Genomic DNA, 230686 nt, shown 5'->3' with positions numbered 1-230686 from the left:
GCAAAGCGATAGACGTGCTGATAGAAGAAGGTCGGCTGGAGAGGCGGCCTTATGCAGGCACCTTTGTAACCGGACCGACCATTGAGCGCCCTCTGACCCAGCCTATTACTCACGGGATCAGCAAAATCACTGAGTTGAATGGTGCCCAACCAGGTAGCAAGTTGCTTTATTTCGAGCAATCTGTTGCGAGCAAACAAACTGCTGCAATGCTACATATCGATCAAGGCAGTCCTTTACTGGTAATTCGCCGGTTGAGAACGGCTAATGGCCTGGCTTTTTGCTTGGAAACCAGCCACATACCCGCTAGTCGGGTCCCTGGTTTGGTGGCAGGTGACTTGGTAGAAGGGGGGTCACTCTACCAGTTGATGGCGAACCGCTATGATATTCATGTCGATGCAGACGATGGATCAATCCGCATGATGGCAGTGACGGATGATGAGGCTGACTTGCTGGGGATTGGGCATGGTACGTTTGGGTTGGTTTATCGTGGGGTGATATATGATAGCCACGGCGAGCCCATTGAATACCTCGTATCAATCAACCATCCACAGCGGGTAAGTTTCAAAGTTAGCAATGGCCGGCTCTCACACGAGGTCGCAGTGCGATAATGGCATGGTTGAGTCCAAGTCCGACAAATGTCTCGCTAAGTTATTGATTTTGGGTCGCAGACACTGAATTCAGAAAAGCGTATTAGAAAGTGTTGAACCTCTACAGGCCACGATTGGTGGTCACCGACAGCGTATATGTCATTTATGTCATTTTTTGGAGGGAAATCTCCAGCCCCCCTCATTGGTTTGCCAAAGGGTGCTTCTTACGGTAGTGACGGCCTCTTCACAGTGAAGGCTCCATACTCGCTTCATCAAACCCATGAAATTGGAGTTTCTTTTTTAAAACAGTGAGTTATGTAACTTTTTCCGATTTTTTTAGTTGTATGACAGCCCTCGAATACAGTAAGACTCGCTTACTGGTTACAGAATAAAACCATCAAGACGTATTGACACGTCATATTTTGTTGCTTAGTCTGCACCTAGCTTCGAAGCAAAAAAATTTTGATAATTAATATGACGTTATAATACGTCCTTTCTTGGAGTCACCATGAAGACATCTGACATTGACCAGCAAATCGAGAGTGCTATTAGCGCCGTCATGAAGGTAAATGGGTTGAAGGACATCTATTTTGTGGCTTGTGGCGGGTCCCTGGCCCTTATGATGCCCAATAAATACCTGATTGATCGGGAATCCAAGACTCTGTCTTCGGAAGTATACAACTCTGCGGAATTCGTACAGCGTGCCCCGGCCCGGCTTGGCTCGGACAGCCTGGTGGTTGTCTCCTCCATGGGTGGAACCACCCCGGAGACCGTTGAAGCTGCGGAATTTGCGCGTAAGCATGGCGCTCTTACCGTAGGTCTGACCACCGATCCCTCTTCACCCATGGGCCAGGCGGTCGACTATTGCATCGAGTATGAACTGTCACCCAGCCAGGCCAACGACAAAGCGGCCGCCTGTGTCTTCCTGAAGTTGCTGTTTCGGCTTCTGGCCGAGAAGGAAGGCAATGAAAAATACCAGCAAGTGGCGACGGGGGTCAGCAAGATTACTTCAGTCGTTGATTCCGTGGTGGCGTCCCACGCCGACAGGATTCGGGATTTTGGCCAGCAATACAAGCGTGAATCCGTCATTTATACCATGGCCAGCGGCTCGAACTACGGTCCGGCTTACTCCTTCGCGATTTGCATCCTGATGGAAATGCAGTGGATTCACTCTAACGCTATCCATGCAGGTGAATACTTCCATGGGCCGTTTGAAATTACAGACTTCGATACACCCATTATTACCCTGCTGGGCCTGGATGCCACCCGGCCGCAAGAGGAGCGGGCGTTGGCGTTCAGCAGGAAGTTCAGTGATCGGAACATCGTTTTAGACGCCAAGGAGTTCGATCTTTCCAGCCTACCCGAAGTTTCCCACGAGTACGTAACCCAAATCATTTTCGGGTATCTGTTGCGGGCCTATGCCAATCGTCTGGCTGAGGACAAGGGCCACCCGCTCACCGTTCGTCGATACATGTGGAAGATGGACTACTAAGAATCTCGGACTGCCGGGCACAGCCCGGCATGAGATACTAAAAATACAAATCAATGAGAGGATAGCAGGATGTCTAACAAAAAAACGTCAATTAATATTATTCTAGCTGCCACAACTTTAGTCACGGGTATCGCCAGTGCCGAAGACATCGAGCTGGACCTGTTCCATAGATGGCCTAACGAGCCAATCCGGTCGTTTATCGCTGACCGGGTTGCTGAATTTGAACGTCAGAATCCCGGCATTACAGTCAACATTGACCAAGTGTTGAATGACTCCTACAAAGACAAGCTTCGGGTCATATTGGGCAGCTCCAATGCGCCCGATGTGTTTTTCTCATGGAGTGGTGAATTTGGAAATAATCTGGTAAGAAACGGAACTGTGCGGAGCCTGGAAGGGTTTCTGGAGGAAGATCAACAATGGTTGGAGGACAACATCCTCCTGTCCCAGGTCGATCCATTTGAATACGAAGGCGAGGTGTATGGACTGCCTTGGCAGATGAACGGAAAGGCGCTGTTCTATAATTTGGATGCCTTTAACGATGTAGGGCTGGATCTTCCGGATACTTATCAGGACATTCTGGCTTCCTGTGATACCTTCCGGGAAAACGGCTACATCCCGGTTGTATTCAGTTCTAAGGAACATTGGGCGATCAGCCACTGGGTTGGCACGTTCAACGAGCGACTGGTTAGCCCATCTGTGATCGAAACGGATTACCAGCGCGAGTCGGGCCGTTTCACAGACCCGGGCTATGTCCGGGCGCTTGAAGAATTGGAGCACATGGTCACCCAGTGTGCCAACGACTTCCCCAACGCGACGGATCACTCTACCGAACGCAGTATGTTTATCGCCGGGCGGGCAGCGATGAACTTCCTGGAATACGGTGAGATACGCTATCTCGAAGAGGACGCGGACTTTGCATGGGATTCGACAAATTTCCCGCCGTTTGAAGACGGAAAAGGCAACCAGAACACCATGCAGGGTGCACCTGAAGGCTACATGATTGCCGAGAAGTCTGAGCATCCGGAAGCGGCATATAAGCTCGTCAAGTTCCTGACTTCCGGTGAAACCGCGCGCCAGTCTACCGCCGTTACCGGTTTCATCAGTCCTGCAGTTGGAGCCGTAACGCCAGAGACCGCGAGTGAAAATCAGGTCGCAGCCGCGGAACAGATCGCGGAAGCGGACGGCATGCATCTGTGGCTAGACAACGCTCTGGACATTCGCATCGTCAACACCTATATGAATGGTGTCCAGTTGATGCTTGATGGCCAAATGACTCCGTCTGAAGTCATGGCCGATGTTCAGGAGGCAGCCGCCGAAGTTCGGGAAGTTGCTTCAAGATAATGCAGTAGAACCTGACTGGCCTTCTTTGGCCAGCCAGGTACATTGAAGCCGGAGAAGCACATCATGAATATTGCCAGAAAATATGGTTCTCTTATCTACGTGGTTCCTGCTGCATTGATCACCACGGTCTTTGTATATTACCCACTGTTGCTCAACTTTATTTACAGTTTCTATGAGTTTTCGGCAATATCGCCGGGGAAGGTGTTTGTTGGCTGGTCCAACTTCAAGGAATTGTTGCATGATGAGGCGGCGCTAATCTCGCTGCTCAATAATGTAAAATACATTCTAATATCAGTTTTCTTTCAGGTGATTCTGAGTTTCATCATCGCTGCAATCCTTGAGGACCGGTTTTTCAGGAAGGTATCGCCCTTTCTCCGGGTTCTCTACTTTGTCCCTGTCCTTCTGTCTGTCACGATCGTTGCCTTTATCTTCCAGTTCTTTTATGACCCGGTAAACGGCCTGATCAACCAGTCACTGGCTGCCGTCGGCCTGGACAGTTGGCGTCAGCCATGGTTGGGCAGTTCGGACACTGCCATATACGCAGTGATAGCGATATCGCAGTGGCAGAGCATGGGTTATACGGCGCTGCTGTTTATCGTATCCCTGCAAACGATCCCCAAGGACCTGTATGAAGCATCGTCCCTGGAGGGCGCCTCCAAAGTTCAACAGTTTTTTCATATAACGGTGCCCCAATCGAAGGAAATAATTCTGGTTGTATTGATTGTCACCGTTGCCCAGTCATTCACGGTGTTCGGCGAACCTTATATCCTGACCGGCGGTGGTCCCGGCTATTCCAGTTCCGTATTGGCTACCTATCTTTATGAGAATGCGTTCAATCAGGACCGCATGGGCTACGCCTCCAGTATCGCCGTTGTCGTATTCTTCCTGACAATGGCCGTTCTCGCGGTTCAGCTTAAAATATCCAAGACGGGAGAGCGGTCATAATGAATTTCCAGCTCGATACCATAAAATCGGACAAGAACGTGCCACGCCCTGACTCGCATGTCGACGACGGTCGTTTCAGTCTGAACGGCTTGCTGTCAAGGGCGGGCTATACGGCTACTTCGTTTTTCCTGGTGTTATATGCAATCGTGGTCATATACCCGTTGTTCTGGACGATTATTAACTCACTTAAATCGACTCAGGAAATCTATACCTCTAGCTGGTCATTGCCTACCACATGGGAGTTCGGCAACTACGTCGAAGCCTGGAATGGTGGGGTATCCAGCTACTTTCTGAACAGCTTTATTGTATCCACCAGTTCGGTCCTGATAACGATCTATGTCTCTGCTCTATGTGCCTACGGGCTGCTGAAGTACCGGGGCAAGGGCGCGAATGCATTACTACTATTCCTGATCGGCGGACTCCTGGTATCTCCCGAAGTTAGTGTGGTACCACTCTACGAGTTGATGCAGGTCACTCGTTTTCACGATACCTACCTGGCGTTGATCGTGCCCTACGTGGCCTATCGACTGCCCATCACTATCCTGCTGATTCGCGCCTACTTTTTGACCATTCCAAAGGATCTGGACGAAGCGGCCTATATTGATGGTTACAACTCAATGCAGATTTTCCACAAGATCTATCTGCCGCTGAGCAAAACTATTCTGATTACCGCCGGGGTACTGACCGCTTACTATACTTGGAACGAGTTCCTATTCGCGATCATCTTTATCGACTCCGATAGCCTGAAAACCATTCCTTCTGGATTGATGGCCTTTAGAGACGCGCTGCAAACGAATTGGGGCGTACTGTTGGCTGGTTTGGTTATTTCGGCAACACCATTGATAGTTGCGTTTATGTTTTTACAAAGAAGCTTTATCAGGGGCATGGTTTCCGGGTCTGTTAAAGGTTGATTGATTGTTGAATGATTAAAATTGGTACTAATATGAACCTTAATTACTCTCTTGTGGCCATTGGTGACAATGTGGTCGATAACTATATGGATCGTGGTGAGTTTTATCCCGGTGGCAACGCTGTCAATGTTGCGGTGCTAACCCGGCGCTATGGCTTATCGAAGACTGCCTATATCGGGATTTTCGGAAATGATTCAGCCGGTGATCACGTCAAGGCGTCGCTCACCGAAGAAGGTGTAAATATCGATTATGTCAGAACGGCGATTGGTGAAAACGGCAAGGCGTATGTTACATTGAATGACGATGGAGACCGGGTGTTCGGAGAGTCCAACAAGGGTGGCGTGCAGTCCCGGTTAAAATTGAATTTTCACCCCAGCGATCTGGAATTCATTGCCGGCTTTGACCTGGTTCATACCAGCATATACAGCTATATCAACGACGACCTTCCTTTGTTAGTTCAATATGCGGATGTATCATACGATTTCTCCGTCAACCGAAAAGAAGAGATACTGAACGCGGTTTGCCCCTATGTTAAGTACGCGTTTTTCTCTTGTTCTGATTTAAACCATCATGAAGCAGTGGCGTTCGGTGAGCATGTGCACTCGATGGGCCCTCGCCATGTGCTGATAACACGGGGGGAGCAAGGCGCGATATACGTGGGCGATCTCGGGATCCATAGCCAGGACATCACTCCCGTTCGCGCTGTCGACACCCTGGGTGCCGGTGACTCCTATATTTCGGGGTTCCTGGTGTCAATGGCAGCAGGGGAGAGCCTGTCGGATTGCATGCAGGCGGGTGCCGCCGCTGCTGCCGAGACGTGTATGCGGTTTGGCGCCTATGGTTATGCAAATCAAATAGGTTGACCGGTAAATCGGATTCAGAGCCTGGTAGTCAGGGGCTACATGCTTAACTTCAGGGAGACCCGGCTGGCGGGTGTGAGCAGTATGGATCGATGCAGCGGCTTGTCTTCATCAAGGACGATCTTTTCCATCTTGAACAAAGGCTCGGTCATTTCGCACTCAAGTAGGCCACATTGTTCTTCACTGGGTGTCGTAATGGTAATTGTCCTGTCAGCATGCAGGGGTATAAAGCCGTAGCGTTCCCGGATAACTTTGTAGAGCGAATCATCTTCTTTTAACCAATCGAACAGCCCCGGAAACAGAGCCGCCGAGAAATAGGATGTGTCGAGATTGAATGGGTCGTCATCGAGATAGTGTAGCCGTGTCAGCTTCAATACCTGGACTCCCGGCTCAAGTTGCAGGAGTTTCTTGGTGGGCGCATCCGGTGTAACAATTTTCTCCTCAATAATGTGATGGCTAACCTTTATGCCCTTCTTGCTGAAGGCCTCGGTAAAACCATTTAGGTTAACCAGCTCCTGTTCAAAACGTTTGTGCCGGACAAAGGTTCCCTTGCCATGCACTTTCTCCAGGTAGCCGTCAGCCACCAACTCGTTGATGGCTCGCCTGACCGTGATTCGGCTGACATCGTATTCTAGACACAACTTGGCTTCCGAAGGCAAAGCGGCGCCATAAGAGTATATACCGTCGTATATGCTGGCTCTTATATGGCGAGCGATCTTCTCGTACGCTGGTACGGACCCAGAATTAGAAATCTTCAATTGAATATAGCTCCCTTCATGAAATGATGTATGAGATTATATGACGTCATTATATACAGACACATTGCCCCGGGAAAGCGAGGGCCTAGCCTACAAAGATAATGACAATCTAAGGAAGGGAAACTCCCAGTACATGAGCATTGTGTAGAGTTCGACAAGCCTAGCCTAACATCGTTCCAATGTCGTGCGTAGACTATTTTGCTAGTGAAAGAAACCTAAGGTGTACTTTGCGCATACCACTTTCTTCGGTTTGAGAGAGCCAGCAAAAAAGCTGGTTTATGTACCCTTAAAGGGTTTTGAGGGATTTGACTCCAAATCGGACAAATGGCTCGCTAATCACTGAATTACGTTAAGTGCACTAAAGGCATTTAACTTCTATAGACTATGATTGATGGTCACTCATAGGGCAATCGCCCCAGAAATTGAGGGAGCGCAATAGTAGAATCTCGCATTCCCCATAGGGGAAATAGATTCATCAAAAAGTCCCGTTTTACCGACACCCTGGCGCGCTAAGTCGGCGGTTAGGACGCCTATATGGTCAAATGCATAAAAGAGCTTGAAGGTGAGAATTGAGGACTGTAGGAGGTGTACGGCGAAGTACGACTCAAATCCGAATCGTGCAAGGAGCTCTTGGGTGAAAGTGGCAATGCCAACTCGCTCACCAGCAGGTGTTATTATTCAGGTTAGACCTTCAGACACGATACCGACCTGCTTTACCTCCTCCGGGTAGGCCACGCGCTTGTGCAGGCGGACCGCCTGGCTTTTGTTGCCTTTGAAAGTGCTTGCTCGCCCCAATTCTCAATCACCTCGAAGGTTTGTCCTATGCTAAGACTGACCATGGGATATGTCGATGGTATACCTTCTTTTTGTTGCTAAGTTATAGCAGGGTAACCGCAAGTCATTCATCGGTTTAGGGTCGCCAGAATGACAAGTTTCGGCCACGTAGTTCCGGCAGCTAGGCAAGGACCTTCAGGCACTGATCGATAAGCTCGGAATGTCGATTATCGAGCTTGCCGTTCAGCCAGCCCCGGTGTATCTCGTCCTCACGGGCTCGGACGACTCCTTACCAGACAGACGGGATGCCCCAGATCGTTACTTGAGCCTGTCAAACCTGCAACTCCCAGTAAGATGTGCAGGGTGTAATTGATTAACTTGAGAAAACTAAACTTCCCGACCAACAGGTTTTATTGGGGAGTCTAAGCCTTCCAGCTCTTCAATAGAGGGTAGTCCACCCTCGGGGACTTGAGCCATTAGCTCCGCGAGGCTGGGTGATCTATTCGAACTAAGATGCAAGTTAACTCCTTCTACTGTCAGGTTCAGTTCTTCACCGACAGCCCACTGAGTCTTTAGGAGCAGGTCAGCAGGCAGTGTAATAACTCGCAAGTCTCCAGTTTTTTGTATTTTGGTTGTCCATTGCGACATGGTCAGCTCTCTATAGTGTCTATTCTATATAAGTTAGCACTCACTTCTTACCTGTACAGCAGTTATTGCCACCAGACCAGATTGACCAGCTTGCCATAAAAGGGAGCCTGCGATGTGGGGTCCGTAGCAGTCTGACTAATACTAAACAGTGTTAGATTTATTTTCGGGCAGTTTTTGGTAATAGCGTATATCTAGGCCACATGCTGTAGCCCGGTACTGATGGATGTGGAGCTTGTAGTTGATTGATGAGGTGTTCTGTGTGTTCTCGGTCGCATGATTCAGGCGTACTGGGAATTGTTGCAAAGGCTCGGACCTCGAACAGCGGTTCATGAAAATCAACTTGGCATAGCTCGGTAATTCACTACAATACTGTTTATTTATCCAGTAGTAGATTATGAAAGCCACTATACAGTCATTGGCACCGCTCTTGGTAGCAGACTCCGTGCCGTACTTCACAGACCCGGTCCAGGCGGGCTTTCCGAGCCCGGCCCGGGACCACCTGGACAGTCAGCTCGATTTCAATGAGCTGCTTATCAGGCGGCCTGCCTCGACCTACGTTCTCCGCGCCGAAGGGCATTCCATGGTCGAGGCTGGTATTGCCCCCGGGGACTACCTGGTGGTCGATCGCGCCATTGAAGCAGCCCATGGGCACATTGTCGTCGCTGCGGTGGATGGCGACTTCCTGGTCAAAAGTCTCCAGACACACCCCAGTCTCAAGCTTATCGCAATGAGTGACGACTATCCGGACATAGAGCTCGAACCGGGGCAAGAATTGGAGGTGTTCGGTGTGGTGAGCTATGTCGTAAAGCCCATGTTGAGCAAGGCGCAATGACCAAGCCCGTTTTCGCGTTGATAGATGTGAACTCCATGTACGCCAGCTGTGAGCAGCTCTTCAACCCGAAACTGCGAAACCAGCCCGTGGTTGTGCTGTCCAATAACGATGGTTGCATCATCGCTCGCTCAGCGGAGGCCAAGGCGCTTGGGATCAAAATGGGAGCACCTTACTTCAAAACGAGGCACACCCTGAAGGAACTGGGGGTAATAGTGTTCAGCTCCAATTACCCCCTCTATTAAGTTAGTTGGAATGCTTTTGAACTAATATGAATGCGTTGACACTCAGGAGGCGCATATGGCTGCCACCACCCCACTGCACAAACAAGTGTTAAGCCGTTATCCCAGTGTTCATGCATGGTTGGAGCTGTTGGCTAATCTGGGGCGTGCGACAGCCACCCTAGACGCCTATAGTCGCGCCCTTGCTCATTACTTGTTGTATTGCGAAAAGAATGGCCTGAAACCTGAGTTTGCGACATTCGAGAAAGTCACGCTATACATTCGTGAGCAGCTACCTGGTGCAAATAGTGCAGTGGCTAATTCAACCGTACACCAACGACTTACTGCCATCCGGTTATGGTACGATTACCTGGTATTTCAGGGCCTTTGCAACCACAACCCTATACCTCGTGGAGAGCATGGCCGGCTTCGCCAAGTGCCTGAACATGGAGGGTTTGTCAGGGGTTTGCTCCCACGATTGATAAAGTTGCCAAACATCCCTACCGATGAGCAGTGGCGACACTTTCTCAGTATCGCGGCCAGGTCGTCTATACGTGATCGACTTATGCTGTCGTTGGCGTATTTTGGGGCACTTCGTCGTGCCGAGTTGGTGGCCTTACGAATTGAGGATTTAGACGTTGCACATCGGCTAGTCTCGGTGCGAGCGGAGACGACCAAAGGCAAACGCAGCCGCGTCGTGTGTTACAGCCCTGAAATTGCACCGGTATTAGTAGCGCATCTGTATGCTCTTCGGAACGCAGGCTGGTTGCATGGCTCGTTGTTTCGATCAGAATCAGATCGTAATCGAGGCTCGTCACTGACCCGCTGGACGTGGAGCAAAACGGTTGAAGGATGGGCCAAGGAAGCGAAACTGTTGCACCTGAGCACTCACACCTTTCGCCACCTTCGGCTTACCCACCTGGCTCGTGCTGGCTGGAAGCTCCATGAATTGACCGCATATGCTGGTCATCGAGATCCCAAGACCACCTTAGTTTACTTGCACCTGTCGGGCGCTGATCTAACTGCAAAGATGGCTCATTCGATTGGCAGTCTCGATGCTCGGGTGTTTTGTGAACTCTTTGGATCTGAGGTATTGCAATGAGCACGCCCTCCATAATCCCCTATGTTCCATTCGACACGAGCCAGTACGAACGTCAGAGCATTCTATCGAATCGGGAGCTGACCATACTTTCGAATCACTTTCACCGTTCAGACTGGCGCTACCTCCAATCAGAGATACCTAAGTTGCTGGCCCCCCTGGTTGATATAGTGGACCACAGCGGCGTTTCCAAGCGATTAGCAATTTGTTCCGTGGCAGCCATTCTCTGGAATGTCAGCAAAACTGGTCAATCTTACTGGTGTTGGTCTGAGTCACAGTGGTTGACGTTGCTCAGTAAGCGAACTGGATCACGACCGTTCCTCGCTTCCGTTGCCTACCACATTGGCGGGTTTAAGACCCCACAGCGTATCGAAAAATTCCGGCAACCAGCGATATATGCTTCTCATATATTCGGCCATGAAGTGTTCAGACATGAGCATGCACGCTTGAGTCAAGCGTTGAGGTCGCTAGGCTACGCCGCGCGCAATCTTGAACAATTTCTTTCGTGCGTGCTGGGCACCCTGATGTTGGAAAATGGTGATCCGCGGTTGGAGACCTTCACTGAAGAACTGCTACTGAAGGGCCAAAGAAATCGAAGTCTAGGTGTCGCAAAATCGGTTGGGAAAGTGTCTCACGGACTGGCTGCCATGGGTGTTTTGGCAAAACCTCTGCGCATGCGGGGATACACCTGCTGGCGGGAAAAAAGCATCGAAGGTATCGACCCTACTTGGACGATGTGGTGTCGTCGATGGCGAGACACCTCCACCTTACGCCCTCGCACACGTGAAAGTAATTACAGTTTTATCTTAAGGACTGGTGGCTGGCTAGCGCGTGAGCAACCAGAAGTTGCGGCGCCTACCGATTGGAGCATGTCCACTTGCGCTGCGTTTATTGCCGCTATTGACCGGATGACGGTTGGTGAGTGGGCTTTGGAGTCAGCGAAGGGAACACAGCTCAAAGGGCTTGGCCAGCCTATTGCTGCCAACTCAAAACGTAACTTTTTGCATGCCTTGCGGCGTTTTTTTTCAGACTTCGAGCTGTGGGGCTGGGGACGTTTGAAGTTCAGTCCCCGACATCACTTGGCTACGCCACGATCCGTGACGTTTAGCTCGGGTATCAACCCACGCGTTATTGATGACTCGACATGGCTCAAGTTGATATGGGCGAGCCTAAATATTGAGCGTAAGGATTTGCTTTCAGAAATTCACTACCCCCTATCGATGGTACAAGCCATTGCCGTGTTGTGGACGCACGCTGGCCTGCGTAATAATGAAATTATACGATTGGACAAAGGGTGCGCCCATCCACAAACGCATGAAGTGGTGCACGAGGATGGAACTATCGTCCCAGCAGGAACCCTTTGCTATCTAGATATTCCTGCCAGCAAGACATTCAAAGCGTTTGTCAAACCTGTAGGAATGGTTGTGAAGGAGCGCATTGACGCCTGGCTGGAGGATAGGCCTGCCGACCAAGCTGCCTTGCTTGATGAGCGAACTGGGAATAAGGTTAGCTACTTGTTCCAGTTTCGGGGCAAGCGCATAGGGTCAAGTGCCATCAATAGCACCATCATTCCAATGCTATGCGCCAAGGCGGGTGTGCCACTGGAGGACAGTCGCGGGCGAATCACCAGCCACAGAGGGCGTGCATCCGCGGTAACAGCACTAGCCAGTGTACCTCAAGGCATGTCACTGATCGAGCTGATGCAGTGGTCGGGGCATAGCTCGCCGAGCTCAACCTTGCACTACATTCGAATTCGGCCTACCAAGCTGGCGGCATCCTTTGTTAAAGCCGATCAAATGGCGCATATGGTTTCAGTCCTGATCGACCACGACATCATTGCGCGCCATTCAGATGACCCCTACACCTTCTATGACTTGGGCGACTCGTATTGTTCGAATCCCTTTTGGAGCAGTTGCCCACATCGCATGGCCTGCGCTGGGTGTGATTTTAATTTGCCGAAAGCCAGCGCAAAGGCCCAGGCATTGGAAAGCAAAACGTCCATTAAACGGTATTTGGAAACGGTTCCGCTGACTGCGGATGAGCGGGAAATAGTGGAAGGCGATCTGGCGAAACTGGACGGACTCATTCGGAAGCTTGATACCGTGCCAACTCTGGATGGTCGAACCCCAAGTGAAATTGTTGCTGAAAAAGGGCGTTCATAATTCGTGATCGATTGGCCTGACAATGCTAAAAAATGTAGCGACCAATCTTCCGCTGTTTGTAGTGGTAGCAAGTCCCACTGTTACATTAGTCGTGAGTCGCTTTAACCGTAAGCGTCCTGTGGTGAAACCATCTGAAATTACCAGCCTACCACAATCAATGGTGTTCAGCTGTTTTTAAATAGACATCGATATGTTCATATTTAGCTCCAGACCTGAACCAAAGAAACGGAGAGTGTATTCTCAGGCGTTTTAAGCCTAGATTGTCGAAGCCTGTAACCAGCCCGGCGCTTCCCTGGCAAACATCGCACCTACCTATGGACTCAACGCGAACCTAGTTCATAAATGGCGACGTACAACGGACAATGTCTCGTCTGATGCAGATAGAGTTCCTAACTTTATTCCACTGGCCTTGCCAACGACCCAGTCGAGTTGCTCACCGATGCTGCGGATCGAACTGCCCGGCGTTCGGGGTAACGCTGTCGTGCACTAGCCCCTATCAGCGGCCGTGTGGTGTCTGCCCTGGTTGCGAACGTTGCTGTCATGATAGGGATGGATCAGATTTGGCAGGCCACTTCATCGATAAAGGCATCCCGGCGACCGGGTTACTGGCCCAGGTGTTGATCGCCAAGCACGCCGATCTCTTGCAGCAGTACCGGCAAGAGAAGACCTTTGCCCATGCGAGTTTTATCATCGACCGCTCAACCCTGGCGGACTGGGTGGGTGCCTGCGGTGTGGTGTTCCTCGGTGTCTGGACTGGAAAACTGGTATGCAACGACTTCGGTGGCTACAAGGCCAGCTTTGCCGCCGGCGTCACGGAAATCGCCATGCACGTCGCAAGTTCTTCGATCTGTATGCGAGAAAAACGAGCCACTTAGCAGCTCAGACGCTGTCGTATATCCAACGTCCGTATGATGTGGAGCGGGACCTCAAAGACATGAGCGCTGAGCAGCGACTGCAACGACGACAGGAACACGCCAAACCTACACTGGATGCCTTACACCACTGGATGATCGGACAGCGCCAGTTGGTACCGGAGGGCTCGGCCATTGCCAAGGCATTGGACTATAGCCTGAAGCAATGGGCAACGTTAATCCGTTACCTGTATGATGGCAAAGTGCCGATCGATAACAATCGAGTGGAAAACCAAGTACGTCCATGGGCACTGGGCCGGTCGAACTGGCTGGTCGCCGTGACCAACGTGCGGTGGCAATCATGAGCCTGATCAGACAGCGAAGCTGAATGGGCACGAGCCTTATGCGTACCTGAAAACGTGCTCACCCCGCTGCCAACCCAGCAGGCGAGTGCGATCAATGAACTGCTACCACACAACTGGTCATCATCTGACAAGGTGTGATGGCCGAACGCTTACCAATGACCAGCCAGTGTGAAGACTAAAAAACAACGCGTCGGCCGATGTATTAGCAGGAGGCGTTTGGACTGACGCCGGTACCAGCGCGACGGGCCTGGCAACCGAGGCCCAAGGGTCGGTTATATAATCGTCAGTAATAGAGGCTTTTGATATTCACGCCGTATTGCTGATATTAGGAAAACTTGGTCAGGCCATTTTCAGAGCAGGCTTTAAGATACCCGGCGCAAAACGCGTGTCGTTCGTTCACAGTTCGCATCGATATATCTAATTAAAGAAAACAACAGGGTCAAGGACTGTGAACGTACGCTACAGATGGTGCGGCTAGACGCTTACCTTATACAGGCAACCACCTAAGGAAATGGAGCTGTCAAACTTTCGCTTTCCTGGTGTTGGCGCTGATCAGCATTCCAAAATGTTTTGAGATAGTTGACTACATTGCGGATCTCACTAGGTGTCAAGATGTTTTCAAAAGCAGGCATGGTCAACCGATTGGAATCATTCCATGGGTCACGCCAACCTTTAGCTACTATGTTATAGAGCATTTTGTCTGAATGCTTCCAAGTATGGCCTTCAGGGTCGTGCGGTGGAGCCGGCAATTCACCTTGCTGATTTTTTTGGTTCCAGTCGGCTTGTCCCTGACCCGAAAGCCCATGACACCCTGCGCAATATGCCTCATATACAGCACGACCTTCACTCCGGCCTTCTTCAATCACCAAAGAATTACCGTAAACCATGCCATTACCAGCCATCACTAGCAAGGCAACTAAAATGATTCTATAAAATAAGCTGTACATTGACCTGGCAGCCTTCTAATCAATATACCGAGAAACGCTACCGCTACTGTCGAGCCCAACTAATCCCAACGAAGGAACAAAGGCAATAGCAATAGAAACGGCATCGCTACCCAGCTCCCATTCCTGACCACCATTGGAACTGGACCAAATACCAGTATCTGTAGCAGCGTATACTTGCGTGGGGTTTTGTGGATCAAAGACAGTATCGTAGACTGCTCCAATATTCATAATTCCAGTAAGACGCCAACCACAAAAACAGTCCATGGAGATTCGAACGGCATCATCAGAAACAGCATATAGCCAGCCTGTCTCCATACTTCCCTCCATGTTTGAATGCATCAATCGAAGAATGGGTTTTACCGGACCACTGTCCATTTTTGTCCAGGTTTTCCCTGCATTCTGTGTGCGGTATATGCCATCTTGTACAAGTACAACATACAGAGTTTCGGGCTGGTCCCGATGTATGGCCAGAGCCATGATGTCCTTCGAAGGTAGGTCACCATCCAAGCTTTCCCAGGCATTCCCTTCATCTGAACTGCGCCATACGCCCAAACCCAAACCAGCAACATAGACACTCTGGGCATTCTCTGTGGATGTAACAATTGAGGTCAATTCAGAGCCCGTCATACCGGAAGGTATTTCTATTTCCTGCCAGTCAATCGTTGAAGTCTTGCTTTTAAACAATCGGTTTTCAGACACTTTGTATAGTTGATCCCCAGCGGAATCATACCACAATGTTGGTAGTACCTGACTGCTTGGCTCTGCTTCAACCGCCATGCTTAACGCAGTCATCAAAATTAACGCTAACAGGTACTGTTTACTTGTGTGAACTGCAGTCATAGTTATGCTCTCATGCCAGTTATCCGATTTTACCCAGGACCGGGAATGTCGCCAAAAGCCAATATGAAAAAGCTGACAACTGCCCGGTAATTATCAAAACGCCCATAATAATCATAATGGCGCCGGCGATAACATTCAGTGTTCGACCCCAGCGGCGAAAGACTGCTCCTTTGTTTAATAAGGAGTTAATCGAAAGAGCGCTTAGTAGAAAAGGAACACCCAGACCCAGCGAATAGACTCCAAGCAAAGACAATGCGCCCGCCATATTTGCCGAGGAGGCACCCAGGGTCAAAATGGCCCCCAGTATTGGCCCAATACAGGGTGTCCAGCCGAAGGCAAAAGCGACACCCAACAGATAAGATGCCAGTGGTCGGCCTGCTCGCTGCGGTATTTTGTGGAAAAATCGCCACTCCCGCTGCAACCTGGGAATAGGTACCAGCCCAGTCATGAATAAGCCAAACACAATAACAATGAGCCCGCCAAGTAGGTTGGTTTCTTGCCGGTAGGTGAGTAATAGCCCGCCAATCGCAGTCGCACTTGCCCCCAGCATGAGAAATATCGTAGAAAAACCAAGAACAAACCAGGTTGCCCGGCCCATTGTCAGGAATCGGTCCAGCGTTTGTGCAGTTCTTATTTCTTCCAATGGTCGGCCTGCCACGAATGACAGGTAACCGGGAACCAAAGGTAATACGCACGGAGATATAAACGAAATCAGTCCGGCCAAAAAGGCGGCTATCAGGCTGATGTTAGCAATTTCAATCATTAGTATTAAAATTTAACATTGGCTGAAGGTACGACAGAATCACTTGACCCCGGATTAGAAGCGGCCCTTGTATCGACCAGGCTTACACCGTCCTCTGTTTTGTTTTCAGACTTTTTGTTTTTGCACATCATACACACCCCAAGGCCGCACATAACCAGACAAGGAAGCAGGCTAATCAAAATTGGGGCAATACCAAACAGGACCAACTGCTCCCATCCGAATAGCAAACCGGCGCCAATGGCAACGGCGGCTATCAGAAGGAGACGGCGTGGATTATTGAACATCCGTGCTCTTCGAGATTGTTTATGGCCATCTTTGGGCTCATTGTCACAGCAATTCATTAGTCTTTCCCCCTATTTAGGAGAGTATATCTGCTAGGAACTTGATCATTTCATCACTGTTCCATTCAGCAGTCCCCACCAATCGCCCTATTTCTTGGCCCTCGGTGTTAAGCAGCAATGTCGTTGGAATACCGACCGCTCTCAGTTTGTTGCCCGCCATACCGGAATCGTCAACATAGACACCAAGATTCTCGATACCTATTTCTCTATAGAATTCGGTCACTACGCCCGCCCCCTGACGATCCAGGGAAAGCGCCAGTACATCAAAGTTTGATCCCCCAAGTTCGGATTGAAGCGCGTCCAGAGTTGGCATTTCTTCGCGGCATGGGCCACACCAGGTAGCCCACAAGTTCAGTAACACGTACTTCCCCGAAAAGTCAGACAGACTGAGTGCATTACCACTCCCATCCTCGAAAGTGACAGCCGCAATATCTTGAGGGGTTTCCCACAATAGCAAGCCGCCAGGGCCAGTCCTGGCCGGAGGCTCTGCTACCGTGCTTAAAGGGAGCAAAGTCGCGACCAGAACTAATGTCATCATAGACCGTCGTATCGAATTAATTCTCATTTTTGCCTCCCCCCGCACGGTAATTAGAACGAGGTGTAAATAATGCTTGATGTCATGGGTCCAAAATTAAGCGCATAGACATCGATGGAACCGCGCTTGTTTCCGCCCATACCTGGAGAACCTGCCGGCATACCAGGGACGCTGAGACCGCGTATGAAAGGTTTTTCTTCCAAAACGGTATTGACGATATCAACCGGGATGTGTCCTTCAAACAGGTAAGTTTCGATCAGTGTCGTATGACATCCGAACATCTCCTCCGAGACGTCATGCTCCAATTTGATTGCAGTAAGATCTTCTGTATTAATTACTTCTACATCAAAACCATTGCGCTCCAGATACTCTGCATATTGACCGCAGCATCCACAGTTTGGGTTTTTATATAGCTTGGCCGCAGTTTGCGATGCGAAACTGGATGCGGCATACAACAACATCAAGGAAACCGCCAGAAATTTCATGATTTTCATAAGTTCTCCAATGGAACGACCTAAAGCAGTATCTACACGTAAACGCAGACACTCACTATTTGAACATATTTTCAAAATAAGTATGTACTTCATCCCAGGTACTGTCATTCAGTGCACTGGGGCCTTTCACTAACACTTCCAGATAGGACACAAGGTTCCCTGGCTTAAACTCCAGGCCGTGAAAGCGTGCTTTCAACCAACCTTCCTGATCTACAACATGAGTCACCAGGCCATGCATCTGCACCCCTTCACTGACACTGGAAAACTTTAAACCATAGTCCTCGGCCAACGAGCGGGTCAATTCCGGATCACCACTGGCATCACGGTATAAAAATCGCCAATTAGACGGCGCCAGATCAAAGTTGCGCCCGTAGGCATTCATGTTGTCAACAGTGAGATCTACATTGCTTTCAGTATCCGTAGCAATGGTAATGAACTCAACCTGCCCGGAAAGCCCCTGTTCCGAGACGCGGTCCTGTAGCTGGGCAATCAAATTCATGTGTAGAGGACAGGCATCGGCACAACGTGTGTATAGAAAATTTAGCACCACAACCTTACCAGCAAGGTCTAATTTTGAGACAGGGTTCCCCTGAGTGTCAAAGAGTGTGAACGGCGGTGCTACTCGATCAACAAACTGGGCATATCGCTCCTGTTCCTTGATTACTGCTTCGGCATCATTGAGCGAGTGCGCCGAGACCGGCAGGTTCAGCATCAACAAAAGGAGCAAAGGTACAAAACTCTTCATCGGCCGCTTTATCATTCTTTCAATTTACCTACTAGACACTAATGATCGCTCAGTTTTCCACTTTTTCGGAATCCGTTGAGTCGTGATGTTGTTGCATCATTCCCATCATGAAATTGCATTTTTCCATCATTGATTCCATTTCGTCCATCATATCCATCATACCCATTCCATTTTGCTGCATCATTTCTCCGTGTGCAGAGCTTTCATTTCGGCTTCCTTCCTGCATGCTTTGATCGGCCCAAAGAAACCCAGAACTAAAGACACTTAAAGTGGCAACGAATGAGTAAATAATTTTTTGTTTGTTCATAACCGCTTTCCTCATTTATTAACAACCAATAGACAAACTTTCTGACAGACCTACCTACTTGCTAAAGGTCTCTTTCTCTGGATAAAAGTACCCTTCAAGTAGGCTTTAAGGTCAAGCGGTTGTAGTCTAATTGACACTTAATTGACACATGAGGATGTCGCTTTAGTTGAGAATAGCTGCCATAAACCAGGCATTCGCTTATAGCTCGTGCATTAAGGATGCTATTATCATCTAGTACTTAGGCACTGAATAGAAATCTTGCCAAGCAGCTAAGATTACAATAGCCGAACCAGCAACGCTCCGTACCCATTTGAGTTGCACCAATTACACTACCTTTGTGCCCCAATGCCTGTCCCAAGCACTGTTGGCAACGTCCCTAGCCCAAAAGCCCCATCAATTCGGCTGCAGTTAGAGGCTCTGCAGCCGCCATGATTCAGCCTAACATAGTGTGAACCAGACCACATGATAGCCCCCCAAATAGACCCTAAAGCAATCGCTCTGTAAGTATTTGTTACAGGAACAAGCCGCCTCCCTAATGGCTCCACTAAGCGCCAAATACAGCGCCCTAGCGCTTCGATTCTACTCATGCCACGCCACCAGTCCGCTATGACAAGCCTATTATAATCAATAATACTGCCACCAATGGCCGGAGAACCAGCGCGGCCTCATATAATGCTTGGTTCAATACTTTGACTACCAGGGCTGCGGATGCGCCACTGGACATATAACTGACTATACGACCGCCACTGTAACCTAGCCTTAACGTAGAAATGTGACGAGGTCTTCGCATCGACTGCGGTATAGACTATGACAACGCGCTCTTTATGACTCCACACATACCAGCGCATTGAGCACCCTCCATAAAACTGAGTATAGAAGTGGCAAGTAGTGGCGGAATACCAGGATAGAGAAAATCAATATTCACATTGGCATCAATACTAAGCCGGTCGAATCAGTGTGTGATGTCGAGAAGTAGTGGCTCAGACTGCAAACGAACACTAGCATTCAAAGTAGCGGTCTGAGGCATGTAACACAGGCCCTTATCGGAACACCCTTGATACGAGACCTGAACACTCAGTAGATTGACGATATTACTTTCGCTGTAAATTGGTGCGCTCAACAACACTGAATTATAAAATACTTCCATTTCTCCCAGCGTTTCATGAATGATATTCGTCCCGGCAGGTATAAATAGTGGCCCGATGTGAACACTCTGTTGCTCGGTAGTAACAGAAAACTGATGGCGATGGAGGTAGTAGCCTTCAGCATTGGTGAAACTTATGTATAGCCGTTCGTCTTCTAGCCACGCACTGGGTTGAAACGCCAATTCTGAGGGTAGAAATGTCTGACTTCTGGTATTATTCTGGGGTAAACTCAAGTTTAATTCGATGCGCTGAGAGAACGTATTGTCGGCGAAACACAAAGGCGGCAACAGAAATAGAAAAATCACGGTCAATTTCATAAGTCATTATTCCGAGTGGATTAACTGATAAAGATTTTTCAACTTTCCTTTGTTAATCATTCAGAGTCCGCAATTGCCTCTACAATCGGACATCCTTCCAACATGGGCCCCTCTCCTGAACACTCAGTAAGAGTTTTCTCCAACACTCCCCTAATCCGAGTCAGCTTTTCGATCTGAGCCTGAATTCTCTTAAGTTTCTCAGTTGCAATTCGCTTGGCTTCTGCACGACTACCGTTAGCGTCCTGAAGTATTAGTAGCTCTCGTATTTCATCTAGTGTGAACCCCCACTGCTTCGCATTGAGTATGAAATGAAGTCGTGCGACGGCATCTTCGCTGTAGATACGGTAATTCGAGTCGGTTCTCTCTGGTGCTGGCATAAGCTTTTCTTTTTCGTAATACCTAATAGCTTGACTGGCTAGGCCTGTCAACCTTGAAAGCTCGCCTATAGTAAGACCTTTCATGTTCAGTTCTCCCATTGGGTTATTGAATTATGGCTACACAGCAGGAGGCTTAGACCCGTTTCAAAGGGTCCTCAAGCGGTTCACTTGCCCCGCCAATACAGCTGTATGACTTTTGCCAACAGAGGAAGCAATGTAATTCCCGTGATTAAGATCAATAGCACAGCCATACCCTGTGAGTTTGTTGATATCAAAGCCTCGCTAAAATAGGTAATCACAAAGGCCATAGGAATGACACCCGCTAACGTCGCAATCACAAAGCGCCAAAAAGCTAATGGAGTTAAACCAGCAGCGTAGCTGACTGCATCAAAGGAAATAAACGGTACCAGTCGAGAGGCGAAAACGATAATCATCAGTCCAGCCTGGGATCGATCCCGATGCAACCATGTCATTAACGTCTGTGCATGTGGCAACCGCTGCACAACCTGATAGCCAAAGAACCTTGAAAGACTAAAAGCGATAATGGCACCGGCTTCAGCACCAAGTACGACATAAATGGTACCTGGTACAGGTCCATAAACCGCTCCCGCAACCATGGCTATGGGGCCGCTAGGAATAGGGCTCATAACAATCGCTAACATCATTAGTGCGACGATCACAACAGGCCCCAACCATCCAAGTTGACTTATCAGATACCGAAGTTCGCTTTTGCTGGTCAGTATAGCGATCATGCCGCTGCTATGAAGTAGCCAGTAAATAATGATAAGCGCCACCAGCGCTGCCATTCCCGTTAGCAACTTAGTCCAAAACCTCTGGTCTCTGATCATTGCACTTGAAAACAAACGTTAGTGGACTTCAAAGCTTGTATACCTTTGTGAATGTGATGAGTCTAATGGTCATTTTAACTTCTTTTAAAGAGATATTTGGCCAAGGCAGCAATACCCAATACGAGCATCGTAATCAGCAATATTGAGATAAATCCCATACCAGCCATCATGGCCCAGCCACAAGTCCCTCCATCCATCATTGTCATCATATTTCGAACCTCATAATTACTCTCTAAGTTACTCGACTAATATTTAACTACGGTCTTGGTAGTGATCATGTTAATTGGCACCCAAATGTTTTTTGGAGAAACTGGGCTGAAATCGTCGCAAGCGCAGCGAATTGGTCAATACAAACACACTGGATATACTCATGGCAGCGGCGGCTAGTACTGGACTAAGTAAAAAGCCTGTTATTGGGTAGAGTACACCGGCAGCCACAGGGATTAACGCCACATTGTATCCGTAGGCCCAAGCAAAATTTGTGAGAATGGTTCGACGAGTGCGCCGGGATAAGGCAATGGCATCATTAATACCGTTAAGGTCACCACGCATCAATACGACGTCGCCGACTTCAATCGCTATATCTGTTCCGGTGCCCATGGCGATACCAACATCAGCTTGAGCCAGCGCCGGTGAATCATTGATACCATCACCAACGAAAACAACACGGCGACACTCATTTTGCAACCGTTTGATTTCATCGGCCTTCTGATCTGGCAGTACTTCGGCCAATACATGCTCAATGCCCACCTGACGGGCGATGGCATTGGCTGTGCCACTGTTGTCTCCGGTTAGCATCGTGATATTCAGGCCCTTGGTCCGAAGTGACCGTATAGCTTCAACAGCCTCCTCTTTTACCGGATCGGCAACGGCGATTATCGCGGTCAGATGGCCATCAACCGCTGCATACAGTGGGCTCTTGGCCTGGCCGGCCAAGGCCTCTCTCTGATTGAGAGTGTCGTTTAGGTCGATCCCCAATAAGCTCATGTACCGATCTGCACCAATAGACAGTTTATGACCGTCAACTTCCGCCGAAATACCGTAACCGGGCATGGCTTTAACCTGGCTGGCCGTAGGTACCGTCAGCCCTCTCTCATGAGCGGCCCGTACTATTGCTTCGGCAATCGGATGCTCACTCTGTCCCTCGACGGCCGCTACCCAACCCAACACTTCGGCTTCCTGACCTTTCAGCACAACAAAGTCCGTCAGCTCGGGCCGCCCTTTAGTTAAGGTGCCCGTCTTGTCGAGCACAATAGTGTCCATTCTGGCGAGCGTTTCCAGCGCCGCACCCTTGCGCAACAACACACCCATTTCGGCACCTCTACCGGTAGCCACCATGATAGCCGTCGGGGTCGCCAATCCCATCGCACAAGGGCAGGCGATCAACAGCACACTGACCGTGGTAACAAAAGCAAATGACAAAGCCGGTTCTGGCCCCATGACTAACCACGCAACGAAGGTTGCGGCGGCAATGAGCATGACGATTGGAACAAAGATACCGGCGATCTTGTCGGCTAACTGCTGAATAGGTGGCTTCTCTGACTGTGCAGACTCTACCATCCTGATGATCTTGGACAGCAATGTGTCTGAACCCACGCGCGTAGCCCGATAAGTCAGGGCGCCGTTTTTGTTGATGGTACCGCCGATAACCTCGGCTTTTGTTAGTTTTCTTACTGGCATCGGTTCGCCACTGATCATTGACTCGTCAACGTATGACTCACCTTCTACAACCACACCATCAACAGGAATACGCTCGCCCGGGCGAACCAGGATGAGGTCACCGGCGACGAGCTCATCCGCAGATATGTCCACGATCTGTTCATTGCGTAATACATGTGCCATCTTGGACTGTAATTGCAGCAGCTTTTTTATCGCTTCAGAGGTGCGACCTTTGGCAATGTGCTCAAAGTAGCGTCCAAGTAGAATCAGCGTGACGATTACCGCTGCTGCTTCAAAATAGCTTTCCGCCGTTCCAACCGGGAAAAAGTCCGGTACCAGCAAGGCGGCCACCGAGTACAAATAGGCGGCACTGACACCAATCATTACCAGGCTGTTCATACCCGGATTCAGGTGCTTCAGTTCGGCAGCGCCGGCTCGGTAAAAGCGGGCACCCGCATAGAAGACTACCGGCGTGGTCAAAATCCATTCAACGGCCATCCAGCCCCGGTGAGGCATCACGCTGGTAAACAGTGCATCCAAAAGGGGTAGCATTTTGCCCATAGCGATTATAACAACGGGGAAGGTCAACAGAGCCGCTATCACAACCTGATTACGCAAATGAATGCCTGCGTCATCCGGTTTTTCAGAAGAATCGTCGTGGGCTATACCCTGAGCCTGATATCCGGCCTCTTCAATGGCGCGGTGAATTCGTGCTATCGACACGACGTTAGGCAAAAACCAAACGGTTCCCTTTTGGCTTGCTAGGTTAACACTGACACCGGTCACGCCCGGTAGTTCCTTTAAAGATTTTTCGATACGGGAAACACAGGAACCACAACTCATACCCCCTATTGGAACCTTCACCTCATCGCTATGCGCCTTGTAGCCGGCTTCTTCCAGAGCGGATACCACACCTGTTAGGTCAACTCCATTTTCCGACCTAAGGGCGGCCTTTTGAGTGGCGAGGTTAACCTGAGCGGATTCGACACCCGGCAGGCTACCCAGTGCTTTCTCCACCCGAGCCACGCAGGATCCGCACGACATGCCTTGGACTCCAATTTCAACGAGTTCTCCCATTGTGTCCTCTTGGATTTGCATCAAATACCTAAACCACCGTTTGAAAACTATGTGTGCCTTAACTAACAACACGAGGGTAACCTTTAAGTAGACTATAAGGTCAAGTCCTTTAGTTCACTCGAAACATCAGCAAAATGACATCGCTTGAATGCTCAGGTAGTTGATGCTTTAATTCTGCGCCATGAAACCTGCTTCTTTACTATGCCCGCTGGCTTACCTCGCCGTGTTGAGCCTGCTCCTGAGTCTGTCAGTACTATCGACTGGCAATGTAAAGACTATGGGTATAAATGACGCGCCGGTCGGCAGTTCGGAAATATTCGAACAAAGTAAGACTTGCACTCAACTTGAAAACCAACCCATCACCTGCGATTTGCCAATATGTAGCGCATCGACAATGCTGTTCTCGTCATGTACGTATATTGCCACTCTTACGTCGGCTGTACAGAGACTCTATATTCAACCCTTTCAGTTTCTGCTGCCATCTCCTCCTGACCGTTACCCGCCAAAGTTGAACCGCAATAATACAGGCTGATTTAGGTTAATCCCGCGCCTATCAGTTGTTCCGGAGCACATGTTTCTGGTAAACCGATGTCGTGGTTATGGTCATTCGAAGATAGCAGGAAAACTGATGAGATCATTATTTGCTGTGGTAGCTGCGCTAACACTAATACTATTTGGGCAATCATTTCCGAGAGCTGCCTTTTCACATTCACTTGAAGCTGTAGAAACTGAACTGCGCTCAAAAGAACCCAATGTAGAATTTATAGATCAGACTGATGCGTCATTGCCGTTACCATTCTTCTTAGAAGAGAATGTCCGCCAAGCCGTTATAGATCGAAAAATCAGTATTCTGAATATTGCCGACAAGGATTGCCAGGCCGATTGCGCCGGGCATATGACACTAATCTCTAAGCTCCAAAAGATGGTTAACTCAGCCCATATGATCGATCAGGTGCGCTTCATCACCCTGATAACAAGCACCGAAATGATCGAAAGAGATAATGTGCTGACTTCTAGCTTTATAGAGCGGTTCGGTCTTAACCCGATTAACTGGAAAGGTCTCCCTATTAATGGCCAAGCACCCGGTACCACAAATCGACTAGTTGATCTGCTAGATGTCATGAAGGTAAGTCCAGACGTTCAGACTGAGCAGGATCGGGTGACCTATGTGATTGACAGGGAAGGGCAACTCAGAGCCCAATTTAATGGCCTGGAATTTCAGCCAGTCAACTTGGTTAGCTTAGCCAATACCCTGGTTTATGACACCCATGATATCACTACCGAAGAAATTTCAACCAACCATTCTTCGGTTCCATTGAATCTCAATATCCCTGACGTTTTGGTCAGTGGAAGTGTAATAGTATCCGGCCTGACGTTTGGTTTTTTCTGGTACCGAAGACATCGGAAAAGCCACCAATGACGCCCCGATTGGCTCAAAAAATATTTAGGCATGTAACTTTATGAAGAAATCTAAACGGGATACAACGGAATGGATATAGCGAATATCGGATTACTCGGCGCCTTTCTGGGAGGACTGATTTCATTTTTGTCACCCTGTACATTGCCATTGGTACCGGGGTACTTGTCGTTTGTTACTGCAACAGGTCAATCCAACCCGCAGAACCAACAAGAAAGCTGGCCTCATTTGCTACTCAGCGTGTTTTTCATACTGGGCTTTACAATTGTTTTTATATCTCTAGGCGCCAGTATCACCGTTGTGGGTGGCATGCTTCAGCAGTACCGGTACGAGGCTACGCTTATTGGCGGCAGTCTGATCATTGTGCTCGGTGTTTTCATGACCGGCCTGATCAGGATCAACGTTTTGCAACGTGAGTTCCGGCTGCACCTGACACCACGATCCAGCAATCCGACAACTGCATTTCTACTGGGCATATCGTTTGCAATCGGCTGGACTCCATGCATAGGTCCTATTCTGGCAACTATTCTGGCCATGAGCTCACTGTCGGGAGATCCACAACAAGGTGTCTTGCTGTTAAGTGTCTACTCTCTGGGGCTGGCACTTCCCTTCTTGATTGTTTCGATCTTTATGGAGTCTTTCAAAAAACGTCTACGAGCATTGGGCCGATTCAGTCGGTATTTGCATATTGCCGCTGGCCTGATCATGATCTTGATGGGGGTTGCAATGATTACTGGTAAGTTGACATTGATGGCTTCTTGGATGCTGAACTGGTTTCCGGCACTCGGAAAAATCGGATAAACACGTACGCCTGTCATTAAGCAGGCAATGGAGAGCATGAAAGCAATGAGAAAAGTTGTGTTTTTTCTTCCTCTTGTGGTAATTCTAGGCTTGGCTATTCTGTTTTGGAACAGCTTTTCGTTGGACAACCAAGAAAGACCCTCAGCTCTAGTTGGAAAGCCTGTACCGAACTTTGAGCTTCCCTGGCTTGAACAACCTGGAGAATATTTGAACCAAGACATTTTTAAAGGTCAGATTAGCTTACTCAATGTATGGGGTACCTGGTGCCCCGCCTGTCTGGATGAGCATTCGTATTTAATGGCGCTGGCGGACCGCGGTGTTCGGATAATTGGACTGGATTACAAAGACGATCTGAGTGCTGCAAAAAAGTGGTTGCAAGACTTGGGGAACCCTTATCAGGCCACTATTTTTGACCAGCATGGAAGTCTGGGCCTGGACCTTGGTGTCTATGGAGCACCTGAGACATTTCTTATCGACCAAGATGGTATAGTTCGCCTTCGCCATGTCGGCGTTGTCAATGAAAGCGTTTGGCAGGAAAAGTTTCGTCCCCTGGCCAATCGGTACTCCGATGGCAGGCAGTTTTAATTTGACTCTATCCTCCAGACCTATCGTATCCCATGCGAGTATTGAATCGTGTTTAAGGAAAGGCTATTCACCACACTGAGAAAAACATCAATTTGGCATGACAATCAACTATCGAAGCTACAAACGTTGACGCCAAAAAAATTGGGATTATGTCGAGACCGTGCATAGTATTTATTGGCTCCTATTCAGTTTGACTAGGTATACGTTAAACGAGGCAAGATAGAACCCTAATATGTGTTCTCGTTGATGCTTCAAACATCAGCGCTGATGCACGCTTCCCTCGCTAATTCCAGCAAGAACTCCACACGCCTCAACTTCTCGGTCGCTATTGCAGTTCGCCCTCAGTGAGACGAGCTGCTTCTCAAGTGCTTGTAGCGCAGTTATCTGTGACCTTACCTGACATATGTGAACATCTAGCAAATCATTTACAGCGGTACACGGTTGATGAGGGTCATCTTGATAGCTCTGAAGTTCGGAGATCTCTGCTAGTGACAAGTCCAGCATTCTGCAGCTACGTATGAAGGCCAATTGCTGGGCATGCTTGTCTGTATACACACGATATCCGTTTTCCTGCCGATCAGGCGACGGTAGCAAGCCTTGGTGTTCATAGTAGCGGATTGTCTGTGTATCAACCCCTATAGATTTTGCCAGCTGACCAATTCGCATCAGGATCCCCCTTCAAAAGTCTCTCAACCCTATTGACCTTATAGTTACTATATGGTTTCTAATGGTAGCATCATATCTAACGAATAGAACACTATTATGAGCAAGCCCTGTAATGACCACTGTGGCAACGATGAGCCACTCCGAGCAGAATCCGATAAGAATGACCCTTCCCAAGCCTCGGGGAAGTGGGTCAGTGTCTATACCGTTCCAAAGATGGACTGCCCATCAGAGGAACGAATGATCCGCCTCGCCTTGAACGGCTTTGAAGAGGTTCAGGCGTTGGCCTTCGACTTGTCGAATCGCCAGCTGGAGGTCGTGCACGATGGAAAGGCTGCCACTATCACTGCGAAGTTAACTTCCTTGGGGTTGGGAGCCTCTCTGAAGAATACCTCAGCCGCCGACCCGGAAACAGTCAAAGCTACCGTATCCTCGGCAACCTCTGCCACCCAAGAGTCCGGCACCCTGCGCTGGTTGCTTGGTATCAATGCACTTCTGTTCATCGTGGAGATGAGTGCCGGTCTAGCCGCCCAGTCTGCAGGTTTGATTGGAGAGTCCCTGGACAATTTTGCCGATGCAGCAGTGTACGGGCTTGCCCTTTATGCAGTTGGGCGTAGTGTTACTCTGCAGGCACGTGCCGCGCATCTTGCAGGCGTACTCCAATTGATACTAGCTGTAGGCGTACTCGCAGAGGTGGTGAGACGTTTTTTATACGGCAGTGATCCTGAATCACTGGTTATGATGCTTATCGCACTTGTCGCATTAATTGCCAATACCAGTTGTCTGTTGCTTATATTCAAACATCGTGAAGGTGGGGCACATATGAAGGCGAGTTGGATATTCTCGGCCAACGACGTGGTGATCAATTTAGGGGTGATCACCGCCGGAGCTCTGGTCGCGTTGACCGGCTCCAACTACCCGGATCTGATAATCGGTACCATCGCAGGTCTCGTCGTACTCAACGGAGCCAGGCGTATCCTGGCACTGAAGGGTTAATTAATACCCATTACTGGCGAAGGTCACTCATTGTACGTGTTATCGACCATATTCGGGCTACTGCAAATGACAACTAAATCTGCCAAGTGGCTAATTTAACAATTATTGACAAACGGGCAGTCTGTTATGGATTCCCCACTTTTATACCGTGGGTGTGTGAGGAGCACCGAGTCCCCCTTGAGCGAATAGTAAAGGCTCCAGCGTTAGACTTCATTCGAATTGCAGCCGTGGCCTCAGTTGCACTGGCCAATATGATCTGTGAGAACCGTTACAAAGTGGAGGACATCATCTGAGATTTTGTCCTCGACGGCACCACGAAGAACTGATTAACCGAGTATCCTGCTATCATGTTTTGGACTACCTTGGTCACAATTGGTGAGACTGGAATAGGCTGACTGAAAACTCTACTGACATCGCAATTGCCCCCGAATTCATTCTACTCGCTCGGGAAAGCACTTCGAGCAGAATGTTGTGTATCAATTCTGAGCGCATGAATCTATTGAGCACATGCCTATCAATTCCTGACTAACAAAGAATTAGGAGAGATTGCTACCCACGGTCTTTTTTGTGATTCTCTTTTATGGATTAAAGCCTTCGCCTGGAAAACGGTAAGCCCAGAAATTGGTTTACGCGCTCACTAGAAATTCTTCTTCTAATAATGGCTTCGGCAATCTAGTCAAATACTGAACTGCATTCCAGATGAGAGCTATTTTTGAAGCTATTCCAAGAGGATAACAGTCATTGCCCCTAGCATATATTCTATATAATGGCTGGTGTCACTTTATCAGTGAAATAGACTAACAGGAAATTCTGGAAACACTACTCCGTCAAAAATGTAAAGCGATGTTAGACAATGTATTTCAAGTTTAGTTCATCTGCTATTTGCTTTCTTCAGCACATCAGCCAAGTCTTCCGGAATGGGCATCGGTTTAAGTGCACTTACATTTGCCCGGCCCGTATTGCCGACTGGAACCCAGATTTTGGAAAACAACAAAGCAGCAACAGTTCGGGTTATTTGCCCCACTGTCTCACGGATATCGCGCGTTCGCCAACCAAGCCTCAGCATCCTTAAGTGAGTGGCGGCATGTGCTAAGGTGAACCTCTGGCTCAGGATATGCGCCCGTTCGAGATGCTTGAAGGCTGTACTGTAATCACACAATGCTTCGAAATTGGCGGCCGCTGACAGCTCATCTCTATAGTATTTTTTTAGTTCACTATTCATAAATTTAGCTCCCTTTCTTTGGCCAGCAACGCTATCACAGTGTTCTGCCTATCCAAATCTTAAACCAGGCTGCCAAGTAAGCGACCCCAAATGTTACGGAACAACGTTTCCGCAATCTCTAATCTCTCCGTTGTCAGGAGGAGGTTCACCGCTTCAAGCTTCCACACATTAGTTCTGTCTGTCGGGGAGATGCTTCTGTACGAGACGGAGTAATGGCTCAGAACCAAATTCGGTCAGTTGACGGCCATTCACGAAGAAAGTAGGTGTACCTTGTACCCCAAAGGCTCTTACGTCCAGCATGTCTTGCTCAAGGATGGCATCTATTCGTGCAGATTGCATGTCTTCGCGAGCTCTGGCTATGTCCAGACCAGATGCTTCCGCAGCCTCCCAAGCTTTTGTAACTTGAGGGGCATCATGCCAGGCAGGCTGTGCCTCCAGCACTGCTTCAAGCACTGGTTGATAGACGTTTTGAATGCGAGCTGCTTCTAAAATGCGTGAGACTTCTTCAGAGCCTTGGTGAAAAAGAGTATATCGCAAGACCAACCGCACCTGATCTGGGTATTCCGACAGTATCTGCTTAACAATTGGGTAGAAAGCCCGACACGCCTCACAGGAAGGGTCGAAAAATTCAACAATTGTTACAGGTGCGTCGGCAGGCCCAAAAGTAGGCGAATGAAACCGCACCAGATCCTGTTCATTTTCAACTGCTAGCGCTGAGGCTACAGGTTTTTCAGCAGTTGCTGCGGATTGTTGAGATTGCCGTTTGAAAAAGACTGTAGCTCCGAAAGCTACAATCATTACCATACCTATTGCGACGACGATAGCACGACGGTTCATGGGAGCATTCTCCTACGGATTAACAAAAGCAAAATTATTATGGCTGTGAAGATAGCGAACGCCAGGTATGGAAGTGGCAACCCGCCTAAAATTGTCATTCCGGCACCCGAACAGGATGGACCTGTAGCACTACAGGGCTGAATGGATTGAGGGATGACTCCGGCATAAAGCAGTGAGTGTGACAAAGCAAACAGGGCTCCAATGACTGCAAGAGGAAGTGCATATCGCCACACAGTCAAATCTGAATTAAAGCAAGCTACCGCCAACACTACAGCCAGCGGGAACATAGAGGTCCGCTGGAACCAGCAAAGTACACAAGGAGACTGACCCAGAACTTCACCGATATAGATGGCCGAAATTGAAGCGATCGCCGCCAGGAGCCAGGCCGCGAGAAGTAGCCACCATCCACTTACATCACTATCGTTCATCATTGGGTATGCATCTCATGATAGATGTCTTAAGTGTTCAGGATTGAAATGCACCAACTGGTACCGGTACGAAAGCGACGATTACAAGGTCGGTACCAATTTTACCTGCATGGTGCCATGCCTCTTTAAGAAGCCTGTAGTAACAGTTGAATATCATGAGTCAGATCAGAAATCGGCTGGTTTCCCCTAAGAAGAACTTGAGCTTCACCGTCAGCATTGAAGCCGTAAATCGCCGAGCTGTGGGATACGGCGTAATTACCATTTTCATCGGCTTCACCATAGCCGTAGGTAGCCCTCATCCGCTTGACCAAGGCGGAAAGCTGGTCATCGGTACCTGTCAAGCCGGTAACCTGAGGGCCGAAAAAGTCGGTGTAGGCTTTAAGTCTATCCGGTGTGTCGCGGCTTGGATCAACGCTTACAAACAAGACCTGAACCTCATCTTGGCGCTCCTCTGGCAACGCCTCAATGGCGCTTGCCAGCCCTTGCAATGTTCCGGGACATATGTCGGGGCAATTTGTAAAGCCGAAAAACATTAGCGTAGCCTTGCCGAGAAAAGTCTCCTGATTGACGTCCAGGCCTGACTCCGATATCAACTCGAACGATAGATCCGGCATAACTCCTCTTATGTCGGACCCTTTCCAAGCGACATCATTGTTGCTGCAGGATGCAACCATCAAGGCCAGTAGTATTGGCGCTACCCATGAAATAACTCTTATCACCGTATACTCCCTACTTTTCTATAATGTCTATGCGGGTCGCACTTTAGTTTGCTCGGATTGATGTAACATCCGCCTGAGCAACACCACCATAACCAATACACCCATCATGCCGGGTGGAATCCAGGTAAGAACTCCTCCCAGTACCTGATCATCATGAGGCGCGATGGGCCAAGCCCGACCGCAGAGATCGTAAATATCGTAAAGATTTGCCGGGCTCGTAACAATATAGGCACCAAGCCCCAGTTGGGGCACCGTCACAAACCAAATCACTATGATACGTTTTCCGAAGCTGAGAGTCTTGGCCCTGACCGGTGACCTAGGATCTAAAATTAACCACCAGAACAGGATTCCATCCAGGAACATCGACCAATTCATGACCAAGTACAGGGGTTGACTCAGCATCGCTTTAAAATGGACCTCGGGCATCAGCCAGAAAAAAATCAGGCCTACAAAAATGAATCCTGCCAGTGGTGGGAACTGAATGATACGATAAGGGATCTGAATCACACGAGAGCTAAGTGCCCGTGCGACAATATGCTTCGTTCTTCCCTCGGGAAAACCGGCAGATAATACCTTCCAAGGGTTCGATGCCATCAAAAGTATGGCCGCCAAGTGATGCAGCACCAAATGCTGAATGCGATGAATAAAGAACATGAACTGAGCAAAATAGTCAAATTGCGTATGCATGACTGAATAGGCCAATACGAACCCAAGCCAAAACAGCGCAATCCGCCAACCTGGCAATGGCGTTCCAGCCTGCGCCAACACTCGCTGGCCGCGAACAAACAACAAGCCAGTCCCGCCAAAGAATACAACCGCGAGCCAGGAGAACTCATACGGCAGGAGGTACATTAAATACTCTGGCACGGGAAACCCTCGTTGGCGGTGATTGACAGAGTGGGTGAGAATTGGTCAATTACCATGATCCATGGCCTCTCCATCGCCCATACCCATGACTTTGAAATTGACTGATATTGATCCCGCCTTCTCAAATTCCAGCGTGATTGGACGCTCTTCGCCGGATCGAAGCGGAGTGGAGAGATTCATCAACATCAGGTGCAGCCCCCCTGGTTCGAAGCTAACGCTCGCGTTAGCGGGGATTTCAACACCATCAGTCATAGGAGTCATTTGGACCATGCCATCTTTAACTGTTGTCTTGTGGGCTGACACTTGGGCGAAGTCGGCACTCACTGATACTAGCTTATCCGGCTGACTGCCTTCATTCAAAATGACCATGTAACCTACTCCTGGCGCTCCAGGTGGGCTGGCATTCGACCAAGGGTGAATAATTCTTAGACTTCCTGTGCTGTAGTCGTGCGCCCACGCAGGCATCCCCCACACAAAAACAATGGACCATATCAAGACATGAATATACCTCTTGCTCAGTCCTGAGATCTTAGGCATGGCTTCGCCCTCACTAATAGAATTTAAACACACGATACTCTCCCAGCAGAATAGACAGTGTCAAGAAGGTCAATTCCTCAGGACGGTCAATAAGGCCGAGGTTTGTAACTAGACAACTTTTTTCGAGCTCTGACTACCGCAATCAGGATCTGCATCACATGCATCCCGAACAGCGGCGTCTTCCGGTTGCAAGGTACTGTGGGCAATGCTGAACTGGTCTCTGAGTAACGTTTGTAACTGTGGAAGAATGCTCTCCCACTGTTTCATGGAATCCAAGTCGATATGGGCTGCAAGCGCATGACTGTTTGAGGACAAACTCCAAATGTGCATGTCGTGAATCGCTTTTACTCCTTCAACTTCCGTTATCGCATTTGCGACCGCCGAAGAATTGATACCAGTCGGCACCGCTTCCATCAACACCCTTACCACCTCACGCAACAAGCGACTGGCCGATATAAGAATCAGAAAGCAAACGAACAATGAGAGAAGCGGGTCAATCATAGCCGGCCCTCCCAAGTAGATGGTCAAACCGGCGCCTATGGCCGCCACTGAACCTAACAAGTCACCGAAAACGTGCAGCAGTGCACCGCGCACATTCATTGTCTGCTCGCCCCGCATTAACACCCAAGCAACGATCACATTTACCAGAAAACCAAGGCTTCCAATAACCAGGACCAGTCCGCCGTTAACCTCTGGCGTATCGATAAAACGGTTGATGGCCTCATAAGCGATGTAGAAAACAACGGCAAACATGAATACAACGTTGAATAGTGCGCCAAGTACTTCCGCGCGTTGCAAGCCAAATGAGTGTTTGCGTGAAGTAGGCTTATTCGCGAGCCATGCGGCGAAGGCACCCACCCCCAGCGACAATGAATCCGTTAACATGTGACCAGCATCAGAAAGGAGTGCTAGCGAATCAGCCAGCAAGCCACCCACCACCTCGACTGCCGCGAAGCCAGTAGTGAATAGCAGGGCAAATACCAATGCCTTGCCTGTCCCATGGTTGTGGCTGTGGCTGTGGCTGTGGCTGTGATTGTCACTGTGTCCAGTCAATTTAGCGCCCCCTAGTAAATTTGTTTTCGTTGCCCGACCTAAAAATACGTGGTTGGAGTCGCCAATCCTACTCACTAGGTCGACTCTACTTTCCGTATCCGCTCGCAACATAGTCCATGTCAAAAGCATCCAACTGCCCGTTCAAATTAGCAGCAAATATCTCGAACGATCTCAGCTCATCTTCATTTAACGGATTTGCTGTCGGCAACTCTACTGTCTGAGGATTTTGATGAACACCGTTAACTTGAAACTCGTAGTGTAAGTGAGGGCCAGTAACCATGCCCGTAGCGCCGACATAGCCAATAATTTGGCCCTGCTTAACTCGATTACCTGAACGGGAGCCCTCGGCGAGACTGCTCATGTGGGCATATAGCGTACGAATTCCACTACCATGCTGCAGGATTACCGCAATACCATACCCTCCATTGCGACCAGCATGGATAATCTTACCTTCTCCCGTGGCCTTAATCGGAGTCCCGCGAGGAGCTGCATAGTCTGTACCCTTGTGGGCACGAATGGTGTTCAAGACTGGATGACGTCGATTGGGATCAAAGCGTGAAGAAACGCGGAATACATTCATGGGGTTTCGCAAAAAAGCTTTTTGAACACTACTGCCGCCAGGCGAGTAGTATTCGGTATTGCCGCTAGCGTCGGTGTAGCGCAATGCCGTCACTTCCCGGCCTTGCGTGTGGAAGCGAACCGCCAAAATGGGGCCGTCCCTGAGTTTCTTACCGTTCAAATAGTGCTCCTCATAGATCACCGAAAAACGATCGCCAGCGCGAATGTCCTTTGCAAAGTCTATGTCCCAGCCAAGCAGCGTGGCGAGTTCCATAATCAAGCCATCACTGAGACCAGCATTGGTTCCGGCGAGATAGAACGATGAGTCTATGGTCGCTTGGGTAAAGCGGGTATAAACTTCGGGATCTTCGACAATTGACTCAATCCCAAACCCTTCTTCGTTGATGTCTATACGATACCTGGACAAATCTGACTGACTAAATGTTACATTGTTCAGCGTATTTTCAGACTGGTAGGTGAATTTGAATGTTTGCCCGGGAAATATTTGCTCAAGCAGTGTGTTTATGCTTTCGTCAGCCAACAACTGGTAGAGAATACTAACGCCCGCACCAGCTCGCTCAAAAACATTGGAGAGTGAATCACCTGGTTGGACTTCGATAGTGACTTCTCTTGTAGATTCATTCTTTGCCGACGGCAGAGGTTCAGAGCTTTTAAATTCCAGCCTAGCTGGAATCTCAACGACTACGGATTGACCTGGTGAAGGCCATAAAGCGACAGCAAGTATTACATAGGTTAACAGAGCGAGGCAAATAGTATGCCACAAGGAAGGTCTTCGGGATTTATACATTAACTTATTTAACATGATACATCGCTTACTGTGTGATTTTTCTACTACACTTATTGGCTCGAACAACAGTTCACCTGTCTGCATATATGTATGTATTTGGTAAAATATGATTGCTCTTGGTCTTTAAAGCACACTACGTTATATCGGTCTTTACAAAAAATTGAAGTCAGCAATCGTTAGAATCCCACAGCTCCCTGTTAAGAGGCAGTGCGTATTCCTAGTGTCTTTTTTCATTGCTTCAACACCTTTAGTCGACACATACTCAATTATGGTGTGGTATTGAGCAAATACCTATAAGCACAATGAAGTCCCGTAGCTTATCTAAAAATAGTTCTTTAGGCTCACTCTTTACTTACACGGAACTCACTCTTTACATACACGGAAATAAGTATGAACTAAATTGGAGCACCAGAATTGCTTCAGACCACTACCTTCTGCATGTTTTTCGCATCCTGATCGTCTTATTATGGTTATGAATCCGGCATCAACAGCTCAACGGTCTGGTTGTCAGCATGCGAACGCTACCTGACTTGATTTTCCATTCAACATTAATTGGTTGGAGCGCTATTGAGCTAAGATGAATTCTTTGTGACTCAGGAGGAGGCGACCATGGCCACTATCCGCTCCTATTGCACAGGCAAGTGTTAAACCGTTGTAACGACTTCGCAGGTTCGACAGTTCTGGAACGCCGCCGATTTACGCCCAAACCGACTCAAAACTTTCAAAGTCAACAATAATCCAGAGTTCGTTGATAAAGTCGTCGATATCGTAGTGTTATACATGATCCGTCCAGAGAGTGCCGTTATTCTCAGTGTTGATGAGAAAACTCAGGTTCAGGCTTTGGAACGCACACAACCTGGCTTACCGATTGTCCAAGTCGAATAGGCAGTCGGGCTCATAATTACAAGCGGAACAGTACAACCAGTCTATTTGCGGCCTTCAATATCCTGGCTTGAATGGGCACTTGAAAGGAATCAAGCAAGACAAACATAGAATTAGTCTTGTGCATCTTGAAGATGGTCGATCGACGCAAGACCCTGAAAGAGTCCATCGTATTATTATGACAATCTCAGCGCGCTTTGAACCAAGGTGGTTGGAGACTGAGTCGCATCACGCCCTCGTATTCTCCTAATTTCCACGCCAAAAAAACATCTTGGTTCAATGGTTTAGAGGTGTGATTTTCTCAACTGGAATGACGAGTGCTATGCCGCGGGTTTTTACCAGTGTTTCCGAGCTCAATGCTGAACTGGAGCAGTTTATCAAAACCCATGACACCTAGAGCGCTAAGCCATTCAAGTAACAAAGCCTGCCAGTAGTAGAATATCCAGATTTTGCTTCGATTGTTTCACGAACCTTCTATTCGCTTACTAACTTGCCCTTGGCTTTACAGCCCCATTAAGAACTCTACGCAAAAAGAAGGCGGAGGCGAATCTGCTTTAATCGAGTACTCTTAAGGTCTTTCCTCCGGCGAAAATTTTTCAAGTCCGTCATGGAGTGAGGTGATAAGGGGACAATAGACGCTACCTTGCTGGACGCGGCATTCATGCACCAGCTCATCCAGTGCTCGCTCAATCCGCTGCAGGCTCAGGATTTTCTGCCGCACACTGGTCAATTTCTGTTCACCCAGTGTTCGTGCTTCGTCGCAGTGAGTTCCATCCTGCAATATCAACAATCCTCCTATTTCATCCAAACTGAAGCCCAGCCATTTGGCCGTTCTAATGAAGTGAAGGCGCTCCAGAGCCTGTTCTTCATAGTGACGTATGCTGCCAAAGGGCTTTTCGGGTTCTGTTACCAACCCTCTGCGTTGGTAATATCGGATGGTTTCCACTCCGATATTGGCGGCTTTCGCCAGGGCACCGATGGTCATTGGACGATTTTTTTTAGACATTGGACTTGATTCCGTAGCTGACTACGGGGGTAACCTTACCGCAGTCATCTAAGTCCTTAAAGGAGCAAATGTAATGTCAGAATCCAAATCTGGTCGCGCTTCGCTGGCCGCAGGGGGCGTTGCAGCGGTTCTCGCTTCCGCCTGCTGCCTGGGGCCTCTGATTTTAATCACGCTGGGCATTTCAGGCGCCTGGATCGGCAATCTGACGGCCCTGGAACCCTATAGACCCTGGTTTATTGGTGCTGCGTTGCTGGCAATGGTCTTTGCCTGGCGCCGGATATACCGGCCTGTGGAGGCCTGCCAACCGGGTGATGTTTGCGCGGTGTCACAAGTGCGTGCGGCATACAGAATCGCTTTTTGGATTGTCTCGCTGCTTATTCTGATCGCGCTGGCGTTCCCCTTTGTCTTACCGCTGTTCTATTAAGATATCTTTTAAGAGGAAAGACCCCATGAAAAAAGTACTAATGATGACGGCGCTGCTCCTGCTATTCGGTTTGCCCGCTTTGGCGGCGCAACAAACGGTCACCCTGGCAGTTCCCGGTATGACCTGTGTAGCCTGTCCATTCACAGTCAAAGCCGCTCTTAATAGGGTCGAGGGAGTGATCTCTGTCGATGTCCGTTACAAAGAGCGTGACGCTACGGTCACCTTCGATGATGCGAAAACCTCTGTCGAATCGCTGACTCAAGCCACCACAAACGCCGGTTATCCGTCCACGCTAAGCCAAAACCAGTCGACACAGGAGTAACGTTTATGAGTGATAGCAACCTGCACATTGCTGTGATCGGCAGCGGTGGCGCGGCCATGGCCGCCGCACTAAAAGCTGCCGAGCGCGGTGCCCGAATTACCCTGATTGAGCGCGGTACCGTCGGTGGCACCTGTGTGAATATCGGTTGTGTGCCCTCGAAGATTCTTATTCGTGCCGCACATATTGCCCATCTGCGCAAGGAGAGTCCTTTCGATGGAGGCCTGAGCGCCCAAACGCCCGTCGTGGATCGGGCGGCGTTGCTTCGGCAACAACAGGCGCGTGTCGACGAGCTGCGGGATGCCAAATACGAGGGAATTTTGCGCGATCATCCGAACATCACTCTCCTGCACGGAGAGGCCCGATTTATTGATGCTCATCAGTTGGTGGTTACGCTAAACGAAGGTGACGAACAGATCGTTCACTTCGATCGCGCCTTTATCGGCACTGGCGCCCGCCCGACACAGCCGCCTATACCGGGGCTGGCTGATACGCCTTATCTGTCCTCTACCAGTGCGCTGACATTGGAGACTGTGCCTGAACGGATGGCGGTGATTGGGGCTGGATACGTGGCGCTGGAGTTGGCCCAGGCTTTTGCCCGGCTGGGCAGCCAGGTTACGGTACTGGCACGCAGCCGACTGCTGTCGAGCGAGGACCCGGCAATTGGCGACGCGGTTGAAGCCGCCTTTCGCCGCGAAGGCATCGAAGTGCTCAACCAGACTCAAGCAAGCCGGGTGGACTACACGGATAATGAATTCGTGCTGGCGACCACAACAGGAACCTTGCGGGCCGATCAACTGCTGGTAGCCACCGGGCGCACACCCAACACCGAGACGCTGAACCTCAATCAGATTGACGTGGAGATCGCCAAAGGGGCGGTCCTGGTGGATAAATACTTGCAAACGACAGTGCCGGGCATCTACGCCGCCGGTGACTGTACTGATCAGCCTGAGTTCGTGTACGTGGCGGCAGCCGGCGGGAGTCGAGCGGGCACCAATATGACCGGCGGTGAGGCAACTCTGGATCTCAGCGCCATGCCTGGTGTGATGTTTACCGACCCTCAGGTGGCAACCGTGGGTCTCACCGAGGCTGAAGCGCTCAGGCTGGACTACAGTGTTGATACTCGCGTGCTCGACTTGGAAAACGTGCCCCGGTCGCTGGTCAACTTCGACACCCATGGTTTTATCAAGATGGTAGCCGAACGCGATTCGGGCCGGTTACTGGGCGTGCAGGCAGTGACGGCCGAGGCAGGTGAACTGATCCAGACCGCCGTAATGGCGATCAGGGCTGGGATGACCGTGCAGGAAGTGGCTGACGAACTGTTTCCTTATCTGACCATGGTAGAAGGCCTCAAGCTCTGTGCCCAGACCTTCACCAAGGATGTGAAGCAGTTGTCGTGTTGTGCAGGATGAACAGCTACGTCAAAAAATGATGAGAGGAGATCGCCATGAAAATACTGACAACGTTGTTTGCCTTGTTAATTCTGTTTCCGGGTGCCGCCTTCGCGGCTTCGGGAACTGGCTTCTGGGAACTCTGTAGCCCCATGATGTCTGGCATGGGCTGGATTATGATGTTGCCAATGATGATTATGCCACTGCTACTGATCACCTTACTGTGCCTGGGTATTGTAGCTCTGATCAAATACCTTAAAAAATGAACGATCACTTTAACCATAACCCGACCTGTCTATTGGTGCTGTCGCTAGAACAGCTTTTGCACGATACCAGCAGGGACCCCATGACCGCACAATCTACTTCTGATAGAGAACCGCAACATGAGAAACCCCAAAACGCTGTTACGAGCTAGTCTGATTGGGACGGTTATCGTTGCCCTGTGCTGCTTCACGCCCATTCTGGTCATACTGCTCGGTGCCGTTGGCCTGGCGGCACTTACTGGTTATCTGGATTACGTGTTGTTACCTGCACTGGCCATTTTCATTTGCTTGACCGTCTACGCCCTATGGCGCAAAAAACAGTACGATGTTTGCTGCGACACTCCATCCGATGAGGGGTCAACCTAATGAACCACTGAAGAGTCTAACCATAGGTAGTGATGATCACCAGAACGAGATCTTTGATCAATAGCATGGCGCTGGAGAGGTGCACCGGCGTCTGGTTCACCGGAGCAATGATGAATACTTTGCTGGTGTGTCAAGGTAACTCAATGTGCCAGTTATGGAGGCATTAACCATGACCGACAACAACTATGACCTGATCGTTATTGGCACCGGCACAGCGGCTAGCGTGACCGCGTTTAACTGCCGCAAGGCTGGCTGGTCGGTGGCGGTCATCGACCACCGTCCATTCGGAGGTACCTGTGCGCTTCGTGGCTGCGACCCGAAAAAGATGTTGATCGCTGCAGCCGAGGTGATCGATGGTTTCCAGCGCATGAGCGCCATCGACACTTTGGATGGCGAAACTCGCATCGACTGGGCCGCACTGCAACGCCATAAGCGCTCGTTCACAGAGCCGGTGCCGGCAAAGCGCGAACAGGCGTACAACAAACAAGGCATTGATGCCTGGCATGGCCGCGCCCGTTTCACCGGACACAACACCGTGGAAGTCGGCGACACAACGTTGACGGCGAGACACATCGTCATTGCCACCGGTGCTGAGCCGCATCGCTTACCCATCGAAGGCGCCGAGCATCTGATAAAAAGCGACGATTTTCTTGAACTGGATCAACTGCCGCACCGAATCGTATTAGTCGGCGGTGGCTATATCGGCTTCGAATTTGCCCATATTGCAGCCCGTGCCGGTGTTGACGTCACGATTCTGAACCGGAGCGAGCAACCGCTGGCTGGCTTCGATCCGGATTTGGTCGCGCTGCTGGTCGAACGCACCCGCGCTCTAGGCGTAGACGTGCGACTTGGTCACGAAGTCAAGGCGGTGCGCAATTTCAACGATGGCTTCGAGGTTCAGGTTCATGGGCCGGAAGGACGCTTCGATATCGCTACCGATCTCGTGATACACAGCGGCGGTCGCAAGCCAGCACTCGAAGCACTGGATCTTGATGCCGCCAACATCACCCACGAACACGGCAAACTCAAGCTGGACAAAACCTTTCGCAGTTCCTCCAACCCGGCGGTGTACGCAGTTGGTGACGCTGCCGGTGGCCCCTTGCCCTTGACTCCGGTGGCCGCATTAGAGGCCCACGCGGTTGTCGACAACCTACTCGGGAACAAGGAGGCTACCGTGGACTATACCGGAATCCCTAGCGTCGCCTTTACCCTGCCGCCACTCGCGCGAGTCGGCCTGCTGGAGGCCGACGCGAAGCGACAAGGCCTTAAGTTTAAGGTCAAGCACGAAAAAGTGCCGGGTTGGTTCACCGCACGGCGCGTCAACGAACCCTGCTACGCCTACAAGATACTAGTGGAAGAGGGTAGCCAGCGTATCCTAGGTGCACATCTGGTCGGCCCCGAGGCGGCTGAAGTCATTAATCTGTTCGGCTTCGCCATGCGCAACGGGCTCGGTGTCGATGCGATCCGACACGCCACTTTCGCCTACCCTTCCGCTGCTTCTGACATCGAATCAATGCTGCCTGAGTGAAGTACCTAAGGTATGTAACATTTTTGCCCGACCACTGTGGGGTGGGACCGCGTTTATTGTAAAAAGTGGTCCCACGTCATATGGAGGAGTTTCACCATGTTAACGATTGATACCACAACCCTGCTCGATTGGCAGTCCCGAGGCCTAGATTTTATCCTGATAGATACTTTGCCCGCCGATGCGTTCGCCAAGATGCACTTGCCAAGGGCCATCAATATCGTTTCCGACGACATCATGGAAGAGGCGCCCCGCCGACTACCCGACAAGCAGGCGACCCTCGTCGTGTACTGTGCGAGCGATAACTGCAAACGCGCCGGCCGAGCCGCCAAACGCTTGGACAGTCTCGGCTATACCGAAGTCTACCATTACATCGGCGGGAAAAAGGCGTGGCAGGCCGCAGGCTTGTCACTGGAACACTGAGACGGGTACAGATCCATGCGCGACTGGATGGAACGCCAGCAATCCTGGATTTATCTCTCGTTCATTCTGGCGGGCATGGGTCTCGGCATGGGTCTGCCGGGTGTCTCGGCCTGGCTTGAACCCTTGCTATGGCCGTTACTTGGTGTACTGCTGTACGCGACCTTCATTCAAACCCCGTTATCAAGAATCAGAGAAGCGTTGAAGGACTTGCGCTTTCTGAGTGCACTGTTACTTGGTAACTTTGTGATTATTCCCCTTATAGTGGGGATCTTTGTTGCATTGCTGCCGTTGTCATTTGCGGTACAGGCGGGGGTGATGCTGGTGTTGCTGGTGCCTTGTACTGACTGGTTTATCAGCTTTACGCATCTAGGCAGGGGGGAGGCCGCGCTGGCCATCGCTGTCACGCCCGTGCTTTTGGTGGTCCAGTTGTTTGCCTTACCTTTCTATCTTTGGCTTTTCCTCGGCACGGATCAGTTTGAAACGGCGCTCAGCAGCCACCTGATCGGCGCCTTCGTCGGGTTGATTTTGACGCCCTTGGTTCTGGCTTGGGTAACCGAACGACTAGGCCATCGAAGTGCTCGCGCCAGACAGCTGGTGCAGTGCCTGGCTGTACTTCCCGTGCCGTTACTGGCACTGGTTGTCTTTGTAATCGCCGCTTCACAGGTAACCACGGTCACAAGTCTCAGCGGCGTATTGATTCAGGTTCTATTGATTTTCATCGCCTACCTAGTTTTTGCAGCCTTTCTCGGCAAGACCCTAGCCAAACTTTTCCGACTGCCTATGCCGTCGGCAAGGGCCTTGACCTTCAGCTTCGGTACGCGCAACTCGTTCGTGGTATTACCCATCGCCCTGGCGCTTCCAGAGGCCTGGCACGTCGCCGTAGTGGTTATCGTCTTCCAGTCGTTGGTGGAGTTGTTCGGGATGGTGGCCTTCCTGCATTGGGTACCGAGTAAATTGATACCAGAGCCTTAATAGACCCCTGAAACATTGTTTGACTTTCTATTCCACATAAATGGAGACATGTCCGCTCGGGTTATGGCGATCATTGAGTCAGAGGCACCGCGAGTGGAAATTTACAGCATTGACGAAGCCTTTGCGGATCTGACCGGCGTTCAGGACATAACCGGAACTTGCCGTCGAATCCAGACGCGGATTCTCAATGAGGTTGGATTGCCTGTCTGTGTCGGGGCCAGCACCACCAAGACCCTGGCCAAGCTGGCGAATCGGGCTGCCAAGAAGTATCGGGCTACCGGTGGCGTAGTCGACCTGACAGACTCGGCTCGACAAAAACGACTGTTGGCACTGACGGACGTGGCCGACGTGTGGGGAGTAGGACCCAGGCTGGTCAAGCGGCTTCGCTCTTTGAACATCCACACGGCCCTCGACCTTGCCACTGGTGAACCAAAGGCTCTCCATGAAGCGTTTTCGGTCGTACTGGCTCGAACTGCCCGGGAATTAAACGGAGTGTCCTGCATCGATCTGGAATCAGAAGCCCCGGTCCAGCAGCAGATCGTCTGTTCCCGCTCATTCGGCGATCGGGTAGAGGATAAAGAGCTGATGAGGCAGGCCCTGGTTCGATTCACCGCCAATGCCGCCCAGCGACTTCGTTCTCAGGGCCTGTTGGCAGGGCAGTACACCATTTTTATACGCACCAGTCCTTTTTCAGGGGATCCTTACTACGCAAACAGCCTGTCGGAGAGACTGCCCTGGCCAACGGACGATACCGGTGCAATGACGGAACGCCTGGATACGTTGCTTGGGGCCATATGGCGAGATGGGTTCCGTTATGCCAAAGCGGGTGCGATGCTGACCGACCTCTACCCACAGGGCAGTCAGCAGGCTGACCTGTTTGATGGCAGTAGAAGCAGTGAGGCAGGGCAGGGACGTGAACATCTGCTGGCGCTGATGGACAGCTTGAACCGGCAGTCTCGTGGGCAACTGAAATTTGCGAGTGAGGGTCTCACAACCGCTAAGAGCGATATGAGGCAAGAGCGGTTGTCGCCTCGGTATACAACCCGGTTTGATGAAGTGCCTGTGGCGAGATTGGCTTAGCGGTGTTCAGTAGGTCCCATCGTGCTGGTTAGGACTCGCCAGCTAATTAGTCCGGTATCTAAAAAATATTTACTTCTGGTAAATGCCTCCTATTGCATAAGAAGTAGTTACCAGAAGTAAATATAAGACATTTACTCTGAGTAACTACAAGATAATTACTTTAAGTAACTATAAAACATTTACTTGTGGTAAATGGAATACATGTACCAGTTTTTACAATGATATAGAATACATCTGTGGTGCACTCGCTACCTGGGCTAACAAGCAGTGAAGTGCAGTGCATTGCTTAGGTCTTTAACTAACCAGGCAATCCTCAACAGAATGTGTATATCGGGCGTTACAACCGAGCCGTGCGATATGACTGGCTAGCCCATTATCTGTTCGACTCCATCGACGAGGTACAGGAACATGCAACCCAGTGGCTTTGGGCTTATAATAACGAACGACCCAACATGGCACTCTGGGGCATTACCCCACAACAGAAACTGGTCGCGGTTGCCTACGCTCTGCAAGTGGCCTTCTTCGTAAAAGTGGGGATTACCAATGTTTACTAGTCTTAAGTGCATTGGCTGAATGATAAAAAATAAAGAGCGGTATATTTCGAAGGTGGTTGCTACAGAGTAGCGTAGCCGCAGCAGGTAAGGTGCGGCGCACAGCTGATAAGGCAGTCGTTTTTTTTAAAGGTCGTAGTAAACGGTTGGAGATGATTCGTACAGCCGTCAGAGTTCACCAAAAGAGAGAAGCGAATCGTACTATGGAATATCACATTGCTTTCGACGATAGAGAAACCTTGCCAAGCTTGATTGAGAAGGCAGCAAATGAGCTAGGTTTAACGCAGGAGCAGCTTATCAAGCGTTACATAACCGAGGGTATAGTCAATCATTTTGATGTCGAAGGACCTGCTAAATCGGCTGATACACTGGAGGAGTTCTTTGTTAAGAACCATGTTTTGTTCCCAGTCGATAAAGAATGACAGTGCACTAGTCTAGGTATCCGCTACTCGCCAGCCATGATGCCATCTTATTAGACGCTTTGACTTAACTAATTTAGCCATTACCCGCAGTACGCGGTGTTTAGTTTAGGCTGCACTTCGCTTTTTAGAATGTGGCTTTGGAGCGCTTGCCAGGATGCCAATCTGTTGTACTGTAAAACCTCATACCGTTACTTGAGGAAAATGACATGACAACACTATTGAAAATGACTTACAACTTCATTAACCCATCGCTGATTTTGATATTGTCATCCGCCTGGTTGATCCCTCTATCATTATTTAGTCCTACTCAAGCGGATGTATCATTCTTCTTGCTGTGGATGGGTGGGAATATTTTAGGAATGTCCTGCATCGCACGTGACTTTTCAACGAGGTGGTCGGCCGAGCAATTGTTATGGCATGCTGTTATTACTCCAGTGTTTGCGTTTGTCTATGCATGGGAGGCTATCGATGGATGGTTGGTAGATAATGACGAATAAACCCAGTATTTTCCACTGAACTAGGCGTGATTTAACAGTGGGTCATCTCTGACTACGAACGTACTCATTTAGGAAAAAATAGGGCAGGAACTACTAAAGTGGCGTAGCTCCTGCATTAAACTCAGATCTATATATGAAATTGCAGTTAATTCGCCCAGTTGGAATAGGCTTGAAATTTATTTACGCTTTTGCTTAATTGTTACAAGCGCCATAAAAACTGCAAAACGTATTCCGCTCAAGGTCGTTTGTAATGCTGCTTTCCCAAATTCCTCAACCGGGTTAACCACAATATGAGCAACGCCCATTGGGTTTCTATTGCCGGCAGGCTCGCGGCCCTTAAGAATTATAACCTGATCCAAGTTAACGCTTAATTGCTGCGACCAGTAGCGTATAAGTGAAGCCTCTGAATGGGGCTCTGACGAAGGCTTGACTTTAACAGTCACTTGACTACTTAGATCCAGAATATCAATCAAAACCCTGTAGCGCTTCGTTTTCCTTAAGGTCCTGAATCTTATTTGGGTATGGCTACGTTGAGCGGATTTATCGAAAGCGAAAAGGGCTCTATAAGCTAGGTCGGGTTGCGAGCCATACCAATTAACTAACTTCTCGTACCAGTATTCGATCAGCGGTAGGGCGCTTTGTTTTGTAGGTGGTGCAGGACAACAGGGTAGCTCTGGACGCTTCTGACCGCCTTTAGTTTTCTTGAATCTGACCGTATCTACTGACCGCCTACCATCCTCTGAGTAGCCTGTTGAGCGTCCTCTGTGTTTTGGTGACTGCATAAGGATCAAGCTCTCTGTATAGAGCCCTTCAACCAATTCGGGACTCAATTCATAGTGCTCAGCTGACTGATCAATAGCGATCCCCGTTTCAATACCTTGATGTTGTAGTCTAACGATACGATAGAGGATGTGATAGATAGCTAATGCACTCAGATGCTGCTCATTGACAGCAGGCCCTGCGGATACTGGATTGTTCTTTATAAGCGGTGCGATCTTAAGACCGATGAGCTTTCTTCGAATGCCTGGTGGCCAACGAGGTGGGAACTTTGCAGATAACTTCGCCGATGTAGTGGGTCCTGATAACTTGTTACGACTACGACGAACGCGCAGGCTCTCTGGAGTAACCCCGAGGAGTGCCGCTTGGTTGTCGCTGGACAGTGGCTTGGTATGGGTGCTTTTTATCCGGCAATAAGAAGCGTAATCGAGCAGGTGACTATAACTGAATATGGTCTGCCCAGGAGAGGCATGACCAGCAATCAGGCTGAGTAACCTGATTCTCTGGCGAGTCAAATGTCCGTCTGGAACACCCTCGCAAACAGCGTACAAATCGCGACCCCAGTGGGGTAGGGCAATTTTCCCGTCATCGTCACAGGCCCATTCCTCAGGAATAGTTGGTGAGGACTCGGAGTCGAGAAATCTTAGCCCGAGGATGGAAATGCAGGAATGCCTGAGGTGGTGAAACCTGAGATCATTACAGTTAGAAACCGATTGGATCGCTTTGGTGATCGGAGAAAATACCTGGTAATCCGTGATCAATTCGTCCGTAAATCGGTTTCTCGAAAACAACGGGATTCTCAGGTTTACGTCATCAGCGCAGGCTTCGTGTTGGCGTTGTATAACCCAGCTGCTGAGTTGATCAAGCTCGTCGCTGGTTAATAGCGTATGTAAAGGCAATTGACGCCTTGCTCGGTGGGACTTTAGATTGCTACTCGTGGGGTTTCCCATTGAGTTTGGGCGGATCAGCAACATGGGCTTGGACAGTTTTGGTCTCACCAGACCCTGTATGTCCCTAACCTGCAATTTGGCAATTTCTGTACGCCTCAAACCACAGCGATAGCCCAGAATCAGCACTAACTGTCGAGTTTTGACGAGTCTTTCGTCAGTTAATTGGTGTTGAATTAGATTCAATGTACGGCGAAATTCCGCAGGAGTGATTATATCTGCATCAACGGCTCTTGCGGTACCATTACTAGCTAGTTGAATCCTGGGAGCACCGATAGCCCCTACCAGAAAATCATGAAACTCCTGCAATCGGTCTGAGCGGTCAGATGACTGGTTGCCAGATATCGCATTGCCGATGATATTGCTGTAGCAGGATTCCCATTCCTCTGGATCCAAATCTAGTAAATTTTCAATATCCCACAGTTGCTCGATCAGTGGAGTACTTATCGTATTTAGGTACCGGAGGATGCTCGAAGGCTGGAGCTTATCCTTCCTGTTTCCGCCGTATTTAAGCAATTTCTCAGTCCAGCAACATAACGCAATCATGATTGTCGGTAACGATTCTTTACCACTTAAACTCTGTATCGCAGAGATCATTCTCAACGTACGCTGATATCCACTGGATTGATAACTGTCCTGAACTATTTCTCGAAGCCGTTTTGATGCAGTTAACGCAACGGAAATTGACCCGTTTTGTGACGGTCTAATGCTCGTGACGGCAGGCACTTCGGGTGCTAGTAGTTGTAGATCACTGTTTACTTTAGGTTGTTTTTTGGTTAGTAGCCGCAACCAAGATTCCTGGGAGAGAGAGGTGGTAGAGTCCACCTGTCGAAGTAAATATGGAATCAGGCCTTCGACGTCAGTCGACAATCGTGTTTCCGCCGCTTCCATTATCTGCCTGATAGTCATTCGATGTGGAAATTCAATATTCCTAAGATAGGTGGTCAGTGATGGACTCTCACACATTGAAATTGATCGCTTGCCATGATCTTTGTACCAGCGCTCCAGTAATTTGAGAGTGACCGGGTCGGGCAGGTATCGCCATAGCCCATTGGAACCATTGGTTTCCAGCCAAACTAAGTCGTTATACTGGTAAGCGCCTAATGGTATTACCTTGAGGATTGAGGTCAGCCGTTGAATGGAGCAGATCCCACCAAACCATACAATAGAAAATATCAGTCTTTGTGTATCATGTTCAAATTGATCAAAATTGGATTCGCATACTTTCTGATTGAGATCTAGCCAAAATAATTGCTCAACTTCTTGCCCTAACTCCATATTTATAAAACGTTTAGGAGTATGTAATGTCGATTCGGATCCGAGCGTTTGAATAGGTCTGAAATTGTCAGCTTCATAATTGAATTTCATTGAAATTTCGTTGATGCGCTTAACCAGGTGGTTATGGCGCAGAGTATGATGCCGAGTGCTTTGCTCGCCAACAATGTTGCCAAACATCGTATTGATGAATTCGGTATCTACTCTTGGAACTATAGATCCGGTAGAGAATTCATGAAAATCCGTTGATAATAGCTCGTCAATTCTTTGGCGTTCACGTTGAGCTATCTGAGTTCTATTATGCGTGCGGAGTTCGTCGCCATGGAAGCTATCAGGCTTTAAAGCTGGATTGCTCATACCAGCCCTCGTAGCGGTGTAAAACCGATTTTTGACATCAGTAGATTAAGTGCTGGGAGAAGGGTTCCCTTGTACTCAGTGGGTCTAAACGTTGAATATTTGCTGACGGGTTCCTGTCCAATGTTCCAGTGGCCGAGATATGCATCTACAATTTCGCCATGGACGCCCATTTCCTTAAGTGCTCCACGTAAGAAATGGCGGTTTATGTTGATAGGAAGGTCAAAGAACTCACTAGCATATTTCGCAATTTGTTCAGGCCGAACGGGCACACTGATTAGAGTTTTATTCTTCTTGGCCACAAAAAACAGCCTTTGAATTGGAATATCGATGGAATGGTACAAGTTAAGAATTGTTCTCATTCGCCCTCGATGCTTTTCATAGTGTTCCAGTTGAACAAGAACGGCATCTGGTACTGGTACAATACGCGCGTGATTGAGATCATTTCCAATTTTGTCAGCAATAACAATAACACCGGACTCACGATTCAAGTCGCTATCCCGAGACATAGGTGAAACCACAGCGCGGTAACCTGTCGCAAATGAGATTAGAAAAACTGTATACAGTGTGTATGCATTATGTAGATCATATAACCCTTTAACACTGCCTATTTCTTTTTTAGACCTTTTGATATTGAGTTTTAAGTCGGAGACTAGTAATGGTAATCGATCAGTTCTTGGCGATAGGGGGGAGCCAATGGTAACAGAGGCGTCTGGCCGAAATACTGTACAGTTCGGATCTGCATCAGTTTCCCGTAGAATTTCGTTAACAACGGTTTTGTAGCGTTCAGCAAGAAAGGTGTTTTTTGGGCTATAGTAGTATGCCCCAGCATGATGGCCATTCGAAGGTTTTTGTCCAGTAATGAACATCGCATCAACTGAGTCACCACCGCCATTAGACAATGCATGGAATAGAGTTTGTCGAATACGGGTCATTGTTAATCGAGTTCCGTGTTCATAATTCAGGTCGGTCAGTAGAGACTTAGCCAATTCAGAGATATTTTGGTGTTCAGATTGTTTAAATAGGTAGCCAGACCTACCGCTGTGGAACTTTTCCAGTGCTTGTTTAATCACCTGCGGCATTGGGAGTCTCACTTGACCAGTAGTAGGGGTTAGGTTGGTTTCCCACTGAGGGTTCAGCTGTCGCTCGCGGTTTGGTAGAGCGGCCTGACCTTGCCAGAATCCACCGCTTGGGCATAGTGCAATAGGCGTTGTGCTCAGTGACTCTGGTACTGCTTCCGTACTCGTATACAGACGCGTGATCAGGATTTCAGTATGCGGGCGTCCTGTCAGGAGCGATAAGAGAATCAACAGGCAGGCATCGGCGTTACGCTCCTCACTGCTCAAGGACTCATCCGGCAGTATTGAATTAATCAGCATGGCTATGTCAAACTGGTTGAGTCTGTTCCAGTCAGTAGAGAGGGATTGATTTGTTCTCTGCAAAGCCGCTGCAATATTACGTCTGTTCCGACTATTGCTGAGTGGCTCTGATGATAAAGCAGGAGGTATCAATGTCTCGCTGCGTACATGGCTAACCTCGGTGACACTATCCGATAACTGAAGCCCATACGAGCTGAACTGCTGTACCTGCGTATTTGACAGTTTTACCGATTGGGTGTGCTGAAGACGAACCTTTTCCGGAAACCCGTCATTGGTACTGAGTTCGGTGGGTAATTCAGCGTCGTTGTTAGAGTTGTTGCCACCCTGCTTGTCCTCTCGACTGCGAAATTGAGGCTGCTCCAGGTTCAACGAAATGCCTAATAGCCGTCTAATGGGTTCAACTCGGATGCCCGTGATATTTGGGCTTTCGTTGTCAATATATTTGTAAATTGATAGCCTGGAGTCACCAGTAAGACTAGCCTGATTTTTAACTAATCGTCTTACTTCACGTAGGCAGGATTGAATATTACCTGACGGAATTTTTCGTCCGCCTATTTCCATCGTATTTGAGATTAGTATTGAGGAAATTACGGCTACCAATAGGGGCATATGCCTCTTAATTTCTCCGGGCGTTTGGGATATGCGATAGAGCTCAGCATAAACAGTATTTACTGTGACTTTTGGAATACCTGCACTAGCGTTTTCGCGGAGTATCGACGTATCATCTTTAATGTCATTGAGGATGTTATCGCACGCACGAACAAGAGACTCAGTTTTATCGGAAAGTTCCGAAATTTCATTGTCATCGGGTTTAACTACAAGTTTAATGTTCGTAAGAATTGTCTTCAGAAGTTCAACCACCAGCGTTGACCCTTTTGCCTTAGCCGGTGGGTTAAGAAGTTTTAAAATAGTGTTTTCTGGTGTTTCGTTTATCATAACATCAGTGCTCTTTATTTATAGCTGAAAACTGCTTTGTCAACTGAGGGAGAAACTTTACGTCGATCAATCCCTGCGAATTCAGCAAAATTGATCTTTTTGTAAAATGAGTTATTTTCGGTGGTTGCATGATTTAAAACGTATGACAGATAGGAATTTAGCATTGCCCCATATGACTTTGATGAGACCTGTGACAGGGAGATTCGCAATAGCTCCATCTCTATGAAATTCCAGATCCTTGCCGGCTCCATTATTTCAACGTAGGGTACTGAAATGTTTGCCTTTTCTGGCAGCCTGGCAAAAAGCTCAAGCTGTTGAAACCCATAGACCACCGAGACAAAAGACTTTGAGCAGCTACGGTATCCGATTATTGGATTCAGACGGTTATAGTTCATTATTTGCTCATGGGTAAGCAGTTTCGTATTTGTCAGCGTGATGCTCGCACGACTCGAAAGAAGTGCTAGTTCCCCTCGCCCGAATTTGTCTGAGACTCTGAATGCAGTGTGCCTAACCGTTTTGATTTTCATCATATCCCCCTAAGTGTTGAGTAGGGTTATGATCCACGTTCGCATGCGATGTGTGTTCGGCCTAATTCGTGTTTTTCTGCAATTAGGCAATTTTCTGCGTATTTTTCTTTGTTGTAGCAGTGGTTTTTTTAGAAAAACAATTTGCCGAAATTGCTATTGAGCCAACTTGCAGTGGCCAGCAGATTGCGAGCCAAAGTCACGTGTTGTTGCGTGTGGCTAGTCAGCGAGGGTGGTTTTGATCAAAAATCAACCAATAGTTACAGGAATTTGGTCATTCCAGTGTAGGGGTCGTGTACTTTGGCTCGTTTTTAAAACAGATGGGGTTTCCTAGCCTCTCTGTGATTCCTTTTAACCTGGTTCAAGTCATCATCGCACGATAGATTTTAAGGTCAGAGGAAGCACAAGACCTTTTCATCAGTGCTCTAGAGTGTAACCAGGTTGAGTCCTGCATTAGTGTGAGGCGAGTGCTCTATAAAATTCTGGATTATCCCGTATGGTTGCCAATACCTTAGCGGAAAGCCCGGTTGGATGTCTGCTTTTGACCTCCCAGCTTTCGAGAGTATCAACGCCAATACCGAGTGCTGTTGCAAATTCCTGTTGGGAGGCGCCGAGCTGCAATCGAATCGATTTTACCTCCACCATGGCGTACCTGGATTCTCTGGATGCAGCCTTATTCCCGTTTTTGATTGCGACAGCTTCTTCAAGCGAAGCCTTTAGCTCACTAAACATAAATGATACCCGTTATTGTTTTCCGCAATGTTTGTGAAAATACAACACCCTTAGAATGTACATGAAAATATATAGAGGTAGAAGGCGTCGCTTCATTTGGTCATCCCCAAAGTGGCCAACGTAACCAGCCTCGTTCTCGGGCCCCCCCAACAACCACTTTAAATAGAAGTGGTAGATGATATGGGGCATTTTGGTTGGCCCTTTCAGGGTCTTTATATTGGTGAACCTGGGCATCACTGGCGGGAGTTTGTTCTGGACTGATGTGGTCGTCATTGATATGCGCAAGAAGAGCTACCCCGCTTCTACAACCTGTCATAAGAGCGAGGGGGGAGCCTCAGTAACCCATCGAACCTGAAACTGCTCACCGATTGGCTGTGGACCGGCTATGACAAATCCGTGGATACACCCGAGGGTATCGACAACTTAATCCTTAATCCTCGAGACCAATGAGATTATGGGCCAGGATGAAGAAAGTACCTCATTGACTAGGTTATGGTCATTGAGCGCTAGCCAGGTTGCCGAGCTTCAGGATGCCCGGGCAGGAGTAAGCATTGTTGATTTCTGATCCCCGTCTAGGAGATGGCACATTACCGAATCACTGGGCTATAAGGGTTAGGCAGGTTGATAGGGGTTGCGGGTATCTCCATTAATGTCTATATTGAGATATCAATCTATATAGAGACAAGGAAAGGAGGTCTCCAATGGCAGCCGTTGAAGAACGTCAGATCGACCCTGCTGTTATGCTCCGTGCACTCTGGCAAGCAGTGAGCAGCCTTAAGCGCGAGTTCAATCTGTCAGAGGCCGAGACACTGAAGGTGCTGGGGGATATGCCCCGGTCGACCATGCACAAGGGCATGCAACATCAGAACGTCAGTGTTAGCCGTGATGTACGTGACCGGGTGTCATTGCTCCTGGGAATCTATAAAGGGCTGCGTGTGTTGTTTGAGGACTCCCAGCAGGCGATGACGTGGATTGACCGGGAGAACGCGCTACCACCGTTCAACGGCCGGCGTCCTCGTGAGCTTATGACCAATGGGGACTTCATGGCGCTGGCAAGCGTCCGCCGATTCGTTGATTACTGGAGAGGTTGATGCTCGAACTACCAAAAGAGACGCATCCACAGCCGATCCACCGACTAGTACCGAGACGTTACCCCACGGTATCACTGTTCGACTTTGCAAGGGATGCGGCAGAGTTCGAGGCAATGGCAGTTCTGGATGGGTACACCAACGATCGGTTGCGCCAGGAATGCGGGGTGGTGTCGATGGTGCCCGAGCATCAGGCCCGGTATGGGCCAGGCTATACCCCAATCATGGCCGCGTTCACCCATATCGGGTTTGGCAGCCGGTTTACAGACGGTCAGTACGGGGTCTATTACGGCGCCCGTGAGCTTCGCGTTGCTCTAGACGAAGTGTCGTTCCACCGGGCCCGGTTCATGGCAGCCAGTAAGGAGCGGCCAACGGACATTACAATGCGCCAATACATTACCAAGCCTGAGCAAGGCACTGAGTTTGGTGTGATCACGAAGGATTCATACCCTGAGTGCCTGGACCCTGACACCAGCCGGTATGGTCCTGCTCAGGCCCTCGCAGCTAAATGGCGAGAGCAGGGCGAGTATGGGATCAAGTACCCAAGCGTTCGTGCCAAGGGGGGCGACTGCCTCGCTGTGCTGCGCCCTGATGCCCTTGGCCCCGCTACCCAGGGTGGGCACTTCACCCTGATATGGGATGGTGATCGCATTTCGCACCGGTATGAGCACCGCGAAGTATGAATTGTAGGAGCGGGTGCCTTCCACGGATCATCTTTTACCTGGTGCAGGCATTTCTGTGAGCGTTCAGATCAAGGTAGGCTATTCAGTCAGGCACCGATAGAGCAAGTCTTTTGCTTGACTTGCTATGCCCGGCGATTCGCTTTCCCGGTCGCAAGTTACGCTCAAGGCCTTGGGCGCATGGCGCTACAGGAATCCTCCCAAGTCGATCTGAGCCATCGAGGCAATAATCGAATTGCAATGAAGCGACGGTTTTCGTTCGCGCATATTAGCTCGGTAAAAACTGTATTATTTCGCCCCGTGGGCGGTCTTCAGTGTTAAATTCCGCCAATCCATACACTAGTCCAGTCGACGGAAATAACCTTTTTTGCAGTTGGTGAGGCAACGTTGCTTCGTAGCACACTATGGTCAACGAGGTGGTCTGACGTCAGCGCAAAGAGTTGGTATTGCTCGTGACTATACGGGGTCTGTTCCCGACTCATCGTGAATTAGACGGGGTGTCGTCATCTGAATCAAAATAATACCCCCATATAGGGTCGAAGGGCCGTTCGTAGCTCAAGACAGAGCCTTTGAGCCTCTCAAGGGGAGTCAGCTCTTGCGGGAGTAGTTTAGCCAGTTCATCGGCGTGGACAGCCTCAGCATCAAGCCCCTCCAATAGTGCCTGCTCAGTAAAAACCTTCTTTTTCATGGACCCCCCCCTCTTTAGCGAGAATGAAGACTCCCAGTTGGGTTAAAAACCAGCGAGGTCATCAAGCAATAAGCTTAGTTATAGTCATTATTTTTAACAAAATTCGGACAAAAAAATGTTAACACTTTTTTAGCATGAATTTTTGAGAATTAAGCTGGCTACCAAAGGGGCGGCGGTCATTTCTGTCGGTTTTGACGACACTAATTTGTTATCACTTGTGCCTAAAAATTGGCGTTAATCGTCTAGAATGACTATTTAATAGGTGTTTTAGAAAGAGGTTGAATTCGGCTAAGTAGTTGATTTATAGTTATTAACACCGATTACGAACCTTTGCCGCCGCAAACTGAGTTGGCCTCCGGAGGCAGAGGTCAGAGGTTCGAATCCTCTCGGGCGCGCCAGACATAAAAGAACCCGCCGTGAGCGGGTTTTTTTATGTCTGGCGCGCCCTAGCGCGATAAGATGAGAACCTCCAGGTGACAGCCTCCTTCCCTAGAGGCTGCCCTTCGGGCTCGCTTCGCTCGTGCAAAATGGCTCCCGGTCATTTTGTCGACCAAACGCCAGGAGCGTTTGGGGCCGCGCCAGCGCCGCGAAGCGGACAAGTGCATGGATGCACTTAAGCCCATCCTCTCGGCCACTGCAGCAAACGCAAGAACCCGCCGCGAACGGGTTTTTTTGTGTCTGGCGCGCCCGAGTCGGACGAGATCCCTTGCAGGTTACAGCCTCTCGGCCACTGCAGCCCCCGAGCGGGCTGACTCGCCCATGAGGCGGGGCGTTTTTCCCTAGCCCTTTACAGCCCCTTGCAGCAGCGCGGCAACAAACTGACGTTGGAAGATCAGGAAGATAATGATGGTAGGCGCCATGATGATCAAAGAGCCTGCGCTGAGCAGTGGTACATCGGTACCCCACTGGCCCTGGAAAGCACCCAGTGCTCCTGCCATGGTCCGTTTTGCGGGGTCTTGTACCAGGACGATGGGCAGTAAGAATTGATTCCAGGTCCAGAGGAACAGCAGTATCGACAGCGACATGATGGATGATCTGGCCAATGGGATTTGTACGTACCAGAACTCACGCCAATAGCCAGCACCATCCAGTTGCGCCGCTTCACTCAGATCTTGTGGCACATTGATGAAGTGCGCTCGCATCCAGTACACAGAAAAAGGCATGTATAGCCCGAGCAATGGTAGAATAATCGCGAAACGGGTATTCAGTAGTCCCAGTGCTCGAATCTCATAGTATAACGGAGTGATGATAGACTCGAACGGCAATGTAAGGCCCAGAACAAACACCAGATAGAGCCATTTACGTCCCGTCGGTACCAGTTTTGCCAGTGCAAAACCTGCCATACTTGCTATCACTACCGCCAATGGAACAACACCCAGTACGATGATCAGGCTAGACACCATCATCCGGCCAATGTCAGCCACTTCGAAAGCTCGAACGAAGTTATTCCACTGAGGGGCTTCCGGCCAGGCAATGCCTGAAGGGTAGGTTCCGCCAGGTGCCAGTGCCGCAGTAAACAGACTGAGAAACGGAAGCAGGGTTAAGGCCATCAACAGTAGAATCAACCCTTTGCCAACCCATGCTCTCTGAAAAATTTGTGTCATTGTTTTTCCCGTGTAAACCATTGGACTGGAATGACAATCAGCAAGACAAGTAGCATCAAAACAACGCCAAGTGCAGAAGCAAGACCGACTTCACGGTGAGCAAACGCCAAGCGGTAAATTTCCAGCCCGGGCACCATGGTCTCAATTCCAGGTCCACCCGAGGTGGCAACATAGACTATGTCAAAACTGGATAGAGCCTGAATAATAGTCACGGTGACGCAAACGCCGATCTCCTGGCGTAATCCCGGTAAGGTGATGTGTCGGAATTCATGCCAGGCGTTGGCTCCATCCATTTTGGCTGCCTCATAGAGACTTGCATCAATGCGCGAGATTCCTGTGACCAGCAGTAGCATGCACAACCCGAGCAACACCCAGGTTCCGATCAACCCCACAGCAGGCAGCGCATAGGTGAAATCACCTAGCCACCCACGGGTCCAGTTCTCCAGTCCGATAAAACCTAGGAGCTGATTGATGACGCCGTTTGAGTCGTACATCCAACTCCAGACGATACCAGCGGCGACCAGCGGAATGACTTGAGGAATAAAAAGTACGGTTCGGGTTACGGTACCGAATCGACCTGACATCTGATTACGTATTACCGAAGCTACGGCAAGGCCAACAATCACTGGTAGAACCGTGAAGTACAGAATCAACCGGAATGCGTTGGCAATAATTTGTAGTAAATCATCATCGGTGACCACGGTGATGTAGTTTGTCAGACCGACAAAACTCGCCGCTCCGATACCATCCCAGTTAAGCAGGGAGTAATAAGCAGACATCGCCATTGGGAGGAGAACGAACGCACCGTAAAAGAAAAATGCGGGAGCAATAAATAGCCAGGCAGCCCGATTTGCATTGAGGCCCCCCCGGAAGGGGGAAAGCCTCTGGACCTTTTTTTCGGTCTTATAGACAGTCATTACAGGTACCATCAGAATTGAGTAACAAAACTAGCGTGACAACTGGTTTTCGTATTCTTCCTGAACAGTGCTGAGCAGCCCTTCAGCATCCTGAACGCCGCCAACCATTCTTTGCAGTTCGGGTGTCCAGGCGGCTGAGAATATGGCACCAGTGGCATTGGCGATAAAGTCCATGGCGCCATTGTCTTCAGCAATGGTCTGACTGGCAGCCAATGTGGTTGAAATCAACGAGTCGGCGTCCACTTCTGGCAGTTGCAGATTGGCTGGGCCGCCTGGGTTTGAGCCACCCACTTCAACGTTGATTTGGCGAGCCGTTTCGTTAGTGGCCACCCAGTTTAGAAAATAGGCTGCGCAGTCTGCGTTGGCTGCATTCTCGGCAATGCCAAAGGTCAGCGGTGACGACATGGTGGCATAGGCGTCACCCGCGTTCAGCGGAGGCATTAGGAAGAAGCCAACGTTGTCGCCCATCTGCTCCTGAAGATTGGCTGACTCCCAGTCACCATTGAACATAACCAGGCCATTTCCCCCAATGAAACGGCTCATCATATTGAAGTAGTCGACTGAGTTGACGTCCCGTGAAAAATAGCCGGCTTCAATCCATTCCTGAAGGTGATTGGCGGCTTCCAGGTTCTCGGGGGTGTTGATCGTCGCGCCTTCCTGTTGAAAGATCCAGGCGTTTATAGCTTCCGGATCGCTGTAGGAGCCCATCAGGTTTTGAAGTGGAAAGTTGAGGCCACCGGTACCTTTGTTCCACTGCTGTATTGGTTGTATTCCTGCTTCTTTAGCTCGGGCAAGAAGATTGTCTAGTTCTTCGAGTGTCTGTGGTGGTGTGTCCATGCCAAGGCTTTCCGCCAGCTCAGTATTGTAGTAAACACCGGTTGTGCTGTAGTTCAAGCCTAATGCATAGAGTGATCCTACACCTCTGGGGCGACCGCTTTCATGTGCTCGGGTTTGCACCAGTTGAGACTCGGGAAAGCTGTCCCACCCAAATTCTTCGAAATAGGGGTCCAGGTTTTTGAGTAATCCGTTGGCAACCAGGTCGCTGATACTGGGCAAACGAATCAAATCAGGCGCGTTGTCCTGCGACAGCAGGCGAGGCGTGTTTTCCATCAGGTTTGCAAATTGATCCTGCCGGATATCGAAACTGACGTTTGGGTATTGGCGACTGAATTCTTCGGCTAATTGCGTAGGCAGCGGAAACCCAGTCTCAAAGTAGGCATTTAAGGTCAGGGGTTCACTGCCACAGTCCATTGCTGCAGTGGCTTGGTTCGCCATTGCGGTTGCGGAGAGGGTAAGTACCAGTGGCAAGGTCTTGGGTGATATTTTTATCATAATAATAACCTCTTGGTGTGACCATTTTGCGTTATTGCTAAATGGTTTTAGCTTACGTTAGTTGAATGATTTTTACTTGTAAAGCTGGATTGGCTAGCCAGTGAATCGGCGCTAGCTTGATCCACAGAAACGCCAGGTTTCTCTTTTAAAACCTGTCTGAGTGCGTCGATGATTCTGGTTGCCCGTTGATCTTCCAAGCCGAACATCCAGTTGGTTACATAAGCGAAACCAATGCGTTGAGCCTTGTCGGCAAACACAACTTGCCCGCCGGCGCCATCATGCCCAAAACTGTCTTCGCTCAGGTAGCGTCGCGCAGGAGAGTCGAGCTGAAAGCCCCTGCCATAGCGAGGAAAGGGTCCTGGGACCGGAAAAACAGGCTCCCCTTCACTCGTCAGCGTTACCGCAGCCTGCATAGTGGCGTCATCAATAAGTCGCACACCCCGGGTAGGTGTCACTGTTGCGGACCAGATGGATCCGAGTGCTGTTGCTGTGGCAATGCCGCCTGCGCCTGGAATTTCAGCCTGATGAAGGCGTGGGTCGTTAAAGCCGCCGTCTTCGGTGATCAGCGTTGCTGGCAGGGCATTGCCTAGCGTCATGGCGCGATAGAGCCAATTCGGACTGGCATCGCTGTCATTCGCTTGTTCGTTTTGCCAAAAATCGTATAACGCCTGACTGCAACCAATGTGCGCGACTCGGTCCTCTTGTCCTTCTGGCAGGCCGATCCAGGCCTCTGCATTGAGCGGTCTAGCAATGAGCCTGTTGAACAGAGACTTGACCGATTCACCAGTGACGCGCCGGAAAATTTCGCCAACAAGCCACCCGTGAGTAAGGGCGTGGTAAGCATAGCCAGTGCCCGGTAGCCACAACGGCGTCTGCTCTGCGAGGCGCTCAACCACGGGCTGCCAATGTACTATGTCAGAGAACTCGGCTGGACTATGAAGGGCGGATAAACCTGCTCGATGAGCTAACGCATCGGCCACAGTGATATTGCCCTTACCTCCGGCTTCGAACTCTGGCCAGTAGTCTGCGACGGGTCTGTCATAGTCAAGGTGGCCTTGTTGCACCAATTGCGCGGCAAGGATCGACATAAGGCCCTTGGTACAGGAGAACACCACGGCTGTGGTGTCTTCGCTCCAGGGTTTGGCTATGTTGGGTTCAGCCAGGCCTGCGCTCAGGTTTACAACCTCTTCGCCGTCTTGCCAGATACTAAGTCCTGCGCCCATGCGCTCGTCGACATCAAAACCCGCTTTGAAGGCCGATTCGACAGCCTCGAACCCGGGCGCTGTGTGGCCCTTAACCGTAATGCCCATTAACACTCCTCAAATGTCGATCAAAGCTCAGATAACCTCACAGGATCTGCACGACCGGACTCATGTGGCTACCGGAAGAAGACCTCGGTGGTCTCGATTTTTAATCATGGTAAAACGTTTTAGCAAATAGTCAAGACTATCCCGGTCCAGCGGTTCGCGGTATTCTCATGGCACACATTCGAACGCTGGATACCTGACTCTTGAGCAAGAAGCGAGTAACACTGGCAGATGTGGCCCGTTTGGCGGGTCTCTCAACATCGGCCGCATCGATGATATTGACGGGTCGGCCGGATACCCGCCTTTCACCAGAAGCACACGCCAAGGTGCACGAAGCCGCAGCGACGCTGGGGTACCGACCAAATATGGCGGCCCGAGCGTTAAGAACAGACAAGACACGAACATTGGCTTTTATTTCAGATCACATTGCGACCACGCGATATGGTAACGGCTTGATACGAGGTGCCCTCGCGGCCTCTGAAGAAGCGGGTCATGTCCTGATGATGCTTGAAACTTATGGCGATCCGGCGCATGAAACGCGGGCTATTGATGCTGCAATTGATAGGCAGGTCGATGGCATCATCTTCGCGTTTGTGCGGTCACGCGAAGTGTTCTTACCATCAATAACAAGCAATGTTCGAATGGTGATGCTCAATGGCACCAACCGGCAGTGCCCGATAGCCATACTGCCTGATGAATATCAGGGCGGTTGCGAGGCGGTATCGTTGCTGGCAGACGCGAATTTTACCGATGGAATTGTACTGCTCGGTCACAATGCCGAAGTGGAGGAAGGCTTGTTTCGCTCCGGAACCATTCTGAGTCGGCTGAATGGAATTCGTTCTGAAATGGTCAGTCGTGGCCTTGGCTTTGTCGATGAACTCAGTTCCTGGAACTGGGAGCCTGAAAATGGCTACAAGCTTATGAAGAAGTACTTGAAGAATTCGCGTCCAAAAGCATTGTTGTGCATGAACGATCGTTTGGCATTTGGGGCTTATCAGGCATTGTCTGAAGCAGGCCTGAAAATCCCTGAAGACGTTTCCGTTGTTTCTTTTGATAACGATGAGATCGCTGCTTACCTGCGCCCCGGATTAACGACAATTGGGCTCCCTCATGAAGCTATGGGGCGAGAGGCTGTTCGTGTTCTCCTCGATGAAAAAATTGTTGAAAGTGAAACGCTAGTTGCTATGGAGCCCATGATCAGGGGCTCTGTTGGAGGGGCAGATTAACAGGCGATCTATTTGTATTTCAGGGTGATTTTATACTATTTAACACAAGCTGCCACCAATTGAGTATGGCTTGGTCATGCTATTGATTTCAAAAATGTATATCTAACTTACCCCCATATCGGAATCCTTGGGATTTTGGGTTTCAGAGTCTCCAAGTTTTGGATGCCAGAGTTCGCGTGTTTTTTTTGTTTGGAATATGAATATTTATTGTCCGTAATTTACAGAGAGTGGATATGAAAAATCAGGTTCAGTTAATTACCTATGTTGACCGCTTTGGTGGCAGCGATCTTAACGTACTCCACCAATTGCTGAAGGAGTCGTTGAGGGATGTTTTTGGGGGTATACACCTTCTGCCCTTCTATACGCCCATAGACGGGTCTGATGCCGGGTTTGATCCTGACGATCACCTCACGGTAGACCCTCGACTTGGTACCTGGGATGATGTTCGTCGACTGAGCGATGACGTCGACATAATGGCTGATTTGATCGTTAATCACGTGTCAAGCCGGTCACCGCAATTTATAGACGTCGTTTCGCACGGCAACAGTAGCCCCTGGTACTCATTGTTTCTGACGTTTCAGAGTGTCTTTCCCGACGGTGCACGCGAAAAAGATATTACTGCGATTTATCGGCCAAGACCCAGCTTACCCTGGACACCATATACTCTGGGCGATACCCGGCAATTACTTTGGACCACTTTCACCTCCGAGCAGTTGGATATCAACGTCGAAAGTGAGGTCGGTATGGCCTATTTGAACGGTATAATGGATCGTTTTGAGCAGTCCGGGGTGTCAATGATTCGACTGGATGCCGCGGGTTATGCCATTAAGCGCCCGGGGACACGTTGCTTCATGTTGCCGGAAACCTATACCTTCATACAGCAGTTGTCAGACAGTGCTAATGCACGAGGTATTGAAACGCTGGTCGAGATTCACAGCCACTATCAGACACAAATAGACATCGCCAACCGGGTCGGTCGAGTATACGACTTTGCCTTGCCACCGTTGATTCTGCATCTAATGTTTACCGCTGATGCCAAGCCGCTGGCTAATTGGCTTCGTCAGTCACCACGAAACTGCATTACGGTGCTGGACACACACGATGGTATTGGTGTGCTGGATGTTGGCGCCGACGCCGATAAGCCTGGACTGTTGGAGCCGGAAGCAATTGATCAATTGATAGAAACCATACATCAGCGCTCAAATGACCAAAGTCGTTTGGCGACTGGAGCCGCTGCCTCCAATTTGGACTTGTATCAGGTCAACTGTACTTACTATGCGGCATTGGGCGAACGCGACAACGAATACCTGATTGCTCGCGCTTTGCAATTCTTCGCACCCGGCGTGCCGCAGGTCTACTACACGGGGCTGCTGGCCGGTGGTAATGACATGGCGCTGCTGACCAAAACGGGTGTCGGGCGTGATATCAACCGTGCCTATTATGATGTTGCCCAGATTGAAGATGCCCTGAAACGCCCTGTCGTTGTAGAACTGATTCGCTTGATCCGAGTACGGAACGAGCATCCGGCATTCAATGGTGACTTCTCGTTGGACCACTCTGGTGACCAGCTAAGTCTGATTTGGAAGAACGGAGATGCCAGTCTAGTGCTGACGGTTGATTGTGAGGCGCGCAGAGCTCACATTACCGATCAGTCAGGAGAGCGGCTGTTTGAAATGTAAGCGCATGCTGGCTTAGTTTAGGAATGTCTGAATAGACAATGGCACTCTTCAAGCCTGAGGAGTGTCAGTAAATAGTGGTAGTTCAAACGTCCTTCTCCGCACCTCTATGGTTGCGTTTTACATGTTTCCCGCCCTTCCAGCCGGCTTTTTCCCGTACACAGTTCGATGCCTTATCGCTAACATTTGACCTCCCGGCGCTTCTAATCCATAATAAATTCGACTGCCAAAATAAAAGACAACAACTCAGCCGATACCAGGAGGCCACCCATGGCGGATTTCTTCCGTGCCATTGAACCGATACGCTTTGAAGGGCCGGGTTCCGATAACCCGCTGGCGTTTCATCATTACGATCCGGAGCGCATCGTGTTGGGTGCGCCATTGAAAGATCACCTGCGCTTTGCCGTCTGTTACTGGCACAACTTCTGTTGGGACGGTGCCGATGTGTTTGGCGAGGGTACCTTTCAGCGCCCCTGGCACAGCGGGGCCGATGCGCTGGCTTTGGCCGAGCAGAAAATGGACGTGGCGTTTGAGTTTTTTCAGAAGCTGGGCGCTCCGTTCTGGACCTTTCACGATTACGACATCGCGCCGGAAGGTCAGACCATCATCGAGAGCCGGGAGAACCTGGCCCGCATGGTCGACCGGGCCGCGCAGAAGCAGGAAGAGACCGGTGTGCAGCTGCTGTGGGGCACCGCGAAGAACTTTGGCCACAAACGCTATATGGCCGGCGCGGCCACCAATCCGGATCCGGAGGTGTTTGCCTATGCCTGCTCGCAGGTGCAGCAGGCGCTGGATGCGACGCATCGACTGGGTGGTTCGAATTACGTGCTCTGGGGCGGGCGCGAAGGGTATGAAACCTTGCTCAACACCGACCTGAAACGAGAGCAGGAACAACTCGGTCGCTTTCTGCAAATGGTGGTGGCGCACAAGCATAAAATCGGGTTCAAGGGCGCCTTATTGATTGAACCCAAACCCCAGGAACCGACCAAACACCAGTATGACTATGATTCGGCGACCGTGTTTGGCTTTCTGCAGAAGTTTGGCCTGGAAAAAGAGATTAAGGTGAACATCGAGGTAAACCACGCCACGCTGGCGGGGCATACCTTTGAGCATGAGCTGGCTACGGCGGCTGCACTGGGTATTCTGGGTTCAGTCGATGCTAACCGTGGCGATCACCAGAACGGCTGGGATACAGATCAGTTTCCAAACAGTGTCGAAGAGATGACGCTGGGGTGTTATGAAATCATCAAGGCAGGCGGTTTTACGACCGGTGGTTTTAACTTCGACACCAAGCTGCGCCGCACCTCGATCGCCCCCGAGGATTTCTTTCATGCCCATGTAGGCGCTATGGATACCATTGCGCTGTCGTTCATGAAAGCGGCCGAATTGTATGAGCAAAAGGTACTGAGCGATTTTGTCGAGGCGCGCTACGCCCGCTGGCAAGGTGAGCTGGGGCAAAACATCCTGAGTGGAACCTTGGATCTGGCTGCTGTATCCGATCATGCCGTGTCCCGGAGTCTGAATCCGCAACCGGTTTCCAGCGGTCAGGAAATGCTGGAGAACCGGGTTAACCGGGTGATATTCGGCTAAAGCACCTGTGATAGAGTAACCTGATCGCTCATTGGTTTTTGTGTCACTGCATCAGGTTACTTACGTCATGTCAGATTTTCCCTTTACCGATCTTTCCCGCCTGGAACATCAGGACGCATTGCCCGAGGCGTGCGATACGCTGATCATAGGCGGCGGCATTGCCGGTGTGATGACCGGCTATTTTCTGGCGAAGCAGGGCCAGCGGGTTGTGGTGTGTGAGAAAGGCCGCATTGCCGGCGAACAATCCTCCCGCAACTGGGGCTGGATACGTCAGCAGGGTCGCCATCCGGCTGAACTGCCGATCATGGTGGAAGCCAACCGGTTGTGGCATCAGCTGGCGGATGAGGTTGGTGAAGACATCGGCTTTAAAACCACTGGCATCCTGTACATGGCCTCCGAACAGTCCGAGCTTGAAACCTATGAGCGCTGGTTGCCTTTTGCCAGGCAGGCCGGTGTAGACAGCCGGGCACTCAGTGCGCAGGAAATGGCCGATTATCTGCCTGGTGCCCGAGGGAACTGGGTGGGAGGCTTGTACACACCCAGCGATGCCCGGGCCGAACCCTGGCTGGCCGTGCCGGCGCTGGCCCGGTTGGCAAAACGGGCGGGCGCTTTGTTGCGTGAGCATTGTGCGGTGCGCTCCCTGGATATAACAGCCGGTAAGGTGTCTGGCGTATGGACGGAGGCCGGGAGGGTTCGGTGCAATCAGGTTGTTCTGGCCGGAGGTGCCTGGTCATCTCTGTTTGCGCGAGCTCAAGGCATCGCATTGCCACAGTTAAGCGTGCTGGCGTCGGCTATGGCGACAAACCCCATGCCGGCAGTCTTTCCAGGCGGCGCTGCAGACCCGGCACTGGCGTTCAGGCCACGTGCCGATGGCGGCTACAGCATTGCCCACGGTTTTTCGCACGACTTTTATTTGGGGCCAGACGCTTTCAGGTATTTCGGTGCCTTTCGCGAGCAGGTTAAATCCGGGCTAAAAACCACCCGTTTGCGTCTGGCGGCCCCCAACGGGTTTCCCGATGGCTGGGGTACGGCAAGGCACTGGATTCCCAGCGAAGAAACCCCGTTCGAACGTATGCGAGTACTGAACCCCGCTCCAAACATGCGCACCCTGAATGCCGCGCTGGATCGTTTTGCCGACACCTGGCCCTCGCTCGGCCGGCCTACCATACGGCAGGCTTGGGCCGGGATGATCGATACCTTGCCCGATGAGATTCCGGTTCTTGATCGCGTACCAGTCGTTCCTGGCCTGGTGATCGCCACCGGCCTCAGCGGGCATGGCTTTGGCATCGGGCCGGCCGTTGGCCGGGTAGTGGCAGACCTGGTGATGGAGCGAGCGGTTGGTCACGATTTAACGGCGTTTTCGTTCAATCGGTTCAACAGCGGGCGGGTATTGAAACCGGGGCTGGCGTTTTAGAGCGCTACGAGAGCCAGAAGAAAACAATAAGCAGTTGTAAATAGTAATAGTTATCAATACTATCTTTGTCGAATTTTTCGACAAGGAACACTTCCGATGAGAATGTCCCTCTACACGGCCGCATTGGCCGCCACGTCCCTGGCACTTTGTACCTCAGCCCTGGCAGAGCAGGGCGCCATTGACGTTCTGGATCAGAACGGCCGCCGCGTCTTGCTGGACGAACCGGCCCAACGCGTAGCAACCATTCCCATGCCGGCAGCGTCTATGTTTACCTCCGTCGCCGGTGGGGTGGATCGGTTGGCTGCCATGCATCCGGCCTCCAAAACAGCATTGGAAGACGGCATTCTCGGCGAGTTTTACCCCGATGCGGCGATGATTCCCAGTGACATCGTAGGCAATGGCTTTATGCCCAATATTGAAAGTTTGCTGACGGTGAATCCGGATCTGGTGTTGCAGTGGGCACATCGCGGATCAGACATTATTGAGCCGCTTGAACAGGCTGGCTTGTCTGTCGCGACGCTCAATTACGGCACCGAAGAGTACGCGCAGGGCTGGATTCAATTGCTGGGTGACGTATTGGGTGAGGAGGAGAAAAGCCAGCGAATGATTCAGTGGCGCGATCAGACGCTGGCAGATATTGGCAGCCAGCTGGCCGATGTACCGGAAGCAGAAAAGCCACGAACACTGTACTTCTTGCGCTTCCTGTCGGAATACCGGGTGGCCGGTGAGGGTACCTACAATGATTTCTACATTGATTTGGCCGGTGGTTCCAATCCGGCAGAGGGTAATAACTGGCTGACGATTGATGCGGAACAAATTCTGAACTGGGATCCGGAAGTCATCTTGCTGAATGGCTTTGAAGCTGGGTTATCGCCACAGGATGTGTACGACAACCCCTTGTTTGCCGATGTCAGCGCGGTGGTCAATCGTCGCGTTTACCACGTGCCACTTGGTGGCTACCGCTGGGATCCGCCCAATCAGGAAAGCCCGCTGATGTGGATGTGGCTTTCCAGTTTGCTGCAGCCCGGCCAGGTCGACTATGACTTGCGCCAGGAAATGCGCGATGCCTACCAATGGATATATGGGCAAACACCTTCAGAGCGTCAGCTTAACGAGATACTGCGGATAGAGCATAACCAGAACGCCGCCGGTTATGAGCAGTTTCTGAACCCGGCTCTGGCCAGCCAATGACCTCTCAGATTGCCCCGGCCTTGATGCCCCTCAGAGTTCGAGGGGGAGTGTGGTGGCTGCTGGGCGCCTTCCTGGTTGCTGTCATGCTGGTGTCGCTGAGCACCGGGAATTACCAGGTTCCGGTAAACCATGTCGTTGGCATTCTGGTGTCATCCTGGTGGCCAGTCGAGGTAACCTGGACGCCGGTTGAGGCACGGGTCGTAGAACTGATCCGTCTGCCCCGGGTGCTGATTGCAGCGCTGGTCGGTGCTTCGCTGGCGTTGGCAGGCGCTGCCTTGCAGGGAGCCTTGCGCAACCCATTGGTGGGACCGCAAATTGTTGGCGTGTCATCCGGTGCCGCACTTGGTGGCGTGCTGGCGTTGTTTTTGGCATTGGGTACGGCCGCGGTTATCGGCAGTGCCTTTGTATTCGGCGCACTGGCGATGCTGATCGCTTACAGCATGGCCAGGGTCAGTGGTAATTCGTCGCCATTGACGCTGGTGCTGGCCGGCATTGTGGTAAGCGCCTTTTGTTCGGCACTGGTCTCGCTTCTCACCTATCTGGCGAATCCGGAAGACAGTCTGCCCACCATTGTGTACTGGTTAATGGGCAGCTTTGCGACAGCGAGTTTTGATAAAGTCTGGGTGGTCGGCAGTGTGCTGTTGCTGGCGGGTTTGCCACTGGTGCTGATGCGCTTTCGCATCAATGTTTTGTCGCTGGGTGATGAAGAAGCACAGTCGCTTGGTATACCGGTTGAGCGCACCCGCTGGGCAGTTCTGGCATTGTGCACGGCATTGGTAGCCGCCTCGGTCAGTGTCTCCGGCGTTGTTGACTGGGTGGGTCTGGTAATACCGCATTTTGCCCGTTTGTTGCTGGGGCCGGATCATCGCAAAGTGCTGCCTGCATCGATGCTGATGGGGGCGGCTTATATGGTGATTATTGATACGCTGGCCCGATCACTGACCTCGGCGGAAATCCCTTTGGGTGTATTAACCGCGATTGTTGGAGCGCCAATATTTGCGTGGCTGCTGCGGCAGTCCAGCCGCCGGGGAGCCTTGCATGATTGAAGTAACGGATCTTGGCTATCGCCACCATGCCCGCTCTCCCTGGGTGTTTAAACATCATTCCCTCTCGCTGAAAAAAGGCGAAGTGGGTGCCATTATCGGGCCAAATGGCCGTGGTAAAACGACGCTGCTGAAAGCCCTGTTAGGGCTGATAAAACCGCAGCAGGGAAGTGTGACCTTTGCCGGACTGCCAGCCTATGTGCCACAGGGAACCGACACGTCTTTTCCCTACCGTGTGCGCGACCTGGTGGTCATGGGGCGAGCCCGCACCCTGGGGTTGTTTGCATCACCCAGCCGGCAAGATTATCGGTTGGCGGATGAGGCGATGGCCCGGGTGGGCATCGAAGCGCTGGCTAACCGAAGGCTGACGGAGTTAAGTGGCGGCCAGCGCCAACTGGTGCTGATTGCCCGGGCACTGGCATCCCAGTGTGACATTCTGGTGTTGGATGAACCCACCTCGGCACTTGACTATCACAATCAGAACCGGGTTATGGCGGTACTGGAACAAGCCCGGAACGATGGTGTAACGGTGCTGTTTACCACCCACTCACCCCAGCACGCCCTGGCCATTGCCGACAGCGTTTTGCTGATGTTCGGGCCAGATGAATACCGGTTCGGTCCCTGTGATGAAGTGCTCACTGACCAGCAGTTGGCCCGGTTGTACAACATCGACATTCGTACCTTGCCCTTTGAGCATAACGGCCAGGCGCACCGCGCGGTTGTTCCCGTTTTCGGGAGTATGGCATGAGTTCATCCAGCCTGGTGCTCGGGCTGATTCAGGACGGGCCGGTGGCCGGGCCATTACAGCAGAATGCATCGGCAGCAGGCATGGGCATTGAATGCCTAGACCCCGATGACCTGAAGTGGATGAGTGTTGCCGATTGGCCGGCGGTTATCGTCGGATCTCACGCCGACCAGATTGCGCTGGTACGACACCGGACCGGGCTGGAACGTTATTTGAACCAGGGCGGACTGCTGATTTGGAACGGTGCCATTGCGCATTCTCCCTTGCCAGAACTGAGCCCTTTTGTCCCTTTGCCGGTGCGCAATCTGGCCCATTTGACCGTCACGCAATTAACCGCGCACCCGCTGTTTTCACGGGTTCCTTCTGAGGCGCTGACGTTTCGCAAAGGTGTCGCGGGTTTTTGGGGGCGTGGCCATAACCCGTCTCCGCCCGGTGCTCAGTTGCTAAACGGTTTGGGGCCGCGGCCGCACGAACACCCGATCGACTGGTATTGGGCGCGACCTCAGGGTGGTGCCTTGTTGATGCATGCCGGAAACGATTTTTTTACCTATGCCGACGACGCCAAACTGCGCCAGAGAATACTGGACAACCTGCGTCACTGGATACTGGCGCATCACACCCATGAACCTCACGAAACAGCGGCAAGGTGATGAAACCAACCTCTCCCTTTAACGGTCATTTAATCGCTCTGGATGCTGGTGCGGCCTACCACCAATTCACCTTTACCGACCCGGCGCTGTCGGCGTTTTTCGATGAAGTCGTGTATCTGGATGATCTGTGTGACGCGCACCTGCAGCGAGCAGATGCCATTCTGGTGCCGTGCCGGACACCGGCGCATCGGCTCCGTCGCTGGCGGGACGATTTATTGCGTTTTGCCGAGCAGGGTGGAGTGCTGATAGTGATGGGGGAGACGCAGCCTGACGCCTGGCTGATGCCCTTGCCTACCGAGCCGGTCGCTACCAATTACTGGTGGTGGCTAAAAGGAGAAGACGGGCTGGATTTAAAACCGGCCGATGAAAACCACGATCTGTTTCAGTATGTATCGCCAGCCGACTGTCGCTGGCATTTACACGCCTTGCACTCACCACCCCAGGGTTACCGCTCCATTCTGAATCATGCCAGTGGGCAGTCGGTATTGTTTGAAGGGCCACTGGGGCGGAATGGTTACCTGATTCTGACCAGTCTCGACCCCATCTATCATCACGGCAGTTTCTTTATGCCCGCGACGACTGCCTTTTTGACTGGCTTTTTACCCTGGGTACGCAAACGACTTAACCAACAACTCGATGGAGTATTGCAGCACCATGCAACAGCAACTGACTGTTCTGGACAATAACAAAGCCCTGTCATTCAGCTTTGACGAAGCGCTTAATTACCATGGAGGCGGCTTCCCGGGAGGCGTTGCCCATGGCTTTAAAATGCTGGAGGCGGCATTACCCCACTTGAATGGTGGCCGCCCGGTTGAGCGCAGAAAACTACAGGTACTGACGGCATTTCCGGGGCCGGGCGCTCGCGATGCGGTGGAGCTGATTACCCGGGCCAATACCGAAAGCCGCTATGAAGTCGATATTAACGCGGGTGACACTACCGCTGTCGAGGCGGCGCGTGGCCGTTACTGGTTCAGGGTGACGTATGGCAACACGGTGGTTGAACTGACCATTCAGCCCGGAATCATTGACCCTGAGTTTATTGCGCTGGGTCGAAAGCCAGACCGGACGCCCGAAGAGGAAGCCCGGCAGGACGTTCTGAAACAGGACATGGCGGATCGCATTATGGCGTTGCCTGCCGGGCAAGTGTATCTCGCCCGGCGAGTCGAATAACCCGCTTCCCCCAGGTTTGGCAAGAGCAGTGGTGCTATCGCTGGTGCAGCGCTTTAAGTTCGTCGCTGTACCAGATCTTTCGCTTGAATCGCGGGTTTTTGGATGACATGTCGATCTTGTAGGGGTTGAGTTCTTCGGCTTGCGGATAACCAACAATGCGACACAATTCCTGTGCCAGCCATTTTTCGATTTTTAACACCACCAGTTTTTTGCGCAGCCGGCCCTGTTCATCGCGGTTCAAAATGGTGGGTAAGGTGTTCAGGGTGAGAATTTCGTCGATGGCCGGGTGCGCCATACGTTCACGGCCTTCATCGCTGGCATAAAAGTGGGAAACCGCAAATACCAGGCGTCTCGGGTTGATCTGTTTCAGGAACTGGCAGGATTTAACCACGGTCGACCCGGTGCGCACCATGTCGTCGAACAGGATGACGCTGGCTTCTTCCAGGCCTTCGAAGGTGTGTTCGCTCTCTTTGTGCAGGGTGATTTCTACTTTACGCTCATCGGTTCGTTCTTTATCGAGCATGATGAACTTGGCTTTGCTCAGGCCCAGGGTGTCGAACATTTCTTTTACGAAATCGCGCGCGCCCTTGTCGGGTGCGCACAGCACCAGGCCTTCGCCGTTGTCGCCGTAATTCAGGATGTCGGAATTCAATAAGTAGTGTGCGTAAATTTCATAGGGAATCAGGTTGTGAAAGTCGCCTTCGAACACACTGGAAAAGATTTTCTGAACCGAGCTTGAGTGGTTGTGAACGGTGAGTACGGAATCGACCCCGGAGAGTTTTAGCAGCTGTGCGTAGAGTTTTGCGGTAAAGGGTTGGCCGTCGAATTTTTTGATGTCTTTGATGTCGCGTTCGAAATGGGTTTCACCCAGATCCTTTCTCGGCCCTCTGTCCTGGGCGCTGTAAAACAAGTCCGGTTCAACCAGTACGACTTGTTTGGCGCCGTTCTCTTTGGCAGCCCGGGCGATGATCAGGTTCGCCATGGCCAATTCCTGTCGGCTCTTCAGGTGGCTGCTGGTGCTGACGATGACCACAATCTTGCCATCCAGCGTATGGCCGATGTTGTCCATATCCTGCTCATCGGAAATAAACCGTGGGCAGAATTCGGAGTTCATGAACTGTTTCATGCTGATTTTGTCAGCGATGTCTTCGAGTTGTCCGACGGCGTAGGCAATGTCGATGGCGAAGGGGTTATCGGCGACGTTGCTGACAACAACGACATTTCTTGACTGTTCAGTCGAAAAAGTCATGACGAGTCCTGTTTTTGAGCGGCTGGGCAGAGGGGCGCCAGTTTAATATGGGAGGCCGCATTTCGATAGGGGCAAAGCAGGATTGGTGATCATCAAACAGCGTCCGGCTGCTCGGCGGGTGCTGCTTGTTTGAACTCGGGCAGGTTTCTGCAGTGGGTCGCTATGCGCACCAGGGTTGGGAAGGGTGTTAGATCGCAGTTGAATCGTTCTGCGTTGAACAGTTGTGGTACCAGAAACACATCCGCCAGGGTGGGCGAGTCGCCATGGCTGAAGCGGCCGGTCTCCGGCTCCCGGGCCAGTCGCGCTTCCAGGGCGGTAAAGCCTTTGGCCACCCAATGCTGATACCAGGCAAGTTTGGTGGCTTCATCGACACCCAGTTCGTCGGTTAAATAGCCCAGCACCGAGACATTGTTCAGCGGGTGCATTTCGCAGGCGACCAGGAGGGCCAGCGAGCGTACCCGAGCGCGCGCTTCCAGGCTTTCCGGCAACAGCGGTGGTTCCGGGTAACGCTCTTCCAGGTATTCGCAGATGGCCATTGATTGGGTGAGAGCACTGCCCTGCTCGGTTTCCAGCACCGGCACCAGCCCCTGGGGGTTGCGGCGCCGGTGGGCATCCTGGCGGTGTTCGCCCTTAAGCAGGTTGACCGGGATCTGTTCGTAATCGAGCCTTTTCAGGTTCAGGGCGATGCGCACCCGGAAAGCCGCTGAAGACCGAAAGTAACTGTGTAATGTGAGCATGGGGAGCGCCTTATCGGATGACCTGGCCAGTGTAGTCGATTTTTTTACGCTGGGTATTTCGTAACTTTCTGGTCGATAGCGCCGAAAATACTCTGACCGTCAGCGTCGAACATTTCGATCCGAACCCGGTCGCCAAAGCGCATAAAAGGCGTTTTTGCGGCGCCGTGTAGTATGGTCTCGACCATGCGTAACTCGGCCAGGCAGCTGTAGCCGACACCGCCGTCACCGATTGGCTTGCCAGGGCCGCCGTTGGCGTCGGGGTTGGATACCGTGCCGGAGCCAATAACGGCACCCGCGCCCAGGTACCGGGTTTTTGCCGCATGGGCGATCAGCTCGGGAAAGCCAAAAATCATATCCGGACCGGCATCGGGTTCGCCGAACTTTTCACCATTGAGGTGAACCGTTAATGGACGATGTAAGCGGCCGCCTTTCCAGGCGTCGCCGAGTTCATCTGGCGTGACGCAGATCGGGGAAAAACTGGAGGCGGGTTTGGCCTGAAAGAAGCCAAAGCCCTTGGCCAGTTCACCGGGAATCAGCCCACGCAGGCTGACGTCGTTGACCAGCATGACCAGTTTGATGTGGCTGGCGGCCTGCTCGGGCGATACGGCCATCGGCACGTCGTCAGTAATGACTGCAATTTCACCTTCGAAATCAATGCCGTGCTCTTCACTGACCGCTTCGATGTCTTCGGTGGGTGCCAGAAAGCAATCGCCACCACCCTGATACATCAGCGGGTCAGTCCAGAAAGTCTCTGGCATCTCGGCATTTCGCGCCTGGCGCACCAGTTTGACGTGGTTCAGGTAGGCGGAGCCATCGGCCCAGTGGTAGGTGCGCGGCAAGGGCGAATGCAGGGCGCTCATATCCAGTGCGAAGGTGTCTTTGGCAGTGCCTGCATTCAGAGCGGCGTAGCGTTCTTCCAGCTTGGGTGCAACCGTAGCCCAGTTCTCGATGGCCTGTTGCAGGGTGCTGGCGATGTCGGTGGCCGGTGCGGCCTGGGTCAGGTCCCGTGAGACCAGAATCAGGGTGCCGTCGCGGCCGGTGTTAAGAGTGGCGAGTTTCATAGTGGTTCAATCCCGTAAGTCGTAAAACGTGGTCTTCCTGAACGTGTTCTGCTGTCAGCGTTGGCCGGGGTCGAATTGAGCGGTCAGTGTCGACCAGACATTCACGTAATCCCGCTGACGGTGTTCGGTAGTCTGGGCCGCTTCGGTCGCTTGAAAAACGTAGCGGCTCTCAAACATAAACGCCAGGGTGTTGCCCTGGTACTGGGGTGTTAATTCGGCTGCGCTGGCTTTGGCAAAGGTGTCGGCATCCGGCCCGTGCGGCGACATGCAGTTATGCAGGCTGGCACCGCCGGGTACGAAGCCTTCGGCTTTGGCGTCGTATTCGCCGTGAATCAGCCCCATGAATTCACTCATCAGATTGCGGTGAAAATAGGGCGGGCGAAAGGTGTTCTCGGCGACCATCCAGCGCGGCGGAAAGATCACGAAATCGATGTTGGCCATGCCCGGGGTGTCGGACGCGGAGGTCAGCACGGTAAAGATCGACGGGTCAGGGTGGTCGAAACTGACGGTGTTGATGGTGTTGAACCGCGCCAGGTCGTATTTGTAGGGCGCAACATTGCCATGCCAAGCAACGACATCCAGCGGTGAATGGCCCAGGTCTGCGACCCAGAACTGGCCTGAGAATTTGGCAACCAGCTCAAACTCCCCGGTTTCGTCTTCATAGGCCGCCACCGGCGCTAAAAAGTCTCTCGGGTTGGCCAGGCCATTGGCGCCAATGGGCCCGAGACCGGGTAATTCCAGCGGGCTGCCGTAGTTTTCGCAAACATAGCCACGAACGGCCTCGCACCCCTCACCCAGACGAACCTGGAATTTCATTCCGCGCGGTATTACTGCGATCTCACCGCTGGCGACGTCCAGTACGCCCAGCTCCGTGCGCAGCACCAGGGTGCCCAGTTGCGGCACGATCAACAGTTCTCCGTCGGCATTGTAGAAAAATCGCCGGGTCATATCGGCGTTGGCGGCATAGCAGTGAACACCACAACCGGTTTGGGTGCCAGCATCGCCGTTGACCGCGATGGTGAACAGACCGTCGATAAAGTCGGTGGGCTCAGACGGAATCGGTAACGGATCCCAGCGCATTTGGTTTGGGTCGGCCGCACCGGCCAGTGGGGCGGTCTCAATGTTTCGACCAGGCAGTGGCCGATAGGCCGATTGCAGCACCGATGGCCGAATCCGATACATCCAGGTGCGTAGATTCTGGTGGCGCGGCGCGGTAAAGGCCGACCCGGAAAACTGCTCGGCGTACAGCCCATAGGGGCAGCGTTGCGGCGAGTTCTGACCCAAAGGAAGCGCGCCCGGCAGTGCCTCGGTTGAGAACTGGTTGCGAAAGCCGCTTTGGTAGTCGAGTGAAGCCATCATGACCATACCCTCGGGCTGTAATGGTTGCAAATGAAACTATATGAGCCAAGGATAGTGCTGGTTGGTTTCATTTGCAACTAACTGCCAGGGTGTCGCTACGATGACTGCCAGGAATCCAGCCCCAGCAGTTTCCGCCCCAGTTCCGACAGTTCCGCTCGTGGGTAACGCGTCTGTTCCCAGCCACGTGGATCGCCGGGGAAGGCATAACCCTGAGGAGGAAGGCGGTCGCGCCATGACGCTATCCGCCAGTCGCGCACCTCTGTGTTGTCTTCTTCTGCGGGCACCATGGCAATGTATTGCGCTAGGCGCACGGCATCCGACTGGTTCGGGCGAATGCCGTGGGCGAGCAGGCTGTTGAAGATCAGCAGATCGCCGGCTTTCATCGGCACGAACTCGGTTGGGTAGCCGCAGTTCTGCCCGGGTGAGAACGGGTCCCGGTCAGCCGGTGCCTGGCGTCGCCATGCTTCGAAGTGTTCGAATAGCTGGGGCACACACTGGAAACCACCGGTCTCTGGCGTGGTGTCGCTCAGCGCCAGCACACCCTGAACGTTGACTGGCAAGGGGTCGAGTGTGGTGTTGGCGTCCCAGTGAATGAAACCCGAAAAGGCCCGACCAGAGCGGTTGGGCGGGTTCAGGTTGGCCCGGTCGATGGTGACCCAGAGGTCTTCACGATCCCAGATATCGACAAAGGCGTTGTACACCCGGGGCGTTTGGCGATTCGCCCACAGCAGAGGGTGGTTGTAGGCCTCCACCATACCGCTGTTGTTCAGTTCTACCATGGCATGGTCACGTCGCTGGGGGGCGTACCAGCTGCCTGGGTCCTGGGGGGACATTTCCTGAAATTCCCAGAGAAAGTCGGTGGTGGCGGTTACCTGTTCAGGGGCGATCGCCTGGCGGATGACGACGTAGCCATAACGCTGCCAGTGAGCCCAGTCAGCCTCGCTGAGCACACGCAATGGTGTCTGTTTAACGAGACTGGCAAGCGGCGGGTGTTCCTGATTGCCAACGCTGTTGTTGCCGGGTTGCTGGTCACCAAAGCCGTAGCGGTTTTTTATTGTGGTCATGGGGTTCTCCTGTGAGTCCATGGACACATCCTAGCGCCATGACAGGGGGCCGGGCGGTGACTTTTGAGCATAAACCAATACTATTCGCTCAATTTGAATGGCATTATCGAATAGATAGTGCAATTACGGGGTCAGGTGCATGAAAGCCCAATTCGAACGCATTCACTACCCGGATGATGCCTCCTGGCGGTTTTTTCTGCGCGAGCTCGATACCCTGCCGTTTGAATGGCATTACCACCCGGAATACGAGTTAACCCTGACTGTGAACAGTCAGGGTGAGCGTTATGTCGGCGACCACATTGACGCTTATCAGAGTGGCGATCTGGTATTGCTGGGCCCCAATTTGCCGCACAGCTGGGCAAGCCAGGCGCCTGGGCAAGCTGGTACGCATCGGGTTTATGTGCTTTGGTTTCGCCAGGAATGGGTCGATGGCCTGGCCCGGCAATTTCCGGAATTCGCCTCACTCGCTACCTGGCTGGACCGGTCGCGACGGGGGCTTGCCTGGTCGCATGAACTGGCGGCTGAGCTGGAGCCTTTGTTCGAGCAGTTACCCGGTGCCAGTGCTGCCCGTCGTCTCACGCTACTGCTTGATATTCTGACCGCCCTTCAGGAAGAAGCCCCTCGTACGCTGGCGTCGGCGCGGTTTCATGGCGAGACACTGGCCGAACCCGCGCAGCGGGAACTGAGCCCGATATTGGATAGCCTGCATCGTGATTTTCGCGAGCCACTGCGGGTGCCTGCGCTGGCGCGCGAGCACCATATGAGCGTCAGTACGCTGAACCGGATGTTTCGCCGGCAGATGAACCAGAGCTTGCATCAGTATTTAACCCACATTCGCCTGGGTCATGCCTGCGCTGATCTGATTCGGACCGAGCGCCCGGTCAGTCTGGTGGCTGAACAGAGCGGCTTCGCCAACCTGTCCAATTTCAACAGGCTGTTCAAGCAATACAAAGGGGTAACACCGCGCCAGTTCCGCCGGAAGTTTCAGCAGGCGGTGGTTCATGGCAGGCCCTCGATGCTGGCGGGTTCGGTGGACAACTCGTGAAGGTTTACTGGTATTTATCGAGCACGGAATCGAGGCGTTTGATAAAGTTTTCAGTAGCTCGGGAATTTGGGCTGTCGACTGAAAACGTCTGGTGAAACATCAGCGTTAACGTCACTGCACCATCGCTCAGTGAGACGGTATAGCCATCAAAACCGGTATCGGCGGTTAGGCCATCGAGCAAATAACCCTTATCGGTTTTTGTGCCGTTGTCGATCACGGTCTGGAAGGCACGCAGCGCGTTGCCAGCCTCAATTTTTTCAGACATAGGTGTGTCTTCAAATGATGCATTCCCGACTAGTCTAGTGCAGCCAGTCCGCTCTTCCCAATCACCTTTCACCTGAGAACCTTGGCAAGCGGCTGATCACCATGGCAGCAATCAGTGACCACCCCCCGGTGACCACCCATGTCCATTCCCAGCCACCGCTTCGGCTGGCGACCAGTGCGACCAGGGGCGGGCCAGCGAACTGACCGAGTGAAGACCATTGCTGCATCCAGCCGACGGTGGTCGATACCGTATCCTCACTGGGTGCCAGCCTTACGGCAAGTGAAAACAGCACGCCGGGAATGACGCCACCGACCATGGAGAACAGCAAAACGGCACCGTACCGAACCAGAGGTGCCGTGTCGGTCAGGCTGGAAAAGGCGAACAGAGTGCCAAGGCTCATCACACCAAAACCGGTGTACAACAGTTGCCGTGCCTGAATGCCTCGATGCAGCAGATAGCCGGAGGCCAGATTACCCAAAACGTTAATCAGTGCCACCAGCGCCGTAAGCGGCCCGATCCACAGTGCGCTGAAACCGGCCTGACGATAGATGGAAGGCAAAAACCCGATGACCGAGAGCCACTGGCTGGAATACAGGGCGAAAATAATGGCAATCAGCCAGGGGCCAGGCGCCGCCAGTGTATCGGCCGGGCGTCGCCACCAGGGGGCAGATGGCAAAGTGGTGTTGGCTGAGGCCGAATGCGGTTGGTCGGAGGGCACGGCGACCCACACCCAAACCAGCATCAATATCGATATCAGCGCAAGCACTCGCCACCAGCCTTGCCAGCCCGCTGCGTCGATTACCCAGGGTGCGGTTAGTAACGCCAGGCTGGTACCGAAGCCCATATAGCAGCCCCAGAGGCCGAGTCGCGGGCTCAGTTTCTCGACCGGCACCTGACGCCGAATCAGTCCCGGTGCAGGCAGTACGACCAGCAAGAAGCCAACCCCTTCGAGCGCACGCAAGGTGAGCAACGCCGTCACCGACGTCGCTTCAGCGCCGAGAAAGCTGGCCAGTGCCAGGATAACCAGCCCGGCCATCATGCTGCGCCGTAGACCGACCGTATCGGCTGCCATACCCACCAGTAAACCCACCGTCATGCCCGCCAATTGCACCAGCGACAACATAAAGCCCGCTTGCAGTAGCGTGATGCCAAGTGCTGTCTCCAGCGCGGTAATCGCCGGCGGCAATTTCCCAAGGTGAAGCGCTGCGGAGACACCGGCGATGATCACGATAAACTCAGAAGGAAAGCGTAACTGCGACATAATGACGAAAAGCCTGGAAGTTAAGGGCATGGTAAGCGAGGTACTTTAACAGGTTAGTGGTTGAAGGCGGGAACATAGGGGTATGGCCCGTTAACTGGCCGACTGTGGGGTTAGGCACTAGGCTTGCGCCAACGGTTAAACGATGCAGCGAGCAACGGTATGGATTCCACTATTGCAACACTTTGGCAGCACGTCTATGGCGCGGACCACCCTGAGGCACTGTCGCGACTGTCAGAACTGTTGGAAACCAGCCGCCAAACACTGGCGCAGCAACCAACGACGCCCGACCCGGACTGGTACCGCAACGCCATTGTCTATTCGCTGTACGTCGATGCCTTTGCCGGTGACTTTACCGGCCTGACTGAGCGACTCGATTATCTGGCGATGCTGGGCGTGAATACCCTGTGGCTGTTGCCCATTCTGGATTCGCCGATGCGCGATCAGGGTTTTGATATTCGCGACTTCAAAACCATTCGGGCGGAGTTGGGTGGCAACGCAGCCTTTACCGAGTTTATTCAGGCCGCGCACCAGCGTGGCATTCGGCTTTTGTTCGACATGGCGGTGAACCACAGTTCCGACCAGCACCCGTGGTTTCAAGCCGCCCGTTCAGACCGGAACTCGCCCTTTCGGGACTATTATATCTGGCATCCCGACCGTGAGCGTTACCAGGATGCGCGGTTAATTTTTAAAGGCATGGTCAATTCCAACTGGTCTTACAACGAGGCGACCGATGATTATTATTTTCATCGCTTTTATTCGTTTCAGCCCGACCTGAACTATCGCAATCCCGAGGTGCTCATCGCCATGATGGAGAATTTCCTGTACTGGAAAATTCAGGGCGTCGATGGGTTGCGCATGGATGCCATTCCCTTTATCTGGAAGGAGGAGGGCACCAACTGTGAAGACCTGCCCACCACGCATACGCTGCTGAAACTGATTCGAGCCGGGCTTGATTATTGCGAGCCGGGTACGCTGTTGATCGCTGAAGCAAACATGACACCCAAGGATGTCGTCGGCTATTTCGGCAACGACGATGAATGTCAGGCGGCCTACCATTTCCCTCTGATGCCGCAGTTTTATATGGCACTGGCAGAAGGCGATCGGCGTTACATCGAAGACGCCCTGTCACCCTCGGTTACACCCGCCATACCGGAGAAATCCTGTTGGATGTCTTTTTTACGCTGCCACGATGAGCTGACGCTGGAGTTCGTTTCGCCTGAGGTGCGCGAAAAAATGAACCGCTATTATCTGCACGATCCGGAGTGTACGTTTCGCGAAGGGGAAGGCTTGGCCGGCCGGCTGTTCTACCTGGTGAAAGAAGACCCAGCCCAAGCCCTGCTGCTGAACGCCATGCTGTTTGCGACCGAAGGTTCGCCCATTTTGTATTACGGCGATGAAGTCGGCATGACCAACGATGAGACGTTTTATCGGGAAAACAGTGCCCGCACCGGTTTCAGGGATGCGCGTTTCATGAATCGGGGCGATATGAGCTGGCGCAAGGTCGATGCGGCCCTTAACCAGCCCGGGTCGGTCGAACATCAACTCTTTCACGGCATTCAGCAATTAATTGAGTGGCGTCGCCGGTTGGCGGCCTGCTTTCATCGCAGTGCCCGTTTTCTGGCCAACCCGGACCCGGCGGTGTATAGCCTGGAACGGGAGGCCAATGGTCAGCGGCTGGTTGTTGCGCACAATCTCTCGGCAACGCCCGTTGAGGTTGAGGTCGACCAGCCGATGACCGACCTGGCATCGAACCAGGTTGTCATGGGGTCGGTTGGGTTGCCGGCCTACGGTTATGTTTGGCTGGTCAGCGACGCGACCGGTTAAGAGGACACCTCGGTGATCAGTTTCAGGGTGCGTTCCCAGGCTACCTTGGCTGACACCGGCTCGTAGGAATCGCGAATGTCGCAATTGAAACCGTGGCCTGCCGGGTAGGTGTAGACCGGCAATTTGGGTTGCTTGCTGCGCACGGTGTCGACGCTCGCCATGGGAATGCTCGCGTCCTGTTCGCCGAAGTGAAGGATGGTGGGGCACAGGGGCGACGTGTCGGCGAATTCCGGAATGCGACCGCCGTAATAGCAGACGGCACTGGCTAGCCCGGAATGTTGGGTCGCAACTTTGTAGGCCAATGAACCGCCCATGCAAAAACCGATGACAGAGACCGGACCGCGTGCATCAAACTGGTCGATCGCAGCGGTGACATCAAGCGCGGCGGTGTCGAAACTGAAATTGGCGAGCAAGGCTCGACCGCGTGCGACGTCTTCGGGGGCATAGCCCGTTTCATAGCCGGGTTCCAGCCGATCAAACAACGCTGGTGCTACCGCAATAAACCCTGCCTCGGCCAATCGGTCGCAGACCGAGCGGATGTGACGGTTCACGCCAAAAATTTCCTGTAAAACAATAACGATACCTCGCGAGGTATGGTCTGGCTCGGCGACGTAGGCCGCAAACCGGTGCTGGTCGCTGGCGGTCAATTCCAGGGTGTGTGGCATGATTCGTGTCCTGATCGAGTCTTGAGTGACCCTCAGTGTAGCCAGCTTTATCAGCACTGGGCAGGCTCATAGGTGAAACTGAGCGTTCAGGAAGGAATCCAGACTGCATTTCGGTGAACCACTGAGCAGGGGGCAGGCAAAAAAAAGCACGGGACGATCACTCGGCCCGTGCAAAATACCATCACAACAACAACGACAAAGAGGAGAGCTTGCACCAGCGTGGTGTTTGTCAGGTCACCACGCCGTCATGAAAGGGGAGTGTTCAGGCGTTGCTTGGCGTTGCACGCGAGCCCAGAACATTCTGGATACCAGCGCGCAAGGACTTGAAGAAGTCGCCTGCCTGCTTCCGCAGGTATTCGTTGCGCAAACGCATGGCTTCACGCTCGTAATAGGCAACATCAACGTTGCCGAAACGGTCGGTCACGATTGCAGTTTCAGTGGTCGGGTTGGTCATGTCATGCTCCTGGGCGCTTAGCCGGAATTAGTGGGAGGGGAGACCGGTGTTGGGTGCCCTCTTCAATTGCGGCGCATGATAAGAACTTGACCGCCTGGTCACAAACGATCAAATTTCAGGCTATGCGTGAGAAAAAGTATTTTATACGGGTGATGGCTGAGGCAACCTGAGACGTCGAATGCTGTGCGAGTCAGGCATCATTTTTCGCGACGCATCAGCCTTGGCAAGGTCAGGCTGGTGAGCAGTACGGTGCCGACGGTAACCACCATCATGGCCGTAAACGCCTTGGGTTCGGCGCCTGCTTCAAGGGCTTTTTGCATGATGACCATGGCAATTTCGGCTCTCGGGATCATGCTGACACCGATCAGTAGGGCACCGTAGCCGCCGAGGCGGCGATAGGCGGGCAGGCAGGTGCCCAGCAGTTTACCCGCTACGGCCGCTGCCAGCAGCACCACGCCGGGCCAGAACGCACTGGAAAAGGCCGTCAGATCAATGTGCAGGCCGAGGCCAATAAAGAAGAAGGGGGTAAACACCACGTAGAGGCCGTTAAACACCACCCGCTCTTTGGCGGCAGCGGTATCCCGGCTGAAGGCCAGCCCGGCCAAAAAGGCACCTACCGCCAGCGATAGCCCACTGACTTCAGCCAGCGCCGCAATGATGAACCCGATCGACAACATCAACACCATGGGTTCATGGCGGGTTTCATAACGTTCGACAAACTGCGTCAGGCGTTTTTCAAAGTAAACCGAGAACACCCAGCAGGCGGAGACGAACATGATCAGGGTGCTGAGCACTTTGGCAAGGGTCAGCCCCACGTCCGTTGCGGCAATGCTCTCTCCGCTGGCCAGCAGCGGGGCCAGGGCGACCAGAATGGCCATCAGCACGATGCTGCTGATGTCATCGAGCTCCGCCACATCGACGAAGAGATTACCGCGCTCGGTGGTCAGTTGTTTGGCGTCCTGCCAGATGGTGACCGTAACGCCCAGGCTGGTTGCGGTCAGGGCAACGCCGACAAAAATACTGGTCAACAGGGAAAAGCTGACCAGATAATAGGCTGCCGCAAAGCCTAAAGCACCGCTGAACAATACATTCCACAACCAGATCCAGGACGCATTGGGCAGTTGTTTGAGCAGCCCGCTCAGGTCGCTTTCCAGGCCGACCTTGAATACCAGCAATACCAGACCGGCCTCGGCCAATAACCCCAGGCTGTGTCGGCTACCCTGATCGAGCAGAGGCACTTGGGTGTTCAGCCAGCCTAAAAACGTGCCAACCCCAATGTAGATGACCAGTAATGGCATGAAACGCCGAATGAATACGCCACGGACCAGTAAGGTGAATATCATCAGCACGCCCACCAGGAACAGTGAGTAGGCAGAGGGAAGTTCTGGCAGTGACAGCGAATTCATGGCGAGACTGAGACGTGGAATGTGACGTCAGTGTAACAGCTTGGGCTGATCCGTCAGGCTGATCTGCGTCAGTAGAACCGCTGCGTTCAAGACGCCGGGCGAAAACGGTGCCTCAGTCTTACATACAGGGTGCGCTCCACATGGCATACCAGATTACCCTCTCGGTCGCGCACATTAACGGTAAACACCGGGAAGCATTTTTCGCCACTGGCCGTGGCCGCTTTAATACTATGGAGCTGGTCGTCTTCGATATGAAACTCGGCGGTCAATCGCCCATTACCGGGAGCAATGTACTCGATGTCTGCTTTTTTATCCCAGATCAGGTAACGGTCCCAGCCCAGGCAGCCATACAGCATCAGGGCATAGAGGGGGTCGGTCATCGCAAAGAGGCTACCACCGAACTGTGTGTTATTGATATTGCGAGTCCAGGGGCGCCACTTCAGATCAACCCTGGCATAGCGAAAATCGGAATTGATGGCCACAATTTTCACCCCGGTGAACAAAAAGGGTGGCCAGAGATTCATGACCCAGCGAAACAGAAATGGATGGCGAAAAAAGAGGTTGCGCATGACTCAGACTGCTCAATGAGGGATTGGCGGCTGAGTATACTGACCTGAGCAGGAGGGTATAGCACCCGGCGCTTATCTATGAAGCAGGGTGCATAAAGCGACGGGTTGAGCCTGAGTTAGGGCCCATCGAATGCGGAGAACGTGGTGATGCATCCGATGAGCGCAATGATGGACTAGGCCGTTTCGTGGTCGATGGGTGCTGTGGGCAGTATACGCTTGCCCAGATTCCCTAGCCGATCCATATAGGTGACCACGACGGGAACCACGACCAGCGTCAGCAAGGTCGAACTCAGCAACCCACCGATGACCGCGTGTGCCATGGGCGCGTTCTGGCCGCTGCCTCCGTGCAGGTTAAGTGCCATCGGTAACATGCCAAAGGTCATCGCCAGGGTGGTCATGATAATTGGCCGAAACCGGGTGGTGCCTGCCTGAACCAGGGCATCGTACAGGTTCAAACCTTCACGCTGGCCCTGGTTGGCGTTGTCGACCAGCAGAATGGCGTTCTTCACCACCAGCCCCATCAACATGATGAACCCGATCATCGAATACATATTCAGCGTGGTGCCCCCGACCAGCAAACCGAGCAGGACGCCGACCAACGCCAGCGGCAGGGCGGCCATGATCGCGATCGGCTGAAGGAAACTGCCGAACTGGGAAGCCAACACCAGATAGATGAAGACAATGGCTAGCAACAGGGCAGACCCGGCAGCGGCCGCCGTTTCCGCCACCTGTTCGGCGTCGCCACCCATGTTTGCGCGGTAACCGCTGGGCAATGACAGAGCGTCAATCGCTTGCTGTAACTGAGGCGTCACATCCCCCAGCGCTACGCCGGCGATATTGGCAGACAAGGTGACCTGGCGCGACAAGTCCAACCGGTTGATCTCGGAAGGGCCGGTCGATTCGACGATGTCCGCGACCTGATCCAGTCTCACAATCGACTGGCTGCCGGTGGCCCCGCTTTGAGAAATAGGCAGGCTCGCCAGCGCATCGCGATCGTTTCGGCTGGTCTCGGGCAGACGAACCACCAGGCTGAAACTGCTGCCTGCCGGGTCGGTCCAGTCACCGACTTCTTCGCCACCCAGCATGGGCCTCAGGGTTGCCCCAATTTGCTGCAAACTGACACCGAGGTCACTGGCGGCATCACGATTGATCCGGACACCCAGCACCGGTTGCGAAGTGGTCAGGCTGGATTCGATGTCGGTCAGTCCGTCAATGTCCGCCATGGCGGCACTGAGCTGGTCAGCCAGGCGACGCAAGGTGCCAAAATCGTCGCCATACAGGTTAACCTGCACCGGCGCCGTGACGCCTCCACCAAAGCCATTGGCGGTACCGACTTTGACATCGATGCCGGGAATGGTCTCCAGCGCTTCGCGAATGGGAATGGCCAGTTCAACCGGGGTTCTGGTGCGTTCCGAGGGCGGTACCAGGGACACCATGACTGTGGCGGCGTTGCTGCCCTGTGCATTGGTACCGGCGTTTACCGTCGTGTAGGTACCGGTCACTTCGGGCAAGCCTTGCAGCAAGGTACTGACCTGGCGCGCTTTGCTCGCGGTGTATTCGAGGCTGGAGCCATCCAGAGTTTCGAGGTCCACCTGCAATTCGCTGGTGTCCGTTGCCGGTACAAATTCGACCCCGACCAGTGGAAAGAGGGCAAAACTGCCGATCAGGGCCGACAGCGCCAGTGCCAGTGTCGACTTGCGATGGCGCAGGCTCCAGCGCAGTACGGTTCGGTAGCCGTTCTGTAGGCGGGAAAACAACCGGTCGAACGCCGCGACGGCTCTTCCGAGCGGGCCACGCTTGGCATTGGGTTCTGCCGACGGGTCATACCAGACGCTCGACAACATGGGGTCCAGCGTAAAGGCCACGAACATGGAAATCAGCACCGCCACCGAGACGGTTACGCCAAACTGCAGGAAAAAACGCCCGAGTATGCCGTCCATGAAGGCGACAGGCAGGAAGACGGCGATGATCGACAGGGTGGTTGCCAGAACCGCCAGTCCAATCTCGTTGGTGCCATCCAGTGCTGCCTGGCGGTGACCTTTGCCCATGTGCAAATGTCGCATGATGTTTTCACGGACCACGATGGCATCGTCGATCAGCAGGCCAACGGCCAGTGACAGGGCCATTAACGACATCATGTTCAGTGTGAAACCAAAAAAGTGCAGCGCGATCATGGTCCCGATGAGGGAAATGGGCAGGGTCAGCCCGGTAATGATGGTTGAGCGCCAGGAGTTGAGAAACAAGAACACAATCAACACCGCCAGCGCTGCCCCTTCAACCAGCATGTTCTGTACAGCGTGAAAGGATTGCTCAACCGGCTTGGCGTTATCGCGCACGATTTCCAGGCGTACATTGTCGTTGGCCAGATCTGACTCCAGTCGACTGACCGTGGCGCGAACGGCCTCGGCAACGCCGACGGTGTTAGCCCCCTGCGTCTTAACGATGTCGATCGCCAGTGCCTGGCTGCCATTCAATAACGCCATACTTTCCCGGTCAGCCTGGCCGCTTTCCACCCTGGCAACGTCGCCCAGCCGAATAGGCTGGCCGCCCCGGCGGGCGACAATGATGTCGAGAAAATCGTCCATGCGCTCTATGCGGCCTTCAACCTGAATGGCCTGGACGGTCTGGTCAAATTCCAGCGAGCCGGCGGGCAGGTTCTGATTGTCCTGTGACAGGGCCGCGGTCACCTCACCAATGCCAATGTTGAACGCAGTCAGCTTATTGGGGTCGATCAGAATGCTGACCTGCCGGTTAATGTCACCGATGACGGTGGCCTCACCCACTCCTTGAATGATGGAGATTTGCTGGGCAATGATGTCTTCGGTCAGCGCAGTCAGTTCGCCTGCCGACAGCGTATCGGAGCTCACTGCCAGCGACATGATCGGCATTTGACCGGGATCAAAGCGCAGAATCATCGGATCGTTGGCGTTACTCGGCAAGGTACCTTCAAGCGTCGCCAGTCGATCGCGGACCTCCTGAGCGGCGGTACTGGAGGCAACATCCATATCAAACATCAGGATGACCATTGCCTGGCCAGCCCGGGCGGTAGACTGAATGGAGTCGATGCCGCTGATGGTGTTGACCGATTCTTCAATCGGCTCGATCACATCCTGTTCCACTGCCTCTGGCGCGGCACCCGGGTAGCTGACCACCACGGCAACCACCGGGAAGTCGACGTCCGGCAATTGCTCGATCGGCAAACGCTGGTAGGAGTAAAAACCAAACACCATGATGGCAACCATGATCATGGTCGCGAACACGGGCTGGTTAACGCTGATGCGGGTCAGAAACATCAGTTACCTCCTGCGATGGCAATGCGATCGCCCGCTCGCAGTTCTGGCAAGGGCGCTGAAACCAGGGTATCGCCGATGGCCAGGCCTTCGGCGATTTCAAGGCGGGTTCCGGATTCCCACTCGCCAGCGACGGTCACCGGCTGACGCACCAGGTGGTCGTCTTCCAGAAGCAGCACGAAATCACCCTCGGCATCGGACCGGACCGATTCGGAAGGCACTGACAGAGCGTTGTCGCGTGCATTGATCACGATGTATCCGGTTGCAAACATGCCGCCGCGCAAGCGTGCATCTGGCTCGGTGACCCGGATGTACACCGGCAGTGTCCGGGTTGCATCCAGCGCGACCGGGTTGATGCGGTCAACCGTGCCTTGCAGGCTGAACGGTTCGGCACTGTCGACTTCAATGGTGACGGCCTGACCGGCTTTGACCAAGGTAGCGGCATTGACGGGCAAGTTGGCCTGCATTTCCAGAGCGGTGAGATCAACCAGCGTCACCAGCGGTGTGCCGACCGATACATATTGCCCGGGTTCAACCGATCGGGCCGACACCTGGCCACTGAACGGAGCTCGCACAACGGCATTGGCAACCGCCCGTTCTGCCGCGCGGATCTGCCATTCCTGAGTGGCCAGGCTCGCACTCTGGGCTTCGACATTGGCACGCAACTCTTCGATCGACGAGGCCGGGCTCAGGCCTTGTTCAGCCAGACGCACGCCCCGGTCGAGGCTGTTTTGGGCCAGTGTCAGCTGAGCCTGAGTCGCCCGCGCTGTGTTCGTAAGCTGGTTCAACTGGTTGGTCAGATCGGTGGCATCCATCTCGACCAGCACGTCACCCTCTTCGACCGTATCGCCAGGGCGTACCGCAATGCGCAGCACCGGGGCATTTACCTGAGACGAGAGCTGTGCTTTTTCCACCGGGCTCAGTGTGCCCGTTACCCGCAGACGCTGCTCCAGCCGCTGAGGCGCCAGCGTTGAGGTTTCGGTCGCACTGATCTGCAACACCGGTTCGGTGTCTTCCGGTTCAGCTGGGCCGGTTTCGGCGGGCTCCGGACTCGCCTGCATGGCAAATACCAGCAAGGCGACGCCGATAACAATCAGGGCGAGCAGCCAGGGCCAGCGGCGGCGTTTTTGGGGCGCTAGCCCCTGTCTTTGACGTTCGGCGTTCATGAGTTCGCGTTTGCTCATTGCCCAGTCGGGTTTGGCATTTGAAGGGGTATCTGAAGTCATGGTTGGTTCCGGTGAATCAGTGAATCGGTCAGTGGTGGCGTATCAGGCAAGCGGATAGGGGCGGACAGACTGTTATTTTGAAGGAGGCAACTTCTCGGCCCAGGCCAGAGACGTTTCCGAAGCAACCCGGTAACACTCAGCCAGGTTGGCGATGCGCTCGCGCGCGACGCTTTGTTCGGCAGGGATTGCATCCCGCGCTCCGGTGATCTGATCAGAGACTTGCTTCATACGTGCGCTGACTTTAATCGCCATCTGGCGGTATACATCGGGCACCAGTTCGTAGAAATCCTGGCGAACACCGGGCTTCGTCGTTAGCCGGATAACCCCTTTCTCGGCCAGTAAGCGGGCATTGGTGCTGGCACTGGCTTTGCTGACCTGCAGCCGTTCGGCAATGCTTTGCAGCGAGTAGGGTTCATCTTCCACCAGCAGCAGCCCGAAGATGCGCCCTGCGATGCGCGGCGCGCCATCGGCCTGGTAAATCAGGCCCATCATTTCAATGAAGTTTTCAATTGGATCGTTCATGGCAGCCCCCGGTTAGTTACATATAGTTTGATACGTTTAGTTCGTTCAGTCAACACTGAACGTAGAAATAACGAACTGACAGGTTGCGAGATGAAAAGCCGGAGGCCAGAGGCGGTTATGAAAATGCAGGGTTGGTAGCTCAAAAACTAAAACGGAATGAAATCAAACGCTTAGTAGACACCACAGATCAGAGGTTCTGGTGCGTGTTCAGGTCATTGCTGACCCGGGCTTGATCTGTGTTCAGACGCGAGTAAGATGATTTGAAGGTTTGTGAGCGGGGCGCGTCATTTTCGGCTGGCGTCTGTGACCCTTGGAAGGACAAGTACAGCAGTCACCGGTCCATTGCCGGTATTCGCTGGGCACGCACGGAGCACCTCAATGGACTATTTTCAGGACGCCACTACCCAGCGCTTTACCTTTGTCTCCTATGCCTCAGGCGTCAGCGAAACCACCTTCGCGGTATTGCGCTTTAAAGGTCTGGAAGCCATTTCCACGCCTTACGAGTTCGAGATCATGCTGGTATCCGGCGACCCCGATCTCGATATGTCCGCCATTCTGCAATCCCAGGCAGTGTTTACCATTCACCGCGACGCAGGCGACGACGTTACCTACAATGGCATTCTGGCTGAATTCGATCAACTGCACGCCTACAACGAACACTACTTCTATCGCGCCAAGCTGGTCCCCAAGATCTGGTGGCTGATGCAGACGCAGCACAATCAGGTGTTTCTGGAAAAAACGGTACCGGAGATCATTGAGGGGGCGCTGGTCGATGGCGGTATGGATTCACTCGACTACGACCTGTCTGCACTCGAAGGCACCTATAACCCGGTCGAATACGTTTGTCAGTACGGTGAGAGTCATTTCAATTTCGTATCCCGATGGCTTGAGCGCGAAGGTGTTTACTACTACTTCTATCATGACGCCGATGGCGACAAGCTGGTGCTTTCCGACAGCAGCTTCAGTCACGAACCTTTCCAGCAGGGAGCCGACCTGGTCTATTCGCCCAAAACCGGTATGGAGCAGGGGCATCTTGACGAAATCATCATCAATTTCACCTGCCGGCAGAAACAACTGCCCAATCGCATCGTACTGAAAGACCACAACCCCGAGCGGCCTTCGCTGGAGATGGCGGTACGTGCCGACGTAGACCCGGATGGTCGGGGAGAGAGCTTTCTTTATGGTGAACACTATGGCACGCCGGAAGAGGGCGAGCGGTTAATTACCTTCAGGGTCGAAGAATTATTGTGCCAGAAGCAGGCTTTTCACGGCGACAGCACTGTCCCGTTTTTAACACCAGGCTTCAAATTCACCATGAATCAGCACTACCGCTCAGCCTTTAATCAGGAATACATGGTCACCAGTGTGACCCATGAAGGCGACCAGACTAATCTGCTTAAAACCTCGGTTATCGGCAGCCTGAGTGAAGACGCCGAGATCAACATTTACAGCAATTCGTTCACCGCCATTCCCGCTGACCGCCAATACCGTCATCCACGCACGGCTGACCGGCCACGAATTTCCGGCACCCTGCATGGCAAGATTGATGGCGAGCAGAACAGCCCCTACGCGCAACTGGATGAACAGGGGCGCTACAAAGTAAAACTGCCATTTGACATTAACGACGATCATATAGACGGCAAAGCCAGTGCCCGGGTGCGGATGATGCAACCCTATGCCGGCGAAGGCAAAGGCATGCAGTTCCCGCTGACCAAGGGCACGGAAGTGTTGCTAACCTTTATTGATGGCAACCCGGATCGTCCTGTTATTGCTGGTGCCGTCTCTACTGAAACAGCGCCCAGTCCGGTTAATGCGGATAATCAGAGTGAGTCAGTGATTCAGTCGGCCGGCAATAACCGAATCCGAATGGAGGATAAGTCGGGTAAAGAACGCATTGTGTTGCAGAGCCCAACCTCAGGTACCTGGCTAAGGGTCGGGGCGACCAATGATCCGATGACGCTCAAGGGTGAGTCACCTGAGCTGCATATGCAGGATTCCGTGTGGGAAGATTTTGGTGCGAATACCATAGACCCGGAAACCGAGCGTCCAACGAGCACAATCGTTAAAGCGACCTGGCTGCGTCTGGAATCAGAGGTAGATCAGGTTGACCCCGAGCCGGAAAATTACCTGGGTGAGTCGTTGCCAGAGGGTCGCTATATAGCCCGATACGTTAATGGTACTGATACTCTCTCGCGGACGGTGCTGTCGTTTGATCTGGAAGATGAAGCTCATGAATTCTACAAGAAATTAGGCGCTCCGGGTATTCGCTGGGCGACCAGCGGTTCCTACTGGTATGAGGCGCGTGGTCGGGTAGGGAGTTATCAAACCGGCTATCCAAACTATGCCGAGTCCGATGCGCAAGATCACGACGGTCGAAAGTACATTGATGCATTGCTAACGGGCTTTACCGGGCCGACTCCTGCGTATGAACCTCAGGGGTTGCGCGACTATGCCACCGGAGATCCGGTTTCATTGTTGAGTGTGATGAAACAGGGCTCGGTCGAAGTGTCGAGTCTCGATACGGTGACCACCCAGGAAGGTAATATTTACGACTTCGGCGGGTACTGGAACTACAACCTTGGCAATAGCTATGAAGAAGCCCATATGGACCAAAAGGCCATATTGAATCGGCCTGGTTCGCTTGATAACTCAGCCAAGAACGACGCTACCAAAATATTCGGTGACCTACTCAATTCAGGTGGTCCTGGTTGGGCGGAAATAGACTGGATAGACGACAAAGGCATCGACTCGAAATTGCCCGGAACGGATGCCGAATGGTCTTCAGGCAATGTATGGACGACCAAACAATTCGGAAATTCCTATGATTTTCGAGAGGGTCATGCCGTAAGTGTGAATAATGGATCAACACTGGACGTAAGCTACACAGGCAACAAGGCCATTGAAGTGGTGATGCGAAAAAGTGGCGACCCCGCTTCCTGGACGCACTCGTCTGGCGGAGTTACCCAGGAGAAAAAATGGACGCCGCAAGGGATTGTTTCGTATGAAAGTGTCTCAGCCCCTGTCAAAAATGGTGATACCATTATTGGTAGTAGTTCGGTCGCTACCAAGCGCGATGTCATCACCGGTGGCATACAGAACTATAAAGCAGAAGCGTCTTCAGGGATGGCGTCGACCAGTTTTGAATTTGATTACGGCAACAGTGCAACGGCCAAGTTTGCGTTTTCATCATCGCTGTCGTTCAACACCAGTGCGTCTGCGAACATTGCCATGTCAATCTCGGCGACGCTAAACCTTAGCCTTGAGATCAATGCACTGGAACTCAGTTTGAAGGCACCGTTTTCAGGCATTACAGTTTCCAGTGATTATAAAGGCGGTACCAAAATCAGTGTGCCAGGCTGTTCAATCGATATTGAAGGCCCAGGGCCCGACATCAAGGTCAAAACCTCAGCGCCCACGCTTGAAGTTTCATCCGCTACGTTCAAGAAGGTGGTGTCTGAGCTGGAGTGGCAGGAGGTCAACCTGGCTGGCGGCCTGGTGAAGATTTTTGGTTAGGGCGCTGTTATCGTGAAGGTCATAAAGTCTATGCATGCTGGCGTTATACACCGCACGACCGAGGTGTATGATGAGCATTTGTTTACGCTGTCGTCTTTGTGGGCTTTTGAGCTGACAACGGGCAAGCCGGTGCTGGAACAGTCGATGTGGCGCACCATTGCCAGGGCGATATCAGAAGGCGAACTGTTCGATGCTGGCTTTCCCAAAGTGCAGGCAGAATACCTGGTCTCGGGTTCATTTTTGTCGCCAGAGCCCGTACCCGGTGGCACGATTCACGTAGAAGTAGGGTCACTCAGCAAAACGTTATCGGTCTTTGGTGACCGTTACTGGAGTGTAGCCGGTTTTACCGGACCCGACCCCATCACGGCCATGCCCATTCGCTACGAGCAGGCATTTGGTGGCAAACCATCAAAGGCCAACCCGGTCGGTAAAGGGTTGAGTGAGGTCAGCGTTGAAGGCGTCAAACGCACTCCCTTGCCCAATGTTGAATATCACCATCAGATCATGACTGCAGCATCTGATCGCCCGCCTCCGGCGTCACTGAATCGTGTTGAAGCAACCTGGCCTATACGTCAGGCACTCGCCGGCACCTACGATCAGAAATACATTGAAGAGCGGATGCCCGGCTTTCCACAAGACCTCGACCCTTTGTACTTTAATGACGCAAGTCGGGATCAATGGTTCGATGGATTCCTGAATGGAAACGAGGCTTTTCTGCTGTCCGGTATGAATGTGGATTATCCAGCTCTGCATGGGCAGCTTCCAGGGGTTCGCGCCCGGCTGTTTATCGAAGTTGAGCAGGAGCAAGGTGCGGTCTTTCAGGAGCTGGAAAACGAACTGGATACGGTCTGGTTCTTTCCCAATGAAAATATGGGTGTATTGATTCACCGTGCAAGCTACCCCGCCCAGACCATGAGTGCCCGTGAAATAGCTAAAGTTCTGATTGGCCACGAATTCCTCGCCGATGAACCCAGAACAGTCAGTCACTATCAGGAGCAGCTGACCAGGCGTTCGGACCCTGAAGAAGGGTTTAAATACTTGCTGAACACCACAGATTTGATTCCTTCCGGAGTGACCTGTGGGTTCGAGTCCCTGCTGGAAGAATCTGACATGCCGATCAAGGGCTACGCAGAGGCCAATGTTCAGGGGTACGTTGAAACACAGACTGCAGCCGTTAAAGAGCAGGTTAGTGACCGTTTAGGCGAGCTTCAGCAAAACCCTCCGGAGGATGTTAACGCACCCGGCATCGACCAGATGATTCAGCAGAAACCCGAGCCTTCCGCAGAGCAGCAACGCATAGAGGCGCTGATCAACGAAATCATACCGGGCTATGCCGATTCCGGGGCGGGTATCGATTTCACCCGCATAGACTTGAAGGCGTTGGATAAACTGAACGACTACATCTCTGAGCTAACCCGTGAGAGCGAGGATAAAGCTGTATCCGCCGTGGTTGAACGCATTAACCTAATGCGTGAGCAAAACCTCGATCCGGAACTGGCCGATCAACTGGAGCGTTCTCTAGAACAAAGGCATCAACCCCCACCACTGCCCAGAATTTCCAGAGAACTCGATGCACAACTGATAACCATCCGGAATCAGGTCGAAGCGGCGGAAAAAGAGCTGATGATTCTGCAGTCGATGGGCGTCAACCCGGCCAGTGTGCAACAGCAGCGGGTGGATCTGGATGATTTGACTGAAAAACTGATCTACAGTAAGGCGGAGGCTGAAAAGGGCTACCGACTCAGTGCGCACCATATAGATAAGGCACGCTCGCCGCACCCGGAACCAACGCCGGATTTGCGGGCCGATTTTCAGGGCCGGTTGGGCCAGCCTGAATCGCTGCTGGGTTGGGATGGTGCCTTTGCTGACTTAAAAGGCGTGAAAGTCAGTGATCACACTATGAGTGGTGCCTACCTGGAGTATGCTGATGCCCCCGGCAGCGAATGGGTAGATGTCGATTTTACCGAAGCACTCTGGGTTCACGCGAACCTGCAGCGTGCGCGCTTTGTTCGTTGTTGCTTCAAGGATGCGAATCTGGGGGCCAGCTTTTTTGGTGAGGCAACCTTTATAGATTGTCAGTTTGAAGGTGCCGGATTTGGCAAGGCACAGCTGGTAAACAGCCGATTTGAGCGGTGCCAGTTCAGTGATCGGATGGATGCCTTTCTGGAGGCGACGCTGGCGAATGTCGCGTTCGTGGACTGTCAATTGCAAAGAAACAATTTTTATGAGCTTGATATGAAACGATGCCGATTCGAGCGATCGGTCCTTGACGAATCGAATTTTCTCAACTGCGATATGACCGAAGCAGCCTTTCACGATAGTTCATTAAAAGGCGTGAACATTGTTTGCTGTAACCTGACTGAATCGAATTTCGATCACTCCAACTTGCATAATATCCGATTCGTTAAGGACTGTATTCTGAAGCAGGCCAGTTTTCAGAACATATCGGCCGAGTTGGCAAATTTCCGCGAATGCCAATTGGACCAGGCTAATTTCCAGCAGGCCACCATTGGTCGGTGTGATTTCAGCGACGCGGTATTAACCGGGGCTTCATTGGATGGTGCCTACGCCCGTGGTTCCCTGTTTATTAACGCCAATCTGGAGCGGGCAACCCTGGTCAGGCTGGATGGAATGGAAGGCTCTTTTCAAGACGCGCGCCTCACAGGAGCGAACTTTCAACAGGCGAACCTCTACGGTGCCAATTTCTATGGTGTTATTGTCGGAGAGACTGATTTCCGCGGCGCCAATCTGAACAAAACCTTGTTCAAGGACTGGAGGCCGGGTCGTGAATAGAGACGCACTGGTTGACTGGGTCAGGGGGCTTGGTGACACACCCATTCTGATTGATGCCAATTGTACTGGTCAGGATTATAGCCGAATTGAACTGCAGGGTGGGCAGTTCCATCGGGTTAATTTTTCTGGATGCGATTTTACTCTGGGTCAAATAGCTGAGTGTCAGTTTATAGAGTGCGTGTTTGATCAGTCGGTCTTTGAACACTGCCAGGTGGTGATGTCCAATTTTATCAATTGTTCCTTACGCAAACTTCAAGGTGAGCAGGTTGTTTTCAGTTATGTAAACTGCCAGGAATGTTCGTTTAACGAGAGCAGTCTGATCAAGTCGGAGTTCAATAAGACCAACTTCGTCAGTTGTGATTTGAACCAGGTGGTGCTGAGCAGTCTGTCCAGCGACAACTGCGCCTGGTTGAACTGTACCCTCGACAGGGTGGATCTTGGCTACAGTCAGCATGAGCGGGCTAATATGATCAATATTAGCCTGGAAGAAATAGTGCTTGAGGGGGCCCGTTTCAATACGCCCTATTTCAGAAGTATCGATTTCAGCGGCTTTGATTTCAGCAGGACTAAGTTCCATCAACCACAATTTCAGGAAGTGACGCTGACTCAGGCCGATTTTTCAGAGGTTGACCTCAAACAGGCTGGCTTTTCCGGTGCAGCAATGACGGGGTGTCTCTTTAACGGGGCCTGTCTGGACAATGCGCTCTTTATTGGCAGCGAACTCACCGGTAGCCAGTTTAACAAAGCACAGCTCAAACAAGCCATGTTCAATGATGCGGTGGTCAGCCTTTGCGATTTTACCAGGGCACAACTGGAGCAGGCGCAGTTTACCCGAAGTCAGTGTCGGGAGTCTGTATTTGAAAAAGCGGACCTTACCTACGCAGACTTTTCTCATGCCGATATGACCGGCTCTGTGATTCTAGACTCGCAACTGTATAGGGCGAATCTGCATCAGATTGTGGAAGAAAAGACCTTGTGGACCGGTTCAAACCGGGCGGCAGCACTCGAAACAGATGAAGAGCGCGCAGCAGCAGAGCGTGGCCCGGGCTGACCGACGGTTGAACTTTCGTGAACGAATGACGTAGTCGAACAATTGATGGAGGCAACCATGACCAGTTCAGTAATCCCCATGACTGTGCCACGAACGCAGTGTCAGATGGAGGAAGTACGGGTACAGGGAATTGAAGGTAGTCAGATATTGCTACAGACGCCAGCGGGTGTTGAGATGGGAAGGCGTGCCGTTTCCTGTCTGGTGAATCCGGAGCCGGGTGACTTGGTACTGGTAAGCCGTAGTTGCCGTGAGTTGTATGTGTTATCAGTTTTGGAGCGACAGGGCAGTGAACTGTCTGAAGTAACGCTAGGCTTTTCCGGGCCAGTGAAAGTCAACAGCCCGGCACAGATCACAATTCGTTCACAAAGCGCCCACTGGGTTAATCGTGAAACCTCGGTTTCTACCGAAAAACTCTCTGTTGCCGCTACCAGTGTTAACGCATTGTCTGAAGATGTGACGCTGCACAGCAGCGCGATCAGGATGATCAGTCGCAGTCTGGATGTTATCAGTGATCGTATCAGTCGTAATGCACGCACCCTGATTAGCATGGTTCGAGGCCATGAGGTGCGTCAGGCGAATCAACTCACTGAGCAAGTTACCAATACGCACATGCAGCAGTCGAAACAAACAGTTGTGGACGCACGTAAAGATTTACGAATGAATGCCGAACGCATTCACATGGGTTAGGGAGTTAACAATGGTTTTTGTTAAAACACAGATGGCAGGGATGGATTTCGCGATGCCGGATGTCTGTTTGACACCGATACCCACGCCAGCGGGCCCTGTTCCAACGCCTATTCCATATCCAAACATTGCAATGCCGATGACGGCAATTCCCTCACAGGTTAAAGTGCTGGTGATGGCGATGCCGGCTCATAATATGATGACCGTGACGCCAATGAGTAATGGTGACAATGCCGGGGTCAACATGAACCCCTTGTCGGGTATGGTGATGGGGCCTACGCGCAGTATGTTGGGCAGTTTTACCACGCTGATGGGTGGGTTGCCGGTCACTAAAATGCTGTCACCTTCCGGTCAGAACGGTATGAGCCCCGGTGCTTTCGGTGCCTCGCTGGTGCCCAGTCAGGTTAAGGTTATGTCGTTGTCCTAATCAGCACAGTTATGGATCAAGAGATGTTATGGTTGACTCAAGTTCAAGTACTAATGTAAGTGGTCAGAATGGAGAGGCATCTTCAAATACGGCAGACGAAAGTCAACGTGTTGAGGTGACGTTTGCCGAGGGTATTGATTATCGCTATCGGGATGTGCTGAATATTTTTGTCGGCCGTGGCGAAGTTGTTTTTGAATTGGGCAATATCCACCGGAGTGTACCCAACCAGGCCACTATTTCTGATCGCATCGTCGTCTCTATGGCGAATGCTTACGATTTTCACGCCCGCTTGGGGCAGTCGTTAAAGGACGCTCAGGAGCGATTGCAACAAGAGATGCGGCAGCAACGCTCCTGAGGCCGTTATTCTAGCTGGTAGGAAAATTCACTTGCCAGTTCATTCATGGCAAGATGAATTGACTTGATGGAGCTCCCTTCGGCCATGCGTGCAAGGCACTGGGATGCCAACTCAGGCAGGATGCTGCGGCTGATAACATTCTCAACATTACGGGCCCCGGTATCTGGGTCCTGACAGCGGTCTACAATGCTCTCTACAACCGCTTCGTCATAGCTGAACGAAGCGCCGTAGTGCTCTTTTACCCTTCGCTCAATGCGATTCATGTTGAGACCAACAATGGTCGCCAGTACGTCGCTCGATAGCGGGAAGTAGGGGATGATGCGGGTACGTCCGAGAAAGGCTGGCCGAAAGTGTTCCAGTAGCTCGGGACGAACGGCTTCAAGTAGAGCCTTGTCGTCCGGGTTTGGGTTGGTTTCGCAGTATTGCGCAATGGACCCCGAGCAGGCGTTGGACGTCATGATGACTACCGTGTTTCGAAAATCAATGTCGAGCCCTGCGCCGTCTTTGATGGTGCCTTTGTCGAACAAATTGTAGAAAATATCCTGAATGCCGGGGTGGGCCTTTTCCATTTCGTCGAGCAGTACGACACTGTAGGGCTTGCGGCGCACGGCTTCTGTTAGCACACCACCCTCACCAAAGCCGACATAGCCGGCTGGCGCGCCAAGCAGCATTGAAACCTTGTGCTCCTCTTTGAACTCACTCATGTTGATGGTGATGACGTTCTGTTCACCGCCGTATAGAGATTCAGCCAGTGCCAGGGCGGTTTCAGTCTTGCCCGCGCCGGAGGTACCGATCATCAGGAATACGCCGATGGGCTTGCGCGGGTCCATTAACCCGGCGCGAGAGGTTCGAATGGCCTCGGCCACTTCTTTCAGGGCATGATCCTGCCCGACAACGCGTTCTTTCAGGTGATCGGCCAGTTGCAAAACCGAGTTTAATTCATCGCTGACCATGCGGCCGACCGGTATGCCAGTCCAGTTGGCGACCACAATGGCAATGGCGTTTTGGTCGACGCTGAGGAAGACCATGGGAGATTCGCCCTGCAGTTCGCTAAGCGCATGGCGTTCCTCATTCAGCCTGGCGGTCAGTTCCGCGTCTTCGGGCTTCTCGGCCCTTTGCTCGAACAGCGATTTGATGTCGGCAACTTTATTGAGTTCTTTTTGCCACTGGGCTTGCAGTGTGGTCAGTCGCTTTCGAGTCTGCTCCAGAGCGGATTGATAGTCGGCTATTTTTTCGTCCAGGCCGCCGTGACTAAGCTGCTCGCGTTCCAGCAAGTTCAGGTTGATCTCGAACTGCTGCACGGCTTTCTGGGCATCTTCGATGACTGCTGGGGTTGATCCCTGGCTGAGGGCGACACGGGCGCAGGCGGTGTCCAGCAGGCTGACGGCCTTATCGGGCAAATGGCGTGAGGGAATATAGCGACTGCTGAGTTTGACGGCTGCTTCAATGGCGCTGTCGAGGATGATCACCTCATGATGCTGTTCAAGTGACTTGGCGATGCCGCGCATCATATTGATAGCCCGGGTTTCGTCGGGTTCAGCAACGTTAACCACCTGGAAGCGGCGAGTCAGGGCCGGGTCTTTTTCGAAGTACTTCTTGTATTCGGCATAGGTGGTAGCAGCGATGGTACGGAACTCGCCCCGGGCCAGCGCCGGTTTCATCAGATTGGCGGCATCACCCTGGCCTTCACGGCCTCCGGCGCCAATCATGGTGTGGGCTTCGTCGATGAACATGATGATCGGTTCGGGTGATTCCTTCACCTCCTGAATCACCGCCTTGAGCCGGTTTTCGAACTCGCCTTTCACGCTGGCGCCAGCTTCAAGCAGGCCCATATCCAACGACAACAGTTGCACACCTTTGAGGGGGGCAGGCACATCGTCGTTCACAATTCGCTGGGCAAGGCCCTCCACCACGGCGGTTTTACCCACGCCGGGCTCACCTGTGAGGATGGGGTTATTCTGGCGGCGTCGCATCAGCACGTCGATCAGTTGGCGAATTTCTTCATCCCGGCCCAGCACCGGGTCCATATCGCCTCCCTTGGCTTTGGCGGTCAGGTTGATCGTAAACTTCGACAGGGCCGAGCCTGCCATGGGGTCGGCTTGTGACGAGGCTGGGCCGGCAGTTGAGCCGGAGGTGGCCTGCTGCACCAAAGCGGACTCGGAGGTTGTACCAATAACGCTTTGCGCAAAGGTTTTAAGTGCCTCGCCGGAGAGCGTTGACAATACTGGAAGCGCATTCTTAAGTTGGTTGCTCAGGCTCGGGTCGAGCATGGCAGCGGTTAGCAGGTGGCCTGTTGTAACCTGTGCATGGCCATATTCGGCCGAAGCCAGTAGCCAGCTTTGAGTGACCAGGTCAACCAGGGTTTGGGACAGTGCAGGCGGGCGTGTATTGCCTTTCTTAAACTGGTCGATGGCACGGGTCAGCTGGGTTTGCAGGGTTTCGGCTTCAATGTCGTAGGCATCGAACAGCTTGATCAGGTCGGTGTCCGGGTGTTCAAGCAGCTTGGCCAGCCAGTGCTCAATTTCAACGTTGTATTGGCTGTTGGCCATGGCCAAACCAGCGGCGCCTTCAAGGCAAGTTTTAAGTGTTGGATTGAGTTTGGCGACTAAGCCTTTGATGTTTATGGAAATCATCGATCTACGTCCTTGTTGAGCAGGTGATAGCCTGAAGCCCGGTGTGATCACAGTACTTTACCGGCTGCATAGTGATAGCCGGTGGTGCTGTTGTGATGGCTGGCCAATGCATTCGACGCCTTGGCGATTTATTGAAATATCGCATAAATTCGGATCAGGCTGCACTTGGCATTACTCCGGTTACCATAGCAGGCCAGACAGTGTTTGGGGATGTTAGAACGGCGAAAAAGCAGCAGCAAATTGCTAACTGATTGATTTTAATGATGGGATTTTGAAGTCAACCGCTTCATTCTCATCAGCCGTCGCTGTGGCTGGTGCCTGGTGGCTTATTCTGGCAAAGTAGTTGGATTGAACTGGTCATAGAACAGTCTGCTGTAAACAGGGGAGAGCTCGTTGAAAAAGGGATTTTCAGGCGTCGTATTGTTCAGTGTTGCCGTGCTGGCGAGTGTGGCTGCCCGTGCTGAAACAGAAAGCCCCTTCTTCCAGGGTGATACGCCGACCCGGTTCGGACCGCCCGCTGAACTCCCCCCCAGAGTAACGTCGAATACAAATGATCAGCCCGTCATAATCATCAATACTTTCCGTTATGAAGCGTTCGAGTCTGCTGAAGCGGCTGGGGTTGATATGGAAGCGCTCAGGCAGCGGGTAACTGCGCATCGAGATGAACGCAATGGTGAATACAACGTCGCCGAACTGAACGATCTGGTGGCTAATCTGGGTAACTTTCTGCGCGAACAGGGGTTTATTCTGGCGCGGGTGATCATTCCCGAACAACGCCTCGAGAACGCAACCCTGACGTTGCAGCTGGTGATCGGGATTCTGGGCGATGTTTCTCCACAGAACAATAATCTATACAGCGATGAAACGCTGAATATTCTGTTTGAGCCTCTGATTGACGCGCCGGTGCAGGAGGCTGTGCTGGAGCAGAAACTGCTGCGGCTTTCCGATTTTCCAGGCATCGATCTGCGCAGCTCGCTGACGGCCGGGGAGCAGCCAGGCACAACGAGGCTGCAGCTGGATGTGCTGGGTGAACAGCCGTTTGGCATACTGGCCGCCGTAGATAATTATGGCAGTGAAAATACCGGAACTTACCGGGTGACACTGGCCGGGCAGGCGAACAATCTGGCCAATCGGGCGGATCAGTTGTCTGCTCAGCTCAGATTCTCACTATTGCCCAATAATTCCATTTCCGGCCAAACCCAATACCGCATGCCCCTTGATATGATGGGCTTGGGAGGCCCAGTCTGGCTTTGGGATAATACCGATGCGAGCCTGAACCTCAGCGGCAGTGCCTTTTCTGTGGGGGGTGACCTTGAGATTCTGGATATCGAAGGTGGCACCCGTCAGTTTGGCCTGCGGACTGAGCGCTACCTTGGGCGCAGCCAGATTAAACGCTCCTCGGTGTATCAGTCGCTTCAGTTCAAGCGTTCCAACAGTGATCTGAACGATGACAGTCTTGGTGATGATCGCCTGACCGTATTGTCGCTGGGTGGGACCTGGCAGGCATCGGATGCCTGGTTGGGTGGCGGCGTCAGTCAGCTTGATGCGTCGGTGAATCAGGGAATTGGAAGTTTCCTGGGCAGTATGGATGGCAGCGGTGATGAGGATAGCAGCCGGGTAGGCAGCTCCGGTGACCGGGCCGGCGGTACCTTTACGGTGTGGCGCCTGAGTGGTGAGCGAACCCAGGCGGTGGGTGGCCAGTACCTGTCACTTCATTCCGACCTGCAACTGAGTTCCAACCTGCTGACGTCGCTCGAACAGTACAGCTTTGGCGGCAGTGACACGGTGCGGGGTTACCCCGCGGGTGATCGTAGTGCGGATTCCGCCTGGGCGCTGTCGGTTGAGTACTATGGCTTGTCCGCGGCGCCGGAACTGACTCTGCCGGTCAGTCAGCTTAAACTGGCCGCCTTCTGGGATTTTGCCATGGGCAGCCTGAACGAGGCTTTGCCCAACGAAGAAGCCAACCCCACTGCGATGAGCGTGGGTGTCTATACTGAATTCCGCCTGGCACGGCACTATCAAACCCGGTTGGATCTGGCCGTACCCATCGGTGCTCAAATGCCCAGTGATGGGCGTCGGGTCAGTTTTGGTTTTCGCATCAGTCGTACCTTCTGACGGGCTGCAACGGAGTGAGATGATGAATGGATTGCACCGGGTTTCTGTATTGATAGCGCTGCCGCTTTTATCGGTACCCCTTGTGGGGCGGGCGGCGCCAAGCGGGGGCACTCCCAACACGGGAACGACCACTATTAGTGTTAACGGCACCGTAACGGAAATCGATCAGTCCGTTGATTTTGAGACGATCGAATGGAACAGTTTCGATATAGGAACCGGTGAGTCAGTCGTTTTTACACTCGACAATAATAACGGCGTTACGTTGAACAACATCGGCGGCGGTTCAGTATCGCAAATTCTGGGAACGCTTGAGTCCAACGGCACGCTGATTCTTTCCAACCCCAATGGCTTATTCTTCGGAGCGGATTCAACGGTCAATGTAGGATCGCTGGTCGCTACCACATCCACAGGCAGCCTGAATAACGACATTCTCACCCTGAACGGGGACTCCGGTACTAACGCAATCACTCAAGCCGGTTCGGTAAACGCCAATGGTGGCACCGTGGCTTACTTCGCTCCGGATATCTCAATTTCCGGGGACATCAATGCGACCGATATCAATCTGAGCAACCACACCCAGGGCACTGTTACCTTTGGTGGGTCCAGTATTGGTTTCGACATTGATCTCGACGATGCGGATGTGTCGAATCAGCAGGGCATTGAGGTCGGCGTCAACGGCGATATTCTCAGCCAGGGAGGGTATATCGAGCTTTCATCCGCCGCACTGGATACAGTGATCAGCCGAGCGGTAAACGTTGAAGGTCTGGTCTCGGCCAACGCCATAACCGTTGAGGATGGCGATGGCGGTGATATCCGACTAATCGCCGACAACAGCGCTGTCTGGGTGGCTGATGGTGGCGAGGTCATTGCAAGCAGTGGTACCGACTCAGGCACCGGAGGTGACATTACGCTGGTTGGCAAACAGGTTGGCGTCGACACAGGCGGGCAGGTCAGCGCCGATGGCGTGAACGGTGGTGGCCGGGTTCAGGTGGGTGGCAGCCTGGGCGGACTGGAAACCGACCAGGTGTATCTGGCCCAGGGGTCCGGAATAAGCGCCAATGCGACCGGGAATGGCGACGGCGGTACCGTCGAGGTAGACAGCCTGTCCAATACCCAGTTTTACGGCAGCATCAACGCCGACAACGCCGTCCTGGGCAATAGCGGGGGCCAGGTTGTCACCCGCAGTGAGGGGCAGATCTGGATTATCGGCGAGGTCAGTGCGAACACCACCGCACTGGATACCGGCAGTTGGACCATAGCAGCCGGTGACATGGAGATTGTCGAAACCCTGTCGCCCGGGGTAGACACCAACCCAGTCGATGGGGATGAATTTAATCCGGTCGGCGTGGGTTCCGAGATTCTGGCATCGAGCGTCGTCAGCAGTCTCAATGACAGCGACGTCAGGGTCATCGCAAGCAATGACCTGGTTGTTGACTCGCCGCTCAGTCGGTTCGATTCAATCGCCGACACGACCCTGAGTTTGCAGGCGGGTTCAGGGCTCTCACTGAATGGCAACCTGAATGGCGGCGATAATTTTTCTCTGGCGTTGCAAGCGGGGAGTGCGATCGGATATCAGGGTACCTCCCTGGCGGTGGATACGCTGATACTCGACACGCCTGAATTTAATACGGTATCCGGCAGTCCGCTCACCATGGATGTGACCAGTCTGATTACCGGGGCCGACATGCAATGGAACGCCAGTAGTGATCTGCTTTTACGCGACACGGAAATCAGCAGTCTGGCACCGGATGGCACCGGCCGGCTTGAGTTTGATCTGAACACGAATGATTTGGAACTTGGCGGTGTCGGGCAGGACGACGGTGCCTCTGGCATGGGAGAACTGGTGTTTTCCAGGGTGAATGAACTGACCCTGACCAACAACCTGGTCGTCAGTGATGAAACCGCTGAACTGGACCTACGCAACGGTGTTACCAGCATAACTCTCGACAACGACATCAGTTTGTTCACCAGCGGGGGAGGCGTGCGCTTAGCTCCGGTTGAGGGCAATACGCACTCTATGCTGGTGGATAACGGTAATGCCGGAACCGGCACGATAGCACTGGGTTCATTAACCAACCTGGCCGGACTGTCGGTCTTTACGGAGGGTGCGGTTCGCCTGGGCAATAACATTGAAACGGGCGGGAGCCTCTCGATCGATGCCAGTCAGATCATTCAGGAAACCGGCAGTCTGACACTGGAGGCAGGTTCCAGTCTTTCCCTTAGCGGCACTATCGAAGGCGACGGTGCGCCGGGCTCCTTTGACCTGACACTGTTGGCTGGAACCGGCAATATGAACCTCGACTCCATCGGCGTTAGTGAACGGTACGGCGATATTGAGTTGAATGCCGGCACAGGCGAAATTGAGCTGGGCGGTACGATTCGAACCGGCACCCTGGCAGTGGTTGCCCAGACGCTCAATCTGGACACCGATACCCTGCTGGATATCTCAACAGGTTCACTGGATCTGGGCGATGTGGTGGTTGAATCCGCCGATAGCTCACTGAGCATTGTTGCCAATCAGGTTGAGTTGGGCGAGGTAAACACAGAAGGGCTGACAGTTGGGGGTTCACTCCTGTACCTGACCGATGACGTCGATGCCGGTGCCGGCGGAATCGGCTTTGGCAACCTGAGCACGCTGTTGCTTGGGCAGGACACCGATCTGAGTGTGGCCGGTGCCGGCGACCTGATACTCGTAGACAATGTATTAGGGGGCTATGGCCTAACCCTGAATGTGGCTCAGGGTGATGTTTATCTCGGCGAGCAGAATGCCTTAACGACCTTGCAATATCTGGTGGTCAACGATACGGATGCTTCCAGTGGCACCCTGACATTGGGCAATACCCTGACAACCAGCGACGGAATTGATCTCAGAGACACCGGAGACATCATCGGCATCAGCGGCGACGCAATTCTGAGCGCCGGTACGGGTGATTTGTTGCTGAATGGCACACAACTGGATATGGCGAATAACAGCCTGACAGCGTCGTCCGACACCACCATTACGCTGGGCACACTCGATAACGCCGATATTGTGACGCTGAACAGTCAGCAAACCCGTTTAAACGGAGTCATAGTGGCCAGTGAGCTGAACTTCAGCGAGGCGGGTGAGCTGGTGCTGGCGGGCGACAGTCAACTGACGGGTGCTCTGGATCTGGGTGACGATGTTCAGGCGGTCGCCATTAACGGACCGTACGAGCTCAGTATTGATAATCTGGGCGCGGACCTCAGGCTCTACGATGTGGGTAGTTCTAACGCGCTGGAGGCGTTCAGCCTGGTCAATGCGGGCACACTGGAGCTGGACAACCTCACGACCAGTGGCAGTGGTGGCATCTCCCTCAGTGGCCAGCAATTACTGCTGACTGCGGATACAACCTTCGACACAGCGTCGGCCAACGGCACGATCGACCTGTCCGGAATCGATGTAAACGGCGCTTATACGCTGTCACTGAATGCCGGCGGGGGCGGGGTTTCGCTAGGCAATATTGGCCAGGCCCAGCGGCTGGTCAGCCTGGATCTGATCCAGGCCTCCAGTTTGGGACTGGGCGGCCGCATCAGTACCGATGACGCCCAAATCGACTTTTCTCAGGTGTTTGCCATTGAATTGACCGACGATACCGAGCTGGATACGTCCGCTAACGATGGCACTATTGATCTTGGAACCGCCTCAATTGATGGCACCTTTGACTTAATCCTGAACAGCGGTGCGGGAGCCATTGTGCTGGGCGAGGTCGGTCAGAACATTGCGTTGCAGAGCCTGGTGTTGAATACCGGGTCAGACCTGACAATTGACCAGAACATAATGGTCATTGACGAGCTGTCCATCGACGCGAACAGCCTGTCGCTGGACAAGGCGCTGAGTTCTTCCGGCGGTACCGTGACGGCCAATGCCGAAGCGGGCATTGCCATGACTGAAAACGCCAGTATCGAAGGTCGTGAAGGCATCACGCTGGTTACCCAGGCGGGTGATCTGGCATTGGGCCAGTTGGTTTCCGGTGTAGGGCTGGTGAGCCTGACTGCCGTTGAGGGGTCGGTCGTGAACGCCATTGACGATTTCGTCAGCCTGACGGATACCTCGGTTAACATAACGGCGCCCGAGGTCGAAATACGGGCCGGGTCAGGCATTGGCGCCGGAGCCTTGCAGCCGATTGTGCTCGATGTGCCGACCAACGGGGATATCTTCCTCAGCCTTACCGAACCGGTCGCCTATGTGGTCAACCTGAATGGAGCCGATATCACAGTGACCGGCGGCACGGTATTCGATAACCAGCAGGGTAGCCAGGTAGCGTTCAATCGGGAATCGGCGACGCTCGGCGCTGCCGATGCTTACTGGCGGGCCTGGGCGCAAGCCGATGGTATGCTGTGGCAAGAGCCTTCATTGTTGTTTGCGATCACTCAGCCAGGTTACGAAATTCCGGCCAATGTGTTGCTCGAAAACGACGCCATCAGCAGTGACTTGCCCGCGGTGCCGGGCCTGGTGTTCGACAATGGCTGGACGCTGCGCTACCCCTTGCGCAGTGCCAACTGAGGCACCCACCATTACGGTTACTGCAGAATGATGAGGGTTGCTGGCCCTCGCTTCGATTCCTCTAAGTCCGACAGACTCCTAGAACGGTGAATCGGTTCGGACCATAAAGGTCTGCTGCTCGATGGCCTGGGACGGCGGGTCACTGCGTTGGATCAGCGTTTCAGGCGTGCCGGGTGCCAGAATCCACAGTTCTGTGGGGTCGACGATGACCGGCGTCGATGATATCAATGGCAAGGGCAGGCCGGTATCGCCGTCTATCAGCGGCAGGAAGTAGGTGTTGAGTTGATGGTTATCCAGCAGGGTGCCGTCATCGTCCGTTTCGCAATTGAACGTCAGAATGGACAGCAATTCCTTGACGGTGGGAACTCGCCAGCCGATGAGGTCAGCATAGGTTGAATCCCGAGCCGCTTCCAGAACGCTTTCCCATGTTGCACCTGACTCCCCTGGTGCGGAGTCATCAGTGCTCTGACCGAGGACGGCCCAGGTCAGGCCGGTCAGGTTGTCGGTGACTACCGGTTCCGCTGTGGTGCCGCTCACAGTGTATCGATGATTGGTGATGGCGGCTGCGGGCAGCTCGGTGCCCGGCTGCGCACAGAGGTAGGAGTCGGTCGCGTTTGTTTCCTGCAATTGCCGGGACGCCGGATCGGTAGAGGTTGACACCAGCATCAGGCGTTCTGTGTCATCGCCGTTGGCCCCGGGAATCAGTGCACCGGACTCGAATTTGAGCAACCAGTTATCAGACCCGCCGTTTGCGGTTCCAGACCAATAGGCATCATCTGCTGCAACCACAAGTGTATTGAGCAGGGTAGTGTTAACCAGCGGGCTCAGTGCTGAGAAATCCATTAGATTGAACAGTTCAGCCAGCGTTGGCAGACGCCAGTCTGCTGTGCCGCATCGTTCGTTGGCTATGGCGGCGGCGAGTTCGGTTTCGGCGTCGTTGAGCGAGCTGTATGCGGTGGCCGTTGTTTCAACTGCCCATAGCAGCATGGTGCGGTCGTCAGTCTTGCATTCCCAGCCTGAATCGGCGGTTGATGGGTCCGTAAAACTGAGATCACCCAGCGTATTTTGCTGTGCGTCCTGGGTGTTGTAGGCGGATCCAGTAATGGCTTCTTCATCACATTCGATGAGTTCATCATCGGTAGCGCAATGCCCGGCGCCACTGCCATTGACCCAGAGTTCGAGGTCGTCGTTCAGCACCCGTAGCTGCGTTTCAAATGGGTTGCCAACCGCGAGGGGTTCGGTGCTGTTGAGTACGATGGTCAGCGGTAGCGCCTCATTGAACTCCGGGGTGTTGTCACCTGCGATCGTCAGGTCGACCGTGACGGTCTGGTTATTGTACTCGCCCGGGGACAGGGTGATGGGTTCTATGTTGAGGTCACCGCTGTCGAACGCATAGTCGAGCCCGGCGGTGTCACCCGGCTCGACCGGTACGGAAACGTCGATTTCCGTTTCACCAGTAACCACCAGTACAGGCAGGTCGTCCGTCAGCACATTATCTTCAATGATCTGAAAGGTGGTATTGGAAAAGGCAACATTCAGGGTGTCGTCGTCCTCGATCGTCACCTCTGTAGTATCCGGAGCTTCTGTTACCAGCAGCTGATCGTTCGGCGCATTGACCGATAGCAATGCGATTGTGAACGCCTTGTCCGCCTCGACAACCTCATCATCAACAATGACCAGTTGCACGGCGTCTAGTGGCACAAAGGTGTTGTCATAGCCGGTGTTATTGGCCAATTCTATAAGCTGATTGTCGGAGGTGTAGTCCTGGCCGGCACCCTGTTCGGCGGTGCCGTCGATAAAATCGATGCTGAAAGAGAGGGTGTCACCTGCATCCAAGTCTAGCTCTCCCCCGGTGACAGTAAACCCGACCCGGTCCGCCTCATCGACTGCATCCCCCTCGGTGAAAGTGTAACTGGAATCCGCAAAGCGGACGGTGAGCTGGTTATCAGTCAGAATGGTGATATTTACATCATCCGCACTGCCGTCGAGGGTGACGTATTCCGAGTTATCAGTCAGTGCCAATGCCAGCGTTTTTCCAAAATGAACCCGGTTGTTGGAAATGACTCTGAACTGCAGATTGCTGTCGTCGTCATCGAAGGCAATGAACTGATTTCCGGGCTGCTCAAAGTCAAACTTGGGTAGTTGAATGGTTTGATTGTCGCTTTCGTAATGTGTCCCTAATACTGCTGTAACCTCAGTATTAGTGAAATCGACACTGATATTGGGTGAATTGGCATCCAGCTCCGCCCCGGTAACCGTCAGCCCGAGTGCATCACCGGCATCCGGTGCCGTTCCGGCCGTGAACTGGTAAGACGACTTGGAGAAGCCGACCGTCAACACGTCATCGTTCAGCAGTGTGTAGTCCACCTCGTCGGCGTCTGGGTCCAGTGCCACACCACTGCCCGGGTTGACCAGTTGCAGCCGAGCCAGTTCATCCTCTTCGACTATGTTATCCGCAACGACACTGATGACATCGAACAATTCGCCGGCCGACACACCGTCTGCACCGGCCAACGCCATTACGTCCACAGTGACGTTCATCTCGTCAAAATCGTCGGCGGTCGCGGTCGATGAGGCACCCAGCTGAAGCTCGAAGGTCAGCGGCGCGCCACCGGGGCCGTCGTCCTGGTAACCGGCTGCGACCGCATTGACAGCACGTACCTGGGGTGTCTGTGACGGGCTGTCTTCGTCGTCGGATCGAGCCGTGGTGTCGTCAAACTGAAGCTCGAGCGCATCATCATTTTGCAAGACAATGGTGATCATGGTCCGCGCCCCTTCGGTGAACTCACCACTGACGAACAGGTTACTGTCGAGTGTCAGTTCCAGCGTTTCGTCGTTTTCCACGATGCGGTCGCCATGCACCTCAATGTCCTCGATGGCGGCTGTGTAAGGGGTAACAGTATAGTTCCCGGCGGGAAGGGTGAGCGTTAGCGTGTCGCCGCCAGCACCCAGCGAAATGTCGTCGCCGTCGGCGGTGGAGCCGGCACCGCGAACAAATACCAGATCATAGTCCTGTTCGGTAATAGCCCCCGATGCCTGAATGTCAGGCAGGTTGTCTTCACCGAGCAAGCTGACCAGTGAGCGGGATATGCTGGTTTCGCCGTTGTCAGGGTTGCCTTCGCCGATGCTGATGCTGGCGGGTGTCAGAGTCAGGGTAATGGTGTCGTCATCGCGCAGCGTTACTTCGTAGCTGTCCAACAATTTGGTGCGTTGAGAGTCGGAATAGACCTCGAATGCGAAGGTGCGATCTTGCTCAACCCGGTCATTGCCACGATACCGGACGACGGGAAACTCGCTGCTTTCATCGGCAATGTCCAACTGACCCTGAGTGTGCTCAAAGTCTATATCCGGGTCATTCAGGTCGTCCCCACCGACGGCGGAACCATCCTGGGTGCGGTAGTAGACAAAGTTGGAACCGGACAGTTCTTCTTCGGTGGTCACTGCGAATTCGATCTCTCCGGTTTCGCCCTCGTCGCCTTCATCTGGTGTTCCGCTGGGGGAGGGAGTGATCGTCACTACGGGATCGTCGTCGTTCACAATGGTTGCGGTACCGGTGGCGATTTCTTCGTTGTCGTAGAAAACGTTGAGTTCAAAGGTTTCATCGCGTTCGAAATCGTTGTCGCCATTAACCGTGACACTGATGGTATCCGACGGTGCAGCGGACGAGAGCGTCAGGTCGTCCTGGCCGGGAATCCGCCTATAGTCTCCTTGTTGGTAACTCGCCGTTCCGTTACTGGTACGATATTCGAACGTCAGTGATTCTCCAGCGGGCAGGTCGCTGAGCAGGGTGACGGTAAACTCAAAGGGTGTTGAATCGGCTACACCACCGACGTTGTTGCCCTCGTTCTGTACCACGTTCGAGACCTGGACGTTGGGGGCATCGTCGTTGAGAATGGTGCCTTGGGCGCTGTCGAACAGGAAACCCTGTTCACTGGTTACCAGCAGGGTGAAGGTTTCATCGGTCTCGAAAATGTCATCGGCATGGGTGTTGATTGAAATGGTTTTTCCGGTTTCTGTACCGTCAAACACCACAGACCCGCTTTGTTCCGGCAGGTCGTCACCCAGTGTCGCCGTATCGTCAGAACCTGTGATTACCTGATAAAAAAGTTCAACCTCGACGGCGAAATCCAGAGTGACGTTGAAGTCAACAACGCCATCGCTCCCGGTGCCTTCATTGCCACTGGCAGACTGAACACTGACCTCTGGAAAATCATTTCCGGGGATATCGTCATTGTTAATGGTGCCCGTGGCAGACCCCAGCAATTGGTTGCTAAGGTTATAAACTTCCAGGGAAAAGTCTTCATCCGGTTCAATGTCGGTATCGCCGAAAATCTGCACCGGCACTCTGAGTTCATCGCCTCCCGCCGGTATCGTCATCTGCTGGTCAATGGCATTGAAGTCTTCACCGGCTCTGGCGTTTCCGGGGATGGAAGCACTCTCGGGAATCAGGATTCTGAGTGGAAAGGGATCAACGGTTTTCTGATCGAGTTGCACTACAAACTCGAGCGTCCGGGAGCCCTGATTGCCCTCTTCTATACTGACGTCTGAGACAGACAGCTCAGGAAAGTCATCGTTGATGATGGTGCCTTCAAACTGACTTTGTGTATCGTCGTTATAGCTCAGGCGCAAGCCAATGGTTTCACTGGCTTCAACGCGGGTATCACCCAGGACGGTAACCTCAACGCTGTGCCGCTCATTGGCGGTAAAAACCAGTGTGCCCGATGTGCTGACATAGTCGCTGCCACTGGCCGCGGAAATGTTAAAGGTTGAGTAGGTTATTTCCCGGGCAATTGGGCTTACCAGTTCAAATATAAGGATGGAGGCTCCACTGTCGCCTTCTTCCACTTCCGGGCTATTGTTCAATGAAACGGGGTTGTCGGGTAGGTTATCGCCCGAATCACCTGGCGCGCAACCGATCAATAACGTGGAAAGCGTCACCAGAATCAATCCATTGAGCACTGCCGGAATGGTCATTCAACACGTCCTGTTGTTAAATCTTTTCAGAGACCACACGCCATAACCCTGGCTGCTCTGAATTTGGCATCACGAGTGGATCTTCGACCCAAGAGAGCATAGAAGTACTGGCGACTGCTTTCAATAGCCATTCCTGCTCCATGCTTTTATCAAGTTAGCCGCTCTTGTTAATGTTAAGCCTAAACATGCTTATATAAATCATTGTTGTTAATGATGATTCCTTCCAAATGATAAGCAGTTCGGCCCGCTTCAATTCCGCCTGGTGCAGACGCTGGCCTTTAAGTTCGCTAACGTCAGCCGTTGGTCCCCTCTAAAATGTAAAGTTTTCTGACTGAGGTGCATCGCTGCATTCTACACTCTGTATTCTTAGTTACTTGTTTCATCCTCATGCTGGAAGTAGCGAGAGCATGGTAGCGTTCTTTACTACCTGACTGCGGGAAGTAATCCATAATGTGGCATTTTTTGAGTGATGTTGATGAAGTGAAGGGGAAGTACAATGGTTTTACATTGTTTGGTATTCGTAATAGATTAGTGTTAACCGGTAAGCAAGTTAGCTAGGTGGCCTATAAAATTGGGTAGCATCTATCGTTAAGTAAGTGGCGATCCGGCAAGAGCCAGCAAATCTGTTTTTGTTGTCTTAAAGGCCAATTACCGGGTCAGGGAAGAATTGAACTTACAGGCATGGAGCGGGCGGTTACAATGGCAGTAGAAAATGACATCGCAGAGTTAGCCTCCGCTCCCATCCCGGGTGACGCACCCTGCGGTATTTCAGTAAAATATGAAGATTCCTTCCAGCAGCTAGAGGCTGAACTCGCCAAACAGGAGTCGCTAACCGCCGCTACGGTTGACTGGAGGTTAGTTGAACAGCTTGCCCGCACCATCCTCACCTCCGAATCCAAAGACCTTCTGGTTGCCAGCTATATGGCTGCGGCCCTCGTCCAGAACCAGAGTTACAGCGGCATGTTGCAAGGCTTTGCTCTGTTGCAGCAACTGTGCGAACACTGGTGGGACGATATGCACCCACCGCTTAAGCGAATACGAGGGCGCGCTGCAGCCATTACCTGGCTGGTTGAGAAAGTCAGCTGGCATATAGAGACCAAGCCACCTGCAGGGGCCGAGTTAACGCAAATCAGCGAACTGTATGAGACCGTTTCGGGTCTGGATCAGTGGCTCGCCGAAAAGATGGCAGATAAAGCACCCGATATGACCGGGCTGATTCGGCCATTGCGACAGTTGAAGAAAACCGCGGATGCCGAGGCCAAACAGGCTGAAGCAAAAGCGGCACCGCCCGAACCCAAGCCACCGGCTACAGAATCACCGGCCCAGAATGACGCCGCCAGTCCGCAGTCCGCCAGCAACGAACCACCAGTCGCAGCGCTTGCTGCACAGCCTCCACCCGCAGCACAGCCGCAGCCGGCGACACCACCGGCCCCCAGCACACTGAAAACCCCGGACATCAATGCGGATGTCGCCACAGACGCCGATGCCAGCAAGGCGATCCGTCAGATTCAGGATGCTTTGCGCAAGTTGTCTTCCTATTACGCAGAAGCAAAGCCTGCTGAACCCCGACGGTATCGCCTGGCGCGATATGCGCTTTGGTTGAACGTAGATTCCCTGCCGCCCAATAAAGATGGCAAAACCCAGGTGCCACCTCCGGCCAAGGATCTGGGCACGCGTATACAACAAGCACTTGATCAGGCGGATTTCACCGGGGTTGTGGATCAGGTTGAAAAGCATTTGGTCAAGTTGCCTTACTGGTTTGAAGGGCAGCGCTTGCTGGTTACGGCGATGGACCAGTTGGGAGGCAGCCACCAGGCAGCCTTGCAAGTGGTCCGAAGTGAATTGCGTGGCCTGCTCGAACGTTTGCCAGGCTTGCTGGATCTCAGCTACAGCGACGGTACACCCTTTGCCGATGACGCCACCCGCTTTTGGCTAAACCAGGCCATACTGTTATCAGGTGACGATATTGAAAGCAGTGGCGGGCAGGGCGATGCATTGGACGAAGCACACCGGTCGGCCGTTAAACTGGCTTCCTCCGGCAAGATTGCCGACGCCATCAATGAACTGCAAACCTTTGCTCGCCACAGTGGCAGTCGTCGCCAGGAATACCATGCCCGGCTGGCGCTGGCGGAAGTTTTAATGGATAGCGGCCAGGCGGCCGCTGCACTGCCAATACTGGATCGTCTCGGTCAATATATCGAAGAGCACCGGCTAGCCGACTGGGAACCCGATTTCGCCAGGCGTTGCTATCACCTGTTGCATCAGGCGTGTCAGCGCGAGGCCAATAATGAAGCGAACGATACCGACTCACTTAAACTCAGGCAGGCTGCGGCGTATTCCGAGCTCTGCTGGTTCGACCCCGGGTCCGCAGTGACCTGAAAACAGAACAATACGCGAGGAGATTGTTGCCATGGCTGATGGAAGTGTCGCACCTAAAGAACGCATTAATATCGCCTATAAATCCAATACCGGAGGCGTGACGGAAGACGTTGAACTGCCGCTCAAGCTACTTGTCCTGGATGACTTCACCGGACGTCCCAACGAGGATGTTCTGGAAGACATAGAGCCATTGAACGTCAGTAAAGATAATTTCGATGATGTGATCAAAAGCCACAATATTGGTATGTCGTTCTCAGTACCCAACAAGTTACAGGAAGACTCGACCGATACCGTAAATGTCGATCTCAAAATCAATTCAATGAAAGATTTTAATCCCGAGAACGTGGCCCGCCAGGTTCCAGAACTGAATAGCTTGCTGGAATTGCGCCGGGCGCTGCTGGCTCTGAAAGGTCCGCTGGGCAACACACCGGCATTCCGAAAAACCATTCAGGCGATTCTCGACAACGATGATACTCGTGCTCAAATCATGCGCGAACTGGGTGTTGAAGAATAAGGGGACAGTCAAGATGGCCGATTTACAGAAAAGCAGTGCAGACAAAGAAACCGTAGAAGGCGTATCACTGTTGGACCAGGTGATGCAGGAAACCCGGCTGAAGCCCGGCGACGATGGTTTCGATACTGCCCGGCAAGGGGTGCAGGCGTTTATCGCTGATCTGGTGGCACCTAACCGCAGATCCGGCAAAGTAGAGCAAAAGCTGGTAGATGATATGATTTCTGAGGTGGATCAGAAGATCAGCGCGCAGCTTGACGAAATTATCCACGCTGAACCTTTCAGAAAACTCGAATCTTCCTGGCGCGGGCTAAAGTTTCTGGTTGATCGTACCGACTTTCGCGAGAACATCCGGATCGAGGTCATCAGCATGTCGAAAGAAGAGCTGCTGGAAGACTTCGAAGATGCACCGGACACGACCAAGTCAGGATTGTACAAACACGTATACTCGGCTGAATACGGCCAGTTCGGAGGCAAACCGATCGGTTCCATTATTACCGGTTATGACTTCGGCCCGAACTCCCAGGACGTCAAACTGTTGGGTGATTTGGCTTCCGTGGCGGCCATGGCTCACGCTCCGGTGGTTGCCAACGCCGGCCCCGAGTTTTTCGGTCTCGATGAGTTCTCCGGTTTACCCAATCTGAAAGACCTGGAATCTATTTTCGAGGGGCCTCAGTACGCCAAATGGCACGGGTTTCGCGAATCGGATGATTCCCGCAACATTGGTCTTACGGTGCCGCGCTTTATGCTGCGTTCGGCCTATGGCGAGAACAACAAGGTCAAAGCCTTTAATTATCAGGAAAACATTGGCAAGGATTTTAATAAACTGTGTTGGGGAGCCGCTTCCTATGCCTTTGCCGGTAACCTGACTCGAAGTTTTGCCAAGTACCGCTGGTGCCCGAACATTATTGGACCGCAAAGTGGCGGTGAAGTGCTCGACCTGCCGGTCTACAACTATGAGGAAAGCGGTGATATTCGGGCTTACACGCCTACCGAAGTGATGATCACCGATCGCCAGGAATTTGAACTGGCCGAGCAGGGTTTCATGGGTCTGGTAGCGCGCAAAGGCACCGACAACGCCACCTTCTTCTCCGCCAATTCCTGCCAAAAGCCGAAGTTCTTCGGAAATACGCCGGAAGGCAAGCAGGCTGAAACCAACTTCAAGCTCGGTACCGAGTTGCCCTACCTCTTTATGGTGGATCGACTGGCGCACTACATCAAGGTGTTGCAGCGCGAGCACATTGGCAGCTGGAAAACCAAGAACGATCTCGACCGCGAGCTCAATGGCTGGATCCGCCAGTACGTGGCAGACCAGGACAATCCACCGCCGGAAGTTCGCAGTCGCAAGCCTTTGCGCGAAGCGCAAATTATCGTCACGGACGATGAGGGTAACCCCGGTTTCTATCGGGTTGAAATGAACGTCAGACCTCATTTCAAATACATGGGATCCAGCTTTACTTTGTCCCTGGCTGGCAAGCTCGACAAAGAGTAAGCCTGAAACGCAATTTAACTTTCGTTAGGAGATAGACCATGGCAATACCTGCATATATGACCATTGAAGGCTCCAACCAGGGTGACATCAGTTCCGGCGCGTTGAGCATGGACAGTGTTGGCACCGCCAGCCAGGAAGGTCACGAAGATGAGATCATGATCCAGGCGTTTGAGCACAGTGTGCCGCGCGCGACCAACGTACAAAGCGGTCAGATCACCGGCTTGCCGGAAATGAAGGCGATGAAGATCGTGAAGATGATCGATAAAGCCTCGCCTCTGTTGTACAACGCCCTGACCGGCGGCGAACAGCTGAGCATTGTGGTCAACTGGTACCGTGTGTCAGCCAGTGGTGAAGAAGAGTTGTACTACGTGATGACACTTGAGAATGCGGTACTGGTGGATATCAAAACCGTGATGGAAAACGTCACCGACCCACAAAAGGCGCACTTCTCCCATATGGAAGAGTTGTACATTACCGCCGGTAATATCACCTGGACACATGAAGCTGCCGGTACCGAAGGGTCCTATCAGTTTGGTGCATCGAACGGGTGATGCTAACAGTCGGTTGGTCGAGGCATTCTGAGTCATGAAATGGTTCCCATGTGTGGCGACGTTGCGTCGCCTGGCAACCGTGTTGTGTGCCTGCGCAGCAGCGTTGTTTGTTGCGGGCTGTGCGGGTACACCGGTACTTGAAGTGGCTGCTGAAGACTGGAAGTACCAGGATCGGGCAGTCACTCTGCAGGTTGAGAGTGCTTCCGACCTGAATGTTTTGAGTGGCAGGCCGCACTCGCTGGTAATTGGCTTGTTTCAAATGTCCGACCCGGGCACCTTTCAAGGGCTGGCAACGACTCAGGAAGGGGCCATTCAGTTACTGAATGAGGGTCGGATTGACGGCACTATTGCGAGTTTTGATCGCATCATCGTTCAGCCAGGCCAAACCAAAACCGAGGTTTTACCCCGTGCTCAGGGAGCCCAGTTTGTGGGCGTGGTCGTGGGCTATTTTGGTTTGAGTACGGAGCTGGATATCCGCATTGTCGAGATACCAGTCAAGCCAGCAAGGCGAGGGGCGGTTGACCTGGTACTGGCGAATCTGGGGCTGGTCGCGAACGAAGCCAAGGCAGTGCCGGATGTGCTGTATCTGTCGCTGTCGCTGGGGCGGAACAATACCAATAAAGTTGAAATCATACGGTCGACGACCGTAGAGACCATATAGCGCTGGCTGGAGAATGACCTTGAGAGTAAGCAAACCCATCTTCTGGCACCAGGGCATGTTCATGCAGCCCCAGCACTTTCAGTACAGTGAAGCGTACTGGCAGTCACTGCTCGGCCCGATGCAGCAAATGATGCAGCCTCACTTCTGGGGAGTCATTGACCTGAACCTGTCGCGCAGCGCCTTGCCCAATCGCAGCTGTGAACTGGTGTCGGGCCGGTTCATTTTCCCCGATGGCAGTCAGGTCAGCGTGCCTGACAACGGCCAGCTACCCAACCGGACGTTCGATGAAGATGCGGTCGAGCCGGATCGGCCCTTCACCATCTATATTGGCGTGCGCACCCTGCAACCCGGTGAACCCAATGTCACCGTGGTAAACAGCAGTGGTGATGTGCAGGCGGTCAAGACCCGCTATTTCACCCGGGTCGATCCGCGCAGCGCCCAGGATCTCTATCAGGATGGTCCGGATGCCTCCATTCAGGAGCTCGACTACAAGCTTGAATTTCTGTTCGAACACGAAATTGAATTGCGCAGTGAATTTCAGGTGATTCCGGTGGCGCAGGTGGTGCGCGATGGCGACCAATTACGCTACGCAACCGACTATGTACCGCCACTGGTACAACTGGCGGGTAATGCATCTCTGTTGTCGATGATCCGGGAAATACGGGATGAAATTACCGGTCGCGCAATTCAGCTTGATTACAGCGATGCCTCAAGCAGCGGTATCAGTGAATTTGATCCGAACGTTCTGCGCTACCGGATAGGCTTGCAGGCACTTAGCCAGTACGTACCGCGCCTGGTGCATTTGTGTGAGCAGGACAGTATTCATCCCTGGCAAGTTTATGGGGTATTGCGTGAGCTCATTGGTGAGCTGAGTACTTTTTCCGGGCTGGTTAACATGGTGGGCGAAAAGTCCGATGGTGAACGTCTGGTGCCCGCTTATGACCACGGCAATCTGACCAATTGTTTTCAGTCCGTCAGAAGTTTGGTGACGGCCTTGTTGAACGAAATATCCATCGGACCGCGCTATTTGGTGGATATGGCCTTTGAAGAGGATGTCTTTCACGCGGATGTTCCGGAACATTTCTTCGAAGAACAGGTGGAATATTACCTGGTTTTAAACACCCAGGCGCTGGCGGACGATTGGCGGGAAACCTTTGAAACCACCGCCAAGCTGGCCTCTTTTGATACCGTGAAACAACTGGCGCAGCGTTCCTTGCCGGGTGTGCCCATGGTGATACTTGGCAGTGCGCCCATTGGCCTGCCGCGCAAGGCGTTTGCCAACTACATACGTCTCGATGCCAATAACGAGCAATGGGACAAGGTACGCCGGCAGAAGAATGCTGCCTTGCACTGGGCTGAAGCACCGGAAGATCTGAAGTGCGAGCTGGTTATTCTGAGAAAGTGAGCTACACCGGCTCGCGTGTCTGAAAGGCACGAATGAACTGCAGGTGCATCGCACCTGACCAACAAGAGCAGGGACCGTTATGACACACAAGCCATACAGGGAAGGGTACCCCGCCGAACCCGGACAAGGTGCGCTATGAGACTGGTCGATTTTTACGTTCCCGCGTTGCTGTTTACGCGTCAGACAGCCAGAACACTGAATACCAGTGATCTGCCGGCTGATCAGTTGCGAGAGCATTTTGACCGTTTGTATCACAGCCTGACCGAGCGTGCTGAAGCGGCCGGTTTCAGTCTCGACAGTGTGCGTGAGGGCTGGTTCGCCGTGTGTGCTTACATCGATGAGGTGTTGCTGACCAGCCAGTGGCCCGATCGCAACGCCTGGCAGCAGGCTTCCCTGCAACGGGCGCACTTTAATACCACCAATGCCGGGGCTGAGTTTTACGAACGGCTCAACCTGCTGAGCAAACATGGCGATGACCGCAGTGTCCGGGAAATCTTTTTATTGTGCCTGGGCCTGGGTTTCAAAGGTCGTTATTTTGATCCGGAAGACAGGCCTCAGCTGGAAAATGCGCGCGGCTTCAATCTGGCATTGCTGTTGCCAGAGGAGGCTCAGCATAACCTGGACCAGTCGGTCCTGTTCCGCACGGCCTTCAGTGAACAGGAGCTGGCGGCTAAGGAGCGCAAACGCCGCGCGAACCTGATTCCCTACGTTGTTGCGGTTCCCGCGTTGTTTATTCTGGGGGTGTTTCTGTGGTACGCCAGCCAGATTCGCGGATTGATCGTTGAATTACTGAACCTGGTGTCCTGACGATGAAAGCATTCTTTGTATTCCTGTGGCGCCTGTTACTGATTGTGCTGGTTATCGGCGTGGTGCTCAGCCTGTTTTACCTGCTCGAATGGCCCATGGAGCTGGCCTACTGGGTGCTAGGCGTCGGGTTCGGTGTGTTCTTTTTGCTGGTACTGGGGCGGCGTCTCTACGTTCGTTATCGCGCCAGGGCTCAGGTTAAGCGAGTGATCCGCCAGGGTAAGCCCAGTGCCGTGTCCGCCGGGCATGATGTGGGTATGTCCACTGGCCAGCTGAACCGCGCGCTGAGCAAGCGCTGGCGGCAAACCATAAAGGCGCTGAAGCGGTCGCAGCTCAAGCTGCGGGGTGACCCGCTTTATGTGCTGCCCTGGTACATGATCATCGGTCGCCCAACCACCGGTAAAAGCACTTCCTTGCGCAGCGCGCAGTTGCTCAAGCCCGGCATTGAAAACCTGTCCATTCATGAAGACGGTTCGACCCTGAACCTGGAGTGGTGGCTGTACGAGGAAGCCATTGTAATCGATACCGCAGGGCGTTATGCCGTGCCCGAACAGCAGGAACGGGATCGAAAAGAATGGGACAAACTGCTGGGTCTGCTGGCCAGTCACAAACAACGCGAGCCATTGAACGGGCTGGTGGTTGCTGTGTCTGCCGAGCGACTGCTGACCTGCGACGAAGAAACCATTCTGGAAGAAGGTCGGCAGGTTCGCACGTCGATCAATAACCTGATGGATCGCCTGGAAATTCAGGTGCCGGTCTATCTGCTGGTTACCAAGTGCGACAAGATCGAAGGCTTCTCGGAATGGGTGTCCTACCTGCCCGATGAAAGCCTGTTGCAGCCGATGGGGTACCTGAACACAGCGGATACGGTTGATTTCAACTCAGTACTCGACAAGGCGCTCGACAGCATTCTCGATCGCATGAAAGAACTGCGGTTGCTGATGATGGAGCGCACCGATACACCCGACGACAGTCTGCTGGTATTGCCTTCTGAAGTAGAGCGTCTGCGTGATAATCTGCATGCTTTTATCAATACCGCGCTGGTGGGCAATATTTATCAGGAGGCCCCTAAGTTTCGCGGCCTGTATTTCGGGTCAAGCCTTCAAAGCATTAACGGCAAGGAAACCCTCCGGGGTGTTTTTCTGCATGAGTTCTTTACCCGGGTATTGCCTTCCGATCGCGGGCTTTATGAAAGTCTGCCGAGTATCGACCGGTTACGCCGTGCAGTGCGTCGTTATGCACTGGGCATTGGCGGCGCCGTCACCCTGATCAGCTTTGCGGTCTTAACGCTCGCCTATGAAACAAATCGCAGTGCGCTGGAAGCCATTCGCGATACGTTCTCGGAAGTTGAACTCAGTGAACAGGGCAGCCCGGCCGAGCGGTTGTTTTCAGCCGCCGAATTGCTCGACTTTGCCCTGGCCATGGAGCAGTACCAGCAATCGGAGCTGATTCCCTGGTGGCTGCCATACGGTGGAGCGGGGGACATCAGTGAGCTACGGGCCCGTTACGTCAACTATTTCCGTACCGCCATTTTACAACCTATTGATGTACCCATCATTCAGACCATTGATGATCTGGCGAACGAAGAGACCAGTGTCGTAGCCGGCGGGCTGATTCGTCGTATCAATGCCCTGCAAACTCAGCTGAACGATGAAGACCCGAGCCTGGTACCGGCGGTGAGCAGCACCTACTACGGCTTGCTGGAGGAAGGGGTCAGCCTGGAGCAGTCGGCCATTTTCAATGAATTGTATCTGGCGTATCTCGACTGGAACCCCGTAACCAGTTCGCTGAACGAAGAGCGGGTCAATCTGCAGAGCGCTCTGTTGCATCTGGTTAACCGCAACAGCGGTGATTACACCTGGATCATCGACTGGGCTAACGCCCAGGGGTTTCCGAGTGTTCGGCTTGAAGACTTCTGGGGTGGCAGTCAGCGCATTGCAAACGCCCCCCAGGTGGATCCGGCCTTCACCCTGACCGGTTATGACTTTATTACCCAATTTATGGAAGAGTTTTCCACAGCCAACGAGGGCGATGATGCACTGACGGAGATTCAGGCCGATTTCGAGCAGTTTTATCAGCGTGAATACCAGATGGCTTGGGAGTCTTTTGCAGAACGCTTCGATGAAGGCGTTCAGCGTTACCGGGATCGCCGTGAATGGGTTCGCGCACTGGAACGCATGCCCGGCAATGACAACCCCTATTTTGCCTTTATAGAACGTATGTACGCCGAGCTGACGCCATTTGAAGCGTTGCAGTACGCCTCGGCCGATCACTTCGCCTACTTTGTTGAATTGCAGGAATACACAGTACCCGATGCATCCGGCGGCCAGGGGCCTGGTGCTTCACGAGCCATTAAAAAAGTTCTGGGCAAGGCCGGTAAGGTCGGCAAGTTGGCGCAGCGAGCGATCAGGATTCAGCGACGGGCCGGTGCCGGTACAGCTGAAGAAGAGGTCAATCCGCTCGACTCGCTACTGGAGCAGGGTGTGACGGCGGTTGACGATTACAAGGCAGCCCTGTCACAGGTAGCCTTTAATTCGAACTTGCGCAGTCAGTCACTGGCAGCCCTGAACGATTACTTTCTGCAGCCAGATTCGCTGCAATCTGGCAGCGGACCCATGGCCAATGCCTGGACGGCCGTGTATGCACTGCAGGAAATTTTTGGCCGGCCTGATTCCGAGTCTGCCCTGTTCTGGGAACTTTATACCGGGCCGCTCGATGTGGCCTATGACTATATGATGAAAGAGGGTTCCTGTGAATTGCAGGACCGCTGGGAAAACAACGTCCTGGCATCGCTCGAAGGTGTCGAGCAGAACCGCCTGGGTAGTCTGATTGTCGGTGAGCAGGGGGTGCTATGGGAGTTTCTGAACGGAGATGCTCAGGCTTTTGTGTCGCGCCAGTTGAACCGCGGGTATGTTCCGGCTGAAGTGAGCGGGCGCACCATGACACTTGACGAAGACTTTTACAGCGTGCTGAACAACGCGAGCAATGGCGGCATCGTCGTGGGTAATGAGTTTGACGTTAGCGTACGAACCTTGCCCTCCGGCACCAATGCCGGAGCAACGGCTTCACCCTATGCCACCTTCCTGAATTTGCACTGCAGTGATGGTGTGCAGACACTGGCGAATTATAACTACCCGTCAGAGCGAACCTTTAACTGGTCGCTGGAACAGTGTGGTGATACCTCGCTGACCATTGAAATTGGTCAAATGCGGCTGACCAAGGATTACCCGGGTGTTAAGGGCTTTGCCCGCTTTCTCGACGATTTCAGAGATGGCCGGTTCATTTTCAGTGCCAGTGATTTCCCGGGCTCTGAAGCGCAACTGCGCCAGGAGAACATCAGCCAGATCGACATTAACTATGAAATCGTCGGTCAGCGGCCGGTTATTCAGTCCCTGAGTACAGTACCGCTGGGTTTACCACCACAAATAGCCAGTTGCTGGCCCAACCCGCAGCTGGAAGTCGAACCGCTGATGGTGGTTGAAGAGGCACCGACGTCAGCTGCCAGGGTGTCGTTCTGATGGCGGGTTATTGGCTTGAGTCGACCGATCGGGAGCACCGGCTATGACCGAAGGCGTGTCGGAAAAAATCAATCTGGTGTACCGGGCCCATGGTGCGGATCAGGATGAGGAATTGCCTTTCCGGATTCTGGTGCTCTCGGCCCTGAACCCGATGGCCGATCTCGACCCTTATGACGCCTTTGAAAAAGTGCAGCTGACCAGCAATGACCTAAGTGGTGCCTTCGCCAGCTTTCAGCCGGAACTGACGCTGAAAATTGAAGATGAAATGCTTGGTAATGGCGAGGCCATTTCCATCACACTGTCGTTTCTGTCGCTGTCCGATTTTGAGCCTGAATCCCTGTATCCGCACATACCCGGCTTTAGCACGCTGATTGAAGCACGCGATAACCTCTCGCTGTGTCTCGACAGTGAAGCTGTGACTTTGAACGATATCACCCGCGCCACGCTCGATCGGGCAGGATTGCTGCGGGAAGCAACAACACCCGATTCAGCCGATGTCTCCCGCTGGATGGCCGAGCTGGACAGCCGCCTGAACCGGCAAATGAATGGTCTGCTGCACCACCCCGAATTTCAGCGACTGGAGTCTGCCTGGCGCTCACTCGATTATCTGGTGGGCGGCATCGACTTTCAGGAAAACGCCCTGGTCGATGTGGTTAACCTGGATAAGGAAACCCTGCGCGAAAGCTTTGAAGACGCGCCGGAAATTACCCAGTCGCCCCTATATCAACTGGTGTATTCGAGTGAGTTTGGTCAGTTCGGGGGCAAGCCCTACAGCTTGATCGTAGGCGATTACCTGTTCGACCCCAACGCACCGGACATTCAACTGCTTCAAAACCTCGCCAGAGTAGCCGCCATTGCCCATGCGCCGTATCTGGGTGCGGTGAGTGCCCGTTTTTTCGGCCTGGATGACTTTCGGGAATTCAGCCGGATGCGCGACCTGAATGCTCACTTTCAGCAACCCGGCTTCGAAAAGTGGCAGTCGTTCCGACAGGAACCCGACGCTCGCTACATGGCATTGTGCATGCCGCGTTTTTTACTGCGTGAAGCCTATGCCGAAGACAAAAGCATGGGTTTCAGTTTCTATGAAACCTACCGCAAACAGGATACTCAAGGGGTTTGGGGCAACGCCGCCTTTGCGCTGGCTGAACGCATCGCGACGGCCTTCTCCCGCTATCGCTGGTTCGTCAATATGGTGGGCGAAGACTATGGTGTTCTGCCCGAACTGACGGTCTCCAGTGGTCGCGGCGCCCAGCGCGGTCAAATACCGACGGAGGTGCTGGTTTCCGACCGACGCGAGAACGACCTGGTGCACCAGGGGTTCGTGCCACTGACGTTGCGCAAGGGAAAATCCCAGGCGGGTTTTTATTCCGCTGCCAGTGTCCGCTTTCACGACATTGAAGGTACACCCGAGGAAACCATGGCGGCGCAACTGGATGGTCAGTTGCCCTACATATTGATCGCCTGCCGGTTTGCACAGTACCTGAAGGTGATGCAGCGTGAACACATTGGTTCCTGGAAAACCCGGGCGCAGATCGATCAGGAACTGACGCAGTGGCTGCGCCAGTACGTGTCGGATATGGATAACCCGGCACCCGGGGTTCGGGCGCGCCGGCCGTTGCGCAGCGCCAGCCTGTCGATACGGGACGTCGAAGGCAAAGCGGGGTGGTATATGATTTCGATGGAACTAACCCCGCACTTTAAATTTCTGGGTCAGCCGGTCACCTTGCGTGAAAGCGGTCGGTTGGAAAAAACCTGATAACAGGAGGTGATTGTCATGGCATTACCCGGCTACATGCAAATAACCGCAGAGAACCAGGGCGCGATCGAGGGTGACGTTGACCTGGCCGGTCGCGAAGGCAGCATCGAAATACTGAATTTTCAGCACACCGTTAAAATCCCGTCCGACAGCTTCGGCATTCCAACCGGGCGGCGAGTGCATTTGCCGATGACGCTGGGCAAGATTGTCGATCGCAGCAGCCCGATGCTGTTCCAGGCTTTGTGCGACAGTGAATTGCTGACCGAGGTGCTGATAGACTGGTATCGGACTGACGGCTCCGGCATGGAAGAGTTGTATTACCGGCTGCGTCTGAAGAATGCCCAGATCACCAACATCGAATTTTATGTATCGGATACCGAAACCGCGGAGCACCAGGTGGCGGGGCACCGTGAGAAGATCTCGCTGGTGTACGACCACATTATCTGGAGCCACGAAGTCGATGGCGTTGAATACGAAGACGCCTGGAGTGCCGAGCGCTGATTATGGGTCAACTGCGTTTGCTCAAACGGATGCAACAATGGCAGCACCTTGAAGGCGAGCCACTGGAGGTCGACGACGTTGGTCTGGTTGACTCCATTCTGATGGACATTGGAAACCTGCTTAATACCATTCAGGGGACGGCGCTGATTCACGAAAAACTGGGCCTGTCTGACGTTAAAAAGCTGTTCGTCAGCCATGGCAATGTGGCCCAGGATGTGATCAGCGAAGAGATTCGAACCAATATCCAACTGTTTGAGCCCCGGCTTCGCCGCTGCACGCTGGAGCGTGACGACTCGGTTAAGGCGGGTGCGCTGCGCTGGCAATTGCGCGGTGAAGTAGCGGTGCGTGACCGGGTACTGCCGGTGCGGGCCACAATTTCCCTGACAGCTGATGGACGCATCAGCCTGAGCATGCGGGGCTGAAGAATGATCAGTGAATTATACCAGCGTGAACTGAATGCACTGCGTGAAAAGGCGGTCGAGTTCTCCCGAAAATACCCGGCCTACGCGCCGCATCTGGGCGGCGCAAGCTCCGACCCCGATGTGGAACGAATTCTCGAAGGCGTTGCCTATCTGGGTGCCGGTATTCAGGAACGGCTCGATTCCGGTTTTCCGCAACTGGCACAGTCGTTGTTGAACCTGGTCGCACCGCAATATATTGAAGAAATTCCGGCCACGACCATCATGGCGTTTGAGCCGAAAAGCATTCTCAAAGAACCCTTGCTCGTGCCCAAAGGGACGTTTATCGACTCGCGTGACGTTCAGGGTGTCAAGTGTCGCTTCACCACAACCTATGACCTGACCGTACTGCCAATGGCCATCAAGGACGTATCGCTGGAAACCTTTGGCGACCGCTCGGGTACGCTCAGTGTTGAGATCAACATGCTCGCCGGCTATGGCCGCCGCTTCAGCCTGAGTGATCTGAGCTTTCTCGCCGCCGATGATTACCTGCAGGCCAGTTCCCTGTTTTACCTGTTGAAGACCTGTGTGCAGTCGATGTCTGTCGTTCAGGGCGGGCAACGACGTACTCTGCCGGGGTGCAGGCTCGACTCGCTGGGTACCGACGACCGCTATCCGTTGCTCTCTCGCCCCAGTCAGTCACTGCCCACCTATCAGCGGCTGACCGAGTATTATGTCAACAAGTACAACTATCTGTATTTTCGACTGGCATCACCCAACGCTCAGGCGCTGATGGTCGATGGTGGTAACCTGACGATCGAGTTTCACCTGAAAAATCTGCGCAGCAAGATGCCCCGGGTTGGCAATGACAGCCTGAAACTGTTTACGGTACCGGCGGTAAATCTGTTCCCGCACGACAGTGAACCGGTACAGGTGGATCAGCGCGAGGCCGATTTGTTGTTGCAGCCCGCGCGTAATGTGGACAAACGGTATCAGATTCATTCGGTGCAGAAGGTGACTGGTCACAATCGTCAGACGGCCACCCGGAGCACCTATCAGCCTCTGTCACTGCTGAGCAAGAGCGAGGCCAACGGCGGCGTTTACGAGCTGAATCGCCAGTTCGATGCCGATGCCGGTACCACCGCGACGCGCCTGAACCTGAGTTATCCGGACAGCGAACGCATCCCGCAGCGCGAAACCCTGACCGCATCGCTGACCTGTTCCAACGGCAGCCTGGCCAGTGAATTGAAACAGGGGGATGTAAGCAAGGGCACTCAGAATACCTCCGAGCTGGTTGAATTCTCCAACCTGCTGGCACCAACAGGTTATGTACCGCCCCGGTCCGGTAATGATCTGTGGAGTTTGTTGTCTCACCTGACGATCAACTATTTGCCCATGGCAACACTCGAAAATCTGAAGGGGCTATTGCGCCTGTACCTGCCGCAACACAGTGCTGGAAAAAGTGATGAAAATGCCAACCTGAAACGACTCGATTCCATTCAGGCCATGACCGTTACCCCGGCGACCCGACTGTTGCGTGGCAGTCTTATCCGTGGCCAGCACGTCGCATTGAGTGTCGACGGAACCGGGTTTGCGGGCCTGGGCGATATCTATTTGTTCGGCGAAGTCTTGCATCGGCTACTGACCGATTTCGCCACGGTCAATGCCTATGTTGAGCTGACCATCACCGACCTGAATTCTGCAGAGGAACTGGTATGGACCAGCCAGACGGGACATCGATCGCTGATCTGAAACAGGACCTGCTGGACAACAGTCAGGACTTCGATTTCTTTCAGGCCTATCGGCTGCTGCAGCGCTTGAATGCGCTAAGCACGCGAAGTCGGTTTGATCAGCGCGACATTCGGGTAAGGCCCAATCTCGAACTTGGCTATGGTGATACCGACATCCACGAGGTGTTGGAGTTGCCGGGCAATAAGGGCTTCGAGATGGTCACCAATCTCGCCGGGCTCTACGGCATTTCTTCACCCTTGCCGGATTTTTATACCGAAGAGCTGCTCGATTACGAATGGGAAGGCTACGAAGGGCCACGGGCCTTTCTTGATATTCTGAACAACCACTTGCTGACCAAACTGTTCGACGCCTGGCGTCTGAATCGCCTGACACAGAACACCATCGAAAGCCGCCTGCAGGATTACCGGCGGTTGATCGCCAGTGTGAGCAATAACCCGGCGCTGGAGCACGAACCCGACGACGAACTGGCACAGTTGAAATTGCGCTTCAGCGGGCTGTTCAGTCTGTACAGTAAATCGGCTACCGGCCTCAAAACCCTGTTGCAAGGCTACCTGGAGACCGACGAGGTTGACGTGGTTGAGCACTATCGCCTGGTGGCGCCCGTGCCGGAGCGGGATAGGTTACGTCTGGGACAGCAGGCCACAGTGCTCGGCCAGGATGCGCATCTGGGCAGCCGCGTGACGGATTACAGCAGTGGGATCTGTGTGCGCATCGGCCCTATGTCCGAAGCCGTGTACCGCGAACAGTTTGTGGATGCCAGACGCTGGGCCTTGACCAATCGTCTGATTCGCGAATACCTGGTCGAACCGCTGGCTATTCAGTTGGAGCTGCTGGTTCGCCGGACTGACAAACCCGCGAGTCTGGGAGAGCACTGGAATCACCTGGGCCAAACCAGTTATCTCGGGCAAATTAATAACAGCGGAGTCGTACCCTTCTACGTCTCCCTGGACTGATACTCAGCCGACCATAGATGAAATCAGTTCATCTATGGCATGAAAACCCATCGTTTGTTACCGACCGTAAGCCCCCCTATCATAGGTGTCATTGAAGGCCTCAGCGCCTAACCGCACACGCACATGACATTGTCTGGAGGCAAACATGGCACACTCAAACGAGACCGAATTCAAAGCCGTAACCGATTCCTGGGGTAACCCGGATGTGGCTTACTACGAAGCCGAAGCGATGAGAATGCGTAACGAATACCTGCGCTCGGCTGCCCTGAAAGGCCTGGCATCTGCCAAAGAGACGCTGGTTTCCTGGTTCAGCGCTCCATCTCGCACGCACAGCGCCTGATCGACTTTTTTGCTTTATCGTTGTTAGTTTCCAGCACGTGCTCCCTTGGGGGCCGTGCTTTTTTGTTTGTGCAGCCCGCGCATGACATTTCCTCACCTAACCCCCTATAATCCCGTCTCTTCAAGCCCTTCCTGTTTATTGCATCGCTGATTTCCGAGGTGTTATGTACCCGATCGACCTGAATGATCTGCGCCAGTCTATCGTGGCTAATGTGTCGGCTTCACTTGCCGAAGACGTTGCCAGCGGAGACATCAATGCCGCTTTGATTGCTGAGCACAGCGAAGCCCATGCGCGGGTGATTACTCGTGAGACGGCCGTCATCTGCGGTGTCGACTGGGTGAATGAGGTGTTTCATCAGTTGGATCCCAACGTCAGGCTGGAATGGCATGTTCGGGATGGCGACCGGGTAGCGGCCAATGACACCCTGGTAGAGATCAACGGCAAAGCCCGGTCGCTGCTTACCGGTGAACGAGCGGCTCTGAATTTCCTGCAGTTGTTGTCGGCCACAGCGACGCGCGCGGCGCATTTCGTGGCCATGCTCGAAGGCACCGGCGTAAACCTGCTCGATACCCGCAAGACACTGCCCGGGCTGCGCCTGGCGCAGAAATATGCGGTGACGTGCGGCGGTGGCCAAAGCCATCGCATGGGCCTGTACGATGCCTTTCTGATCAAGGAAAACCACATCCTGGCCTGCGGCGGCATCAGTGCAGCGGTTGCAGCGGCGCGTGACCTGGCCCCGGGCAGGGCGGTTGAGGTGGAAACCGAAAAACTGTCTGAACTGGCCGAAGCGCTGGAGGCCGGGGCGGATGTCATCATGCTCGATAATTTCAGTCTTGAGGATACCCGCACAGCGGTGGCAACCACGGCCGGCCGGGCTCGTCTGGAAGCCTCGGGTAATGTGAACGCCGATACCCTGCGTGGCATTGCTGAAACCGGGGTGGATTATATTTCGATGGGTACACTGACAAAGGATGTCACCGCAATCGACCTGTCGATGCGCCTGTTCATAGAAGATTAACAGCGTATTTCGCTCAGGAAGGCTGGTACCAGAGCCGGCTGTCGTCAAGCGGCGTGTCGGGTGGCAGCAGCGGGTTGGTCAGTTCGATGACCCGGCGCTCCTGGAGGCGAGCGCGTTCGATGGCTTCACCGTGAAAGCGCCAGAATATGGCATCAAAACTGCCATCGTCGATCATTCTCAGCAACCCGGTTTCCAGTCGTTCTGCCAGGGCGACGTTGTCTTTCTTGACGAAGAAGTAATAGGGCCAGGGGTAGTACAAGAGCAGATTGGGTTCGATGGTCATGTTGGGCAATACCTCCCGCCGCACTTCCCACTCTTCGAACACCTCGCCGATACCGCGCGGAAACAGGTCTACCCGGCCAGCATCGATCATGCGAAACAGGCTCTCGTATTCGCTGGTCGATACCCGCAATCCGTTGGCTTCAAATACCAGTATGTCTCCCCACCCAATGCCCTGCGCCAGTGACAGCTGTGCGAGGTCTTCCACGTCTTTTACCTGGTCAATTTTGGGCTGACTTTCGGCCCGGGTCAGTGCGATGCGATACGACAACAAGCCTTTGCGCAGGGGAATTCGAATGGGCCGGAGGAAGGTTTCGCGTTCGAGGGAAGTTGAGGTCCAAATCACGTTCGGGGTGCGACCGGCCATCAGCTCCTGCGAGTAGCGCATGGAGGTCATGGGGGCCGACGCGGCGCGCATCTCGAAGGGGCCGAAGTCGGCTTCGGTTTTTTCCAGGGCGGTGCGCAGTATGAGGGTAAGGTCGTCAAAGCGACGATCCAGTTCAGATTCGCTGGCGGGGTAAACCACAGTGAGTTCGGCCCGGACACAGGTCACGATGGTCACTAACCATAACATCACCAGAGTTCGCACCATCCGGGTCACCCTACAACGGCAAGTCTTACCGCAGATTAGTTGATCGGCTGGGGTTGTCAAAGGGGCCGGGCGCGCGTCATGAGGTGGAGTTCAAGTTTCGGACTATGTAGGTATTGAGCGGAGGATGACCGTTATGCCTCTGTGGGGTAGTCCGCAGCAGGGATGCTGCGGCCTAGGCTCCATGGACGGATTCACGCCGACCCCACAGAGGCATAACGGTTAGCCGCCGCGGGCTGCAACCACGGATTAAACTCCGAAACTTGAACTCCACCTCATGATGTTGTCGATCAGATTTATCCAACGATCCCTTGCTCACGCCAAAGCGCCAATTGCTCTGCATCGCAATTCAGCAGGCCCATTAGAACCCGGTCGGTATCGGCACCCAGTGACGGCGGCGCTTTGTCGTACTGAACCGCGGATTCGCTGAATCGGATGGGGTTGGCGACTGAGGGCACTTTACCCAGTTCTGTCTGGTCCAGCTCCCGCTGCAGCTCACGGCTTTGAACCTGAGGGTCGGCGAATACTTGCTCCAGGGTGTTAATTGGGCCACAGGGTACGGAGACGTCTTCCAGATGACCCAGCCACCAGTCACGAGACTGGGTTTTCATCAGCTCGATGACTACCGGTAATAGTGTTTCACGGTTGGCTACGCGCGCCTGGTTGGTGGCAAAGCGTTCATCGGTGGCCAGGTCGGGTCGGCCGGCGACGTCGCAGAACCGCTGGAATTGACCATCGTTGCCGACAGCGAGAATGAGGTAATCGTCTGCTGTTGCGAACGCCTGGTAGGGCACGATGTTGGGGTGGGCGTTGCCCAGGCGCCCCGGTGAGTTGCCGGTGGCCAGGTAGTTCATCGCCTGGTTGGCCATGGCCGCGACCTGAACATCAAGCAGTGAAAGGTCGATGTGCTGCCCCAGGCCGGTGCTGGTGCGAAAGTGCAGGGCGGCCTGAATGGCGTTGGCGGCGTAGAGGCCGGTTAAAATGTCGGACAAGGCCACGCCGGCTTTCATCGGGGTGCCATCGGGTTCGCCGGTGACACTCATCAGCCCGCTCATGCCCTGTATCATGAAGTCGTAGCCGGCGCGGTGCTTGTAAGGCCCGGTCTGGCCAAAGCCAGTGATCGAGCAATACACCAGGCGCGGGTTGATCGCTTTCAGGCTGTCGTAGTCGAGCCCGTATTTTTTCAGGCCGTCGACCTTGTAGTTTTCGACCAGTACGTCGGCGTCGCGAATCAGGTCGCGCAACAGTTGCTGGCCTTCCGGCTTGGTGAAGTCGACGGCAATGGACGCTTTGCCCCGGTTGGCACTGTGAAAATAAGCGGCGACGCGGTGCTCGCCCTCACCCAGAAACGGCGGACCCCAGCCCCGGGTGTCGTCACCCTGGCCGGGCCGCTCTATTTTAATCACCTCGGCGCCGAAGTCGGCCAGCATCTGGGTGGCCCAGGGGCCGGCCAGAATGCGGCTCAGGTCGATGACCCGGATGCCGCTCAGGGCGCCTTTTACTGCTGTGTCGCTCATTAGCCGAACGCCTGAATGCCGGTTTGGGCACGGCCGAGAATCAGGGCGTGGATGTCGTGCGTGCCTTCGTAGGTGTTAACGGCTTCGAGGTTCATGACGTGGCGAATCACGCCGTATTCGTCGCTGATGCCGTTGCCGCCGTGCATGTCGCGGGCGACCCGGGCGATGTCGAGGGCTTTGCCGGCGTTGTTGCGTTTCATCAAGGAAATCAGTTCGACCGGGCAGGCGTCGTTATCCATCAGTTTACCCATGCGCAGGCAGCCTTGCAGGCCGAGGCTGATTTCGGTTTGCATGTCGGCCAGTTTTTTCTGGATCAGCTGGTTAGCCGCCAGTGGCCGGTTGAACTGAACCCGGTCCATCACGTAGTTGTGTGCCGCCAGCCAGCACGCTTCCGCGGCACCCATCGCGCCCCAGGCGATGCCGTAGCGGGCTTTGTTGAGACACCCGAACGGCCCTTTGAGGCCTTTGACGTTGGGCAGAATGTTGGCTTCGGGCACGTAGACGTCTTCCATCACGATCTCGCCGGTGATCGAGGCACGCAGGCTGAATTTGCCTTCAATTTTGGGGGCGCTCAGGCCTTTCATATCGCGTTCGAGTATGAAACCGCGGATTTCACCGTCGAGCTTGGCCCAAACGACGAACACGTCGGCGATGGGTGAGTTGGTGATCCACATTTTGGCGCCGTTGAGAACGTAGCCATTGTTGGTTTTGACGGCCTTGCTCTGCATGCTGCCGGGGTCGGAGCCGGCATCGGGTTCGGTCAGGCCGAAGCAGCCGATCAGTTCGCCGGTGGCCAGTTTGGGCAGGTATTTCTTACGCTGTTCTTCGCTGCCGTAGGCGTAGATAGGGTGCATGACCAGGGAGGACTGCACACTCATGGCGGAGCGGTAGCCGCTGTCGACCCGCTCAACTTCACGGGCGATCAAACCATAGGCGACGTGGCTCGCATTCACGCAGCCGTATTCTTCCGGCAGCGTCACCCCCAGCATGCCCAGCTCACCGAGTTCCAGCATGATAGCCGGGTCGAAGCTTTCGTTGCGGTTGGCCATTTGCACGCGGCTGGCCAGTTTGTCCTGACAGTAGGCGTTGGCGGTATCAAGAATCATGCGCTCGTCGTCGTTCAGTTGAGCAGCCAGTGCAAAGGGGTCTTTCCAGTCAAAATGTGCGGTAGCCATGAGGGTGCCTCTTGTTTTGGTGTCTGGAGTCCGTGTCAGCCGCCGGGTGCGCCTAACCGGGGTCGGCGTAGATCCGTCCATGGAGCCTAGGCCGCAGCATCCATGCTGCGGACTCCCCCGGTTAGGCACACCCGGCACCTGACACTTAGCTTATTGCCAACTCCAGACCGGGAGTTTTAAGTGGGGTTAAAGATAGCTCAAGTTCTCGAATATCCGTATTATATTGTTTTTATATTTTCTATATATTTTAGATATAGCTGTGAGCTAGAGGTAAGTTTATGCGGTTAGACAGCATCAGCCGGTTGCGGTATTTCAATGATATTGCCATTACCGGCAGTTTTTCCCGGTCGGCCCGGCGGTTGGGGATTGCTCAGCCGGCGTTGAGTATCGCGATCAAGAAGCTGGAGGAAGAGACCGGGCTGAAGCTGATTAACCGGGCCGACCGGCGCATGACGCTGACGTCGGACGGTGAGGTATTGCTCACTCACGCCAGGCGTATTCTGGAAAGCCTGACCGATGCGACCCGGGAGCTGAACGAGTTGCAGGGGCTGGAGCAGGGTGAGGTGAAGTTGGGTGCGTCGGCGATGCTGTCGACGTACTTTCTTCCGCCCTACTTGCTGGCGTTCAAAAAAGCCTATCCGGGCATTCGCCTTCGATTGTATGAAGCGGGTACTGATACCCTGGAGCAGTTGGTGATTAACGGCGAACTGGATCTGGCGCTGATTCGCTCGGAAAAACCACATGAACAGATTCGCTATGCCTCGCAGTTATCCGAGCAGGTGGTTGCTTGCATGCCCAGACACCATCACCTGGCCGAGCAGGAGTGCGTCAGCATTGAGGCGTTCTGCCAGCAACCGACGGTGATGTTCCGCAGTGGTTACTATTTGCGCGATTCTGTTGAGCAACGTGCCCGCGCCCGGGGGCTCGGTTTGAACGTGCAGTTTGAGACCAACCTGGTCGATTTGCTGATGAATCTGGTCAAAAACGAGATGGGGCTGGCGACCTGTTTGTCGATGATTGTCGAGAACGAGCCGCTGCTCTGCACCCGGCCCTTCGATCCGCCGATACCCCTGGAGCTGGCCTGGGGCTGGAAGAAGAATCACTATCTGTCGAAGGCCAGCCAGGCGTTCTTAAGCTTTTTTGAGAAGTGAGGGAGCTGCGAGCTACGAGCTGCGAGTTTTTTAGCTAACAGCTCGTAGCTCTCAGCTCTCAGCTCTCAGCTAGCAGCTCACAACGCCATTCCTTCCGGAACCCCAAACAGCGGGCCATAGCGCAGGCCGATGTAGGCGTGTTCGCGCATCAGCATTTCTGCCCGGGTGCTTTCGCCCATGACCAGGGCTTGCACTACGAGCTGGTGTTGCAGTTGCGCGACCTGGAGTTTGCGTTGCTCCTGGGCCAGGTGATCGGTGTCGATGGTGATGGAGTCCGACGAGGCAAACGGCAGGTGGTTGTTGCGGGTGATGGCGTCGCTGATGGCGCGGCTGCCGGCGTTGTTGACGATCAGGGCGTGAAAGCGGGCGTTGATGTCGCCCCAGCGTTCAATGTCTTCCTGGCTTAGCTGAGGCTGATTGATCAGCTCATCGCCTTCCTGAACGCATCGTTCCAGTTGGTCTTTCAGTTCTGCCGATAAACCCCTCTCGGCCAGTCTGCGCGCGGCCAGCCCTTCCAGTACGCCACGTATCTCAACACCGCACAAAACGTCGTCGGCCGACACTTCACGTACGACATAGCCTTGCTTGCCGGTGCGTTCCAGCAAGCCTTCCTGCTCCAGGGTACGAAAGGCGAGTCTGACCGGTGTACGTGAGACGCCCAGCAGCTCGGCGACCTGCACTTCACGCAGCTTTTCACCCGGTTGGTAGCGACCATCGCGGATGTGTTTGCGCAGGGCGGTAATGGCGGTGTGGCTGATCTGGGTCATGATGAAAACGGGATCCAGTGAGTCATTCGTGCTGGGCATTCTCGGCTCAATGGGGGCCTTGCGCAAGCCTTTCAGGTACATCCTGGATCCAAAAATCGACCACACTGGATCCAAAACTGATATTTTTATTGACAAGTGAGGGCGTGAAACCTATTTTTGGATCCATAACTGATGTCGACGGATAAAAACAAGCGAGTCGACCGACCCAACCACACGACCCGATGCAGTGGAGAACCGCCATGACCGTGCAAGCCTCCTGGCCGACCAATACCTGGTACGTTGCCTTTTCGTCCGATGAAATAACCGACAAGCCACAGGGCCGCCAGATTTGTGGCCAGCGAATGGTGTTTTACCGCACTCAAAACGAGAAAATCGTTGCCCTGGCCGACTTCTGCCCGCACCGCGGTGCGCCCTTGTCGTTGGGTTATGTAAACGATGAAGGCGACCTGGTGTGCGGTTACCACGGCATGGTGATGAACTGTGATGGCAACTGTAAGTCGATGCCGGGCCAGCGGGTCAATGCGTTTCCGGGCATTACCGCTTACCCGGTTGAAGAGCGTTATGGGTTTATCTGGGTATGGCCGGGCGATGCCGAAAAAGCCGATACCGATCTGATTCCCAAGTTCGACTTTTTTGATGACCCGGAATGGGCTTACGGCGGCGGCGTTTATCACATCAACTGCAACTACAAGTTGATGGTCGATAACCTGATGGACCTGACCCACGAAACCTATGTGCACGCGTCCAGCATTGGTCAGCCCGAGATCGAGGACGAAGCGCCCGATTCCTTCAAAGACGGCGATACCGTGGTCACCAAGCGCACCATGGAAAGCATCAAGGCACCGCCTTTCTGGCAAAACGCCCTGAAGTTCAACGACCTTGAACCGACGGCCGATGTCGACCGCTGGCAGATCAGCCGGTTCACACCGCCCAGCCACATTATGATCAACGTCGGAGTGGCCATTGCCGGCCAGGGCGGATTCGATGCCCCGGCCGATCAAAAGGCGTCGAGCGTCGTGGTCGATTTCATTACCCCGGAAACCGAAACCTCGATCTGGTACTACTGGGGCATGGCCCGTAACTTCAAGCCGCACGATCAGGAACTGACCAAGACCATTCGCGAAGGTCAGGGCCAGATTTTCTCGGAAGATCTGGAAATGCTGGAAGCCCAGCAACGCAATCTGATCGACAACCCTGACCGTCAGTTGCTGAAACTGAACATCGACGGCGGTGGTGTACTGGCGCGCCGCATGATCGACAAGATCCTTAAGCAGGAAGCATCGGCGTCCTAATCCTCTGGGTTCGGCGTTCGCCAGGAGTGAGCGTCGGCTACCGGTGGTGCTTCTGTGGGGTCGGCGTGAATCCGTCCTTGGAGCCTGGGCCGCAGCATCCCTGCTGCGGACTTCCCCACAGAAGCACCACCGGCACCCGACGCGGACTGTGGCTACCTCATGAACCCCGAAACCTGAGCTAATCAAGCAGTGCCTGGACATTTCAGCTGGGTCATCTGTTTACCGGAGTTGGTATGAGCAAAAAAACCACCCTGTCGATGATCGTCAAGGTCAACAAGAAAGTCGCCGAAGCCGATGGCATTGTGCGGCTGGAACTGGTCGACCCACACGGTCGTGAGTTGCCTCCCTTTACGGCGGGTAGCCACATTGATGTGCAGGTCGCGCCGGATACCATTCGGCAGTATTCGCTGAGCAACGCGCCCTGGGATAATAAGCGGTATCAGTTGGGCGTGTTGCGAGAGCCGGAATCGCGTGGTGGTTCTACGGCTGTGCACGATGCGCTGAATGAAGGTGATCTGCTGCAAATCAGTGCGCCGCGCAATCATTTTGAATTGCGCCCGGCCGCCAAAAAATCCTTGTTGTTGGCCGGTGGCATTGGCATCACACCGATATATTCCATGGCCCAGCAACTTGACCGCGATGGTCAGGAATTCGAATTTCACTATGCCGCCAAATCTCGTGGCTGCATGGCGTTTCTGGATGAACTGGAAGATGGGTCGTTTAACGATAAGTGCCATTTCTATCTGAGCGATGAGCCGGATACCGGTCGCATAGATATGGCGGCATTGGCGAAGAACGTTGAACCGGATACGCATCTGTATGTGTGCGGCCCTGAGCGGTTTACCGACAGTGCTCTGAAAACCTTTAAAGACGCTGGCTGGCCTGTGGATCACCTGCACACCGAATACTTTGTAGCCGAAGACATTGATACGTCAGCCGATGGCAGCTTCAAGGTTAGGATCGCGAGCACGGGAGAAGAGTTTGATATCCCGGCGGATGAGACCATCGCCAATGTGCTGATCGACAACGACATCGATTTACTAACGTCGTGTGAGCAAGGCATTTGCGGTACCTGTCTGACCAAGGTGCTGGAAGGTACGCCGGAGCATCGTGACCGTTATCTCGATGACGACGAGCATGCCGCGAACGATCAGATGACCGTGTGTTGTTCCCGCTCCAAGTCACCGCTGCTGGTGCTGGATCTGTAACGCCTGCGCGCCCTCCGGGGCGCAACTTCTGTTAGCATGGTGCCCCGGCAAAAACGAGGCACCTGCGCATGCGCCCCCTGTTCGAACAAATCGACACCCGCCCAACCCCCATTGGCCAGATTACTCTGCGCCGCCGGCGTATTCCCGGTCTCACGGACGACGATATCTATGAGGTAAAGCTCGGCGAAGAGTTCCTGATGTCCAGCCTCTTTGTTAAAGCCGAAGAAGCGCTGTCTGACCTGGGGTTAGCCGCATTGGATGATCGACCAGCCGACATTGTCGTCGGCGGTCTTGGCCTTGGCTATACCGCTGTTGCCGCGTTGAAGCACGAAAAAGTCCGTTCGATGCTGGTGGTCGAATTGCTGGAGCCGGTCATCGAATGGCACCAGGCCGAGGACGTACCACTGGGTGCTATCCTGAATGCCGACCCGCGCAACCGCTACGTTCAGGGTAGCTTTTTCGACCTCGCCAAAGGCGAGCCCACCGGCTTCGACCCGGAGCAGCCTGGCCGTGTTTTCGATGCCATTCTGCTGGATATCGACCACTCTCCCAGCGCTTTACTCAATGCGGGCAACGCCTCGTTCTACCAGCCCGATACCCTCGCCACCATGGCCCGGCAACTTCGTCCGGAAGGCGTATTTGCGCTCTGGTCCAATGAGCCGCCGGCACCCGATTTTATGGAAGTGTTGGAAACGGTCTTCAGCCATGTAGAGTCGCATATCATTCGGTTTTATAACCCTTTTCAGAATAATGAGGCGACTGCGACGGTTTATGTGGCGGTTAAATGACCACACAGGGAGCTCACGTTTCGGAGTTCGCCCTGACGAAGTGAGTACCGGATGCCGGGTGTGCCTCTCCAGGGGGGTCCGCAGCAAGGATGCTGCGGTCCAGGCCCCATGGACGGGTTTACGCCGACCCTGGGGAGGCACACCCGGCGTCCGGGACGGATTCTTGGCGATCAGTAAACGGCGAGCTCCGAAGCGTGCCTCGAATTTGGGACGTTGCAGAGTTAATTCCTGAGTCGTTGCTCAAATGCGAACGTACTGTCTGGGCGTCAGCCCGGCAAACCATTGATCCAGATCAGTCTTTTTAGCCCCTCAAAGATTACCTTTGGCCAACCGATACAGGCAGCCAGAGGATACCCCCATGAATGCCGCCAGGAACCCGCTGGATACCGTCACCTTTGATGGTCCCAAAGCCACTCAGGGCTATAACCTGAACAAGATGTGTTACTCCTTTAACGAGGCCAGTGCCCGTGAAGCCTTTAAAGCGGACGAAGCCGCTTATTGCGACCGTTTTGGTCTGACCGGCGAACAGAAAGAAGCCATTCTCAAGCGCGATATTCTGCGTCTGCTGGAACTGGGCGGCAGCATTTATTACCTTGCCAAGTTTGCCGGCTTACTGGGCTTGTCGGTTCAGGACGTCGGTGGTTTGCAGACCGGCATGAGCACAGAAGCATTCAAAGAAAAACTGGTACGGGCGGGAGACTGACTATGGCTAAGATCATCGGTGCCGTCGGCACGTCGCACATCCCGGCCATTGGCAAAGCCATGGACCAGGGGCTGGAACAAACGCCCTACTGGAAAGACTTTTTCGATGCCTATCCGCCGGTTCGGAACTGGCTGAATGAGCAGCAACCGGATATCGCCGTGGTGTTCTACAACGATCATGGTTTGTCGTTCTTTCTCGACAAGAAGCCGACCTTTGCCATTGGTGCGGCACCGGAATACACCAATGCTGACGAAGGCTGGGGCATTCAGCCGATCGCCCCCATCACTGGTGAAACCGAACTTGCCTGGCACATCATCAATAACCTGATAGAAGACGAATTCGACGTGACCGTCTGCCAGGAATTGCGGGTTGATCATGGCCTTACCGTGCCGATGACGCTGCTGTGGCCGAACGAGGAATACCGCAAGATCAAGGTCATTCCCGTTGCCATCAATTGCGAACGCCACCCCATGCCCAAGCCTTCCCGATCTTACAAACTGGGTCAGTCGATCGGCCGGGCGATTCAGTCGTGGGACAGCGATGAGACGGTGGTTGTGCTGGGTACCGGTGGTCTCTCACACCAGCTCGATGGTGCCCGCGCTGGCTTCATCAACAAGGCGTTTGACTTGTATTGCATGGACAAACTGGTGACCAACCCCGAGGCACTGCTGGGATATTCCAACGCCGACCTGACCGAAACCGCCGGTGCCCAGGGCGTTGAGCTGGCCATGTGGCTGGCGATGCGGGGAGCGCTGGAAGGTGAGGTGAACCTGTTGCACCAGAACTACCACATTCCGGTCTCCAACACTGGCGCCGGGCTGATGCTGCTGGAGCCGACCTGACGGTCAGCCTCCGCGCTTTATGACCGCATCCACATAGCTGCAGGAGGCGTTGATGTCGTAGCCCTGCTCCCGTGCCCACGCAAGCCCGGCATCCACCAGCTGCCGGGCCAGCCCATGGTGGCGCAGGGCGGGCGGAACAAAGGTGTGGTCAAAATCGACCTGGCTGGATCCCTGCGGATGGTGATAGGTCAAAGACGAGGTTTCGCCATCCATCTCGATCACAAAACGATGGTGTTCGGGCTGATGCTGAACATCAGGCATAGCGTGCTCCTGCGAAAAAGGCTTACGAATTCTTGTGCAGCAGGGATTCCATGGTATCGACCAGCTCAGCCCATTCGGCGTCGTCATCGCGCATCCGGGTCAGCGTCAGACGTTGTTCGAAGCTTAGAAAGTCCGCTTCAGAGACATCCTCATTCTGCCCGAGATGATGATGCCGGAAGAAGGCTTCTATGGCGTCCTGGCTGCTATCGAGCCCGAGCTGATCGAACAGCGTGGTCATATCCGGTAAGGGTGTCAGCATACGATGTACCCCCCACGTGCAGTTAGCGTGAGCTCTAAGCATAGCTGTTTCATATGACACTACCATTGCCGGGCGCCAAACCGCTGCCCGGCCTCTGTAAAACCGTCAATCTGGATGAACAGCGTCTCAGATGGCCCGGCCTTCGATCTCCTGGCGCAGACGCTCGAGGTTGCGCTGGCTTTGGGTTGATTGCGGGTAAATGTCCAGCACCTGTTCGTAGGCTCTAATCGCGGCCGCCGGTTGCTGCAGCCGCGCGAAAATGGAGCCCAGGCCGGCCAGGGCGCCAAAATGTCGGGGTTCGAGCGTTAGGGTCTGTTCAATATCGGCCATCGACTGGCTGATGTCGCCGCGCAGGTAGTGCAGAGTGGCCCGTTTGTTCCAGGCTTCGGCGAATTCGGGTTCTTCGTCAATCAGTTGGTCGAACACCCCGAGGGCCGCGTCGAGATCACCGCGCTGCATGGCGCGAACGCCCCGGCGCAACTGCCGGGTTGCTTCATCCGTCGGGCCCCGGCTCCACAGCACCCAGATTTGCTGTTCAATCACCGAGGAGACGTTAACCCCGGGCGAGGATTGCAGTTCGTCGAAGAGGGGGTCAAGACGTTCGTCATTCTGGTCGGCATTAACGCCGGTAGTGATCCACAAGACCGCGGCTATCAGCCAGGTCCAGTGGGTGTGTCGGACGCAGTGCATCACTGGTACCTCCATCCGGGGTGTCGCGATTTATTCGCTACACGTACCAGAATAGACCATTAAAAACGGCGGTGGAGGCTTGGGTGATTTAGAAATTGGCGGGTGTAGTCGCCGAAACGATCTGGCAGGGTTCATCAAACGGGTTTCGAAAGCGGTGTGGCCGGGTCGAGTCAAAATAGTAGGCATCGCCGGTTTTCAGTTCGTACACCTCGGTGCCCACGGTCAACTCAAAGCGGCCGCTGATGACCAGGCCCGCTTCTTCGCCTTCATGCACGTAGAGGTCAGCACCGGTATCGGAACCGGGTTCGTAGGTTTCGATCATGAAGGCCAGGGCGCGGCGGCCATAGGCCTTACCCACCAGCTTCATGCTGACATCGTTGACCGACAGATCCATGAATTCATCCGGGCTGTACACCACGGGTTGGCTGGCATCGGCTTCTGCCTCTTCGGCAAAGAACTCGACCAGTGACATCGGAATGCCTTGCAGCACTTTCTTCAGTGAGCCGACGCTGGGGCTAACACTGTTCTTTTCGATCATCGAAATGGTGCTGTTGGTGACACCGGCACGCTTGGCCAGCTCGCGCTGCGACAGGCCTTTTTGTTTGCGTATAACTTTGAGTCGTTCACCCACATCCAAGGGTTGTTTCCTCCGGTAACGAGCATTTTTCAATGGAAAGCGGCATGATAAGTCATCACACGCCAGGCATTCATTATTTTTTACAGAGTGTAGCAAATACTGGCAACTTCTCGATATGCCTGTGTGACTCAGTTGCACTACCCGGTATCCGGTGCGGGCCAATGCCCTTGAGGTAAGCCAAACGCCGAAACGTGAGTTGTAAAACCGCGTCATTTATGTCAAAAATACCGAACATTCGACGATTATAATTGACGGCCCAGATGACATGAAAGCCACTTCCAGCAGTTATTTGAACCCCAGTACCCATACCGATGATTACCCAGCTTCTTATTACGTAGCCACGGCCAATCCGGCTACCCAGCACCGCTACCCGACGCTGACCGAGGCTTTGGATGCCGATGTGTGCGTTGTGGGGGGTGGTTTCAGTGGTGTGAACACAGCGTTGGAGTTGGCAGACCGGGGGTACAGCGTGGTGTTGCTCGAAGGGCGTCGCATTGGCTGGGGCGCCAGTGGCCGTAACGGCGGTCAGCTGATACGTGGGGTCGGTCATGGACTGGAGCCCTTTCGTAAGGCACTGGGACAAGCAGGTATCGACGCCGTGACTCAGATGGGGTACGAGTCTGTCGATATCATTCGGGAGCGGGTTGCCCGTTTTGGGATTGAGTGCGATCTGAAATGGGGTTATTGCGATTTGGCCCTGCGCCCGCGTCACCTGAAGGATCTGGATGCCGATTACGACGAATTGAAAGCCACCGGTTACCCGCACGAGATTGAACGCATCGGCAAAGACCGCATGCACGAGGTGGTTGGGTCTGACCGCTACATCGGGGGCCTGATTGACCGGGGGGCAGGTCACCTGCACCCCTTGAACCTGATCACCGGAGAGGCGGCGGCGGCCAGCCAGTTGGGTGTTCGCATTTTTGAAAACAGTCTGGTGGTGTCAGTTGAGCATGGAGACCGGGTCTGTGTGCGTACGGCCGAAGGCGAGGTGCGTGCAGACCGGCTGGTGTTGTGCGGTAACGCCTATGTGGCCGGCCTAAACGATACCCTGGCTGGCAAGGTGCTCCCCGCTGGCAGCTATGTCGTTGCCACTGAGCCTTTGACGGAAGCCCAGGCCAAACGGGCCTTGCCGCAAGACATGGCCGTCTGCGACCTGAATGTTGCGCTCGATTATTATCGGCTGAGTGCAGACCGTCGGCTCTTGTTTGGCGGCTTGTGCAACTATTCCGGTCGCGACCCGGCTTCGATAGAAGCGGCCATCAAACCCCATCTGGACCGGGTGTTTCCGTATCTCAAGTCACTGCGCATTGATTACCAGTGGGGCGGCATGATCGGGATTGGCGCCAACCGGTTTCCGCAGGTGGGTCGCCTGAAACCCAATGTTTACTATGCTCAGGCCTATTCCGGGCACGGCTTGAATGTGACCCATTTGGCGGGGCGCCTGATTGCCGAAAGCATTCATCTTGAAAGCCAGCGCCTGGATATTTTCGAAAAAGTAAAACACATCACCTTTCCAGGCGGCCCGAGATTCAGGTCTCCGATACTGGCATTGGGAATGCTGTACCATCGCCTGCGGGATGTGATGTAAAGAGGGTTGTGCTCCGCAGTGGAGGCAGCCTTTCTGACAACCCATCAAGCGACGATAGGTTATTGAGAGTCTGTTACAACCGGACACAGTGTAAGAAGCTACTGTTCGTGTACATCCAGAGGTAGTCAGATATGCCGATAGCCAACTGCATCGTAGCGCCGCATTGTCCGCAAGGGTCGGGTGAGCTCCTTGAGCACTGGAGTGCCGAATCAGGTTTGTCTTCAGAGCACATGACGGTAAACCTGATGACGAGTCATCATCAGTGTGGCCAGAGCTACAGTGTCATGGCTGTTCTCCTGTTACCGTCTGCCTGGTCCTCCAGCCAAATTTCGGCGCTTCAAACCGGCTTATCCAGGGCGTTGGCAATCTATTTTGAGGTGGCACTGTCTGAGGTTCACGTGGTGACGACGATCATTGACTCAGGCATGGTGGTAGAGGCGGGCCAGGAAGTGACCTGGTAAAGCTGAAACGCGGCCACCAGTCTTCTTGCTCTCAACTTACTAGACATCACAGGTGCTTGAGTTATGGAAATGGATGAATCGATTAACGTATTCGGTGAAAAGCTGGAAGTGTGTGGGCAAGACCCGGTTACCGGATTTTTCAGAGACGGGCAGTGCAATACCTGTAAACAGGATGTTGGGTCTCATACCGTTTGTATTGAAGCCACCAAGGCGTTTCTGGAGTATTCGAAGGCGAGAGGCAATGATCTGTCAACGCCCAGACCAGAGTTTGACTTCAATGGGCTAAGGCCTGGCGACAGCTGGTGCGTATGCGCCGCGAGATGGCTCGAAGCCGTCCAGGACGATGCGGCACCCAGGTTGCACCTCAGGAGCACCCACATCAGAGCATTGGACGTCGTGCCAATGGAACTCCTTAAGCAGTACGCCGCCGACTTGAACTAGCCTGTTAATAATGTCGGGCGGACGGTGCTTCGGACGAAGCGGCGCGAAACCGGTTGTGTCATGTCGCCAAGTCGCGCTGGAAGCGCAGAGGCTCTGTAAGGTGTTGCGTTACTCGGTGCAACCGTGACCCGAGCGCCCCCGAGTGGTCGATTCGAAGAGCGGTTAGCGCGTTCTGTGCCTATTTTCGGCTATAATCGGCATTCAGAGCGTTGGCGAAAATGGCAGTACGCAGCTCTATCGGTTTGACTGACCATTACGACAAGGAAGCAACGCCATGGCGAATATCATCGTATGCGCGGACGGAACCTGGAACCGTCCCGAGGAAGACCTCGAAGAAGATCACCCCAGCAATGTGTTAAGGCTTGCCCGAGCCATTACTCCCGAACAGGGTGGCCAGCGCCAGCATGTCTTCTATGACTGGGGGCTGGGGTCCTATCACAGCAAATTGTCCGCCGGAGCCACCGGTCGTGGTATTCACAAAAACATTGTCGATGGTTATCGGTACATTGTTCAGAACTATCATCCCGGTGATCGTATCTATCTATTCGGGTTCAGTCGCGGCGCTTATACGGTGCGGGCACTGAGTGGGCTGATCAATAACTGCGGCATTCTGAAACGAGCGGATGCCCCGTTAATCGCCGAAGCCTGGAAGATTTATAAAAGCCCGGTCGCCAGGAACAGCCCGAGCGGTGCAAACGCCGTTGCGTTTCGGCAGCGCCATGCACACTCAACGCGCAACGTCCATTTTGTTGGCGTCTGGGATACGGTTGGATCCCTGGGGATTCCCTTCAGTTTAATGGGGCTGCTAGACAGTCACGACGAGTTTTACGATACCAAAATGGGCGCTAACGTGGCCATTGCCCGTCATGCTATTGCCATCGACGAGCAGCGGGAAGATTTTGAGCCAACCGTTTGGCTTCCCAGGCCCGGTGTGGATTTGAAACAAGTCTGGTTTGCGGGCGTGCATTCAGATGTCGGCGGCTCTTACCCACCTGACAAAGGCACCGGATTATTGGCTTCCGACGTGCCGTTGAGTTGGATGATAAAAGAAGCCAAAGCGGCTGGGCTGAGTGTGGAGTCACATTTGGAGAGCGGCCTCACCGACGGTGTGCGGGCAAGGCTGCACAAAACCCGAAAACACGTATACCGCTTAAAGCGGCCTCTGCACCGGGAGCTGCAGCCAAAAGACAGGCCCATTCGAATTCACCCGAGTGTTAAGGCCCGCTATTTGGCCGATTCACAGTATCGGCCAAAGCAGTTGACGGCGCTCGTCGAGCAGGTCGGGTGGGACAATCTGGATGTCGGCGATTAACGTCTAGTCCGGCCTGACATGCGTGGCCAGAATGCGTTGCTGTTCGGCCTGCACGCCCGGTGCGCTGCGCTGTTGCCACAAACGGTCGCGAGCATGACGGCCAGTGAGGGTGATATCGACGATAGGCTCCGGATAATCGCGCCCCAGCTGAAAACCGATCATGACAGCCTCCAGGGGGGGCAAGTCCCAGGGCGTGTGAAGATCAGTGTCGGGCAGGTCGGATAACTCTGGCACCCACTGGCGAATGAATTGACCGTCCGGGTCGTGCTCCTGAGATTGCTTGACCGGGTTGTAGATCCGTACCGTATTGGTGCCAGTATGGCCCGCCTGCATCTGAAACTGGGCGTAGTGAATGCCCGGCTCGAAGTCCAGAAACTGTTTGGCCAGATGGTGCACCCCCCATCGCCAGTCGAGCCAGAGATGGTGCGTTAAAAAGCTGACCAGCATGGCGCGCATTCTGAAATTCAAATAGCCGGTAGCGATGACTGCACGCATGCAGGCATCCACAAGGGGGTAGCCTGTGTTTCCGGTTTGCCAGGCGATCAGATCCGCCTCGGCTTCAGGCCCTTGCCGATATTCAATGGAGTTATAGCCCCGGTTTACCGGTTCAAATTCCATTCGTGATTCGCTCTCGAACTTCTGAATGAAATGGCCCTGCCAATGCAAACGGGACGCGAACGCCTGTAATGCACGATGCCACCCCGGGCGATGCCAGTCTTCCTGTAATCGCTGATAAACCTGTCGAATGCTCAGGTTTCCCCAGGCAAGATAGGGTGACAGACGGGAGCAGCTATCGCGGCTCAGCAGAGGCTTGGAGATGTGTCTCGCATAGTTCTGGCCGCGTGCCTCAAAGAACGACTGCAGCGTATGCCAGGCTGCGGTTTCCCCACCGGTCTGAAACTGGTCTGCTTGTTGTGGCCAGTCGGCCGGCCATGGCCAGTCATCCGCTAGGCTGTTCACCGGCACCAGTCGCGCCAGGTCCGGGTTAACCGGTTCAGCTTGCATGATGGCTTGCCAGTGCTTGTCCCAGTGGTGGCGGTGAGTGAGGCCACGCTGGACTGCACCGTTGGGTGTTTCCTGCCAGTTTATGCCGTGGTCTCTACACCAGTTGGCGACGGCCTTGTCCCGCTCAAAGGTAATGGCAATGCCAGTTTCCTCATGGCTGTGCAGGCTGATGATGCGATGGTCCTTGTGCAGTTGTGCCAGTATCTTCAGGGCATCGCCACTGCGTTTTACCACCCGGTTACCATAGGGTTTCAGGCGCCGGTTCATGTCTTGAATGGACTGTCGGATAAAGCGCCAGTGCCGTTCATCGTAATGCGGGTCGGTCAGCAAGTCTGGCTCGGCAATGTAGATCAACAAAACCGGGTATCCGGATTCGATGGCCTGTTGCAGCGGCCTGTGGTCGTGCAAACGCAGGTCACGCTTGAACCACACAACGCTGATGCCGTTGCCTGGCTCGCTGGCGTTGTTCAATGTCATCGGTGTTTGTATTGGGTAGGGCAGTGGCTGCGCAACACCTGGCTATTGCGCAGGGCAAGATGCTTGGTGGCACGCTGGCTGACACGAGCGCGCCAGTTGCGGAAACTGGTCGGTTTGAGCAGCCGTTGCATCAGTCGAATAACATCGGCTTCAGACAGGCCGAACTGTGCCTCGATGGCATCGAAGGGCGTTCTGTCTTCCCAGGCCATTTCGATCAGGCGTGACTGTTCATCGACAGGCCAGTGTTGAAAGCGACTCCAGAGTTTAGAACGGCGCTGGCTCATGGCGTTGTGCTCTGTGAAAGGGGCGTGGTACATGCGGGTTTAGGCATGCTACCTGATACGCAATGGCATCCTGCCTGGATCAGAATCAGAGGGCCGTGAGAGAAGTGTGCTGTCGGTTGGGTGAGCAACCTGAGGCGTGACGTAATTGGATTTGGTGGTCGAGTACGAAAGCAGAGTCAGGCTGATGCCGAATGGGATTCGGTCAGCCTGACGGTCGGTCATTAAAGGCTGGATGTCTGAGCAAGAACGGCTCAGGCATGACGCACGTAAGATGGCGCGTGGAAAACTTTTTGTGCGCTGCTTCGCACCCACTGACCAAAGCGCTGACCGGCGGCGCGAAACGCTTCGGAACGCATACGCTCGGCGTTACGGATATGATAGGCCACGTCTGCGTCATAGACGTTTATTCTGCGGTCGCCTTCCATCAGTGCAGAGTGGTGGGTTGAATTGGTCAAAATAGCCGGGTCAATAAACATGTGGGCGTCTCCTCTGTGGCTTAACACGTCAGGGGTTTGGGAATGCTGTCTGCATCCCCGTCCTGCTGTGACCACAATAGGGTGAGCCCGGATGCATCACAAACGATCAATATTTGAGCCATAAGTGAGCTAAATTCATCTACGTCCCGGTCGTCTGGTCAGCCAGCGGTTACGTTAAACTCAGCGCCAGACCTGAAAATGCTATGAACCCACCCGCCCAACGATGCAAGCCGGGCAGAACCCTGACCGCCAGGCCTGAAAGAATGCCAACGCCATGCAAGGCTCCCGTTGCCACTACAAAGCCAAAGGCATACACCAGGGCCGAGCTGCCTAAGGGCATTTCGTTACCATGCGCCAGGCCATGGAAGACGGCGAAACCAGCGCAGAGCATTGCCGCAGCGGTTGCATTCAATTTGCCGTTTACCGCCAGCACCAGGCCAATAACAACGGATGATGCCAATATCATTGGCTCCGTCGCCAGCGTCAGCAACGGTGCGACCAACCCGGTCATGGCCAGGGTGCCTCCCAGGAGCATCGCGATCACAAACACCAGGGGCAGCTGCCAGCGAGCGTTGCCGCCAAGGTGCGTCGACCAGAACCCGACGGCTACCATGGCCAGCAGATGGTCGAGTCCGCCCAGTGGGTGGGCGAGACCGGCCGCAAAGCCTGAGGCATGGATGTGGCCTTCATGGGCCAGGGCCAGGCCGGGCAGTAACGTGGTTATCAAAACGCTGCCTGAAACGATGGATGTATTGAAACGGGGCATGATTAATCTCCTGTTCTGGAAGTAGATGAAACGTTAAGGAGCCTCTGAACAACTCCCCCAGGGCTCTGCGCGAGCTAAAACGTTCTGCCACAAGGCGCACTTCGCAGCGCAATGGCCGTAGCCCTTGTCAAGAAGTGCAACGCCGGGGCAGGACGTTTTGGCCGCGCCCTACGGGGCTTTCCGAGGAACGCTGCCACCGCGTTGGACTCATTTAAAATGTCTAGACATTCCTGCATGAGTCCGCCTTGTGGCAACGCCCCTCGGAAAAGCCAGAGCCCCGGGGGAGTTATTCAGAGGCTCCTTAAACAACGGCTTTGGCCGGCGGCATCGTTTTGGCTTCGAGCATGCCTTCACGCACGATGAAAGCGATGATGTCATCGAGTCCCTGAGCCGCTTTAAGATTGCTGAACACAAAGGGGCGGTCGCCGCGCATGGTTTTGGCATCCCGATCCATTACGCCCAAATCAGCGCCGACCAGCGGCGCAAGATCGGTTTTATTGATGATCAGCAAATCGGATTTGGTAATGCCCGGCCCGCCTTTGCGGGGTATCTTGTCGCCAGCCGAGACGTCAATCACATAGATCGTCAGGTCTGAAAGCTCCGGGCTAAAGGTGGCACTCAGGTTATCGCCACCGCTTTCAACAAACACCAGGTCCAGGTCGCCGTGCCGGGCGGTCAGTTCATCGATGGCAGCCAGGTTCATCGAGGCGTCTTCACGTATGGCGGTGTGCGGGCAGCCGCCGGTTTCAACACCGATGATGCGATCGGCACTGAGCGCCTGGTGTTGGGTCAGGAATTTCGCATCTTCCTGGGTGTAGATGTCGTTTGTGACCACCGCGATGTCATAGTGCTCGCGCATGGCGGAACACAGCGAACGCAGCAGGGCGGTTTTGCCGGAGCCAACCGGTCCGCCGACACCAATGCGCAGGGTTTGTTTGGGTGATGTTGCTGTGGTTTGAGATTGACTGATCATGGTTGGTTCTCCCCTCAGGATCGGAACAAGCGACTGTATTGGGTTTCGTGATAACAACTGGCGATGGCGAGCGCAGGCAGGCACGCGCCAATGTCATCGTCTTCCAGGGTGGTGGCCAGGGCGATGGCCTCGGGTATCAGCGGCTGCAACTCACCCAGTAAACGCTGTGCATCGGTTTGGCCAAGCGGTACCAGTTTGGTTGCAGCGGCAATCTGGTTCTCCAGCCAGGCCCAACTGAAGCCCAAAGCTGCCGTGTGAAACGGAATGCCCCAGTGCGAAGCGGCCATGGCGTAGCCCGTTACAAAGCTCAGCGGTTCTTCAGGTGAAAAAGGCAATTCGATGTCGAGACTACGTAGCAGCCGCGCCAGCGCTTTACCCATGGCGGTATCAGTAAGGCGCAATTCCTGCGTTTCACGACAAGCCAAAGCCAGGTCGTTCCACTGGGCGAGCGCCTTTAGATCGGTCTGGCCGAAACTGTGCATGGCTCGCTGCAGCAGTGGCAGGTCGAGACGACCCAGACCTTCAGTCAGTTGCAGACTTAACGCTTCGAAGGTATCGGACTTGGTGCGCACCCAGCCGAGGTCAATACTGCTTTCCAGGCCCTGTGAAAAGGCAAAGCCTCCAACGGGCAAACTGACACTGCTCAGTTGCAACAAACGCAACTGATGAATATCAGTCAGCATGGGCATGGCCTTTGGAGTGACTGTGAGAATGTCCAGCATCATGGTTGTGTGAAGAACTGTGTGAATGGCTGTGCGCATGCCCATGCGAAGTGCCCGGTGCATAGGCCCCGGATTCAGGATTGAAGACAGCATTGTCAGAGACAACGGTTAGCCCCTGCTGAATCAGCATGGCTTCAAGCACATGATCGGGCTTAATGCGCAACCAGCGATCACCTACTTCGATTTTTACGTGCCGGTTACCCAGGTGGTAACAGGCACGGGCAAAGGTTTGCCAATCGTGGCAATGGGCTTCGGTTATGGGCTCAATGGCACCCGCAACCTGAATGTGTTTGCCACAGTCGCTCTTCAGAAACTCACCGACCTGTAACGCCTTGCCTCGCTCGAGAAATACCTGAACTTCTTCGCCGGCATCACTGACTGCGCGCAGTCGGCCTTTTTCACGCTGGTCGTGCGTTAGGGTGAGGCGGGCATCTATTGAAACCGGTGATACGGTACCCAGCCGTTGATGAATCGTTAACATTGTGTCTTCCTCATGATCCAGTTTCGGAGTTCGGTTTTGCGTTGGTACCAGGAATCCGTGTCAGGTACCGGGTACTCAACTGGTTGCCAATCTCAACCTCGGTAATCAAAACAAACAATAGCGTTGTGCCAGTGGCAATTCGGTTGCTGGCTCGCAGGTCAGAAGTTTGCCGTCGGCTCGTACCTCATAGGTTTGCGGGTCGACGGTGATGTCTGGTTGCCAGTCGTTCAAGATCATGTCGGCTTTGGTGATGGTTCGGGTGTTCTTGCAAGCGACCAGCGTGCGCTGCAAGCCGAGTTGTTCGCCGATGCTGGCATCCAGTGCTGCCTGGCTGGTAAAGGTGACACTCAACTGAGCGGGTGCCTGGCCGAAGCTGCCGAACATGGGGCGGTAGTGCATGGGCTGCGGCGTTGGGATGGACGCATTGGGGTCGCCCATTGGGGCTGCTGCAATCATGCCGCCCTTGATGATGAGTGACGGTTTGATTCCAAAGAAAGCCGGTTTCCATAGCACCAGATCGGCCAGTTTACCGGCTTCGATCGACCCCACTTCGTGTGCGATACCATGGGTGATGGCCGGGTTGATGGTGTACTTGGCAATGTAGCGCCGGGCGCGAAAATTATCGGTACCCCGGTCGAGGTCTTCGGCGAGCAGGCCGCGTTGCTTTTTCATCTTGTCGGCGGTTTGCCAGGTGCGGGTAATCACCTCGCCGACCCGGCCCATGGCCTGGGAATCTGAAGCGATCATGCTGAAGGCACCGAGGTCGTGAAACAGATCTTCGGCGGCGATGGTTTCCTTGCGAATGCGCGAATCGGCGAAGGCGACGTCTTCCGGTATTTTCGAATCGAGGTGATGGCAGACCATCAGCATGTCGAGGTGCTCATCAACCGTGTTGACGGTGTAAGGCCGGGTTGGGTTGGTCGATGAAGGCAATACGTTGGAATAGGCGCAGGCTTTGATGATGTCGGGTGCGTGTCCACCGCCAGCGCCTTCGGTGTGGTAAGTATGAATGACCCGGCCTTTGAAGGCGTTGATGGTATCGTCGACAAAGCCGCTTTCGTTCAGGGTGTCGGTGTGAATTGCGATCTGAACGTCGTAGCGGTCAGCGACGCTCAGGCAGGCGTCGATGGCCGCTGGTGTGGTGCCCCAGTCTTCGTGAAGTTTTAACCCGCAGGCGCCGGCGAGTAACTGTTCCTCCAGCGCCACGGGTTGGCTGGCATTGCCTTTACCCATAAAGCCCAGGTTCATGGGCATGGCGTCGGTGGCTTGCAGCATTTTACCGATGTACCAGGGACCCGGTGTGCAGGTGGTGGCGTTGGTGCCGGTCGCTGGGCCGGTGCCGCCACCGAGCATGGTGGTGACGCCTGACATCAGTGCTTCTTCGATTTGTTGCGGGCAAATAAAATGAATGTGCGCGTCGATACCGCCGGCGGTGAGTATTGAGCCTTCACCGGCAATGATTTCGGTACCGGGGCCGATGATGATGTCGACCTTGTCCTGAATATCCGGGTTGCCGGCTTTGCCGAGTGTGACGATGCGTCCGTGCTTGATACCAACGTCGGTTTTGACGATGCCCCAGTGGTCGAGCACGACGGCGTTGGTGACCACCAGGTCCATCGCAACATCGCAACTGACCTGGCTTTGCCCCATGCCGTCGCGAATGACTTTACCACCACCGAACTTAACTTCGTCGCCATAGGTGGCACTGTCGGATTCAATTTCTATCCAGAGGTCGGTATCGCCGAGGCGAATGCGGTCGCCGGTGGTTGGTCCGAACATCTGGGCGTACGTGGTGCGATCCATTGTTGTCATTGCTGAGCTCCCTGATCCAGTGCGCCCATGATCTCGCCCCGGAAGCCGTAAACGTTTCGAAGCCCGGCGTAGGCGACCAGTTCGACGGTGCGGCTCTGCCCGGGTTCAAAGCGTACAGCCGTGCCAGCGGCGATGTTGAGGCGAAAGCCGCGCGCGGCTATACGGTCGAATGACAGGGCGGGGTTGGTTTCAGCGAAGTGATAATGCGACCCAACCTGCACCGGCCGGTCACCCGTGTTTTCAACCGTCAGTTGTAAGGTGGCGCGCCCGGCATTGAGGGTAATGGACCCGTCGGCGACCTGAAATTCCCCTGGCATCATGAGTTGGTTCTCCTGTGTTCGTCGCATTTGGCGGCCAACTAAATAATAGGGTTATGAACGGTGACCAGTTTGGTCCCATCCGGAAAGGTGGCTTCGACCTGCACTTCAGTAATCAGGTCAGCAATGCCCTCCATCACCTGATCGGCGTTTAGCCAGGTCTTCCCCTCACCCATCAGTTGCGCCACGGTTTTACCATCCCGGGCGCCTTCCAGAATGTTCATGCTGAGATAGGCAACGGCCTCGGGATAATTCAGTTTGACGCCACGGTTGAGTCGGCGCTCGGCCAACAGTGCAGCGGTAAAAACCAGCAGCTTGTCTTTCTCTCTCGGCAGTAATTCCATCTTTGTCTCCTGGTTGCTATTTGTTCTGTGCCGTTGGTTCGTGCCGGTAACTCGGGATGCCCGGGCGGGGTCGCCGTGAATACTTCCGTGTAGGCTTAGCCTCGGATATGAATCCCATCCATGGGATTCACCCTCCGGGCTCGCTGCGCTCGTGCTAAAACGCTCCTGGCGTTTTAGTCCATGTCTCGGATATCCCCGCCCGGGCACCCCGAGCCACCGTCACTTGCTTGGTTGCCTTAATTCAATAGCCTTCACGTTAAGTTGCCCAGATTCTCGGTTCGCAAACGGAACGATTGCATATCGCTTGCCGCACTGGCGCCCAGCACTGGGTGAACAGTTTTTTAACCGGCTCTGCACGATTGGCCAGGGCTCGAGTAACAATGTATCGGTCGACCTGTGTTACACCTGCCAGGCCTGAAAACTCAGAACATAGGTGTTGCAGTTGTTTCATTGCATCGGTTTCCAGCGGCTCGTTGAAGGGCCCGGCGATCATGATGGCGTTGACGCTGTGGTCGCGGAAACCGAGTTTGCCGTTGAGCGCTAAATGGTTGCTATCAGAGAGGTGCAGATGCTCGCGCAGGGCGACCCGGCCGTTCTCGATGATTTGTAAGCGTTGACTCAACTCGCCTGAATGAAAGGGCTGTTCACTGGCTGGTAGGCCCAGGCAAGTAATGTCCCAGCCGATAAAATGAGCGCCATCATTTAGATGAATGTCGGTGTCCAGTCGGGCGCGGGCGTTTGGGTAGAGCAGTGTCTCTTGGGGCAGCCACTCAAGCGTTGCGTCTTCGTGCACGTTTAGTGTGATGTGCTGGTGTTGCAGGGTTCTGTCGGGGCGTGCCCGGTATGCACGGCCAGCGCCGGGTGTTGTTAGCAGGGCGTGAGCGTTTTGCTCTACGTTGACGGCTATCTGTAGATGATCGCCAGAAACTAAGCCTCCGGGTGGGTGCAATAAATACGCATGGGCGCAGTCCGGCCCTTCCGGGTAGAAGGGTTTTTGCACGTAGAGAGGGCCCTGGTGGTCGCAACGCGCCAGTTGGGTACCGCGCTGGCTTTGGGTAAATCCCAGGGTTAGCCAGGCGGCCCATTCGGAGGCTTGTATCGTTGGTGGTAACGGTGCCCGACTGTTCATGGTATTGCGTCTCCTAAACGGCCAGGTGCTGACGAATGAGTTGGTCGTTGAGGTTGGCCATCTGGTCACTGGCAACGACGCGGCCTTTTTCCATCAGTCGGAATTCCTGGCCGACGCGGCGGGCGAAGCCGAGTTTTTGTTCAACCAGCACAACGGTCAGCCCGTCTTCCTGATTCAGCTTTTGAATCACGTCGCCGATCTGGGTGACGATGTTCGGTTGAATGCCTTCGTTGGGCTCATCGAGAATCAGAACCCTGGGGTCGATGACCAGAGCACGGCCGATGGCGAGTTGTTGCTGCTGGCCACCGGATAGGTCGCCGCCGCGTCGGTGCAGCATGTCGTGCAACACGGGGAACAGCTCAAATATTTTGTCAGGAATTGTTTTGGCTTTGTCAGCGCGTGCACCCAGGCCAATGCGTAGATTTTCTTCGACACTGAGCATCGGGAAAATGTCGCGACCTTGTGGTACATAACCGATGCCGAGCCGGGCCCGGGTATCGGCGGGTTTCTTATGCAGGGCCTCGCCGGCTAGAGTGATTTCACCGCTGCTGATCGGCAGCAAACCCATCAGGCATTTGAGCAGGGTGGTTTTGCCGACGCCGTTACGGCCCATGATGCAGGTGCAGCGACCTTCGGGAATGTCGATATCGAGATCCCAAAGAATATGAGTACTGCCGTAACGCTGGTTAACGCCGTTTACGTTGATCATGGCGCTTCTCCCAAATAGACTTCGATGACATCGGGGTGGTTCTGAACGTGGTCCATGCTGCCCTCGGCCAATACCGAGCCCTGGTGCAATACGGTGACGGTGCGTGCGATGCTGCGTACAAATTCCATGTCGTGCTCCACCACCACCACGGTGTGTTTACCGGCCAGTGACGTCAGCAGCTCAGCGGTACGCTCGGTTTCCTCGGCGGTCATGCCGGCGACGGGTTCGTCGATGAGCAGCAACCTGGGTTCGGAGACCAGCAACATGCCGATTTCCAGCCATTGCTTTTGACCGTGAGATAACGCGCCTGCCAGTTGGAACCGATGATCCGTTAAACCGATGGTGGCAAGTACGGTATCGATCCGGTCGATCTCGGAGGGGCTAAGCCGGGCCAGCAGGGTGGGTAGCAACCGCTTGTTGCTTTTCAGCGCCAGTTCCAAATTGTCGAATACGCTCTGGGCCTCAAATACGGTCGGTTTCTGGAATTTTCGACCAATGCCGAGTTCGGCGATGTCCGCTTCGCTGTACTTGAGCAGGTTGATGGTCTGGCCAAAGAACACGCTGCCTGAGTCGCATTGGGTTTTACCGGTAATCACATCCATCAGGGTGGTTTTACCGGCGCCGTTGGCGCCAATCAGACATCTCAGTTCGCCATCGTTGATGTAGAGGTTCAGGTTGTTCAGCGCCTTGAAGCCATCGAAGCTGAGGTTCAAGTCTTCGATGTACAGCAGGATGTCTTTATCGACATTGATGCTGGCAGCAGGCGGTTGTAAAAACGGCCAGACCTGGTCGCGTCGCATCAGTTCGGCGGTATGGGACAATGCCGTCATGAGGTGGCCTCCTGGTTGCGTTGCGGGGGCTCATCGCGGTTCCGGCCGCGTTTCCATGAAGTGATTAACTGGCCGTAGACCCCGGCCAGCCCTTTGGGCAAGAACAGGGTAACCAGAACGAACAGGGCGCCGAGCATGAACAGCCAACCATCTGGCATGAGGGCGGTAAAACGGGTTTTGGCGTAGTTAACCAACAGAGCGCCGATGACGGCACCGTACAAGGTACCCCGGCCACCCACGGCTACCCAGACGACGATTTCAATCGAGTTCAGTGGTGCAAACTCACCCGGGTTGATGATGCCAACCTGGGGCACGTAGAGGGCACCGGCGATACCGGCGATCATGGCGGAATAGACGAACAGCGCGACCTTGTAGCGGTCGGTCCGGTAACCCAGAAAACGAACACGGGGCTCACCATCGCGAATCGCTTCGATCACCTTGCCAAAGCGAGACTTCAGCACCCAGTGGCTGAACATGAAGATGGCGGCCAGAAGCCCGGCTGTGCACAGCAACAGCGCAACCCGGGTGGTGTCGGCCTGCAAACTGAAGCCAAGCAGGTCTTTGAAATCGGTCAGCCCGTTGTTGCCACCAAAGCCCATTTCGTTGCGGAAGAAAGCCAGCATCAGTGCGTAAGTAAGCGCCTGGGTGATGATCGACAGGTATACACCGGTAACGCGGGAATGGAAGGCGAGCCAGCCAAACACAAAGGCGAGCAAGCCCGGTACCAGTAAGACCATCAGCATGGCAAACCAGAACTGGTCCATACCGAGCCAGTACCAGGGCAACACATCCCAGTCCAGAAACACCATGAAGTCAGGCAGGATTGGGTCGCCGTAAACACCGCGACTGCCAATCTGACGCATCAGGTACATGCCCATGGCGTAACCGCCCAGTGCAAAGAAGGCGCCGTGACCGAGACTTAGAATGCCGCAATAGCCCCAAACAATATCGACCGCCAACGCAAGCATCGCGAAGCTCAGGTATTTGCCGAGCAGGGTGATGGTGTAAGTTGACACGTGAAGCGCAGAGTCGGCTGGTATCCACAAGTTGCCAATGGCTGCCAATACGGTCAGCGTCATCAGTATGGTGACGAAGGGCAGTACTGGGCTACCGAGGCTGTTCCGGCGCGACATAAAGGTGGTCAGCAAGCTCATTCAGCCGCCCTCCCGCGTTGCGGAAACAGACCCTTGGGTCGTTTCTGAATAAACAGGATGATGAACACCAGCACCAGAATACTGGCCAGTACCGTACCGGTAACCGGTTCCAGAAACTTGTTGGCGATGCCAAGCGTAAAGGCCGCGACTAACGTACCCAGTAAATTGCCGACTCCGCCGAACACCACGACCATAAAGGAATCAATGATGTAAGCCTGGCCAAGGTTTGGCCCAACGTTGGTGAGCTGGCTAAGCGCGACACCACCAATGCCCGCGATGCCCGAGCCCAAACCAAAGGTCAGGGCATCGACCCGGTCGGTTTTAATGCCCATGGCTTTGGCCATGTCCCGGTTTTGTGATACAGCGCGTACGTATAAACCGAGGGCGGTTTTTTTCATGATCACCAGCAGGGCGACAAACACGATCAGCGCAAAAATCAGAATGGTTAACCGGTTATAGGTCAGTGACAACACCGGGTTGATTTCCAGTGAACCACTCATCCAGTCCGGTGCAGCGACGCGACGATTCAGTGGCGAAAACACGGTGCGGACTAGTTGCTGCAGAATCAGGCTGATACCAAAGGTGGCGAGCAGCGTTTCCAGAGGCCGGCCGTGCAAGAAACGAATAACGCAGCGTTCGATCAGAATGCCGAACAGCCCCGCGACGATAAAGGCGGCCGGTATGGCGACCCAGAGTGAGTAGTTGATGAAGCCCGGCATCAGAAGCTGAACCACGTAGGTGGTGTAAGCACCGAGCATCAGCATTTCACCATGGGCCATATTGATGACACCCATCACACCGAAGGTGATGGCCAGCCCAATGGCGGCGAGCAGCAGTACTGAGCCCAGGCTAAGCCCGAAGAACAGCTGGTCGACGTAGCCATAGAACGTCACCTTACCGTCTATTTTTTTCAGGGCGGCGGTAGCGGCTTCGCGCACGGCGGGGTTGTCGGCATTGCGTTCCAGATCGAACAGCAGGTTGCGCGCTTCCGGTTGCAGGCGATCCGACAGCGTATCGATGGCGGTGATTTGAGCCGCGACTGTGTTGGCTGATCGTGCACTGTACATCGCCAGTGCCAGGTCAATGGATGACAGCACGGTACGGTTGGATTCTTCGCGGCGCAACTCGGCCAGGTCGTCAGCGGTTGCAGCATCCAGTGTTGTCAGCAAAGATAAAACAGCCGCGCTGCGCAAGTCGGGCTCTGAACTGCGAAGTTGCAGTCGGCCTATCGCGCTGCTTAGGAAGTTTCGCAGATTATTGTTTACGCGTATCTTGCTGACATCGCGCCGCCCCAAGGGCTCAATCGCGGTGCCGCTTTGAAATTCGGTGTACTGGTCGGTGCCGTTGACATCGACAATGGAGAGTAATACCTGGTCGGCTTTGCGAAAGTGCAGATTGCCATCCAGTAAGGTTTGAAAGAGTGACAGAACCTCCGGGTGACCGGTCGCCTCTATTTTTTCCAGTATGGGTTGGGTGGCGTTGAGGTCGGCCTCGGTCAGCGCCATCAACAAGTCGTCATACGACGAGGTGGTATCGGTTTCGGCCACCGTCGGGGTCGACCACAACGCCAGCCAGCACCCGAACATCAGCAAGGCTTGTTTCACGGCATCCTCCGCAGGCAATCAATGAAATGCAATAAAAGAAGGGCGGCAGAACCGCCCCAAAGGAGAGTCAATTTAAGCCTCAGTACACGGTGCCGGAGCAGGTGCCGGTTTCCGTGTTGTAATTGCCACACTTCAACGGAGCGGACCAGTCAGCCAGTAGCATTTTCGACCCGGGCAGGTAATCGGACCAGGCATCACCCGGTACGACGCCAGCGGTCTGCCAGACAATCTCGAACTGACCGTCATCCTGAATTTCACCGATCAGAACCGGCTTGCTCAGGTGGTGGTTCCTGTTCATGACTGCCGTGCCGCCAGACAGGTTGGCAACGGTTTGGCCAATCATCGCTTGTTCAACGGCGTCGACATCGGTAGTGCCTGCCTGTTCGACCGCTTGAACCCACATTTTGAAGCCGATGTAAGTCGCTTCCATCGGGTCATTGGTGACGCGGTCTTCATCGCCAATGTAGGCGTGCCACATGTCGATAAAGTCGTAGTTCACATCGGCATCCACACTCTGGAAGTAGTTCCAGGCTGCCAGGTGTCCAACCAATGGGCTTGTGTCGAAACCGGAGAGTTCCTCCTCACCTACGGAGAAGGCGATCACCGGGATGTCGGCAGACGACACACCCTGGTTGCCCAGTTCCTTGTAGAACGGGACGTTGGCATCACCGTTAATGGTAGAAACCACCGCGGTCTTCTTACCGGCACTGCCGAAGGTTTTAATGTCGGAGACGATCGACTGCCAGTCTGAGTGCGAGAATGGTGTGTAGTTGATCATGATGTCTTCTTCGGCCACACCCAGATCCATCAGGTAGGCTTCCAGAATCTTGTTGGTAGTACGCGGGTAAACGTAGTCTGTTCCCGCCAGTACCCAGCGTTCAACCCCCAATTCGTTGCGCAGGTAATCCACAGCGGGAATGGCCTGCTGGTTGGGTGCGGCACCGGTATAGAAAACGTTTTTGGAAGACTCTTCGCCTTCATACTGAACCGGGTAAAACATCAGGCCGTTCAGCTCTTCGAGCACGGGCAATACGGATTTGCGCGATACCGACGTCCAGCTGCCGAAAATCACATCAACTTCTTCTTGCGTCAGCAGTTCCCGGGCTTTTTCAGCGAACAGCGGCCAGTTGGAGGCCGGGTCTACAACAACGGCTTCCAGCGGACGGCCGAGCAGGCCACCGGCTTCGTTCTGTTGTTCCACCATCATCAAAACGGTGTCTTTCAACGTGGTTTCACTGATCGCCATGGTGCCGGACAGTGAATGCAGTACGCCGACTTTAATCGGGTCTTCCGCGATGGCGGCAGTGCTCAATACGGTGGACGCCACAGCAAAGCTGAGGCCCTGAAGTATGGGTTTGAGTGTCATGCTGTCTTCCCCCTGGTGTGTGTTAGAATCAGATCGATGACGGTGTGTCAGCACGATCGATTGTTGAACAGCGGGGTGACAGACGGTATGGGGAGGATGGCGGTGGCCCCTACGTCATTTAACGTATGGACAGTGGGAGGCGTGGGCTCTGTGGTTGATCGTTAAACTCAGCTCTAGCCACAAGTCGGCCCCAGCTGGGGCCTTGGTAGGTTGGTTTGTGTTTAAGTTTCTAAGTGACCACGATGTGAGTGGCGGGTGCCGGTAATGCTTCTGCGGGGTAGTCCGCAGCATGGATGCTACGGTCTAGGCTCCATGGATGGATTCACGCTGACCCCGCAGAAGCATTACCGGTATCCGACACGGACTAGTGCCACTAAACGAACGCTGGCACCAGAGTCTCGAGGTGGTCCGCTATGGCTGCGGCAATCTGGTATTTGCCCTCTACGGGTTTTACTCCGTCTTTCGTTACCATTAGGGCGCGTTGCTCTTTGCCTTTTGTGTCTTCACCGCGAGTGGCGACGACCAGGCTGGCGTGATTCAGGCGTTTGGAGGCGACGTTGATGAGCTCTTCCTCGGTCACTTGTTCCAGATACTTGAACGCAACACAGTGCATTGACGAGTCCGCTTCGCAGGCCAGGTCGATGACTTTTTCAGTCGGTACCAGGTTGAGGGGCAGGCTGGCCTGGCCAGAGGTGATTTTGCCCTGCACCGCTTCGGCCGGCCGGTAGTCGGCTACACCCGCCGAGAATACACCCGCGAACAAGCCTGACTGGGCTCTGTCTACGACGGTGTCGCGGTACTCATCGAAGGTGCGGGTGATGGTCAGTGGCAGGGTTGTGTTGGGTCGCCAGGCACCGTCGCCGAGAATGAGTTCGGCATCGGCACCGCGCCAGATGAGCTCCTCGGCAATGGCAGCGCCCAGGCGCCCACGGAAGCGATTGACGATTCTGCGAACGCCGTCGATCGGTACCGGGGTAGGGCCAGCGGTAACCATGATGGAATGATTGTGCAGTGGGGAGTCGCTCAGAATTCGGCCGACGCTGGTGCACAGCACATCGGTATCCGGCAGGTTGTGTTTGCCGTAGCCGTCGCGCGGGGCAACAAAATGCACGCCAAGGTTCCTGAGTTTACGGGCGTTCTCAACCAGTACGCTGTTGTGCAGGGTGCCGTGCATGGTTGGGGCGATCAGGATTTTGGTGCGGCCCTGTTCCATTCTGCCCAGTGCCGATGCCAGTGCCGACGTAATGACGGTATCGGCGATGCCGTTGGCCATTTTGGCAATGGTGTTGTGGGTGGCCGGAGCCACCAGGTAAGCATCGAAAGGGGCGTTGTCGGATAAATGTTCCGCCGCCCAGGTCAGGGTGCTGACCACGGGTGAGCAGGTGGCCCATTCCAGGGCTTCCCGGGCCACATAGCGCAGGGCGTCGTCCGATGCGAAGGCGACAACCTCGGCGCCATGCCGGCGCAAACCGCGTGCGATTTGCGGGGTTTTCATGGCGGCAATGCCGCCGGTAACCAAAAGAGCGACGCGCTTGCCAGCAAGGCGATTGGAGATCACCGGCACATCGTGATCGCCCATGTCGCTCGGCGTCGGAGCCTGAAAATTCCAGTCAAACAGGCCAGCGGCCGTCGGTCTTCGGGTCATGCCACCAACTCCTCGCGGCGGGCCGTCTGTACCGGCTGGAACTGCTGCTGTGCCTGGTTAACCAACGGCATATAAACCGACTGAATGCGGTCGAGGCGGGTGTTCAGGGCTTCGAAATGTTGCATCGAGAAGCGACTCTTTTTGCTCATTTCCTCTTCCAGGTTCGTCAGCACTTCTTCATCTTTCAGGAAGGGGTCGGTCTGGTTCATCAGGGCTGAAGGGCTATACGGGAAGCCGTCGGCAAAAGTAACCGGCACCAGTTGGGCGAACTCCGGGTTGGCTTCAACAAAGGCGTCGCAGACGTCGTCGTTGAAGGTCGCATCGGCCGAATGCCAGCGGCCGTTGATCTTCATCGCGGCGTAATAATGTTTGAACGACGAGCGCATCAGCAAGCGCCAGCTTGGCGGCATAATAATGCCCAGTACACTCAGCTCCAGCGGCGCTTCAATAAAACCGGCTTCAATGTTGCTGGCGCGGCACAGGGCCACTTGCAAGTTGGCTTTGGTGGTACACATGCCAACGCCCTTGGCCAGGGTCGTTGACGCGGTTTCCTGCCAGGTGCCGAAGCGATAAGGAATGGCCTGAACAAAATAGAAAATGTTGCGCGCGGTATCGGCGGGGGTTTTGCCTTTCAGTTCCCGGGCGCATTTTTGAATGGCGGGGTGCTGGTAATCGCAGAGCGTGGTTTTATCGGGTAGTTGCGAATCGGGTACGGGTGCAACGGATTTGTAAGCGGCATCGGCGGCCAGCATGGCCAGCGTCATGGCCCGGCGCAGTGGCATGGCGGCCGGTGACTGCCAGGCATCGCTGGCCAGATCCAGGTGCCACAGAATAACGGTGTCACCCAGGGCCGTCAGCGGTGGCTGACCGTCGGACAAAGCAGCCATGAAATGGTTGCCGGGGCCGTGCCAGGCCGCCGCGTGACCCAAGCGACCTTGAAGGACCGTATAGAGGCGATAAGGCGACGGGTTTTCCAGAGGGGCGTCGGCTTCAAGGTGAGTCACGGTGCCAAGGTTGAAGATCGGGTCGGCTTTGTCGTCGAGGTAAAAGCCGAGGGTTGTATCACGAAACAGGGCGTCGTGTTCCAAACTGAGAGTGGGTGCGGCGTTCATGTTTTCTACTCCGTTTAACGGTTAGTCAGCGTCGGAGTGGGCGGTTCGGCGAACATCACTCCAGCAGTCAGTCAATTGACGTGGCACCTTCGGTACCGTGCTGGCGCTCTATGCGATTGCTGTGCCAAACTCTGTTTATGCTTAAAACACAGCAACTTAGCTGGGTTGGGTAAGCCGGTGGCCGCCAGTATTTTGTTGCTCATGGCGTGTGTTGTCAGAAAAATGACGGCGCAGATCAGACGAAATGAGCCGATCATTCGGCCAATTGTCGCAGGGCAATTCCGGCTGCCGCGGTCCGGTTATCCACTTCGAGTTTTTGAAAAATAGTTTCCAGGTGTTTGTTTACTGTGCGGGGGCTCATAGTCAATATTTGGGCTGCTTCCCGGTTCGATTTACCGTTGGCTACCCAGTAGAGCACCTCGGATTCACGTTCGGTCAGCCCAAGGGTATTTTTTAATTGAGCCGGGCCTGCGGCTCGTTCTTCATCGACGAGTTTGAGCAGAGTTTCCTGATGGGTGTGCTGTGCGATCAGGCGAATACTCAATGCGTGATCAAGGCCCGTCAGAGTGAGTTGGTGGCCGGGTTCGGGCCCATGGCCGAGCCAGTGTCTCAACTGCGAAGCGAGCTCATTTTGCTGCCAGCGCTCGGCTGCCCGTGCACGGGCCAGCAGGGCATGGGTTTGTGGTGTGGCCCATTGAATGGCGCCATCAGCATTAACGGTGAACAGCGTCTGGCCTGTGCTGTCGAGTGCGGTCTGTGCGCTTGAGGTCAGGCGCGCATTGTTCAGATGTACGCGCATGCGAGCCAGCAGCTCGCCGGGTTGAATGGGCTTGGTCAGGTAGTCGACACCCCCGCATTCGAGGCCGCGCACCACATCGTTGGTGTCGCTTAAACCGGTCATGAAAATAACTGGAATGGACGACAGGCTTGGGTCGGCTTTCAGCGCAGTGCAGGTATCGAAACCATCGAGTACCGGCATCACGGCATCGAGCAGAATAATGTCGGGCCGGATGCGTCGCGCTATGGTAAGCGCCTGTTTGCCCTCCAGTGCAACCAGCACATCCATGCCTTCGGCTTCGAGGGCGTCGTTAATCATACTCAGTGCATCGGGCGAGTCATCGACCACCAGCACCACGTCGGGAGTGTCGGGGCGATGAACCTGGGACGGCGCTGAAGAGGCATTAGCGTTCATGGTGTATCAAGCTCCAGGCAGTGCACCAGCGTTTCAAACTGGAGTTTGCGGGTAAGGTGTTCGAGGTAGGTGAGGGTGTCGTTCTGAATAATATCCGACTCGCGAAGTTGCTTAAGCGAGGCGCGAACCCCTTTGGTGTAGCCGATTTCGGCAAAGGCTTTCAACTCGCGCACCACTGGGTGGTCGGGTATTACCAGGGGGTTTGGCCGTTGCGGGCTGTGCTTTGTTGTGCGCCCGGCTGAGGCGTTCACCGGGTCTGACGGTTCCTGCAGCTGATACGTCCAGGTCAGCGCGAGGTGATGCGCCAGTTTGTCGAGCAGGTTCTGGTTAGTGACGGGCTTAACCAGATAATCGTTGTACGCCGGTGTGGCATGACCGGTGCTCTGGTATTCCTTGGCGTCAGCCGAGAGCATGATGATCGGCGCGGTAATATCCCGGTCGCGCAGGGTGGCCGCCAGGTCGAGCCCGTTCATGCCGGGCATTGAGATATCGAGTAAAAACAGATCCGGTGAAATCTGGTTGAGCATTCCGAGGCAAGCGTTGGCGTCCTGGGCTTCCAGGGTGGTGAAGCCGAGGGGGATTAGTAGATCGGACAGCAAGCCGCGCAGCACCGGGTCATCGTCGACCAGCATTAACGTGCGCTGGCGGCCTTCATAACCGGCAATGCGCCGGGGTTGCGACGCATCGGCATCCGACAGCGTAACCCAGGGCAGCATCAGGTTGACGGTAAAGCGACTGCCGTGCCCGAGTTTTGATTCCACCCCCAACTGCCCTCCCATTATCTCTGTCAGCAGTTTAACAATGGTCAGGCCAAGGCCGGTGCCCGGCAGGTTGGGCGACTCTGCTGTACGCACCCGTTCAAAAGGCGCAAAGATACGTTCCAGGTCGGCCTCGGGAATGCCCGAACCGGTGTCGCTGATCACAAACTCCGCAACCTGGTTGCGGTAGTGAATATCGAGTAAGACACCGCCAGCCTGGGTGTATTTTATCGCGTTAGAAAGCAGGTTGATCAGAATTTGCCGCAGCCGCTTCTCATCGGTGATAACGGTTTTGGGTAGGGGGTCGTGCAAGCGAAAATCGAATTCAATGCCTTTGTCGCGGGCCTGCATGGCAAACATCTGGGCCAGTTGTTCGATCAGTTCTGGCAGAGCAACCCGGTTGCGATACAGCTCGAGCCGGCCGGCTTCAATTTTCGAGACATCGAGCAAGCCTTCGATCAGGTCCGTCAGGTACTGACCGCTGCGGCCGATAATGGCCAAGCCATCCTGGTGTCGATCCGGCGTGTCGGGCCGGTCGGCCAGCAATTGGGCGTAGCCCAGAATGGATTGCAAGGGTGTGCGCAGTTCATGGCTGAGCCCGGTAAGGTAACGGCTCTTCGCGGCATTGGCCCGTTCTGCCAATTCCTTAGCTTGTTGCAATGCCAGGTCAGTCGCCTGGTGCGCATCGATCTCGCGCATCAGCTTGTGCGTTTGCCGGTTGGATTCGCGCTGCGCAACCAGCCGGCTTTCATGGGCCAGCAAAAACAACCAGGCGATGACTCCGGAGACAATAAACAGCGTAAAAAACAGTGACCACAGCGTCTGTTCCAACAGGGCCGTTTCAGCCAGTGTCGCGGGCTGCATTTGCCGGTATACCAGGGCAAGCAACGCCGACAGCAACACGGTGATTACCAGCAGTAAGGCGGTAAACCGCCCAAGTCGGGAATTCACCCAGCGCACGGCGCGTACCGGCAATACCAGACGCAGGCTGTCGATCAATTGTTGTGACAGCCGGGCCTTGGGTTTGCAATGGTCCAGGCAGCGAACATCAAGCGAACAACAGAGTGAACAGATAGGCAGATCGTAGGCGGAGCAGAAACTCATGTCCTCCTGTTCGAACCGATTTTCGCACACGCCACAGGTGAGCAACGCTACTGGGTGATCGGCATCCACCGGTTGCAGTAGGGGAATCAGCTCGGGTGACTGACGGGCCAGGTAATATTTGCCGTTGGTCAGCCAGGCAATGGCCGGTACCGCGATGAAACAGGTGCCCAGGCTGATAAAATGCGCCAGGTTGGCTGCCACTTCACCAAATGAGCCAAGATAGCTGACCATGCCAATGGCCGTTGCCAGGCACATGGAACCGACACCAACGGGATTAATGTCGTAGAGATGCGCCCGCTTGAATTCAACGTAAGAAGGGCTGAGCCCGAGGGGTTTGTTGATCAGTAAATCGGCCGACAAAGACCCCAGCCAACTGACGGCCACAATCGCAAAAATACTCAGTATCGCCTCAAGTGACTGATAAATGCCCAGCTCCATCAGAATTAGCGCAATGGTGACGTTGAACACCAGCCAGACTACCCGGCCCGGGTGACTGTGGGTGAGCCGCGAGAAAAAGTTAGACCAGGCGATGGAGCCCGCGTAGGCGTTGGTCACGTTGATTTTCATTTGCGAGATGATCACCATCAGCGCCGCGAGTATGAGCGCGATAGCCGGTGTGTTGGTTAAATACAGAAACACCGTCTGGTACATGTGAGTGGGGTCTGATGCGACTTCTGCGGGAATGCCCGCGGTAATGGCCAGATACGCTAGAAAGGAGCCAAGCAGCATCTTGATCAGACCGAACAACACCCAGCCTGGCCCGGCGAGGATCAGCCAGAACCACCAGCGGCGTGCGTTTTCCGGTGTCTTGGTGGGCAGAAAACGCAGGTAGTCGACCTGTTCGCCAATCTGCGCGACCAGTGCAAAAAATACCGACGCCGCCGCTCCAAACAGCACCCAGCTGAACGCATCGCTGCCCGGGGTTTTGGCGGGCGCATACTGAGTCCAGTCCGGTATCGACTGGTAGTCGTGAACGATGACAACCAGCAATGCCGAGCATTGCAGCAGCAGCCAAATAGACTGGGTACCCACCTGGAACTTGCTGATCGCTTTAATCCCGTGAGTCACAATGGGAATGACCGCGACGGAACACAGGAAATACCCAATGGGCAGGGGAATGCCCAGCAGCGCTTTAAGCGCCGAGGCCAGAATCGCCGCTTCGATGGCGAAGAAAATAAAGGTAAAAGAGGCGTAGATCAGCGAGGTCAGCGTTGAGCCCAGATACCCGAAACCCGCCCCCCGGGTCAGCAGGTCGATATCCAGCCCGTGTTTGGCCGAATAGTAGGTAATGGGGAAGCCGGTAATAAAGAACAACACACACACCACAACCATGGCAGTTACGGTGTTGATAAAACCGTAATTCAGCGTTACCGCCGCCGCAATGCCTTCCAGCGCCAGAAACGCGGTAGCGCCGAGAGCGGTATTTCCCACCCGCTGAATACTCATGGTGCGACCCGCCCGCGCGGTAAAGCGCAGCGCATAGTCTTCCAGTGTCTGGTTGGCGACCCATTTGTTGTAGTGCCGGCGGACCTTGAATATTTTTTGTGAGGCGGCCATGCCCGCGAACCCGCTATTATGATCAATGCTGGTGCGCCAAGCGCCTCAATAACGCGCGCAAAAGCCCAAAAAAGCAGCCTGATCGTGAGTAGAAGCCCTGTTTTGGGGCTGAATGAGTAACCTATAGCAGGAAACATGCCCTATTTTGCCTGTATACCCACCCCGTTCGGCCTGAGCCTGTCGAAGGCCCCTGGGGAGCAAACCCAAGTGCTGAATCCAACAACCCGTCTCTGCCTTTAACCAGACCTTGCAGGGGTAATCCTGCCCCGCCAAACCTTACTGCAAGCTTGACCAGGCCTGCACTTCCGCTTAGGTTGGTGTGCTTCCAAGTTTATGAGGGCTCCCGCAATTGAAGCCTAAGGGCATATTCTCAAGGTTGTTCAGATGGCAAAAAGGGCGTCAGAATACCGGTTACGCCAAAATGCTGATTGGGTGCGGGCTATGGCCCTATCCATTTGATATCTATATCTTGAAGTTCAGTGAGGGCCAGGAAATCCCTCCCCATGTAGACAAGGTGGCACGGGGCGAGCACTATCGGCTGAATATCATCCTGAAAGCCCCGACATCAGGAGGCGAGTTTGTTTGCAGTTCGCCACTGTATGAAAGTAAGCGCATTAAGTACTTCAGGTCTGATATTTCAGAGCACTCCGTTGGCAAGGTTTTAAAGGGAAGTCGCTATGTTCTCAGTATTGGTTGGGTTAAAAACCCCTAGTCAAGGGCCGCACTCCATTGTGGTGAGAGTCTATGGTCCTGAAAGATACGCCCGTTGAGAGAACACGAATACATGTCGAGATCAAAACATTAATCAGGGAAGGCTCTTGATGAAATCAAGCGCCAAGAAGGCGTATCCGCTTCTCCTGCATCCGTGTGTTCTAATTCACGCTAACCAGGAACGATAGTTCTATGGACTTCGAATTGAGAGCCACGGAACCATCCGATTACGATACCATTGCAACATGGATACAGGATGCAGTCTCATGTTCCCGTTGGGCGGGCCCATTGGTGCCTTTCCCATTTTCAGCCAGAGAATTGCCTGAGCTGCTGTCAGTAAAAGGCGGCTCAAGTTATTCTTTAGCTGCTGGCAACAATCGCTGTATAGGCTTTGGTCAATTCTGGGTTGTCAGGCAAGGGTCAGTTCACCTTGGCCGTATTATCATCTCACCGGAAGCGAGAGGCGTGGGTACAGGCCGGTTGTTGTGTAAAAAGCTCATAGCGAAAGCCATACAGGAGACCGACGCAGCAAGGGTTACTTTGCGTGTTTATCGGGATAATGCACCTGCGCTATCATTGTACTCAAGTCTGGGGTTCGCCATTATAGAGTCCGAGTCTACCGATAAGCTGTTGTTAATGAGTGCCTCTAACGCCGAGCAAGGAGTTATGTCGGCTGATTGAAGCGTTGTGACACCTCCTGAATCGGGCGTGATGGCCTAAGGAGGCGGAGAAGACGATGAGTATTCGTGCAGCAATTAATGTGGATGTACCGGCAGTTTCCAGCCTGGTAAAGGCATTGGCGCACTACTATCTGGACGGATCAGGTGAAACACTGCCCTCTTGGCTGGAGGATACGTTAACTCACGAAGCATTTTTGGCGAGACTATCAGATGCTGATTATTTGAATCTCGTTTTTGAAGTATCTGGCGCTATCGTTGGCTATATATCGGTTAAGAAACCTGGGCATCTGTATCATTTGTTTGTAGCAGAAGAATTTCAGGGGCAGGGGATATCCCGCAGTCTTTGGGAACATGTTAAAAGGCAGAGTCAGTGCAGTAGGTTCAGCGTTCGGTCGTCGATTCATGCAGTGCCAGTCTACAAACGGTTCGGTTTTCTTGAATCAGGTCCTGTTGGAAGCAGGGATGGTGTGTCGTTCCAGCCTATGGAGTATTATTGTGAAAACTAGGTGGTGCAATAGTCCAGATTACAATTACATTGAGGCTGAATGAATGGTTTTCTGTCAAAAATGGAAACACCATTGATAAATATAACAGAACTCAATGAGCGTTATTCTGAAGCACTTGCAGAGTTGAATGAGCAGTTAATATTGGATGAGGGGCACAGCAACGCAATGGATATCCAGGCGTTGACTGCCAGAATGAGACGGTGGCTCCAGCACGATTATCGTTGTTACGGTATTATCAGAAGCAGTCTGCCAATTGCCTATGCGCTGTATCGAGATGATGGTGATTGCTTCTATCTTAGACAGCTGTTTACAGCCCGGGCCTATCGAAATCAGGGGTTGGCTTCTCAACTTCTGGAATATCTGCAATTGAGGGTTTTTTTGAATAAGCCTGTCAGGTTAGAAGTCTTAGTGGATAACAAGCGGGCTGTTGATTTTTATCACAGTCACGGTTTCAAAGTTTACTCACATACAATGGTTAAGGGTTAAAGGCGATCGATGTTGAGCGGAATCCTTTATGGTCATCATGTGGGGCGCATCTACGCTTGATGCCCCGACCTCTTAAAGGTCTGGTCTGCAAATACGTTTTATCTGGAGAAGGAGATTCCATGTTAACTAAAGGGGCGCTTGCACTGTCTGGGGTGGTTGTTCTTTGGTTGGCGCTATTCCACTTGCCCTTTAACACGCCACTATCTGGAGAATCCCAAGCCCTGTTTGACGAGTACCACCTTCATATGGGCGACTCTCCTGCCGTTTCCCACTTGGCGAAGCTGGATTCGCTGGTTGTAGAAACCCCCAAGCTTTGCGACACCGGTAAACAGGATTGTCTGGTCTGGTTGGCAGAGCAGTCTTTGCAGAACACGCAGGCGGAAGATCTGGCTCGAGCGATCATTGCCGGAAATAATTTCAGGGTTAGCAAGGTGCCGGGCATAGAAGATCCACTGCTGCCATACGGTGATCTCTACAAAGCGATGCAAAGCTACCAGTCCCGGGTGCTTAACGACGCCACGCTCTGGGGGCCACTGGTGACTGATCTGCAACACTGGTGTAGCCAGCAAATGGACCTGGTAGGCTATATTGCCTGTATTGCTATGATTGAAGAAGCTCTGGATGTTGGCAAGTACCTTGTTAAAGAAGGTGTATTGACATCGAAACCTGAGGTGATTTTGGCTGATGATGCAATTCGGTTGCCGCTAATCGGTGAATGGATCCAAGTGAATGCGTACATCAATGGTGCTTTCGAGAAGGAAACCTTTGGTTGGAAGTATTGGATACTGCCAAAGTTTGCACGAAACTACTTTTTGGATGTAAACGCCATGGTAAACGCCAGTGCAGAAGAGTTTCATCAGTTACTTGGTTATCTGGAAGGCGATGAGGTAGTTGTCAGTAAAGTAGACTGCGATTCATGCGGTACGGTTGGTTCTGTTATTCACCAGGTTTCAGGCCCGGACTTAACAGAGTATGTTGATCGGCACCATGCGCTCATCAGTCGTATGGAAAGCTTTGGGATATAGTGGTTAACGCTACTTTGCTTGTTATTTAAGGTGATCATTTTTTGTCGATATCGCTAGTGCATGCAGAACACTGCCAGTATGTAGAAAACCTGTTTCAGTACTATCTGTACGATATGTCTGAGTATATGGGGTGGCCACCAGACAAAGATGGTACCTACAAGATAGATAAGTCGCTCACCGATCTGGCCGAGTACTGGTCCACACCAGAGCACTATCCTTATTTGATCATGGTTGATAACGAAGTGGCGGGTTTCTCTTTGATCAGAAGATTCCCTGGCAGCACAGATACTTTTGATATTGGCCAGTTCTTTGTACTGAGAAAGTTTAAGGGTGCTGGGGTTGGCCGCTCCGCATTTAACATGACGGTTGCCATGCAGCCTGGAAAGTGGGTTACCAGAGTACTTGCTGGAAATCAGGGTGCTTATACATTCTGGGAAAAGGTGATATCGGAAGTGGCGGTGGAAGAGCCGACTGTCAAACGGGAACTTTACCGTGCGACAGATATGCACTTTTTCTACTATGAAGTACGGCCCTGTTAAGCATGAATAGCGGCGGTCTACGAAATAAATTAGAACGCTATAAAGGAGTTGGGTTTTATGGACATACCGGTCATCGAAACGGAACGGCTGCGTCTTAGGGGTATATCTGCTGAAGATCTGGACGATTTCGCAGAAATGAACGCGAGTCCCGACTTTGCAAAATACCTTGGTACGGGTGAGCCTCTATCGCGCTGGGAGAGCTGGAACGTTTTAACGATGCTGGCTGGACACTGGATGGTACGGCAATTCGGGTTTTGGTTTGTGGAGGAAAAGGAAACCAGGCGTTTCGTCGGCAGGGTAGGTATCTGGTATCCGGATGGTTGGCCAAGCATTGAGATTGGCTGGGGCATCTCTCCCAAGTTCTGGGGGAAGGGTTATGCGACTGAAGCAGCCCGGGCCTCAAGAAATTGGGCCTTTGAGTCCCTTGATCTGGACGAGTTGATTAGTGTGATTCACCCGGAGAATGAGGCGTCCAGGAGAGTGGCAATGCGGATTGGCGAGTCCTTCAGGGAAACACTATCGGTGAATGGGAAAAGATCCGATATTTACTCGATGCCCCGTTCCTAGCAGGGCTGTCGATACTCTGAAGACCCATGATCGTTTGAAGGTATTTACGCAGTAGAATAATTGATCCGTTTGGTCGATATCGCTAAAATAAATAGCGTTTTTGCTTAATTGCATGCTTGTCTTGTTGCCTATGAACACATCCGGGCCCCGCGGTGCCTGGCTTGCAGCCCTGCTAGTCCGGTTGGCACATCTCTCGCTATGGCAACGCCACCAATCACAATAGTAAGGAAATCGATATGCTGGTCAGGAATAGCCGGTGGACCCTCTGGGCCGCCTTTGTAACCTTTGCCCTGGCGGGTTGCGCTTACAACAGTACGGTTCGCGGAGAGGGGGAGGTGGTTGTCACGGAAATCGCTCTGGGTGAAGTGTTGCATGTTGATATCGGCGGCCGGGCGAACGTCACCCTGCACCAGTCTGAGCGCAATGAACTGGTGGTTCATGCTCAGCAGAACGTGCTTGATGAGCTGTACATTAACTTGACCGGTGACAGGCTGGAAGTACGGCCGCGCCGGGGTGTCACAATCTCCTCTCGCTCACCGCTCAGTTACGATCTCTACCTCAGTCGGCTGGAAAGACTGGACCTGAGTGGCAGCTCTCAGCTGGTTTCCGATGGGTTTGAGACGCCCCGGTTAAGGCTGGATATCGCCGGCAGTGCAGACATCGACATGGTACTCACGGTCGATGAGCTGGACCTCGATACGGCGGGCAGTGTTGATGCTCGTCTGGCGGGCCGTGCTGATCGGTTCTCGATCGACGCTTCAGGGTCGGCCGATATTGACGCCCAGGCGTTGGTTGCCCGTGACGTAGATATCGATACGGCCGGCAGTGCCTCGGTACGGGTCTGGGCTGAGGATGCCTTGCGGGTGGATGCCGCCGGAGCCGCCAGCATTCGATACCGGGGCAGGCCTGTTATCCATCAGGATCTGGCCGGGTCGGCATCTGTTAACCCCCTTTAGAATCACTGGGAGGCTGGTCGTTGCGCAACAGTATTCGGTGGGTCTCCTGGGTGATTTTTCCCTGCTTGAGCAAGCGCCCAATGGCTTTCTTGAAATTGCCCTTGCTGACCTGAAAGGCCGAGTAGATGGCTTCCGGGGTGGAGCGATCCGACAGTTCCAGAACGCCGCCGTTATCGGTCAGTTTTTTCAGAATCCGGTCGGCAATGTCGACCCGCGCTTCATGGCCTTGAAGCTGCAGCATCAGGTCGATCTTGTGGTCGTCGCGAACGGTTTTTACATAGCCTTTTATGCGCTGGCCAATGCTCAGCGGCTGCAGCACATCTTCGTTAAATACCATGCCGAGATAGCGCTGATCGACCACGGCGCGATAGCCCAGATCTGTGCGTCCGGCAATGAGCAGATCGACCGGGTCGTTGACCCGATAGGCGTCGGTTTCCTCAGCCAGAAAATTGCTCAGCTTGGCACTGCCGGTAATGCGTTGCGTCAGGTTGTCGACAAACAGATAGACCACGTGTTTCTGGCCCGCTTCCATCGGTTTGCGTTGCTCGCTAAACGGCACCAGCAGATCTTTGGGCAGACCCCAGTCGAGAAAGGCACCAAAGGAAGTAAGTTCCTTGACCTCAAGCAGTGCGCATTGCCCAACTTCCGCTTTTGGCCTGATGCGTGTTGCGATTAACCGGTCTTCAGAGTCAAGATAGATAAAGGCGTTGATGAAGTCGCCTTCGTGAATGGGCTCGGGGCACTGTTTTTTGGGCAGCAAAATGGTGCCAAGATTTTCGCCATCGAGAAAGGCGCCAAAGTCGGTCAGGGAAACGACTTCCATCGAGTTGAAGGTGCCAATTTGTGCCATAGTCGGGGTGCCTTGCGTGAAGCGTTTGAAAGGAAGTGTAGTGGGATGTTGCGCCGACACGCTACCGCGCGCGTCAGCAGCAACATCCTGAACCGTCAGCCGGGCAACCGTTCGTACTCGTGGGCGCCAAAGAAGTTGCGCTGGCCCTGAATCAGGTTGGCGGGCAAACGCTGGCTGCGCACGCCGTCGTAGTAGGCCAGTGCATTGGACAGCGCCGGTACCGGAACGCCGCCTTCGATGGCACGAACCAGCAAGCGGCGCAACGCGGCTTCGCAGCCCTTGAGTTCGTCGACGAAGAAATCACTGAGCATCAGGTTGTCGAGGTCGGGTTCAGCCTGAAAGACCGATTGAATCGGGTCGAGTGCGTTCGCGCGAATGATGCAACCGGCTTTCCAGACCTGGGCGATGTTGGCCATGTTCAGCGTCCAGTTGTATTCGCGGGCGGCTTCGGTGAGCAGGGTAAAGCCCTGAGCGTAGGCGAGCAGTTTGGCGGCATAGAGCGCCGCTTCGGCGTCGTCTTCCAGGCCCTGGTAACCGGCAATTGTGGTCGTCTTTGCGTATTTTTCGTGCACCGCCTGGCGCTCTTCCCAGCGCGATGAAAGCGCCCGTGCGAACACGGCTTCGGTGACGATGGAACCCGGTACGCCCAGTTCCAGCGTTTGAATGGCGGTCCATTTGCCGGTGCCTTTCTGGCCGGCCTTGTCCCAGATGTTATCGACCCAGTCACTGCCGTCGTCGTCTTTGATACGCAGTACGTCAGACGTAATTTCGACCAGATAGGACGCAAGGCGGCCCTGATTCCAGGTATCGAACAGGCTGGCGATGGCTTCGTTGTCGCGGCCACTGTGGCGCAGCAGGTCGTAGATCTCGGCAATCATTTGCATGTCGCCGTATTCGATGCCGTTGTGCACCATTTTGACAAAATGACCGGAGCCGCCGTTGCCCATCCACTCGCAACAGGGTTCACCGGCCTGCGTTTTGGCGCTGATGCCCTGCAAAATGGGTTTCAGGGCAGGCCAGGCTGATTCATCGCCCCCGGGCATCATCGACGGGCCAAAGCGCGCGCCATCCTGCCCGCCGGAAATGCCACAGCCGACAAAGTGGATGCCCTGCGGCGTCAGGTCGTCGCTGCGACGTTGGGAATCGGTAAACAGGGAATTGCCACCGTCGATCAGGATGTCACCGTCTTCGAGCAGGGGTTTGAGGTCGTTGATAACGGCGTCGACCGGGTCGCCAGCCTTCACCATCAGGATGATCTTACGTGGCCGGGCCAATGATTGAACGAACTGTTCCAGCGAATGGGTGCCGACCAGATTGGCATGCTTGGCTTCGCCAACAAAGTCGTCAGTGACTTGAGCGGTGCGGTTATAGACCGCTACTTTGTTGTCGTGGTCGAGCAGGTTCAACACCAGGTTTTGGCCCATGACAGCCAGGCCAATCAGGCCAATCGTACAATCACCCTTCATCAGGTCACTCCTTGTCGGCGGACACATCCGCAGTAATTTGAGTCTGTAGGGTAATAAGGGCAATTCTTAATAATGCAATCAGGAAGGGCTACCCCGTCAACCTGAGAAGCGCTTCAGAATAGCGCGGTATTGGCGGCCAGAACCAGCCAGGCGGGCATCACCAGAAAGGCCATCAGCGTTTGCAGGGTAATGATGTTGGCCATGAGGTTGGCATTGCCGCCCATCTGGCGAGCCAGAATGAAAGCGGAACTGGCCGTGGGCAGGGTGCCTAAAATCAGCAGTACCGACACACCCAGCGCATTCACGCCAAACAGGGTCGCCAGGGCAACCAGTGCCAGAGGGAGCAGGGCGAATTTCACCAGACTGGCCAGCAAAACGGGTTTTACATCGGCACTGAGGGTGCGCAGGTTAAGTGCCGCACCAACGGCCAGCAGGCCCAATGGCAAGGCTGTAGAGCCGAGCAGGCGAGCCGTGTCGGCGGTCCAGCCTGGCAGGCCAATGCCACTCACGTTCAGCGCAACGCCGGCCAGGCAGCCGAGAATAAGAGGGTTGCTGAGCAGGGCGCGCACGATGCCCCGGGCCGATACCTGAGAGCCGGTGCCGGTTAGCGCAAAAGTGAGCACGCACAGTACGTTCACAAAGGGAATCATCACCGCCATGGCCATGGCGGCAATTACCAGGCCCGGCTCACCATGCAGCGCACTGACGACGGCCAGGCCGATGTAGGTATTGAATCGCACTGCCCCCTGGTACACCGACGTCAGGTCTGGTCCGTCTTTGGCCAGCCAGCGTTGCAGCAGGAAAAAGAGCAGACTGATCACTAGCAGGGCCGAACAGAGGGTAAGCGCCAGTTGGCCGAACGTGCGCAGATCAAAATCGGCCAGTGCCAGCCGGTGAACCAGCAGCGCCGGGAACAGGACGGTGTAGGTCAGCCGTTCGATGCCAGGCCAGGTGGCGGCTGGCGGCAAGTCCCAATGTCGCAGCGCGACGCCCAGCAGAATCAGCAAAAAGACGGGCCCGAGCGCGTTGGCAATCATTCCGTGTTCCAGTTGGTAAAGGCCGCATTTAACCCTCTGGAGCACCTGGCTGTAAAGGGACGACAAAAGCACTGTTCGAACGTGAGAAATCTGGATACACTGGTTTAATACCGGGTAAAAATAAAAGAGAACTCTATGAAAGTCATTGCATTCAATGGAAACCTCAAGGTCGCCGAAGGCGAGCCAGACCAGGCTCTGCCAGCCATTCGGGCCTTTCTCGAGGCCGAGCAGGACGCCTCGTTGCTGGTGCTGAATCATCAAACATCCAGGGTGCTGGAGATCGACTGGACCCAGCCGGACGAACTGATTACCCGCAGCCTGGCCTATCAGGCAGGCGAGGCCCCGGTGCAGCAACGTCAGGGGCGGGGGCGACCCAAGCTGGGCGTGCAGTCGCGTGAAGTGTCGCTGTTACCGCGTCACTGGGAATGGCTGAACCGCCAGCAAGGCGGTGCATCAGCCGCCTTGCGGCGCATGGTGGAAGCGGCACGCAAGTCACCGGTGGTTCAGTTGGAAGAAGCATCGCTGGCGGTAGACCGCTTTATGCAAACCCTGGCCGGTGACCTGCCGCGCTATGAGGAAGCATTGCGCCAGTTCTATCGCCACCAATACGGCGCCATGTTTACCGAAATGGCCGATTGGCCCGAAGATGTGCAGCGTCACATCAGAGCTCTGGTGGGCGAAGTGCAACACTGGCGGGAAGCCAATGAGCCGGATCGTCGGCATGAACATTCAATGCGGTCGTTTTAATCAAATAGGGTGAAGGTGTTGCACAACTTATTTTGATGGTTGCCGCCCAGCTCGCAGGGCTATGCTTGCCGCCATAATCATGAGGAGCCAACCATGAATACGCCAACCATCCAACGGGCACCCGCGGTCTTTATCCCACACGGCGGAGGCCCGATGCCGCTGCTCAACGAACCCAGCCAGCAGGCGATTGCCGACTTTCTGCGGCAATTGCCGCAACACTATGAGCGCCCGAAAGCGATACTGGTGATCAGTGCGCACTGGGAAGCGCCGCGGCCGACGTTACTGGATGCCGATACACCCTCTCTGCTGTTCGATTACTACGGCTTTCCCACCGAGACCTACGAATATCACTATCCGACAACCAATCCGGCAGCTATCCGTGCCCGGGTGGAGGAATGCCTTGCTAACGCTGGATTGCCGGTCGATACCGATGCAAAGCGTGGCTATGACCATGGTGTCTTCGTGCCGCTGATGCTGATGCACCCCCAGGCGGACATTCCGGTGCTGCAGTTGTCACTGATCGAAGGGCTGGACCCCACAGCGCACATTGCGATGGGTCAGGCGCTGTCTGCCTTGCGCGACGAAGGCGTGATGATTCTCGGGTCCGGGTTTTCGTTCCACAATATGAGTGTGATGCGAAACGGCAACGACCAGGCCAGGGCCATTAACCGCGAGTTTCATGACTGGCTGGCCCAGACCCTGACTAATCCGGAGCTGACGCCGGAGCAACGCCTTGCAAAAATGATCGACTGGGATCAGGCCCCGGGTGCCCGGTTCAGCCACCCGCGTGAAGAACACCTGTTGCCGTTGCCCGTTTGCCTGGCGGCGGGCGGGGGCCAGGCTGGAGAGATTTTGTTTGATGATACGGTATTGGGTTACCGGACGTTCTGCGTGATCTGGCGGGAATAATTGCTCCCTCAGACAGGCTCACCCCGAGCCTGTCTGAGGGCACTGTCAGCCCACCTTCTTCAGAACAATGCGCCGGTAGGTTTTGTATCGTTCAAACACCGCCTGGCTGCGATGGCCGCTGAGGTACTTGAACTTCAGCTTGGCCAGCTTCTTGCGAAATAACCATTTAACCGACTTCAAAATCAGACCGTGACGTTCACCCAGATACTGATCGAGCGTGCCCATTGCCGGCCCGATGCGTTCACGCAACAGCACATCGAGCAAATGAATGTTCGGGCTGGTGTTGGCGGTAATGTCGCTGTTTTCCAGTACCTCCCAATCCGAGGCTTCCAGGTCTTTCACGAATTTGGTGTAAGGGTGACCGCCGCCGAAACTCTTGTCGCCGGGCTGACCATCACCGGTGTTGTCGGTTTTGAAAAAGTCACAGATGACAACATGGCCACCGGGCTTGAGCAGGGTGTTGGCGGCCGCCAGTGCGGTCTGGTAAGGAATGTACTGAAAACTCTCGCTGAACAGAACGGTATCGTACTGGCCGGCCAGCGTATCGACCGGCACATCCTGCAGGGTGCAACCCCAGACGGTGCTGTTTAGATTACCGGCGGCAACTTTCTCGCGAACCCGGCTTTCCAAGTGCGGCGCGGGAATCACACCATCCACCTGATGACCTCGCTCACTCAGGGCCACCAATACCTGGCCGGTGCCACACCCTACGTCGATGATCCGCTGCGCTCCAGAGCCATGGGCTTCAATGGTTTCGATAAGCTGTTCGGTATAGCGCAGCTGTGCTTGTTTCATGTAGAGCACAGAGATCTCGGGAATGGTGTCGTCCCAGAACCCGTAGTGTAAATCTTCCATCCCTGTTAATTGCTGGCCAAAAACCAGCCCAAATTCTTTGGAGTCCATGGTAGTGCCGTCTGTTAGTAGAGTCGGGTTACCTTATCACGGTCTTTGGGGGTGGTGAATCAGTGTTCAGTGACGGTCGTGCATTCTGTGCCAGGGGTCATGTTCAGTTCATTGCCAGGCGCCCGTATCAGCCACCGGGTGTGTCTATCCGGGTGGTGCGACACATCGCTCGGGATAAACCCGTCCATGGGGCCTAGGCCGCAGCATCCTTGCTGCGGACTACCCCGTATAGACACACCCGGCACCTGATACTTCACCCGTTGCTGATTTTCAAATCGGCATTCTGGTAGGTCAAAAAAGTATAGAAACTTTCGGTTGGAGTATTGGTGAGTTGTTCGTCTTACTCGTTTAATGGTGTCGTCCGTAACGGGATTCCCGACATCGCAGACATACAAAAACAACGATAGGTGAATGACAATGAACGCTTCCCCAACGACCTGGCTGCGCCTGAGCGCGCTCGCCATTGGTGTTTCCTGCACCACCGCCGCACTGGCAGAAACCATTACCATTGGCACCGTAAACAACGGTGACATGATCCGTATGCAAGCCCTGTCTTCCGAGTTTGAAGCCGCCAACCCGGGCATTGAACTGGATTGGGTCATACTGGAAGAAAACGTCTTGCGTCAGCGTCTGACCACAGACATCGCCGCCAACAGCGGCCAGTTCGATGTCATGACCATCGGCATGTATGAAACCCCCATCTGGGGAGCCAACGGCTGGCTCGAGCCCATGGACAACCTGCCCGCAAGCTACGACGAAGACGACCTGTTCCCATCGGTAAAAGCCGGCCTGTCAGCCGATGGCCAGCTTTACGCCTTGCCGTTCTACGGCGAAAGCTCGATGACTTATTATCGCACCGACCTGTTTGAAGACGCAGGCCTGAGCATGCCAGCGGCACCCACCTGGGATCAGGTGCGTGAGTTTGCCGTCGCGCTGCACGACCCATCGAACGAACAATACGGCATCTGCTTGCGCGGTAAAGCTGGCTGGGGTGAGAACATGGCGCTGGTAAGCACCATGGTCAACGCCTTCGGTGGCAGCTGGTTCGATATGGACTGGAACGCTCAACTGGAAACCGATGAATGGAAGAGTGCCGTTAATTTCTACGTCGACCTGCTCGGCAATTATGGCCCTCCGGGTGCCAGCAGCAACGGTTTCAATGAAAACCTGGCACTGTTCAACACCGGCAAATGCGGCATGTGGATCGACGCCACCGTCGCCGGTAGCTTCGTTACCGACGACAGCCAATCCAACGTCGCCGATTCAGTAGGCTTCGCCGCCGCACCAAGCCAGGTAACCGAGAAAGGCAGCGGCTGGCTGTGGGCCTGGGCCCTGGCCATTCCGGTCAGCTCAGACCAGAAAGACGCCGCTCAGAAGTTTGTCACCTGGGCCACCTCGAAAGAGTACTCGGCACTGGTCGCAGACCGTCACGGCATTGCCGCCATTCCCCCCGGTACGCGTGTTTCCACCTACGAGAACCAGGACTACCTGGATGCTGCGGAATTCGCCAGCATGACGCTGACGCAAATGCGCAAAGCCAACCCGGATGATTCAACCCTGGAACCGTCGCCCTACACCGGCGTGCAGTTTGTGGCCATCCCGGGTTTCAGCGGCTTTGGCACCACGGTAGGACAACAGATCTCCGGTGCCCTGGCGGGCAGTTCAACGGTTGATCGCGCATTGGCCAATGCCAATACGGTTGTGAACCGTGAAATGCGCCGCGCTGGATATCAAGACTGATTCAGCAGTAGTGACTCAATCTTCGGGGTTCGAACAACCGGACTTAGCGAGCGGCGGGTGCCGGTGACGCCCCTGAAGGGGAGTCCGCAACATGGATGTTGCGGCCTAGGCTCCATGGAAGGATTCACGCCGACCCTTCAGGGGCGTCACCGGTAGCCGACGCGGACCAAAGCCCCCAAACGAACCCTGGCTTTTGAATGATGAGTGCCGCCGGAATAGGCGGCCAGGCCTTAATGTGGACGTACCCTAGTCATGTCTCAGCTCTCTAGAAATGCCCGAGCGGCACGCTTTCTGGTTGCACCCTCGGTACTGCTCTTGCTGGCATGGATGACTGTGCCACTGGCAATGACGCTCTATTACTCGACGGTCAATTTTAATTTAACGATCCCGGGGTTGCGCAACTTCGTCGGTTTCGAGAACTACATCTTTTTCTTTACCGACCCTAGTTTCTTCGCCGGCATGTCCAATACTCTGGTGCTGGTGGGTTCTACTCTGTTGATTACCGTCGTGCTTGGCACGCTCATCGCGGTGCTGATCGACAGCCCCTTTCCGGGCCGAAGCCTGGTGCGCATCTTACTGATTTCACCGTTTTTTATTATGCCAACGGTGAATGCCCTGATCTGGAAAAACCTGTTGATGAATCCGGTCAGCGGTTTCTTTGCTTTCTTGTCTAAAACCTTTGGCATGACACCGATCGACTGGTTCACCGACGTGCCCATGCTGGCGATTATTCTGATTGTTTCCTGGCAATGGTTGCCCTTTGCCATTCTGATTCTGATGACAGCGATGCAATCGCTCGACCAGGAACAGCTTGAAGCCGCGCGTATGGATGGTGCCGGGCCCGTGGCTATTTTCCGGCACATCACCTTGCCGCACCTGGCGCGACCGCTGGCGGTGGTGGTGATGATCGAAACCATTTTCCTGCTGTCCATCTTCGCCGAAATTTTCACCACCACCGGTGGTGGCCCGGGCACCCAGACCACCAACCTGGCGTATCTGATTTATTCCCAGGCGCTGCTGCAGTACGACGTCGGCATGGCCTCGGCAGGGGGTATTGTCGCGGTGGTACTGGCCAATATTGTGGCGATTTTTCTGATTCGCATTGTCGGCAAATCGCTGGCCGGGGAATAGGAGTTCGAGATGAAGTTACACACTGAAAAAGTCGTCAAACTGACGCTGGTTACCATCGTCTCCTGGCTGGTTGCGGCGCTGATCTTCTTCCCGATTTTCTGGATGATACTGACCAGCTTCAAAACTGAATTGAATGCCTTCTCCTCACCGCCAAGTTTGTTTTTCTGGCCAACATTGGAGAACTATTTTGTGGTGTTTGAACGCAGTGACTATCTGCGCTACGCCTTCAACTCGGTGGTCATCAGCTTTGTCTCGTCCATTCTGGCAATGTTCATCGGCATTCCGGCGGCCTACTCCATGGCGTTCTTTCCCACCAAACGGACCCAGGGGGTCTTGCTGTGGATGCTGTCGACCAAGATGCTGCCTCCGGTAGGTGTGCTGGTACCGATTTATCTGCTGGCACGGGATGCATCCTTGCTCGATACCCGTACCGGTCTGGTCATTATTTACACCCTGATCAACCTGCCCATCGTCATCTGGATGATTTACACCTACTTCAAAGATGTGCCCAAAGACATTCTCGAGGCCTGCCGGATGGACGGCGCCAGTCTGTGGCAGGAGATTCGCCATGTGTTGGTTCCGATCACCATGGGTGGTCTGTCATCCACCTTTCTATTGTCGCTGATTCTGAGCTGGAACGAGGCGTTCTGGTCATTGAATCTGACTGCGTCGCAAGCAGCGCCGCTGACGGCACTGATTGCCTCCTATTCCAGTCCGGAAGGGTTGTTTTGGGCGAAGCTGTCTGCGGCATCAACCCTGGCGGTCGCGCCCATTCTGGTGTTTGGCTGGATCAGTCAGAAACAACTCGTACGTGGTTTGACCTTTGGTGCTGTTAAGTAGTGTGGGTCCTCGTTAACGGAGCCTTCGGGCTCCGTCTTTTTCCTGAATTTTTTGCCAACCGCCTGCTCACTGACGGGTGATTAAGGAGTTTTTACGTGTCGGAATTGAATGTCCTGGCTATCGCAGAGTTGACTGCAGAGACTTGCCCGCCGGCGCTTCACTGGCCCGCTTTTAATCGTTCTGAGGTGGTACCGGGTATTGCCCATATCGGTGTTGGCGGTTTTCACCGTGCGCACCAGGCGCGCTATCTGGATGACTACATGACCCGCACGGGCGAATTGAACTGGGGCATCTGCGGCATTGGTATTCGCCCGGGCGACAAAGCCTTTCTGGAGACACTGGCCAAGCAGAACGGTTTGTATACGCTGACCGAAAAAGATGATGAGGTCATTCGCGACCGGGTGATCGGGTCACTGACCAACGTGCTGTATGCACCGGACGACCCGCAAAAGGCTGTCGATACTCTGGCGCAGCCAGCCATCCGCATCATCAGCACCACCATTACCGAAGGCGGTTATTTGTACGACTTCGAACAGCAGCGGTTCTTTCACGATCACCCCGATGTTCAACACGATCTGAGCAACCGGGACCAGCCGAAAACCATTTACGGGTACCTCTGGCAAGCGCTCGAAGCGCGGTCAAAACTGGGTACCGGCGGTGCGGTAACATTGCTGTCGTGCGATAACGTGCCGCACAATGGCGATGTGTTTCGTAGCGCATTGCTGAGCTTTCTTGAACAGGCTGACGCAACGCTCTGCGACTGGGTCAGGGCGCACGTGTCGTTTCCGAATTCGATGGTCGACCGCATTACGCCAGCGCCCGGCGTGGCTGACCAGCAGGCTGTGCTTGAACGCCACGGCGTTGTCGACCCCTGTGCCGTGGGCGCCGAAACCTTTATACAGTGGGTGATTGAAGATGATTTCAAAGCCGGTCGCCCGGCCCTGGAGCAGGTCGGCGTGCAGTTTACGGCCGATGTATCACCCTATGAAACGGCCAAGTTGCGGCTGTTGAACGGCAGCCATCTGATGATGGGGTTTATTGGGTATCTGGCGGGCTACACCCGGGTAGATAACGCCATCAAAGACCCGGCCATTCTGAAGCTGGTTAACGACTACATGACGCTGGATGCGGCCCCAACCCTGACCCCCATCGCCGACATGCCGTTGGATGCCTATCAGGTGCAATTGATCGAGCGGTTTGGAAACTCGACAATTGCCGACCAGCAACAACGCATTTGTTCCGATGGCTATGCCAAGCTGAAAAACTACCTGATGCCCGTGCTCAGTGATGTCATGGCGGCCGGTGGTGATACCAGCCGTCTCAGTTTGCTGTTCGCCAGTTTTCTAAAGTATCTGGACGGCGTTAACGATGCAGGCGAACCGATGCCGATCATTGAGTTTAATCTCAGTGAGGCGCAACGCGAAGCCAGCTCGGCAGATCGTTTGTCGTTGCTGAAAGTGGATGCCCTGTTCGGCGAGCGCCCCGACGATAACCGCACTCGCTTTCTGGAAGACGTAGCCAGCCACCTGGCAGGCATTCGTGCCCGCGGTGCTTACGAGTACTTACAGCGGATGATGCAGGGGTAACGCAGTTACCGCACAGCAGGGTGGCTATTTGTGGGTTGGAGGGTATCCTGTGCACGCAACTGGAGGAACTGTATGAGCGCAATCAAACCGGAATACGAAGCCGTTTATGAAGCCCAGAACAGCTTTCGGTATCTGGCGCACGGTGCCGACAGTTCTCTGGTGCGCTGGCATTACCACAACGAATATGAACTGCACCTCATTCTGACCACACACGGCAATGCCTTCATTGGCGATTACGTCGGCCCTTTTACGCCCGGTTCGGTGTTTTTGTGCGGCCCCTACCTGCCGCATAACTGGGTCTCGCTGGGAGACTTTCAAACCGGTATTCGCGACCGGGTGATCAACTTCTCCGATGAGCGCATTCAATCGCTGATTCAGATTCTGCCGGAAATGAAATCCCTGCAAACCATGCTGGCTGACTCGCGCTACGGTATCGAATTTTCCAAGGAAGCCAGCGCCCGGGTGATGGATGATTTTGCCACCATCGCAGGTCTTAAAGGCCCGGCCCGGGTGCTGTCGTTTCTGAACATCATGTCGGAACTGGCTCAGTCCCAGGATTATTGGCCGCTGTCGAGCCGCTCGTTTGAAGAAGAGTCGGATTCGCTGATGGAGGGCCGGGTCAATACCGTGGTCAACTACATCATCCACAATTGCACCCGGGAGCTGAGCCTGGAAGAAGTAGCCGGTGTGCTCGGCCTGGCGCCGACTTTCTTTTCGCGCTGGTTCAAAAAGGCTACCGGATACCGCTACATCGACTTTCTGACCCGCTTGCGCATCAGCCGCGCTTGCGAGCACCTGGAAGTGACCGATCGCCCCATCACCGAAATATGTTTCGACGCCGGCTTTGCCAACGTGGCCAACTTCAACCGGCACTTCCTGAAGATCAAGGGTATGACACCCCGCCAGTACCGGGAGTCGATCGAGATTCGCGGCCGAACCATGCAAAAGGTAGTCTTACAGCGTTAGTCTTGATCCGGCACCCACTTAGTCGGTATAAAGGGCGTTAGCGGGGAGCAAATCCCTACCGACCCACTTGGATGTGAAGGATCATAACGCCATGCCGATCATCGCCATTGGCGGCGGTGAACTAAAGGATCAGGAAACCCTCTTGCTCGATCAGTTCATCGTCAAGCAAACCCAGAAAGCCCAGCCCCGAGCCCTGTTTATACCGACCGCCAGCGGCGATGCACCGGGCTACATTGAAGCCTTCGATCAAATTTACGGGCTCTTGCTGGGGTGCGATACCCGGGCACTGTGCCTGAGCCGAGCGCCTTCTCCGTCGGCCATTGCCGACTTAATTGGCTGGGCCGATCTGATTTATGTGGGCGGCGGGGATACCCGTTCCATGATGGACCAGTGGCGGGCGCACGGGCTTGACCGCCGGCTGATCGAAGCCGAGGCCAGCGGCAAGGTGCTGTGTGGCCTCAGTGCTGGCGCGATATGCTGGTTCGACCTCGGGTTCAGTGATTCCAATCGCTTCGATTCCCGCGGCGACTGGGCCTATACCCGGGTCGAGGGGCTGGGGTTGTTGCCCGGCATGCTCTGCCCGCACCTCGACAGCGAGCAACGTGCCTTGCCGCTGATGCAGGATCTACTGGCCAACCCGGTGCAGACGCTGGCGCTAACAGACGGTGCCGCCGTCGTGGTCAGTGACGGGCAACTGTCAATACTGGAAGGGAAGGACCGCGCAGCGGTCTATCGCATCACGCCCGCCACCGATGGGCTGAACTGGGGTCAACTTCGCTAACAGGCGCGAACCCGGCCAATGGCTAGCCAGCACTGTAAAAAAACACCGGAAACCGGCTGTTTGAGTCGCCAAACCGTGATCGAGTCGACTATAGTGAACGGCCATGGTAATTAAATGGCTGTGCATCATGCAGTGTGTTTCCCAATTGCGACGTTGGTGCCTCCGGCAACGCCGGTTCTTCACGCAAACTCCGTTCGAAGCGTTGCGTTTTGTTCGGCACGTCCGTGTTTCGGGCCGGCGGCTGGCAGCAAGCCTGCCTTTGCTGGCTTTCATTCTGGGCGCGGCGGATTCTGCTGCCACCACCTTACCGCCACTGCAGTTGGTTGATCAGGCCGGGCAACCCGTCAGCGACGCTGTGGCCCGCATAGAACAGTCACAAACCTCTGCCGCCCAGGAAGGTCCGGCGGTCGCGGTGATGGATCAGGTTGACCTGAGCTTCAGCCCCAAGGTTATTGCCATCAGCACCGGAACCCGGGTGCAGTTTCCCAACAGCGATGATACCCGCCACCATGTCTATTCATTTTCGCCCGCTAAAACGTTCGAGCTGCGACTGTTTCGTGGTAACGAAGCGCCGCCGGTCGAGTTTGATCAGGCCGGCCTGGTGGTCATCGGCTGCAACATTCACGATGCCATGGTCGGCTACATCTATGTGACCAATGGCCAGGTGTATGGCGTGACCGATGCCGACGGTGGCCTGATGCTGCCCACCTTCACAGCGCCCGAATCAGCTGAACTGCTCATCTGGCACCCCGATATGGACGACCCGCTGGCCTTGCCGCTGGCCGGTCTCGATACGTCCGGAGACCTGCTGCGAATTGAACTGCCCATGACCCAGCGCCAGCCAGAGCCTGCCTCAGGGGCTGCCGGCGGGTTGCGCAACCGACTGCAACAATACAAGACCAATGACGATTAGCTTTCGAACCCGGTTGCTGCTGATTTTTACCGCCGTACTGGCTGTCACCCTTACCGCGACTACGTTGTCTGCTTTGCGGGCAACGGATGCCAATACCCGGGCGAACGCGACGCGTGAGCTGGCGGTGGCCGAGCGCGTGTTTCAGACCCTGCTCGATGAAAACAGCCGCGAACTGACCGACAGAACCACCTTGCTGGCGGAGGATTTCGGCTTCCGCGAGGCCATTGCCACCAACGAAGAAGACACCATCATAAGCGTGCTGGCCAACCACGGTGATCGCATTGGCGCTGATCTGATCATGCTGATGTCGCCGCAGGGCGAAGTGCTGATCAGCACTCACGACATCGGCGCCGATCTTGGCCGGGTGCGTGCAGGCCTTGGCAGTCAGGCATCGGCGTTTTCACTGTTAACCCTGAGCGAGCATCAGCCCTATCAGATGGTGATGGTGCCGGTGGACGCGCCCCAGCGGGTCGCCTGGGTTGGCATGGGGTTTCTGCTGGACAACGATCTGCTAGGCCGGTTTCGGGACATTACCAGCGCCGATGTCACCCTGATTTACCGCGAGCGGGAAGCTGGCAATTACTCGGACGTACAAACGCTGAGCACCCTGCCTACCCAGCCTCTGGCCGATGTTGACCTGCTCGGCCCCTACGATGAAGTGCTGGCTCAGGCAGCGGAGCAATTACGCGACCAGGGCCTGCTGAGTCGCTACGCGACGTTGCTCGATCAGCCACCGGTGCATCTCGGTGCTCTGCTGACGGTATCGCTGGCCGATGCGGTAGCGGCCAATACCCGCCTGCGCACCCAAATGCTATTGATCGCCCTGGCGGCACTGGTGTCCGCTGCCGTTGTCACTTTGTTTATTGCTCGTGGTATTACCCGGCCGATTGACACCCTGGTCGCCGCCGCCAGACGCATCGCCAGCGGTGATTACCAACACAGCGTGTCACTGAAAAACACCAATGAGTTCGGCGTGCTTGGGCAAACGCTCAACACCATGCAGAACGATATTCAGCAACGTGAGCGGCATATTTTTTACCAGGCCCGGCACGATCTGAAAACGGGCCTGCCCAATCTGGAACAAATGGCGCAGCGCTTTACCGAGTTGACGCCGGACGATCAGCACCCGGTAGCGGTTGTGCTGGTGCGCCTGGAAAACGTCAGCGCGCTGAGCGATGTCTATGGCCTCGCCTTTACCGACGAAATCGTCCGGCTTGCCGCCGAGCGTCTGGTGCACCGTTTGCGGCCCGGCGACATTGCGGGCCGGGTGGGTAACAATGAATTTCTGGTGCTGGCCGATGCGCAGCTTGCCGGGGAATGTGATCAGGCGCTGGCGGAGTATCTGGCGGTGTTTGACCAGGCCATTGAACACCAGGACATCGACGTGTTGCTGGATGTTCGCATGGGGCAGGTGATGTACCCCGAACAGGCCAGCAGTTTTGAAGATGCCTTGCGTCGGGCCAACATTGCTGTCAGTGATGCCAGAGTGCATGGTCAGGCGCTTGAGCGATACCAAATCGGGCGCGATGAATCGCACCTGCGGCAATTAACCGTCACCAACCGCTTGCAGCACGCCATCGAACACGGTGGCTTTGAGCTGTTGTTTCAGCCGCAATACGACCTGCGCAATCGCCGCATTCATTCGGCCGAGGCACTGTTGCGCTGGCACGACGACCAGTTGGGCCGAATGTTTCCGGATGAGTTTATTCCGCTGGCGGAGCAGTCGGGTGATATCACCCAAATTACTGAATGGGTTGTCACCGAGGCCATTGCCCGCATGACCGCCTGGCAGGAAGAGGGCCATGACCTCGGTGTCAGTATCAACCTCTCGGCCCGGGATATTCTCAACAGCCACTTTATCGACCGGGTGATCGAGCGAACCGCGCATGCCGGTTTTGAGCGGAAAAACCTGATGCTGGAAATTACCGAAAGCGCCATGGTGACTGATACCGAGCTCGCCCTGACCCATCTGAAACGACTCTATGGTGCGGGCTTTGACCTGGCGATGGACGACTTCGGTACCGGCTATTCGTCGCTGGCGCAACTGAAAACCATGCCGATACACGAACTCAAAATCGACAAGTCCTTTGTGTTGAGGCTCGATGAAGATCAGGATGACCAGAACATCGTGCGCTCAACCATCGAGATGGCGCATCATCTGGGGCTGACCGTCATTGCCGAAGGCGTCGAGAACCAAGCCGCCCTCAAACTGCTGGAACAGATGGGGTGCGATGCCATTCAGGGCTATTATTTGAGCAAGCCGATGGCGATTGCCGACCTGAAGCCCTGGCTGGCAGCCTTTAATGAAACCACTCTGGAGTCTAGTTATGGTTAACCGGTACCTGAATCGGGCTTTGCTGGCCGGTGCAGTGCTGTCGATGCTGGCACTGGCACCGGCCTGGGCTGGCAGTAAGATTCTGGCTACCTCAGCCGCCACTCAGATTGAAGGGGCTGCCGGCGGTGGTCTGGTGCCCTGGGCTGTGATAGGCGGCTATGGCAGTGAGGGCGAGTGGGGTGGTGCCGCCAGCCTGACCCGCGTTGGACTGCCGGACTTTCAGCTTGGCACGGCAGCGGTGCACGCCGGCGTAAACAACCGCGTTGAGTTCAGCTTCGCGCAGCAGACACTGCAGGTGGATAACCTGGCGTCAGTGCTTGGCAGCCCGCTCGATGGCGTGATTGAACAGCATGTCTACGGCGCCAAGGCCCGCCTGTGGGGGGATTTGATTTATGAGCCCTGGCCACAAATCAGCCTGGGAGCCCAGCATAAGGTGAATCTTAACCCGGCCGCCGGTACCGTGCTTGGCGCCAACAGTGACAGCGGAACCGACTGGTACCTGTCAGCCAGTAAGTTGTACCTGCACGCCCTGTTCGAACGGAATGTTCTGTTGAACGGCACCTTTCGCTATACCGATGCCAATGAGACCGGGTTTTTGGGGTTTGGGGCTGAAGGGGAGTCTGATCCAAAGTTTATGGTCGAAGCCAGCGCAGGTCTTTTTCTGAATGCAAACTGGGCGCTGGGTGTTGAATATCGCCAAAAGCCGGACCGGCTGAACCTGGGCGAATCCGACTGGCGCGATGCCTTTGTCGCCTGGTTCCCCAGTAAGCGGGTAACGGTGGTCGGGGCCTATACCGACCTGGGCAAGGTGGCTCTCTGGGATGACCAGACGGGCTGGTACCTGTCGGTACAAATTAATAACTGAAGGTGACTGAATTCATGCGACTGATGACCTCCATCGTTTTGGTGGCCCTGGTGGCGGCCTGCAGCACTAAGCCCACCCAGCCGACCTTGTATGAGCGCCTGGGTGAGCAGGACGGCATTACCACCATTGTCGATAACCTCCTGTATGAACTGGGTGGCAACGACACCCTGCTGCCGTTTTTTGCCAAGACCGACATCGGCCGGTTTCGGGAAAAGCTGATCGAACAGCTGTGCCAGGTCAGCGACGGCCCGTGCGAGTACACCGGCGACAGCATGGCGCAGGTGCACGCCGGAATGGGCCTGAACGACAGCCACTTTAACGCCCTGGTCACCGACCTGGTGGCGGCCATGGACGAGGCCGATGTGGCGACCGGCGCGCAGAACGATCTGCTGTCGCGGCTGGTGCCCATGTATGACGAAGTCATGAACCCGGACGCTTATCTGGAGCCCGGTACCGCTTCGCAGGCGCCATAATCCGACTATACTGATGATTCAAGACTGGATTCCCGGTTAGTTGGTACCACAAACACCCCGGGGCCGGGCAGGGATACCCGCTTACCGTTTGCCGCCACTGGCAGGCAGACACTCAGCCATATCCACTGCAACAGGGCCCGCCATGACTGACGTACGAGGCCTTAAAGCCTGGCTGAAAGTGATCGCCAAGCTCGACTTGCCATCCCTCAACTCGGTGGTGAAGGCCATCTGTGAGCTCAGCGATGACGACGACAGCAGCGCCGATGAATTCACCCAGATCGTGCTGCGCGACGCCGATCTCACTTCCCAGGTGCTCAAAGTCGCCAACTCAGTGCATTACAACCGCAGTTTCAGTCCGATCAAGACCGTTTCCCGCGCCATTGTTCAGATCGGCTATCTGGATCTGAAGAACATTGCACTGGCCACTACGCTGATTGATGGTTTCCTTGACGGCAAGCCCCGAGAACGACTGATCAATAACCTCGCCCGTTCTTTCCATGCCGCCGTGCAAGCGCGCGCCATTGCGCAGCAGTTGAACAGCGACGATCATGAAGAAGTCTTTATTGCGGCCCTGTTGCTGCGCCTCGGTGATCTGGCTCTGCTGGCCACGGGTCGGCCCGAAGTTGAAACCTTTATGGCCGCGCGCGACCTGAGCCCGGGCGAAGCACACAGCTTGGCGCTGGAACATCTGGGTGTCGGTGTCAAAACCCTGAACCGGGCGCTGATTCAGGAGTGGGGGCTGGGCGATCTGGTGCTGAAGGCCAGTGATGACACCCACAGTGCCGACCCCTGGGTGCGCTCGGTTCAGTTTGGCGATGAAATCAGCCAGACCATCCATCTGGGCATCGACCACCCCGAGATGCGCAAGATCATTCAGCGTATCAGCCAGTTTCAGGGCCGAAGCAGTGCCGATGTTCGCGAGCATATTTTGTTGATGGCAGAAGAGGCGTCTTCGGTGGCCACCACCTATGGCGCCGAGCGGTTGCTGCAGGCCCTACCGCAACGCAGTACCATTGAGGGCGACGCTACCGACGTTAAATCGACCGACTACGATATGCAGCGCTTTTTGAACCGCATCAGCCGCTGCATCATGGATGTCGAACCCTTACCCCGCCTGCTGCAGCTGGCGGTTCATGCGTTGCATCGTGGCGCCGGTTTTGGGCGGGTGGCCCTGTGGTTGAGCTCCGCACGGGATCACCGGCTCGAACCGGTCATCGTTGCCGGCGACGACGTCGCCCGCTGGCGCGAATTGCTGAAACTGGATCTGAGCACTCTGCAGCAGGATGAATCGCTGACTCGCTTCCTAAAGACGCCCGAACCCCAGTGGTACAACCGCAAAACGCCCACTGACGGGGTTATGAAGCGCCTGCTTGGTCCGGTTGACGGCATGATGGTGCCGGTTCAGTCACCGGAACGGCTGGTGGGGGTGATTTACGCGGATAACGACGGAGGGCCCCTCACCGAACGCCAGTTTGAGGAATTGCAATTGGTGGCGAACCAGATCAACCTGTATTTGCAGTTCAATATACCCGCACAACCAAAAAGCGGCTGACGAGTCAGCCGCTTTACCCGCGATGGCCGGTTAGAACACCGGGCCAGGCATTGCGCCGGTTAAATGGTCGGTGTCCGGTCACTTTGCAGGGCATCGAGTACCGGGCTGGCTTCAATGCTGGTCAGGCCATTGGCATCGGTGATGTTGTCAAACGCCAGTTGTTGCTGCACTGCGGCCGTCACCGATTCGGCTTCCTCTGCCGAGTCAATCGCCGGGTTCCCCGGCGTCAGCCGTTCATCCTGAAGCGCATTGAACTCCTGCTGGAGCTGATCGATCTGTGACGATTCCGCCTCCGAGAATCGCTCCAGGGCAGAGATGGTGCCATTCAACGTTGACAGTGTTTCGCCCCGATCACGCACAAAAAAGCTGCTATCAGGCAGCGGGCCCAAGTCTTCAACGCCCTGACCGAAGGGATCGCTCAGCGCCCGTTCACGCAGTGACTGCAAGGCTTCTGCAGCCTGGGCGCTTAACTGCTCCCGGCTTTCGGTAAGCTCGGTGCTGCCGCCTTCAGCGATCTGATCGCGTTCACTGCGCAGCTGGTCGACCACTTCGCCCCGGCTTTGCTGGGAAATAGCCAGACTGGAGGCTTCCTGCACCAGAGAGCGCTCGGCGCTGGTGCGCCGGTCGATTCGGGTATCGACCTGAACATCGGGAGCGGGTGTCTGGCGCTCCTGGGGTGAGGGTTCCTGCCGGGCAGGCGACGGCGCCTGGGGCGCACGTGGCTCCGGCCGGTTGATCGAACCCAGGGTGACATTGCTACCTGTTACGTCCGTCAACATCTGCTAACCTCCCAAGCGATTGTTGAATCTATGTCTGCAAAGTTTAGGGGTGTTTGGTTATTTTTCAACCAGCCTTCTGCATCCGAATGCGGTTTACCCGAGTATTTACCCTAACTCTACACTTTATTAATCAGCAACGGTGACCCCCTGTAATGACCGAGTCCGATGCCCTAAGGCTATTGATGCGAACGGCTGAAGGCGATGCCCAGGCCTTTCGCCAACTCTACGACCACACTTCCGGCAAATTGTTCGCCGTCAGTCTGGGCATGATGAAACGCCGCGACCTGGCCGAAGACGCCGTTCAGGATGCGTTTGTCAGGATCTGGCATAACGCCGGTGAATACCGGGCCGAGAAAGGCGTTGTGCTGACCTGGATGATCAGCATTGTGCGCTACCGGTGCCTGGATTTGCTGCGGTCCGCAAAATCACGCCGCGAGCACCTGACCGATGGCGATCTGGATCTGGCCGATGAGCCGGAAGACCATGCCACCCCGGAAGGCGCTTTGCATGCCGGCCGTGACCGGGTACGCATTGACGAGTGTCTGGATGAACTGGAAGACCAGCAGCGCCATGCCATTCAACTGGCCTATTTTCGCGGCCTGACCCATCAGGAAGTCTGTGGTCAACTGGATTTGCCGCTGGGGTCGGTAAAAAGCTGGATTCGGCGTGGCCTGCAACAACTGAAACGGTGCCTGGAATGACGCAACAACTGTCCGACAGACGGCTCGATACCCTGGCCGCCGAATACGTGCTCGGCACACTCGATGCCGATACCCGGGTCAAACTGCAACGCCTGATGATCACCAGTGATCGTGCCCGCCAGGCGGTCTGGCGCTGGGAGCGGGACCTCAATGCACTGGGCGCCAGCCTGAACGATGTTCATCCAGGTCCGGACCTCTGGCAGCGGATTGAGGCAAGGCTGGGCTTGGCCAGTGAGACCACGGCCGACTCTTTCGAGCAGAAGCATCGACGACCCTCCCGGCTCGGTTCAGGACGAGGCTGGAATCCCTTCCAAAGCTGGGTCTGGCCCGCCATCGCGGCCGCACTGGTGCTGGTCATGGTGAGCTGGAATACCTGGCAGGTACCGCAACCGGCTCCGACACAGGTCGCGGTTATTCAGGACGCCAGCGCCCGGGCGCTGTGGTCGGTTAGCCTGACTGAACAGAATCTGGTGGTTACCAGTACTCGGGAGGTAACGCCCAGCACCGATCGCGACTACCAACTCTGGCTGGTGGCGGCTGACGGTCGAGCCCCTGTCTCGCTGGGCCTGTTGCCGGAAACGGGGCAGCGCCAGTTAGCGCGCAGTGTGCTGTTTGATACGGCTACTGTTGACGTGCTGGCGGTCAGCCGGGAGCCGGAAGGCGGCTCGCCCACCGGCCAACCGACGGAGGTGCTGTACTCGGCGCAACTGGTGAGACAGTAAAAAAGGGGGCGCATCAGGGCCGGTGAATTGTTATTTACCGGCCCCTTTAAAATACAGGTTTCGGCATAATCACTGAACAATGCCATACTCATGGCGAACAGGGCCCACATATTGCCCCCGGGAGCGCCATTATGCCGATACTCAGAGACGACCATACCGCTGCGCTGGCAGGTATTCATGCCCAGGGCGGGGAGCTGCTGGAGCGCATTCAGGATGTACTCGACCAAAGCACCCTCTCGGCTCCGATTGAACGGTTGTTAAGAACCACAGCGGTGCGCCGCGAAACCCTGCTGCTGGACGTCGAAATGATTGAGCGCGAGCGTGGCGACCTGCCCAAGGCCGCCAATACCGAACGTGCCCTGCTTGAGGCCATTGCGGACTGGGTGCATACCCAACTGACCGACGAGAGCAGCCTGATCCGCCGTTTGACCGAAGCCGAGACCCAGTGGCGCCAGGTGATTCTGGAGGCGCTGGAGCAGGACTGGACTGACCAGGAGCAGGATGTGCTACAGGCATTGGTAGAGCACAGCGACGAGTTCATCGACGAACTGGCGGTGTTGCAAACGACGCTTTAGCCTGGTTACTGTGCCTGGGGAGCCTCTGAATAGGGCCCCTCGGATAAGCCAGAGCCCCGGGGGAGTTATTCAGAGGCTCCCCAGCTGTGACCCGCTGGGCATTTTAGCGCCCCGGTGTTAGGTTTTTGCGCCACTTAGGGTAAGCTGGCCGACCTTGGGTTAAGGGATTAGGGATTGGAACATGAAGCAGTCGATGGAAACGCGCTCGTTTCTCGTGTTTTTACTGATCGTCACGGTGCTGTTCGGGCTGGTACTCGAACCATTTTGGGGCGCCATTTTCTGGGCCGCCGCCGTCTCTGTTATTTTTTATCCGTTGCAGCGCCGTCTGGTGCACCGGTTTAACGGGCGTCGCAATCTGGCCGCTATAACCACTTTATTGTCGTGCATGCTGATCGTGGTGATACCGGTGCTGCTGGTGCTGTCGCAAGTGGTGCGCGAGGCCATAGGGCTTTATCAGGCGATTGAAGAGGGCGATATGTCGCCGGGCGGCTATCTGGACCAAATTCGGTCGGCCTTTCCGATCATTCCGCAGACGCTCGAAAACCTGGGCATCGATACCAATAATCTGCGCGAGCAGATCTCCGATTTCAGCGTGGCTGCGAGCCGCTATCTGGCGCAGGAAACCCTGACCTTTGGCCAGAGTACCCTCACCTTTGTACTGCAGTTGGGCATGATGCTCTATCTGACGTTTTTTCTGCTGCGCGATGGCGATACCCTGATTGACCTGATGGTCAAAGCCCTGCCCCTGGGGGATGAGCGCGAGCGCCGTCTGTTCGACAAGTTCGCCGAAGTCACCCGGGCAACGGTTAAGGGCAACCTGGTTGTGGCCATGGTGCAGGGTGCGCTGGGGGGCTTCATATTCTGGGTGCTGGGCATTCCCGCCGCCATACTCTGGGGCGTAATGATGATGGTGCTGTCGCTGATTCCTGCGGTCGGCGCGGCTCTGGTGTGGGGGCCGGCGGCGATCTATCTGTTCGCCGTGGGCGATGTGGTGCCGGGCATTGTTCTGGTGCTTTACGGCGTCATCATTATTGGCCTGGCCGATAACATTCTGCGCCCCATTCTGGTCGGGCGGGACACCAAGCTGCCGGATTACCTGGTGTTGTTCTCTACCTTGGGTGGTATTGCGCTGATGGGCATCAATGGCTTTGTGATCGGGCCACTGATTGCCGCCGTCTTCTTGACCTTCTGGGACATCTTCATGGATGAATTTAATACCGATGTGAACCAGCCAGTGCAAGACAGTGAGACCGCAGAGGCTGGCACGGTCGAAAAAAGCCGCTAACGTGGTGGGCGGGCCGGCTGCTTTGCCCGGCCCGTCAGGAACACCCCAATGCCACCCAGTAACAGCCCGGTGGCGATCAGCAAGTGCGTGGTCAACGGTTCCAGTACGATGACGGCGCCACCCACCGCCGCCAGAATCGGCACACTCAACTGCAACACGCTGGCCTGAATGCCACTGAGTGCAGGCAGCACGCTGTACCAGAGCGCGTAACCGATGCCAGAGGCCAGTGCACCCGAGGCAACGGCCAGCCAAAAGCCGTGCGATGAAATCAGAATCGAATCGGTAAAGGGCAGGTATAGAAGCAGGGCGAATGGCGCTGCCCGCACGAAGTTACCGGCGGTATCAGCCAGGGGCTGGCTTGAGCCCCGTCCGTTCAGAGTGTAGAACCCCCAGGCAATGCCACTGATGACCATCAGCATAAACCCGAGCCGGGTGGGTGCTGTCAGCCCCGGGACGATCAGATACAGAAAACCGCCCACTGCCATCCATAATCCCAGCCACTCCAGCCCGGTCAGGCGTTCGCCTCTTAGCAGACTGGTGATGATCATTGTCAGTTGCACCGTACCGAACAACAGTAAAGCGCCGGTGGCAGTATCGAGTTGCACGTAGGCGAAACTGAAACTCGCCGCGTACAGCCAGAGAAAACCCGCTCCCCGCCAGGAACCGGCGAGCACCAGAGCCGACAGACGCTCCTGGCGATGCCGCAACGCGAGGATGATCACCAGCGTCAGCGCTCCGGACACCAGCCGCACGGCGGTAAACGACGCCGCATCAATACTCAGGGTGCCCAGTGCCAGCCGACACAACACCGAATTGGCGGCGAAGGCGAGCAGCGCGAGCAAGGTCAGGGAGGCGTGGCGGGGTGGTAGCATGGCGGAACCGTATCAGAACTGTGGGGCGCCTACTGTACGGGTTTTTCCGCCAAAGCTCATGCCCTGAAACAAACTAACGAATCACGCCTTCCAGGTAGCTGTGACCGCCCAGATAGGACATGGCTGTGCGAATCGTCCGGCTGCGCTGCGACACATAGGCCGATGGCTGGCCAACGTTCAGGCGCTTGGGGTTGGGCAGCACAGCCGCGAGCAGAGAGGCTTCGTAGGGCGTCAACTGCGCCGGTGTCTTGTTGAAAAAATGCTCGCTGGCGTCGGTCACCCCATACACGCCCGGCCCGAATTCAACCACGTTCAGGTAGATCTCGAGCAGCCGCCCCTTGCTCCAGAACAGTTCCATCCACAACGTCAGCCAGGCTTCGATGCCTTTGCGCACCAGGCTGCGACCGGTCCAGAGATAGAGGTTCTTGGCCAGTTGCTGGCTGATGGTGCTGCCGCCGCGCAACCGGTCACGGTCTTCATTCAGGGCCTTGCGAATGGCCGCGACGTCAATGCCGAAATGGTCGGGGAAACGCTGGTCTTCGGAGGCAACGACGGCGAGGGGCAGATGCGGGGAAATGTCTTCCAGTGGAGTCCATCGGGTTAGCCAGGGCGACCGGTCGCCCGAATCTTGCAGAATGTACGCCGTGGTGGGTGGGTTAAGCACGGCCAGTGGCAGTGTCAGGCCAACACTCAGCAGGCACAGGGCGCCTGTTAGCCAGAAAAAACTGCGCAACCAGCGCCTGGGAGTGAAGTTGAAACGCACACGCATCCATGATGATCAGAGAAAGGGAAGCGGTCAGTCTACCCCAAAAGCAGGCCGGGCGAATGTCATGAAAGAGTATGGCAGTCATGTCTTTCGGGTTCCCGGAATACACGGCTGCCATGGTATGGTCAGAAAAACGTCACACAACCGTCATCTGTTGCCTTTAGGGTGCAGCCATCGTTTTTTATGCCACCCGCGCACTGAATGGATGAACAAGATGACTGTAACGACCTTTGGAAAACCGGTTACTGTGGGTCTGCTGACTCTGGCGGCCGCTGCTCTTACCCCGGCCATGGCCGATTTTCAACTCGACAGCCGGTATCAGGATACCGATGGCGATTTGATTGCGGATATCCCGACTGACGAATCGCAGTGGCGTGACCCGTCAACTCTGGTGTTTGCCTACACACCGGTGGAAGACCCGGCTGTCTATGCCGATGTGTGGTCAGAATTTCTGGAGCACATGGAGGCGGAAACCGGCAAACGGGTTCAGTTCTTTCCGGTGCAGTCGAATGCGGCCCAGATCGAAGCCATGCGCGCCGGTCGCTTGCACATTGCCGGCTACAATACCGGTTCAAACCCGCTGGCCGTGGCCTGCTCCGGTTACCGCCCGTTTGCGATGATGGCCGCTGCTGATGGTTCTTTCGGTTATGAGATGGAAATCATCACCCACCCGGAATCTGGCCTGAATGACATAGAAGACCTGAGGGGTCAGAAGCTGGCGTTTACTTCTCAGACTTCCAACTCAGGTTTCAAGGCACCCTCGGCCATTCTGAAATCGGAGTACGGCATGGAGCCGGACCGTGATTTTGAACCGGTGTTCTCTGGTAAGCACGACAACTCCATTCTGGGTGTCGCCAACCAGGATTACCCGGCCGCTGCCATTGCCAATTCGGTGCTGAGCCGGATGGTCAGCCGCGACATCGTCTCTGAAGACCAGATCAAAACGTTATACAAGTCGCAAACCTTTCCGACCACCTCTTACGGCGTTGCCCACGACTTGCACCCGGACTTGCAGGAAGCCGTTCAGCAAGCCTTCTTCTCGTTCGACTGGGAAGGCACCAAGCTGGAAGAGGAGTTTTCTAAGTCTGGCGAAGCGCAGTTCATTCCCATCACCTTCCAGAACGAGTGGTCGGTAATTCGCCAGATCGACGACGCCAACGGCGTGCAGTACGACTGCCAGTAAGAATTCGTCAGTCACACACTGACACAGAGTGCAGACCTTTGCCCGGCGTATGCCGGGCGCTTTTGTTTATTGACCACCCAGTTTGGGCGCGCCGGTGCGTTGCGCCGGAGCATGCCGCTAACCGGGTGCGGGGAGTAGTAAGGTGTTAAGACTGGAACAACTGACCAAGGTCTACAAAACCGGTGACAAAGCCCTCACTGACATCAACCTGTCGGTAGAAGCCGGGCAGGTCGTTGGGTTGATTGGCCCGTCCGGCGCGGGTAAATCGACTCTGATTCGCTGTGTTAACAGGCTGGTCGAGCCCAGTGCCGGCAAGATCTGGCTGGGCGATCAGGAACTGGCGGGTCTGAGCAAGAGCGCGCTGCGCCGTCAGCGTCGGCGTATTGGCATGATCTTTCAGGAATACGCGCTGGTCGAACGGCTGACGGTCATGGAAAACGTGCTCTCTGGTCGCCTGGGTTACGTGCCGTTCTGGCGCAGCCTAACCCGGCGGTACCCCGCCGATGACATCGAAAACGCTTTCCGTTTCCTTGACCGTGTAGGTCTGGCTGACCATGCCGACAAACGCGCGGATGCACTTTCTGGCGGTCAGCGTCAGCGAGTGGGCATTGCCCGGGCATTGGCGCAGGAACCGGATTTGCTGTTAATCGATGAGCCAACCGCCAGTCTGGACCCGAAAACCTCGCGGCAGATTATGCGCCTGATCATTGAGCTGTGTAACGAACGGGGCCTGCCCGCCATCATTAACATTCACGATGTCCCGTTGGCGCAGGCCTTCGTAAACCGCATCATCGGACTGAACCAGGGCCGCGTTGTGTTTGATGGGGCGCCGGTTGACCTGTCGGACGAGGTGCTGACACGGATTTACGGTGAGGAAGACTGGGTTGCCCTGCGAGGCAAGCCCGGCCAGGAAAACGAGGACGTGGAGGCACCGGCGCTGGATGCCCACCGGCTAGAGGCTGCCCAATGACGACGCAACGCTATCCGAGAACCTGGCGCCGCCCGCCGGTTTTGATCCCGGACCCGCGCTGGCGCTGGGGGTTCTATCTGGCCGTCTTGATTTATCTGCTCGCCGCCAGCAGCACACTGGACGTCAACTGGCAGCGAGCCTATGAGGGACTGGAGCGCGGTGGCCGGTTTGCCATGGGCTTTTTGCAACCGGATTTCACCACCCGCTGGCGCGATATTTCCCTCGGCCTGGTAGAAAGCCTGACCATGACACTGACGTCGACCATCGCTGGCGTTTTGCTGGCCATCCCGGTGGGGCTGGGTGCGGCACGCAATATCTCCAACGGCCCGGTCTATTTGATCTGCCGCGCCTTTGTGGCGGTATCGCGCAGCCTGCAGGAAGTCATCATCGCCATACTGTTCGTCGCCATGGTCGGCTTTGGTCCGCTGGCGGGGTTTCTTACCCTCACCTTCGCCACCATTGGCTTTATGGCCAAACTGCTGGCCGAAGACATTGAAGAAATGGACGAACGCCAGGCGGAGGCCATTCGCGCCACCGGTGCCAGCTGGTTGCAGCTGATTCATGTTGGGGTGATGCCGCAAGTCATGCCCCGGCTGATCGGGCTGTCGCTGTACCGGCTGGATATCAATTTTCGCGAATCGGCGGTGATTGGCATTGTCGGCGCTGGCGGTATTGGCGCCACGTTGAATACCGCCATCGATCGCTATGAATACGATTCGGCCGGTGCCGTGCTGATCATCATCATTGTGATTGTGATGGCAACGGAATACCTCTCCGGCTACGTTCGCAAGTGGGTGCAATGATGACTCAACCTACAACCGCACTGACCGCCTGGAAACGCAATACCCGTCGGCACGAATGGCTGGTCTGGCTGGCCTGGCTGGTCACGATATCGGCGTTTATTGTGACCTGGCAAATCATGAACCAGAACACGCTCTGGTTTTTTCTGGCCGATGCCCCGGAGCAAATTCGGGATCTGGGCGGGCGCATGTTTCCGCCGAGCTGGTCTTACATTCATTATTTGTGGGGGCCACTCTGGGATACCCTGAACATTGCCACGCTGGGGACCCTGATTGGTATCGTGATCGCGGTACCGGTAGCGTTTCTGGCGGCTCGCAACACCACCCCCTCGCGCCGCCTGGTGCGACCCCTGGCGTTGCTCGTCATCGTGGCATCGCGGTCGATCAACTCCCTGATCTGGGCGCTTCTGCTGGTTGCCATTCTTGGGCCGGGTTTGCTGGCTGGTGTTATTGCCATTGCGCTGCGATCCATCGGTTTTGTCGGCAAACTCATGTATGAAGCCATTGAAGAGATCGATACCGCCCAGGTCGAGGCCATTGAAGCGACCGGTGCCTCGCTGATGCAACGGCTCGATTACGGCATCGTGCCACAGATTCTGCCGACCTTTTTTGGCGTCTCGGTGTTCCGTTGGGACATCAATATTCGCGAGTCCACCATCTTGGGGCTGGTGGGTGCCGGGGGCATTGGTTTGCAATTGCAGGCCGCGCTGAACACCCTGGCCTGGCCGCGGGTCACGATGATCTTTGTGGTGATTCTGGGCACGGTGGTGGTGTCGGAGTGGGTATCGTCGCAGGTGCGTAATGCCATCCGTTGAGTGACTGGCCAGGAGAAGACAACCGCCCGGCAGGGCGGTTGCAGGAAAACGGCTTAGCCGAAAATGCCCTTGAACATAAAGAAGAAAATGATCGCCAGGAAAGCCCCGGCCGGGAGTGTGACGATCCAGCTGGCGAAGATGGTGCCCACCACTCTCAAGTTGAGTGCTGAAATACCCCGGGCCATGCCGACGCCGAGCACGGCGCCCACCAGAGTGTGGGTGGTGGAAATCGGCAGGCCGGTGCCCGAGGCCAGCACGACCGTGGTGGCGGCTGCCAGTTCGGCGGCGAACCCCCGGCTCGGGGTCAGTTCGGTGATCTTCCGGCCGATGGTGCCCATCACCTTGTAACCAAAAGTAGCCAGGCCGACCACGATGCCGCCACCGCCAAGCAGCAGCACCCAGGCGGGCATGGCCGATTCAGCCAGAATATTGCCCTGATTGGCCACCACATTGATGATGGCCGCCAGCGGGCCAACCGCATTGGCCACATCGTTTGAGCCGTGGGCGAATGCCATGGCGCAGGCGGTGAAAATCATCAGAATGGCGAACACTTTTTCGACTGAGGCGAAGCGAAAATGACGATCGGCCTCTTCGTCGATTTTAACCCGCTTGAGTAACGCGATACCCAGCAACATGACGGCGAAACTGACGGCGACGCTGATCAGCACACTTTCACCGAACGAGAGGCCAACGCCTACGTGTTTCAGGCCTTTGGTGAAGGTCACCATGGTGATCATAAAGGCGGTAAGAAACATATAACCGGGCACGTAGCGTTTCGCGTTGCCAAAGGGGTCGTCGGTGTTGAGGATCAGCTTGTGAACGCTGCGGAAAATAAAGAAGGCGAGAGTCCCGGCCAGTACCGGTGAGACCACCCAGCTCATCACAATGGAGGTTACCTTGCCCCACTGCACGTATTCGACGCCGATACCGACGGCTGCAAAGCCAACAATGGCGCCGACGATGGTGTGCGTAGTGGACACTGGCCAGCCCATCATCGAAGCGATGACCAGCCAGATCGCCGCCGCCAGTAGCGACGACATCATCCCGTAGACCAGTAATTCCGGCGATCCGGCCATCACATTGGCGTCGATGATGCCTTTTCGAATGGTACCGGTGACCTCGCCACCGGCCAGGTAAGCGCCGGCGAATTCGAACACCATGGCGATAATAATCGCCTGTTTAACGGTCAGGGCACGAGAGCCGACGGATGTACCCATGGCGTTGGCGACATCGTTGGCGCCAACGCCCCAGGCCATGAAAAAGCCAAACAAGCAGGCAAGCAAGACGAACCATTGGCCGTATTCTGCAATGACGGTCATGGGGTATTCCTCTTATCGGTGAGCATGGGGTGACGCAGGCCGACTCGGGCGCTGGGTCAGCGAGCTAACAGAATTTGCAAACGAGAGCCGACGCGTTGTGCCACGTCTGCCAGGTCACCGATCAGCTCGATTACCCGGTACAGGAACATCACGTCAATGGGGGGGTAGTCCTTTTCCACGGCACGCAGGGCGCGGCGTACCCGGATTTCCAGTTCATCGGCCCGGTGCTCCTGATCGTCCAGATCGTTGAGCAGGCCGCTCACCAGCTTGATTTCCCGACTGCTGAAGCCGGTTTCGAACAATTCGTCCAGTTCGGCCAGCGCATCAGCGGCTTTCTGACTGGTGTTAATCGACGATTCCAGGTACTCGCGCATCAGCGGCTGTATGGGGTTCGGGATGGTCATTTCCCGGCCCAGCATCACTCCGGCTATGTCCTTGGCGCGGTTGGCGAGTTTGTCCTGGTGGGTCAGCAGTTCGAGCAGGTCGGAGCGGGGGACCGGCATGAACAGGCTGTTGGGCAGGTGCATGCGGATGTCTTTTTTCATCCGGTCCGCTTCGCCCTCGAGTTTGGCAATGTCCTGACGGATGGCTTCGGCCGCCTGGTAGTCGCCAGTAGCGGCCACATCATAAAAGTCGATCAGTCGAACCACGCAGGCGTGCGCTTTCTGCATGTGTTCCTGCATGGGCTTGACCGGGGACCGGCCAAAGAGGGCCATCAATGGGCTGTCAGCCGCCATGTCGCTTTCCTCTGTTGCATCGTCGAATGAAGTGGGGGCGCATTATAGAGACCCGGCGCTGTAATAAAAACGTCACATGTGGGCTAATTCACATTTTTTTGACCAGCGGGTGTTTTGGTGTGAAGACGAGGTGGCAGGGCCGGGGGTTGCATGGAGAGTGATTACTTACCCGGCAGGCCGCCGGGCAGGTTTGAACGATGCGTCGGTCAGTTAAGTGGTTCGCCCTCGCTGGGCTGGGGCAGAGCCCGGATGCGTCGCTTGTCGTCGATGGCGACGTACACGAACTCCGATTCCGTGACCTTCTGGCGTTCTTCGTCTTCGGGCATCCGGCACCAGACCTCAACGCCGATGCGAATCGAACTGCGGCCCATGCCCAGAATGCGGGTATAGCAGCAGATGACCGAGCCAACCCGGACCGGCCGCACAAACGACATGTCACCAATGGCCATGGTGGTGGTACGGCCATGAGCCAGCCGGCTGGCGGCGATGCTGGCGGCCATGTCCATATGCGTCACCAGCCAGCCGCCGGAGATGTCCCCATTGGTGTTGGTGTCTTTGGGCTGGGCAACGACCCGCAATTGCAGTTCGCCGCGGGGCGTCGGGTCTTTTTCATCCAGTTTTTTCATGGGGTCCCTAACATCGTTCTGGCCTGGAAAGTCAGGCCGGGCGGGGCTGTCCGGCCAGTATCGGCAATACATCACTGGCCCGGAGTATACGGGAAAAACACCGCTTTTGACTATGTCGGAGGGCCGCTGATCGGTCCGTATGCGATATTTATGACAGTTGTAACAATACTGTCACATCAAAGACATATCCTTGTCATATCCGAGCTCTAGCATGCCTCTCGAGCTTCGAGGTTGTGACCCAGTTGCCAATTCGCAGTTGGGCAGGCCGAGAAAAACCAAAGACTGACTGGAGGTTTACCAGTGAACAAGAAAATGATTGGCGCCCTGGCTCTTGCCACCGCCGCTACCAGCTTCGCAACGGTATCGGCCGAAGGCCGTAGCCAGATTAGCATCGTAGGGTCTTCTACTGTGTTCCCATTCGCGTCGGTGGTTGCCGAGCGTTTCGGTCAGACTACTTCATTCCCAACGCCGACCATTGAATCTACCGGTTCAGGCGGCGGCTTGAGCCTGTTTTGCCAGGGCGTTGGCGAAAGCACACCAGACATTACCAATGCCTCTCGTCGCATCAAGCAATCTGAAATCGAACTGTGTGCCAGCAACGGTGTAGAAGACGTTGTTGAAGTATTGATCGGCTACGACGGCATTGCCATTGCGAACAGCGTTGACGGTGCCGAGCTACAGCTGAGCAAAGGCCAGCTGTTCCTGGCATTGGCTGAAACCGTGCCGAGCCCGAATGGCTCAGGTCTGGTGACCAACCCATACGAAACCTGGAACGACATTGACAGCAGCCTGCCGAACATCGACATCCGCGTTTTCGGACCGCCACCGTCATCCGGTACCCGCGACGCCTTCGTTGAACTGGTGATGGAAGAAGGTTGCATGGAATTCGACGCGATCGCGTCACTGGAAGACACCGACGAAGACAAGATGGAAGAAGTCTGTGCCACCATGCGTGAAGATGGCGCTTTCGTTGAAGCTGGCGAAAACGACAGCCTGATCGTGTCGCGTCTGGAAAACGACCCGAACGCTCTGGGCATCTTCGGTTACTCCTTCCTGGATCAGAACTCAGACAAGGTCAAGTCAGTCTCGGTTGAAGGCGTTAAGGCCACCTTTGATACCATCGCTGACGGCTCTTACTCAGTGTCCCGCCCGCTGTTCTTCTACGTTAAGAAGGCACACGTCGGCGTGATTCCGGGCATCGAAGAGTACCTGGCCGAGTTCACCAGCCGCCGTTCCATTGGCGCCAATGGTTACCTGATCGACCGTGGTCTGATTCCGCTGTCCAATACCGAATACGCTCGCATGAAAGACAACGCAGAGAACCTGCGCGACGTCTCACTGTAAGCAGTAGTCGTAAGGGGCCGGGCAAAACGTCAGGCCCAATCAGAGGAGGTCCAGTTGGCTGGCCCTCCTCTTGGTGTTTAAACGGTATGGGTTCTTCTGGCGGTATTTTCTGAGAGAATGCGCCGCGTCGGCCCGGTTTCGTTGACACCGGTTATGGAATGTCCCGGTCAACGCTTTGCACGGTGTGTTTTCACCAGGCAATAGAGCAGTGACCGAGACGTTTTTTCATGTTCTGAGGAGTGGTTGGATGCAAACATCGACCCTGATTTTGTTCGTACTGGCGTTGACTGTCGTCGCCTATGTGCTCGGCCGTCAGCGCTCGGTGCAGCTGGCCCAGCCACTTGGCGGGATTAAAAGGCTGCATTCCCTGCCCAATTACTACGGACTGATGGCCGCCGTCTGGACCGGCATTCCAGCCCTCGTCATCGTCGCTGTCTGGACGGGAATGGAAACCACGGTCATCACCGGTACCGTGCTGTCGACGTTACCGGACACCTACACCAGCGTCTCGGAGTCTCAAATAAGCCTGACGTTCAGCCGCATTCGTAACATTCAACTGGGCACGATAGACGGCAGCCAGTACCCCGATCTGGTTCAGGCGGGTGAGTTGCTGCAACGCTTAACCGAGAGCAGTCAGTTTGGCAAGGTCGCGCTGACCCTGGTCATCTCTGTTCTGGGCGGCGCCTATGCCTGGTTGCGGACCAGCCCGAGGCTGAGAGCCCGCCCGCAGTTTGAGGTCGTTCTTAAAGGCTTTTTCCTGCTCTGTTCCACCATCGCCATCTTCACCACGATCGGCATCATTTTGTCGGTTCTGTTTGAAAGCATCCGTTTTTTCCAGTCGATCCCGTTTTTCGATTTTGTATTCGGCACCAAGTGGAGCCCCCAGATTGCGATTCGTGCCGACCAGGTCGGTTCGTCCGGTGCCTTCGGTGCCATACCCTTGTTTGTCGGAACGCTGCTGATCGCTGCCATCGCCTTGCTGGTGGCGGTGCCACTCGGGCTGATGTCGGCCATTTATTTATCGGAATACGCCAATTCGAAAGTGCGCGGTGTCGTTAAGCCACTGCTGGAAGTGCTGGCCGGTATCCCCACCGTGGTGTATGGCTTTTTCGCCGCACTGACCATGGCGCCGCTGGTGCGTGACTTTTTCCAGGGCATCGGGCTCGATGGCGTTTCTGCCGAATCGGCGTTAGCCGCGGGCCTGGTCATGGGTATCATGATTATCCCCTTTGTGTCGTCGTTGTCGGATGACGTGATCAATGCCGTTCCCAACAGTTTGCGCGATGGTTCCTATGGCCTCGGCGCTACCAAGAGCGAGACTATCCGCCAAGTCGTCTTCCCGGCCGCTTTGCCGGGTATCATGGGTGGCGTTCTGCTGGCGGCTTCCCGGGCCATTGGGGAGACCATGATTGTGGTGATGGCGGCTGGTTTGGCCGCCAACCTCACGGTCAACCCGCTGGAGGCGGTCACTACGGTGACGGTGCAAATTGCAACCCTTCTGGTGGGTGACCAGGAATTTGACAGTCCCAAGACTCTGGCGGCGTTTGCCCTGGGCCTGATGCTGTTCATTACCACACTGCTGTTGAACATTGTGGCCATGTCGATCGTGAAGAGGTTCCGTGAACAATATGACTGATCAACCATTGAATGCCATCGAACGGATGGCAACCGTCAAGCAGGAACGTCTGAACGCCCGACTGAAGCAACGTTACAACCGCGAGCGTCGTTTCAAGGCTTACGGTATTGCGTCCATCACCGGAGGCCTGGCGTTTCTGGCGATATTGCTGATCACCATTTTCAGTCAGGGCATACCGGCCTTTCAGAGCTCCTTCATCAAGCTCGACATCACGTATGACCCGGATGCCCTGTACATCGACGATGCTTCCGACCCGGAGCAGCTGCGTTTTGCCGATTTTGACAACGCAGTGCGTCAGTCGATGCTGGAGCGCTTCCCGGAAGTGTCGGGCCGGAATGACACGCGTGAGCTGATGTCCCTGATCAGTACGGCCGCCGGGTACACCGTGCGGGATCGGTTGATCGCCAACCCCGATCTGTTGGGTCAAACCGAAACGCTGTGGCTCATGGCCGATGATGATCTGGACCTCGTTCTGAACGGTACCATCGATCGCAATTTGCCGTCGGATGAGCGGCGGGTATCCGATCTGGAGCTTGAGTGGATTGACGACTTGCTGGCCAATGATGATATTGAGCGTCGTTTTAACACCACCTTCTTCACCCGGGGCGACTCCCGCGACCCTGAAACCGCCGGTGTCTGGGGCGCTGTGGTCGGCTCCTTCTACACCCTGGTGGTGACGCTGGCGCTGTCGTTCCCGATTGGGGTGGCCGCCGCCATTTACCTGGAAGAGTTTGCGCCCAAGAACCGGTTGACCGAAATCATTGAGGTGAACATCAATAACCTGGCGGCAGTGCCGTCCATTGTGTTTGGCCTGCTCGGTCTGGCTGTGTTTATCAACTTCTTTGGGTTGCCGCGCTCGGCCCCGGTGGTCGGTGGCCTGGTGCTGACGCTGATGACGTTGCCGACCATTATTATTTCAGCCCGTGCATCGATAAAGGCGGTACCGCCGTCGATTCGGGATGCAGCCATGGGGCTGGGTGCTTCAAAAATGCAGGTGACGTTGCACCATGTATTGCCCCTGGCGATGCCCGGCATGCTGACCGGCACTATCATTGGCATGGCTCAGGCTCTGGGCGAAACCGCCCCGTTGCTGATGATTGGCATGGTGGCCTTCATTGTGGATATTCCACAGGGTTTCACTGATGCCGCCACGGTTCTGCCGGTGCAGGTGTATATCTGGTCGGACAGCCCGGAACGGGCCTTTATTGCCAAGACATCCGCAGCCATTATGGTGCTGTTGGGCTTCCTGGCGCTGATGAATTTGTTGGCCGTCCTGCTGCGCCGTAAATTTGAGCGTCGCTGGTAGGCGATTTCGGGGAGACCGTAGACAATGACCATTACCAATCAGTACACAGAACATAAGGCCGACACCGTGACCGTAGCCAAAACCGAACCCGATCAGTTTGACATCGGCGACTGGACCCAGACCGTGGGCGACCCGTTGCTGGACGACCCCCGCCTCAGCGCCCGTAATGTCGATGTGTTCTACGCGGATAATCAGGCGATTCACAATGTGAGCCTCGATGTTGGCAAGAACGAAGTCATTGCGATGATCGGGCCGTCCGGGTGCGGCAAGTCGACCTTTTTGCGCACCCTGAACCGGATGAACGATTCAATCGATATATGCCGGGTCAAAGGCGAGATCATTCTCGACGGCCACAATATTTACGACAAAAGCATGGACGTTGTGGAGCTTCGGGCCAAGGTCGGTATGGTGTTTCAGAAGCCGAACCCCTTCCCCAAATCCATTTACGACAACGTAGCCTATGGCCCGCGCATTCACGGCCTGGTATCGCGGCGTGCCGAACTGGACGAAGTGGTGGAAACCGCCCTGCGCAAAGCCGGCCTCTGGGATGAAGCGAAAGACCGCCTCGACAAGCCGGCGACCGGTCTGTCGGGTGGGCAGCAGCAACGGTTGTGCATCGCCCGCACCATCGCCGTATCACCCGAGGTGATTTTAATGGACGAGCCCTGTTCAGCCCTGGACCCGATCGCCACTGCGCGCATCGAGGAACTGATCGCCGAGCTGTCAGAGAACTACACCATAGCCATCGTGACGCACAGCATGCAGCAGGCGGCCCGGGTTTCGCAGCGCACGGCCTATTTTCACCTGGGCAAGCTGATTGAAGTGGGTGATACCGACAAGATTTTTACCTCGCCGGATCACAAACTGACTGAAGATTACATCACCGGTCGCTTCGGCTGACCGGAGGGGGAGACACCATGGATAAATCACATTTCGACCGCCACACGTCCGCTCAGTACAACGCCGAGCTGGAAGAAGCGCGCAAGAACCTGATGCAAATGGGTGGCCTGGTTGAGCAACAGGTCGAGGACGCGCTTAAGGCGCTGATGGAAATGGACACCGCCCTGGCCCAGCGCGTGATCGACACCGACAAGACGGTGAACGAGATGGAACTGGAGATCGACGAGGAGTGCGCGCGCATTCTGGCGCTGCGTCACCCTGCCGCCTCCGACCTGCGGTTTGTGATCGCGGTTTCCAAGTCGGTGAACGATCTTGAGCGTATGGGTGATGAGGCCTCTAAGGTTGCCAAACATACGCTGGAGCTGGCCGATACAGGTTCGGGCCCTCAGGGCTACGTTGAACTGCGCCACATCGGCGAGAAGGTAAGGATCATGGTTGCCCAGTCGCTGGATTCCTTTGCCCGGCTGAATACCGACAGTGCTTTCGATGTGCTGCATCAGGATAAGGCCGTGGATCTGGAGTACGGCACGGCTATTCGCACGCTCGTTACCACCATGATGGAAGACCCGCGCACCATCAGCCGGGCTCTCAATGTGATGTGGGCACTGCGCTCGCTCGAGCGGATCGGCGACCATGCCCGCAATGTGGCTGAATCGGTCATCTATCTGGTTAAGGGCAAAGATGTGCGTCACATCGACCTGGATCAGGTGGAAGCCCAGATCAAGAAAAAATAATTGCGAAAAAACTTGTTGCGAATCAAAAGGTTGTTGACGAGCAATTGGGTTTTCCTTATATTACGCACCCGTTGCCGGCATAGCTCAGTTGGTAGAGCAACTGACTTGTAATCAGTAGGTCCCGAGTTCGACTCTTGGTGCCGGCACCATATTCCAAAAAACCCGCTTCGTGCGGGTTTTTTCGTTTCTGGGGTTTGGTGGTTGCTGTCACTGGGTGCCATGAGTCCGCTTCGGCACCTGATTGCCATCAATCATACAAAAATTTGCCTCGACTGATCCTTTCAGTTCCCTTCACTGGCGGCTTGTCCGTATATTCAGTAGAGTCAGCGGTTCGTCCGTTGTACTGCTTTGGAATCTGGCATGAACTTCATTACCGATCTGTTGTTGTCGCTTTCGGGGCTGATTCGCCCGCATCTTACTTTTGTTTCGTCTGCTCTGGTGGCCACCTTGCTGGTTATCTATGGCAATGATGTCAACCGTGCTGTCTGGGCGCTGATTCGCCGGGCTCATTTTATCGTTCGGACCCTGGTGTTTATTCTGTTGTGTGCCATCGGGTATGGCCTGATTGCGGTTTTTCTGGTGCCGCTTGTCTCCCGGCTGTTGTTGATGGCGGGCTCGGTCTGGTTTGGGTTGATTGTTGTGCTGGTGTTTATTCTGGTTGGCTGGCTGGCTGAAAAGCACAGTCGGCGGGGGTGATGAGGGTGGCTGGCATCTGGCACAAGCCGTTGCGCCGACTGTCTCTAGGCGTTGTGTTGGTTTTGTCGTTACTGCCGCTGCAACGGGCCTGGGCTTTGAATGAAGCGGCGCATCAGGCGGTGCTGCAGCTTGCGATCATGCAACTGGAGGAGGGTGCCCGTGAACAGTTGGCGCAGTGGTATGGGCCCCAGTGGCAACGCGACCTGATCGCCCTGGCCAACTGGGCTGATGAAGCCCGGCCCGAGCCGCGCTTCAGCAAGGTCTTGTTTGCCGAAGGCGCGACAAGTTTTGACCTGGTTGAAAACTGCCCGGGGAATCTGTGTGCCGTGGCGGCCATCCTGGAGAGCCGTCGGGTGCTTGAAGATGAATCGTACAGTGTGATCCGCAAGCGCGAGGCCTTGCAGTATTTGATGCATTTCGTTACCGAGTTGCATGTGCCAGTCAATGCAGGGCGTCTTTCGGATGAGGGCGGGCGAACGCTGACCCTTACGGCGAGTGATCTGCGCGATGTCACGCTGGATTGGGTGTGGAATCAGGATCTGTACAGCCGGGTGAGCGACTCCTGGTTTGTGCAGGCCCAACGCTATCGGCGTCGCCTGTCAGAGCTGCCAGTGTCGCAGTGGCAGCAGGCCATGGATCCGGTTGACTGGGCGCTGGAGACGCATCAGCTGTCTCTGGAGACGGCTTATGCCTTTGCTGATCGCGGTGAGTACGATGCCGCGTACCGCCAGGCAGCAATGCCGGTGCTTGAGACGCAGATGATCAAAGCCAGTGTGCGCCTGGCTGGGGTACTGAACGCGATTTTATAAAGCTGTCTGGTAAGGACGGATTCCCGGGTAACGGGCAGGCATAAAAAAAGGCCCCATCCGAGGGCCTTTTTTTATTACGATCATTTTAACCATCCGTGTCGACCACTGAACTGCTGAGAGCTTCCGTTGCCGCACCATTGGCTCCGTCCTGGCGCCCCTGGTGTGTCTATTCTGCTATCAGGCTACTTGCGCAGTCTGACGTCAGCATCCGTGCTGTGTCGCGTGATGCGATGCTCCTGTTGCCATCCTATGGCTGGCCAGCCTGGCCCCTGTTTTGTCCGTTGGCGTTCTTCCTGAACACGAGAGAAGTATAGCGAATGTCAGTTTGCGTTGTGACACAGTTAGCGCTTTGAGAGCCGGCTTTGGTCAGTTTTGCCCCATGAGCAGACGGTCAGATGCGGCTTGGCGGTTGTTTTTAGTGAACTTCGTCACAAAAGAAGTGGAAACATCGCACGCACCGTGTAGGAGATGTCTTACACGGGGATGAGGGAAATGAGAAGTTGAACGTCAATGGCAAGGCATGAAACGGTCAGGCAATTGTCAGTCAGAAGGGTGTGTTGCGCGTGTGTCGCTGCCTTACTGCCCGCTTAGTGTGTAAGTGAGGGTATCTGGTCGGGTGTTTGGCCGGGCAAATTTGACGGTTAATTCACCGATGCTCTGGTGGTACGGGGAAAGTGGAAGGGCAGATGACTCTGCCCTTCCGGGTCTTGCCAGTGTGATGCTATTGGCTTGCTGCGATGAACCATCCCGGCTCTTGCATGCTCTTCCGTGTGACCGTCCCCGGTCGGGCGTTCCTTGCGGCGCTTTTGTCCCTGTCGGTTCGTCCTTGCGCATCCCTGTGACGGCTGCTGCCGAGCCGTGCGTTGTCCCTGGTGTGACCATCCTGGTCGGCATCCCTGTTTCTGGCCACCCTGCCAGCTGACTGTCCGTAGTCTTCGGTTTCCATTCGGTTCAGGCCAAGTCTTGGCCCTGCTCCCTGAACGCAGGCTATGATACGGGTAAGACCCTCTGAATTGGGCGTCGATTTATTGACAGATTGAGTCGTAAAAAGTGTGACGGAGTGCAAAGCCTGCAATACTGCGGGTGCGCCCATTCTGTGGGACGATTCTTAGTGCAAGTCGCTCTTATTCTCACATTGAATGTAGGAAATCTCGTACAAATCATGTCAGAAAAAAAGACATTACCCTCCGGAACCTTACATTTTTTTGGCGGAAAATCGGTGGTTTTCTGGCTTAAACAGGGGGTAATACCCCTGAGTCCGGGTTTGCCGCTGGCGCAACCTTTTGTTCAGCCGTTTTCAGAACAGGCACGAACGCTGCAGCCGGTCAGTGCTGAAGCACTGGAGCGCGAATGGCAACGCCAGTATGAAACGTTGCCATTGGCCGTTAAGGGGCTGTTGAGTTTCGAGCACTTTCGCGCCCAGTCGGGCGAGCTGGCCAGCACCATACAAGCGTCGGCCCGGGAGCGCGAGCACGGGCGCTTGCCCGGGTATGACCTGAACCGGTTGGCGAAAGCCCGCGTGGCCCGGTTGTTTCCATCGGCGTTGAGCTATCTGGCCTGGCGAGACCTGGCAGACGGGTTCCGTGGCCTAGCTGTGGCGGTACAAAGCCGGCACGCGTCTCTGGCCAGCCGGGCGGGGCGGCCGGCACTGCTGGCGCCGGTTCAGTATGGAGGCGAACACCGCTACCAGGTGACCGCAACCAACCCCTTTCCAGGCCTATTGGTCGATCACCCCGCCTGTGCGGACAACCATGAATGGCGCCTGCTGATGCCGGAGACGACGGTACCGGTGAAACCCGGGCCCGACCGTGAGCCTCAGCCAGTGCTGCCGATTCAGAGAGGGCTGATCACGGCGATCTATTGGTCGGTCCATACGCCGGAAGCAACGATTGCCGAGGTTCGCCAACTGGCTGCCCGCGACATGCGCTTTCGGTCGGTGGCTCTGGGCCAGGTAATACCGGATCCGGGGCGCTGGCAATTGCAGCTGCACCCGGTCAGCGAGTAAAGGCAGGAATTGACTGCTAGAATAAAAACAGTGTCTTTCGACTTATGCCCTGCAGGCCCGTTACAGGATTAACTACATGCAGAAACTCTCTTTTCTGGTGGCCGATGATGCCGGTTTTATCCGGGATCTGGTCAAACGCGCGCTTAAAAGTCAGTTTGCCCAATGCCAGATCGACGAAGCCCCCAATGGGCGCAAGGCACAGGGGTTGCTGAACAGGAACCGCTACGATCTGGTGCTCTGCGACTGGGAAATGCCGGAGATGTCGGGGCTGGAGTTACTGGGATGGCTGCGAGCGACCGAGACCGAGCGCGAACAAAGCAAGACACCGTTCATTATGGTGACCAGCCGGGGCGACAAGTCTCATGTGGTTAAGGCAGTCGAGGCCGGCGTGAGCGATTACATTGGCAAACCGTTCAGCAATGACCAGATTCTGAAGAAAGTGCTCAAGGCGCTGTCGGTCAACCACCGGGATCTGATTCGCAGCATTTTAAAGGGCCAGGCAACCATGTCGAAGCCGGAAGGAGGGCTGGGCGAATCGGCCAGTTTGCTGACGTCTTCTCAGGCGACCCCCCGGTCGGCTCCGTCACCGAAACTCAGTGACAGTGCCAGCTTGCTTACCGGTGGCAAACCCGCAACGCCCAAGCCCGCCGCGGCCAGCAACAAGGCGGCGACCAAGGTGCTGGTCCGATCATCGAAAGGGCAGTGGAAGGGTGCGGTGCGTGATGTGAATCTGGTTGAGATCTCCGTCGACATTTTGCTTGAAGAAGCGCCGCCGCCCATCTTGTTTGAGCAGGTGGTGATAGATTTGCAGGTTCCGGATCAGCCCAGTTCCCTGGCGCGCATCAATGGTTTTGTCACTCAGCTTGCGTTGCGCGAAGCCTCGATGGATGCCCGCAGCGTGCGCCTGGGTGTGAAGTTCGTGGATGACGATCCGGAGAAGATGGAGGTGCTAAGCCGGCTTGTGGCTTCGATTCGGCGCTGAATCCGGCGTTGCCGACACCGCGGCGGGCAACAGCCGTTCGGCGGGCAGGCAGCAGGTGAACACGGAACCGCGCCCGGGCACGCTGGCGACATCGAGTCGACCCTGGTGGTGATGCAGAATGTGCTTGACGATGGCCAGGCCGAGGCCGGTGCCTCCGCGTTCGCTGCTGCGGCCCGGGTCTACGCGGTAGAAGCGTTCGGTAAGCCGCGGAATGTGGCGCGGGTCAATGCCGATGCCGTTGTCCCTGATCGAGATATAGCCGCCCTGTGGTGATTCGTGCCAGTGCAGTTCAATATCGCTGCCATCGGGGCTGTAGTTGACGGCGTTGTAGACCAGGTTGCTGATGGCCGAACGCAATTCTGAGGGGTCTCCCTGAAGGTCTTTGTCGCTGTCGAGGCGCACGCTGATGTGGTGGTTGCGTTCACTCGACAGCGCGCGGGCGTCGTCGGCAATGCTGTTCAGCAAGGTACCCACCTCGATGCGCTGGCGTACCGACTCCCTCACTTCCACATCCAGCCGCGTCAGCACCAGCAAGTCGTTCACCAGGTTTTCCATGCGCTGGGTTTGGCCATTCATGCTGCCCAGTGCCCGGCGGAGCGGGGCGGGCAGGTCATCGCTGAAGTCGAGAATGGATTCCAGGTAGCCCTTGAGCACGGTCAGCGGGGTCTTGAGTTCGTGGCTGGCGTTGGCCACGAAGTCTTGACGCATGTGTTCCAGCTGGGTCATTCGCGTGGTGTCGCGAATCAGCAGCAGGCGCTCTCCCTTGCCGTAAATGGTCATCGAGACATCGAGAGTTCTGTCAGGGAAGGCCGGGTTATCGATGCGGATGCTCTCGCGCACTTCACGGTTCTGGTAGAACTTCTGAAAGGCAGGCTCGCGCACCAGGTTGATCAGCAGTTGGCCTTCATCCCGCGGTTGCAGCTTGAGCAGGTCGGCCGCGGATTGGTTCCACCATTGCAGGGCGCCGTGGTGGTCGAGCAGGATCACGCCATCGCGCAGGGCTTCGGTGGAATTTTGCACACGGTTGATCACGTTCTGGTAGTGGCGGACTTGTTTCTTGCGCCGGCGTTGTTCGCTGTAGAGATGGTCGAACACCATGCCCCAGAGGCCCTTGGAGTCTGGTGGTTCCGATTTGGCACCCTGTTCCAGCCACTTGATCAGCCGGCTCTGCTGGAACAATTGCCAGGCCAGATAACCGCTAACGGCTATGAGTAACAACAGGATCGGCTGGCCAATATAGACGCCAAAGGCGAACACGCCGGTCAGTGCCAGCAGCAAGTTTCTGAAATAGGGGCGTCGTATGTCTCGAATCATGAAGCCGATTGTGCCGAAACTTTGGTCGAGAAGCGATATCCGGTGCCTCTGACGGTCTGAACCATAGCCTGGAAGGGCTCGCCCAGGGCTTTGCGCAAGCGCCGGATGTGAACGTCGACGGTGCGCTCATCCACATAGACATTGCCGCCCCAAACCTGGTCGAGCAGCTGCGAACGAGTGTAGGCACGCTCGGGATGGCTCATAAAGAACTGCAATAACCGGAATTCGGTCGGCCCCATGGTCAGCTCGCCTTCGCCGGTGCTGACGCGGTGGCTGTTCGGGTCGAGCCGCAGGCCCTGAATGTCGATGGGCTCCTCAATGCCCGCCGGCGTTGTGCGGCGCAATACGGCTTTTAGCCGGGCAACGAGTTCGCGCGGTGAGAAGGGCTTGGTGATGTAATCATCGGCCCCGGCTTCCAGACCGGTAATTTTATGGTCTTCCTCACCTTTGGCCGTGAGCATGATGATGGGGATTTCTGCGGTCATCGGGTCCCGCTTCAGCCGGCGCGCGAGTTCGACACCACTGACGTTGGGCATCATCCAGTCGAGCAGGATCAGGTCGGGTTTTTGGTCGACGACCAGGCTGTGCGCTTCGGTGGCATCGCCCGCTTCCAGGGTGTGGTAGCCGGCCATCTCCAGAGCCGCGGCGATCACTTCACGAATGGCCGATTCGTCGTCAACGATCAGAATGCTGCGAGAGTTCATGGTTCACCTTAAAGTCACCTTTGTGATCATTTAACGCCGCTTCCATGACAGAAGTGTTACAGCCGTCATTGAATTGTCAAAATTCAAGCTGCGAGCTGCGAGCTGTGAGTTTTGAGCTAACAGCTAACAGCTCGAAGCTCACAGCTGATCTAACACTGCGCCTATGAACAAAGCCAGGCCCGCCCAGTGGTTGTTCAGGAAGGCCTTGAAGCAGGGGTCGCGTTCGCGGTGGCGAATCAGCCATTGCTGGTAGAGGAAGCAGCCGGTGGCGACGGCCAGGCCCAGCCACCAGAATAGCTTCAGTTCGGCCTGAACGCCCAGCATGAACCAGGCGAGCCAGGTGAGCAGTTGCAGCAGGCCGACCATGAGTTTGTCGGCATCGCCGAAGAGGATGGCGGTGGATTTGATGCCGATTTTGAGGTCGTCGTCACGGTCGACCATGGCATACAGGGTGTCGTAGTGGACCGTCCAGAGAATGTTGGCGGTGTAAAGCAGCCAGGTGATCTCTGTGAGCGGCGCGCCGACGGCGGTATAGGCCATGGGGATCGCCCAGGAAAAGGCCGCGCCGAGAAAGACCTGGGGCAGGTAGGTGTAACGCTTCATGAACGGATAGAGCGCTGCCAGAAACAACCCGCCAAACGACATGTAAACCGTGGTGGTGTTGGTGAACAGCACCAGGCCAAAGGCGGCCAGTGCCAGTAGGGCGGCCAGCAGCAGCGCTTCGCGTTCGGTGACCAGGCCCCGGGCCAGTGGTCGTTGGTTGGTGCGTTTTACGTGGCCGTCGAGGTGGCGGTCGGCGTAGTCGTTGATGACGCAACCGGCGCTGCGCATCAGGGTGGTGCCGAGTATGAAGATGACCACCAAGTGCAGTGGCGGCCAGCCCTCGGCCGCGAGCCACAAGGCCGTTAACGTTGGCCACAGTAGCAGGTAAATACCGATGGGCCGGTCGAGTCGGGTCAGTTTAAGGTAATGTGGAAAGGCGTTGATGTTCATGGCTGAGTAAGGCTTCCATAAAAAATTCAGCGACCAGAACCGGGGCACTATGCAGCCAGTAACGGGTGCGTCGGCCCCAGCCGTGTTGGGTTCTGGTGACCTGATGCTGGTCTTTGCATACCCCGGGCGTGGTAAAGAGTAACTCGCCCAGGGGGCGGGTGTTCAATTGAGTCAGTGCAGACAGAGAACTGTTCAGGCTGGCCCGGGTGACCAGGGTATGGGCCAGCACCCAGGGTGTATTGTTGTGGCACAGGGCTACCTGGCGAGACCAGCACCGGCAGGCATCGGCTTGTTCGGTAAAGGCGGCCAGTGGTGTTGCAAGTGTCAGTTCGCCTTCGGCCAGAACCCGAACCGAAAAGGCCGCAGTGCGTTCGCGCAGCGCCTGCGTAAGGCTGCCAGGCATCTGCAGCCAGTAACGCCAGTCTGTAGAAGGCTGGTCTGGTACGGTCGTTAGGTCGTACCAGTCGTACTGACGCATGTCAGCCGGTTCAGGCATGGCGCGGGATGCTGTGGCGGGTTGGGGGTGTGCAAGGGTCACAACCGGGCAATCCGTCTGCTGCAAAAGGCGCAGTGTAAAGTGGCGCACCCACGAATACCAGAGGCGTTCCGGCTTCAGCGCCGGTGACTTTCTTGCAATTGGCGGGCAGTGTCAGTAGTTTCAGCAGCCCCGGGGGTTACCTGCCCGGGCCGGTAAAGCAGATCGCTATCTGAGAGGATCGACATGAGAAAGTGGCAATGCATTGTCTGTGGTTTTATTTATGACGAGGCCGAGGGTATTCCGGAAGAGGGCATCGAGCCTGGTACCGCCTGGGAAGACGTGCCCGACACCTGGGCCTGCCCCGATTGCGGTGCCACCAAAGACGATTTTGAGATGATTGTGCTTTGAAGGCGTCGCCTGCAACCACGCCACCACTGATTATCGTCGGCTCTGGCCTGGCGGCCTACACCCTGGTACGCGAATGGCGCAAAGCCGACCCCGATACCCCTCTGGTGCTGATTACCGCCGATGACGGCGCCGGCTATTCCAAGCCGATGCTGTCCAATGCGCACAGTAAGGGGCAATCGGCGGACGATTTGGTTCAAATGTCGGCCGATGACGTGGCGCAGCGCTACCAGGCCGAGTTGCTCACCCGAACCGAAGTGCTCCACATTGACCCGACCACCCGAACGCTGCATCTCGATACTGGCGCAGCGCTGGTGTGGGGCCAGCTGGTGTTGGCTGTGGGGGCTGAGCCGATTCGCGCGCCGCTGGAAGGCGATGCCCTGAACCGGGTGTTCAGCGTCAACGACCGGCTCGATTTTGCCCGATTCCAGTCTGAACTGGAGGGCGCGCGGCAGGTGGTTATTATGGGCGGTGGTCTGATTGGCTGCGAGTTTGCCAACGACCTGGTCAGCGCCGGTTTCGAGGTCGACCTGGTAGCCCCCAGCGAGACGCTACTGTCGGGCCTGGTACCCGCTGTAATAGGCGAAGCGCTCAAACAGGCGCTTGGTGAGGCGGGCGTTCGCTTCCATCTTGGGCCACTGGTGAGCCGGGTCGACCGGGCCGATGATAAAAAAATCCAGGTCACCTTGACCAATGGTCAAAAACTGCCGGCCGACCTGGTGCTCTCGGCCGTGGGCCTCCAGCCGCGGCTTGATCTGGCTCGCAAGGCCGGGCTGGCGGTTAATCGGGGTATTGTTGTTAATAAGCACTTACAAACCTCGGACCCTTCGATTTATGCACTGGGAGACTGTGCTGAAGTGGAAGGTCAGGTACTGATGTATGTGATGCCTCTGATGAATGCAGCTCGCGCCCTGGCAAAGACACTGGCCGGAGAAACGACGGCCGTACAGTGGCCGGCGATGCCGGTTACGGTAAAAACCCCGGCCTGTCCTGTGATCGCGTACCCACCCCAGAGCACTGGGGCATGGCAAATTGACGGCAGTGGCGCTAATCTAGCGGCTGTGTGCCGTCAGGGTGAGTCGATTGTGGGCTTTGCTTTGTCCGGTGAGCGCATCAAAGAGCGCAATACCTGGTTAAAGGCCGTACCACCTTTGCTGGCTAGCTAACCTGGGGTTGCCATGGGCCTGTGCGGCGCTTGGCAATCCAAATACCGTCGCGTATGCTGATTCAGTCATGCGGAACCCGAAATAAACAGAAGGAAAGTCTTATGCGTAAACCAGAACTGGCCGCTGCCATCGCCGAAAAAGCGGATATCTCAAAAGAAAAAGCCAATGAAGTGCTGAATGCCATGTTGGACCAGATCACCAACACCGTTGCCAAGAAAGAATCCGTCACTCTGGTTGGTTTCGGTACTTTTGAAGCACGCGCTCGCGCCGCTCGTACTGGCAAGAATCCGCAAACCGGTGCCAGCATCCAGATTCCGGCCAGCAACACCGTTGCTTTCAAGCCTGGTAAAGCGCTGAAAGACGCGGTTAACTGAGAAAGAGACGCAAGCCGCCTTCAATCCGGTTAATCACCAATGAAGGGGTTTTCGTCACGAAACGGGGCCTTCTGGCCCCGTTTTTCGTTCTAATTGCATGAATACCCACCGAGGCTTGGCAATTCGCCGGGTGCGCTGCATGATGCGCCTCCCCTGCATTGTGAGGCCAACGTTATGAAGTACCGTTTATTACTCTGGTTGATGGCACTGCGATTCAAACGCGCCCTTCGTCGCCAGCCCGCCTTTCGCGACGCACTGCAAGACATCGACCGAACCATTCAGTTCACCACCGACGAACGTAAAGTATCCCGCTACCTGGCCTTTCGCGACCAGCGGCTCAAGTCCCGTCGCGGTCAGGCCGAGCACGCCGACATCACCCTGCGCTTCACCACTGCGTCAGAGGGCTTCAGCACGCTCTGGGCCATGGCCACCGGCAAAGACCGCAATGCCGTTATGAAAGCCATACAGGACAAACGCCTGGCCGTCGAAGGCGACCCCATGCTGCTGATGTGGTTCCAGAAGACGGTCAAATTCCTGCGGTAGGGGTTTCTGTTGTGGCAGGAGTCCGTGCTGGCCACCGGGTAGGCCGCTCCGGGGTCGGCGTGAACCCCTCCATGGGGCCTAGATCGCAACATCCATGTTGCGAACTACCCCGGAGCGGCCTACCCGGCAGCCAGTACTCAGCGCGGTAGTTAAATAAAACTCTTTCAAAGATCTTTTATATAACCCAGCGGCAAATCCGTTTTATCCACCACACGCCTCAGTACGAAACTCGAGTGAACGCCGGAAACGCCGGGGATTCGGGTGATTCGGTTCAGTAGCAGTTCCTGAAAGACATCCATGTCTGGTACGACCGCCTTCAGCATGTAGTCGGCATCGTGGCCGGTGATCAGATAGCACTCCTGGATTTCCGGGCAGGCTTCGATCTGGCGCTGAAACTCGTCGAACCGTTCGGGAATGTGCCTGTCCATGCTGATCATGATCACCGCTGTCAGTGATAGCCCCAGCGTCTTGCGCTCCAGCAGGGTGACCCGCTTCAATATGACGCCAGCGTCTTCCAGGGCCCGCACCCGGCGCAAACACGGCGAGGGTGATAGACCGACTCGTTCGGCCAGTTCCTGATTGGTGAGGCCGCCGTCCTGTTGCAGGCAATCCAGAATGCGGCGGTCTGTTTTATCAATTCTGACCAGTTTCTCGCTCATGGTGGCTGATTCTCGCTATTAATCTTTAATATTGGCAATTAACTGCTCAAAAATAGCGATATTGAGTCAAATTAGCAAACACATTGCCCTGCGGGGTGGGTATCATAAGGTCATTGCTCGGGTGAGTAGCGGTTACCGCTGTTACAGACCCCGACTGCCCGGCTCACAAGGCCAGACAGTGCCAGCGACGACCCCGTTGCCGGCTCAGCAGGTGCCAGACCCATCATCATTGGGCTGAGTCCCTGACCAGGCGGTGCAAGCCGCCTGTCAGCTTTCTTGCAGAAACGAGCAAGAAAGTTGCTGAATCCAGCACTACTGATCAATGAGGACAACTTTTTCAGGACAGCCTAAAACAGGAAACCATCATGAGTTTCGACCACCGCAAATACCCGGCCTTTGCCCCCATTCGCAAAACCGACCGTCGCTGGCCCGATCGAGTCATCGAGCAAGCCCCGATCTGGTGTGCGGTGGACCTACGGGACGGGAACCAGGCGCTGGTCAAGCCGATGAACCTGGTACAAAAGCAACAGATGTTTGATTTGCTGGTTGATTGTGGCTTTAAAGAGATCGAGATTGGCTTTCCTTCGGCCAGCCAGCCCGATTTCGATTTCTGCCGGCAGTTGATTGAACAGAACCGCATTCCGGACGATGTCACCATTCAGGTGCTCACTCAGGCGCGCCCGGAACTTATTGCGCGTACCTACGAAGCCCTGGCCGGTGCGCCGCGTGCCATTGTGCATGTGTACAACTCCACCTCGACCGTGCAGCGTGAGCAGGTGTTCGGGCTCGACCGCGAAGGCATTAAAGCCATTGCCGTCAACGGTGCGAAAGAAGTGCAGCGCCACGCCGCCCTGCACCCGGAAACCGACTGGACATTCCAGTATTCCCCGGAAAGCTTCACCGGCACTGAGTTGGATTTCTCGGTGGAGGTGATCGACGCCGTATCCGACGTCTGGCATCCGGAGCAGGGCCAGAAGATGATCATTAACCTGCCTGCCACTGTTGAGATGTCGACTCCCAACATTTTTGCCGACCAGATCGAATGGGTGTGCGACAACATTAAGCACCGCGAACACATCGTAATCAGTCTGCACACCCATAACGACCGTGGCTGCGGTGTAGCGGCAGCAGAACTGGGCCTGATGGCTGGTGCCGACCGCATCGAAGGCACACTGCTCGGCAATGGCGAACGCACCGGTAACATGGATCTGGTGACCGCAGCGATGAACCTCTATTCACAGGGGGTTGATCCGACACTCGATTTATCCGACATGGCGCGCATCATTCGCACCGTGGAATACTGCACCGAAATTCAGGTTCACCCGCGCCACCCTTATGCCGGTGAGCTGGTGTTCACGGCTTTCTCGGGCAGCCATCAGGATGCCATTCGCAAGTGCCTGAACCGTCGCACGGCTGATGACGAGATGTGGCACGTCGCCTACTTGCCGATCGACCCTTCCGATCTCGGCCGTCGATACGAAGAAGTCGTGCGCATCAACAGCCAGTCCGGCAAGGGCGGCGTCGCCTATGTGCTGGAGCGGGATTACGACATCACCCTGCCGCGTTGGTTGCAGATTGATTTTGCCAAGGTCGTGCAACGTGCCGCTGAAGTCAGCGGCGACGAAATCAATTCCGATACCATTCACCAGTTGTTTGACCGTCACTATCTGGCCACGCCAGAAGGCTGGCGTCTGCACACCTACGACCTGCACCGCACCGACGAAGGTGTGGAAGCCCAGGTTGATTTCGGTGACGACAGTGACCGGGCGTTGTTGCAAGGCTACGGCCAGGGCGCGGTTGAGGCACTGGCTCAGGCACTGGAAAAACGCTACGACATCACCCTGCAAGTCGATGCCTATGACGAATTTGCCCTGTCGGAAGGCACGCGGGCCAATGCACTGGCGTGTTTGAAAGTGAATGTGAGCGGTACGCCGGTGACAGCGGCTTCGTTGGCCGGTGACACGACTACCGCTACCTTGCAGGCGTTGTTGAATGCGGTTGGCCGGTATCAGTTGGCCAGTGCAGATGATAAGCGTCAGGCGGGGAGTGAGGCGGCGGCGTTGTAGGTCATATCCATGTGGCGGTTGAAAATTGTGATCGATATTGGCCGCCACACGACACAGCCTGGAATAAACTGCGGGCTGATAAAGCCTCAAAGTCCGCAGCTAATCACACCAGAGGCTCCCTTAGTTCAGTCGTCCAATGGATTGGTACAACCCCAATTTCTCCAGCGACTCTTTCTGGTGCTGTTGCATTTCTTTCAGAGACTCAACGAGGTTTTTGAGTCGTTCAAGCGCGCCGTCTTCTGGCGTTAGGTCAAACTGCCAGAGGGTTGGCAAGTTCTCCAGGAATCCATGGTCGGCCGCCTCAGGTGTGAATACATAGGTCTGGGTGACGCGCGTTGTTGTGCTGAAATCTAGGTTGGCCTGCATGCGTTCTACGGCTTGCCGTCGGGTTTCACTGTCAAAGGATTGTTCCTGCCTGCTCACAGAGACCTCAGCGCGTTGAGTTATTTCACCTTGCAGCGCGATGGTCACTGTCGGGGCTTCTTCGCTGGTGGGTCGCTGCAGCACCGGCTCGATTGCTGCCTGTGCCAGCAGATTGTTCCCCTGAATCCGGACCTGGGTTTCCTCATTGCGCTCCTGAATCCGAACATCTGTGGATTCCTGAAAGAACGCCAGGGGGTTCATTCGGGTGTCTTCCTGCCCGTCGTCATCGATATACCCAAGGCTGGATTCGGAGACAAAGTTGCGCAGGTTCAGTTCCTGCACAACGGCGACGGCGCCGTTTTCCATTAAGGCGGCCCCGCTTCGTTTCACCTGGGCCTGCAATTCGCCCTCGCTATCGAGTAAGTCGTACCGGGTTTCGGCACTGGTGAGTGATAAGGCACCCAGGCCTACGGTAGACAGCGACTGGATGACGGGTTGACCCTGGTCATCGAATTGCATAAAGCCCAATTGTTGAAAAGCGGCGTCGCCTTCGTCTATCCAGCCGTTGCCGTCGTCATCGAGTTCGGCCAGTTCCTGGTAGCCATAGCCCGTCGACGGGCCAAACAGCTCGCTGCCTTCATCAATTTTCCCGTTGCCGTTGCGGTCGAATACGAGGTAGCCGGAGCCACTGGCGGTTCTGGATACGCTGTCCAGTTCGCCGTCGGCATTCAAGTCGAAGTCGAACACTTCGTCACTCAGTTGCACGCTCTCACCGTTCAGGTTGATGGCGAGCGGATCGATCAGGTCAACATTCCCAACGAAGGTATTGACCTGTTCACGTTGTGTCAGGCGTTCGAAGTCGAGTTGCATGAGAAAACTAATCTCGCGCCCGTCTGCGGTCGTTACTGTGCCCAGGGTGTTCATTTGTACCGAGTTGTGGGTTTCAACACTTTCAACCGTGCTGATCTCAATAAAGGTTGCGTCGGTTGGGCTGCCACTGCTTCCCGTCGGCAGTGAGCGGGTGATTGTGAACTCGGCCCGTTGCGAAGACGCCGTGACCGCTTCAAGGATTGACTGGCTTAAATGGTTGCTGACGGTATCGCCTGGCCCGGTGACGACCGAGGCCGCTTGCAGTGCGAGCCGGTCTGCGTGCGTGGTGGTCAGTTCCAGTGTGACGCTGGCTTCGCTTTCGGCTGACCGTTTGCGCTCAAAAAGCAGGCGCCCCTGACCGACATCCATAATATCCGAGCCACGGTTGAACCGTTGCTGGAGTGTGTCCTGGTCCAGAGTGCTGACCTGTTCACGCCGCTGTTGCAGTCGCTCGGTGGTGTGTTGCTGAACCGATTGGCTGACCACATCACTGCTGATGATACGCATAATAATCCCTCAAACGTAACGATACCTGATGGGTATCGGCCGGGCTGAGCCAAAACCTGAATGAAATTGAGTATCAATTTGTAATTTCACCGGTATTCCGCGCGCTGGGCGCAGTGCACTCAAATTATTTTTACCCCTTTTCCCCACCTCAGACGTTTAACCCCCAAGACCGACCATTAGGCGGTCGTTCGATACTAGGGGAATCCACATGATCAATCGCACTCACGGCCTTTGGCTGAGCACCGTCATACTCACTGCCTGCTTCAGCGTTCAGGAGCCTAATACTCTGGAAGCGGGGCAGACTCAATCGGAACCGTCATCGGCTGACATTCGCCCGGCACCGCAGCCAGAACCGTTGCGTGAGACAACGAAACTCAATTCGACGCTTGCGGATGCCACCAGTCCCCATATTCAGGCACAGCCCATTGCGCGTTCTGAAAGCATCGCAAGCTTTATGTTGCCCGCTCCAAGCCCGGAGCCTGGGGTGGTTACCGAGCCCGATCGGGAGCGCTATGAGGCAGCTGCGGTCAACCCGATCCACCGTGTGCTTGAGACGCCGGTGTCTACCTTCAGTGTTGATGTGGATACCGCCAGCTACAGCAACATGCGCCGGTTTCTGAGCCAGGGCGTGATGCCGCCCGAAGACAGCATTCGGGTTGAAGAACTGCTTAATTACTTCGACTATCAGTATGAAGGGCCTGGCGAGGGTGACCACCCCTTTGCGATTCATACTCAGCTGGCACCCACTCCCTGGAACGAACATACACAATTGCTGCGCATTGGGGTGCAGGGTTACGAGGTTGAAGCAGAGTCACTGCCGCCGATGAATCTGGTATTCTTGCTCGATGTCTCCGGTTCCATGAACCAGCCCAATAAACTGCCCCTGTTGCAACGCGCCTTTGGGTTGCTGGTAGATAGGCTACGGTCTGAAGACAAAGTGGCCATTGTGGTTTATGCCGGTGCTTCGGGGGTGGTGTTGGAGCCTACCGGTGGGGACGATCGCGTCAGTATCAGTCATGCGTTGAACCAGTTGCAGGCCGGCGGCAGTACTCATGGCAGTGCGGGCATTCAGTTGGCCTATCAGGTTGCGGAAGCGCAGTTCAGGGAAGGTGGCATCAACCGGGTGATACTGGGCACCGATGGTGACTTTAATGTGGGTGTAACCAACCTTGATGACCTGAAAGCACTGATTGAGGCAAAACGTGACAGCGGCGTCTTCTTCAGTGCGCTCGGGTTTGGTACCGGCAATTATAACGATCAGCTAATGGAAGAGCTGACCAACCTGGGCAACGGCACTGCCTATTACATTGACCAGTTCCGGGAAGCCCGCAAGGTATTCGCTGAAGACCTGACTGGCACGCTGCACACCATCGCCAAAGACGTCAAAATACAGGTCGAGTTTAACCCGGCCCAGGTCGCCGAATACCGGTTGATCGGTTACGACAACCGCCAATTGCGCCGGGAAGATTTCAATAATGACCGGGTCGATGCCGGTGACGTTGGCGCCGGGCACTCGGTCACCGCTTTGTATGAAATCGTGCCAGCCCAGGGTGATTTCCGGTTTACTGATCCGCTGCGTTTTCAGGAGCACTCGGGTATTGAAGCCACGGCTTCGGAACTGGCCTTTGTGAAACTGCGCTACAAACGGCCGGATCAGGACCGCAGTATTCTGATGTCCCATCCGGTCGAAGCGGCCACTGAAGCCCAGAGTATGGACAGCGCCATGCAGTTTGCCGCCGCCGTCGCCGGATTTGGCGAGTTGTTGCGCGGCAGCTACTATGTCGACGACTGGTCAATTGCGGATGCCCGTCAACTGGCGCAAGCGGCCATTGGCGAGGATGCCTTCGGCTACCGCCAGGAGTTGCTTCAACTGATGCAGAACGCCGAGGCGTTAGCGGCCCATTGAAACAGGAATATCGTTAGCAGTGACGCTGTTATCCAACGTACAGGGCTGGTTCACCGGCCGGGGCGATGCAGCCCCGGCCGACCCGGACAGCCAACTGATGTGGCGCTATCGTCAATCCGGCAGCGCAGACCTGCTCGCCCGTCTGATGCGTAACACGGGGGACGACCTCTACCATTTCCTGTTAACCCAAACCGATGCCGCCTTTGCCGAAGACTTGTACCAGAGTGTCTGGCTCAGGGTGATGGAGCGCCGCCATCAGTACGAGCCGGGGTCGGCCAAGTTCAAGACCTGGCTGTTCACGCTGGGCCGACATCTGATGATCGATGAGTTGCGGCGGCAGAAACGCTGGCAATCGACGGATCTGGACAGTGCAGAAACCGACCCGGCGAGCCTGGCAGAACTGCACACACAACCGCTGGAAAGCACCATCGCTCAGGATAACCTTCACCAGCACTTTGACCGGTTGTTGCTCGGGTTGCCCTTTGCCCAGCGCGAGGCGTTCGTGTTGCAGCAGGAGGGTTTTAGCCTGAAAGACATCAGTGACATTACCGGCATCGGCCAGGAAACTATTAAAAGCCGGCTGCGTTTTGCCCGTCAAACCCTACAGCAACAGTTGGAGGCGCATCATGGCCCCGCATGACGACCGTTCAGCACCGCACGATGATGACCTGTCGTCGCTTTACCGGCAGCGCAAGCAGCGCCACCCGGCCCCCGAGCGCTTGAACGAGGCGGTGTTAGCGACTGCCAAGGCTGAAAAAGACCGTCATGGGCGAGGTTATGGCTGGAAAGGTGCCTTGTCTTCGGTCGCCGCCGCTGTGGTTATTCTCGTGCTGGGCATGAACTGGCTGCAAGATCCGGTGCTCTCACTCAGCGAAGACGTCAGTCTGGTCTCGGAAATGGCCGATACGGAAGCGACTGAGTCGGCACAGTCTTTTTTGTCTGAATTGGCCACCGGTGAAGCACCCCCTGAACCCGCTCGCAGTGCACCAGCACCGGCTCCCAAGGCAGAGACGCGGCGTATGGAACCGGCGGAGAGTGAACCCTCCGGGTCTGATGCGCCCGTGATGATGGCTGACCGGGCTTTGCCGTTTGAATCGGTGCAGTCAGAAGCGGTAGCGCTAAAGCCGCGCTTTCTGAAAGCGATAGCAGGAGAAAACTCTGTGTTTGAACAATGTGATGGCCGTCTGTTCGAGTACACCATTCCGACAGCGCCCAGCAAGGGCTGGTTTGAAGTCGAATGGTCAGAGAGTGGCGGTATCGGCAGCGTTGTTTCCAGGGGCGCCGAATCACCTTGTGACTCACAATGAGCAGAGCTGAGTAAGGTCGTAAGGGGAGAGGCTCTTGAAAGGAAACCTAGGATCTTTCAGGTACGGACTGCCTGCTCCAGTCGGAAGCAGGCAGACGGTTGTGTTCGGGTTTAGCCGGTAATCCGACGCTGCGCACGCCACTGCTTCAACACCGGGCGTGGGTCCTGGCTCAGCGGCATGGCAATGGCCATCTTCAGTTCTGCACGGGTGTAGCCTATGTCTTCCAGCGTGGCATCATCGTATCGTGTCAGGCTGATCAGCTTGTTGCGGTATTGCCAGGCACGGTAAAGGCGACCTGCCGTGGCAAACAAGTGCAGCGGTGGCATCGACGGCATATAGAATTCGGGTACCGGTGCTTTGGCAGGTAGTTGAACGAGGGTGTTGAGACCGATAGCTGTCATGGTGTTCTCCGGTAAAACAGCAAATGTAAGGGTATACGGTCTGGTCAATTAGTAGGCAGATCGCGGCGCGGATTATGCTGATCCAATCGGTCAAGATCAATCGTGAAAGTGGGTATTTTTTCTGTAAATACAAAATATTACTGATTTGCCGATAGCGCCGGAAAAACAGCGGTTTGAAAGGCTTTCGGTTACCTCACTTTGACAACCCGCGACCACCCCAACCACCCCTTCCTGACCCAGATGATAAAGGCGCGCCGGCACTGGTCGCATTTGACCGTGTGCACGCCTTCGGTTTTGGCTGGGTAGTCAGCCGTGTAGGGTGCGCTGCAAAACGGACACTGCACGGCCATGGGCGGTACTCTTTAGATTATGCCGGGGTTACTGCGGCGCCGTTGCCTGGCGCGCTTCCAGATAGGTGATCTGGTTCAGCCCGTTGATGTATTGCTGCATCATGTCGGCCCGTTCGGCGTCGCTCAGGTTGGCGGCTTGCAGTTGTTTGTCGAAGGCGGCCTTGAGCATGTCGAATTCGAAGTCGACGGTTTTCAGCACGCCTTGAATGCTGTCGCCGCGGCGCACGTTGCTCAGGCGCAGGTCGCCATTCTCTTCAAAGAAGATGTCGAGGCTGTCGGTGTCGCCAAACAAGTTGTGCAGGTCACCCAGAATTTCCTGATAGGCACCGACCATGAAGATGCCCAGCCAGGGCTTTTCATTGGGTGTCCAGTCCGGCAGGGGCAAGGTGGTTTCGACGCCTTCGCCATCGACATAGGCGTTGATGCGGCCATCGGAATCGCAGGTGATGTCCTGAATCACGCCGCGTTCAGTCGGTTCCCGGTCTAGCCCGGTCAGCGGCAGAATCGGAAAGATCTGGTCGATGCCCCAGATGTCGGGCACCGACTGAAACACCGAGAAGTTAACGAACAACTTGGTCGCCAGCTTTTCATTCAAGTCGTCAATCATGCCTCTGTGGCTGCTCTTGCTCGGGTTCAAACGGCTGCGAATACCCTGGTTCAGACTGCGCGCCAGTTCCTCGGCCTGGGCTCGACCATGCAGCGATAATTGCCCCAGGTTATAGGCCTGGTGGCATTCGCTGAGGAAGTAGCTGGCATCGTGATACAGCTCGGCTAGGGAGCGCTTGCGCGAGTCCAGATCCTGCAGGCAGGACCAGAGTTCGAGCAGGGCCGGTTGTTCATCACTCTCCGGCTTGCCCACACTGGCTGTGTCTGCACGCTCTTCTTCGATTACATCGGTCAACAGCACGGCATGGTGTGCGGTAACCGCCCGGCCGGATTCACTGAAAATGTTCGGGTGCGGCAGGTCTGCCTGCTCGGCGGCTTGGCGGAATGCAAAAACGACGTTGTTGGCGTATTCCTGGGTGCTGTAGTTCATCGAACAGGTCGAGCGCGAACGGGTGCCTTCGTAATCCACACCCAGCCCACCGCCGACATCAACACACTGAATTGGAACGTCCAACTGGCGCAGTTCAACATAGAAGCGAGCGCACTCACGCAAGCCGACCTGAATATCGC

211 protein-coding genes, 1 tRNA gene and 2 pseudogenes (2 of these 214 running past the window's edge) are annotated in these 230686 nt (G+C 54.7%); 120 read left to right on the top strand and 94 right to left on the bottom strand.

All coding sequences use genetic code 11. From position 1 onward, the window contains the following. The 6 genes from EP166_RS11920 to EP166_RS11895 form a co-directional block, all read left to right on the top strand. On the top strand, positions 1-608 hold the 3' portion of the coding sequence (locus EP166_RS11920) for a GntR family transcriptional regulator (protein WP_127557215.1). It extends 151 nt beyond the left edge of the window; only the last 608 of its 759 coding nucleotides appear in the window; the start codon falls outside the window, past its left edge; it ends in the stop codon at positions 606-608. A gap of 487 nt (positions 609-1095) precedes the next feature. After that, on the top strand, positions 1096-2079 hold the full coding sequence (locus EP166_RS11915; protein WP_127557213.1) for an SIS domain-containing protein: 984 nt from the start codon (positions 1096-1098) through the stop codon (positions 2077-2079). Positions 2080-2148: 69 nt separating this feature from the next. Further along, a complete protein-coding gene (locus EP166_RS11910; RefSeq protein ID WP_127557211.1) occupies positions 2149-3420 on the top strand; it encodes an ABC transporter substrate-binding protein in 1272 nt (423 codons plus the stop codon). A gap of 63 nt (positions 3421-3483) precedes the next feature. Next, positions 3484-4365 (top strand): carbohydrate ABC transporter permease, encoded by an 882-nt coding sequence (locus tag EP166_RS11905; RefSeq protein WP_127557209.1) that lies wholly within the window; start codon positions 3484-3486, stop codon positions 4363-4365. After that, positions 4365-5276 carry a carbohydrate ABC transporter permease gene (locus tag EP166_RS11900; protein ID WP_127557207.1) on the top strand — a complete coding sequence of 304 codons (912 nt, stop codon included), beginning with the start codon at positions 4365-4367 and terminating at the stop codon, positions 5274-5276. Before EP166_RS11905 ends, EP166_RS11900 begins: the two co-directional genes overlap by 1 nt. Before the next feature lie 11 nt (positions 5277-5287). Then, entirely contained in the window at positions 5288-6139 is an 852-nt protein-coding gene (locus tag EP166_RS11895; protein ID WP_246026281.1) for a PfkB family carbohydrate kinase, read from the top strand. 35 nt (positions 6140-6174) lie between these two features. Here EP166_RS11895 and EP166_RS11890 read toward each other — a convergent pair whose 3' ends face one another. Further along, complete coding sequence (locus EP166_RS11890) at positions 6175-6894, bottom strand: GntR family transcriptional regulator (RefSeq protein WP_127557205.1); 720 nt, start codon at positions 6892-6894, stop codon at positions 6175-6177. A 1816-nt stretch (positions 6895-8710) separates the two neighbouring features. Between EP166_RS11890 and umuD the strand changes: the two genes are divergently transcribed. The 5 genes and pseudogenes from umuD to EP166_RS21505 all read left to right on the top strand — a co-directional run. Then, on the top strand, positions 8711-9148 hold the full coding sequence (umuD, locus tag EP166_RS11885; RefSeq protein WP_127557203.1) for a translesion error-prone DNA polymerase V autoproteolytic subunit: 438 nt from the start codon (positions 8711-8713) through the stop codon (positions 9146-9148). Further along, positions 9145-9390, top strand: a complete 246-nt coding sequence (locus tag EP166_RS11880; RefSeq protein WP_127557201.1) for a Y-family DNA polymerase — start codon at positions 9145-9147, stop codon at positions 9388-9390. Before umuD ends, EP166_RS11880 begins: the two co-directional genes overlap by 4 nt. Before the next feature lie 55 nt (positions 9391-9445). Then, positions 9446-10468, top strand: a complete 1023-nt coding sequence (locus EP166_RS11875) for a tyrosine-type recombinase/integrase (protein ID WP_127557199.1) — start codon at positions 9446-9448, stop codon at positions 10466-10468. Next, positions 10465-12627 carry a tyrosine-type recombinase/integrase gene (locus EP166_RS11870; protein WP_164743917.1) on the top strand — a complete coding sequence of 721 codons (2163 nt, stop codon included), beginning with the start codon at positions 10465-10467 and terminating at the stop codon, positions 12625-12627. Before EP166_RS11875 ends, EP166_RS11870 begins: the two co-directional genes overlap by 4 nt. 530 nt (positions 12628-13157) lie before the next feature. After that, positions 13158-13981 (top strand): annotated as a pseudogene (locus EP166_RS21505) (IS66 family transposase); the annotation flags it as partial. Positions 13982-14346: 365 nt separating this feature from the next. Here EP166_RS21505 and EP166_RS11855 read toward each other — a convergent pair. The 12 genes from EP166_RS11855 to EP166_RS11795 all read right to left on the bottom strand — a co-directional run bounded on the left by EP166_RS11855 (position 14347) and on the right by EP166_RS11795 (position 24238). After that, on the bottom strand, positions 14347-14790 hold the full coding sequence (locus EP166_RS11855) for a c-type cytochrome (RefSeq protein ID WP_127557193.1): 444 nt from the start codon (positions 14788-14790) through the stop codon (positions 14347-14349). 15 nt (positions 14791-14805) lie between these two features. After that, on the bottom strand, positions 14806-15630 hold the full coding sequence (locus EP166_RS11850; protein WP_127557190.1) for a WD40/YVTN/BNR-like repeat-containing protein: 825 nt from the start codon (positions 15628-15630) through the stop codon (positions 14806-14808). Positions 15631-15649: 19 nt separating this feature from the next. Continuing rightward, positions 15650-16393, bottom strand: a complete 744-nt coding sequence (locus EP166_RS11845; protein ID WP_127557189.1) for a cytochrome c biogenesis CcdA family protein — start codon at positions 16391-16393, stop codon at positions 15650-15652. Between the two features lie 357 nt (positions 16394-16750). Beyond that, the gene (locus EP166_RS11835; protein ID WP_246026280.1) at positions 16751-17272 is read right to left on the bottom strand and encodes a TlpA family protein disulfide reductase; all 522 of its coding nucleotides are present in this window, start codon (positions 17270-17272) and stop codon (positions 16751-16753) included. Positions 17273-17322: 50 nt separating this feature from the next. Further along, positions 17323-17763: a DUF411 domain-containing protein gene (locus EP166_RS11830; RefSeq protein ID WP_127557183.1), complete on the bottom strand. Its 441-nt coding sequence runs from the start codon at positions 17761-17763 to the stop codon at positions 17323-17325. Positions 17764-17818: 55 nt separating this feature from the next. Then, positions 17819-18508: an SCO family protein gene (locus EP166_RS11825; protein ID WP_127557181.1), complete on the bottom strand. Its 690-nt coding sequence runs from the start codon at positions 18506-18508 to the stop codon at positions 17819-17821. A gap of 49 nt (positions 18509-18557) precedes the next feature. Then, positions 18558-18815: a hypothetical protein gene (locus EP166_RS11820; RefSeq protein ID WP_127557179.1), complete on the bottom strand. Its 258-nt coding sequence runs from the start codon at positions 18813-18815 to the stop codon at positions 18558-18560. Positions 18816-19419: 604 nt separating this feature from the next. Continuing rightward, complete coding sequence (locus tag EP166_RS21745; protein WP_127557177.1) at positions 19420-19605, bottom strand: urease accessory protein UreH domain-containing protein; 186 nt, start codon at positions 19603-19605, stop codon at positions 19420-19422. Positions 19606-19767: 162 nt separating this feature from the next. Next, positions 19768-20277, bottom strand: coding sequence for a protein-disulfide reductase DsbD domain-containing protein (locus tag EP166_RS11810; protein WP_127557175.1), 510 nt, complete (start codon positions 20275-20277; stop codon positions 19768-19770). A 56-nt stretch (positions 20278-20333) separates the two neighbouring features. Continuing rightward, positions 20334-20738: a heavy metal-responsive transcriptional regulator gene (locus EP166_RS11805; RefSeq protein WP_127557173.1), complete on the bottom strand. Its 405-nt coding sequence runs from the start codon at positions 20736-20738 to the stop codon at positions 20334-20336. 80 nt (positions 20739-20818) lie between these two features. Beyond that, the gene (locus EP166_RS11800) at positions 20819-21460 is read right to left on the bottom strand and encodes a TVP38/TMEM64 family protein (RefSeq protein WP_246026279.1); all 642 of its coding nucleotides are present in this window, start codon (positions 21458-21460) and stop codon (positions 20819-20821) included. A 321-nt stretch (positions 21461-21781) separates the two neighbouring features. Then, complete coding sequence (locus tag EP166_RS11795; RefSeq protein WP_127557169.1) at positions 21782-24238, bottom strand: heavy metal translocating P-type ATPase; 2457 nt, start codon at positions 24236-24238, stop codon at positions 21782-21784. A gap of 628 nt (positions 24239-24866) precedes the next feature. Here EP166_RS11795 and EP166_RS11790 point away from each other — a divergent pair. The 3 genes from EP166_RS11790 (at position 24867) to EP166_RS11780 (ending at position 27041) form a co-directional block, all read left to right on the top strand. Then, positions 24867-25658 carry a hypothetical protein gene (locus EP166_RS11790; RefSeq protein WP_127557167.1) on the top strand — a complete coding sequence of 264 codons (792 nt, stop codon included), beginning with the start codon at positions 24867-24869 and terminating at the stop codon, positions 25656-25658. 69 nt (positions 25659-25727) lie between these two features. Beyond that, on the top strand, positions 25728-26456 hold the full coding sequence (locus EP166_RS11785; protein ID WP_127557165.1) for a cytochrome c biogenesis CcdA family protein: 729 nt from the start codon (positions 25728-25730) through the stop codon (positions 26454-26456). Between the two features lie 36 nt (positions 26457-26492). Then, on the top strand, positions 26493-27041 hold the full coding sequence (locus EP166_RS11780; protein WP_281276791.1) for a DsbE family thiol:disulfide interchange protein: 549 nt from the start codon (positions 26493-26495) through the stop codon (positions 27039-27041). Positions 27042-27299: 258 nt separating this feature from the next. Here EP166_RS11780 and cadR read toward each other — a convergent pair whose 3' ends face one another. Next, on the bottom strand, positions 27300-27707 hold the full coding sequence (cadR, locus tag EP166_RS11775) for a Cd(II)/Pb(II)-responsive transcriptional regulator (protein WP_127557163.1): 408 nt from the start codon (positions 27705-27707) through the stop codon (positions 27300-27302). A 96-nt stretch (positions 27708-27803) separates the two neighbouring features. Between cadR and EP166_RS11770 the strand changes: the two genes are divergently transcribed. After that, on the top strand, positions 27804-28700 hold the full coding sequence (locus tag EP166_RS11770; RefSeq protein WP_127557161.1) for a cation efflux transmembrane domain-containing protein: 897 nt from the start codon (positions 27804-27806) through the stop codon (positions 28698-28700). Positions 28701-29571: 871 nt separating this feature from the next. On the opposite strand, the gene EP166_RS11765 is transcribed toward EP166_RS11770, so the two are convergent. The 9 genes from EP166_RS11765 to merR all read right to left on the bottom strand — a co-directional run bounded on the left by EP166_RS11765 (position 29572) and on the right by merR (position 37617). Continuing rightward, a complete protein-coding gene (locus EP166_RS11765) occupies positions 29572-29922 on the bottom strand; it encodes a DUF3703 domain-containing protein (RefSeq protein ID WP_127557159.1) in 351 nt (116 codons plus the stop codon). A 168-nt stretch (positions 29923-30090) separates the two neighbouring features. Beyond that, a complete protein-coding gene (locus EP166_RS11760; RefSeq protein WP_127557157.1) occupies positions 30091-30759 on the bottom strand; it encodes a DsbA family protein in 669 nt (222 codons plus the stop codon). Next, positions 30756-31187, bottom strand: a complete 432-nt coding sequence (locus tag EP166_RS21700; protein ID WP_342775637.1) for a disulfide bond formation protein B — start codon at positions 31185-31187, stop codon at positions 30756-30758. The genes EP166_RS11760 and EP166_RS21700 overlap by 4 nt, the downstream gene beginning before the upstream one ends. Before the next feature lie 125 nt (positions 31188-31312). Further along, positions 31313-31801: an SCO family protein gene (locus EP166_RS11750; protein WP_220432554.1), complete on the bottom strand. Its 489-nt coding sequence runs from the start codon at positions 31799-31801 to the stop codon at positions 31313-31315. Positions 31802-31933: 132 nt separating this feature from the next. Further along, a complete protein-coding gene (locus tag EP166_RS11745) occupies positions 31934-32758 on the bottom strand; it encodes a cytochrome c oxidase assembly protein (protein ID WP_127557153.1) in 825 nt (274 codons plus the stop codon). Between the two features lie 60 nt (positions 32759-32818). Further along, positions 32819-33238, bottom strand: a complete 420-nt coding sequence (locus tag EP166_RS11740) for a copper chaperone PCu(A)C (RefSeq protein ID WP_281276799.1) — start codon at positions 33236-33238, stop codon at positions 32819-32821. 180 nt (positions 33239-33418) lie between these two features. Beyond that, the gene (locus EP166_RS11735; protein WP_220432553.1) at positions 33419-34363 is read right to left on the bottom strand and encodes a cation diffusion facilitator family transporter; all 945 of its coding nucleotides are present in this window, start codon (positions 34361-34363) and stop codon (positions 33419-33421) included. Positions 34364-34448: 85 nt separating this feature from the next. Next, positions 34449-35705: a peptidoglycan DD-metalloendopeptidase family protein gene (locus tag EP166_RS11730; protein WP_220432552.1), complete on the bottom strand. Its 1257-nt coding sequence runs from the start codon at positions 35703-35705 to the stop codon at positions 34449-34451. Between the two features lie 1474 nt (positions 35706-37179). After that, complete coding sequence (merR, locus tag EP166_RS11725; RefSeq protein WP_127557146.1) at positions 37180-37617, bottom strand: mercury resistance transcriptional regulator MerR; 438 nt, start codon at positions 37615-37617, stop codon at positions 37180-37182. A gap of 73 nt (positions 37618-37690) precedes the next feature. Between merR and merT the strand changes: the two genes are divergently transcribed. From merT to EP166_RS11665, 12 genes and pseudogenes are all read left to right on the top strand, one after another. Beyond that, a complete protein-coding gene (gene merT / locus EP166_RS11720; RefSeq protein ID WP_127557144.1) occupies positions 37691-38041 on the top strand; it encodes a mercuric ion transporter MerT in 351 nt (116 codons plus the stop codon). Between the two features lie 25 nt (positions 38042-38066). Next, the gene (merP, locus tag EP166_RS11715) at positions 38067-38363 is read left to right on the top strand and encodes a mercury resistance system periplasmic binding protein MerP (protein ID WP_127557142.1); all 297 of its coding nucleotides are present in this window, start codon (positions 38067-38069) and stop codon (positions 38361-38363) included. Between the two features lie 5 nt (positions 38364-38368). After that, on the top strand, positions 38369-39772 hold the full coding sequence (merA, locus tag EP166_RS11710) for a mercury(II) reductase (RefSeq protein WP_127557140.1): 1404 nt from the start codon (positions 38369-38371) through the stop codon (positions 39770-39772). 35 nt (positions 39773-39807) lie between these two features. Further along, on the top strand, positions 39808-40017 hold the full coding sequence (locus EP166_RS11705) for a hypothetical protein (protein ID WP_127557138.1): 210 nt from the start codon (positions 39808-39810) through the stop codon (positions 40015-40017). Positions 40018-40134: 117 nt separating this feature from the next. Continuing rightward, positions 40135-40380, top strand: a complete 246-nt coding sequence (gene merF, locus EP166_RS11700; protein ID WP_127557136.1) for a mercury resistance system transport protein MerF — start codon at positions 40135-40137, stop codon at positions 40378-40380. 169 nt (positions 40381-40549) lie between these two features. Continuing rightward, positions 40550-41908: a dihydrolipoyl dehydrogenase family protein gene (locus EP166_RS11695; RefSeq protein WP_127557134.1), complete on the top strand. Its 1359-nt coding sequence runs from the start codon at positions 40550-40552 to the stop codon at positions 41906-41908. A gap of 96 nt (positions 41909-42004) precedes the next feature. Next, complete coding sequence (locus EP166_RS11690) at positions 42005-42328, top strand: rhodanese-like domain-containing protein (protein WP_127557132.1); 324 nt, start codon at positions 42005-42007, stop codon at positions 42326-42328. 15 nt (positions 42329-42343) lie between these two features. After that, the gene (locus EP166_RS11685) at positions 42344-43300 is read left to right on the top strand and encodes an arsenic resistance protein (protein ID WP_127557130.1); all 957 of its coding nucleotides are present in this window, start codon (positions 42344-42346) and stop codon (positions 43298-43300) included. A 48-nt stretch (positions 43301-43348) separates the two neighbouring features. Next, positions 43349-44380 (top strand): DinB/UmuC family translesion DNA polymerase, encoded by a 1032-nt coding sequence (locus tag EP166_RS11680; protein ID WP_127557128.1) that lies wholly within the window; start codon positions 43349-43351, stop codon positions 44378-44380. Positions 44381-44682: 302 nt separating this feature from the next. Further along, positions 44683-44934, top strand: a pseudogene (locus tag EP166_RS11675) (integrase core domain-containing protein); the annotation flags it as partial. Between the two features lie 200 nt (positions 44935-45134). Beyond that, on the top strand, positions 45135-45353 hold the full coding sequence (locus EP166_RS11670; RefSeq protein WP_127557124.1) for a hypothetical protein: 219 nt from the start codon (positions 45135-45137) through the stop codon (positions 45351-45353). Between the two features lie 206 nt (positions 45354-45559). After that, on the top strand, positions 45560-45850 hold the full coding sequence (locus tag EP166_RS11665; RefSeq protein WP_127557122.1) for a hypothetical protein: 291 nt from the start codon (positions 45560-45562) through the stop codon (positions 45848-45850). A gap of 176 nt (positions 45851-46026) precedes the next feature. On the opposite strand, the gene EP166_RS11660 is transcribed toward EP166_RS11665, so the two are convergent. The 4 genes from EP166_RS11660 to nadS form a co-directional block, all read right to left on the bottom strand. Beyond that, positions 46027-49206 carry a site-specific integrase gene (locus EP166_RS11660; protein ID WP_127557120.1) on the bottom strand — a complete coding sequence of 1060 codons (3180 nt, stop codon included), beginning with the start codon at positions 49204-49206 and terminating at the stop codon, positions 46027-46029. Further along, positions 49203-51518: a site-specific integrase gene (locus tag EP166_RS11655; RefSeq protein WP_127557118.1), complete on the bottom strand. Its 2316-nt coding sequence runs from the start codon at positions 51516-51518 to the stop codon at positions 49203-49205. Before EP166_RS11655 ends, EP166_RS11660 begins: the two co-directional genes overlap by 4 nt. 14 nt (positions 51519-51532) lie before the next feature. Further along, the gene (locus EP166_RS11650; protein ID WP_127557116.1) at positions 51533-51913 is read right to left on the bottom strand and encodes a hypothetical protein; all 381 of its coding nucleotides are present in this window, start codon (positions 51911-51913) and stop codon (positions 51533-51535) included. Positions 51914-52495: 582 nt separating this feature from the next. Beyond that, positions 52496-52774 (bottom strand): NadS family protein, encoded by a 279-nt coding sequence (nadS, locus tag EP166_RS11645; RefSeq protein WP_127557114.1) that lies wholly within the window; start codon positions 52772-52774, stop codon positions 52496-52498. A 701-nt stretch (positions 52775-53475) separates the two neighbouring features. Here nadS and EP166_RS11640 point away from each other — a divergent pair. Beyond that, positions 53476-53865: an antitoxin Xre/MbcA/ParS toxin-binding domain-containing protein gene (locus tag EP166_RS11640; protein WP_220432551.1), complete on the top strand. Its 390-nt coding sequence runs from the start codon at positions 53476-53478 to the stop codon at positions 53863-53865. Positions 53866-53978: 113 nt separating this feature from the next. Beyond that, positions 53979-54545 (top strand): RES family NAD+ phosphorylase, encoded by a 567-nt coding sequence (locus EP166_RS11635; protein ID WP_164743915.1) that lies wholly within the window; start codon positions 53979-53981, stop codon positions 54543-54545. A 475-nt stretch (positions 54546-55020) separates the two neighbouring features. On the opposite strand, the gene EP166_RS11630 is transcribed toward EP166_RS11635, so the two are convergent. The 5 genes from EP166_RS11630 to EP166_RS11610 all read right to left on the bottom strand — a co-directional run bounded on the left by EP166_RS11630 (position 55021) and on the right by EP166_RS11610 (position 60393). Continuing rightward, the gene (locus tag EP166_RS11630) at positions 55021-55230 is read right to left on the bottom strand and encodes a hypothetical protein (RefSeq protein WP_127557110.1); all 210 of its coding nucleotides are present in this window, start codon (positions 55228-55230) and stop codon (positions 55021-55023) included. A 779-nt stretch (positions 55231-56009) separates the two neighbouring features. Further along, positions 56010-56834, bottom strand: a complete 825-nt coding sequence (locus EP166_RS11625; RefSeq protein ID WP_127557108.1) for a carbohydrate ABC transporter permease — start codon at positions 56832-56834, stop codon at positions 56010-56012. Continuing rightward, positions 56831-57751, bottom strand: a complete 921-nt coding sequence (locus tag EP166_RS11620) for a carbohydrate ABC transporter permease (protein WP_127557106.1) — start codon at positions 57749-57751, stop codon at positions 56831-56833. The genes EP166_RS11625 and EP166_RS11620 overlap by 4 nt, the downstream gene beginning before the upstream one ends. Positions 57752-57781: 30 nt before the next feature. After that, complete coding sequence (locus EP166_RS11615) at positions 57782-59083, bottom strand: ABC transporter substrate-binding protein (RefSeq protein WP_127557104.1); 1302 nt, start codon at positions 59081-59083, stop codon at positions 57782-57784. Positions 59084-59130: 47 nt separating this feature from the next. After that, entirely contained in the window at positions 59131-60393 is a 1263-nt protein-coding gene (locus EP166_RS11610) for a serine hydrolase domain-containing protein (RefSeq protein ID WP_127557102.1), read from the bottom strand. A gap of 200 nt (positions 60394-60593) precedes the next feature. Between EP166_RS11610 and EP166_RS11605 the strand changes: the two genes are divergently transcribed. From EP166_RS11605 to EP166_RS11560, 10 genes are all read left to right on the top strand, one after another. Continuing rightward, positions 60594-61616, top strand: a complete 1023-nt coding sequence (locus EP166_RS11605) for a LacI family DNA-binding transcriptional regulator (RefSeq protein WP_127557100.1) — start codon at positions 60594-60596, stop codon at positions 61614-61616. A 233-nt stretch (positions 61617-61849) separates the two neighbouring features. Beyond that, a complete protein-coding gene (gtfA, locus tag EP166_RS11600; RefSeq protein ID WP_127557098.1) occupies positions 61850-63295 on the top strand; it encodes a sucrose phosphorylase in 1446 nt (481 codons plus the stop codon). Positions 63296-63562: 267 nt separating this feature from the next. Continuing rightward, positions 63563-64882: a xylose isomerase gene (gene xylA, locus EP166_RS11595; protein WP_127557096.1), complete on the top strand. Its 1320-nt coding sequence runs from the start codon at positions 63563-63565 to the stop codon at positions 64880-64882. A gap of 67 nt (positions 64883-64949) precedes the next feature. Then, positions 64950-66296: an NAD(P)/FAD-dependent oxidoreductase gene (locus EP166_RS11590; RefSeq protein WP_127557095.1), complete on the top strand. Its 1347-nt coding sequence runs from the start codon at positions 64950-64952 to the stop codon at positions 66294-66296. A 96-nt stretch (positions 66297-66392) separates the two neighbouring features. After that, positions 66393-67487: an ABC transporter substrate-binding protein gene (locus EP166_RS11585; RefSeq protein ID WP_127557093.1), complete on the top strand. Its 1095-nt coding sequence runs from the start codon at positions 66393-66395 to the stop codon at positions 67485-67487. A 47-nt stretch (positions 67488-67534) separates the two neighbouring features. Beyond that, the gene (locus EP166_RS11580; protein WP_246026277.1) at positions 67535-68533 is read left to right on the top strand and encodes a FecCD family ABC transporter permease; all 999 of its coding nucleotides are present in this window, start codon (positions 67535-67537) and stop codon (positions 68531-68533) included. Next, positions 68526-69278 carry an ABC transporter ATP-binding protein gene (locus EP166_RS11575; RefSeq protein ID WP_127557091.1) on the top strand — a complete coding sequence of 251 codons (753 nt, stop codon included), beginning with the start codon at positions 68526-68528 and terminating at the stop codon, positions 69276-69278. The genes EP166_RS11580 and EP166_RS11575 overlap by 8 nt, the downstream gene beginning before the upstream one ends. After that, positions 69275-69925: a hypothetical protein gene (locus EP166_RS11570; RefSeq protein ID WP_127557089.1), complete on the top strand. Its 651-nt coding sequence runs from the start codon at positions 69275-69277 to the stop codon at positions 69923-69925. The genes EP166_RS11575 and EP166_RS11570 overlap by 4 nt, the downstream gene beginning before the upstream one ends. Further along, the gene (locus EP166_RS11565) at positions 69925-70611 is read left to right on the top strand and encodes a hypothetical protein (protein WP_127557087.1); all 687 of its coding nucleotides are present in this window, start codon (positions 69925-69927) and stop codon (positions 70609-70611) included. The genes EP166_RS11570 and EP166_RS11565 overlap by 1 nt, the downstream gene beginning before the upstream one ends. Next, a complete protein-coding gene (locus EP166_RS11560; RefSeq protein ID WP_127557085.1) occupies positions 70580-71095 on the top strand; it encodes a hypothetical protein in 516 nt (171 codons plus the stop codon). Before EP166_RS11565 ends, EP166_RS11560 begins: the two co-directional genes overlap by 32 nt. 34 nt (positions 71096-71129) lie before the next feature. On the opposite strand, the gene EP166_RS11555 is transcribed toward EP166_RS11560, so the two are convergent. From EP166_RS11555 to EP166_RS11535, 5 genes are all read right to left on the bottom strand, one after another. After that, positions 71130-72344: a phosphoribosyltransferase family protein gene (locus EP166_RS11555; protein ID WP_127557083.1), complete on the bottom strand. Its 1215-nt coding sequence runs from the start codon at positions 72342-72344 to the stop codon at positions 71130-71132. Between the two features lie 92 nt (positions 72345-72436). After that, on the bottom strand, positions 72437-73081 hold the full coding sequence (gene maiA / locus EP166_RS11550; RefSeq protein ID WP_127557081.1) for a maleylacetoacetate isomerase: 645 nt from the start codon (positions 73079-73081) through the stop codon (positions 72437-72439). A 44-nt stretch (positions 73082-73125) separates the two neighbouring features. Then, positions 73126-74142 carry a fumarylacetoacetate hydrolase family protein gene (locus EP166_RS11545; RefSeq protein WP_127557079.1) on the bottom strand — a complete coding sequence of 339 codons (1017 nt, stop codon included), beginning with the start codon at positions 74140-74142 and terminating at the stop codon, positions 73126-73128. A gap of 54 nt (positions 74143-74196) precedes the next feature. Continuing rightward, the gene (gene hmgA / locus EP166_RS11540; protein WP_127557077.1) at positions 74197-75501 is read right to left on the bottom strand and encodes a homogentisate 1,2-dioxygenase; all 1305 of its coding nucleotides are present in this window, start codon (positions 75499-75501) and stop codon (positions 74197-74199) included. 95 nt (positions 75502-75596) lie between these two features. Continuing rightward, on the bottom strand, positions 75597-76565 hold the full coding sequence (locus tag EP166_RS11535) for a phytanoyl-CoA dioxygenase family protein (protein ID WP_246026276.1): 969 nt from the start codon (positions 76563-76565) through the stop codon (positions 75597-75599). Between the two features lie 139 nt (positions 76566-76704). On the opposite strand from EP166_RS11535, the gene EP166_RS11530 reads away from it, so the two are divergent. Next, positions 76705-77610, top strand: coding sequence for an AraC family transcriptional regulator (locus EP166_RS11530; protein WP_127557075.1), 906 nt, complete (start codon positions 76705-76707; stop codon positions 77608-77610). Between the two features lie 4 nt (positions 77611-77614). Here EP166_RS11530 and EP166_RS11525 read toward each other — a convergent pair whose 3' ends face one another. Further along, on the bottom strand, positions 77615-77875 hold the full coding sequence (locus tag EP166_RS11525) for a DUF3081 family protein (RefSeq protein WP_127557072.1): 261 nt from the start codon (positions 77873-77875) through the stop codon (positions 77615-77617). A gap of 61 nt (positions 77876-77936) precedes the next feature. Continuing rightward, positions 77937-79136 (bottom strand): MFS transporter, encoded by a 1200-nt coding sequence (locus EP166_RS11520; protein WP_246026275.1) that lies wholly within the window; start codon positions 79134-79136, stop codon positions 77937-77939. Between the two features lie 159 nt (positions 79137-79295). Between EP166_RS11520 and EP166_RS11515 the strand changes: the two genes are divergently transcribed. Further along, complete coding sequence (locus EP166_RS11515; RefSeq protein WP_127557068.1) at positions 79296-80960, top strand: alpha-amylase family glycosyl hydrolase; 1665 nt, start codon at positions 79296-79298, stop codon at positions 80958-80960. On the opposite strand, the gene EP166_RS11510 is transcribed toward EP166_RS11515, so the two are convergent. The 7 genes from EP166_RS11510 to EP166_RS11480 all read right to left on the bottom strand — a co-directional run bounded on the left by EP166_RS11510 (position 80957) and on the right by EP166_RS11480 (position 89092). After that, positions 80957-81625 (bottom strand): dienelactone hydrolase family protein, encoded by a 669-nt coding sequence (locus EP166_RS11510; RefSeq protein ID WP_127557067.1) that lies wholly within the window; start codon positions 81623-81625, stop codon positions 80957-80959. The two genes, EP166_RS11515 and EP166_RS11510, sit on opposite strands and share 4 nt — an antisense overlap. A 262-nt stretch (positions 81626-81887) precedes the next feature. After that, positions 81888-82079, bottom strand: a complete 192-nt coding sequence (locus EP166_RS11505; RefSeq protein WP_127557065.1) for an RSP_7527 family protein — start codon at positions 82077-82079, stop codon at positions 81888-81890. 197 nt (positions 82080-82276) lie between these two features. Further along, positions 82277-83485: a cation:proton antiporter gene (locus tag EP166_RS11500; RefSeq protein WP_127557063.1), complete on the bottom strand. Its 1209-nt coding sequence runs from the start codon at positions 83483-83485 to the stop codon at positions 82277-82279. Positions 83486-83571: 86 nt separating this feature from the next. Beyond that, positions 83572-84054, bottom strand: coding sequence for a DUF4442 domain-containing protein (locus tag EP166_RS11495; RefSeq protein ID WP_127557061.1), 483 nt, complete (start codon positions 84052-84054; stop codon positions 83572-83574). A 173-nt stretch (positions 84055-84227) separates the two neighbouring features. Then, on the bottom strand, positions 84228-87347 hold the full coding sequence (locus EP166_RS11490) for an efflux RND transporter permease subunit (RefSeq protein WP_127557059.1): 3120 nt from the start codon (positions 87345-87347) through the stop codon (positions 84228-84230). Continuing rightward, a complete protein-coding gene (locus EP166_RS11485) occupies positions 87347-88570 on the bottom strand; it encodes an efflux RND transporter periplasmic adaptor subunit (protein WP_127557057.1) in 1224 nt (407 codons plus the stop codon). The genes EP166_RS11490 and EP166_RS11485 overlap by 1 nt, the downstream gene beginning before the upstream one ends. 72 nt (positions 88571-88642) lie before the next feature. After that, on the bottom strand, positions 88643-89092 hold the full coding sequence (locus EP166_RS11480) for a GbsR/MarR family transcriptional regulator (protein WP_127557055.1): 450 nt from the start codon (positions 89090-89092) through the stop codon (positions 88643-88645). 378 nt (positions 89093-89470) lie between these two features. On the opposite strand from EP166_RS11480, the gene EP166_RS11475 reads away from it, so the two are divergent. Genes EP166_RS11475 through EP166_RS11450 form a run of 6 tightly spaced genes read left to right on the top strand, consistent with a single transcriptional unit; the run spans position 89471 to position 97915 of the window. Continuing rightward, positions 89471-92605, top strand: a complete 3135-nt coding sequence (locus tag EP166_RS11475) for a type VI secretion system Vgr family protein (protein ID WP_127557053.1) — start codon at positions 89471-89473, stop codon at positions 92603-92605. Positions 92606-92635: 30 nt separating this feature from the next. Beyond that, the gene (locus tag EP166_RS11470; RefSeq protein ID WP_127557051.1) at positions 92636-95398 is read left to right on the top strand and encodes a DUF2169 domain-containing protein; all 2763 of its coding nucleotides are present in this window, start codon (positions 92636-92638) and stop codon (positions 95396-95398) included. Further along, on the top strand, positions 95391-96449 hold the full coding sequence (locus EP166_RS11465) for a pentapeptide repeat-containing protein (protein WP_127557049.1): 1059 nt from the start codon (positions 95391-95393) through the stop codon (positions 96447-96449). The genes EP166_RS11470 and EP166_RS11465 overlap by 8 nt, the downstream gene beginning before the upstream one ends. 57 nt (positions 96450-96506) lie before the next feature. Further along, positions 96507-97136: a DUF3540 domain-containing protein gene (locus EP166_RS11460; protein WP_164743914.1), complete on the top strand. Its 630-nt coding sequence runs from the start codon at positions 96507-96509 to the stop codon at positions 97134-97136. Next, positions 97111-97560, top strand: a complete 450-nt coding sequence (locus EP166_RS11455) for a DUF4150 domain-containing protein (RefSeq protein ID WP_342775624.1) — start codon at positions 97111-97113, stop codon at positions 97558-97560. Before EP166_RS11460 ends, EP166_RS11455 begins: the two co-directional genes overlap by 26 nt. A gap of 28 nt (positions 97561-97588) precedes the next feature. Next, on the top strand, positions 97589-97915 hold the full coding sequence (locus tag EP166_RS11450; RefSeq protein ID WP_127557046.1) for a hypothetical protein: 327 nt from the start codon (positions 97589-97591) through the stop codon (positions 97913-97915). Positions 97916-97920: 5 nt separating this feature from the next. Here the strand turns inward: EP166_RS11450 and tssH are convergent, their stop codons facing one another. Continuing rightward, entirely contained in the window at positions 97921-100548 is a 2628-nt protein-coding gene (tssH, locus tag EP166_RS11445) for a type VI secretion system ATPase TssH (protein ID WP_127557044.1), read from the bottom strand. Between the two features lie 393 nt (positions 100549-100941). On the opposite strand from tssH, the gene EP166_RS11440 reads away from it, so the two are divergent. Together EP166_RS11440 and EP166_RS11435 are read left to right on the top strand one after the other, a co-directional pair. Further along, positions 100942-102663 (top strand): ShlB/FhaC/HecB family hemolysin secretion/activation protein, encoded by a 1722-nt coding sequence (locus tag EP166_RS11440; RefSeq protein WP_127557042.1) that lies wholly within the window; start codon positions 100942-100944, stop codon positions 102661-102663. Between the two features lie 19 nt (positions 102664-102682). Continuing rightward, a complete protein-coding gene (locus tag EP166_RS11435) occupies positions 102683-107188 on the top strand; it encodes a beta strand repeat-containing protein (RefSeq protein WP_164743913.1) in 4506 nt (1501 codons plus the stop codon). Between the two features lie 78 nt (positions 107189-107266). On the opposite strand, the gene EP166_RS11430 is transcribed toward EP166_RS11435, so the two are convergent. Then, positions 107267-112162 (bottom strand): Calx-beta domain-containing protein, encoded by a 4896-nt coding sequence (locus tag EP166_RS11430; RefSeq protein ID WP_127557038.1) that lies wholly within the window; start codon positions 112160-112162, stop codon positions 107267-107269. A 699-nt stretch (positions 112163-112861) separates the two neighbouring features. Between EP166_RS11430 and tssA the strand changes: the two genes are divergently transcribed. The 15 genes from tssA (at position 112862) to nadC (ending at position 130201) form a co-directional block, all read left to right on the top strand. Then, positions 112862-114541, top strand: a complete 1680-nt coding sequence (gene tssA / locus EP166_RS11425) for a type VI secretion system protein TssA (protein ID WP_164743912.1) — start codon at positions 112862-112864, stop codon at positions 114539-114541. 31 nt (positions 114542-114572) lie between these two features. Further along, entirely contained in the window at positions 114573-115055 is a 483-nt protein-coding gene (gene tssB, locus EP166_RS11420) for a type VI secretion system contractile sheath small subunit (protein WP_127557034.1), read from the top strand. Between the two features lie 13 nt (positions 115056-115068). After that, positions 115069-116544, top strand: a complete 1476-nt coding sequence (gene tssC, locus EP166_RS11415) for a type VI secretion system contractile sheath large subunit (protein WP_127557032.1) — start codon at positions 115069-115071, stop codon at positions 116542-116544. 38 nt (positions 116545-116582) lie between these two features. Continuing rightward, positions 116583-117095 (top strand): Hcp family type VI secretion system effector, encoded by a 513-nt coding sequence (locus EP166_RS11410; protein WP_127557030.1) that lies wholly within the window; start codon positions 116583-116585, stop codon positions 117093-117095. 34 nt (positions 117096-117129) lie between these two features. Continuing rightward, complete coding sequence (gene tssJ, locus EP166_RS11405) at positions 117130-117756, top strand: type VI secretion system lipoprotein TssJ (RefSeq protein WP_127557028.1); 627 nt, start codon at positions 117130-117132, stop codon at positions 117754-117756. A gap of 19 nt (positions 117757-117775) precedes the next feature. Continuing rightward, the gene (tssK, locus tag EP166_RS11400) at positions 117776-119161 is read left to right on the top strand and encodes a type VI secretion system baseplate subunit TssK (RefSeq protein WP_164743911.1); all 1386 of its coding nucleotides are present in this window, start codon (positions 117776-117778) and stop codon (positions 119159-119161) included. A 135-nt stretch (positions 119162-119296) separates the two neighbouring features. Beyond that, positions 119297-119968 carry a DotU family type IV/VI secretion system protein gene (locus tag EP166_RS11395; RefSeq protein WP_127557024.1) on the top strand — a complete coding sequence of 224 codons (672 nt, stop codon included), beginning with the start codon at positions 119297-119299 and terminating at the stop codon, positions 119966-119968. Positions 119969-119970: 2 nt separating this feature from the next. Continuing rightward, positions 119971-123483: a type VI secretion protein IcmF/TssM N-terminal domain-containing protein gene (locus EP166_RS11390; protein WP_127557023.1), complete on the top strand. Its 3513-nt coding sequence runs from the start codon at positions 119971-119973 to the stop codon at positions 123481-123483. 43 nt (positions 123484-123526) lie between these two features. Next, a complete protein-coding gene (gene tssC, locus EP166_RS11385; RefSeq protein ID WP_127557021.1) occupies positions 123527-125239 on the top strand; it encodes a type VI secretion system contractile sheath large subunit in 1713 nt (570 codons plus the stop codon). An 18-nt stretch (positions 125240-125257) separates the two neighbouring features. Next, a complete protein-coding gene (tssD, locus tag EP166_RS11380) occupies positions 125258-125740 on the top strand; it encodes a type VI secretion system tube protein TssD (RefSeq protein ID WP_127557019.1) in 483 nt (160 codons plus the stop codon). A 2-nt stretch (positions 125741-125742) separates the two neighbouring features. After that, on the top strand, positions 125743-126162 hold the full coding sequence (gene tssE, locus EP166_RS11375) for a type VI secretion system baseplate subunit TssE (protein ID WP_127557017.1): 420 nt from the start codon (positions 125743-125745) through the stop codon (positions 126160-126162). A 3-nt stretch (positions 126163-126165) separates the two neighbouring features. Then, on the top strand, positions 126166-127890 hold the full coding sequence (gene tssF / locus EP166_RS11370) for a type VI secretion system baseplate subunit TssF (RefSeq protein ID WP_127557015.1): 1725 nt from the start codon (positions 126166-126168) through the stop codon (positions 127888-127890). After that, a complete protein-coding gene (gene tssG, locus EP166_RS11365; RefSeq protein WP_127557013.1) occupies positions 127854-128843 on the top strand; it encodes a type VI secretion system baseplate subunit TssG in 990 nt (329 codons plus the stop codon). The genes tssF and tssG overlap by 37 nt, the downstream gene beginning before the upstream one ends. 145 nt (positions 128844-128988) lie before the next feature. After that, positions 128989-129183 carry a hypothetical protein gene (locus tag EP166_RS11360; protein ID WP_127557011.1) on the top strand — a complete coding sequence of 65 codons (195 nt, stop codon included), beginning with the start codon at positions 128989-128991 and terminating at the stop codon, positions 129181-129183. Between the two features lie 163 nt (positions 129184-129346). Further along, positions 129347-130201: a carboxylating nicotinate-nucleotide diphosphorylase gene (nadC, locus tag EP166_RS11355; protein WP_127557009.1), complete on the top strand. Its 855-nt coding sequence runs from the start codon at positions 129347-129349 to the stop codon at positions 130199-130201. A gap of 13 nt (positions 130202-130214) precedes the next feature. On the opposite strand, the gene EP166_RS11350 is transcribed toward nadC, so the two are convergent. The 3 genes from EP166_RS11350 to EP166_RS11340 all read right to left on the bottom strand — a co-directional run bounded on the left by EP166_RS11350 (position 130215) and on the right by EP166_RS11340 (position 133761). Next, the gene (locus tag EP166_RS11350; protein WP_127557007.1) at positions 130215-131057 is read right to left on the bottom strand and encodes a substrate-binding periplasmic protein; all 843 of its coding nucleotides are present in this window, start codon (positions 131055-131057) and stop codon (positions 130215-130217) included. A gap of 308 nt (positions 131058-131365) precedes the next feature. Next, positions 131366-132586: a CaiB/BaiF CoA transferase family protein gene (locus tag EP166_RS11345; RefSeq protein ID WP_127557003.1), complete on the bottom strand. Its 1221-nt coding sequence runs from the start codon at positions 132584-132586 to the stop codon at positions 131366-131368. Next, entirely contained in the window at positions 132586-133761 is a 1176-nt protein-coding gene (locus EP166_RS11340; protein ID WP_127557001.1) for an acyl-CoA dehydrogenase, read from the bottom strand. The genes EP166_RS11345 and EP166_RS11340 overlap by 1 nt, the downstream gene beginning before the upstream one ends. 278 nt (positions 133762-134039) lie before the next feature. Between EP166_RS11340 and EP166_RS11335 the strand changes: the two genes are divergently transcribed. Then, positions 134040-134912, top strand: a complete 873-nt coding sequence (locus tag EP166_RS11335; protein ID WP_127556999.1) for a LysR family transcriptional regulator — start codon at positions 134040-134042, stop codon at positions 134910-134912. 77 nt (positions 134913-134989) lie between these two features. Here the strand turns inward: EP166_RS11335 and EP166_RS11330 are convergent, their stop codons facing one another. After that, on the bottom strand, positions 134990-135760 hold the full coding sequence (locus EP166_RS11330; protein ID WP_246026274.1) for a GntR family transcriptional regulator: 771 nt from the start codon (positions 135758-135760) through the stop codon (positions 134990-134992). A 158-nt stretch (positions 135761-135918) separates the two neighbouring features. Here EP166_RS11330 and EP166_RS11325 point away from each other — a divergent pair, with 158 nt between their 5' ends. From EP166_RS11325 to EP166_RS11305, 5 genes are all read left to right on the top strand, one after another. Then, complete coding sequence (locus tag EP166_RS11325; RefSeq protein ID WP_127556997.1) at positions 135919-136971, top strand: aromatic ring-hydroxylating dioxygenase subunit alpha; 1053 nt, start codon at positions 135919-135921, stop codon at positions 136969-136971. 233 nt (positions 136972-137204) lie between these two features. Further along, on the top strand, positions 137205-138179 hold the full coding sequence (locus tag EP166_RS11320; protein ID WP_127556995.1) for a PDR/VanB family oxidoreductase: 975 nt from the start codon (positions 137205-137207) through the stop codon (positions 138177-138179). Positions 138180-138247: 68 nt separating this feature from the next. Next, positions 138248-138967: a polyamine aminopropyltransferase gene (locus EP166_RS11315; protein WP_127556993.1), complete on the top strand. Its 720-nt coding sequence runs from the start codon at positions 138248-138250 to the stop codon at positions 138965-138967. Between the two features lie 358 nt (positions 138968-139325). Continuing rightward, positions 139326-139670 carry a protocatechuate 4,5-dioxygenase subunit alpha gene (locus EP166_RS11310; RefSeq protein ID WP_127556991.1) on the top strand — a complete coding sequence of 115 codons (345 nt, stop codon included), beginning with the start codon at positions 139326-139328 and terminating at the stop codon, positions 139668-139670. 2 nt (positions 139671-139672) lie between these two features. Further along, positions 139673-140512, top strand: coding sequence for a class III extradiol dioxygenase family protein (locus tag EP166_RS11305; RefSeq protein WP_127556989.1), 840 nt, complete (start codon positions 139673-139675; stop codon positions 140510-140512). 3 nt (positions 140513-140515) lie between these two features. Here EP166_RS11305 and EP166_RS11300 read toward each other — a convergent pair whose 3' ends face one another. From EP166_RS11300 to EP166_RS11285, 4 genes are all read right to left on the bottom strand, one after another. Then, positions 140516-140860, bottom strand: coding sequence for a GNAT family N-acetyltransferase (locus EP166_RS11300; RefSeq protein WP_342775621.1), 345 nt, complete (start codon positions 140858-140860; stop codon positions 140516-140518). Beyond that, positions 140796-141032 (bottom strand): DUF2789 family protein, encoded by a 237-nt coding sequence (locus tag EP166_RS11295; protein WP_164743910.1) that lies wholly within the window; start codon positions 141030-141032, stop codon positions 140796-140798. Before EP166_RS11295 ends, EP166_RS11300 begins: the two co-directional genes overlap by 65 nt. Before the next feature lie 126 nt (positions 141033-141158). Then, on the bottom strand, positions 141159-141722 hold the full coding sequence (locus EP166_RS11290; RefSeq protein ID WP_246026304.1) for a tetratricopeptide repeat protein: 564 nt from the start codon (positions 141720-141722) through the stop codon (positions 141159-141161). A gap of 88 nt (positions 141723-141810) precedes the next feature. Continuing rightward, entirely contained in the window at positions 141811-142359 is a 549-nt protein-coding gene (locus EP166_RS11285; protein ID WP_127556981.1) for a cupin domain-containing protein, read from the bottom strand. Between the two features lie 265 nt (positions 142360-142624). On the opposite strand from EP166_RS11285, the gene EP166_RS11280 reads away from it, so the two are divergent. The 4 genes from EP166_RS11280 (at position 142625) to EP166_RS11265 (ending at position 146161) form a co-directional block, all read left to right on the top strand. Beyond that, positions 142625-143947: an NAD(P)/FAD-dependent oxidoreductase gene (locus EP166_RS11280; protein ID WP_127556979.1), complete on the top strand. Its 1323-nt coding sequence runs from the start codon at positions 142625-142627 to the stop codon at positions 143945-143947. A gap of 131 nt (positions 143948-144078) precedes the next feature. After that, positions 144079-144408, top strand: coding sequence for a hypothetical protein (locus EP166_RS11275; protein ID WP_127556977.1), 330 nt, complete (start codon positions 144079-144081; stop codon positions 144406-144408). A 63-nt stretch (positions 144409-144471) separates the two neighbouring features. Then, complete coding sequence (locus EP166_RS11270) at positions 144472-144849, top strand: DUF2237 family protein (protein ID WP_127556975.1); 378 nt, start codon at positions 144472-144474, stop codon at positions 144847-144849. A gap of 274 nt (positions 144850-145123) precedes the next feature. Further along, positions 145124-146161, top strand: a complete 1038-nt coding sequence (locus EP166_RS11265; protein ID WP_127556973.1) for a DUF2235 domain-containing protein — start codon at positions 145124-145126, stop codon at positions 146159-146161. 3 nt (positions 146162-146164) lie between these two features. Here EP166_RS11265 and EP166_RS11260 read toward each other — a convergent pair whose 3' ends face one another. The 20 genes from EP166_RS11260 to EP166_RS11165 all read right to left on the bottom strand — a co-directional run bounded on the left by EP166_RS11260 (position 146165) and on the right by EP166_RS11165 (position 167978). Continuing rightward, entirely contained in the window at positions 146165-147643 is a 1479-nt protein-coding gene (locus tag EP166_RS11260) for an FAD-binding domain-containing protein (protein WP_127556971.1), read from the bottom strand. Then, entirely contained in the window at positions 147640-147927 is a 288-nt protein-coding gene (locus EP166_RS11255; protein ID WP_127556969.1) for a TIGR03643 family protein, read from the bottom strand. Before EP166_RS11255 ends, EP166_RS11260 begins: the two co-directional genes overlap by 4 nt. A gap of 251 nt (positions 147928-148178) precedes the next feature. After that, entirely contained in the window at positions 148179-148403 is a 225-nt protein-coding gene (locus EP166_RS11250; RefSeq protein ID WP_127556967.1) for an RSP_7527 family protein, read from the bottom strand. Between the two features lie 169 nt (positions 148404-148572). Beyond that, a complete protein-coding gene (locus EP166_RS11245) occupies positions 148573-149169 on the bottom strand; it encodes a HupE/UreJ family protein (RefSeq protein ID WP_127556965.1) in 597 nt (198 codons plus the stop codon). Between the two features lie 301 nt (positions 149170-149470). Next, positions 149471-150142: an urease accessory protein UreG gene (gene ureG / locus EP166_RS11240; protein ID WP_127556963.1), complete on the bottom strand. Its 672-nt coding sequence runs from the start codon at positions 150140-150142 to the stop codon at positions 149471-149473. Between the two features lie 14 nt (positions 150143-150156). Then, positions 150157-150825 (bottom strand): urease accessory protein UreF, encoded by a 669-nt coding sequence (locus EP166_RS11235; protein WP_425470026.1) that lies wholly within the window; start codon positions 150823-150825, stop codon positions 150157-150159. Then, positions 150815-151345: an urease accessory protein UreE gene (ureE, locus tag EP166_RS11230; protein ID WP_127556959.1), complete on the bottom strand. Its 531-nt coding sequence runs from the start codon at positions 151343-151345 to the stop codon at positions 150815-150817. Before ureE ends, EP166_RS11235 begins: the two co-directional genes overlap by 11 nt. Before the next feature lie 105 nt (positions 151346-151450). Next, on the bottom strand, positions 151451-153157 hold the full coding sequence (gene ureC, locus EP166_RS11225) for an urease subunit alpha (RefSeq protein ID WP_127556957.1): 1707 nt from the start codon (positions 153155-153157) through the stop codon (positions 151451-151453). Then, complete coding sequence (locus tag EP166_RS11220; RefSeq protein ID WP_127556955.1) at positions 153154-153477, bottom strand: urease subunit beta; 324 nt, start codon at positions 153475-153477, stop codon at positions 153154-153156. The genes ureC and EP166_RS11220 overlap by 4 nt, the downstream gene beginning before the upstream one ends. Before the next feature lie 38 nt (positions 153478-153515). Continuing rightward, positions 153516-153818 carry an urease subunit gamma gene (locus EP166_RS11215; protein ID WP_127556953.1) on the bottom strand — a complete coding sequence of 101 codons (303 nt, stop codon included), beginning with the start codon at positions 153816-153818 and terminating at the stop codon, positions 153516-153518. Between the two features lie 256 nt (positions 153819-154074). Continuing rightward, on the bottom strand, positions 154075-154947 hold the full coding sequence (locus EP166_RS11210) for an urease accessory protein UreD (RefSeq protein ID WP_127556951.1): 873 nt from the start codon (positions 154945-154947) through the stop codon (positions 154075-154077). A gap of 13 nt (positions 154948-154960) precedes the next feature. Beyond that, the gene (gene urtE, locus EP166_RS11205; protein WP_127556949.1) at positions 154961-155656 is read right to left on the bottom strand and encodes an urea ABC transporter ATP-binding subunit UrtE; all 696 of its coding nucleotides are present in this window, start codon (positions 155654-155656) and stop codon (positions 154961-154963) included. After that, the gene (gene urtD, locus EP166_RS11200) at positions 155653-156486 is read right to left on the bottom strand and encodes an urea ABC transporter ATP-binding protein UrtD (protein WP_181952718.1); all 834 of its coding nucleotides are present in this window, start codon (positions 156484-156486) and stop codon (positions 155653-155655) included. Before urtD ends, urtE begins: the two co-directional genes overlap by 4 nt. Continuing rightward, the gene (gene urtC, locus EP166_RS11195; RefSeq protein WP_127556947.1) at positions 156483-157640 is read right to left on the bottom strand and encodes an urea ABC transporter permease subunit UrtC; all 1158 of its coding nucleotides are present in this window, start codon (positions 157638-157640) and stop codon (positions 156483-156485) included. Before urtC ends, urtD begins: the two co-directional genes overlap by 4 nt. Beyond that, on the bottom strand, positions 157637-159226 hold the full coding sequence (urtB, locus tag EP166_RS11190; protein ID WP_127557945.1) for an urea ABC transporter permease subunit UrtB: 1590 nt from the start codon (positions 159224-159226) through the stop codon (positions 157637-157639). The genes urtC and urtB overlap by 4 nt, the downstream gene beginning before the upstream one ends. Positions 159227-159323: 97 nt before the next feature. Next, on the bottom strand, positions 159324-160610 hold the full coding sequence (gene urtA, locus EP166_RS11185) for an urea ABC transporter substrate-binding protein (protein ID WP_127556946.1): 1287 nt from the start codon (positions 160608-160610) through the stop codon (positions 159324-159326). 373 nt (positions 160611-160983) lie between these two features. Next, positions 160984-162255, bottom strand: coding sequence for a phosphopantothenoylcysteine decarboxylase domain-containing protein (locus tag EP166_RS11180; protein ID WP_127556944.1), 1272 nt, complete (start codon positions 162253-162255; stop codon positions 160984-160986). Continuing rightward, a complete protein-coding gene (locus tag EP166_RS11175) occupies positions 162252-163367 on the bottom strand; it encodes a transglutaminase-like domain-containing protein (protein WP_127556942.1) in 1116 nt (371 codons plus the stop codon). The genes EP166_RS11180 and EP166_RS11175 overlap by 4 nt, the downstream gene beginning before the upstream one ends. A 253-nt stretch (positions 163368-163620) precedes the next feature. Beyond that, positions 163621-164559, bottom strand: coding sequence for a response regulator transcription factor (locus tag EP166_RS11170; protein ID WP_127556940.1), 939 nt, complete (start codon positions 164557-164559; stop codon positions 163621-163623). Continuing rightward, complete coding sequence (locus EP166_RS11165) at positions 164556-167978, bottom strand: hybrid sensor histidine kinase/response regulator (protein WP_127556938.1); 3423 nt, start codon at positions 167976-167978, stop codon at positions 164556-164558. Before EP166_RS11165 ends, EP166_RS11170 begins: the two co-directional genes overlap by 4 nt. Before the next feature lie 903 nt (positions 167979-168881). Between EP166_RS11165 and EP166_RS21740 the strand changes: the two genes are divergently transcribed. The 7 genes from EP166_RS21740 (at position 168882) to EP166_RS11125 (ending at position 173448) form a co-directional block, all read left to right on the top strand. Beyond that, the gene (locus EP166_RS21740; RefSeq protein ID WP_127556934.1) at positions 168882-169370 is read left to right on the top strand and encodes a GNAT family N-acetyltransferase; all 489 of its coding nucleotides are present in this window, start codon (positions 168882-168884) and stop codon (positions 169368-169370) included. A 55-nt stretch (positions 169371-169425) separates the two neighbouring features. Beyond that, positions 169426-169875 carry a GNAT family N-acetyltransferase gene (locus EP166_RS11150; protein ID WP_127556932.1) on the top strand — a complete coding sequence of 150 codons (450 nt, stop codon included), beginning with the start codon at positions 169426-169428 and terminating at the stop codon, positions 169873-169875. A gap of 39 nt (positions 169876-169914) precedes the next feature. After that, on the top strand, positions 169915-170361 hold the full coding sequence (locus tag EP166_RS11145; RefSeq protein ID WP_127556930.1) for a GNAT family N-acetyltransferase: 447 nt from the start codon (positions 169915-169917) through the stop codon (positions 170359-170361). 119 nt (positions 170362-170480) lie between these two features. Next, the gene (locus tag EP166_RS11140; protein ID WP_127556928.1) at positions 170481-171386 is read left to right on the top strand and encodes a hypothetical protein; all 906 of its coding nucleotides are present in this window, start codon (positions 170481-170483) and stop codon (positions 171384-171386) included. Between the two features lie 41 nt (positions 171387-171427). Next, positions 171428-171925, top strand: a complete 498-nt coding sequence (locus EP166_RS11135; protein WP_127556926.1) for a GNAT family N-acetyltransferase — start codon at positions 171428-171430, stop codon at positions 171923-171925. Between the two features lie 57 nt (positions 171926-171982). Beyond that, positions 171983-172492: a GNAT family N-acetyltransferase gene (locus EP166_RS11130; RefSeq protein ID WP_127556924.1), complete on the top strand. Its 510-nt coding sequence runs from the start codon at positions 171983-171985 to the stop codon at positions 172490-172492. A gap of 236 nt (positions 172493-172728) precedes the next feature. Continuing rightward, positions 172729-173448: a head GIN domain-containing protein gene (locus tag EP166_RS11125; protein WP_127556922.1), complete on the top strand. Its 720-nt coding sequence runs from the start codon at positions 172729-172731 to the stop codon at positions 173446-173448. On the opposite strand, the gene EP166_RS11120 is transcribed toward EP166_RS11125, so the two are convergent. From EP166_RS11120 to EP166_RS11110, 3 genes are all read right to left on the bottom strand, one after another. After that, positions 173435-174298, bottom strand: coding sequence for a CvfB family protein (locus tag EP166_RS11120; protein WP_127556920.1), 864 nt, complete (start codon positions 174296-174298; stop codon positions 173435-173437). The genes EP166_RS11125 and EP166_RS11120 overlap by 14 nt on opposite strands. A gap of 95 nt (positions 174299-174393) precedes the next feature. Further along, positions 174394-175764, bottom strand: coding sequence for a decarboxylating NADP(+)-dependent phosphogluconate dehydrogenase (gene gnd, locus EP166_RS11115; protein WP_164743908.1), 1371 nt, complete (start codon positions 175762-175764; stop codon positions 174394-174396). 113 nt (positions 175765-175877) lie between these two features. Beyond that, positions 175878-176801, bottom strand: a complete 924-nt coding sequence (locus tag EP166_RS11110; RefSeq protein WP_127556916.1) for an AEC family transporter — start codon at positions 176799-176801, stop codon at positions 175878-175880. A 135-nt stretch (positions 176802-176936) separates the two neighbouring features. Between EP166_RS11110 and EP166_RS11105 the strand changes: the two genes are divergently transcribed. Both EP166_RS11105 and EP166_RS11100 read left to right on the top strand, forming a co-directional pair. Continuing rightward, positions 176937-177548, top strand: coding sequence for a DUF2239 family protein (locus EP166_RS11105; protein ID WP_127556914.1), 612 nt, complete (start codon positions 176937-176939; stop codon positions 177546-177548). Between the two features lie 93 nt (positions 177549-177641). Further along, the gene (locus tag EP166_RS11100; protein ID WP_127556912.1) at positions 177642-178457 is read left to right on the top strand and encodes a DODA-type extradiol aromatic ring-opening family dioxygenase; all 816 of its coding nucleotides are present in this window, start codon (positions 177642-177644) and stop codon (positions 178455-178457) included. 45 nt (positions 178458-178502) lie between these two features. Here EP166_RS11100 and EP166_RS11095 read toward each other — a convergent pair whose 3' ends face one another. Beyond that, positions 178503-179360 (bottom strand): class I SAM-dependent methyltransferase, encoded by an 858-nt coding sequence (locus tag EP166_RS11095; RefSeq protein ID WP_127556910.1) that lies wholly within the window; start codon positions 179358-179360, stop codon positions 178503-178505. Positions 179361-179777: 417 nt separating this feature from the next. Here EP166_RS11095 and EP166_RS11090 point away from each other — a divergent pair, with 417 nt between their 5' ends. The 11 genes from EP166_RS11090 (at position 179778) to EP166_RS11040 (ending at position 192542) form a co-directional block, all read left to right on the top strand. Next, complete coding sequence (locus EP166_RS11090; protein WP_127556908.1) at positions 179778-181100, top strand: ABC transporter substrate-binding protein; 1323 nt, start codon at positions 179778-179780, stop codon at positions 181098-181100. A gap of 252 nt (positions 181101-181352) precedes the next feature. Beyond that, positions 181353-182231, top strand: a complete 879-nt coding sequence (locus tag EP166_RS11085) for a carbohydrate ABC transporter permease (protein WP_127556906.1) — start codon at positions 181353-181355, stop codon at positions 182229-182231. Between the two features lie 9 nt (positions 182232-182240). Continuing rightward, a complete protein-coding gene (locus EP166_RS11080; RefSeq protein WP_127556904.1) occupies positions 182241-183071 on the top strand; it encodes a carbohydrate ABC transporter permease in 831 nt (276 codons plus the stop codon). A gap of 95 nt (positions 183072-183166) precedes the next feature. Then, the gene (locus tag EP166_RS11075) at positions 183167-184657 is read left to right on the top strand and encodes a mannitol dehydrogenase family protein (RefSeq protein WP_127556902.1); all 1491 of its coding nucleotides are present in this window, start codon (positions 183167-183169) and stop codon (positions 184655-184657) included. Between the two features lie 72 nt (positions 184658-184729). After that, a complete protein-coding gene (locus EP166_RS11070; RefSeq protein WP_127556900.1) occupies positions 184730-185623 on the top strand; it encodes a helix-turn-helix domain-containing protein in 894 nt (297 codons plus the stop codon). A gap of 73 nt (positions 185624-185696) precedes the next feature. After that, positions 185697-186404 (top strand): Type 1 glutamine amidotransferase-like domain-containing protein, encoded by a 708-nt coding sequence (locus EP166_RS11065; protein WP_164743907.1) that lies wholly within the window; start codon positions 185697-185699, stop codon positions 186402-186404. Positions 186405-186531: 127 nt separating this feature from the next. Next, positions 186532-187317 carry a methylamine utilization protein gene (locus EP166_RS11060; RefSeq protein WP_164743906.1) on the top strand — a complete coding sequence of 262 codons (786 nt, stop codon included), beginning with the start codon at positions 186532-186534 and terminating at the stop codon, positions 187315-187317. Next, positions 187307-189652, top strand: a complete 2346-nt coding sequence (locus tag EP166_RS11055; protein ID WP_127556894.1) for a putative bifunctional diguanylate cyclase/phosphodiesterase — start codon at positions 187307-187309, stop codon at positions 189650-189652. The genes EP166_RS11060 and EP166_RS11055 overlap by 11 nt, the downstream gene beginning before the upstream one ends. Then, positions 189645-190517: a DUF3034 family protein gene (locus EP166_RS11050; protein ID WP_220432549.1), complete on the top strand. Its 873-nt coding sequence runs from the start codon at positions 189645-189647 to the stop codon at positions 190515-190517. The genes EP166_RS11055 and EP166_RS11050 overlap by 8 nt, the downstream gene beginning before the upstream one ends. Positions 190518-190531: 14 nt before the next feature. After that, positions 190532-190990 (top strand): group I truncated hemoglobin, encoded by a 459-nt coding sequence (locus tag EP166_RS11045; protein ID WP_127556892.1) that lies wholly within the window; start codon positions 190532-190534, stop codon positions 190988-190990. A gap of 142 nt (positions 190991-191132) precedes the next feature. Continuing rightward, a complete protein-coding gene (locus EP166_RS11040; RefSeq protein WP_127556890.1) occupies positions 191133-192542 on the top strand; it encodes an HDOD domain-containing protein in 1410 nt (469 codons plus the stop codon). Positions 192543-192601: 59 nt separating this feature from the next. Here the strand turns inward: EP166_RS11040 and EP166_RS11035 are convergent, their stop codons facing one another. Next, positions 192602-193321, bottom strand: coding sequence for a hypothetical protein (locus EP166_RS11035; protein ID WP_127556888.1), 720 nt, complete (start codon positions 193319-193321; stop codon positions 192602-192604). A gap of 152 nt (positions 193322-193473) precedes the next feature. Here EP166_RS11035 and EP166_RS11030 point away from each other — a divergent pair, with 152 nt between their 5' ends. From EP166_RS11030 to EP166_RS11015, 4 genes are all read left to right on the top strand, one after another. Next, entirely contained in the window at positions 193474-194022 is a 549-nt protein-coding gene (locus tag EP166_RS11030) for a sigma-70 family RNA polymerase sigma factor (protein ID WP_127556886.1), read from the top strand. After that, positions 194019-194744, top strand: a complete 726-nt coding sequence (locus EP166_RS11025) for an anti-sigma factor (protein WP_127556884.1) — start codon at positions 194019-194021, stop codon at positions 194742-194744. The genes EP166_RS11030 and EP166_RS11025 overlap by 4 nt, the downstream gene beginning before the upstream one ends. Before the next feature lie 131 nt (positions 194745-194875). Continuing rightward, on the top strand, positions 194876-195319 hold the full coding sequence (locus tag EP166_RS11020) for a hypothetical protein (RefSeq protein ID WP_127556882.1): 444 nt from the start codon (positions 194876-194878) through the stop codon (positions 195317-195319). A 181-nt stretch (positions 195320-195500) separates the two neighbouring features. Then, entirely contained in the window at positions 195501-196604 is a 1104-nt protein-coding gene (locus EP166_RS11015) for an AI-2E family transporter (protein WP_127556880.1), read from the top strand. On the opposite strand, the gene EP166_RS11010 is transcribed toward EP166_RS11015, so the two are convergent. After that, positions 196601-197476 carry a DMT family transporter gene (locus tag EP166_RS11010; protein WP_127556878.1) on the bottom strand — a complete coding sequence of 292 codons (876 nt, stop codon included), beginning with the start codon at positions 197474-197476 and terminating at the stop codon, positions 196601-196603. The two genes, EP166_RS11015 and EP166_RS11010, sit on opposite strands and share 4 nt — an antisense overlap. Before the next feature lie 73 nt (positions 197477-197549). After that, positions 197550-198245 carry a monofunctional biosynthetic peptidoglycan transglycosylase gene (gene mtgA, locus EP166_RS11005; protein ID WP_127556877.1) on the bottom strand — a complete coding sequence of 232 codons (696 nt, stop codon included), beginning with the start codon at positions 198243-198245 and terminating at the stop codon, positions 197550-197552. Positions 198246-198456: 211 nt separating this feature from the next. Between mtgA and phnD the strand changes: the two genes are divergently transcribed. The 4 genes from phnD to phnE (EP166_RS10985) all read left to right on the top strand — a co-directional run bounded on the left by phnD (position 198457) and on the right by phnE (EP166_RS10985) (position 202010). Beyond that, a complete protein-coding gene (gene phnD, locus EP166_RS11000) occupies positions 198457-199425 on the top strand; it encodes a phosphate/phosphite/phosphonate ABC transporter substrate-binding protein (RefSeq protein WP_181952717.1) in 969 nt (322 codons plus the stop codon). Positions 199426-199567: 142 nt separating this feature from the next. After that, positions 199568-200395 carry a phosphonate ABC transporter ATP-binding protein gene (phnC, locus tag EP166_RS10995; RefSeq protein WP_127556875.1) on the top strand — a complete coding sequence of 276 codons (828 nt, stop codon included), beginning with the start codon at positions 199568-199570 and terminating at the stop codon, positions 200393-200395. Continuing rightward, a complete protein-coding gene (gene phnE / locus EP166_RS10990; RefSeq protein ID WP_127556873.1) occupies positions 200392-201198 on the top strand; it encodes a phosphonate ABC transporter, permease protein PhnE in 807 nt (268 codons plus the stop codon). The genes phnC and phnE (EP166_RS10990) overlap by 4 nt, the downstream gene beginning before the upstream one ends. Beyond that, positions 201195-202010 (top strand): phosphonate ABC transporter, permease protein PhnE, encoded by an 816-nt coding sequence (phnE, locus tag EP166_RS10985; protein ID WP_220432548.1) that lies wholly within the window; start codon positions 201195-201197, stop codon positions 202008-202010. The genes phnE (EP166_RS10990) and phnE (EP166_RS10985) overlap by 4 nt, the downstream gene beginning before the upstream one ends. Positions 202011-202063: 53 nt before the next feature. On the opposite strand, the gene EP166_RS10980 is transcribed toward phnE (EP166_RS10985), so the two are convergent. The 3 genes from EP166_RS10980 to EP166_RS10970 form a co-directional block, all read right to left on the bottom strand. After that, the gene (locus EP166_RS10980) at positions 202064-203329 is read right to left on the bottom strand and encodes an inorganic phosphate transporter (protein WP_127556871.1); all 1266 of its coding nucleotides are present in this window, start codon (positions 203327-203329) and stop codon (positions 202064-202066) included. 56 nt (positions 203330-203385) lie between these two features. Next, positions 203386-204066: a TIGR00153 family protein gene (locus EP166_RS10975; protein ID WP_127556869.1), complete on the bottom strand. Its 681-nt coding sequence runs from the start codon at positions 204064-204066 to the stop codon at positions 203386-203388. 206 nt (positions 204067-204272) lie between these two features. Next, positions 204273-204692 carry an acyl-CoA thioesterase gene (locus EP166_RS10970; protein WP_127556867.1) on the bottom strand — a complete coding sequence of 140 codons (420 nt, stop codon included), beginning with the start codon at positions 204690-204692 and terminating at the stop codon, positions 204273-204275. 300 nt (positions 204693-204992) lie between these two features. On the opposite strand from EP166_RS10970, the gene EP166_RS10965 reads away from it, so the two are divergent. The 10 genes from EP166_RS10965 to EP166_RS10920 all read left to right on the top strand — a co-directional run bounded on the left by EP166_RS10965 (position 204993) and on the right by EP166_RS10920 (position 215104). Beyond that, a complete protein-coding gene (locus EP166_RS10965; protein ID WP_220432547.1) occupies positions 204993-206036 on the top strand; it encodes a substrate-binding domain-containing protein in 1044 nt (347 codons plus the stop codon). Between the two features lie 247 nt (positions 206037-206283). Next, positions 206284-207672, top strand: a complete 1389-nt coding sequence (pstC, locus tag EP166_RS10960) for a phosphate ABC transporter permease subunit PstC (protein WP_127556865.1) — start codon at positions 206284-206286, stop codon at positions 207670-207672. Beyond that, a complete protein-coding gene (gene pstA / locus EP166_RS10955; protein ID WP_127556863.1) occupies positions 207665-208978 on the top strand; it encodes a phosphate ABC transporter permease PstA in 1314 nt (437 codons plus the stop codon). Before pstC ends, pstA begins: the two co-directional genes overlap by 8 nt. Positions 208979-209002: 24 nt before the next feature. Then, on the top strand, positions 209003-209878 hold the full coding sequence (gene pstB, locus EP166_RS10950; protein ID WP_127556861.1) for a phosphate ABC transporter ATP-binding protein PstB: 876 nt from the start codon (positions 209003-209005) through the stop codon (positions 209876-209878). Between the two features lie 17 nt (positions 209879-209895). Further along, positions 209896-210612, top strand: coding sequence for a phosphate signaling complex protein PhoU (gene phoU, locus EP166_RS10945; RefSeq protein ID WP_127556859.1), 717 nt, complete (start codon positions 209896-209898; stop codon positions 210610-210612). 73 nt (positions 210613-210685) lie between these two features. Further along, positions 210686-210761 (top strand) — tRNA-Thr (locus EP166_RS10940). Between the two features lie 211 nt (positions 210762-210972). Next, entirely contained in the window at positions 210973-211308 is a 336-nt protein-coding gene (locus EP166_RS10935; protein WP_127556857.1) for a DUF3392 family protein, read from the top strand. A 5-nt stretch (positions 211309-211313) separates the two neighbouring features. After that, a complete protein-coding gene (locus tag EP166_RS10930) occupies positions 211314-212117 on the top strand; it encodes a S1/P1 nuclease (RefSeq protein ID WP_164743905.1) in 804 nt (267 codons plus the stop codon). Between the two features lie 1162 nt (positions 212118-213279). Beyond that, entirely contained in the window at positions 213280-214122 is an 843-nt protein-coding gene (locus EP166_RS10925; RefSeq protein ID WP_164743904.1) for a hypothetical protein, read from the top strand. Positions 214123-214198: 76 nt separating this feature from the next. Beyond that, complete coding sequence (locus EP166_RS10920; protein WP_127556851.1) at positions 214199-215104, top strand: response regulator; 906 nt, start codon at positions 214199-214201, stop codon at positions 215102-215104. Here the strand turns inward: EP166_RS10920 and phoR are convergent. The 4 genes from phoR to EP166_RS10900 all read right to left on the bottom strand — a co-directional run bounded on the left by phoR (position 215072) and on the right by EP166_RS10900 (position 218653). Beyond that, positions 215072-216418 (bottom strand): phosphate regulon sensor histidine kinase PhoR, encoded by a 1347-nt coding sequence (gene phoR, locus EP166_RS10915; RefSeq protein WP_127556849.1) that lies wholly within the window; start codon positions 216416-216418, stop codon positions 215072-215074. The two genes, EP166_RS10920 and phoR, sit on opposite strands and share 33 nt — an antisense overlap. Next, entirely contained in the window at positions 216415-217122 is a 708-nt protein-coding gene (phoB, locus tag EP166_RS10910) for a phosphate regulon transcriptional regulator PhoB (RefSeq protein ID WP_127556847.1), read from the bottom strand. Before phoB ends, phoR begins: the two co-directional genes overlap by 4 nt. A gap of 138 nt (positions 217123-217260) precedes the next feature. Further along, positions 217261-218115, bottom strand: a complete 855-nt coding sequence (ubiA, locus tag EP166_RS10905; RefSeq protein WP_127556845.1) for a 4-hydroxybenzoate octaprenyltransferase — start codon at positions 218113-218115, stop codon at positions 217261-217263. Beyond that, positions 218084-218653 carry a chorismate--pyruvate lyase family protein gene (locus tag EP166_RS10900; RefSeq protein WP_127556843.1) on the bottom strand — a complete coding sequence of 190 codons (570 nt, stop codon included), beginning with the start codon at positions 218651-218653 and terminating at the stop codon, positions 218084-218086. The genes ubiA and EP166_RS10900 overlap by 32 nt, the downstream gene beginning before the upstream one ends. Positions 218654-218836: 183 nt before the next feature. Between EP166_RS10900 and EP166_RS10895 the strand changes: the two genes are divergently transcribed. The 4 genes from EP166_RS10895 (at position 218837) to EP166_RS10880 (ending at position 221081) form a co-directional block, all read left to right on the top strand. Then, on the top strand, positions 218837-219001 hold the full coding sequence (locus EP166_RS10895) for a rubredoxin (protein ID WP_127556841.1): 165 nt from the start codon (positions 218837-218839) through the stop codon (positions 218999-219001). Then, complete coding sequence (locus EP166_RS10890) at positions 218998-220164, top strand: FAD-dependent oxidoreductase (RefSeq protein WP_127556839.1); 1167 nt, start codon at positions 218998-219000, stop codon at positions 220162-220164. Before EP166_RS10895 ends, EP166_RS10890 begins: the two co-directional genes overlap by 4 nt. A 101-nt stretch (positions 220165-220265) precedes the next feature. Then, positions 220266-220538: an HU family DNA-binding protein gene (locus EP166_RS10885; RefSeq protein WP_127556837.1), complete on the top strand. Its 273-nt coding sequence runs from the start codon at positions 220266-220268 to the stop codon at positions 220536-220538. Positions 220539-220712: 174 nt separating this feature from the next. Then, positions 220713-221081, top strand: a complete 369-nt coding sequence (locus EP166_RS10880) for an SCP2 sterol-binding domain-containing protein (RefSeq protein ID WP_127556835.1) — start codon at positions 220713-220715, stop codon at positions 221079-221081. A gap of 164 nt (positions 221082-221245) precedes the next feature. On the opposite strand, the gene EP166_RS10875 is transcribed toward EP166_RS10880, so the two are convergent. After that, on the bottom strand, positions 221246-221740 hold the full coding sequence (locus EP166_RS10875; RefSeq protein ID WP_127556833.1) for an Lrp/AsnC family transcriptional regulator: 495 nt from the start codon (positions 221738-221740) through the stop codon (positions 221246-221248). Positions 221741-222105: 365 nt separating this feature from the next. On the opposite strand from EP166_RS10875, the gene leuA reads away from it, so the two are divergent. After that, a complete protein-coding gene (gene leuA, locus EP166_RS10870) occupies positions 222106-223806 on the top strand; it encodes a 2-isopropylmalate synthase (protein WP_127556831.1) in 1701 nt (566 codons plus the stop codon). Positions 223807-223926: 120 nt separating this feature from the next. Here leuA and EP166_RS10865 read toward each other — a convergent pair whose 3' ends face one another. Continuing rightward, the gene (locus EP166_RS10865; protein ID WP_127556829.1) at positions 223927-225546 is read right to left on the bottom strand and encodes a hypothetical protein; all 1620 of its coding nucleotides are present in this window, start codon (positions 225544-225546) and stop codon (positions 223927-223929) included. A 208-nt stretch (positions 225547-225754) separates the two neighbouring features. Here EP166_RS10865 and EP166_RS10860 point away from each other — a divergent pair, with 208 nt between their 5' ends. Genes EP166_RS10860 through EP166_RS10850 form a run of 3 tightly spaced genes read left to right on the top strand, consistent with a single transcriptional unit; the run spans position 225755 to position 228759 of the window. Next, entirely contained in the window at positions 225755-227452 is a 1698-nt protein-coding gene (locus tag EP166_RS10860) for a vWA domain-containing protein (RefSeq protein ID WP_246026273.1), read from the top strand. Positions 227453-227471: 19 nt separating this feature from the next. Next, positions 227472-228092, top strand: a complete 621-nt coding sequence (locus tag EP166_RS10855; protein WP_220432546.1) for a sigma-70 family RNA polymerase sigma factor — start codon at positions 227472-227474, stop codon at positions 228090-228092. Continuing rightward, the gene (locus tag EP166_RS10850) at positions 228079-228759 is read left to right on the top strand and encodes a hypothetical protein (RefSeq protein ID WP_127556827.1); all 681 of its coding nucleotides are present in this window, start codon (positions 228079-228081) and stop codon (positions 228757-228759) included. The genes EP166_RS10855 and EP166_RS10850 overlap by 14 nt, the downstream gene beginning before the upstream one ends. Before the next feature lie 110 nt (positions 228760-228869). Here the strand turns inward: EP166_RS10850 and EP166_RS10845 are convergent, their stop codons facing one another. Together EP166_RS10845 and speA are read right to left on the bottom strand one after the other, a co-directional pair. Then, entirely contained in the window at positions 228870-229160 is a 291-nt protein-coding gene (locus EP166_RS10845) for a DUF1127 domain-containing protein (RefSeq protein WP_127556826.1), read from the bottom strand. 378 nt (positions 229161-229538) lie between these two features. Further along, positions 229539-230686: the 3' portion of a biosynthetic arginine decarboxylase gene (gene speA / locus EP166_RS10840; RefSeq protein ID WP_127556825.1), read on the bottom strand. The gene runs 763 nt beyond the window's last position; the window shows 1148 of its 1911 coding nt (coding positions 764-1911); the start codon falls outside the window, past its right edge; the stop codon is at positions 229539-229541.

It is taken from the genome of Saccharospirillum alexandrii (genome assembly GCF_004000275.1).
GTDB classification, from domain to species: domain Bacteria; phylum Pseudomonadota; class Gammaproteobacteria; order Pseudomonadales; family Natronospirillaceae; genus Saccharospirillum; species Saccharospirillum alexandrii.
The sequence above is the reverse complement of the archived record's forward strand: the minus strand, read 5'-3'. Positions and strand labels throughout refer to the sequence as shown.

Coding starts and splice junctions, on each gene's coding strand:
- EP166_RS11895 (WP_246026281.1), top strand. CDS start 5,288: ATGATTAAAATTGGTACTAATATGAACCTTAATTACTCTCTTGTGGCC.
- EP166_RS11650 (WP_127557116.1), bottom strand. CDS start 51,913: ATGAACTATAACCGTCTGAATCCAATAATCGGATACCGTAGCTGCTCA.
- gnd (WP_164743908.1), bottom strand. CDS start 175,764: ATGAAGGGTGATTGTACGATTGGCCTGATTGGCCTGGCTGTCATGGGC.
- EP166_RS11295 (WP_164743910.1), bottom strand. CDS start 141,032: ATGCTGACACCCTTACCGGATATGACCACGCTGTTCGATCAGCTCGGG.
- EP166_RS11880 (WP_127557201.1), top strand. CDS start 9,145: ATGACCAAGCCCGTTTTCGCGTTGATAGATGTGAACTCCATGTACGCC.
- EP166_RS11300 (WP_342775621.1), bottom strand. CDS start 140,860: ATGACGACGCCGAATGGGCTGAGCTGGTCGATACCATGGAATCCCTGC.
- EP166_RS11515 (WP_127557068.1), top strand. CDS start 79,296: ATGGATTCCACTATTGCAACACTTTGGCAGCACGTCTATGGCGCGGAC.
- EP166_RS11590 (WP_127557095.1), top strand. CDS start 64,950: ATGTCAGATTTTCCCTTTACCGATCTTTCCCGCCTGGAACATCAGGAC.
- EP166_RS11490 (WP_127557059.1), bottom strand. CDS start 87,347: ATGTTTCTGACCCGCATCAGCGTTAACCAGCCCGTGTTCGCGACCATG.
- phnD (WP_181952717.1), top strand. CDS start 198,457: ATGACTGTAACGACCTTTGGAAAACCGGTTACTGTGGGTCTGCTGACT.
- EP166_RS11800 (WP_246026279.1), bottom strand. CDS start 21,460: ATGGCAGCGCTGGTGGCGCTTATCATTATTTACTGGCTACTTCATAGC.
- EP166_RS10860 (WP_246026273.1), top strand. CDS start 225,755: ATGATCAATCGCACTCACGGCCTTTGGCTGAGCACCGTCATACTCACT.
- EP166_RS11245 (WP_127556965.1), bottom strand. CDS start 149,169: ATGCCCCGTTTCAATACATCCATCGTTTCAGGCAGCGTTTTGATAACC.
- EP166_RS11475 (WP_127557053.1), top strand. CDS start 89,471: ATGGACTATTTTCAGGACGCCACTACCCAGCGCTTTACCTTTGTCTCC.
- EP166_RS11805 (WP_127557173.1), bottom strand. CDS start 20,738: ATGAAAGGTCTTACTATAGGCGAGCTTTCAAGGTTGACAGGCCTAGCC.
- leuA (WP_127556831.1), top strand. CDS start 222,106: ATGAGTTTCGACCACCGCAAATACCCGGCCTTTGCCCCCATTCGCAAA.
- EP166_RS11290 (WP_246026304.1), bottom strand. CDS start 141,722: ATGCACTGCGTCCGACACACCCACTGGACCTGGCTGATAGCCGCGGTC.
- umuD (WP_127557203.1), top strand. CDS start 8,711: ATGAAAGCCACTATACAGTCATTGGCACCGCTCTTGGTAGCAGACTCC.
- EP166_RS11325 (WP_127556997.1), top strand. CDS start 135,919: ATGACCGTGCAAGCCTCCTGGCCGACCAATACCTGGTACGTTGCCTTT.
- EP166_RS11170 (WP_127556940.1), bottom strand. CDS start 164,559: ATGAACGCTAATGCCTCTTCAGCGCCGTCCCAGGTTCATCGCCCCGAC.
- EP166_RS11220 (WP_127556955.1), bottom strand. CDS start 153,477: ATGATGCCAGGGGAATTTCAGGTCGCCGACGGGTCCATTACCCTCAAT.
- EP166_RS11615 (WP_127557104.1), bottom strand. CDS start 59,083: ATGATAAAAATATCACCCAAGACCTTGCCACTGGTACTTACCCTCTCC.
- EP166_RS11180 (WP_127556944.1), bottom strand. CDS start 162,255: ATGACCCGAAGACCGACGGCCGCTGGCCTGTTTGACTGGAATTTTCAG.
- EP166_RS11095 (WP_127556910.1), bottom strand. CDS start 179,360: ATGGACTCCAAAGAATTTGGGCTGGTTTTTGGCCAGCAATTAACAGGG.
- EP166_RS11810 (WP_127557175.1), bottom strand. CDS start 20,277: ATGAAATTGACCGTGATTTTTCTATTTCTGTTGCCGCCTTTGTGTTTC.
- EP166_RS11655 (WP_127557118.1), bottom strand. CDS start 51,518: ATGATAAACGAAACACCAGAAAACACTATTTTAAAACTTCTTAACCCA.
- EP166_RS10975 (WP_127556869.1), bottom strand. CDS start 204,066: ATGGCGGCTGACAGCCCATTGATGGCCCTCTTTGGCCGGTCCCCGGTC.
- EP166_RS11305 (WP_127556989.1), top strand. CDS start 139,673: ATGGCTAAGATCATCGGTGCCGTCGGCACGTCGCACATCCCGGCCATT.
- EP166_RS10885 (WP_127556837.1), top strand. CDS start 220,266: ATGCGTAAACCAGAACTGGCCGCTGCCATCGCCGAAAAAGCGGATATC.
- EP166_RS11055 (WP_127556894.1), top strand. CDS start 187,307: ATGACGATTAGCTTTCGAACCCGGTTGCTGCTGATTTTTACCGCCGTA.
- EP166_RS11320 (WP_127556995.1), top strand. CDS start 137,205: ATGAGCAAAAAAACCACCCTGTCGATGATCGTCAAGGTCAACAAGAAA.
- pstA (WP_127556863.1), top strand. CDS start 207,665: ATGACTGATCAACCATTGAATGCCATCGAACGGATGGCAACCGTCAAG.
- EP166_RS10925 (WP_164743904.1), top strand. CDS start 213,280: ATGTCAGAAAAAAAGACATTACCCTCCGGAACCTTACATTTTTTTGGC.
- EP166_RS11875 (WP_127557199.1), top strand. CDS start 9,446: ATGGCTGCCACCACCCCACTGCACAAACAAGTGTTAAGCCGTTATCCC.
- EP166_RS11010 (WP_127556878.1), bottom strand. CDS start 197,476: ATGCTACCACCCCGCCACGCCTCCCTGACCTTGCTCGCGCTGCTCGCC.
- EP166_RS11235 (WP_425470026.1), bottom strand. CDS start 150,825: ATGCTGACTGATATTCATCAGTTGCGTTTGTTGCAACTGAGCAGTGTC.
- EP166_RS11020 (WP_127556882.1), top strand. CDS start 194,876: ATGCCGATACTCAGAGACGACCATACCGCTGCGCTGGCAGGTATTCAT.
- EP166_RS11825 (WP_127557181.1), bottom strand. CDS start 18,508: ATGAAGAGTTTTGTACCTTTGCTCCTTTTGTTGATGCTGAACCTGCCG.
- EP166_RS11130 (WP_127556924.1), top strand. CDS start 171,983: ATGGACATACCGGTCATCGAAACGGAACGGCTGCGTCTTAGGGGTATA.
- ureC (WP_127556957.1), bottom strand. CDS start 153,157: ATGACAACAATGGATCGCACCACGTACGCCCAGATGTTCGGACCAACC.
- ubiA (WP_127556845.1), bottom strand. CDS start 218,115: ATGAACATCAACGCCTTTCCACATTACCTTAAACTGACCCGACTCGAC.
- EP166_RS11410 (WP_127557030.1), top strand. CDS start 116,583: ATGGCAATACCTGCATATATGACCATTGAAGGCTCCAACCAGGGTGAC.
- EP166_RS11165 (WP_127556938.1), bottom strand. CDS start 167,978: ATGGCCGCCTCACAAAAAATATTCAAGGTCCGCCGGCACTACAACAAA.
- EP166_RS11035 (WP_127556888.1), bottom strand. CDS start 193,321: ATGTTGACGGACGTAACAGGTAGCAATGTCACCCTGGGTTCGATCAAC.
- EP166_RS11390 (WP_127557023.1), top strand. CDS start 119,971: ATGAAAGCATTCTTTGTATTCCTGTGGCGCCTGTTACTGATTGTGCTG.
- EP166_RS11695 (WP_127557134.1), top strand. CDS start 40,550: ATGACCGACAACAACTATGACCTGATCGTTATTGGCACCGGCACAGCG.
- EP166_RS11625 (WP_127557108.1), bottom strand. CDS start 56,834: ATGACACAAATTTTTCAGAGAGCATGGGTTGGCAAAGGGTTGATTCTA.
- EP166_RS11670 (WP_127557124.1), top strand. CDS start 45,135: ATGGAATATCACATTGCTTTCGACGATAGAGAAACCTTGCCAAGCTTG.
- EP166_RS11255 (WP_127556969.1), bottom strand. CDS start 147,927: ATGAGCCAGCGCCGTTCTAAACTCTGGAGTCGCTTTCAACACTGGCCT.
- EP166_RS11470 (WP_127557051.1), top strand. CDS start 92,636: ATGCATGCTGGCGTTATACACCGCACGACCGAGGTGTATGATGAGCAT.
- EP166_RS11260 (WP_127556971.1), bottom strand. CDS start 147,643: ATGACATTGAACAACGCCAGCGAGCCAGGCAACGGCATCAGCGTTGTG.
- EP166_RS11665 (WP_127557122.1), top strand. CDS start 45,560: ATGACAACACTATTGAAAATGACTTACAACTTCATTAACCCATCGCTG.
- tssC (WP_127557021.1), top strand. CDS start 123,527: ATGACCGAAGGCGTGTCGGAAAAAATCAATCTGGTGTACCGGGCCCAT.
- tssA (WP_164743912.1), top strand. CDS start 112,862: ATGGCAGTAGAAAATGACATCGCAGAGTTAGCCTCCGCTCCCATCCCG.
- EP166_RS11435 (WP_164743913.1), top strand. CDS start 102,683: ATGATGAATGGATTGCACCGGGTTTCTGTATTGATAGCGCTGCCGCTT.
- EP166_RS11110 (WP_127556916.1), bottom strand. CDS start 176,801: ATGATTGCCAACGCGCTCGGGCCCGTCTTTTTGCTGATTCTGCTGGGC.
- EP166_RS11060 (WP_164743906.1), top strand. CDS start 186,532: ATGCAGTGTGTTTCCCAATTGCGACGTTGGTGCCTCCGGCAACGCCGG.
- urtD (WP_181952718.1), bottom strand. CDS start 156,486: ATGACGGCATTGTCCCATACCGCCGAACTGATGCGACGCGACCAGGTC.
- EP166_RS11500 (WP_127557063.1), bottom strand. CDS start 83,485: ATGAATTCGCTGTCACTGCCAGAACTTCCCTCTGCCTACTCACTGTTC.
- phoR (WP_127556849.1), bottom strand. CDS start 216,418: ATGATTCGAGACATACGACGCCCCTATTTCAGAAACTTGCTGCTGGCA.
- tssJ (WP_127557028.1), top strand. CDS start 117,130: ATGAAATGGTTCCCATGTGTGGCGACGTTGCGTCGCCTGGCAACCGTG.
- EP166_RS10845 (WP_127556826.1), bottom strand. CDS start 229,160: ATGACAGCTATCGGTCTCAACACCCTCGTTCAACTACCTGCCAAAGCA.
- EP166_RS11620 (WP_127557106.1), bottom strand. CDS start 57,751: ATGACTGTCTATAAGACCGAAAAAAAGGTCCAGAGGCTTTCCCCCTTC.
- EP166_RS11070 (WP_127556900.1), top strand. CDS start 184,730: ATGAGCGCAATCAAACCGGAATACGAAGCCGTTTATGAAGCCCAGAAC.
- EP166_RS11080 (WP_127556904.1), top strand. CDS start 182,241: ATGAAGTTACACACTGAAAAAGTCGTCAAACTGACGCTGGTTACCATC.
- EP166_RS11835 (WP_246026280.1), bottom strand. CDS start 17,272: ATGATGACATTAGTTCTGGTCGCGACTTTGCTCCCTTTAAGCACGGTA.
- EP166_RS11015 (WP_127556880.1), top strand. CDS start 195,501: ATGAAGCAGTCGATGGAAACGCGCTCGTTTCTCGTGTTTTTACTGATC.
- EP166_RS11360 (WP_127557011.1), top strand. CDS start 128,989: ATGGCACACTCAAACGAGACCGAATTCAAAGCCGTAACCGATTCCTGG.
- EP166_RS10875 (WP_127556833.1), bottom strand. CDS start 221,740: ATGAGCGAGAAACTGGTCAGAATTGATAAAACAGACCGCCGCATTCTG.
- urtE (WP_127556949.1), bottom strand. CDS start 155,656: ATGATCAACGTAAACGGCGTTAACCAGCGTTACGGCAGTACTCATATT.
- EP166_RS11105 (WP_127556914.1), top strand. CDS start 176,937: ATGAAAGTCATTGCATTCAATGGAAACCTCAAGGTCGCCGAAGGCGAG.
- EP166_RS11210 (WP_127556951.1), bottom strand. CDS start 154,947: ATGAACAGTCGGGCACCGTTACCACCAACGATACAAGCCTCCGAATGG.
- EP166_RS11040 (WP_127556890.1), top strand. CDS start 191,133: ATGACTGACGTACGAGGCCTTAAAGCCTGGCTGAAAGTGATCGCCAAG.
- EP166_RS11555 (WP_127557083.1), bottom strand. CDS start 72,344: ATGACTTTTTCGACTGAACAGTCAAGAAATGTCGTTGTTGTCAGCAAC.
- EP166_RS11120 (WP_127556920.1), bottom strand. CDS start 174,298: ATGGCACAAATTGGCACCTTCAACTCGATGGAAGTCGTTTCCCTGACC.
- urtC (WP_127556947.1), bottom strand. CDS start 157,640: ATGAGCTTGCTGACCACCTTTATGTCGCGCCGGAACAGCCTCGGTAGC.
- EP166_RS11545 (WP_127557079.1), bottom strand. CDS start 74,142: ATGAAACTCGCCACTCTTAACACCGGCCGCGACGGCACCCTGATTCTG.
- EP166_RS11560 (WP_127557085.1), top strand. CDS start 70,580: ATGCAACAGCAACTGACTGTTCTGGACAATAACAAAGCCCTGTCATTC.
- EP166_RS11760 (WP_127557157.1), bottom strand. CDS start 30,759: ATGAACCGTCGTGCTATCGTCGTCGCAATAGGTATGGTAATGATTGTA.
- EP166_RS21740 (WP_127556934.1), top strand. CDS start 168,882: ATGGACTTCGAATTGAGAGCCACGGAACCATCCGATTACGATACCATT.
- phoU (WP_127556859.1), top strand. CDS start 209,896: ATGGATAAATCACATTTCGACCGCCACACGTCCGCTCAGTACAACGCC.
- tssE (WP_127557017.1), top strand. CDS start 125,743: ATGGGTCAACTGCGTTTGCTCAAACGGATGCAACAATGGCAGCACCTT.
- EP166_RS11345 (WP_127557003.1), bottom strand. CDS start 132,586: ATGAGCGACACAGCAGTAAAAGGCGCCCTGAGCGGCATCCGGGTCATC.
- EP166_RS11570 (WP_127557089.1), top strand. CDS start 69,275: ATGAGTTCATCCAGCCTGGTGCTCGGGCTGATTCAGGACGGGCCGGTG.
- EP166_RS11045 (WP_127556892.1), top strand. CDS start 190,532: ATGCGACTGATGACCTCCATCGTTTTGGTGGCCCTGGTGGCGGCCTGC.
- EP166_RS11030 (WP_127556886.1), top strand. CDS start 193,474: ATGACCGAGTCCGATGCCCTAAGGCTATTGATGCGAACGGCTGAAGGC.
- EP166_RS11855 (WP_127557193.1), bottom strand. CDS start 14,790: ATGTACAGCTTATTTTATAGAATCATTTTAGTTGCCTTGCTAGTGATG.
- EP166_RS11270 (WP_127556975.1), top strand. CDS start 144,472: ATGGAAATGGATGAATCGATTAACGTATTCGGTGAAAAGCTGGAAGTG.
- maiA (WP_127557081.1), bottom strand. CDS start 73,081: ATGCTCACATTACACAGTTACTTTCGGTCTTCAGCGGCTTTCCGGGTG.
- EP166_RS11480 (WP_127557055.1), bottom strand. CDS start 89,092: ATGAACGATCCAATTGAAAACTTCATTGAAATGATGGGCCTGATTTAC.
- EP166_RS11150 (WP_127556932.1), top strand. CDS start 169,426: ATGAGTATTCGTGCAGCAATTAATGTGGATGTACCGGCAGTTTCCAGC.
- EP166_RS11495 (WP_127557061.1), bottom strand. CDS start 84,054: ATGCGCAACCTCTTTTTTCGCCATCCATTTCTGTTTCGCTGGGTCATG.
- tssF (WP_127557015.1), top strand. CDS start 126,166: ATGATCAGTGAATTATACCAGCGTGAACTGAATGCACTGCGTGAAAAG.
- EP166_RS11460 (WP_164743914.1), top strand. CDS start 96,507: ATGACCAGTTCAGTAATCCCCATGACTGTGCCACGAACGCAGTGTCAG.
- EP166_RS11910 (WP_127557211.1), top strand. CDS start 2,149: ATGTCTAACAAAAAAACGTCAATTAATATTATTCTAGCTGCCACAACT.
- EP166_RS11100 (WP_127556912.1), top strand. CDS start 177,642: ATGAATACGCCAACCATCCAACGGGCACCCGCGGTCTTTATCCCACAC.
- EP166_RS21745 (WP_127557177.1), bottom strand. CDS start 19,605: ATGCGAAGACCTCGTCACATTTCTACGTTAAGGCTAGGTTACAGTGGC.
- EP166_RS10865 (WP_127556829.1), bottom strand. CDS start 225,546: ATGCGTATCATCAGCAGTGATGTGGTCAGCCAATCGGTTCAGCAACAC.
- merA (WP_127557140.1), top strand. CDS start 38,369: ATGAGTGATAGCAACCTGCACATTGCTGTGATCGGCAGCGGTGGCGCG.
- EP166_RS11315 (WP_127556993.1), top strand. CDS start 138,248: ATGCGCCCCCTGTTCGAACAAATCGACACCCGCCCAACCCCCATTGGC.
- tssH (WP_127557044.1), bottom strand. CDS start 100,548: ATGATTTCCATAAACATCAAAGGCTTAGTCGCCAAACTCAATCCAACA.
- tssD (WP_127557019.1), top strand. CDS start 125,258: ATGGCATTACCCGGCTACATGCAAATAACCGCAGAGAACCAGGGCGCG.
- EP166_RS11770 (WP_127557161.1), top strand. CDS start 27,804: ATGAGCAAGCCCTGTAATGACCACTGTGGCAACGATGAGCCACTCCGA.
- ureG (WP_127556963.1), bottom strand. CDS start 150,142: ATGATCAGTCAATCTCAAACCACAGCAACATCACCCAAACAAACCCTG.
- EP166_RS11870 (WP_164743917.1), top strand. CDS start 10,465: ATGAGCACGCCCTCCATAATCCCCTATGTTCCATTCGACACGAGCCAG.
- EP166_RS10895 (WP_127556841.1), top strand. CDS start 218,837: ATGAGAAAGTGGCAATGCATTGTCTGTGGTTTTATTTATGACGAGGCC.
- phoB (WP_127556847.1), bottom strand. CDS start 217,122: ATGAACTCTCGCAGCATTCTGATCGTTGACGACGAATCGGCCATTCGT.
- EP166_RS11535 (WP_246026276.1), bottom strand. CDS start 76,565: ATGACCACAATAAAAAACCGCTACGGCTTTGGTGACCAGCAACCCGGC.
- EP166_RS11050 (WP_220432549.1), top strand. CDS start 189,645: ATGGTTAACCGGTACCTGAATCGGGCTTTGCTGGCCGGTGCAGTGCTG.
- EP166_RS11780 (WP_281276791.1), top strand. CDS start 26,493: ATGAAAGCAATGAGAAAAGTTGTGTTTTTTCTTCCTCTTGTGGTAATT.
- EP166_RS11175 (WP_127556942.1), bottom strand. CDS start 163,367: ATGAACGCCGCACCCACTCTCAGTTTGGAACACGACGCCCTGTTTCGT.
- EP166_RS10920 (WP_127556851.1), top strand. CDS start 214,199: ATGCAGAAACTCTCTTTTCTGGTGGCCGATGATGCCGGTTTTATCCGG.
- EP166_RS11575 (WP_127557091.1), top strand. CDS start 68,526: ATGATTGAAGTAACGGATCTTGGCTATCGCCACCATGCCCGCTCTCCC.
- EP166_RS11455 (WP_342775624.1), top strand. CDS start 97,111: ATGCCGAACGCATTCACATGGGTTAGGGAGTTAACAATGGTTTTTGTT.
- EP166_RS11635 (WP_164743915.1), top strand. CDS start 53,979: ATGGCAGTTCTGGATGGGTACACCAACGATCGGTTGCGCCAGGAATGC.
- EP166_RS11790 (WP_127557167.1), top strand. CDS start 24,867: ATGAGATCATTATTTGCTGTGGTAGCTGCGCTAACACTAATACTATTT.
- EP166_RS11640 (WP_220432551.1), top strand. CDS start 53,476: ATGGCAGCCGTTGAAGAACGTCAGATCGACCCTGCTGTTATGCTCCGT.
- EP166_RS11915 (WP_127557213.1), top strand. CDS start 1,096: ATGAAGACATCTGACATTGACCAGCAAATCGAGAGTGCTATTAGCGCC.
- EP166_RS11250 (WP_127556967.1), bottom strand. CDS start 148,403: ATGTTTATTGACCCGGCTATTTTGACCAATTCAACCCACCACTCTGCA.
- EP166_RS11585 (WP_127557093.1), top strand. CDS start 66,393: ATGAGAATGTCCCTCTACACGGCCGCATTGGCCGCCACGTCCCTGGCA.
- EP166_RS11510 (WP_127557067.1), bottom strand. CDS start 81,625: ATGCCACACACCCTGGAATTGACCGCCAGCGACCAGCACCGGTTTGCG.
- nadC (WP_127557009.1), top strand. CDS start 129,347: ATGTACCCGATCGACCTGAATGATCTGCGCCAGTCTATCGTGGCTAAT.
- pstC (WP_127556865.1), top strand. CDS start 206,284: ATGCAAACATCGACCCTGATTTTGTTCGTACTGGCGTTGACTGTCGTC.
- hmgA (WP_127557077.1), bottom strand. CDS start 75,501: ATGATGGCTTCACTCGACTACCAAAGCGGCTTTCGCAACCAGTTCTCA.
- cadR (WP_127557163.1), bottom strand. CDS start 27,707: ATGCGAATTGGTCAGCTGGCAAAATCTATAGGGGTTGATACACAGACA.
- tssB (WP_127557034.1), top strand. CDS start 114,573: ATGGCTGATGGAAGTGTCGCACCTAAAGAACGCATTAATATCGCCTAT.
- EP166_RS11765 (WP_127557159.1), bottom strand. CDS start 29,922: ATGAATAGTGAACTAAAAAAATACTATAGAGATGAGCTGTCAGCGGCC.
- EP166_RS11785 (WP_127557165.1), top strand. CDS start 25,728: ATGGATATAGCGAATATCGGATTACTCGGCGCCTTTCTGGGAGGACTG.
- EP166_RS11745 (WP_127557153.1), bottom strand. CDS start 32,758: ATGTACCTCCTGCCGTATGAGTTCTCCTGGCTCGCGGTTGTATTCTTT.
- EP166_RS11275 (WP_127556977.1), top strand. CDS start 144,079: ATGCCGATAGCCAACTGCATCGTAGCGCCGCATTGTCCGCAAGGGTCG.
- EP166_RS10935 (WP_127556857.1), top strand. CDS start 210,973: ATGAACTTCATTACCGATCTGTTGTTGTCGCTTTCGGGGCTGATTCGC.
- EP166_RS11090 (WP_127556908.1), top strand. CDS start 179,778: ATGAACGCTTCCCCAACGACCTGGCTGCGCCTGAGCGCGCTCGCCATT.
- EP166_RS11125 (WP_127556922.1), top strand. CDS start 172,729: ATGCTGGTCAGGAATAGCCGGTGGACCCTCTGGGCCGCCTTTGTAACC.
- EP166_RS11265 (WP_127556973.1), top strand. CDS start 145,124: ATGGCGAATATCATCGTATGCGCGGACGGAACCTGGAACCGTCCCGAG.
- EP166_RS11525 (WP_127557072.1), bottom strand. CDS start 77,875: ATGTCTGAAAAAATTGAGGCTGGCAACGCGCTGCGTGCCTTCCAGACC.
- EP166_RS10850 (WP_127556827.1), top strand. CDS start 228,079: ATGGCCCCGCATGACGACCGTTCAGCACCGCACGATGATGACCTGTCG.
- xylA (WP_127557096.1), top strand. CDS start 63,563: ATGGCGGATTTCTTCCGTGCCATTGAACCGATACGCTTTGAAGGGCCG.
- merR (WP_127557146.1), bottom strand. CDS start 37,617: ATGTCTAAAAAAAATCGTCCAATGACCATCGGTGCCCTGGCGAAAGCC.
- EP166_RS11430 (WP_127557038.1), bottom strand. CDS start 112,162: ATGACCATTCCGGCAGTGCTCAATGGATTGATTCTGGTGACGCTTTCC.
- EP166_RS11905 (WP_127557209.1), top strand. CDS start 3,484: ATGAATATTGCCAGAAAATATGGTTCTCTTATCTACGTGGTTCCTGCT.
- EP166_RS11520 (WP_246026275.1), bottom strand. CDS start 79,136: ATGTCGCAGTTACGCTTTCCTTCTGAGTTTATCGTGATCATCGCCGGT.
- EP166_RS11505 (WP_127557065.1), bottom strand. CDS start 82,079: ATGACCAACCCGACCACTGAAACTGCAATCGTGACCGACCGTTTCGGC.
- EP166_RS10980 (WP_127556871.1), bottom strand. CDS start 203,329: ATGACCGTCATTGCAGAATACGGCCAATGGTTCGTCTTGCTTGCCTGC.
- EP166_RS11335 (WP_127556999.1), top strand. CDS start 134,040: ATGCGGTTAGACAGCATCAGCCGGTTGCGGTATTTCAATGATATTGCC.
- EP166_RS11685 (WP_127557130.1), top strand. CDS start 42,344: ATGCGCGACTGGATGGAACGCCAGCAATCCTGGATTTATCTCTCGTTC.
- EP166_RS11610 (WP_127557102.1), bottom strand. CDS start 60,393: ATGGGCATTACGGTTAAGGGCCACACAGCGCCCGGGTTCGAGGCTGTC.
- EP166_RS11830 (WP_127557183.1), bottom strand. CDS start 17,763: ATGAAAATCATGAAATTTCTGGCGGTTTCCTTGATGTTGTTGTATGCC.
- EP166_RS21700 (WP_342775637.1), bottom strand. CDS start 31,187: ATGAACGATAGTGATGTAAGTGGATGGTGGCTACTTCTCGCGGCCTGG.
- EP166_RS11750 (WP_220432554.1), bottom strand. CDS start 31,801: ATGCCGGATCTATCGTTCGAGTTGATATCGGAGTCAGGCCTGGACGTC.
- urtB (WP_127557945.1), bottom strand. CDS start 159,226: ATGTTCGGGTGCTGGCTGGCGTTGTGGTCGACCCCGACGGTGGCCGAA.
- EP166_RS11280 (WP_127556979.1), top strand. CDS start 142,625: ATGAAAGCCACTTCCAGCAGTTATTTGAACCCCAGTACCCATACCGAT.
- EP166_RS11085 (WP_127556906.1), top strand. CDS start 181,353: ATGTCTCAGCTCTCTAGAAATGCCCGAGCGGCACGCTTTCTGGTTGCA.
- EP166_RS11215 (WP_127556953.1), bottom strand. CDS start 153,818: ATGGAATTACTGCCGAGAGAGAAAGACAAGCTGCTGGTTTTTACCGCT.
- urtA (WP_127556946.1), bottom strand. CDS start 160,610: ATGACACTCAAACCCATACTTCAGGGCCTCAGCTTTGCTGTGGCGTCC.
- EP166_RS11025 (WP_127556884.1), top strand. CDS start 194,019: ATGACGCAACAACTGTCCGACAGACGGCTCGATACCCTGGCCGCCGAA.
- ureE (WP_127556959.1), bottom strand. CDS start 151,345: ATGTTAACGATTCATCAACGGCTGGGTACCGTATCACCGGTTTCAATA.
- EP166_RS11565 (WP_127557087.1), top strand. CDS start 69,925: ATGAAACCAACCTCTCCCTTTAACGGTCATTTAATCGCTCTGGATGCT.
- EP166_RS11705 (WP_127557138.1), top strand. CDS start 39,808: ATGAAAATACTGACAACGTTGTTTGCCTTGTTAATTCTGTTTCCGGGT.
- EP166_RS11145 (WP_127556930.1), top strand. CDS start 169,915: ATGAATGGTTTTCTGTCAAAAATGGAAACACCATTGATAAATATAACA.
- EP166_RS11310 (WP_127556991.1), top strand. CDS start 139,326: ATGAATGCCGCCAGGAACCCGCTGGATACCGTCACCTTTGATGGTCCC.
- EP166_RS11795 (WP_127557169.1), bottom strand. CDS start 24,238: ATGGGAGAACTCGTTGAAATTGGAGTCCAAGGCATGTCGTGCGGATCC.
- EP166_RS11450 (WP_127557046.1), top strand. CDS start 97,589: ATGGTTGACTCAAGTTCAAGTACTAATGTAAGTGGTCAGAATGGAGAG.
- merP (WP_127557142.1), top strand. CDS start 38,067: ATGAAAAAAGTACTAATGATGACGGCGCTGCTCCTGCTATTCGGTTTG.
- tssC (WP_127557032.1), top strand. CDS start 115,069: ATGGCCGATTTACAGAAAAGCAGTGCAGACAAAGAAACCGTAGAAGGC.
- EP166_RS11690 (WP_127557132.1), top strand. CDS start 42,005: ATGTTAACGATTGATACCACAACCCTGCTCGATTGGCAGTCCCGAGGC.
- EP166_RS11395 (WP_127557024.1), top strand. CDS start 119,297: ATGAGACTGGTCGATTTTTACGTTCCCGCGTTGCTGTTTACGCGTCAG.
- merT (WP_127557144.1), top strand. CDS start 37,691: ATGTCAGAATCCAAATCTGGTCGCGCTTCGCTGGCCGCAGGGGGCGTT.
- phnE (WP_220432548.1), top strand. CDS start 201,195: ATGATGACTCAACCTACAACCGCACTGACCGCCTGGAAACGCAATACC.
- EP166_RS11820 (WP_127557179.1), bottom strand. CDS start 18,815: ATGAACAAACAAAAAATTATTTACTCATTCGTTGCCACTTTAAGTGTC.
- phnE (WP_127556873.1), top strand. CDS start 200,392: ATGACGACGCAACGCTATCCGAGAACCTGGCGCCGCCCGCCGGTTTTG.
- mtgA (WP_127556877.1), bottom strand. CDS start 198,245: ATGCGTGTGCGTTTCAACTTCACTCCCAGGCGCTGGTTGCGCAGTTTT.
- EP166_RS10970 (WP_127556867.1), bottom strand. CDS start 204,692: ATGAAAAAACTGGATGAAAAAGACCCGACGCCCCGCGGCGAACTGCAA.
- EP166_RS11845 (WP_127557189.1), bottom strand. CDS start 16,393: ATGATTGAAATTGCTAACATCAGCCTGATAGCCGCCTTTTTGGCCGGA.
- gtfA (WP_127557098.1), top strand. CDS start 61,850: ATGAAAAATCAGGTTCAGTTAATTACCTATGTTGACCGCTTTGGTGGC.
- EP166_RS11330 (WP_246026274.1), bottom strand. CDS start 135,760: ATGTACCTGAAAGGCTTGCGCAAGGCCCCCATTGAGCCGAGAATGCCC.
- EP166_RS11530 (WP_127557075.1), top strand. CDS start 76,705: ATGAAAGCCCAATTCGAACGCATTCACTACCCGGATGATGCCTCCTGG.
- EP166_RS11660 (WP_127557120.1), bottom strand. CDS start 49,206: ATGAGCAATCCAGCTTTAAAGCCTGATAGCTTCCATGGCGACGAACTC.
- EP166_RS11340 (WP_127557001.1), bottom strand. CDS start 133,761: ATGGCTACCGCACATTTTGACTGGAAAGACCCCTTTGCACTGGCTGCT.
- EP166_RS11740 (WP_281276799.1), bottom strand. CDS start 33,238: ATGCCTGCGTGGGCGCACGACTACAGCACAGGAAGTCTAAGAATTATT.
- EP166_RS11900 (WP_127557207.1), top strand. CDS start 4,365: ATGAATTTCCAGCTCGATACCATAAAATCGGACAAGAACGTGCCACGC.
- EP166_RS11680 (WP_127557128.1), top strand. CDS start 43,349: ATGTCCGCTCGGGTTATGGCGATCATTGAGTCAGAGGCACCGCGAGTG.
- EP166_RS11850 (WP_127557190.1), bottom strand. CDS start 15,630: ATGACTGCAGTTCACACAAGTAAACAGTACCTGTTAGCGTTAATTTTG.
- EP166_RS11485 (WP_127557057.1), bottom strand. CDS start 88,570: ATGACTTCAGATACCCCTTCAAATGCCAAACCCGACTGGGCAATGAGC.
- nadS (WP_127557114.1), bottom strand. CDS start 52,774: ATGTTTAGTGAGCTAAAGGCTTCGCTTGAAGAAGCTGTCGCAATCAAA.
- merF (WP_127557136.1), top strand. CDS start 40,135: ATGAGAAACCCCAAAACGCTGTTACGAGCTAGTCTGATTGGGACGGTT.
- EP166_RS11140 (WP_127556928.1), top strand. CDS start 170,481: ATGTTAACTAAAGGGGCGCTTGCACTGTCTGGGGTGGTTGTTCTTTGG.
- tssG (WP_127557013.1), top strand. CDS start 127,854: ATGGACCAGCCAGACGGGACATCGATCGCTGATCTGAAACAGGACCTG.
- EP166_RS10880 (WP_127556835.1), top strand. CDS start 220,713: ATGAAGTACCGTTTATTACTCTGGTTGATGGCACTGCGATTCAAACGC.
- EP166_RS11630 (WP_127557110.1), bottom strand. CDS start 55,230: ATGAAAAAGAAGGTTTTTACTGAGCAGGCACTATTGGAGGGGCTTGAT.
- pstB (WP_127556861.1), top strand. CDS start 209,003: ATGACCATTACCAATCAGTACACAGAACATAAGGCCGACACCGTGACC.